The 230,686-nt window shown below is 38.7% G+C and carries 203 protein-coding genes, 2 rRNA genes, 6 pseudogenes and 4 riboswitches (2 of these 215 running past the window's edge); of the genes and pseudogenes, 156 read left to right on the top strand and 55 right to left on the bottom strand.

Features of this window, described 5'->3' with window-relative positions; genetic code table 11:
- The 21 genes and pseudogenes from V5M37_RS16045 to V5M37_RS15945 form a co-directional block, all read left to right on the top strand.
- Positions 1–4,236: the 3' portion of a hypothetical protein gene (locus V5M37_RS16045; protein WP_423798178.1), read on the top strand. It extends 225 nt beyond the left edge of the window; 4,236 of the gene's 4,461 nt are visible here — the last part of the coding sequence; its start codon lies beyond the left edge, outside the window; its stop codon occupies positions 4,234–4,236.
- Positions 4,237–5,806: 1,570 nt separating this feature from the next.
- Positions 5,807–6,355 carry a hypothetical protein gene (locus V5M37_RS16040; protein ID WP_423798177.1) on the top strand — a complete coding sequence of 183 codons (549 nt, stop codon included), beginning with the start codon at positions 5,807–5,809 and terminating at the stop codon, positions 6,353–6,355.
- Positions 6,321–6,608, top strand: a complete 288-nt coding sequence (locus V5M37_RS16035) for a conserved phage C-terminal domain-containing protein (RefSeq protein WP_423802634.1) — start codon at positions 6,321–6,323, stop codon at positions 6,606–6,608. Before V5M37_RS16040 ends, V5M37_RS16035 begins: the two co-directional genes overlap by 35 nt.
- A complete protein-coding gene (locus V5M37_RS16030) occupies positions 6,601–6,951 on the top strand; it encodes a hypothetical protein (protein WP_423798176.1) in 351 nt (116 codons plus the stop codon). Before V5M37_RS16035 ends, V5M37_RS16030 begins: the two co-directional genes overlap by 8 nt.
- Positions 6,952–7,022: 71 nt before the next feature.
- Entirely contained in the window at positions 7,023–7,442 is a 420-nt protein-coding gene (locus V5M37_RS16025; RefSeq protein WP_423798175.1) for a DnaB-like helicase N-terminal domain-containing protein, read from the top strand.
- Positions 7,399–8,205: a replicative DNA helicase gene (locus tag V5M37_RS16020; protein ID WP_423798174.1), complete on the top strand. Its 807-nt coding sequence runs from the start codon at positions 7,399–7,401 to the stop codon at positions 8,203–8,205. Before V5M37_RS16025 ends, V5M37_RS16020 begins: the two co-directional genes overlap by 44 nt.
- Positions 8,206–8,273: 68 nt before the next feature.
- A complete protein-coding gene (locus tag V5M37_RS16015) occupies positions 8,274–8,684 on the top strand; it encodes a hypothetical protein (protein ID WP_423798173.1) in 411 nt (136 codons plus the stop codon).
- A 52-nt stretch (positions 8,685–8,736) separates the two neighbouring features.
- Positions 8,737–8,931 (top strand): annotated as a pseudogene (locus tag V5M37_RS16010) (thermonuclease family protein); the annotation flags it as partial.
- A gap of 618 nt (positions 8,932–9,549) precedes the next feature.
- Complete coding sequence (locus V5M37_RS16005) at positions 9,550–11,175, top strand: zinc-ribbon domain-containing protein (protein WP_423798172.1); 1,626 nt, start codon at positions 9,550–9,552, stop codon at positions 11,173–11,175.
- 272 nt (positions 11,176–11,447) lie between these two features.
- The gene (locus V5M37_RS16000) at positions 11,448–13,574 is read left to right on the top strand and encodes a DEAD/DEAH box helicase (protein WP_423798171.1); all 2,127 of its coding nucleotides are present in this window, start codon (positions 11,448–11,450) and stop codon (positions 13,572–13,574) included.
- A gap of 206 nt (positions 13,575–13,780) precedes the next feature.
- Positions 13,781–14,059: a hypothetical protein gene (locus tag V5M37_RS15995; RefSeq protein WP_423798170.1), complete on the top strand. Its 279-nt coding sequence runs from the start codon at positions 13,781–13,783 to the stop codon at positions 14,057–14,059.
- A gap of 210 nt (positions 14,060–14,269) precedes the next feature.
- Positions 14,270–15,961, top strand: a complete 1,692-nt coding sequence (locus tag V5M37_RS15990; protein WP_423798169.1) for a hypothetical protein — start codon at positions 14,270–14,272, stop codon at positions 15,959–15,961.
- Between the two features lie 15 nt (positions 15,962–15,976).
- Positions 15,977–17,572 (top strand): hypothetical protein, encoded by a 1,596-nt coding sequence (locus V5M37_RS15985; protein ID WP_423798168.1) that lies wholly within the window; start codon positions 15,977–15,979, stop codon positions 17,570–17,572.
- Complete coding sequence (locus V5M37_RS15980; protein ID WP_423798167.1) at positions 17,569–22,707, top strand: FtsK/SpoIIIE domain-containing protein; 5,139 nt, start codon at positions 17,569–17,571, stop codon at positions 22,705–22,707. The genes V5M37_RS15985 and V5M37_RS15980 overlap by 4 nt, the downstream gene beginning before the upstream one ends.
- 110 nt (positions 22,708–22,817) lie before the next feature.
- Positions 22,818–23,696, top strand: a complete 879-nt coding sequence (locus V5M37_RS15975) for a DUF4007 family protein (RefSeq protein WP_423798166.1) — start codon at positions 22,818–22,820, stop codon at positions 23,694–23,696.
- Positions 23,693–27,148 carry a hypothetical protein gene (locus V5M37_RS15970; protein ID WP_423798165.1) on the top strand — a complete coding sequence of 1,152 codons (3,456 nt, stop codon included), beginning with the start codon at positions 23,693–23,695 and terminating at the stop codon, positions 27,146–27,148. The genes V5M37_RS15975 and V5M37_RS15970 overlap by 4 nt, the downstream gene beginning before the upstream one ends.
- 12 nt (positions 27,149–27,160) lie before the next feature.
- A complete protein-coding gene (locus V5M37_RS15965; RefSeq protein ID WP_423798164.1) occupies positions 27,161–27,994 on the top strand; it encodes a hypothetical protein in 834 nt (277 codons plus the stop codon).
- Positions 27,995–28,174: 180 nt separating this feature from the next.
- Positions 28,175–29,818, top strand: a complete 1,644-nt coding sequence (locus V5M37_RS15960; protein ID WP_423798163.1) for a DEAD/DEAH box helicase — start codon at positions 28,175–28,177, stop codon at positions 29,816–29,818.
- Positions 29,805–31,619 carry an ATP-binding protein gene (locus tag V5M37_RS15955; protein WP_423798162.1) on the top strand — a complete coding sequence of 605 codons (1,815 nt, stop codon included), beginning with the start codon at positions 29,805–29,807 and terminating at the stop codon, positions 31,617–31,619. The genes V5M37_RS15960 and V5M37_RS15955 overlap by 14 nt, the downstream gene beginning before the upstream one ends.
- 75 nt (positions 31,620–31,694) lie before the next feature.
- On the top strand, positions 31,695–31,970 hold the full coding sequence (locus V5M37_RS15950) for a hypothetical protein (protein WP_423798161.1): 276 nt from the start codon (positions 31,695–31,697) through the stop codon (positions 31,968–31,970).
- 737 nt (positions 31,971–32,707) lie between these two features.
- Positions 32,708–32,995 (top strand): hypothetical protein, encoded by a 288-nt coding sequence (locus V5M37_RS15945; protein WP_423798160.1) that lies wholly within the window; start codon positions 32,708–32,710, stop codon positions 32,993–32,995.
- A gap of 472 nt (positions 32,996–33,467) precedes the next feature.
- Here V5M37_RS15945 and V5M37_RS15940 read toward each other — a convergent pair whose 3' ends face one another.
- From V5M37_RS15940 to V5M37_RS15920, 5 genes are all read right to left on the bottom strand, one after another.
- Positions 33,468–33,983: a competence protein ComK gene (locus tag V5M37_RS15940; RefSeq protein WP_423798159.1), complete on the bottom strand. Its 516-nt coding sequence runs from the start codon at positions 33,981–33,983 to the stop codon at positions 33,468–33,470.
- Between the two features lie 789 nt (positions 33,984–34,772).
- On the bottom strand, positions 34,773–35,621 hold the full coding sequence (locus tag V5M37_RS15935; protein ID WP_423798158.1) for a hypothetical protein: 849 nt from the start codon (positions 35,619–35,621) through the stop codon (positions 34,773–34,775).
- 348 nt (positions 35,622–35,969) lie between these two features.
- On the bottom strand, positions 35,970–36,107 hold the full coding sequence (locus V5M37_RS15930) for a YvrJ family protein (RefSeq protein ID WP_284035612.1): 138 nt from the start codon (positions 36,105–36,107) through the stop codon (positions 35,970–35,972).
- A 104-nt stretch (positions 36,108–36,211) separates the two neighbouring features.
- Positions 36,212–36,430 carry a DUF2922 domain-containing protein gene (locus tag V5M37_RS15925; protein WP_423798157.1) on the bottom strand — a complete coding sequence of 73 codons (219 nt, stop codon included), beginning with the start codon at positions 36,428–36,430 and terminating at the stop codon, positions 36,212–36,214.
- A 146-nt stretch (positions 36,431–36,576) separates the two neighbouring features.
- On the bottom strand, positions 36,577–36,795 hold the full coding sequence (locus V5M37_RS15920) for a DUF1659 domain-containing protein (protein WP_423798156.1): 219 nt from the start codon (positions 36,793–36,795) through the stop codon (positions 36,577–36,579).
- A 211-nt stretch (positions 36,796–37,006) separates the two neighbouring features.
- On the opposite strand from V5M37_RS15920, the pseudogene V5M37_RS15915 reads away from it, so the two are divergent.
- A pseudogene (locus tag V5M37_RS15915) lies at positions 37,007–37,332 on the top strand (nucleoside triphosphate pyrophosphohydrolase).
- A 241-nt stretch (positions 37,333–37,573) separates the two neighbouring features.
- Here V5M37_RS15915 and V5M37_RS15910 read toward each other — a convergent pair.
- A complete protein-coding gene (locus V5M37_RS15910) occupies positions 37,574–38,074 on the bottom strand; it encodes a sigma-70 family RNA polymerase sigma factor (protein ID WP_423798155.1) in 501 nt (166 codons plus the stop codon).
- Between the two features lie 463 nt (positions 38,075–38,537).
- Positions 38,538–38,984 (bottom strand): PaaI family thioesterase, encoded by a 447-nt coding sequence (locus V5M37_RS15905; RefSeq protein WP_423798154.1) that lies wholly within the window; start codon positions 38,982–38,984, stop codon positions 38,538–38,540.
- A gap of 397 nt (positions 38,985–39,381) precedes the next feature.
- Here V5M37_RS15905 and V5M37_RS15900 point away from each other — a divergent pair, with 397 nt between their 5' ends.
- The 3 genes from V5M37_RS15900 to V5M37_RS15890 all read left to right on the top strand — a co-directional run bounded on the left by V5M37_RS15900 (position 39,382) and on the right by V5M37_RS15890 (position 43,649).
- Positions 39,382–41,604 carry an McrB family protein gene (locus tag V5M37_RS15900; protein WP_423798153.1) on the top strand — a complete coding sequence of 741 codons (2,223 nt, stop codon included), beginning with the start codon at positions 39,382–39,384 and terminating at the stop codon, positions 41,602–41,604.
- A complete protein-coding gene (locus V5M37_RS15895) occupies positions 41,579–43,051 on the top strand; it encodes a DUF2357 domain-containing protein (RefSeq protein WP_423798152.1) in 1,473 nt (490 codons plus the stop codon). The genes V5M37_RS15900 and V5M37_RS15895 overlap by 26 nt, the downstream gene beginning before the upstream one ends.
- A 208-nt stretch (positions 43,052–43,259) precedes the next feature.
- Entirely contained in the window at positions 43,260–43,649 is a 390-nt protein-coding gene (locus V5M37_RS15890; RefSeq protein ID WP_423798151.1) for a hypothetical protein, read from the top strand.
- A 203-nt stretch (positions 43,650–43,852) separates the two neighbouring features.
- Here V5M37_RS15890 and V5M37_RS15885 read toward each other — a convergent pair whose 3' ends face one another.
- Together V5M37_RS15885 and dapB are read right to left on the bottom strand one after the other, a co-directional pair.
- Positions 43,853–44,134 carry a hypothetical protein gene (locus V5M37_RS15885; RefSeq protein WP_423798150.1) on the bottom strand — a complete coding sequence of 94 codons (282 nt, stop codon included), beginning with the start codon at positions 44,132–44,134 and terminating at the stop codon, positions 43,853–43,855.
- Positions 44,135–44,245: 111 nt separating this feature from the next.
- Entirely contained in the window at positions 44,246–45,010 is a 765-nt protein-coding gene (gene dapB, locus V5M37_RS15880) for a 4-hydroxy-tetrahydrodipicolinate reductase (RefSeq protein WP_423798149.1), read from the bottom strand.
- Between the two features lie 376 nt (positions 45,011–45,386).
- On the opposite strand from dapB, the gene V5M37_RS15875 reads away from it, so the two are divergent.
- Positions 45,387–45,632, top strand: a complete 246-nt coding sequence (locus tag V5M37_RS15875) for a hypothetical protein (RefSeq protein ID WP_423798148.1) — start codon at positions 45,387–45,389, stop codon at positions 45,630–45,632.
- Positions 45,633–46,215: 583 nt separating this feature from the next.
- Here the strand turns inward: V5M37_RS15875 and V5M37_RS15870 are convergent.
- Positions 46,216–46,713: an AAA family ATPase gene (locus V5M37_RS15870; RefSeq protein WP_423798147.1), complete on the bottom strand. Its 498-nt coding sequence runs from the start codon at positions 46,711–46,713 to the stop codon at positions 46,216–46,218.
- Positions 46,714–47,011: 298 nt separating this feature from the next.
- Positions 47,012–47,557, bottom strand: a complete 546-nt coding sequence (locus V5M37_RS15865; RefSeq protein WP_423798146.1) for a GNAT family N-acetyltransferase — start codon at positions 47,555–47,557, stop codon at positions 47,012–47,014.
- A 535-nt stretch (positions 47,558–48,092) separates the two neighbouring features.
- Here V5M37_RS15865 and V5M37_RS15860 point away from each other — a divergent pair.
- The 3 genes from V5M37_RS15860 to V5M37_RS15850 all read left to right on the top strand — a co-directional run bounded on the left by V5M37_RS15860 (position 48,093) and on the right by V5M37_RS15850 (position 50,214).
- Positions 48,093–48,896 (top strand): IclR family transcriptional regulator, encoded by an 804-nt coding sequence (locus tag V5M37_RS15860; protein WP_423798145.1) that lies wholly within the window; start codon positions 48,093–48,095, stop codon positions 48,894–48,896.
- Positions 48,897–48,980: 84 nt separating this feature from the next.
- The gene (locus tag V5M37_RS15855; RefSeq protein WP_423798144.1) at positions 48,981–49,760 is read left to right on the top strand and encodes an enoyl-CoA hydratase/isomerase family protein; all 780 of its coding nucleotides are present in this window, start codon (positions 48,981–48,983) and stop codon (positions 49,758–49,760) included.
- A gap of 46 nt (positions 49,761–49,806) precedes the next feature.
- Positions 49,807–50,214 carry a VOC family protein gene (locus tag V5M37_RS15850; protein ID WP_423798143.1) on the top strand — a complete coding sequence of 136 codons (408 nt, stop codon included), beginning with the start codon at positions 49,807–49,809 and terminating at the stop codon, positions 50,212–50,214.
- Positions 50,215–50,454: 240 nt separating this feature from the next.
- Here the strand turns inward: V5M37_RS15850 and V5M37_RS15845 are convergent, their stop codons facing one another.
- Positions 50,455–52,518, bottom strand: coding sequence for a helix-turn-helix domain-containing protein (locus tag V5M37_RS15845; RefSeq protein ID WP_423798142.1), 2,064 nt, complete (start codon positions 52,516–52,518; stop codon positions 50,455–50,457).
- 181 nt (positions 52,519–52,699) lie between these two features.
- Between V5M37_RS15845 and V5M37_RS15840 the strand changes: the two genes are divergently transcribed.
- Positions 52,700–53,956 (top strand): MFS transporter, encoded by a 1,257-nt coding sequence (locus V5M37_RS15840; protein WP_423798141.1) that lies wholly within the window; start codon positions 52,700–52,702, stop codon positions 53,954–53,956.
- A 44-nt stretch (positions 53,957–54,000) separates the two neighbouring features.
- Entirely contained in the window at positions 54,001–55,440 is a 1,440-nt protein-coding gene (locus V5M37_RS15835) for an amidohydrolase (RefSeq protein ID WP_423798140.1), read from the top strand.
- A gap of 276 nt (positions 55,441–55,716) precedes the next feature.
- On the opposite strand, the gene V5M37_RS15830 is transcribed toward V5M37_RS15835, so the two are convergent.
- On the bottom strand, positions 55,717–56,520 hold the full coding sequence (locus tag V5M37_RS15830; protein WP_423798139.1) for an SDR family NAD(P)-dependent oxidoreductase: 804 nt from the start codon (positions 56,518–56,520) through the stop codon (positions 55,717–55,719).
- Positions 56,521–57,010: 490 nt separating this feature from the next.
- Between V5M37_RS15830 and V5M37_RS15825 the strand changes: the two genes are divergently transcribed.
- The 3 genes from V5M37_RS15825 to V5M37_RS15815 all read left to right on the top strand — a co-directional run bounded on the left by V5M37_RS15825 (position 57,011) and on the right by V5M37_RS15815 (position 59,166).
- Positions 57,011–57,280 (top strand): HU family DNA-binding protein, encoded by a 270-nt coding sequence (locus tag V5M37_RS15825; protein ID WP_423798138.1) that lies wholly within the window; start codon positions 57,011–57,013, stop codon positions 57,278–57,280.
- Between the two features lie 164 nt (positions 57,281–57,444).
- Complete coding sequence (locus tag V5M37_RS15820; protein ID WP_213145849.1) at positions 57,445–57,645, top strand: cold-shock protein; 201 nt, start codon at positions 57,445–57,447, stop codon at positions 57,643–57,645.
- Between the two features lie 69 nt (positions 57,646–57,714).
- Positions 57,715–59,166 carry a DEAD/DEAH box helicase gene (locus V5M37_RS15815; protein ID WP_423798137.1) on the top strand — a complete coding sequence of 484 codons (1,452 nt, stop codon included), beginning with the start codon at positions 57,715–57,717 and terminating at the stop codon, positions 59,164–59,166.
- A gap of 125 nt (positions 59,167–59,291) precedes the next feature.
- On the opposite strand, the gene V5M37_RS15810 is transcribed toward V5M37_RS15815, so the two are convergent.
- Entirely contained in the window at positions 59,292–59,504 is a 213-nt protein-coding gene (locus V5M37_RS15810; RefSeq protein WP_423798136.1) for a helix-turn-helix domain-containing protein, read from the bottom strand.
- A gap of 10 nt (positions 59,505–59,514) precedes the next feature.
- On the bottom strand, positions 59,515–59,994 hold the full coding sequence (locus V5M37_RS15805) for a DUF2975 domain-containing protein (protein ID WP_423798135.1): 480 nt from the start codon (positions 59,992–59,994) through the stop codon (positions 59,515–59,517).
- 340 nt (positions 59,995–60,334) lie between these two features.
- Between V5M37_RS15805 and V5M37_RS15800 the strand changes: the two genes are divergently transcribed.
- From V5M37_RS15800 to tcuB, 3 genes are all read left to right on the top strand, one after another.
- The gene (locus V5M37_RS15800; protein WP_423798134.1) at positions 60,335–61,717 is read left to right on the top strand and encodes an MFS transporter; all 1,383 of its coding nucleotides are present in this window, start codon (positions 60,335–60,337) and stop codon (positions 61,715–61,717) included.
- Between the two features lie 258 nt (positions 61,718–61,975).
- Entirely contained in the window at positions 61,976–63,367 is a 1,392-nt protein-coding gene (tcuA, locus tag V5M37_RS15795) for an FAD-dependent tricarballylate dehydrogenase TcuA (protein WP_423798133.1), read from the top strand.
- Complete coding sequence (gene tcuB / locus V5M37_RS15790) at positions 63,342–64,508, top strand: tricarballylate utilization 4Fe-4S protein TcuB (protein WP_423798132.1); 1,167 nt, start codon at positions 63,342–63,344, stop codon at positions 64,506–64,508. Before tcuA (V5M37_RS15795) ends, tcuB begins: the two co-directional genes overlap by 26 nt.
- A 515-nt stretch (positions 64,509–65,023) precedes the next feature.
- Here the strand turns inward: tcuB and tcuA (V5M37_RS15785) are convergent.
- Positions 65,024–66,541, bottom strand: a complete 1,518-nt coding sequence (tcuA, locus tag V5M37_RS15785; RefSeq protein WP_423798131.1) for an FAD-dependent tricarballylate dehydrogenase TcuA — start codon at positions 66,539–66,541, stop codon at positions 65,024–65,026.
- Positions 66,542–66,759: 218 nt separating this feature from the next.
- Between tcuA (V5M37_RS15785) and V5M37_RS15780 the strand changes: the two genes are divergently transcribed.
- The 6 genes from V5M37_RS15780 to V5M37_RS15755 all read left to right on the top strand — a co-directional run bounded on the left by V5M37_RS15780 (position 66,760) and on the right by V5M37_RS15755 (position 73,359).
- On the top strand, positions 66,760–67,638 hold the full coding sequence (locus V5M37_RS15780) for a LysR family transcriptional regulator (RefSeq protein ID WP_423798130.1): 879 nt from the start codon (positions 66,760–66,762) through the stop codon (positions 67,636–67,638).
- Positions 67,639–67,652: 14 nt separating this feature from the next.
- Positions 67,653–68,792 (top strand): AbrB family transcriptional regulator, encoded by a 1,140-nt coding sequence (locus tag V5M37_RS15775; RefSeq protein WP_423798129.1) that lies wholly within the window; start codon positions 67,653–67,655, stop codon positions 68,790–68,792.
- 232 nt (positions 68,793–69,024) lie between these two features.
- Positions 69,025–70,122 carry a DctP family TRAP transporter solute-binding subunit gene (locus V5M37_RS15770; RefSeq protein WP_423798128.1) on the top strand — a complete coding sequence of 366 codons (1,098 nt, stop codon included), beginning with the start codon at positions 69,025–69,027 and terminating at the stop codon, positions 70,120–70,122.
- 81 nt (positions 70,123–70,203) lie between these two features.
- Positions 70,204–70,707 (top strand): TRAP transporter small permease, encoded by a 504-nt coding sequence (locus V5M37_RS15765; RefSeq protein WP_423798127.1) that lies wholly within the window; start codon positions 70,204–70,206, stop codon positions 70,705–70,707.
- Complete coding sequence (locus V5M37_RS15760; RefSeq protein ID WP_423798126.1) at positions 70,685–71,965, top strand: TRAP transporter large permease; 1,281 nt, start codon at positions 70,685–70,687, stop codon at positions 71,963–71,965. Before V5M37_RS15765 ends, V5M37_RS15760 begins: the two co-directional genes overlap by 23 nt.
- A gap of 968 nt (positions 71,966–72,933) precedes the next feature.
- On the top strand, positions 72,934–73,359 hold the full coding sequence (locus V5M37_RS15755) for a hypothetical protein (RefSeq protein WP_423798125.1): 426 nt from the start codon (positions 72,934–72,936) through the stop codon (positions 73,357–73,359).
- Positions 73,360–73,512: 153 nt separating this feature from the next.
- Here V5M37_RS15755 and V5M37_RS15750 read toward each other — a convergent pair whose 3' ends face one another.
- Positions 73,513–74,247: a hypothetical protein gene (locus V5M37_RS15750; RefSeq protein ID WP_423798124.1), complete on the bottom strand. Its 735-nt coding sequence runs from the start codon at positions 74,245–74,247 to the stop codon at positions 73,513–73,515.
- A 361-nt stretch (positions 74,248–74,608) separates the two neighbouring features.
- Between V5M37_RS15750 and V5M37_RS15745 the strand changes: the two genes are divergently transcribed.
- The 29 genes from V5M37_RS15745 to V5M37_RS15605 all read left to right on the top strand — a co-directional run bounded on the left by V5M37_RS15745 (position 74,609) and on the right by V5M37_RS15605 (position 109,241).
- Positions 74,609–75,253, top strand: a complete 645-nt coding sequence (locus tag V5M37_RS15745) for a DUF1510 family protein (protein ID WP_423798123.1) — start codon at positions 74,609–74,611, stop codon at positions 75,251–75,253.
- 267 nt (positions 75,254–75,520) lie between these two features.
- Entirely contained in the window at positions 75,521–75,808 is a 288-nt protein-coding gene (locus V5M37_RS15740; protein ID WP_423798122.1) for a hypothetical protein, read from the top strand.
- 183 nt (positions 75,809–75,991) lie between these two features.
- Entirely contained in the window at positions 75,992–77,293 is a 1,302-nt protein-coding gene (locus V5M37_RS15735; protein ID WP_423802633.1) for a hypothetical protein, read from the top strand.
- 328 nt (positions 77,294–77,621) lie between these two features.
- Entirely contained in the window at positions 77,622–78,854 is a 1,233-nt protein-coding gene (locus tag V5M37_RS15730) for an MFS transporter (protein ID WP_423798121.1), read from the top strand.
- A gap of 38 nt (positions 78,855–78,892) precedes the next feature.
- Entirely contained in the window at positions 78,893–80,326 is a 1,434-nt protein-coding gene (locus V5M37_RS15725) for a M20 family metallopeptidase (RefSeq protein ID WP_423798120.1), read from the top strand.
- Positions 80,327–80,483: 157 nt separating this feature from the next.
- Positions 80,484–81,428, top strand: a complete 945-nt coding sequence (locus V5M37_RS15720; protein WP_423802632.1) for a glutaminase — start codon at positions 80,484–80,486, stop codon at positions 81,426–81,428.
- A 916-nt stretch (positions 81,429–82,344) separates the two neighbouring features.
- A complete protein-coding gene (locus V5M37_RS15715; protein ID WP_423798119.1) occupies positions 82,345–84,489 on the top strand; it encodes a hydantoinase/oxoprolinase family protein in 2,145 nt (714 codons plus the stop codon).
- A 1-nt stretch (position 84,490) separates the two neighbouring features.
- The gene (locus tag V5M37_RS15710) at positions 84,491–86,680 is read left to right on the top strand and encodes a hydantoinase B/oxoprolinase family protein (protein WP_423798118.1); all 2,190 of its coding nucleotides are present in this window, start codon (positions 84,491–84,493) and stop codon (positions 86,678–86,680) included.
- A gap of 247 nt (positions 86,681–86,927) precedes the next feature.
- Positions 86,928–87,117, top strand: a riboswitch (cobalamin riboswitch).
- Between the two features lie 168 nt (positions 87,118–87,285).
- Positions 87,286–88,266, top strand: a complete 981-nt coding sequence (locus tag V5M37_RS15705) for a helical backbone metal receptor (protein WP_423802631.1) — start codon at positions 87,286–87,288, stop codon at positions 88,264–88,266.
- Positions 88,263–89,303: a FecCD family ABC transporter permease gene (locus V5M37_RS15700; protein ID WP_423798117.1), complete on the top strand. Its 1,041-nt coding sequence runs from the start codon at positions 88,263–88,265 to the stop codon at positions 89,301–89,303. The genes V5M37_RS15705 and V5M37_RS15700 overlap by 4 nt, the downstream gene beginning before the upstream one ends.
- 3 nt (positions 89,304–89,306) lie before the next feature.
- On the top strand, positions 89,307–90,164 hold the full coding sequence (locus V5M37_RS15695) for a heme ABC transporter ATP-binding protein (protein WP_423798116.1): 858 nt from the start codon (positions 89,307–89,309) through the stop codon (positions 90,162–90,164).
- A complete protein-coding gene (locus V5M37_RS15690) occupies positions 90,151–91,539 on the top strand; it encodes a cobyrinate a,c-diamide synthase (RefSeq protein ID WP_423798115.1) in 1,389 nt (462 codons plus the stop codon). Before V5M37_RS15695 ends, V5M37_RS15690 begins: the two co-directional genes overlap by 14 nt.
- Entirely contained in the window at positions 91,536–92,582 is a 1,047-nt protein-coding gene (gene cobT / locus V5M37_RS15685) for a nicotinate-nucleotide--dimethylbenzimidazole phosphoribosyltransferase (RefSeq protein ID WP_423798114.1), read from the top strand. Before V5M37_RS15690 ends, cobT begins: the two co-directional genes overlap by 4 nt.
- A gap of 27 nt (positions 92,583–92,609) precedes the next feature.
- Positions 92,610–93,161 carry a cob(I)yrinic acid a,c-diamide adenosyltransferase gene (locus tag V5M37_RS15680; protein ID WP_423798113.1) on the top strand — a complete coding sequence of 184 codons (552 nt, stop codon included), beginning with the start codon at positions 92,610–92,612 and terminating at the stop codon, positions 93,159–93,161.
- Positions 93,162–93,193: 32 nt separating this feature from the next.
- On the top strand, positions 93,194–94,702 hold the full coding sequence (locus tag V5M37_RS15675; protein WP_423798112.1) for a cobyric acid synthase: 1,509 nt from the start codon (positions 93,194–93,196) through the stop codon (positions 94,700–94,702).
- On the top strand, positions 94,699–95,673 hold the full coding sequence (gene cbiB / locus V5M37_RS15670; protein ID WP_423798111.1) for an adenosylcobinamide-phosphate synthase CbiB: 975 nt from the start codon (positions 94,699–94,701) through the stop codon (positions 95,671–95,673). Before V5M37_RS15675 ends, cbiB begins: the two co-directional genes overlap by 4 nt.
- A gap of 16 nt (positions 95,674–95,689) precedes the next feature.
- Positions 95,690–96,775, top strand: coding sequence for a threonine-phosphate decarboxylase CobD (gene cobD, locus V5M37_RS15665; RefSeq protein ID WP_423798110.1), 1,086 nt, complete (start codon positions 95,690–95,692; stop codon positions 96,773–96,775).
- Positions 96,772–97,320 carry a bifunctional adenosylcobinamide kinase/adenosylcobinamide-phosphate guanylyltransferase gene (locus V5M37_RS15660; protein ID WP_423798109.1) on the top strand — a complete coding sequence of 183 codons (549 nt, stop codon included), beginning with the start codon at positions 96,772–96,774 and terminating at the stop codon, positions 97,318–97,320. Before cobD ends, V5M37_RS15660 begins: the two co-directional genes overlap by 4 nt.
- The gene (gene cobS, locus V5M37_RS15655; RefSeq protein ID WP_423798108.1) at positions 97,320–98,078 is read left to right on the top strand and encodes an adenosylcobinamide-GDP ribazoletransferase; all 759 of its coding nucleotides are present in this window, start codon (positions 97,320–97,322) and stop codon (positions 98,076–98,078) included. Before V5M37_RS15660 ends, cobS begins: the two co-directional genes overlap by 1 nt.
- Positions 98,030–98,656, top strand: a complete 627-nt coding sequence (locus tag V5M37_RS15650; protein ID WP_423798107.1) for a histidine phosphatase family protein — start codon at positions 98,030–98,032, stop codon at positions 98,654–98,656. The genes cobS and V5M37_RS15650 overlap by 49 nt, the downstream gene beginning before the upstream one ends.
- Complete coding sequence (locus V5M37_RS15645; protein WP_423798106.1) at positions 98,611–99,039, top strand: bifunctional adenosylcobinamide kinase/adenosylcobinamide-phosphate guanylyltransferase; 429 nt, start codon at positions 98,611–98,613, stop codon at positions 99,037–99,039. Before V5M37_RS15650 ends, V5M37_RS15645 begins: the two co-directional genes overlap by 46 nt.
- A gap of 794 nt (positions 99,040–99,833) precedes the next feature.
- The gene (locus tag V5M37_RS15640; protein WP_423798105.1) at positions 99,834–100,550 is read left to right on the top strand and encodes a FadR/GntR family transcriptional regulator; all 717 of its coding nucleotides are present in this window, start codon (positions 99,834–99,836) and stop codon (positions 100,548–100,550) included.
- 48 nt (positions 100,551–100,598) lie between these two features.
- Positions 100,599–101,576, top strand: a complete 978-nt coding sequence (locus V5M37_RS15635; RefSeq protein ID WP_423798104.1) for a fumarylacetoacetate hydrolase family protein — start codon at positions 100,599–100,601, stop codon at positions 101,574–101,576.
- 462 nt (positions 101,577–102,038) lie between these two features.
- Positions 102,039–103,613 carry a bifunctional 3-(3-hydroxy-phenyl)propionate/3-hydroxycinnamic acid hydroxylase gene (locus tag V5M37_RS15630; RefSeq protein WP_423798103.1) on the top strand — a complete coding sequence of 525 codons (1,575 nt, stop codon included), beginning with the start codon at positions 102,039–102,041 and terminating at the stop codon, positions 103,611–103,613.
- A 202-nt stretch (positions 103,614–103,815) separates the two neighbouring features.
- A complete protein-coding gene (locus tag V5M37_RS15625) occupies positions 103,816–104,700 on the top strand; it encodes a VOC family protein (RefSeq protein ID WP_423798102.1) in 885 nt (294 codons plus the stop codon).
- 27 nt (positions 104,701–104,727) lie between these two features.
- Positions 104,728–105,018: an antibiotic biosynthesis monooxygenase family protein gene (locus V5M37_RS15620; RefSeq protein WP_423798101.1), complete on the top strand. Its 291-nt coding sequence runs from the start codon at positions 104,728–104,730 to the stop codon at positions 105,016–105,018.
- 137 nt (positions 105,019–105,155) lie between these two features.
- Complete coding sequence (locus V5M37_RS15615) at positions 105,156–106,352, top strand: acetyl-CoA C-acetyltransferase (RefSeq protein WP_423798100.1); 1,197 nt, start codon at positions 105,156–105,158, stop codon at positions 106,350–106,352.
- Between the two features lie 40 nt (positions 106,353–106,392).
- Positions 106,393–107,181, top strand: a complete 789-nt coding sequence (locus tag V5M37_RS15610; protein ID WP_423798099.1) for an enoyl-CoA hydratase/isomerase family protein — start codon at positions 106,393–106,395, stop codon at positions 107,179–107,181.
- Between the two features lie 83 nt (positions 107,182–107,264).
- Positions 107,265–109,241 carry an acetoacetate--CoA ligase gene (locus V5M37_RS15605; RefSeq protein ID WP_423802630.1) on the top strand — a complete coding sequence of 659 codons (1,977 nt, stop codon included), beginning with the start codon at positions 107,265–107,267 and terminating at the stop codon, positions 109,239–109,241.
- Positions 109,242–109,504: 263 nt separating this feature from the next.
- Here V5M37_RS15605 and V5M37_RS15600 read toward each other — a convergent pair whose 3' ends face one another.
- Together V5M37_RS15600 and V5M37_RS15595 are read right to left on the bottom strand one after the other, a co-directional pair.
- The gene (locus V5M37_RS15600) at positions 109,505–111,274 is read right to left on the bottom strand and encodes a multicopper oxidase family protein (RefSeq protein ID WP_423798098.1); all 1,770 of its coding nucleotides are present in this window, start codon (positions 111,272–111,274) and stop codon (positions 109,505–109,507) included.
- A 375-nt stretch (positions 111,275–111,649) separates the two neighbouring features.
- Positions 111,650–112,051 carry a hypothetical protein gene (locus tag V5M37_RS15595; RefSeq protein WP_423798097.1) on the bottom strand — a complete coding sequence of 134 codons (402 nt, stop codon included), beginning with the start codon at positions 112,049–112,051 and terminating at the stop codon, positions 111,650–111,652.
- A gap of 586 nt (positions 112,052–112,637) precedes the next feature.
- On the opposite strand from V5M37_RS15595, the gene V5M37_RS15590 reads away from it, so the two are divergent.
- Positions 112,638–113,222: a hypothetical protein gene (locus tag V5M37_RS15590; protein WP_423798096.1), complete on the top strand. Its 585-nt coding sequence runs from the start codon at positions 112,638–112,640 to the stop codon at positions 113,220–113,222.
- Positions 113,223–113,335: 113 nt separating this feature from the next.
- Here the strand turns inward: V5M37_RS15590 and V5M37_RS15585 are convergent, their stop codons facing one another.
- Positions 113,336–114,259, bottom strand: coding sequence for an alpha/beta hydrolase (locus V5M37_RS15585; RefSeq protein ID WP_423798095.1), 924 nt, complete (start codon positions 114,257–114,259; stop codon positions 113,336–113,338).
- Between the two features lie 232 nt (positions 114,260–114,491).
- Here V5M37_RS15585 and V5M37_RS15580 point away from each other — a divergent pair, with 232 nt between their 5' ends.
- From V5M37_RS15580 to V5M37_RS15560, 5 genes are all read left to right on the top strand, one after another.
- Positions 114,492–115,016 carry an N-acetyltransferase family protein gene (locus V5M37_RS15580; protein ID WP_423798094.1) on the top strand — a complete coding sequence of 175 codons (525 nt, stop codon included), beginning with the start codon at positions 114,492–114,494 and terminating at the stop codon, positions 115,014–115,016.
- 343 nt (positions 115,017–115,359) lie between these two features.
- Positions 115,360–117,423: a BglG family transcription antiterminator gene (locus tag V5M37_RS15575; RefSeq protein ID WP_423798093.1), complete on the top strand. Its 2,064-nt coding sequence runs from the start codon at positions 115,360–115,362 to the stop codon at positions 117,421–117,423.
- A gap of 61 nt (positions 117,424–117,484) precedes the next feature.
- Positions 117,485–117,748: a phosphocarrier protein HPr gene (locus V5M37_RS15570; RefSeq protein ID WP_423798092.1), complete on the top strand. Its 264-nt coding sequence runs from the start codon at positions 117,485–117,487 to the stop codon at positions 117,746–117,748.
- Positions 117,748–119,481: a phosphoenolpyruvate--protein phosphotransferase gene (ptsP, locus tag V5M37_RS15565; RefSeq protein ID WP_423798091.1), complete on the top strand. Its 1,734-nt coding sequence runs from the start codon at positions 117,748–117,750 to the stop codon at positions 119,479–119,481. Before V5M37_RS15570 ends, ptsP begins: the two co-directional genes overlap by 1 nt.
- Before the next feature lie 255 nt (positions 119,482–119,736).
- Entirely contained in the window at positions 119,737–120,132 is a 396-nt protein-coding gene (locus V5M37_RS15560; RefSeq protein ID WP_423798090.1) for a VOC family protein, read from the top strand.
- 221 nt (positions 120,133–120,353) lie between these two features.
- Here V5M37_RS15560 and V5M37_RS15555 read toward each other — a convergent pair whose 3' ends face one another.
- A complete protein-coding gene (locus tag V5M37_RS15555; RefSeq protein WP_423798089.1) occupies positions 120,354–121,337 on the bottom strand; it encodes an aromatic acid exporter family protein in 984 nt (327 codons plus the stop codon).
- Positions 121,338–121,395: 58 nt separating this feature from the next.
- Complete coding sequence (trmL, locus tag V5M37_RS15550) at positions 121,396–121,866, bottom strand: tRNA (uridine(34)/cytosine(34)/5-carboxymethylaminomethyluridine(34)-2'-O)-methyltransferase TrmL (RefSeq protein WP_423798088.1); 471 nt, start codon at positions 121,864–121,866, stop codon at positions 121,396–121,398.
- 330 nt (positions 121,867–122,196) lie between these two features.
- Here trmL and V5M37_RS15545 point away from each other — a divergent pair, with 330 nt between their 5' ends.
- From V5M37_RS15545 to V5M37_RS15515, 7 genes are all read left to right on the top strand, one after another.
- The gene (locus V5M37_RS15545) at positions 122,197–123,186 is read left to right on the top strand and encodes a LacI family DNA-binding transcriptional regulator (protein ID WP_423798087.1); all 990 of its coding nucleotides are present in this window, start codon (positions 122,197–122,199) and stop codon (positions 123,184–123,186) included.
- On the top strand, positions 123,179–124,057 hold the full coding sequence (gene rbsK / locus V5M37_RS15540; protein WP_423798086.1) for a ribokinase: 879 nt from the start codon (positions 123,179–123,181) through the stop codon (positions 124,055–124,057). The genes V5M37_RS15545 and rbsK overlap by 8 nt, the downstream gene beginning before the upstream one ends.
- Positions 124,058–124,453, top strand: a complete 396-nt coding sequence (rbsD, locus tag V5M37_RS15535; protein ID WP_423798085.1) for a D-ribose pyranase — start codon at positions 124,058–124,060, stop codon at positions 124,451–124,453.
- An 18-nt stretch (positions 124,454–124,471) separates the two neighbouring features.
- Positions 124,472–125,953 carry a sugar ABC transporter ATP-binding protein gene (locus V5M37_RS15530; protein ID WP_423798084.1) on the top strand — a complete coding sequence of 494 codons (1,482 nt, stop codon included), beginning with the start codon at positions 124,472–124,474 and terminating at the stop codon, positions 125,951–125,953.
- Between the two features lies 1 nt (position 125,954).
- Positions 125,955–126,926 (top strand): ribose ABC transporter permease RbsC, encoded by a 972-nt coding sequence (gene rbsC, locus V5M37_RS15525; protein ID WP_423798083.1) that lies wholly within the window; start codon positions 125,955–125,957, stop codon positions 126,924–126,926.
- Between the two features lie 14 nt (positions 126,927–126,940).
- The gene (rbsB, locus tag V5M37_RS15520) at positions 126,941–127,858 is read left to right on the top strand and encodes a ribose ABC transporter substrate-binding protein RbsB (RefSeq protein ID WP_423798082.1); all 918 of its coding nucleotides are present in this window, start codon (positions 126,941–126,943) and stop codon (positions 127,856–127,858) included.
- Between the two features lie 701 nt (positions 127,859–128,559).
- Positions 128,560–129,018 (top strand): DinB family protein, encoded by a 459-nt coding sequence (locus V5M37_RS15515; RefSeq protein WP_423798081.1) that lies wholly within the window; start codon positions 128,560–128,562, stop codon positions 129,016–129,018.
- 315 nt (positions 129,019–129,333) lie between these two features.
- Here V5M37_RS15515 and V5M37_RS15510 read toward each other — a convergent pair whose 3' ends face one another.
- Complete coding sequence (locus tag V5M37_RS15510) at positions 129,334–130,251, bottom strand: AraC family transcriptional regulator N-terminal domain-containing protein (protein ID WP_423798080.1); 918 nt, start codon at positions 130,249–130,251, stop codon at positions 129,334–129,336.
- 198 nt (positions 130,252–130,449) lie between these two features.
- Here V5M37_RS15510 and V5M37_RS15505 point away from each other — a divergent pair, with 198 nt between their 5' ends.
- Together V5M37_RS15505 and V5M37_RS15500 are read left to right on the top strand one after the other, a co-directional pair.
- Positions 130,450–131,433, top strand: coding sequence for an aldo/keto reductase (locus V5M37_RS15505; RefSeq protein ID WP_423798079.1), 984 nt, complete (start codon positions 130,450–130,452; stop codon positions 131,431–131,433).
- A 21-nt stretch (positions 131,434–131,454) separates the two neighbouring features.
- On the top strand, positions 131,455–132,306 hold the full coding sequence (locus V5M37_RS15500; RefSeq protein ID WP_423798078.1) for an aldo/keto reductase: 852 nt from the start codon (positions 131,455–131,457) through the stop codon (positions 132,304–132,306).
- Positions 132,307–132,472: 166 nt separating this feature from the next.
- Here the strand turns inward: V5M37_RS15500 and V5M37_RS15495 are convergent, their stop codons facing one another.
- Positions 132,473–132,628: a hypothetical protein gene (locus V5M37_RS15495; protein WP_423798077.1), complete on the bottom strand. Its 156-nt coding sequence runs from the start codon at positions 132,626–132,628 to the stop codon at positions 132,473–132,475.
- 314 nt (positions 132,629–132,942) lie between these two features.
- On the opposite strand from V5M37_RS15495, the gene V5M37_RS15490 reads away from it, so the two are divergent.
- The 3 genes from V5M37_RS15490 (at position 132,943) to V5M37_RS15480 (ending at position 135,157) form a co-directional block, all read left to right on the top strand.
- The gene (locus V5M37_RS15490; protein WP_423798076.1) at positions 132,943–133,512 is read left to right on the top strand and encodes a dihydrofolate reductase family protein; all 570 of its coding nucleotides are present in this window, start codon (positions 132,943–132,945) and stop codon (positions 133,510–133,512) included.
- A 360-nt stretch (positions 133,513–133,872) separates the two neighbouring features.
- A complete protein-coding gene (locus V5M37_RS15485; protein ID WP_423798075.1) occupies positions 133,873–134,319 on the top strand; it encodes a MarR family winged helix-turn-helix transcriptional regulator in 447 nt (148 codons plus the stop codon).
- Positions 134,320–134,422: 103 nt separating this feature from the next.
- Entirely contained in the window at positions 134,423–135,157 is a 735-nt protein-coding gene (locus V5M37_RS15480) for a glucose 1-dehydrogenase (RefSeq protein WP_423798074.1), read from the top strand.
- Between the two features lie 102 nt (positions 135,158–135,259).
- Here V5M37_RS15480 and V5M37_RS15475 read toward each other — a convergent pair.
- The 4 genes and pseudogenes from V5M37_RS15475 to V5M37_RS15460 form a co-directional block, all read right to left on the bottom strand.
- Positions 135,260–135,771: pseudogene (locus V5M37_RS15475) on the bottom strand (GNAT family N-acetyltransferase).
- A gap of 223 nt (positions 135,772–135,994) precedes the next feature.
- Positions 135,995–136,201, bottom strand: coding sequence for a hypothetical protein (locus V5M37_RS15470; protein WP_423798073.1), 207 nt, complete (start codon positions 136,199–136,201; stop codon positions 135,995–135,997).
- A 635-nt stretch (positions 136,202–136,836) separates the two neighbouring features.
- The gene (locus tag V5M37_RS15465) at positions 136,837–137,031 is read right to left on the bottom strand and encodes a hypothetical protein (RefSeq protein ID WP_423798072.1); all 195 of its coding nucleotides are present in this window, start codon (positions 137,029–137,031) and stop codon (positions 136,837–136,839) included.
- A 152-nt stretch (positions 137,032–137,183) separates the two neighbouring features.
- Positions 137,184–137,354, bottom strand: a complete 171-nt coding sequence (locus tag V5M37_RS15460; RefSeq protein ID WP_423798071.1) for an SPW repeat protein — start codon at positions 137,352–137,354, stop codon at positions 137,184–137,186.
- Positions 137,355–137,546: 192 nt separating this feature from the next.
- On the opposite strand from V5M37_RS15460, the gene V5M37_RS15455 reads away from it, so the two are divergent.
- Together V5M37_RS15455 and V5M37_RS15450 are read left to right on the top strand one after the other, a co-directional pair.
- Positions 137,547–137,984, top strand: coding sequence for a MerR family transcriptional regulator (locus V5M37_RS15455; protein WP_423798070.1), 438 nt, complete (start codon positions 137,547–137,549; stop codon positions 137,982–137,984).
- A 204-nt stretch (positions 137,985–138,188) separates the two neighbouring features.
- Entirely contained in the window at positions 138,189–138,515 is a 327-nt protein-coding gene (locus tag V5M37_RS15450) for a YciI family protein (RefSeq protein WP_423798069.1), read from the top strand.
- A gap of 170 nt (positions 138,516–138,685) precedes the next feature.
- Here V5M37_RS15450 and V5M37_RS15445 read toward each other — a convergent pair whose 3' ends face one another.
- The 6 genes from V5M37_RS15445 to V5M37_RS15420 form a co-directional block, all read right to left on the bottom strand.
- On the bottom strand, positions 138,686–138,808 hold the full coding sequence (locus V5M37_RS15445; protein ID WP_423798068.1) for an anti-repressor SinI family protein: 123 nt from the start codon (positions 138,806–138,808) through the stop codon (positions 138,686–138,688).
- 191 nt (positions 138,809–138,999) lie between these two features.
- Positions 139,000–139,137 (bottom strand): anti-repressor SinI family protein, encoded by a 138-nt coding sequence (locus V5M37_RS15440; protein ID WP_423798067.1) that lies wholly within the window; start codon positions 139,135–139,137, stop codon positions 139,000–139,002.
- A 401-nt stretch (positions 139,138–139,538) separates the two neighbouring features.
- A complete protein-coding gene (locus V5M37_RS15435) occupies positions 139,539–139,763 on the bottom strand; it encodes a hypothetical protein (protein ID WP_423798066.1) in 225 nt (74 codons plus the stop codon).
- A gap of 159 nt (positions 139,764–139,922) precedes the next feature.
- Positions 139,923–140,141, bottom strand: a complete 219-nt coding sequence (locus V5M37_RS15430; protein ID WP_423798065.1) for a hypothetical protein — start codon at positions 140,139–140,141, stop codon at positions 139,923–139,925.
- A gap of 87 nt (positions 140,142–140,228) precedes the next feature.
- Positions 140,229–140,441 (bottom strand): hypothetical protein, encoded by a 213-nt coding sequence (locus V5M37_RS15425; RefSeq protein WP_423798064.1) that lies wholly within the window; start codon positions 140,439–140,441, stop codon positions 140,229–140,231.
- Between the two features lie 14 nt (positions 140,442–140,455).
- Positions 140,456–140,794 carry a hypothetical protein gene (locus V5M37_RS15420; RefSeq protein ID WP_423798063.1) on the bottom strand — a complete coding sequence of 113 codons (339 nt, stop codon included), beginning with the start codon at positions 140,792–140,794 and terminating at the stop codon, positions 140,456–140,458.
- Between the two features lie 238 nt (positions 140,795–141,032).
- Here V5M37_RS15420 and V5M37_RS15415 point away from each other — a divergent pair, with 238 nt between their 5' ends.
- A complete protein-coding gene (locus V5M37_RS15415) occupies positions 141,033–141,539 on the top strand; it encodes a hypothetical protein (RefSeq protein ID WP_423798062.1) in 507 nt (168 codons plus the stop codon).
- 187 nt (positions 141,540–141,726) lie between these two features.
- Here the strand turns inward: V5M37_RS15415 and V5M37_RS15410 are convergent, their stop codons facing one another.
- Positions 141,727–142,323 (bottom strand): undecaprenyl-diphosphatase, encoded by a 597-nt coding sequence (locus tag V5M37_RS15410; protein ID WP_423798061.1) that lies wholly within the window; start codon positions 142,321–142,323, stop codon positions 141,727–141,729.
- Between the two features lie 175 nt (positions 142,324–142,498).
- On the opposite strand from V5M37_RS15410, the pseudogene V5M37_RS15405 reads away from it, so the two are divergent.
- The 3 genes and pseudogenes from V5M37_RS15405 to V5M37_RS15395 form a co-directional block, all read left to right on the top strand.
- A pseudogene (locus V5M37_RS15405) lies at positions 142,499–142,573 on the top strand (MarR family transcriptional regulator); the annotation flags it as partial.
- Between the two features lie 71 nt (positions 142,574–142,644).
- A complete protein-coding gene (locus V5M37_RS15400; protein WP_423798060.1) occupies positions 142,645–142,830 on the top strand; it encodes a DUF2187 family protein in 186 nt (61 codons plus the stop codon).
- A gap of 288 nt (positions 142,831–143,118) precedes the next feature.
- The gene (locus tag V5M37_RS15395) at positions 143,119–144,081 is read left to right on the top strand and encodes an aldo/keto reductase (protein WP_423798059.1); all 963 of its coding nucleotides are present in this window, start codon (positions 143,119–143,121) and stop codon (positions 144,079–144,081) included.
- Between the two features lie 113 nt (positions 144,082–144,194).
- Here the strand turns inward: V5M37_RS15395 and V5M37_RS15390 are convergent, their stop codons facing one another.
- Positions 144,195–145,319 (bottom strand): NADH:flavin oxidoreductase, encoded by a 1,125-nt coding sequence (locus V5M37_RS15390; protein ID WP_423798058.1) that lies wholly within the window; start codon positions 145,317–145,319, stop codon positions 144,195–144,197.
- A gap of 555 nt (positions 145,320–145,874) precedes the next feature.
- Positions 145,875–146,765, bottom strand: coding sequence for a LysR family transcriptional regulator (locus V5M37_RS15385; RefSeq protein WP_423798057.1), 891 nt, complete (start codon positions 146,763–146,765; stop codon positions 145,875–145,877).
- Between the two features lie 131 nt (positions 146,766–146,896).
- Here V5M37_RS15385 and V5M37_RS15380 point away from each other — a divergent pair, with 131 nt between their 5' ends.
- The 4 genes and pseudogenes from V5M37_RS15380 (at position 146,897) to V5M37_RS15365 (ending at position 149,730) form a co-directional block, all read left to right on the top strand.
- Positions 146,897–147,340, top strand: coding sequence for a lipocalin-like domain-containing protein (locus tag V5M37_RS15380; protein ID WP_423798056.1), 444 nt, complete (start codon positions 146,897–146,899; stop codon positions 147,338–147,340).
- Positions 147,341–147,393: 53 nt separating this feature from the next.
- The gene (locus tag V5M37_RS15375; RefSeq protein WP_423798055.1) at positions 147,394–148,155 is read left to right on the top strand and encodes a 3-hydroxybutyrate dehydrogenase; all 762 of its coding nucleotides are present in this window, start codon (positions 147,394–147,396) and stop codon (positions 148,153–148,155) included.
- A 362-nt stretch (positions 148,156–148,517) separates the two neighbouring features.
- Positions 148,518–148,952, top strand: a complete 435-nt coding sequence (locus V5M37_RS15370; RefSeq protein WP_423798054.1) for an ester cyclase — start codon at positions 148,518–148,520, stop codon at positions 148,950–148,952.
- A 90-nt stretch (positions 148,953–149,042) separates the two neighbouring features.
- Positions 149,043–149,730, top strand: a pseudogene (locus V5M37_RS15365) (aspartate/glutamate racemase family protein).
- Between the two features lie 74 nt (positions 149,731–149,804).
- Here the strand turns inward: V5M37_RS15365 and V5M37_RS15360 are convergent.
- Positions 149,805–150,737 carry a DsbA family protein gene (locus V5M37_RS15360; protein WP_423798053.1) on the bottom strand — a complete coding sequence of 311 codons (933 nt, stop codon included), beginning with the start codon at positions 150,735–150,737 and terminating at the stop codon, positions 149,805–149,807.
- Positions 150,738–150,912: 175 nt separating this feature from the next.
- Here V5M37_RS15360 and V5M37_RS15355 point away from each other — a divergent pair, with 175 nt between their 5' ends.
- A complete protein-coding gene (locus V5M37_RS15355; protein ID WP_423798052.1) occupies positions 150,913–151,482 on the top strand; it encodes a TetR/AcrR family transcriptional regulator in 570 nt (189 codons plus the stop codon).
- Between the two features lie 68 nt (positions 151,483–151,550).
- Here V5M37_RS15355 and V5M37_RS15350 read toward each other — a convergent pair whose 3' ends face one another.
- On the bottom strand, positions 151,551–152,363 hold the full coding sequence (locus V5M37_RS15350; protein WP_423798051.1) for an IclR family transcriptional regulator: 813 nt from the start codon (positions 152,361–152,363) through the stop codon (positions 151,551–151,553).
- Between the two features lie 449 nt (positions 152,364–152,812).
- Here V5M37_RS15350 and V5M37_RS15345 point away from each other — a divergent pair, with 449 nt between their 5' ends.
- Genes V5M37_RS15345 through V5M37_RS15335 form a run of 3 tightly spaced genes read left to right on the top strand, consistent with a single transcriptional unit; the run spans position 152,813 to position 156,468 of the window.
- The gene (locus V5M37_RS15345) at positions 152,813–153,961 is read left to right on the top strand and encodes an acyl-CoA dehydrogenase family protein (RefSeq protein ID WP_423798050.1); all 1,149 of its coding nucleotides are present in this window, start codon (positions 152,813–152,815) and stop codon (positions 153,959–153,961) included.
- Positions 153,962–153,984: 23 nt separating this feature from the next.
- On the top strand, positions 153,985–155,262 hold the full coding sequence (locus V5M37_RS15340) for an MFS transporter (protein WP_423798049.1): 1,278 nt from the start codon (positions 153,985–153,987) through the stop codon (positions 155,260–155,262).
- Between the two features lie 21 nt (positions 155,263–155,283).
- Entirely contained in the window at positions 155,284–156,468 is a 1,185-nt protein-coding gene (locus V5M37_RS15335; protein WP_423798048.1) for a thiolase family protein, read from the top strand.
- 223 nt (positions 156,469–156,691) lie between these two features.
- Here the strand turns inward: V5M37_RS15335 and V5M37_RS15330 are convergent, their stop codons facing one another.
- The gene (locus tag V5M37_RS15330; protein WP_423798047.1) at positions 156,692–157,393 is read right to left on the bottom strand and encodes a hypothetical protein; all 702 of its coding nucleotides are present in this window, start codon (positions 157,391–157,393) and stop codon (positions 156,692–156,694) included.
- Positions 157,394–157,630: 237 nt separating this feature from the next.
- On the opposite strand from V5M37_RS15330, the gene V5M37_RS15325 reads away from it, so the two are divergent.
- Positions 157,631–158,836, top strand: coding sequence for an SEC-C metal-binding domain-containing protein (locus V5M37_RS15325; protein WP_423798046.1), 1,206 nt, complete (start codon positions 157,631–157,633; stop codon positions 158,834–158,836).
- 533 nt (positions 158,837–159,369) lie between these two features.
- Here V5M37_RS15325 and V5M37_RS15320 read toward each other — a convergent pair.
- Entirely contained in the window at positions 159,370–159,756 is a 387-nt protein-coding gene (locus V5M37_RS15320; protein WP_423802629.1) for an ABC transporter ATP-binding protein, read from the bottom strand.
- A gap of 235 nt (positions 159,757–159,991) precedes the next feature.
- Between V5M37_RS15320 and V5M37_RS15315 the strand changes: the two genes are divergently transcribed.
- Entirely contained in the window at positions 159,992–161,899 is a 1,908-nt protein-coding gene (locus tag V5M37_RS15315; protein ID WP_423798045.1) for a 3'-5' exonuclease, read from the top strand.
- Positions 161,900–162,016: 117 nt separating this feature from the next.
- Here V5M37_RS15315 and cls read toward each other — a convergent pair whose 3' ends face one another.
- Entirely contained in the window at positions 162,017–163,471 is a 1,455-nt protein-coding gene (gene cls, locus V5M37_RS15310; protein WP_423798044.1) for a cardiolipin synthase, read from the bottom strand.
- 138 nt (positions 163,472–163,609) lie between these two features.
- Positions 163,610–164,176, bottom strand: coding sequence for an acetylglutamate kinase (locus tag V5M37_RS15305; protein ID WP_423798043.1), 567 nt, complete (start codon positions 164,174–164,176; stop codon positions 163,610–163,612).
- 298 nt (positions 164,177–164,474) lie between these two features.
- Here V5M37_RS15305 and V5M37_RS15300 point away from each other — a divergent pair, with 298 nt between their 5' ends.
- The 18 genes from V5M37_RS15300 (at position 164,475) to V5M37_RS15215 (ending at position 187,012) form a co-directional block, all read left to right on the top strand.
- Entirely contained in the window at positions 164,475–164,966 is a 492-nt protein-coding gene (locus V5M37_RS15300) for a GNAT family N-acetyltransferase (RefSeq protein ID WP_423798042.1), read from the top strand.
- A gap of 118 nt (positions 164,967–165,084) precedes the next feature.
- Positions 165,085–166,263, top strand: a complete 1,179-nt coding sequence (locus tag V5M37_RS15295) for a macrolide family glycosyltransferase (protein ID WP_423798041.1) — start codon at positions 165,085–165,087, stop codon at positions 166,261–166,263.
- Positions 166,264–166,352: 89 nt separating this feature from the next.
- Positions 166,353–168,656 (top strand): RNA polymerase recycling motor HelD, encoded by a 2,304-nt coding sequence (helD, locus tag V5M37_RS15290; protein WP_423798040.1) that lies wholly within the window; start codon positions 166,353–166,355, stop codon positions 168,654–168,656.
- Between the two features lie 215 nt (positions 168,657–168,871).
- Positions 168,872–169,906: an alpha/beta hydrolase gene (locus V5M37_RS15285; protein WP_423798039.1), complete on the top strand. Its 1,035-nt coding sequence runs from the start codon at positions 168,872–168,874 to the stop codon at positions 169,904–169,906.
- A 42-nt stretch (positions 169,907–169,948) separates the two neighbouring features.
- Entirely contained in the window at positions 169,949–170,422 is a 474-nt protein-coding gene (locus V5M37_RS15280) for a DinB family protein (protein WP_423798038.1), read from the top strand.
- Between the two features lie 156 nt (positions 170,423–170,578).
- Complete coding sequence (locus V5M37_RS15275) at positions 170,579–171,235, top strand: GntR family transcriptional regulator (protein ID WP_423798037.1); 657 nt, start codon at positions 170,579–170,581, stop codon at positions 171,233–171,235.
- A gap of 210 nt (positions 171,236–171,445) precedes the next feature.
- On the top strand, positions 171,446–172,822 hold the full coding sequence (locus tag V5M37_RS15270; RefSeq protein ID WP_423798036.1) for a cytosine permease: 1,377 nt from the start codon (positions 171,446–171,448) through the stop codon (positions 172,820–172,822).
- A 37-nt stretch (positions 172,823–172,859) separates the two neighbouring features.
- Positions 172,860–173,615, top strand: a complete 756-nt coding sequence (locus tag V5M37_RS15265; protein WP_423802628.1) for an SDR family NAD(P)-dependent oxidoreductase — start codon at positions 172,860–172,862, stop codon at positions 173,613–173,615.
- Positions 173,615–174,439 (top strand): fumarylacetoacetate hydrolase family protein, encoded by an 825-nt coding sequence (locus V5M37_RS15260; RefSeq protein ID WP_423798035.1) that lies wholly within the window; start codon positions 173,615–173,617, stop codon positions 174,437–174,439. The genes V5M37_RS15265 and V5M37_RS15260 overlap by 1 nt, the downstream gene beginning before the upstream one ends.
- Positions 174,406–175,812, top strand: coding sequence for a dihydropyrimidinase (gene hydA, locus V5M37_RS15255; RefSeq protein WP_423798034.1), 1,407 nt, complete (start codon positions 174,406–174,408; stop codon positions 175,810–175,812). Before V5M37_RS15260 ends, hydA begins: the two co-directional genes overlap by 34 nt.
- A gap of 411 nt (positions 175,813–176,223) precedes the next feature.
- Positions 176,224–180,345: a tetratricopeptide repeat protein gene (locus tag V5M37_RS15250; RefSeq protein ID WP_423798033.1), complete on the top strand. Its 4,122-nt coding sequence runs from the start codon at positions 176,224–176,226 to the stop codon at positions 180,343–180,345.
- Between the two features lie 252 nt (positions 180,346–180,597).
- Positions 180,598–181,044 (top strand): hypothetical protein, encoded by a 447-nt coding sequence (locus tag V5M37_RS15245; RefSeq protein ID WP_423798032.1) that lies wholly within the window; start codon positions 180,598–180,600, stop codon positions 181,042–181,044.
- A gap of 2 nt (positions 181,045–181,046) precedes the next feature.
- Positions 181,047–181,271 (top strand): helix-turn-helix transcriptional regulator, encoded by a 225-nt coding sequence (locus V5M37_RS15240; RefSeq protein ID WP_423798031.1) that lies wholly within the window; start codon positions 181,047–181,049, stop codon positions 181,269–181,271.
- 60 nt (positions 181,272–181,331) lie between these two features.
- Positions 181,332–182,075, top strand: coding sequence for a DUF4386 domain-containing protein (locus V5M37_RS15235; protein WP_423798030.1), 744 nt, complete (start codon positions 181,332–181,334; stop codon positions 182,073–182,075).
- 27 nt (positions 182,076–182,102) lie between these two features.
- Entirely contained in the window at positions 182,103–183,071 is a 969-nt protein-coding gene (locus tag V5M37_RS15230) for an NAD(P)-dependent alcohol dehydrogenase (protein WP_423798029.1), read from the top strand.
- A gap of 180 nt (positions 183,072–183,251) precedes the next feature.
- Positions 183,252–184,925 (top strand): thiamine pyrophosphate-binding protein, encoded by a 1,674-nt coding sequence (locus tag V5M37_RS15225; RefSeq protein WP_423798028.1) that lies wholly within the window; start codon positions 183,252–183,254, stop codon positions 184,923–184,925.
- Between the two features lie 214 nt (positions 184,926–185,139).
- A complete protein-coding gene (locus V5M37_RS15220) occupies positions 185,140–185,808 on the top strand; it encodes an MBL fold metallo-hydrolase (RefSeq protein WP_423798027.1) in 669 nt (222 codons plus the stop codon).
- Complete coding sequence (locus tag V5M37_RS15215; RefSeq protein ID WP_423798026.1) at positions 185,726–187,012, top strand: alkyl/aryl-sulfatase; 1,287 nt, start codon at positions 185,726–185,728, stop codon at positions 187,010–187,012. The genes V5M37_RS15220 and V5M37_RS15215 overlap by 83 nt, the downstream gene beginning before the upstream one ends.
- A gap of 72 nt (positions 187,013–187,084) precedes the next feature.
- Here V5M37_RS15215 and V5M37_RS15210 read toward each other — a convergent pair whose 3' ends face one another.
- The gene (locus V5M37_RS15210) at positions 187,085–187,711 is read right to left on the bottom strand and encodes a DUF2238 domain-containing protein (RefSeq protein ID WP_423798025.1); all 627 of its coding nucleotides are present in this window, start codon (positions 187,709–187,711) and stop codon (positions 187,085–187,087) included.
- Positions 187,712–187,781: 70 nt separating this feature from the next.
- Positions 187,782–188,060 (bottom strand): hypothetical protein, encoded by a 279-nt coding sequence (locus V5M37_RS15205; protein ID WP_213145971.1) that lies wholly within the window; start codon positions 188,058–188,060, stop codon positions 187,782–187,784.
- Positions 188,061–188,251: 191 nt separating this feature from the next.
- On the opposite strand from V5M37_RS15205, the gene V5M37_RS15200 reads away from it, so the two are divergent.
- Positions 188,252–188,521 carry a hypothetical protein gene (locus V5M37_RS15200; RefSeq protein WP_423798024.1) on the top strand — a complete coding sequence of 90 codons (270 nt, stop codon included), beginning with the start codon at positions 188,252–188,254 and terminating at the stop codon, positions 188,519–188,521.
- Positions 188,522–188,636: 115 nt separating this feature from the next.
- Here the strand turns inward: V5M37_RS15200 and V5M37_RS15195 are convergent, their stop codons facing one another.
- Complete coding sequence (locus tag V5M37_RS15195) at positions 188,637–188,948, bottom strand: hypothetical protein (protein WP_423798023.1); 312 nt, start codon at positions 188,946–188,948, stop codon at positions 188,637–188,639.
- 277 nt (positions 188,949–189,225) lie between these two features.
- Between V5M37_RS15195 and V5M37_RS15190 the strand changes: the two genes are divergently transcribed.
- The 16 genes from V5M37_RS15190 to dat all read left to right on the top strand — a co-directional run bounded on the left by V5M37_RS15190 (position 189,226) and on the right by dat (position 204,293).
- A complete protein-coding gene (locus V5M37_RS15190) occupies positions 189,226–189,609 on the top strand; it encodes a VOC family protein (protein ID WP_423798022.1) in 384 nt (127 codons plus the stop codon).
- A 227-nt stretch (positions 189,610–189,836) separates the two neighbouring features.
- A complete protein-coding gene (locus V5M37_RS15185; RefSeq protein WP_423798021.1) occupies positions 189,837–190,601 on the top strand; it encodes an SDR family NAD(P)-dependent oxidoreductase in 765 nt (254 codons plus the stop codon).
- Between the two features lie 246 nt (positions 190,602–190,847).
- Positions 190,848–191,147: a 2-amino-4-oxopentanoate thiolase subunit OrtA gene (gene ortA, locus V5M37_RS15180; protein ID WP_423798020.1), complete on the top strand. Its 300-nt coding sequence runs from the start codon at positions 190,848–190,850 to the stop codon at positions 191,145–191,147.
- Positions 191,148–191,196: 49 nt separating this feature from the next.
- Entirely contained in the window at positions 191,197–192,612 is a 1,416-nt protein-coding gene (gene ortB, locus V5M37_RS15175; protein ID WP_423798019.1) for a 2-amino-4-oxopentanoate thiolase subunit OrtB, read from the top strand.
- 25 nt (positions 192,613–192,637) lie between these two features.
- Complete coding sequence (locus tag V5M37_RS15170) at positions 192,638–193,969, top strand: aminotransferase class III-fold pyridoxal phosphate-dependent enzyme (RefSeq protein ID WP_423802627.1); 1,332 nt, start codon at positions 192,638–192,640, stop codon at positions 193,967–193,969.
- 195 nt (positions 193,970–194,164) lie between these two features.
- Positions 194,165–194,884: a GntR family transcriptional regulator gene (locus tag V5M37_RS15165; RefSeq protein ID WP_423798018.1), complete on the top strand. Its 720-nt coding sequence runs from the start codon at positions 194,165–194,167 to the stop codon at positions 194,882–194,884.
- A gap of 198 nt (positions 194,885–195,082) precedes the next feature.
- Positions 195,083–196,180, top strand: a complete 1,098-nt coding sequence (locus tag V5M37_RS15160) for an ABC transporter substrate-binding protein (RefSeq protein ID WP_423798017.1) — start codon at positions 195,083–195,085, stop codon at positions 196,178–196,180.
- A 14-nt stretch (positions 196,181–196,194) separates the two neighbouring features.
- Positions 196,195–197,256, top strand: a complete 1,062-nt coding sequence (locus tag V5M37_RS15155; RefSeq protein WP_423798016.1) for an ABC transporter ATP-binding protein — start codon at positions 196,195–196,197, stop codon at positions 197,254–197,256.
- A 15-nt stretch (positions 197,257–197,271) separates the two neighbouring features.
- Complete coding sequence (locus V5M37_RS15150) at positions 197,272–198,192, top strand: ABC transporter permease (RefSeq protein ID WP_423798015.1); 921 nt, start codon at positions 197,272–197,274, stop codon at positions 198,190–198,192.
- Complete coding sequence (locus V5M37_RS15145; RefSeq protein ID WP_423798014.1) at positions 198,189–198,992, top strand: ABC transporter permease; 804 nt, start codon at positions 198,189–198,191, stop codon at positions 198,990–198,992. The genes V5M37_RS15150 and V5M37_RS15145 overlap by 4 nt, the downstream gene beginning before the upstream one ends.
- 12 nt (positions 198,993–199,004) lie before the next feature.
- The gene (locus tag V5M37_RS15140) at positions 199,005–199,328 is read left to right on the top strand and encodes a (2Fe-2S)-binding protein (protein ID WP_423798013.1); all 324 of its coding nucleotides are present in this window, start codon (positions 199,005–199,007) and stop codon (positions 199,326–199,328) included.
- Positions 199,318–200,406, top strand: a complete 1,089-nt coding sequence (locus V5M37_RS15135; protein WP_423798012.1) for an NAD(P)/FAD-dependent oxidoreductase — start codon at positions 199,318–199,320, stop codon at positions 200,404–200,406. Before V5M37_RS15140 ends, V5M37_RS15135 begins: the two co-directional genes overlap by 11 nt.
- Positions 200,407–200,431: 25 nt before the next feature.
- The gene (locus V5M37_RS15130; protein ID WP_423798011.1) at positions 200,432–200,770 is read left to right on the top strand and encodes a (2Fe-2S)-binding protein; all 339 of its coding nucleotides are present in this window, start codon (positions 200,432–200,434) and stop codon (positions 200,768–200,770) included.
- On the top strand, positions 200,771–201,856 hold the full coding sequence (locus V5M37_RS15125) for an NAD(P)/FAD-dependent oxidoreductase (protein ID WP_423798010.1): 1,086 nt from the start codon (positions 200,771–200,773) through the stop codon (positions 201,854–201,856). It abuts the gene before it with no gap.
- Positions 201,857–201,888: 32 nt separating this feature from the next.
- Entirely contained in the window at positions 201,889–202,224 is a 336-nt protein-coding gene (locus V5M37_RS15120) for a DUF1904 family protein (RefSeq protein ID WP_423798009.1), read from the top strand.
- A gap of 71 nt (positions 202,225–202,295) precedes the next feature.
- A complete protein-coding gene (gene dat / locus V5M37_RS15115) occupies positions 202,296–204,293 on the top strand; it encodes a D-amino-acid transaminase (RefSeq protein ID WP_423798008.1) in 1,998 nt (665 codons plus the stop codon).
- A gap of 250 nt (positions 204,294–204,543) precedes the next feature.
- Here dat and V5M37_RS15110 read toward each other — a convergent pair whose 3' ends face one another.
- Complete coding sequence (locus V5M37_RS15110) at positions 204,544–205,008, bottom strand: GNAT family N-acetyltransferase (protein ID WP_423798007.1); 465 nt, start codon at positions 205,006–205,008, stop codon at positions 204,544–204,546.
- A 333-nt stretch (positions 205,009–205,341) separates the two neighbouring features.
- On the opposite strand from V5M37_RS15110, the gene V5M37_RS15105 reads away from it, so the two are divergent.
- Complete coding sequence (locus tag V5M37_RS15105) at positions 205,342–206,268, top strand: alpha/beta hydrolase family protein (protein ID WP_423798006.1); 927 nt, start codon at positions 205,342–205,344, stop codon at positions 206,266–206,268.
- Positions 206,269–206,414: 146 nt separating this feature from the next.
- The gene (locus V5M37_RS15100; protein WP_423798005.1) at positions 206,415–206,981 is read left to right on the top strand and encodes a hypothetical protein; all 567 of its coding nucleotides are present in this window, start codon (positions 206,415–206,417) and stop codon (positions 206,979–206,981) included.
- A gap of 89 nt (positions 206,982–207,070) precedes the next feature.
- Here V5M37_RS15100 and V5M37_RS15095 read toward each other — a convergent pair whose 3' ends face one another.
- A complete protein-coding gene (locus V5M37_RS15095; protein ID WP_213146075.1) occupies positions 207,071–207,250 on the bottom strand; it encodes a small, acid-soluble spore protein, H family in 180 nt (59 codons plus the stop codon).
- 259 nt (positions 207,251–207,509) lie between these two features.
- On the opposite strand from V5M37_RS15095, the gene V5M37_RS15090 reads away from it, so the two are divergent.
- The gene (locus tag V5M37_RS15090; RefSeq protein WP_423798004.1) at positions 207,510–209,069 is read left to right on the top strand and encodes an ATP-binding protein; all 1,560 of its coding nucleotides are present in this window, start codon (positions 207,510–207,512) and stop codon (positions 209,067–209,069) included.
- A gap of 32 nt (positions 209,070–209,101) precedes the next feature.
- Here V5M37_RS15090 and V5M37_RS15085 read toward each other — a convergent pair whose 3' ends face one another.
- Positions 209,102–209,866 carry a DUF3891 family protein gene (locus V5M37_RS15085; protein ID WP_423798003.1) on the bottom strand — a complete coding sequence of 255 codons (765 nt, stop codon included), beginning with the start codon at positions 209,864–209,866 and terminating at the stop codon, positions 209,102–209,104.
- Positions 209,867–209,994: 128 nt separating this feature from the next.
- Between V5M37_RS15085 and V5M37_RS15080 the strand changes: the two genes are divergently transcribed.
- The gene (locus V5M37_RS15080) at positions 209,995–210,720 is read left to right on the top strand and encodes a hypothetical protein (protein ID WP_423798002.1); all 726 of its coding nucleotides are present in this window, start codon (positions 209,995–209,997) and stop codon (positions 210,718–210,720) included.
- Between the two features lie 41 nt (positions 210,721–210,761).
- Here the strand turns inward: V5M37_RS15080 and V5M37_RS15075 are convergent, their stop codons facing one another.
- Positions 210,762–211,565, bottom strand: a complete 804-nt coding sequence (locus V5M37_RS15075) for a metallophosphoesterase (protein WP_423798001.1) — start codon at positions 211,563–211,565, stop codon at positions 210,762–210,764.
- 126 nt (positions 211,566–211,691) lie between these two features.
- Positions 211,692–212,495, bottom strand: a complete 804-nt coding sequence (locus V5M37_RS15070) for an alpha/beta hydrolase (RefSeq protein ID WP_423798000.1) — start codon at positions 212,493–212,495, stop codon at positions 211,692–211,694.
- 193 nt (positions 212,496–212,688) lie between these two features.
- Between V5M37_RS15070 and V5M37_RS15065 the strand changes: the two genes are divergently transcribed.
- A complete protein-coding gene (locus V5M37_RS15065; protein ID WP_423797999.1) occupies positions 212,689–213,099 on the top strand; it encodes a hypothetical protein in 411 nt (136 codons plus the stop codon).
- Between the two features lie 152 nt (positions 213,100–213,251).
- Here V5M37_RS15065 and V5M37_RS15060 read toward each other — a convergent pair whose 3' ends face one another.
- Positions 213,252–213,557, bottom strand: coding sequence for a DUF4257 domain-containing protein (locus V5M37_RS15060; protein WP_423797998.1), 306 nt, complete (start codon positions 213,555–213,557; stop codon positions 213,252–213,254).
- A 277-nt stretch (positions 213,558–213,834) separates the two neighbouring features.
- Between V5M37_RS15060 and V5M37_RS15055 the strand changes: the two genes are divergently transcribed.
- On the top strand, positions 213,835–215,538 hold the full coding sequence (locus tag V5M37_RS15055; protein ID WP_423797997.1) for an NAD-dependent malic enzyme: 1,704 nt from the start codon (positions 213,835–213,837) through the stop codon (positions 215,536–215,538).
- A 155-nt stretch (positions 215,539–215,693) separates the two neighbouring features.
- Here V5M37_RS15055 and V5M37_RS15050 read toward each other — a convergent pair whose 3' ends face one another.
- Complete coding sequence (locus tag V5M37_RS15050; RefSeq protein ID WP_423797996.1) at positions 215,694–216,473, bottom strand: alpha/beta fold hydrolase; 780 nt, start codon at positions 216,471–216,473, stop codon at positions 215,694–215,696.
- A 358-nt stretch (positions 216,474–216,831) separates the two neighbouring features.
- Between V5M37_RS15050 and V5M37_RS15045 the strand changes: the two are divergent.
- From V5M37_RS15045 to V5M37_RS15030, 4 genes and pseudogenes are all read left to right on the top strand, one after another.
- Positions 216,832–217,530, top strand: a pseudogene (locus V5M37_RS15045) (flavin-containing monooxygenase); the annotation flags it as partial.
- A 1,068-nt stretch (positions 217,531–218,598) separates the two neighbouring features.
- Positions 218,599–219,474, top strand: a complete 876-nt coding sequence (locus V5M37_RS15040) for an alpha/beta hydrolase (protein ID WP_423802626.1) — start codon at positions 218,599–218,601, stop codon at positions 219,472–219,474.
- A gap of 341 nt (positions 219,475–219,815) precedes the next feature.
- Entirely contained in the window at positions 219,816–221,018 is a 1,203-nt protein-coding gene (locus V5M37_RS15035) for a metallophosphoesterase family protein (protein WP_423797995.1), read from the top strand.
- 169 nt (positions 221,019–221,187) lie between these two features.
- A riboswitch (cyclic di-GMP riboswitch) is annotated at positions 221,188–221,275 on the top strand.
- A 28-nt stretch (positions 221,276–221,303) separates the two neighbouring features.
- Entirely contained in the window at positions 221,304–221,519 is a 216-nt protein-coding gene (locus V5M37_RS15030) for a hypothetical protein (RefSeq protein WP_423797994.1), read from the top strand.
- 69 nt (positions 221,520–221,588) lie between these two features.
- Here V5M37_RS15030 and V5M37_RS15025 read toward each other — a convergent pair whose 3' ends face one another.
- Positions 221,589–222,455 carry a TIGR03943 family putative permease subunit gene (locus V5M37_RS15025; protein ID WP_423797993.1) on the bottom strand — a complete coding sequence of 289 codons (867 nt, stop codon included), beginning with the start codon at positions 222,453–222,455 and terminating at the stop codon, positions 221,589–221,591.
- A gap of 13 nt (positions 222,456–222,468) precedes the next feature.
- Positions 222,469–223,362, bottom strand: a complete 894-nt coding sequence (locus V5M37_RS15020; RefSeq protein WP_423802625.1) for a permease — start codon at positions 223,360–223,362, stop codon at positions 222,469–222,471.
- Positions 223,363–223,563: 201 nt separating this feature from the next.
- On the opposite strand from V5M37_RS15020, the gene V5M37_RS15015 reads away from it, so the two are divergent.
- From V5M37_RS15015 to V5M37_RS14995, 5 genes are all read left to right on the top strand, one after another.
- On the top strand, positions 223,564–224,745 hold the full coding sequence (locus tag V5M37_RS15015) for a methyltransferase domain-containing protein (RefSeq protein ID WP_423797992.1): 1,182 nt from the start codon (positions 223,564–223,566) through the stop codon (positions 224,743–224,745).
- 32 nt (positions 224,746–224,777) lie between these two features.
- Positions 224,778–225,557, top strand: a complete 780-nt coding sequence (locus tag V5M37_RS15010; protein WP_423797991.1) for a hypothetical protein — start codon at positions 224,778–224,780, stop codon at positions 225,555–225,557.
- 174 nt (positions 225,558–225,731) lie between these two features.
- A riboswitch (glycine riboswitch) is annotated at positions 225,732–225,832 on the top strand.
- Positions 225,833–225,834: 2 nt separating this feature from the next.
- Positions 225,835–225,894, top strand: a riboswitch (glycine riboswitch).
- Positions 225,895–226,063: 169 nt separating this feature from the next.
- Complete coding sequence (locus V5M37_RS15005) at positions 226,064–227,452, top strand: amino acid permease (protein WP_423797990.1); 1,389 nt, start codon at positions 226,064–226,066, stop codon at positions 227,450–227,452.
- 505 nt (positions 227,453–227,957) lie between these two features.
- Positions 227,958–229,507, top strand: a 16S ribosomal RNA gene (locus tag V5M37_RS15000).
- A gap of 196 nt (positions 229,508–229,703) precedes the next feature.
- Positions 229,704–230,686, top strand: a 23S ribosomal RNA gene (locus V5M37_RS14995) (it continues 1,952 nt past the right edge of the window).
- Together the 16S and 23S rRNA genes form the textbook arrangement of a ribosomal RNA operon.

Genomic DNA, 230,686 nt, shown 5'->3' with positions numbered 1-230,686 from the left:
TTTTATAACGAAAAGTTGCAGTTTGACCCTTATACGTTCCACGTTGCCTTGGAATGGAGATTGGATACGGATCCTGCGGAATGGTTAATGACAGGAATTTGTGTGACTGCTAGAAAGAGTGGGCAAGAAAACGACGAAGTGGAGACAGAACCACAATATTTCTTATATACGAGTAAGTATCGGAAGCCAGAGGATTGGACCATCGAAACGCTCCCTCTTTATGATGAGGATAGAAAAAGGTCTATCAGTTATGAGGAGTGGGAGCAGTGGCTGAAAAAGCATAAGCAGCAGTTTCAATTCTATTCCAAATCGAAACAAAATGCTTATTTTCAATATCTGTCCACGTACGGCATTGAAAAAGGCGAATGGCGGCAGATGAAGGAGATTAACCGTGATGAGGGCGGGATTGAGCATTATTTTAAAAAGGGCTTAGATAATTTTGGGCTGTTTCATCATCTGATTATCCCGGAAATCAGCGCTTACCTCCAAGAGGACCAAGAAGAGAACCTGATTAAAATCTTTCGGGACAATGCTATTATTGCGCAAAAACTGCCAAAACTTCTAAAAAGAGAGGAAGCCTATCAGTTAATTCAAGGAAAGCTTATACCGATTAAATCGGCCTTGGAAGAGGGACAAAGCTTGGAGACCGAGGTCCTAGAAAATCATGACCGGGCAAACTATCTTTATTCCGGCATGGAGGAGCAAAAGCAAACATATCGATTTGACCAGGAAAAATGGGAAGAGGACAGGAGAAAGACGGAGAAGCAGCACGCTGATTTACTGTGGCAAAAGGACAATTTGGACTATGCGAAGGAATGCCGCACGTTTGAAGAGATTGCTGCGAAAATTGCATTGACAGCAGCCAGGCTTGAGGAATTGGCTGGTATAAAGAAAGAATTAACGGACGAGAAACATTTGCTTGAACTCGATATCGCCTTGAAGGATTATGCGGAATCCACAACCCTGCTAGAGGCAATTGAGCAGCGGATTAAGATGCTTGAAAATGCTCAAAACCTGAGTGAGGAAAAAGAGCAAATGGAGATGCTAGAGCGGCAGCTTGCGGAAAATTGGAGGATGATTGAAAAAAAGGTCCTTACTGATATTGGGAAATTCAATACTCTGAATAATCGGCTAAATAAGGAAATAAAAGTCCTGGGGTCACAAATCGACCGGGAGCAAAACGACTTGAATGACATCAAGTCCAAATTGGGTACCTATACCAATTACATACAAGACCATAACCAAAAGGCGATACACAAGGAGCAAAAATACGGCAGCGACGTCAACCGCGACCCGGAAAGTATCCTGAGAAAATTAGCCAAAGAGCTACAGGAGCATGAAACGGCAATTGACGCCCTTAACAAGGAATCTGCCGGACTGCAGCAACGCCACGGAAATGTAAAGGAACAGCTTGGGGAAAATGGTGCGCATATCAATGGAAAAAAGGAAGATTTAAACAAGCTGCAAACGAAAAAAGCCGCCCGGCTGGAGGAAGAGAAAAGCTTCCATAAACAATGGTGCCGTTATTATTTACTTGATCAGGAATTTCATTATTTTTCAGCCGATGATTGGATTGATATTGCTGAGCAGCTAAGTAAGGAACGGCTGGTATTGAAACAGAAATACGAAAACCTCCAAAAGGATTACTGGTATCATCAGTTAGATACTACGCTCCTAAACGACGACTATTGGATTGCCAACAATGATGTCCGAAAAATTGTTGAAAAGCTGGCCGAAGTGGGAGTTCAAGCCACTTATGGCACACAGTTGATTCAAGAATTGACAGCGGAAGAGCAAGCCTTAGCAATGGAGCGCTATCCGTTATTAGCCTATGGGATTGTGGTCTATCAACAGGATTGGGAAAATGAAATCTTTGATGCCGACTTTCAGATGTTATTAACGCACGCGCCGGTACCGATTTTTATCCGGGAACGGATGAATCAGGAGTATGCACAACCATTTGAAATGGCACGTGAACAAGGAATTTCGATGGCTTTCCATCGTGAAAAATGGATGGAATGGAAGAATGAACTGGTTGATTTGACTGATCATTTTTCATTAGATTTAGAGAAAATTGATTCTAAATTAGCAGAAGTCGAACGCATGCTGGAAACGGTCAAGACCCTTTCTGTTTTGCCATACCAGGAAATCCTTCGTGATGAAGATACGATGAATGGTCAATTAACGAAGCTTGGGGAGCAGAAGAGGCAAATAGATGAAGAAATCCGGACAATAGAAGACAGGCTTTTAGTGTTAAGCAATCAGGGAAAACAGAAAGAGCAAGAACGGCAAGCCCTGCAAAATCAGCTAACGGAAATAGAGAAATGGGCAGAGGGCCATAAGAAATTTCTGCATTATCAATTGCTGAAATCAGAGGCGCAGCTGAAAAAAGCGGAAATGGAGAGCCGCTTGGCTGGATTCAAAAAAGAACGGGATGAAAAGGGACAAACTCTCTCAAGTTGGGAAAAATCCTACCATCAGTGGTACTGGTATGCTAAGCAGCAAACGAAAACGATAACGGAGGTCCTTCCGGAAATCGAATTCCCGGCAACTGATACTCAGCTTACAGACGGTGAGGAGCTGCCGCAATTAAGGACTACCATTTTCGATGAAACAGCCCCTTTAACGAAAAGTTGGCATTTGCTTCAGCAAAAGATAAATAGTGTAAACAGTGAACTTGCTGTCGAGAAAGAAAGACAACAAAACCAACTACAGGACCAACAGAAAAAAAGGGAATGCTTAAATCAGCTGGACTCGTCATGGCAGCAACGTGAAATTTCCGTAATTCCGAATGAAATCTTAAAGGATCGACTAAAAATGAAAGAATCGGAATTGGAAAACTCATTCTTGGAGTTCCGTAATGAGGAAGGAAATATAAAGGAACTTAACGGTGAAAAAAAACAAGTAGAAAGAAACAAAACTAAGCTGGAGCAGCAAATTCTGAAAAACCATCATCTCAGTGCAGAACCATGGCTGGGTGTAAATATTGAGGAGATAGAACAACAAATTGAGGTGGCACTGAAACAAGTAACAGAGGATTTGGCGGCGCAGCGAAAAATTATTGATGGTCTTGTGGTAAGTCAGCAAAAATTGCAAAAACAACAGGATATCCTAAAAACTCATCTTCACGGTTTAAAGCAAGTGGGAGAAATTCCGTCCAACATGAAGGAATCCATTAAGCAAGAACCGGAAAAACTGACACAGCAATGGATTGAACAAAACAGGGAGCTAGCAAGACGGAAAGAGGCGTACCAAAAAGGATTTAAAGAGCGCTTGAAGGAACTTAGCTTTGCCCTGCAGGATGAAAAGATTGATTCAGCCTTGAAACAAAACATGAATAACCTCATTCCACAGCTGGAAAGTGACTCGATTCGTTCAGGGATAAGTGTCATTGACAGTGTGATTGAGTTTATCCATCATGAACTAATGAAATTAAAGGATGATAAGCAAAAAGCCGAAAATGCCCAAGAGATTTGGGTGGACCGAGCCGTCATCCGTGTCCTCCGCATATTCCAATCGCTGAAACAGATGGTCAACAGAATGAAAATTAAGAACAAGGAAGGGCACATGTTCCCGCTTGTGGAAATCGAGCGCCTGAAGGAAATCGAGACTGGTGACGAAGAAGAATATCGGCGACTGTTACGGGAACATTTTACCCAAACCATCGAGAAGCTGTTAGAGAATGTGGAATCCATTGAAACTCTATCAGAAAACCAACTAAAGAGATTTATCGATGATAGTCAGTTAGTTCTCGTATCGCTAAGGAATCGCTATCCGAAGCTTGCCATCTATAAACCGCAAACAACGAATGCCTTTTTATATGAAAAACCGAGGAAGCACCATTACACCGATTGGGAGACGCTCAACAAAGGTTCAAAGATGGAGGCAAAGGGCAGCGGCGGCCAGCTGTTGGCAGCAAGAACGATGATCATGATGATGATCATGACCTTCAAACGGCAAGAAAGCAACAAGGACTGGTCCGTTTTAATTACCGATAATCCATTTGGCCAGGCTGTTTCAGCCCATATATTGGACCCGATTTTCTCGATTGCCGAGATTTTAAGATTCCAATGGATTGTCCTCGCTCCACCTGAGTTAATTAAACTAGACGTCAGCCGAAGATTCCCCGTCTATTGGAAGCTGGAATTAAGTCAGCAGAAACAAGGGGAACTTATCAGGGAAGTCTTGCAGCACGGTGGAAGAACTTTCGAAGAGATGGAATTTAGTTTGTTCTAGTTTTGTAATACTAATCAAGTGCCAGGCACGGCCTGGCACTTTTTACTGCGCGCCCGGCATGGGTGCAGTATCTAGGGTGAAAGTCCCGAGCCATAAAGGCAGTAGTAATGGTTAGCTTAACGCAAGGGTGTCCGTGGTGACGCGGAATCTGAAGGAAGCGAGCGGCAAAACCTCCGATCTGAGGAACACGAACTTCATATAAGGCTAGGTACCATTGGATGAGTTTGCATTACAAAACAAAGTCCCCACTGCAGAAAGTGGTACAGAGTAAATGAAGCAGATAGATGGAGGGAAAGACTGTACTCTTACCCGGGGGGGGAGCTGATTGATAAGCGAAATACACTTTTTCAAAGGAATATGAAAAACGAAAAAACCGACAAAAACGTCTATTGACAGATGTATATAAGGAAAAGGCACTTTTATTTTTAGAGCATTTAAGCAAACAGGGTAAAACATTCGCTACATGGTTGAACAATGAAATAGAAAAGGAATTACAAACAACTCTTCCTAAAGATAGGTAAGAGGTAGGGAAACGCAAATTGGAAGCCAGCTAGCACCTCACGAGTTCTGCCTTTTATTTGCCCAAATCTCAGGCAAGGCAATACTGTACTTTTCGTATCTGGACAATTTGAATTAAAGATTAAACGATATATTATTTTTTAAAAAATAAAACGGAATCAGCAGCACCTCTATGGGATGCTGCTGATTCGATTAATTAAGTGTATTTAGTAACTCGGCCAAGTAAAATCCTTCTTATAATATGTCTTTTTTAATTTGTATAAATCATATTCGCATTCACCAATAGCATAACTAAATTTAGTTGTGCTGTTTTTTTGTCCTTTTAGTAAACGGACGTTATAAGCAATGGTGTAGGCAACTTTTTTTAAGACAATTGCAGGGACGGCTTCTTCAAGAATGACCCAACGCTTGGCTCTTGTTAGACCTGTAATTTGTATGATTCAATTCATCGTAAAGAAAATCCTGATGGCAATGATATGAACCTTCGTGGAAAGTGTGAAAATCTAAAACAACGTTATGAAGAGAGTTCTGCAGACCTCCATATTATTTTGGGTGTCCAATACTCCAATGAAGACAAGAAACACCATGAGAAAGCAAGGGAACTTGAATTCGAGTATCAGTTCCCCGGTGCGTTAAAAACTTTAGTTTCTCTGTGGGACTGACCCCATTTTTAGGCCATTAATAGGATATATAATGAGCCGTGTTTGTCTTAACATGACCTCTACATGAACCAAGTCTGCATCATGGGTGGAACCATCCCGAACCAAGCAATACCAGAGAATTACACATAGATTACTTCAGAGAATACAACAGAGAAAAATATATATTTGTCCCGCAAATACGAAGCCGCAAATAAAACCCGCTTATCCGCAAGTAAAAACATCCTATCCACAAATAAAAATAAAACTCACAAAAAATTTATTAAACTACCCTGTCCTTTTTAAGTCCTAATCGATATATAGAAGGTGGAACGGTTGAACCGATGCATCGGTCAGCCCTTCAGGCAGGACGAACCAGTCCTTTGGCGATTGAAAAAGAGGAGGGGAATAGGGTGAGTAAATTATTGATCAACGAAAACCCGGTGATGATTATCCCATCACTGGCAGTTAAAATTGGCTTGAACGAAGCCGTCATCCTGCAGCAAATCCATTATTGGGTCCATTCCAGCAGACATGTCATCGAGGGGAGGAAGTGGATTTACAACACGTATAAGGATTGGCAGGAACAGCTTCCGTTCTGGTCTGAAAGCACAATTAAACGTACGATTCACTCGCTGGAAAAACAAGGATTGCTGCTATCCGGGAACTGGAATCGGTCGAAAATGGATAAGACCAAGTGGTATACCATCGATTACCAAAGGCTGGAGGAACTGACAGAAGGGGAGCCAATGACTCCTTCAGAGGAACCTCAACCGGCAGAGGATGAGACCACCGAAACAGAAACAGATCCAAACCACATGCAGGTCGACTTATATGAGTTGTTGGATGACAACATAGACGAATACATACAACAACAGCAAGCAACACCAACACCAGCAAGCAACACCAACACCAGCAGCAGAGAAAATACCGGTTGCCGAAGTCATTTACTACCTGAATGAAAAAACAAATGCAGCCTACAAGCCAAGCAGTCCGAAAACAAAGGAACTGATTCGGGCAAGGGCAAGAGAAGGGTTTACCTTGGAGGATTTCAAAGCAGTGATTGATTTAAAAGCGGCGGAATGGCTGGAGGATCCGGTCATGTGCAAATATCTCCGGCCGGAAACGTTATTTGGCTCGAAATTTGAGGCCTATCGCAACCAAAAGTCTTGGAAAAAAGAGCTAACTGAGGAGGATTTTGATTTAGATGAATAAGCGGGAAACGTTCGCCCTATTGAAAATGATTTCGGTGTTTTATGAACAGTTTAGTTTTGACCAAGAGAAAGTCAACCTTTGGCACGATGCGCTGAAAGACCTTACGTTTGTCGACATGGAGGAGAATCTACTAAAACACGTGCGGCAATCGCCATTTCCGCCAAAGGTGTCCGAGCTTTACATAAGTTCCAATGTTCCAGGGATTGTTCCGGACCCCGATGAGACAAAGGTTATCCTTACCCGTCCGTATGTGCCGGCAAACAGAGAGGTAGTGCGAAAAGAACTGGCCAATATAAGAAAAGTATTGGGCATCGAAAGGGAGCAGCAGGATGAGACCATTTGAACCATATAATCAAGAAGCGGAAGAAGCACTTGTCGGGTCCTTATTCCTCGACAGTGAGTTAGTAAAAGAGTGTGCTATTCTCCCCAGAGCTTCGACTACTTTATACAGGCATTCGCAGCCTAGTTGAAAAGGGAAGGCCAGTAGATTTGGTGACCATTATGGATGAACTCGGGATTGAGCAGATTCGAAACGCGGGCGGCATGAGCTACATCTCCCAATTGACAGGAAGTGTGCCAAGTATTGCCAATTTTCATACCTATGAAAAACTAGTCAAGGAGTATGACAAAAAACGAAAGCTGATAGCAGCTGGCGAAAAAATAATGGGCCAGGCAGCAAGTGAGGATAGTGATACAACAGTAAGGGACGGAATCCATGAGCTGATGCGTATTGAAGAAGATCAGACGGACAACGATACGGGCGAGATTACCTCGTCATTGGTGGAGTTATTTGGATCAGGGCGAAATGGTGGGAATCCCCTCCGGCTTTTATGATTTGGACAGGCTTACAGGAGGATTTCAAGCCTCCGACCTGGTGATTATTGGGGCACGGCCAAGTATGGGGAAGACAGCATTCGCACTAAGTTTGGCACTTCAAGCGGCAGAAGAGGATGTAAGCCTGATTTTCTCACTGGAAGAAATGTCCAAGAAGCAGCTGATCAAGCGAATGACCGGATGCACAGGGCGAATCGACAGTATCAAAATGCGGAATCCCCAACAGTCGTTCCAAGACGAGGATTGGGAACAATTCGCCAATGGAATCGGAAAGCTGTCACATCTAAACCTGCATATCTTTGACCGGGCTGGAATGGATGTGGCTTACATCAGGTCGAAGGTCCGCAAAGCGCGCAGGACCTACGGAGAGCAAAGGCGGATGCTCGTGGTGATTGACTATTTACAGCTCCTTGAGGGCGATCGAAAAAACTATCAAAACCGCCAGGCAGAAATCAGCGAAATCAGCCGGGCGCTCAAGACCATGGCGAGGGAACTGAATGTCACCGTCATCGCCCTATCACAGCTAAGCCGGGGAGTTGAAACCAGACATGACAAACACCCGATTCTCTCGGATCTTCGCGAAAGCGGGCAAATTGAGCAGGATGCCGACTTGATCGCGTTTTTGTACCGCGACGATTATTATAGTAGCGATTCATCGAAGAAAAACAGGATGGAAATCATCCTTGCAAAACACCGTAATGGACCGACCGGGACCATTGAGCTTGGGTTTAACAAGGAATATGGGGCGTTCGTTAATCTCTAGGCATTAGTAAGAGCAGGCCAAGGTTACCGAAAGCTTTTTAAAAAATAATGAAAAGGGAAGTGGGAAAAATGGGAAATCGTGGAGGAATCAATGTTGAAATTTGGGATAATCCAATGTTTAAAAAGATGAGTGCAGAAGAGAGGACGTTTTTTCTTTATCTGCTAACGAATAGTCAAACAACTAGTATCGGAATCTATCCAATTTCAAAGATACAAATTGCTCTTGAACTAGGTGTTTCAAAAGAGCGTGTACAAGCATTACTAGACCGATTGGGTTTGGAGTACGAGTTGATTCGCTACAATCCTGAAACGAACGAAGTCGCCATTAAGAACTGGGAAAAATTAATTTTGCTGGATGGCGGGAAAAAGGCAATGATTACTGCGTTACAAGAAGTGAACGATCACTCGCTCATCTCATATGTTATGGAATCCATTGATGATCCAAAAATTTGTAGCCTATATAAATCATTTTGTCATTAGGACCAAGGAATGTCATGATCGAGATGGAAATGATCATAAGTAATAGAATACGAGAGATGGTTACGGAAGGTTACTGGCCTATGTTTATGTCGACGGGAAATCGGTTCAGAAAACGCTGTTACAAGAGGGATTAGCACGCGTGGGCTATATACTAAATCGACCCTATAAATATCTGAAGCTATACAATGACGATGAGAATTTAGTAAGAAGCAGCCAAATAACATATGGAGTAGGAGTGGGTTTGTGACAAAATGGGGGTTTGCTGGGTGTGAAGAATGGTTCGGCGAAAGACTGCTAAAGGATGTAATTTGGTAAAGCCAAATGGTCTTTTAAGACGGAACTTTCTGGAACTTGGTTAAGCTTTTTAACCAAGTTTTTTACATTTAAAAAGAAAAAACACCGCCATTTCAAGGCTTTGGACCAAAAATGGATAAATGTTGACCAATAAGTGTCGAATATGTTCACAATCTAAAAATAATGTTGAAATAAGATTTCTCCGCTTCATTTCCATAAATAAAAGATGATTTGCGGTCTATAGACCACTAGACAATAGGAAACTTCGAGAAAAATCTTTTAGTTTTACAATAATCATACAATTGCAGTCAAGGTTCTGCTAAATATAGAACAACGTTTATCGCACGTCTAGGTTAAGGTTTTCAAAATTAGGACATATTTTGCAAAGTTTGGTGGCAAATTGGCGGTAACAATTTATGTGGAAGTGCATAAAGAGATTGAGAGATGACCAAAATGATATCTGTATAAAATTGCTTTAAAAGATAGGTTTTTTATAATTACCGAAAGTTGGGAAGATCTTAACTTACATAGCAGATTATGTATAGAGTTTTTTTATAAGGAGCGCATATCTTTGGTTAACAATTGTCTTGCTATTAAAAAAGGAGAACTTTGCTTAGAATGGCATCCTATTAAGAATGGCGAGTTAACTCCCGAAAAGGAATCATATGGGTCTACACAAAAAGTCTGGTGGATATGTCAAGTATGTAAACATGAATGGCAGGAAAATGTTAACAGAAGATATCATGGTTCACCATGTCCAATTTGTAAAAAGAAGAAAATTGAAGAAGTAAAAACTACGTGTTTGAATGAGATGAAAGACTATGCAAATTCCAAAGGTGGGGTTTGTTTATCTGATAAATACATAAATGCACACAAAAAGCTAATTTTTGAATGTAAGGAAGGGCACCGCTTCGAGATAAATGCCAATAAGATAAGAACTTACAGTACTTGGTGTAGAAAATGTACCTTTAAAGAAATAGCAGATTCTCAAAGAGGAACTATAGAAGACATGAAGGTTTTAGCTAAGGAAAAGGAAGGAAAGTGCCTTTCTGATGTATATATTAATGCCAGGGAGAAATTATTATGGGAATGTAAAAAAGGGCATACATGGGAAGCTACACCTGATAATGTAAAAAGAGGTTCTTGGTGTCCAACGTGCAAAATTTTTATTAACGAGGAAAAATGTCGTTTTATCGTACAAAACTTAACGGGAAAAAGTTTTCCAAAAATCAGATCCATTTTCAATAACGCTTTCGAATTGGACGGATATAATGATGAACTAAAAATAGGTTTTGAATATCATGGTAGGCAACACTACCAATTTATTAAACGATGGCATAAGACTGTCGAAGACCTTAACAAAAGGATCAATGATGACGAATTAAAAATTGAATTATGTAAAGTAAATGGAATTAGATTGATCGTTATACCCTATTCTTTAGATACGGATATTCAGAAGATAAAATATATTAAAAATGAATTAACTAAACATGGAGTTGAGTTAGTTGTTAAAACAGTTAATATGAAAAATTTTAGATCAAATCTTCAAACTTTGGAGCGTTATGCATCGATTGCAAGATCTAAAGGCGGAAAATGCTTATCTGAAATCTATGTAAGTGCACATACACCTTTAGAGTGGGAATGTGCTAAAGGTCATAATTGGTTTGCAACACCGACTAATATTCAACAAGACAAATGGTGTAAGCAGTGCTTAAATGAACAAAAAGGAATGATTAGAGATGGATTTGATAGTGAAAGGTCTTTAAAATTTCGTAATCCTGAGCTTGCAGCAGAATGGCATCCAAAAAAGAACGAAGGTTTAGATCCAGGGGATGTTCTTGTTAGTTCTCACCAAAAGGTCTGGTGGATTGGAAAGTGTGGACATGAATGGAAAGCTAAAATAAGAGACAGACAGGTTGGTGGTGGCTGTCATGTTTGTAGTGGGAAAATTAAAACATTAGAAAACTGTTTAGCAACTAAATATCCTGCTCTTGCTAAAGAATGGAATACAGAAAAAAATGGGTCTCTTACACCATTTGAAGTTACTCCAGGTATGAGAAAAAAAGTTTGGTGGAAGTGTTTGGTATATGGACATGAGTGGGAGTCATATATATACAATAGAGTTGATGTACCCTCAAGAAAAGGAAGAGGTTGTCCACGCTGTCGAAGAAATACCTCAACTTCAATAACTAAGTGATTTGGAAAGGTCTGCCTTCGGCAAATGTTTCCGCTTCTAGAAGTCTTATACAAAATAGAATAATACATTTTCAGCTAGGTCTACCAATTTTGGTAGGCCTTATTATTTTTTACACCCTAAGACAATATAAACATTATATAATTAAATAAAAATAGTGCCAATAAAGAAATTAGTACAACTATAATATATTAGTACAAATGAAAGCGTTTGCGTTCTGTACTGTCAATTGTAATCAATTTAAATAGAGGAAAAAGCTTGTAGGGGTGAAAAAATTGGCTTTATTTTATAGAGATATTTATCATCATATTTTCATGTTTGAAAGCATCCCCCATCTTAAAGGAAGTAAATATAGAGATACAATGAAATATGAGGAAAGGCAGAGGATAACCAGAATAATTGGATTTATTAAAGCGCTAGACTCAAAAACTGCTGATATTATTTGCAAGAAATATTTACGATTATTTACAGTTCCCTATCAAGGAAATAATTATTATCGTGTACCTAAAAATATTAATTACGACCATTTTGAAGAAGCTCTTGCTAACTATCGAACCGCTGAATTTGGGGTTCAAAATTTAGAGATAGAAAAGAAATTGGAAGAGATACGTCCAAGGTCTAGAGAATTAATTAAAGAAACAATTGTTAAACAAGAGACGGCTACAAAATTTGTGATTCCTAAAGATGAAACATCTTCGTTAATTAATGAATGGCAAACAGCATTGAGACATGAAGTGAATTATTTAAAAGAGCAGGGTGGAACCCAATATTCTATCATTAATGGGAAATTTCTGTACAGGGATTCCAATACTTCAGTTTACCTTTTTACACTAGTTTCAGAGGTATTCTTTCCAGATGGAACTCCTGTCCGAATCGAACGGGTAAACAATTCGATTTTCGGGGAAGTTTTATCGGTTGAGGGTTTTGAAATCGAATTAAAGCTTGATAGTTTTATAGGGGAAGAAATAAAAGATGCAAAAATGTACAGTGAGCCTTGGCAGTTAATGGTTGAGTTATCTAATCGGCTTGAAGATATAAAAGGCTCGGAGACGAAAAGAAGAAGAGTTGAAAGTTTAATTGGTGGCAACGCCAAAACAAAGCATGAAGAAAAACTGAAAGAAAAGAAAAAGGAACTGTTATATCGTTCTTATTTTAATCAGACTACGTACATCTGGGGACCTCCCGGAACAGGTAAAACGTATAATTTGTCCCGAATTGTTACAAGTAATTATCTAAAAGGAAGAAATATACTCGTAATGGCACACAGCAATGCCGCGGTTGATGTGTTGATGGCAGAAGTGATGAATGTACTTGAAGAAAAAGAAAAGTGGGTTGAAGGAGATGTACTGCGGTATGGGTACAGTAGGGACGAAACCATTATGTCTCATCAATCGTTACTATCTAGCAAGTTAGTTGAATTAAAACATCCAAAACTAAAAAAAGAGCGTCAAGAGTTGGAACAACGCAGGGGAATATTAAAGAAAAAAGCAGAAAATAGGAAAGCTACAAAGCAAGACGAGAAAGAAATCTCGGAATTGTACAAGGCGTTAAAGAAACTTAAGGCGGATATAAAGGACTTAGAAAAAGAATATGTCCGAAAATCTAAGATAGTCGGTGCCACATTAACGAAATGTGCCATGGATAGCATCCTTTATACAAGAATGTTTGACTTGGTTGTAGTGGATGAAGTAAGTATGGCTTATGTTCCTCAGCTTGCCATGGCGGCAGCGCTTGGGAAAAAGATTGTTGTCTGCGGTGACTTCAAACAATTGCCGCCCATCGCTTTAGCCGAACACGAACTAGTTGAAAAATGGTTAAGGGAAGATATTTTTCATCATGCAGGGATCGTAAGGGCGTTAAAGGGTGGGGGGAAACATCCGAATCTGTATATGTTGCATAAACAGAGAAGAATGCATCCTGAGATTTCAAGCTTTACAAACGAGTTTATTTATAATCGCAAGGTTAAGGATCACAAGGATGCGTATAAAAGGCAAGGAATAGCAGAAAACTTACCATTTCCAAATAAAGCGACTATGCTTATTGATTTGGCAAAAATGGGTGCGTTCGCCCTAAAAGATTCTTCCTCTCACTCACGATTTAATATAATGTCGGGCCTGATGAGCATACACCTTGCATTGCTAGCTAAGAAAAATAATTTGGATTCAATAGGAATTATTACTCCATATAAAGCCCAGGCTCGGTTTATGACATCATGCCTAAAAGAATTACAGGGTAAAATGTCGATAGGAAATACGCAGTACATAGTGGCCTCTACTGTGCATCGCTTTCAGGGGTCTGAACGTGATGTCATTATATTTGATGTTGTAGATAGTTTTCCACAGAAGCGACCGAGTGTTCTTCTTACTGATAAGAACAGTAGCAGCTTACCATTACAAACTTGACAAAACATATTTATGATCAGTTCCATATATCATCTCGTTACGAGCATCAAGAGTTTCTATCGGAAACTGTATCAGACCATTTAAAATGGTTTAGCAGCCGGACACCAATAGAGCCCATGAATTTCATTAAAGATTTGCAGGTTGCAAGAAAAAGTATTGTTATATCGATTACAGATTTTAGTAAGTTAGACAGGAAGTTATGGAAAGTGATTAAGGAAATGAGTAAAAAGGTAGAGGTGAAAATTTATTCTGTCGATGAATTTAACGCACCTACTACCATACAAATTATTCCAAAAAACCTTGTAGGGTCTTTTACAATTATAGATGATAAGCTCCTCTGGGTGGGTGCCCCGATTATTGTTGGGACAAAATATGAGTCTGAACCAAATCCTCCATATTATTTTGCATACTTAAATGCTCCAGAGACCATAGCTATATTGAAGGGGAATTTGGGAATAGATGAAAGATTCAAAGCAAAAAAATAAAAATCTTGAGAGGTCGGATAGCATAAGTGTTATTACTACCTTTCACTTTTGCTTTGAATATTGAATATATAATCTTCAATAGTAAAATTGTCTCAAAATACTCAAATCAAAATCGTAGAATTCGTTATCTATTTGTCTTAAATAGTTTATAATGTTTATTAGGTAAATTTTAACTTAAATGTATTTTGGGTTAATATGGAGGGAGAACATTTGAAAGGAAATCCTTTTGTCTATTATTTAGAACAATTTAATGTTTTATCACCAAATCATTCAAAAATTTATGATGAATATACAATCGACAAAGGCCAAGAGAATAATTACGTTTTCAAAATTGAAACAAAAATAGAAGCAACTTTAACAAGTATTTTCGAAAATAATCCTCAAAGTGTTATATTGACCGGAAATGCAGGAGATGGAAAGACTCGTTTATGTAGAATTGTTCATGACCATTTTCAAGATAGTCCTTTAGAGAGTTGGCCTGAGGAAGGAATTGTTGAATTTCCATTCGCACATGGGAGGTTAAGGATTGTAAAGGATTTATCCGAGTTGAAAGAAGATGTTATTAAGCGAGAACTACTTTCATTGCAAAATCTAATTTCATCAAATCACGAGGATAGAATTTATTATTTGATTGCTGCTAATGAAGGTAAACTCACAAAATTTTTATCTCAGACACCAGAACTTTCATTATTATCGGAAGAAGTGTCTCGACGATTCAAGTCATATAAAAATAATTCGAATACATTTAGCGTATTTAATTTGTTGGATGTTACATCTTCTGTATATGTTGAAAAGTTGTTGGAAAAATGGAATCAACCAGAAAATTGGTCACCTTGTACAGATTGTTCAAAATCAAACAGATGTATTATCTACTTAAATCATGAAAGAACATCTAAAAAGGAAATCCAAGAACGATTGGTTGAACAGTATAAATTGCTTGATTATTTAGATACTCATATAACAATAAGAGAAATGTTAATACATATTAGCTATATGTTAACTGGTGGCTATACATGTGACGATATTAATAATGCTGATTATAAGCAACTAGAACAACAAACTAAAAAAGCATATTATCAGAACTTTTATGGTCATGAACTAGATGAGAATGCCTTTTCTGAAATGAAAGCATTGAGGATATTTAAATCATTAGACCCTGGGAATTATTCACATTCAACCATTGATGATTTCATTATAAATGGTGATATTAATGGTGATTCAGAGACAGAGAATGTACATAAAGAATTATTTGATGATTCTTTAGATTTACAATTAGGTTATTTCCAGAAAAAACTTAGATTATACCGTGACTATAATTCACAAAGTGACTCAAGTATTATTGATGATTGGGTTCCAAGACTACGAAGAAAATTCTTTTATGAGATTAGTAATGAGCATTTATCTAATGCAAATCAACTACTCCCGTTTGAATACTTAAATCAGTATAAAAGTCTTTTCAATAATACCAGAAACCAAACTTTAATTAAGAGAAGTTTAATTAATGGGTTGAATAGAGTTTTTGCCGGAAGACTAACCGAGGTTAACAAAAATTTACTAGCTACAAATAAAAACCTTATTATTTACGATACATTTAAGACAAATAAAGATATTGAAATAGAACAAGAACTAGAAAGAAGTGATATTGACCGAATTCCTTCAAAATTTAACATTACTGTGGAAGATGATGTTATCTTACCAGTAAACCTAGCTGTCTTTGAGTATTTATTAAGGGCAAATGGGGGAGGAACTCATAATATTCTTCAACAAGAAGCAGAAATATTAATTGACACTTTTAAGAATGAGCTGATTCGAATTAGTGAACCTGACGAATTTGAATTAAATATTCTACGATATGACCAAAAAGAAGGGTTATATGTAGAAGACGCAATTAGCTTGGAATAATGGAGGATAGTTGGCATGAGTAATAATGTGACTAACAGTAGTGTAGAAGAATTTTCAACTCAGTTGTCAGCTCAAATTTGGGGACATCGTTTCAAAGATGGTCAAAAAGGTCCTGAATATGTATTAGAATTTCTAAATGTCTTAAAAGGTACCGAATATAATCTGGGAGCATCAGAATATTTCAGGATAAGGTCGACAGGGTTACGGCAATTTATTTTTGAAGGAAATAAAGAAGGTGCGCAGGCTGGGGTTGTTGCACTTACGGACGAACAGAAGAAAAAATTATACAGTTTAGTTCGTGATAAGGACGAGATAAGTGTTATAAGAGAGTTCTTTAAAAACCTAGAGATTCCACTATCAGATGGACAAGGCAAAGCTGCAAATCGTTCCTGGTATGCTAAGACGTTATATCCATTACATGAATCCCTACTGTTTTTTGAATTAAGGACGCATGTTAAAAATGAGACTAAAACATATAGCTATGAAAGGAACTTCTTTGCAAGGGGAGGAGAGCTTTATTTTTTAATGCTTTCATATGGAACTAAAAACGATCTAACGTTAAGAAATGAGATTGAGCAAAGACTTAAGTTCCTTTTACAAAAAAACAAATCGATTGAACATATTGTCAACAAAATTAGTTCAACATTAGAGGATGAACAAAACAAGAAGGAAGATTTGTATCCGCTTAAGAAAGTAAGTGAAAAGACAAAGGAATATCCATATCTACCTGTTGAGGATGATCCAATTTATCATGAGTTTGCTGTGGAGTTTAATCAATTAATCAGCCTTAATATTGATATTTATGAAATGTTTGAGTTGTTAATAAGTCTTATTACATTTCAATTATCGAGATATATGTTAAAACGTTCCCTAATCGATGATGATAATAATCAGGTAACATATTTTTTCGATTGTTTAGATGCCCAAGTCGGGCCAATCCAAAAATTATCGGCTAAATCTTTTAGTGATAACGAATTATTAGTAAAAAATAAATTCGAATCATATTTTAAACAGGTTTTTAATGAGAAGATGGGTAACTATGCGTTTGTTACTTCACATTTATCTGGTTGGAAGGCAAACCCTGAGGAATTAATATCATATCTGGGGTTAAGCAAACTCTCTAAGGAGAGAAAAAACAAGGTAAAAAAGGTCATCTCTAAGTGCAATACATATAGAGATATAACAGATAAACTATATATTATAGTCAAAGATATCGTTTCTGACCAACTAAAAAAACACCAATTAAGTATAATTAGGGGTCTAGCACGTGACGGTGGATTCGGAGGATTTAGAAGGGGCAGCAAATATCGGTATTTTATGACTGATTCCTTCGTGCAGGCGATAGTATACGCTAATATTAAGCCAAAAGAGCAGATGGAATTTAATCTCTTTTTAGAAAATCTATACAAAAAATATGGGTTTATCATTGGAGAACTACAAGCAAAATCGAATGGTATTTATGAAAAATCCAAATTAAACGTGAGATATTTTCAAAAAAATGAGTTTGCCATTCGTGAAAAATTACGTTATAACGGATTGTTAGTTGAGTATTCCGATGCAACTGCAATGATTAGAAACCCTTATGAAAAAGCAGAACAGGTGATTCGATGACTACTTATAATACGTTATTAGGAAAATGGATATATACTGTATTACTTAATCATTTTAAAAATCAAAAAAGTGAGAATACAGATAAGATTTTTATTAAAATATCAGGTCTTAATGATGAGAATATTCCGGATGTTTTACACGAATTAAGGGAAAATCATCAAGAAATAAGTCAATTTTACACTCCGATAATTCGTACTTTAAAACCAGTACCCAATTTTCCTGAATTTCAACTAAAACAAATTGAGACTAGTACATGGTTAAGGAATAATACTTTTTCAAACCATGCCCTCGTCATGATTATTAATGAATTAACTCCAGAGGCACAAAGTTTAGAAAACTTATTTGCAATTGATGAGGCTTATTTATTATCAAATGATGGTTTTGATAGTCTATTTTCAGTTCTTTCATCAGAGTATAAACTTGCTGCTGAAGAAATTGATGCTATTAATCAGTTTCTAAACATGTATAAAAAACTAACTGAACCTCAATTAAGATTTATCCTAAGATTTTTAAATAGTGTTCTTCATGAAGATTCCGATTCAATAATTCAAAAATTGCAAAATAACCTTCCTGAATTGAATTTATTTAAAGATTCTCAACTAATATTGGGATCCAAGGGGTTAAAAAGATTAAAGGCTAACTTTCTGTTGTCTGGTTTACAAAAGGCACACGGTGAGTTAGATCCCGAAAAACTCCAAAATAATATGTATTCATTCCTAGATGCAGAAGAAAAAAACGGCTACACAAGTGAATTATGGCTCGAAACTTCAACGGATAAATTCGAAATAGAGTGTCTAGATTTTATCAACCAAAAGAATTTAGAATTACTTAAGTATGAATATGAAGCGATCGAAGCTGTATTTAATTTTAGAGTGAAAACGACTTTTCCAGATAAAATTAAAGATGCTCTTTCTATTGATGAATTACCTAAGGAACAAAAGGATAAAGCAGAGCAGGGAATAGCAGCTATAGAAAAAGACGAGAATCCAGACGAAATACAGGAATTTTTAGAAGAGTTTGAGACGCAATTACCCCCTGCCATTGTAAAGACAATTACGAGGAAAATCGAAAAATTAAGGAATCCTAAAGAATATAGAGATATAATGGATGCTTTAATTTATGAATCATTTCAAATGATTGAGGATGCTATTGACAGTATCAGTTCAAGTGATTGCAAATTTTTATTAGAAGTGAATTCTCCAAAAATCACCAGTAATTCTAAATTTTTATTGAACCTATATTTGAGTAATTTGGAAAGTGTTACTCCTCTTATCTCTTTTGATCAAGAGTCTCTAAGCAGAGTAATGGTAGATGAGTCAGCAGATGATTCACTCCTTATATTTAAATTAAATTTTATAATTGATAACCAAATTGTACATTCTGAAAGTTTTAAAATATATGGCTTCAAAGAACTCGCTTTGTTAGGCTTAACGGATACAATTGAAAAGGGAAAATTACCTTATCTGAGAAATTATCAAGAAGATGAGGTAGAGGTTGTAGATATAGACCAACAAGTTTTAAAACAGATTGAAGGTTACTTAGCTATAGGAGAACAGGGGATTAAAGAACATTTTACAAAGTTTCGTGATTTTTCAAATTACTATACAGAAATATTAAAAGGAATATGCTTAAATGGTATTTTTAGCATCGACTTTTCAGAATTAAAGAAAAATCTTGAATCTCTTTTAGCGGGAATTAATACTTCAGTACCAATTTGCAGTCATATTTATAGACACATTAACTATATTGGTGCAATTGATACTCTGGATATTAAGCGTGGCCAATCTGGTTATAGTACTGAAAGGGTACTAACTATATTCAATCCAATCAGATTGATTGCATATCTCTCTCGTTACGTGGAACTAAATGATCAAATAGAAGATTGGATTAATAGAGCTAGAAATAGGAATTTAGAAGTTACTAATTTAAATGATTATTTAGGACATGTATCTGAAAAAACCTTGTATCTTGCCCCAAGATATTTTTCTAGCGATGGCGATGATACTTTCCTTATTGAGGTAAGTGAAGTATTAGGAGAGGGACAGTTTATTCTCAATACAAAAAGATCTGAAAATATGGACCACTTATCTCAGGAATTATCTGAGGAACTATTGAAAACAGTTAAAAATTATCTAGAGGTATATCCATACGCCAAAGATGGCCTAGATATTTTATTCTTATACTGTCAAAGTGCAGAAATTGTAACGAAATCAATTGATGTACTCTTTAGCAAGGTTCCTTCTATAAAAAAATTAAAAATTACTGTTCATAGTACCCAGGCAGCTTTAGTTCACCAAAGGATCAATAATTGGATTAATCAAAAAGAGGAATATAGTAACCCAGATAGTCTTGGGAAGTTTCCAAAGGTAGAAATTAAAATAATCTCTGGAACATCCATTAATGAGATATCTTTACAAATCAAAGATAATATGATTGACACTGATTTAGTCGTTTTAGCAGATTACTTTGGCCAAAGTAATCAAATTAAATTTGAATTTGATAAAGTAGAGCCTAAAGAATCGAATAACTGGTTCGAAGTAGTTTACAAAGAACCATTACTTAAAACTGAGGGTATGAAAAGGATATCCTATGTAAGTGAACATCTTCCGGATATTTTAAAGCAATTTTATCAGTTACAGTATATTTATCAGAAAAAAGAAATGTTGGATATAAACGAACTTTTTGTTCTTAAGAACAAGATTTCTTTGTCCCATTTCACTGATAGCGAATTGATTGATTTCATGCATGACAACTTTAATTGGATTATGTTTATCGACCGTTACTTAGATAAATCTTTATTAGAAAAAGCCTCGGCGAAGGCGCAAATAATACAATATAAATCTAAAGCAGGGGCTAATAAAAACTATAAATTAATTGTTTCTTCTTCTGAGTATATTAAGAAACTTAACTCTAAGAATGATGATTATGAGTATTACGATAGGTTAAGTAAGAAACTGGGGCTAATTCTAAAAAATAGTAATGTCAAGAAGGAAAAAATTGTTGAAGCTGTAAATATGGTTAAATCCATTTCTGGGGCTTTGGTATTGAAGGCAATTGGACCAGGAAAATACTCTCATGAACTCTTAGCAACATATCTAAGTAAAAAGCATAGAAGTCAGAATTCAAAATCACTACAAGTATGGACAGTTTGTGATGAACTTCCTTGGTTTAAAAGTAATACAAGAAGGCCAGATCTTGTAATAACTACTATCAATGATGATAGTAATGGAATAAGTTTAGATTTTGAATTACTTGAATTAAAATTCGTTAATCATTCAATCTTTGAAAAGGAACGATATGATGCAATAAAGCAAATTGAATCTGGTGTAAATATCTATGAGAAGTTATTTAAATTTGATAAAAATAATACTGATTCTGAATATTGGAGAGTTGAATTAGTCCATTATTTCCTTGAAAGAGAATCTTATTCACCAGAACATGCCTTTTTGTTAAAGAAACTTCAATTTATGGATGTTTCGCATATAAATGTTAATATTACATCTGCAATTGATTCATATTGTTACACTTCAAATCTTTATGAATATGGTTTTGAAAAAGTTTCAGATGGAGTTTTTGTTGAAATTTTGGACGGAGAATATAAAAACAATATTTTTAATCGCTCATTTGTATTAAATGCACTTGGTGTTATGGATGTTAATGAACCTGGCTACGATGAATTAGATGAGGAGCTTTCAAGTTTTCAAGAAAGTATAGCGAAAATTGAAAGTAATGAAGATCAACTAGCAGGGGAGACAGATAGTGTTTCATCTGAGCATGAGCTAAATAATAATAATGAGGAAAATGAATCCGATAGGGAAAATAATCCAAACGATGAAAACAACCAAGAGATAGAGAATGCGACTGAGGTTACCGGTACAACTGGGGCCACGGGTAAAGAAAAAACTGAGCCTGATGATACAGTGTATGTTGAGAGTGTCCCAGATAAATATCCTCCTATTACTACTGACACCGAAGCGGAATATGGAACTGACTTCCCTGAAGTCAAGGTATTAGCAGGAATTGAAATCGAACATAGAGATAATAGCTTGGATGATCATTCTGAACTTAAAAGAAAATATGTTACTACTGTTGAGAATCACTTTAACCGAAATAATATTAATGTGAAAGTGAAAAATGTGATAGTGGGATCAAGTGTAATTAGACTAATATTAGATATTCCGTCATCTGTAGCTTCTGATAAAGTCATGAGGAGAAGACAGGATTTACAACTTTGGTTGGGGTTAGATCAGGAGCCTCATATATTTATCGATAAGAACGGAATTAACTTGGACATTGTAAGAGAGAATCCTGATACTATTTTCTTTGAAGATTTTATGGCTATTACAAGAGAGCAGCTGAAGGATAAAATAAAAAGCACAAATCTGATTGCACCATTGGGGTTTGATCCATTAAATAATGTTCTATACATTGATTTTTCTGATCCGTCAACACCACACTTACTGACAGGTGGTACAACCGGAAGTGGAAAAAGTGTAACTCTAAATTCCATTATATTAAGTACCATGTGCCTATACGATTCAAATAAATTGCAATTCGTGTTTATTGATCCAAAACAGGTAGAGTTTTCAGTTTATAAAAATTTACCTCATACTAGGTCAGTTGTTACAGATATTAATGAAGCAATATTTGTTTTGGAGCAGCTAGTTAACGAAATGGAAGAGCGTTATTCTATATTTGCTGATGAATACGTTTCAAATTTAGATGAATACGTTTCATTAACTGGAAAAGGATTACCTCGAATTGTAGTGGTATTTGATGAGTTTGCTGATTTTATGAGTCAAGAGAAGGAAATTGCAGGTAGAGTAGAAAATGCTATCCTAAGGCTTGGTCAAAAGGCAAGGGCAGCAGGAATTCATTTAATTATCTGCACACAAAACCCTAAGTCTGATATAATTAATACGAATATCAGAAATAATCTTGGTGCTAGATTAGCATTAAAAGCTACAGATTCAACTGCATCAGGTATAATATTGGGTGAAAGTGGTGCTGAGAATCTAGGGGGAAAAGGTGACTTTTTGGCCAAAACTGGAAGTCAGAAAGTTAATCGGGGAAAAAGTCCGTTTTTAACTCCTCAGGTTAAAAGGGCCCTTTTAAGGTATTTTTCTACAAAATAATGAAATAGTGCATCTAGAATTAATTCTAGATGCACTATTTTGGGCTTTTAACACTACTGGAGACTATTCTCCAGTGATTAGGTAAAACCAAGTATTGAAAGGTGATATATATGGGATATGGGCAGCATCAAAGTTTTTACCTAAGAGATAGGTGGCTAAACAAGGCAATTAGACACTTAAGAGATGATAGAAGGTTCTTTTATGATAAAGAAGCATTTGAAAAGATTGGCCTTGGAAAAAATATGGTTCAATCCCTTAGATATTGGACAATTGCAACCGGTGTAGTTGAAGAAATATTTAATGAAGACCGAAAAAAAGAACATCAAATTACTAAATTTGGCGAATTAATTTTTCAGTATGATAAATTTATTAAATTTCAAGATAGTGCTGCTATTATTCACTATCATATGTGTAAACAAAAGGAACCAAGTACTGCGTGGTATTGGTTTTTTAACGAATTTACTTCAACGATAGGATCTAAAGAAAGCATTACTCAAGAATTCAATAGGTGGGTTAAAGAAAATGAAAATAAACCATTTTCAAGTAATTCATTAAAAAAGGACATTGATTGTTTAATAAAACTATATACATCCGGCCAAAGCAGTATTGATCCAGAAGAAGTAATACAGAGCCCTTTAAGTAAGATTGGCATATTAGAAGAAAGAAAAGGTATTATTTATAAGCAGAATCTCACAATATCACAAGTTGGATTATCAGCCTTAATGTATGTTCTATTAGATTACCGAAAAACTAATGGTATTGATTCTGTTTCGGTTGACAATCTTGTTAATCAAGCAGGTTTATGGGGAAATGTGTTCAATATGGGTAGAGCATCCATTGTTAATGCTTTAACAGAGCTTTCAATGCTAAACCAGAACCCTATTTCTTTTGTGAGAACCAATAATTTAGATTTAATTAGGATCCCAAATATTGAACCGCTTGATTTCCTTAAACAAGAATATTCTCGAAAGGCTGAAGTATTTATATGAGTTCAAAAGTAGCTACTTCATTCAAAACTAGTGTAAATATTAAGTTTGACTTAGGAAAAAAAGAATTTATAAATCGATATCTACCAACCCCTTCCCACGCGGAATCACTAGTTGGTTTACTTAGAGGGTTTAATGACCCTTCAAATAATAAAAGATCACATATAATAGTCGGACCTTATGGTACAGGTAAATCATTAGTAGCAACAATTGTAGGAAACCTAATCTCGAAGAAGGTAAAAGACCAGAAGACGCTAAATACTTTATCTAAAAAATTTAATAAAGTCCATGATGATATTTATATAGAGTTACAAAAGGCTGAACAACTTGAAAAAAGATATATACCAGTTGTTCTTAATGGAAACGAAGGAAGATTTCGTGAAGCTATTATAAATGCAATAATAAGAACTCTAAATGAAAATAATATAAATATTTTATTTCCAGGACATTATGGAAAAATAATTCAAACTATTGAATTATGGGAAACAAATTTCCCAAAAACGTACAAAGAATTTAAGAGGTTGTTGAAGGAAAATAACAAGGACTTAGATTTATGGAGAATCTCTATATTAAATCAAGACAAAGATGAGGTAGAGTGGTTCCTTTCAGTTTACCCGCTTTTAACATCTGGAGCGAGATTTACTACCGATTTCAATGAGAATTTTCTCGATCAAATTACTCATGTTTTATCACAACTTAATGATCAAAATTTAGGATTATTTATTGCCTATGATGAATTTGGTCGACTGTTACAGTCATTGGAGATAAATGAAATAAATGAAACCATGCAGGATTTACAAGATTTAGCTGAATTAGTAGATCATAAGTGCGATAACTTACATTTACTTCTAATATCTCATCGGAATTTAAGACATTACTTTCATATTCTGAGTGATGATTTAAAAAATGAATTCCAGAGAATAGAAAAAAGGTTCAAAGTTTACTATGTGGAAAGCGACAAATCTACTTTTATTCGCTTAGCAGATAATATTATTCAAGGATTTAGTAATAGGAAAAGCCCAGGACAGAGTACTATTGAAAATACAAAACAATATTTAAGAAAATACCCATTATTCCCGGAACTTAACCAGCAAGAGATTGATAAGATTATCCTTGAGGGTGTATACCCTGTTCACCCAGTTGCACTTTTCTTACTGCCCTACTTGTCAAATATATTTGGACAAAATGAGAGAACGCTTTTTACATTTCTCGAGAGTAACGAAACTGGTGGTCTCTTACATCATATAGAAAATAAACAACGATATTATTTGCCATCAGATTTATTTAACTACTTCTTTCCTAATATCTTTGATATTGATACAGGTACAGATGAACAGAGTATTTTAAGGTTATACAAGGGAATAGTAACTAAAACACCTCAAATTGAGGAAAATTCAACATCTTTAAATTTATTAAGACTTATAACACTTTGGCAAATTGCAGGTCTACAATCAAAAATCAAATTAGATTCAGATTTTCTCTGTTTTGCCTTAGACATGGAACGAGAAGAAATGACTTCTCTATTAAAGGAATTGTCTCTATTAAAAGTTATTCGTTTCCATCGAGTTCATGGTTATTGGGAACTGTTTGAGGGAAGTTCCTATCAAATTGATCAATTAATCATGGAAAAGGCCTCTCATAACGAAAATAGTGGGAAAAGCCGGGTTTCATTATTAGAAAGTAGTTTAACTAAACATTACTATTTTTCCAATGAATATAATGATCAAAAGAGTATGACACGGTATGCAAAAGTAAAGTTTTTGCTAAGCTCAGAGATGAACACTGACGAAGTGGACTGGATAGCTAGTAGGGAAGAAACTAATGCAGATGCAGTAATTTATTATGTATTAACTGAAACGAAGAGTGAACTCTCGGGGATAATTGAACAGGTTAAAACAGTAAAAGATGAATTATCAATTTTCTGTATCTCTAAATTACCGTATTCTGCTTTGGAAGAATGTTTGGACGAGATTGCAATCATAGAATCCTTACTTTCTGACGGGGAACTATTAAGTCAAGATAAGAATCTTAAACAAGAACTATTGTTGAAAAGAGAAGATTTATATTTCGTAATTAATGAGTTTATCTCAAAATATATTTCTTATGGTAATGATGTAATTTGGGTGTACAATGGGGAGCAAATTGAAGTAAAAAGTGAAATAGTTTTGGAAAATTTATTGAGTTCTATTATGTTTAAGATTTTTCCAAACACCCCTGAAGTTAGAAATGATTCATTTAACAGAAGAAAATTGAATAACGTTCAACGAAAAGCTGGACAAGTAGTATTGGACAATCTTATTAACAACTATGATCAACCAGGCTTAGGAATTGAAGGCCAGGGACCAGACTATCTAATTTATGCCACTGTATTCAAGAATAATAGTCTTAATCCGGCTAGATTAGACCAAATTGATTCGGTAGATCTTAATAAACTACGTACTGCCTTATTAAAACAAATTGAGCAAAAAACTACAGGAAGCCTAAATGATTTTGTTAAAATAATGTCTGAGGCACCATTTGGAATTAGGGAACCATTAATACCAATCTATTTAGTAACCCTGCTTAGAGATAATTGGGATCAAATTATGTTTTATAGAAATGATTTATTTGTTTCAGGAATTAATGGTGAGAAATTATACAAAATGTTTGAAGAAGCTTCTGAATATAATTATGTGTATTATAATTTCGATTCCAAATATCAACAATTCTTTAACACATTGGAAGAATATTTCGGTGTTTATCAGAATGAACTTGTTAAAAACAAACCAATCGTTATTAGATTAAATAATGCATTATTAACCTGGTTAAGAAGCTTACCAAGAATTTCGCAGATTACTAGTCAAGTGGACGAAGAGTTAATTTGGTTGAAAGACACTTTACGTAGAAGTGAAATTAATCCTCAGGAAACTTTAACACAGTTATTTGAGAAATACGGAAAAGACAATGGAAAGTTTCTCCCACTGCATAAACAACAACTTGAGAATTACTTTCTAAAGTATAAAGCAAACATAGAAAAACAAGTTTTTGATATTTGCAACTCAAGGGGAATTGATGAATTATATCATTGGGCTGATAAGCAATCTCCTGAAATTAAAAAAGTTAATAATTTGGTAAAGAGTATCCTAAAATGTATTGAGTCTAATGATTGGTTAAATAGCTTTGCAAATAATTATATAGGTATCGAGTTAGAAAATTGGTCTGATACTACACATGGATTATTCATAAACCAGTTATACGCTGATTATAATGCAACGTTTGAAAATAACCACAGTGATGATTATTATCAAATACAATACAACGGAAAAGTAAAAGCTGTAAAAAAGGTTTCCCTTTCAACTAAATCAGAAACAATTTATAAAAACGTTGAACGGATGATTAGGAACGCAGGTAGAAACGTAACAAAAGAAGAAATAGAAAACTTGGTATTAAAATTAGTTAATGATTTTATAGAGTAGGCGGGGAGAAGTATGACTAGAAAACCAGTGCATGTTGCAATGTTTAGTGGTGGTGCAGCAAGTGCCTACGTTGCATATAATATGGTACAAGCTTATGGAAAAGAAAATTGCATTTTATTCTTTACTAACACCTTATGGGAAGATGACGATAATTATCGCTTTATGAATGAGATTTCAGATTATATTGGACTTGAAATTACTGAGCGAATAGATGGAAGAACACCTGAGGAAGTTTTTTATGATTACCGATTCCTTGGAAATGCTCGGTTAGCAAAATGTTCAGAAGAATTAAAGGTTCAACAAACTATTGTATTCTTAGAAGAACTGAGAGATATTCATAATTTAGAACCAATTCTCTATTTTGGCATTGGACCTCATGAGTCACATCGTGCCGATAATCTAAAGGAATTTTATGAGCATCGACCAATTGAACCGATTCAAACTAGATTTCCGATGATAGAAACCTTTAGAGCTGACATTGATGTCAAATCAATAATTGAAAACGAATGGGGAATTAAGCTTCCAAGGATGTATTCAATAGCTGAAGAGCTAAAACCGGAACTTGGAATTAAAGGATTTTCTCATGCCAATTGCGGTGGAAGATGTGTAAGAGGTGGATTTCAGCATTATGCTTTGCTTTATTCAATTTGGCCAGATCGATATGCTGAGCAAGAAGATATGGAAGAGAACTTCCGAAAACATTTCGAGAAAGACGTTTCAATTCTGAAAAAGGATGGCAAACCCTACACATTAAGACAATATAGAGAGGTACTAGAAAGAGAAGGTGTTGAAAACTATCTTCAAAAGCCTGATGATACTGTACCTTGTGTATGTGCATTTTCATAAAATAGAATAATGGAAAAATGGCAATTACAGAAATGTATTGCCATTTTTTTTACCTTAAAATTCATATTACAAGGATTGAAATAAATTAATTATAGATGGTGGTAATATTTACACAACTCTATGTAAAAATTAGTAAAAATATATTATTATAGAACTATATTGAATTCTTTGGGTGATGAAATGTTCTCTATAAAAAATATAATAAGCAGGGCAGATGAGTTAACTATCCAAGAAATAATTGGGAAACAACTAATTAAATTGACCCAATTGCTCGACGAGAAATATCTGAAAACTGCTAATCTTAAGAACATAGTGTTTCAAATTTATGAAGAGAGAAGCTTCTTAGATAACAAGAACTTAAGGATAATTCTAATAAATTTACTAAGATTTAATGAGGCCAAGCTAATTGCAGATACTCTTGGATTTCCTAGTAGCAGTGAAACAGACGAATATATCTTCTTAAAGAAAAAGAAGCTTGTTAATGGGTCTGAGGATGAGATGATATTTTATAATTTCTTCGGTATTCCAATCTCCAAAAGTGATTTTGGTGAAAAAGAATTAAACCTGCCATGGGAAACTGTCTCAGCTGATTATCAATTGTTTCCTCACCAAAGAAAAGCTGTTAATGATCTTAAAATGAAGTTAAAAATGTATCCACATAGAGTATTACTACATATGCCTACCGGTTCTGGAAAAACAAGAACAACGATGAGCCTACTTGCAGATTTTTTAAGGGAAAATGAACCTGCTCTTATTATCTGGTTAGCTTCTACCGAAGAATTGTGTAGTCAATCATATTTAGAGTTTCAAAGGGCATGGTCCTATCTAGGAAACAGGAGTCTTGATATAGGAAAGTTATGGGGAAATAATGATGTTGAAGCAATCCGACATATAAATGATGGATTAATTGTGGCCGGCTTTCAAAAACTTACTCATTATTTAAACTCTATAGAGGGTCTTAAACTATTATCCAATATTTCATCAAAATTTTCTTTCATTGTAGTTGATGAAGCACACCAGTCTATTGCTGAGAGATATCAATCCGTAATTGAAATTATTTATAATTCAAATCCAAACACAAGATTATTAGGTTTAAGTGCAACTCCGGGGAGAACGTGGAATGATGTTGAGGAAGATAGGAAACTTGCACATTTTTATAATCAACAAAAAGTAACGTTACAAATTAGTAACTATCAAAACCCCGTTGATTATTTAATTAAGAATGAATATATCGCCAAAGTAAATTACAAAAATTTAGTATACAGTAACGAGGGGGAGCTAACAGAGCAAATTAATAGATTTCAATTTGACCAAAAGAAAGATTATTCAAAAGAAATCCTTTCTTTGCTTGGCAGTGACGCAAAAAGGAATATTGAAATTATTTATGAGATAATCCACCTTACCGAAAAACATAAAAGAATTATAGTGTTTGCTCCGTCTGTTGAAAGTTCTGACACCATTGCTTCTATTCTTAAATTAAAGGGTTTATTTGCATATTCAGTTACAAGTAATACAGATCTATTACAAAGGCGTACTATAATAAAGGAATTTAAAGATAATGATGATACTGTAAAAATTATATGCAATTATGGTGTATTAACAACAGGCTTTGATTCACCTTATACGAGTGCTGCGGTGATTGCACGCCCAACTTTGTCTTTGGTTTTATATAGCCAAATGATTGGCCGTGCTATCAGAGGTAAAAAGGCCGGTGGTAATAGCGAAGCAGAGGTGGTTACTGTTGTAGATACAGAATTACCTGGCTTTAAAAGTGTTGCAGATTCATTTTACAATTGGGAGGATGTTTGGAATGAATATTGTTGAAAATTCATATGTGCCAGCTCATTTAGCAATTGAAGCAATGAGAGATAATGGTTATAAAAATACAGCTTATGCAGTATGTGAACTTATAGATAACTCGATTCAGGCTAATGCCACGCATGTGCAACTTCTTTGCGGAGAGGCAGAAAGGCAGCTAAATACAAGAAGAACTACGCGCCGTTTAGAACAAATAGCTGTTTTTGATGATGGTAATGGAATGTCACCTGAAGTATTAGGTATGGCGTTACAATTTGGAAATGGAACTAGACTAAAAAGAGATCAAAGAACTGGAATTGGAAGATTTGGAATGGGCCTACCTGCATCATCAATTTCTCAGTGTAAAAGAGTTGACGTGTGGAGCTGGCAAGATGGAGTAGAAAACGCTTATCATGTTTATTTAGATGTCGATGAGATAAAGATGAATCAATCTAGTCAAATGCCAGATCCTTCTAAAATGCTGATTCCTTATATCTATACCCAAGCCATTGAAAACTTCGGTATGACAGGTACATTAGTCGTATGGTCAAAGCTAGATCGTCTAATGTGGAGTAAGGGCGAGACTTTAGTTAAGCATTCAGAATCGTTAATTGGAAGGATATATAGAAAGTTTATTCACTCTAACGAATTAAAAATTCAAAAAACGGTTTTTGATATAGATTATCCTTTAAATATTACAATTGATAAAATGGCTCTACCGAATGATCCGTGTTATTTAATGGAGAGAACAACCTGTCCAGAACCATTTAGTTACAAACCAATGTTTGAAAAACATGGTGGTGATAATTACGAGAGAAAATTTACGATTTCGTACAAAGATGAAAAACATGATGTTTCTGTACGAACTTCCATTGCATCGTTAGACGCTAGATCTACGGATAATTCCGGTAGTACTCCTCATGGGCGGCACGCAAAGGATAATACGGGGATTTCTATCGTGCGGGCAGGAAGAGAATTAGAACTGGATCAAACCTTAGTTTCACAAAGTGACCCTACTGAAAGATGGTGGGGAATTGAGGTGGAATTCCCACCCTCACTAGACGAATTAATGGGTGTTACAAATAATAAACAGACAGCAAGGAACTTCTCGGATATTCTAAGCATGGTACAAGAGATTTCGGAAATGCAAAGAAGAGGAAAAAATATAGATGAAATTCAAGATGAACTTGAGGAGGAAGGGGACCCACGTGCACCATTAATTATTGTTGCTGACTATATTTATAAACAAATAGTTTCAATGAGAAAATTAATAAAAGAACAAACAAAAGGCATGCGCAGTAAGGAAAAGCGATATTTAAACCATGAGATTGAAAAAACTGCTACAAATTATACCGAAGAAAGAAAAAAACAAGGATTTGTTGGAAGTAGTGATAAAGATGAATCTCTTACTCCGGAGGAAAAGTTAGATGTAATTTCTACAGGACTAATAACATCAGGTGTCGAAGAAAGAGAAGCTGTAGAGATCGCAAGATATACTGTAGAAAACAATTTAAAATATTCATTTTCGGATTCTTCTTTTGAAAGCGATGCCTTTTTTACCGTTCAGCCATCTGGGGGTGCGATAAATATCATTCTTAATAGAAGCCACCCTGCTTATGAACATTTAATCGAAGTTTTAGATCTTGATGATAAGGATGGCGATAAAGATTTAAAGGAAAGACTAACTCAGGCATCAAAGGGCTTAAAATTGTTACTCGCAGCCTGGGCGAGATTTGAGGATGAGATCCCAGATGGAGGTCGAAAAGATGATATTCAGGACGCAAGAAAAGATTGGGGTAGAATTGCGAGGAAATTTCTAAAAAATTAATATTATTATCTTACGATAATTAGTTGGTTGCGTAATTGATTGAAAACTGGTAAATGTAAGTATTGGAGGGGTACCATGAATGAACGAATACCTTGGTTACAAGAAATAATAGAGGTCTTAAAAGAATTAGGTGGTCAGGCAACACTATCTGATATATATGATACTGTAGAAAGAAGAGGAAACATAGATGTATCTAATTATATAGATTTTAGATCTCCTATAAGAAAAAATATTTACCATCATTCTAGTGATGCAGATAAAATTTTTACTGGGGTCCCAGGTGATAAAACGGATATTTTCTATTCTGTTGCCGGCAAAGGGAAGGGCATATGGGGTTTAAGAGAAAGTTGAACCCACTAGTAATAATGTTGAATTTACCGAAATTGACATAGGTTTTGATGAGGGCTATAGAAGAACTTGGAAGAGGTAAGAGTTTTTAGAAATTATATCACCACATAATCTTAATGGCAATTTATATAGGACGGCATTATGTCGTCCTTTTGCATTCTATTTTTTTGTAACAGTGCTATCCAAGTTGTGAAGCTAAATAAATATTAGAACAGTTTCGGCTAGATAAGGAAACACTTATTTAACCAAATGTACCAGAAAAAAATACAAGCTTTTTCTATTGTACAATGTCTATATTGTCTATCCATATAACAATCTTGCAATTTTGGTTATTATCATCGATGTCTTCCTCATATCCACTTACTTTTGTTGTGGGATGTTCTGAAAATCGAGATGCTGCCTTCTTGTAACCTTCCAAAGGACTTCCCAGGAAACAGAAATTCTTCAATCCACCTATCATCCATTTCCTCGTCTAACGGACACATCAATCCCTTCTTCTTAGCCAATTCCTGTCGCAAGTTACCAATTCCTTCATCGTGTAAATCCAGTGCCTTATAAAATAATGGTTAATGAAAAAATGCTCTTTATATAAAGTGTCATATCGTAAGCTATTCTGATTAATATATTGAAGGTAATTATTTGTAAAAATTATTTTCAAAAACCGGTACTAAATATTTCAAAGGGACATAAATTTTGGTATTAATGTCCTAAAAAATGTTAATGTTGAGGAGATAATGAGAATGATGTGTCCTGGAGAAAACTATGATATTATTAATGAGTTTAAGAATCGCCTGAATGATTATCCTAATAAAGAAATCCCGAGATTAATTGATGAATTATATCAGGAATTACTTGTTGATTTTCAATTTAATGAAATAGAGAAAGAAATCTTAATTAGGATTTATAGTGATATAGCTATTCTGTTACCAATGTACAGAGAAAGATACAAAGATGCTTCCCATACCGACACATATATTAGATTTTTTAATGAAATTTCAAAGCTTATCAATTTTCTAAATCGGGAATAAAATATAAAAAGGAATTTTTAATACAAAGTAATTTAAACTGCCTAGAGCCTAATCACTAGATTGTTGGGTTAGATCCTACTTATCCATTTTACTCAAATTATTCAGATTATTATGATGCTATTTTAAAAAAAGGTTTATGGTTCCAATAGAATGTTGAAAGAACATAGGTGGACTGCGATTTGTTATCGTATAGCTACTTAAAGGCCTAGCAGCTTTTTCCTAACAATCCGTTAAGTATAGGGGTATTATTAAGAATAAGAATTACCTTTCACATGCCCTAATGGAAAAGGTATTTGTCTTTCTTGATTAAACCTATATTGGATTAAATTGCAAAACAAATGCTGCAAATATAATAAAGTTGCAGCATTTGTTTTTTTCATCTAAGGTTAAATTTCTAAGTCAAAATCGGCTGCCATTTTTTTGAAGGCAAAACCGATAACACCAAAAACTGTATCAATTCGTGTGCTACTAATTAGCTATGCTGCAACCGGAACCTCTTAGGGTCTAACAGAAAACCGATAGGATCGGTTCCAATTGCCTTTGAAATTTTTTGTAATTGGTCCGCATTTTGCAATTTATTGTTAAAGGCGGATACCTTGCAAGGGACAGTTAGAATACGTCCATTCGTAAGTATTACATGGGTTTTTAAATAATACCCGTTGGTTCTGACGATATGATTTGGATTAAACCACATTGCATTCTCGTTTTTGGCTGATTTGGTCGCAAAGATGCAAATGTTATTAATCGGATCCACCTGGATAGGGCACATCGGGATATTCCCTAGGAGCGCTTTGGCGTTGGCAATTGCGCTGTTTAAATCAAAACCAATACATCTGATGGTATCTGTTAGTATTTCTAATGGAGAACGGTCTACAACCAATTTCCTGTGTAATTCTTCAACAAGAGTGCAGCACTTGCCATTTCGATCATGATAACCTGACATATGAATAAAATCTGGTTTGATAATATAGTATTTTTCAATATCCAAAGAATTTTAGCTCCTTAAAGGTTTTTTGATTGATTAATCTTTAAAAAAAGGTATACTATCAATAAGTTAGTTTGCCGCTAACTTATTAGACCAAGAGCACCGTCTGTCCAGGACATTTGCTCTTGGTTTATTTTTTTGTTGCTCACATTAACCTCACCTCCCAGCAATAACACTTTTGCAAAACAAAATAAAAAGTATCTAGAGGAATCACTATATCTATACGACTATTACAAAAGCATTTAGATATAGTTGTTTGAACTTGTTGAATAAAGAGCGGAACTCAGTATGTTCAGTTAAATCAATTATTTAATACATTTTTTTACAGATAGCTGAAACATTGGATGAAAATTTATTGTTATTTTCAAAAAATATTCACAAATAAAAAATAACACAAAAAATTACACAATTGGGATTATTTTAATGACTAATTCGTAACTTTTTGTGTCAAAAATAGTCGATTTATGTCGTGTTTGGTTGTTTGTGAGAATCTTAAAAAAATTGCATCATCTTACTTGCTATTCAGGTTCATGATTTCATCTTTAATCGTTAAAATTAGTTTCTTCCTTTTCAGAAATGGGATAAAATTCTGCGGCTTCTTTAATTTCCTTTACAAGTTCTGCGGGCTCCATCAGTCAACCTTTCCTAAGTTTAAAGACAGTAAATAGTGATGGACCTTTTTTATTTATTTCCAAATCACTTATATACAACATCCAGGTTGCTGTCATGAGCAATCCGCCAGAAACGTGGTATTGCTAATTTTTGTACCAAAGTTATGAAAAAAATAAACGATTAAAGCTTGTCTTCATAATAAGCCAAAAACATACTATGGATCCAAGAATCATTAACCATAGACCCCGGTACAACACCATATTCTGTGTCAAGCTCATCATAAAATCGGCGCATAAATTTATTCTGCAATACGCCATAAAAGTAGGCGATTGGATTTCTGACAGCTTTAGTGAATTTTAATTTGCGAATCAGCTGTTTAAAGGCTTCAATAGCAATCTCAAGTATCTGATCTGTTTCGTTTTCGCTGTTATATTTATAGGCAGCAATTTGCGTCATATGCCAGAATTCCTCAATTGTCTTTGCGTCAGAATAAAAGTATTTTACCAGCTGGACAAATTCTTGTGGAACACGATTGCTAACATAGCTATGATCTAATTCCAACGGTTCTTCTTTACGTTTATTATTCTTTTGATCTTTTTCTGTTTTTAAAAGATTACTAGTTTCTATTGGCTGGTTCATTTTTTCTGGTTCAGGTGGTTCATTTACAGGAAAACGATTAAAAACATACAGGTTGCTCGTTTGTGAACCGTTTTTTCTTTCTGTTTCGTAAACGGTGATGATTCCGAATTCTTTAGCTTTTAAGACCATCCGTTTAAAGGTTGAACGGGAAATGCCATTGTCGTGGAATTCCGAATGAATGGCCTTCAGGATGGTTCCGATTTTGTCATTGCAGACACCAGGGATCTTTGCGGCAAATCGTACGGGACGCTTTAAGCCAACTAGTTCCCCTTTGGAGAAGTCGGCCTTATGCTCTAGCAGCCACTGTTCGATATGGTGGTTAAATTCAGTGAGACTAGTAAATTGAGAAAACTCGTTAAAGTGTTCAATACTGGCTGATTTTAAACTCATATGTATGCGCCACCCTTATGATTGTTTGTATTTGGCCATTCATCTTTTCTATGATTCTGGCACCTTTACGATATCGGGTTTGGCAGAATGAGTCGAATTCACTCATTTCCAATTTGGAGCGAATTTGGGTAGGAAAATGCGATTTTCGGCTCCAAATTGGAAATGAGAAGGCCAATTTCGTGATTTTCGTACCGATTTGATAGTTTTTATGTTTGCTTGGAAAATGGTAGAAGTGAGGGGGAAATTATATAGAAGAAGCGGATAAAGAGAAACACGGGAGGAGAGAGAACAGGTATAATTCGCTCTCCATGTTTTGTATTTTAAAGATTATCATGTCGAATAAACCCTTCACACTTTCATCCGCTCAGGTAAACGTTGTATCGACTGGACCACTAAATCCAGCTTCGTTTCTATTCGATAAAGCAGATAAAGTGTCACTACAATAGGAAATCCTACCTCTTTGATGAATGAAATGAATTGATCCACAACAATTGTCCTCCTTTCCAATTTTTAAAAAGAGGCCGGTTTCAGTCTGAACTGCCCCGGCCTCTCTCCTAAACTATATCGAATTTGATTAAACTACCTTAAGCTTAGACAATCTCATACTCAACCACATTGCGGTCGATGACTCTTGCCCCTTTTGAGGAAACATATCTTCCGCTGGAAGACGTAAATACATCCGCTGCAATAATCTGTTCCATTGACTGTTTAACAGCCGCCTCATCAATCGGCTCTTTCGGATTATCTACTGCAATACGGGCAGTCTTCCCAAATTCAGTGCCAAACATTAATTCCAATGTTTTTGCCATTCTCTTTCACCTCCTTCCTTCGAGATAGGGGCAGTTCTTTTGCTTCAATTTTAACGGATTGCTTGATTGTTAGATTGGAAGCTCCGTTGATTTATAGCTGAAATCAGCTTTTAAATCATGAGAACCGTCCCCGTGCATCACTCAAATTACGCAGTTAATTCAGTGCTGTCGCTGCGCTCGGTTTTGTTGAGCGGGTAGTTGCATAATGCAGAAATGGCTAGTGCAACCTGGAATAACTGGTCAGCAGTTGACTCCTTTTTGATGTTGTTAAACGTTTTGGTTTTTACGATTGGGTTTCCTTGCTCATCAAGATCAACCTGAAACGACAACCGTAGCTTTGAACCTTCTAATAATGCTTGTGCCATTGTTGTTCACCTCCTTTCACCACTTATTTAGGGTTTTTTAGGCAAAAAGGACAGGGTTAGAAAAAAATTTTTTTCATGGAGACGGTTCTCATGTACCGCTAATCCTACTGTTTTTGAAATATAAATTTATTAAACTAATGATTATGGTAAAATAATCCTATAGTAAGTAAATCAAATAGGATATATAGAAGAGGATTAATGGGGTGTAAAAATGCCAATTTATAATAAACTGGTCCGCGATAAAATACCAGAAATTATTGGGAGCACAGGCAAGAAATGTTCTTGTAAAGTATTAAATGATGATGAATATATAAAGGCACTTCAAAAGAAATGCTATGAGGAACTCGATGAGTATGTATCTAGCGCAACAAACACTGAGGCATTGGAAGAGTTAGCTGATTTGTTAGAGATTTTTCATTCCCTTGCTGAATATCATGGATTTTCCATAGAACAAATCGAGGAAATTCGGAAAAAAAGCTGGAACAGCGTGGCGGATTTAAAGATAGAATATTTTTAATTAACATCGAAGATAAATAGGTTAAAGCAAAAGAGCAGCAGGTGACAATATAATGAGTCATAAATTACAAGTGGGAGAAATGAAAGCCGCTTATTTAACAGATAAAGTTTTTTAGCTTGAATCTAAGGATTTAATCGAAATACGGAAGACCCTTCTAGGATTACCTCGAGATTTAATATTATAATGATTAAAAAAAGACTGTTTATAAATTGAAAATCAGTCTTTTTTAACAGAAACTACATATGAACAATTTTTATACTATTAATTAAAATTTTCTTTAAAAGTAACCGTGTTATCCATCAATCTCCTACGCGCTCCTTCCCGCCATTGCTTTACCGCAGATACCGTTACACTTTCCCGTTCGGCAATTTCCCTGACGGATAGGTCATTAATGAGAGTGTACTGAAGCCATTTCCGTTGATTTGGGGTTAACATTTCCAAACAGGATGATAATATATCTTTTTCTAAAGAGGGGTCTTGCCGGCAGTCAGGTGCCACCTCCCAGAATTCCTCCTCCGGACAAAAACTCTTTTCCTGTATTTTTGCCATTTTATTAAGTTCCATCAGCAGCTTGCCTCTAATATATGAATAAGCATAGTTTGTGAAATTCCCTTTATCCGGATTGAATCGTTGGCTGGCCTCCCATAAGGAAATGAGGCCAAGCTGGTAAAATTCCTCCAGGTCTGTGTATAGATGAAGAGAGTGAATGATCTTGTGGATCATCGGCTGGTATTGTTCTGCTAACTGTTCAAAGCTTTCCAACGCTAGGTCCTTTCAGGAAAGCGAGCTTTGCCATTGTATTCCCGGGTATCTTTACCATAGCGGGAATTCCTAATTTCAGCGAATCCACTCATTTCTAATTTGGTGCCGAATTACCCCCTCAAAATGGCAAAATCTACTGTATTATTTCTAATTTGGAGCTGATTTTAAGAAGTTTCGACTAAAACTATATAAATTGAAATTGGGGAAGGTTCTCAAAGGGTATTTTTTGATCCAGAACAGATTCCTTACATAAGAAGATAATACAATGAGCTGGTTCATTCGAGATGAATACAAAAATTGTTGAGTTTCCTCCGTTGGAAACCAAAAAGGAATTAATCGTGAGAAAGGCACCATCCAATTATTGGATGGTGCCTAAGATAATAATAAATTGTAAATTGAAGTAGTTATGTAGAGGAAGTAATAATAAAATAAAGTAGAGAACGATCCCCCTGGTCACCCTCTGTTACTTGTCGTATCGATAAAATGTGCCGGAGGTCGTGCACAATAACTCGCCTTCTTCATTGCGTACGTCCGCTTCCATGAATGAAATTTTATAGCCATCCTTCTTATAACGAGACGTTGCAATCAATTTTCCGGATTTCGTTGCTTTAAAAAAAGAGGTCTTCAATTCTAGCGATACATAAGGTACGTCCTTCAGCCGAAAGTTTAAATGACCCATCGCTGTGTCGGCGAGAAAGGTAAAGATGCCACCGTGCACGATCCCAGCCGGGTTATACATAATGTCAGTTACCGGACACGTAATGGTACATGTTTTCGCCTCATCATCATAATCAAACTCAAACTGCAACATATTGAACATAAATATACTTTCCGGTTTGATGGCGCTTGTATCATAGGCCTGCTCCATATGTGCCATAAATTCTTGCTTGTTCACCGATAATTCCCCCATTGTTAAAATTTCTCCCTTTTAATAATATCATATTTTTCGGAATTCTTAGACTACATTACCGAATTTAAGTAAATTAGGTAATTCGTTTGTGATTGTAATAGTAAATATATTTTCTAGTGCACACGTTGCAATATAATAAAAGGCCGGCGGGTCAGCCTCCCAGCATGCAAAAGTTTTAACGTGCTACAGGTTTGACCCTAAATTGTGTCTACTTGGTAGAACTTCTCCTTCAGTTACACCAAATTTGGTAGATGTAAATTTCCTAATTCTGCTAGAATATAAATAAATCTTAATTATTTCAAATGCGCTCTTTTAAAGCGCCTCGACACCTGCCATAAAGGCCGGAACAAGTTTAAGATTACGATCAATGAATTATTTTAAGCGGGTGAAACTAATAATGCTAAATCTTACATACTTTCAGTCACTATTTAACGAGGACAACACGGAAATTCGCTGCCGGAAGGTGCTGGACGAAATTTCCCCGGTTGTGAAACCAGTTTTTCAACAATTTGTTGAAAGAATCGGGATACAGCTCGGGAATGAATACATAATCAGAAGCTATGATACGACACTTACTACTACCTATCATGATGCCCGTAATCCAACGTATGCTGAGAAGAAAAAGGAATCTGATATTGGCCGGAAACACTATATTAAACTGAATCGGAAAGTGGATGACAAGGAGTATAATTTCCTCACCCTTGAACTTGATGGGATCAGCAAAATGCTGATGATTCATTCTGAACTGAATTTCATTCCGTTTTGGGCATGGGTTCGGAACGAAAAAATTCAAGATGTCCTAGAGGCGATTCCGTCCGATTATTCTATTTTTACGGGGTGGAAGGAAAAGTCGGTGATCCCCAAAGAGGAGTTTGTTCCGTTTGTCAAAAGCTGTATTAAACCACGGAAACGGCCTAACTTTGAAATTGGAACAAGTCTGCCATTGGAAGGGAACATGGAAGAGGAATCCCTGATTGCCGAGCTTGTGTCCGCTTGGGAAAAGCTTGGCCCATTTCGGAGTTTTTATAACGAAGAAATTGATGTTTCAACTCGAGCATATGATGCCCTGTTGCTCCTGGCCGCTACCCGAAACATTAAGGAAACCCAGTTGCTTGGCCGTTCCTATACTATCGATATAGGGCCATTGGAAGATCAAAAACAGGGAAAACGCCAGGCTTTTTATATTTATGATGGTGAGCAGTTGCTAACAAAGGGGTTTATCAGCTACCTTGACTATCATGATAAGAACTCGCCACTTCAGACGATTATCGTCCAGCTGGAGGGCCATAATCATATTTTCACAAGTTCTAGAGAAATAATTGGAGACGGAACAAAAGAATGGTGGATTACCAAGTTATTCGCGTCACAAATCGCGGATAACACAAAGGTGATGGCCAATGCGATGCGACTGTTGAATGAGCATCATATTCAGGTTAAAGGAAGTTCCTATTATGTCGGAAGCTTCAATAATGAATCGCAGTCATTTGTGGAAGGGGTCGAAAAGGTCAAGAAAACGTTTATCGATGCTGCTCTAATCTTCCATCATGTTAAAGGAAAACTGGAATTGCCGTCTGATGCCCCAACTGTCAAAACAGGAGAAGAGGACGATCCCGAGACGGAACCAGGTTTGGAACCGAACTTTACGTTCAGTGAAATCATCAACATGATTTCTAACAGTCAATTTACGTTTTCCGATGACATTATTCGTGATTTACATTTGAATTTGACTGCTTTGGATGATAAGCATTTTGTTCTGTTAAGCGGGATTTCCGGAACAGGGAAAACCCAGCTTTGCCGCTTATATGCCAATGCCGTTTATGGTCTGGAATATGAGAGTGAGAATCCGTATTTTACGATTATTCCAGTGCGTCCGGACTGGACGGATGCGACTGCTCTGTTCGGTTATTATAGTTCCTTTGAAAAACGCTATGTCAAAACGGAGTTCCTTCAGGTTCTCCTGAATGCGTTAAAAGAACGGGATAAGCCTCATTTTATTTTATTAGATGAAATGAACTTGGCCCGTGTGGAATATTACTTGAGCGATTATCTAAGTGCGGTTGAATCGCGCAAGGAAATTCCGATGCATCAAGATGATCAGATTACCGATATTCCGAAGAAAATGGTGATTCCGCCGAATGTCTATGTGTTGGGAACCATAAATGTCGACGAAACCACCCATTCCATCTCAGATAAAGTCTTGGACCGAGCCTTTGTCATGACACTATCCGATGTTGATTTTGATTCGTATTGGGAACGGGTCGACCAAGATCTGAAAGCTGCGCTTGCGAACGAGTTTACGATTTTACGGGAATTGCATCGCATGTTATCCTTTTATGAGCTGCATTTTGGCTATCGTTCGATGGGGGAAATGCTGCAAAAGCTATATGCCAATCATCAGCTTCCTGAAGAGTATCAACTGGATTCGCTGGAGGCATTGGATCGGGTGATCTCTGAAAAGGTATTAACTAAAGTCCGTGGGGATGAGCGGATTTCTGATATGCTGGCGAATTTGGAGGAATGGCTGACCATGAATATTGGTGCTGCTTCTATCTCACTTCAGCACGTGAAACGAATGAAAGAGGAGTTAGAGTATTATGGTGCAACCCAATTCTGGCGCTAATCTTCTTGAGCTTTTTGATAAGCAGCAAGGCTGGATTCCGTTTTTTGATGCGTATCTTAGAGAAGCGACTGAATATAAGCTGCGTTTTAACGGTACACAAATGGATGTGAGGTTTCAAGGTATTCCGGTACCATTTTTTCAAAAAGAGGGGAAAGGCTTCGCCACGTTCCTGACGCCATTTCAATCTGGCTCCGGTCGGGTTTTTATAAACGGTAAAGAATTTGAGACCTTTGTTTATCCGGACGACAGGAAACTGACGGAAGAACAGTTCAGCCTAATGCTGGAAGAAATCCTGTCGGAGGCGAATAGCTGCTTCCAGCTCAGCGGGTTGACGACCCACGTCAATGCATCTGGCCGAAACCGTGATATCACTTGGACACAATGGAGTTATTTGGATCGATTCTTTCATCAGTTGAAGCACATTTTTTCAAAAATTGAAAAGCAGCCGCTCCGTCGTTTGGACAAGTATACGATGATGATGAAACGGGAAAAGGTCCAGCATTCGGAACAGGTTACTTTAAGGTGGTTGGATCTGCAGGGGCACAGTAATGAAATTCCTGGTACTGTCCAGAGCGTAAAGACGTTAGAAACGCGAAATCTATACGAAAATCAAGTGCTAAAGCAGCAGTTACAGGATTTGTATCGGCTCCTCCGCAAGTACGAAGTGGTTGAACATGAAGAGGTTGCGGGCAAAGCGTTGAGATATAAAGGGATTGTTCAGCGTTGGCTGAACAGTGCGTTTATGAACGAAGTCACGGCAAACCAAGGCCCTTATACGATTACGCAAAAATTTCGAAAGCATCCCGTTTACCGCTTGTGGTATCAATGGTTTGACCAACTTTATAAGCATAACCGTGAGGGCATCGGCTTTGATTACCCGATTTCATTAAAAGACACCTTTCAATTGTATGAAATGTGGTGCTTTATGAAAGTAGTCAGGATTCTGAGGGAAGCGGGCCTTGTAGTCGATTCTGCTGGTTTGTATAAGTTGACGAAGGATGGCATTTTTCTGAATCTGGCCGAGAATAAGGAAAGCAAAATTCAGTTGCGGGGCGGTGTGAGCCTGTACTATCAACGTGCTTATCAATACAACTCGCCAACTTTCCATACATACACACAAAAAATGATTCCGGATATTGTTCTGGAAGGGGAAAACGGCCTAATTGTGTTTGACCCGAAATATCGGGTTCCGGACAATCTGGGTACGGCACTGGGTGAAATGCATAAATATCGCGATGGCATTCTCAAGCGGGATACTGGTGAGCGAGCCGTTCAGGAGGTTTATATTCTGACACCTACAACAGATGAAATGTCGGAAGGGATGAGATATTTCCACCACGATTACCATGATCGGTATAGTATGGGAGCCATTCGGGTGATGCCTGGGGAAGAGGATGAATTTTTCAAAAAGAAGATGGTAGAAAGTTTCTTCCGGTTGGCAAGGTGACACGTGTATCAAGAAATTCTTAGAAACAGAGTCCCTCAATTTGATATAGAAGAATTAACAGAGGATTAGACTAATCAAAATATTTTGCTTTTCAGGTCGTATATTCGGGTCAGTGCCTACGTTAGATAAAGTATTAACCGATGGAAATCTGACCTGAAATTTCACTATTTCTGTGCTATATCGAGTCTTAATGCTAGGAGAGAAGAAAATGAACGAATTACAGGTTTTCAGTGAACTACATAAATTTTTAAATGGGTTAGGTGAAATGACTTACACGCTTCCGGCAAAAAGTTTATCGTTAGGATATACACCTCAGCGTTTTGGCAGAAGATATTCTAAGTTTGCCACCTTATATGGTGAGAAACGATACAACTGTTTGATTCTGCATGTTGACCCAGGCAATCCGGAATCTATGAAAGGAAAAATTATTCAAAAAGAGATTCAAGAACTTTTACATTTTGAGATCAAGGAATTGAGAAGCTTTGCCTTAAAAAAACATGAGGTGTTCATACCTTTTGAAATAATTGACACTAAAGAAAAATTAGAGCAATTAAAAGATATCGTAAGTAAACAGTATAAGATTTTTGTAAGCAGATGAAGTGTGGATTTTCATCATTTATACGATTCTGGCAACTATATGATATCAGGTTAGGTAGAATTACTCGAATTACTCAATTATAATTTGGAGCAAATTCGGGGTTGAAAAAAGGTAGCATACTCCCCCAAACTCATCGTCACCTGCATGAATTTGGGGGAGTATGCTAACCGCTATCTTCATAGTAAATTGGTACGAATCTTTGTTCATTTTAAATACAAATTGGTTGGATAAGCCCCGCTAAAACAGGCTATACAACGACTGCTAGTATCTGCAAGATCTACATCAACGGCCTCTAATAACCCTTCGGTGCTTAAAAATGCTAATGAATCTGCTCCGATCACTTGTCCCATTGCTTTTTCATGTTCATGCTTATTTGCAAAAAGCTCTTCTTTTGTTGGCATATCCACACCATAAAAACAAGGGTTTTTAACCATTGGTGATGTGATTCTTACATGGACTTCCTTTGCTCCTGCCTGGCGAATCAACTGGACAATCCGCTAATACGAGATTTGACACATTCCACTTTACGAGAAAGGGGTATTTTAGTTTTTAAAACAATTAATGTCAGATTTGAAAATAAATCAGGTCCGTAGTTTTTAGAATTCTATTAAATTTTTCATATTATATAATCCTGGTTCTTTTCCTTTTAAGAAAATGGCTGCGTTAACCGCCCCAACAGCAAATACTTCTTTAGAAGCTGCATGATGAGAAAGAGTTATGACTTCATCCCGGCCGGCAAAAATAATATCGTGTTCTCCAACGATCGTGCCCCCGCGAATAGCATGAAGGCCGATTTCTTTCTTTGTTCTTTTTTCACGAACGCTGTGCCGGTCGTATGTATAAGAATATTGATGATTTAATTCTTCGTTAATCGAATCAGCAAGCATAAGTGCGGTGCCTGAAGGGGCATCAATCTTTTGGTTATGATGTTTTTCAACGATTTCTATATCAAACTGATCACCTAAAACAGAAACCGCTTTTTTAGCTAGCTCGGCGATCAAATTTACACCAATAGACATATTTGCAGTGAAGAATAGAGGGATTTCTTTTGCAGCTCTATGGATCTTTTCAACTTCTTCTTTGCTATATCCAGTTGTTGCAATAACGAGTGCCACTCTGTTAGTGAGACAATAATCAAGTAATTCATCAAGAACGGATGGGTGAGAAAAATCAATAATGACATCCGGTTCAATTGAAAGAGCAGAGAGCTGTTTAGGAGTCGACACCACCGGAAAATCAGTGGAATCTTCTGTGTTCTTGTCAATTCCCGCCACAACCTTACTGTCGTCTCTAGTAGAAATGATATTATAAATCACTTTTCCCATTTTACCTGAACTGCCACAAATTATAATATTAGCCAAAATCATTCATTCCTTCCAACAGTTGATAGTTTGTTTTTATTTTACCAATAATTTTCTTTTGCCGACAGCTAATTTTTCTATATCTCTTGTGACAGATGTTTAGCCATATGAATCCTCCTGAAAGCGGTTTACCTTATTATTTTAGCTTACTATTTTGATAATTGATAACAAAATAACTTCCATAGAAAAAGGCTCTAGCAGGAGGACGGAGATGGGGCAGTCTGACTCTAATTTTCAATTTTTAGATGAATGGGGGAGTGGCTGTGACTTGAGAGGCTTGCGATTTGTTGTTTGAAAAAAATGTTATTTAGCTAATATTTTAGTAGAATGAAAGTATGATGCTGTAATTAACCGAATCTTTGAATGGGGGATTTATATGAAAGAATTTGATGAAATACAAGTAACGAAAAAAGTACTGAAATCTATTACTTGTAACAGGTGTGGAAAGTCTAAAAAAATTACTGACTTCGGCTTCGAACAAGATGAATTTCATTCTTTAAATTTAACATTTGGATATGAATCAATGTATGATGAACAAAGATGGAAATTTGATCTTTGCGAAAGCTGCCTGGTTGACTTTGTAAAAACTTTCAAACATGCTCCCGACATCTTTGAAGACTAGTGTTTGCTAGAAAAAACAATCCACCCTTGAGTTAGAAACTCTGGTGGATATTTTTTCGTGTAATTTAATCAGAGACATTAAAGAGAATGATTATTTGCAATCTCCCTCGTTAGCTCTATTTAGAATAACTTCACCAAATGTTCCCTATTAATCGAACTATCATTCTTGGTATAAACATTAAGATGTTCCAAACCACTTCAAATATAAACTCAATTAGGGTATCTTTAAAAAAGCCGTCTCTATTTCTTTTTTTATTTTTCATCTTCTAACTCCCAATTAATCAATGGTGTTGAACTATTCTGACTCGGATTAACAAATTCAATCATTTAAATAAATTCTACTTTTATTTTCTTTTTCCTCCATTCAGCTATTCTGCCACGTTAGCGGAACAAGAAAAAGAGCCGCCACCGCAGCCCCTGGTTGAACTCTTGCTCCCGTTAGTTTAAGTGTACCACTTCACAAAGTTAAATCGATTTTAACATATATACATTGAAACTTTTCTTACTCACAATTCATTTTATATCATATAGAGTACCTCCCAGAACAAAAGGTACCCTATACACACGAATCATTGAACTCCTTGTTATTCTTTTGCGCTAAACTCTAAAATATTTAAACCCTCAGATGCCTCTGGTGCTTCAAAAAATTTAGTAACATGAATAAACACCGCTTCCGTGTCAAAAGCTGCTCTTTCGGGTTGTTCGTTACGCCTTTGTGCAATTTGACGTAAGCATTGCTCGTTATTTAGATTAAGGAAAATTAGTTGATGGTTTGCATTGACCTCTGACGCAATATCCAAAAACCACTTTCGCAGTTTTTGAGTGTTAGCTGGAAAATCCATTACTACATCTGTACCGACACTTAATATGTTTTGGACATGCTTTTTCACCAACGGCTTGATCTGCGCTGAGAATTTTAGATAGTCCTCAAATGATGCAATCTGATTGGGATAAAGAGATGATAGCCATTCATCCTCAGACAACAGTACCGCATGTTTATCTATCGCCAATTGTTTTGATTTAGTTGATTTTCCAGCTCCCATTTTTCCGCAGAAAAAGTATAGCGTCCCCAATTGTTTCATATTTTTTAACCCTCCGCGCTTATTTTAGTTTAAACTTTTCACTTCGTTTAGTTCCCGTAGACATTTTCCTCTTATTAATATTTAGATGTAAGATTTATATCCAATTCACTTATTCTACCAATTTCGTTTATATTCCTTCTTTAACAAGCCTGCCCGTTACTTCAATAAGAAACAGCATTACCGTTGTTCCTGTAATGCACCCGTTTGTTTAAGTGTAAAACTTCATTGTCCTGGTTTTTAAAAAACAATCCCTTGTCAATCCAGATGCTCCGTTAGTTAATATTAATTAATTAATTAATTAACTATTTATGTTGTCGTCATTTGTAATTGCATAAATTAAGTGGTTTTCCCAAGAACCATTTATATTAAGGTAATTTATTGCCAATCCTTCTTTTCTAAATCCATTCTTTTCAAGCACTCGAATAGATGCTATATTCTTTTGCATAACGGCAGCCTGAATTCTGTGGAGATTTAAATCCTCAAAGGCAATTTTTATGATTAAAGAAACTGCTTCAGAAGTATACCCCGTACCATTATGGTCTTTGTCTAAATAATAGCCAAGATTCGCATTCTGAAAAGGTCCGCGAACAATGCCTGATAAAGTAATCCTACCAATTAGTTGTTCGGAAGTTTCTAAGAAAATACCATATGTATAAGTTTTGTCGTTTTCTACGTCAGATTTAAATAAGCATATTTCCTTTAATTGTCCTTCAAAGGTATAGTGTGAATCAGGTTTTATTGGTTCAAATGATCGAAAGAAATCACGATTTCGACTTCGAAGTTCAAGTAATTGCTCTACGTCACCTTCTTCTAAATACCTTAAATACACCTTATTATTCCTCATTTTATCACCCTTTTTATATTAAGAGTTTGCTTTTCTTTGTTCAACTAAACCGCCGTTAATTTAAGTAAAATTCCTCACAATTTTCACTCAATATTGCAACATAAATATCCAGTTATTAAGTGGAAAACTGTCTGTCATTCAGTGTTATACTCTTGGTCATTCAGTGGTAAAAGCTTTGTCAAGGATGGTACTTTTAATTGGCTGTAATCAAAGAGAATTATAGTAATCTCTATAGAAAACCTTTACATCTTTCATAGCCTTTCCTATCGTGTAAGGATGACTAAGATGGATGGGCCTGCCTCATTTTAGAGGTGGGTTTTTTATTTTTAAAGAAAGTGTATGACCTTCTAGAGTTAAGTGTATATTTTTAAAAATTCAAAATATATATATTTTGTATATGAAATATAATTTTTTACATATGGAAACTCGAATATATTTTTAAATGAACACGCTGGTGATCGGTACTCTAATTGCGTTGAAGAAAGTAATGGTATAGAAATATTGTTGTTATAAATAAAAACAACGGAGGTCGAACATGAAAGGGGATGAAAGTGGATTGAAAACGAAAAAAATAAGTAATGAAAAGTATGTTGTGCCAGCTATTGATAATGCAGTAAAAATACTTGAATACCTAATGGAAGAAAGTCCTAAAGGTAAATCTGTATCCGAAATTTCCAATGCTGTTGCCTTAAATCCGAGTACTAGTTTTCGAATTTTGCATTCACTCCTAAAATTCAATATGGTTTCCTACTCAGAAAAAGATAAAGCATTTAAATTAGGTTTTTTTCTAACGCTTTTGGGTCAAAAGGCCTCAGATTTAATTGATTTACAAAAAGTGCAGGTATTTCTTGAAAAGGCATCTCTACTAACCAATCAAACCTGTATTTTTTCACAAAGATATGGCGATGATAACGTAATTTATTTAGCAAAACAGGAAAGCACAAAAGACTTTCGAATTAATGTAAATTTAGGTCAAATTCGGCCAATGACAACGACATCTACCGGAAAATGCTTTTTAGCCTTTTTAAATGAGGAGGAGGTAGATTCAATCATAGATTACACCGGAGGTCTTAAGAAAGTTACGGAATATACGGTTGATTCAATTCCAAAATTAAAAGATCAGCTGCGTGTGATTAGAAGTAACGGGTATGCTATAGCTTCTCAGGAGACTTTTTTAGGGGTAAGTGGGGTTGCTGCCCCAGTATTTGATGCAAATAATGATATTCGCTATGTTTTATCAACACATTGTTTTTATTCTCAAGTATCTGATGAAGAACTTCATACGTATGGAAGAATTTTAAAAGATATAGCTCATCAAATATCTACCACAATATTTTAAGGAAAGCATGTACCAAGATGGCTTGGGTTAAGATTTATTGAAAATATTTCTAACTTTCAAAATAAATTTAAGGTGGTTTTTTTAATGGGAAACGAACATTTATTAGTAAAAGTTGAAAATGGCATCATGAAGTTAACTTTAAATCGTCCCGATTCTTTGAATGCATTCAGTTATGAAATGAAGCAAGGCATAATGGATGCACTGAAAGAAGCAAGAAATAATGATGATGTCCGAGTTGTGACGATTCAAGGCGCTGGGCGTGCGTTCAGTGCAGGTGGGGATGTAAAAAGCTTTCATAAGCTTGGAGGAACGAGTGTTTATGATGCTTTATATCATACGAACGAATTAGTTATGGCAATTCGTTCATTTGAGAAACCAGTTATTGCGCTTGTCCACGGCTACGCGGCTGGAGCTGCCTTTAACTACGCTCTCTCATGTGACATGATCATTGCCGCTGAAGGCAGTAAATTTATTATGAGCTTTACAAAAATTGGCCTTGTAACTGATGGAGGAGGATCATACTTCCTACCTCGTATCGTAGGTGCGCAGCGGGCAAAGGAACTGCTTTTCAGCGCAGAACCAATCGATGCCAAGCAAGCGTTCGAATGGGGCATTGTAAATCGAGTATTTCAAGCTGATGAATTTGAAGAAAAAGCGATGGAGTTTGTTAGTAAATATGCAAACGGTCCAAGCAAAGCCTACGAAATGACGAAGAAGCTAGTGAATCAGTCCTTCGTTTCCGACTTAGATGAGATGTTAGAATTGGAACGGTTAAGCCAAGTGATTATGATGCAGACAGAGGATTATAAGGAAGGCATCGCGGCATTTAAAGAGAAACGTGAAGCGAAATATATAGGGAGGTAACTAATTATTAGATTAGTATATTTTTAATATTAAGGGGGATTGTGGAGTGAACAAAGTAACGCAAGTACCTTATCTCGCGATTGCTGTAAAAGACCTTGAAGAAGCATCACGTTTCTTCGGGGAAAAGTTTGGCGGTGTCATTTCAGAAATCGGTGGTGCGCCGTTCGAATCGTATCGGGACGTTGTGGTTCAAATAGGTGATTTTCATTTGTATCTTATGGAGCCCACATCTGAAGAAAGTGTGATTGCGAAATATATAGCGAAGCATGGAGAAGGCATTCACCATGTTTGCTTCTGTTATCCCAATTATAAAGAAGCTGTCGCAAAACTTAGGGAAGAGAATTTAAACATACTCGACAGAACGCATTTTTCATTTATCCATCCAAAGGATGCATACGGTGTCCTCATTGAATTGGCACCCGAGAATAATGAGCCAAGAGCTCAAAAAAGTTAAAATAACGAACCGAAAAGAAGTAGAGTAGATACTTGATGCCGCAAAACTGCCAAAAGGGGTAGCGAATCTAGCAACAGGCCCATCTTAGGAGATAGCTTCTACCTTTAATGATAGTTTTGCGGTCCGTAAATTAACTTTTACTGGTTCAACTGAAGCGGGGATTTAATTGATCTTTATCTAAAGTTTTATTACAAATTGATGGTGCATTGAATCACGATGGCAAAGTTATGACTATATGCGCTAGTACGATTCACTAAGATGACAGGCCAAAAGTAAGGTAAGCCAGTCGTTTGGAGCGTTCAGATCAACGTTTAGGAGCTCTTCAATTTTTCTTATTCGATGGTATAAAGTATTGGGATGAATGTGTAACTGCTCCGCTGTAATAGAAGTAGACCGATTGGCAGTAATATAAGTTTTTAATGTCATTTCCAAATCGCTGGATTTAGCCTTAGGAGATTGGAGAGGAGACAATACCTCCTGAATAAATTGCTCAATATCTTTTGTTTGTTGATTCAAAAATAACCTGTTTATCCCAATGTTTTCATATTTTAAGAATCCCGGTATGCCTCGCCCCGTTAAGTACATTAACGATTTACTCGCCTCTTCGGAACTCTTCATCACGTATTCAAGACCTGTGTAAAGTCTTCCGATTCCGCATTGAAGGAGTGTGGTATCATGATTACTCCAATATTTCACAGCAGCATTCATTTTTTGGATTAGATTTTCCCGTTGAGCCTCGTTTTTTGCATGCAGGATAATGGTTATTTTATCGTGAAAACCAAACAAAAGGATGTCTGTATGCCCAAGTTCCTTATGAAGAGTTGAAATCAACCTCCTTAAGGAAACTTCTCTTTTCTTCATATCTTGTCCTAATTCGTTTACCTGCAGATATGTAACAAATAGGGGTTTTTCTGGCGAAAGCTTAAATTCTCTGCATCTTGCTGTAAGTAGATTAGGGTCTCGATACTGCAATAGCTCGTTGAAAAATTCATAGCTTCTTTTATAGTACATATCTGTTAAGGAATAGGTATTGACCATCATTAAGGCAACCAAAGCTCCTCCTTGCTCTAACACAATTTGGTCCAAGGGCTTCAGTGGCCGGTGCAACTCCACAACAAAGTAGCCGATAGAATTTCCTTCATTGACAACCGGATGGAAATAAAAAGGAGCTTCGTTCTCCCCAGTTATGGTCCAAGAATCCACGCGATTCTCCCAGTAGAAGGATAGTGGAAAATCCGAAGATGCTAATGGCTTGGGAGTGATAGGATACCATTCATTTTTGGTTAAATCGTAAAGGTAAACAGGGAGGCCGATTAAACGTTCAGCCGTTTTGATCACTGCTATCAAATCAGTGTCCTTTAATAAGAGTTTTGTAAAGATATCATGTATTTGATTACGTTTAATCAGATGTTCATTCGTTTCACGCAGCTCAGAGAAAAGTCTAGCATTCGTGATGGCAATGGCTGCTTGGTCGGCAAACCCCTGTAAACGGCGTAAATCTTCTTTGTTTAGCTTTCGTTTCTTTTTTATTTGATGAACAATCATCACTCCGAGTTTTACGTCATTCATCCTAACTGGTACAGCCATTGTAGTAATATTGGCAACCAATTCAGATGGATGGAGTGAATTCATCAAATTTGTGTAATTTTCCTCTTGTAAATTGCTTATAGCCTCACTCGCCTGGTCCTGATTATAAATACAGCCAGTTCCTTCCATGAATACCTTTCCTGCAATCCCTTCGCCGATATCCGTTTTGAATTCATTAATAGATTGATTTAGGCCAATGCTTGCTTTTGGGGTGAGCTTTTGTGTCTCGGGATCATAGAGAGTTAAAAAACCAGTATCTACCGCAGGTATGGCGATTAAGGCATTGTGCATGATATTGTGCAGCAGTTCATCCAAATCAAGCGTGGAGGTAAGTGTATTTAGGCCTTTAAGCCAAGAATCATGCTCTTGCCAATGGCGGTTGACGGACTGACGAAGCAATACATAACGAGCTTGTAATACAAAATGATCGCATTCCATCTGAGAAAGCTGTCTGTTTAAATGAATTTTGGCACGGACTGAAATGGATTCAGGAGATTCCGTCTCAAATATAAATAATTGGCTTCCAGTATGTGTGTCATAACAAGTTTGATAGGTTTGGTTTATTTGGGGTGATGATTCAGCCCATTTTGCAGATTGAAAAATGGGCTCCACTTCCTCACTAGAAGGGGTTCCACAAATAAGAACCCAATCGTCAGAGGAATCCAGAATCCAGACATGATAGGATGAAGAGTTTAACAACTTTGAACTAACTTCCATAGAAAATCCTCCAAAAATGAAAGTAATCTTGGGACGACTGTGCTGTTCTCTTCATTATCCTATAAATTGTGTATATCCACAATGAAATTCTGAATTCATTGTGAATTGCGACAATGACAAAGTTATAATATTTTTTGTAAAATTTAAATAAGTTAGAAAATAATAAAAGGGGTGGGTTGTAATGGGGAGTAAAGTCAAGTCTCCGAATAGCAAAATGATTTTAACGATTCTTTTTTTCGGTTGGATAATATCTTATATTGATCGGACTGCAATTAGCTTTGCGCTTGTCCAAATTGGAAAAGACCTATCGTTAGATGCATCCAAATTAGGAATGATCCTTAGCAGTTTTTTCATTGGTTATGCTTTGATGCAGATTCCAGGGGGATGGCTTGCCGACCGCTTTGGGTCACGAAAAGTCATTGTTATAGCTGTCTTATTCTGGTCATTATTTACAGCTCTTACAGGACTGGCCTGGTCACTAGTTTCCTTGATTGTCATCCGATTGTTGTTTGGAATTGGGGAAGGCGGGTATCCTTCCGCCAGCACAAAGGCAATTGCTGATTATTTCCCTGCTGACCAAAGAACAAAAGCCCAGTCAACCATGATGTCCTCAAATATGATAGGCGGTGCTGTTGCAGCCATTATATGTGGTCCTTTGCTCGCCCTGCTTGGGTGGCGCCCTGTCTTTTATCTCATTTCTTTGCTAGGCGTAGTTATTGTGGTTTGGTTCCTCTTCGCCACCAAAAATCATGGAATCATTGCAAACCAAGAGAATTCCAAAAAAATAGGTAAATCGAGTAAAGGAGAGTACAAGCAACTCCTTCGGAATTCTTATCTATGGAAAGTGCTATTTATCTTTTTCTTTATGAATATCGCAAGCTGGGGCCTCATGTCATGGATGCCTTCTTACCTGTTGCAGGTATATGGCATCAATCTGAGCTCTGCCGGACTCCTCACTGCCATCCCTGCTGTTTTCGCGATGACGGGTATGCTCATCAGCGGACGGATTATCCACCGTTTTGGCTCTTATGCAAAATTTGGTGTTATTACTGGTATGTTAATCCTGACAATCGTCCTTTTTCTTATGTCATCTGCCACGAGCCTTACTCTCATCATAGTATATCAGTCTGTGGCTTTTACATTTGTTTCATTTGTTTTTAGCTTTGTCTTCACACTTCCGCATCGCATCATGAAACCACAGGTAGTTGCTTCTGCCTTCGGTATGATCAATTTCGGTGGACAAGCAGCAGGTATTGCTTCCCCTGCGATTATGGGATTTCTTATTAATGCATCAGGCGGGTCCTACAAAAGCGCGTTCTTGTTTCTGACGGTGTCCTGCCTTTTGGCGACAGTGATTGCCATATTTCTGCCATCACCAAAACGTCATGAACAAATAGCAAGTAATGTAAGTGCGAATGTTGTGAGCAAGCCAATTTAACAGTTCTTTGTTACACAGATTAAAAAGAAGGGAGAAGAGCAGAAATGGCTAAAGCAGATATTATTAATTGGCTTAATAAAAATGAAGCCAATTATACGGAAATATCCAAACAAATTTGGGACCACCCCGAAGTGGGCTATACGGAAAGCTTTGCATCTTCATTGCAAATGAAAGCGCTTGAGGAAGCTGGTTTTAAGGTCTCCACAGGAATAGGAGAGATCCCAACCGCTTTTATAGCGGAATACGGAAAGGGAAAACCGGTTATTGGTATTCTTGGTGAATTTGATGCGCTTCCTGGATTATCACAACAAGTAAGTACCACTTATTCACCCGTTGTTGCAAATGGACCGGGTCATGGCTGTGGTCATAACCTGCTGGGAACAGCCGGGGTAGAAGCGGTTATTGCTTTAAAGGAACAAATGGAGGCAGAGGTACTGCCAGGGACCATTCGTTATTATGGCTGTCCGGCAGAGGAATTGTTGTCAGGAAAAACCTTTATGGCACGAGATGGGGTTTTTGATGATTTGGATTGTGCCCTGACATGGCATCCAGGGACTTCAAATATGACAGCCAATTTCCGGATGCAGGCACTTACTGCTATTGAGTTTTATTTTTCCGGAAGAACTGCACATGCTGGTGCAGCTCCACATCTGGGCAGAAGTGCGTTAGATGCAGTGGAGCTGATGAATGTGGGCGCAAACTATTTACGAGAGCATGTCCCAGACGGTACTCGAATCCACTATCAGATTACAAACGGCGGAATGGCCCCAAATGTTGTACCTGATTCCGCCAGTGTCTACTACTTCTTACGGGGTGTGGACCGAAATCAGGTGGAAGACTTGGAGGCTCGATTGATAAAAGTCGCACAGGGAGCAGCCATGATGACCGAGACCTCGGTACGTTGGGAAATCAAGGCTGGCTGTTATGATACGCTGCCAAACAAAACCCTAAATGAACTTATGTTCGCCCAAGCGGAAATAGGAGGAAAGCTGGCATTTACGGAAGAAGAGGAAAAATTCGCCAAAGAACTTTGCCTGACCATTAACTCGGCTGAATTAGCGGCTGCCAAACAACAATCATTGATGATTGGCGGTGACGGAATCACTGATCTAGATGCACAGTTTTACCACAATCCAAATTACTTTGGGACCACTGTTGGTGGATCGACGGATGTGGGGGATGTATCGTGGATTGTCCCGGTCGGTTCGATTATGACTACCTGTGCTCCACTTGGAGTAAATCTCCATACATGGCAGGCTACTGCATCGTTTGGTTCGTCCATTGGGATGAAGGGGATGCATCTCGCAGCAAAAGTAATGGCCTTAACCGCCTACGAACTTCTGCTTAATCAAGATGGTACAATAGAAAAAGCGAAAGCTGAATTTATGAATAGTAAAAAAGGCAGAGATTATATACCTGGCATTCCAGCTGATGTAAAGCCTCCTGTACAAAAGAATAATACAGATCCCGTTTCAACACGTTAAGGAAATTTTTGATTTATTAACAAATATTTAGTTGATTTTCAAGGTTCAGTCCCCGATTAATTTTCATAAGAAGGGGACTGACCTTTTTTGTGCCCACCCTATATGTTAATGGTGGGGGCGTGGGGATTGACCCATCGTGCCCTAATCACTGAGCGCTATACTCAATGAATTTAGTCAACCACCCTTTTAAAAACTGCTTAATTTAAATAATCATTAGGATTATAAGTTTAAAGCAGTACAAATGAAGCATTTTGGGGATGATGTAATAGTTTGAATTTAGAGGTCATTCTTTTTTCCAGGTGTTTTGATTTTTTTCAAAATGAGGTCCGTTGCTTTTTTGGGGTGTAAACGATATAGGAAGTCCATGATTTTTGCATCGTTTCCTGCTAATACCCGGTATTTATTGTTTTCCATCCCATTAATAATGATCGCAGCCGCTTCCTTTGGACTGAGCATCTTATAGGAATGGTTGTCAGTTCCTTCGAATTCTATTTTCGCATTTTGGACTAGGTTGGTGTCGACTGCACCCGGAAAGACGATGGTTACGCCCACATTGGTATCTCTAAGCTCTAAATGCAGGCCTTCCGTTAACATTTTGACGGCTCCTTTTGAAGCGGAGTAAATCGATTGAAGTGGCACCGGAAGAAATCCACCCATGCTTGATACATTGGTAATGTGCGCTTCTGGTCGAATTAAAAGGTAGGGCAAGAACGATTTGCACATATAGAGCACCCCATAAAAGTTTACATCCATGACTTTTTGAATATGATCATAATCAAGATCGTTGAGGGTTTTAAACTGTTGAAGAATTCCGGCATTATTAATGATTCCATCTATGCAGCCATGAGCCGCGATGATCTCTTCTGGAAGTTTTTCTACATTCTCTCTGTTAGCTACATCAGCCATGTGTATCGAAATCTTATCGCCGTATAAAGTAGCGAATGATTTTATTTCCTCTAGCCCGTTTTTGTGAATGATGGCAGCGACTTTAGCTCCTTTTTCCAGGAGTTGGAGGACGAGCTCTCTCCCAATCCCACCACCAGCACCTGTTACGACGATCACTTTATTGTATACTTTCATCCTATTCCCCCGTATTTTTGTTATGAAAAATTACCTATTCATGATATGTGAGTAAAGTGGATGAAATTCTTCTTTTATTTGTAGAAAGTGACGACCCGTTCCTGCATCGTCATACGATACGTAACTGGGCAAAAATCATTGACACAAAACGAAGACTAATGATATTGTAAAGTTTTGATAAATAATACAGAATGTGGTATAATAATAAAGGTAACAAATATTGAATGATTAGTTTCTTAAGTTTGTCTTTCCATCGTTATCCAGTTGCTTATATATTTAATGCGCCTCTTTATTTCCTCATAATCGATTATTTCATATTTTCTCCGCATAAATCGATATTTTCTAAATAAGTTAATTAAAGTAATTTTTTGTTTTTACAATCCTGATTCATACTGGCACGGTCAAGGAGCCGTAAGGATGAAAGAGAGGTAGGGCTTTCATTGTTTTAGGGTCAGGAAAGCAGGTTTTTGACAAAATGGAGGGATTACTTTTGAACAAAACAAAATTAATAAATGAAGTTTCAGCGAAGTCGGAGCTGTCTAGGAAAGATGCAGAAACAGCTGTGGAGGCTGTATTCGATATAATTACTCAATCACTAGTTAGCGGAGATTCTTTTGCACTTTCAGGGTTTGGTAAATTTGAAGTTTGTCAACGTGAAGCTCGTACTCGTATCGACCCTAAAACGGGGGAAGAATCGATCATTCAAGCTGGCAAAGTTCCGGTTTTCCGGGCAAGTAAGTCATTAATACAGCAAATATAAGTTTAAGGGTGATCCCAATTTAAGATGTGCCATGTGTTACGAAGATCAGCATTTGTTCCTTAAACTTCCCTTCTTGGATGGCTTCACATTAATAATATACTGAATAAACTTTCATCTATCTAGGTAATAATATAATCATATTTACACAATAGGAGGCAGCAATATTGGAAAAAGGTAAAGTAAAATGGTTTAACAGCGAAAAAGGTTTTGGATTCATCGAACGTGAAGGTGGAGAAGACGTATTCGTTCATTTTTCAGCGATCCAAGGTGAAGGCTATAAATCTTTAGAAGAAGGTCAAGAAGTTACATTTGACGTAGAGCAGGGTCAACGTGGACCACAAGCTTCAAACGTTCACAAAGCTTAATAATAAGAAGAACGAATAAATAACAGCCTCTTTATGAGTCTGTTATTTATTTTTCAAAGGAGTTTTGATATGACAACATTTCATGAAATGGGTATTCGTGAGCCCATTCAAAGAGCGATTACAGATATGGGATTCGAAGAAGCATCTCCTATTCAAGAGAAAGCCATTCCCATAGCTTTGACGGGTAAGGACATTATTGGACAAGCGCAAACAGGTACCGGAAAGACGGCTGCCTTCGCAATACCGATCTTGGAGAAAGTGGATACGAGTAAAAAATATGTTCAAGCGATTGCCATTGCACCTACAAGAGAATTAGCTATTCAGGTTTCAGAAGAGATCAATCGACTGGCGAAATACATGGGCATAACCTCTCTCCCGATTTATGGAGGGCAGTCGATAGATCGCCAAATTAAGGCATTAAAAAAGGGGCCCCACATTATTACGGGAACACCCGGAAGACTTTTGGACCATATTCAACGGAAGACGCTAAAGTTAGACCGCATCTCTATGGTGATATTGGATGAAGCGGATGAAATGTTAGATATGGGCTTTCTCGAGGATATCGAACGAATTCTCAAAGAGACCCCTGAAGAAAAACAAACCTTGCTGTTCTCCGCAACCATGCCAAAACCAATTCAAAATCTTGCGGAAAAGTTTATGAGGGATCCAGAGCTCATAAAGATGAAAGCCAAGGAAGTTACCGCTCCAACTGTTAAGCAAATTTATTATGAGGTTAATGAACGGGATAAATTTGATGTTCTTTGCCGTCTGCTAGACGTGGATAACCCTGAATTAGCGGTGATTTTTGGAAGAACAAAAAGACGCGTGGATGAATTAAGTGATGCATTGAATAAAAGAGGATATCTTGCTGATGGATTGCACGGAGATTTAAATCAACGACAGCGAGATGTTGTGATGAATAAATTTCGTGAGGTTAACATTGATATATTAGTTGCGACCGATGTGGCTGCGAGGGGAATTGATGTTTCAGGGGTTACCCACGTCTACAATTTTGATATTCCTCAAGACCCGGAAAGTTATGTTCACCGAATCGGCAGAACGGGGAGAGCTGGGAAGACGGGGTTAGCTATCACATTTGCTACACCAAGGGAAACCGGACAGATCCGCAGTATTGAAAAAGCCTCGAAAGGAAATATCCAGCGCAAATCAATACCGACGGTAGCGGAGGCAAGGGAGTCAATACAGCAAGCCGCAGTAGAAAAGATGATTCAATTGGTTGAAGAGGAGCAGTCCACGCAGTTTAAACGCGCAGCAGGCGAATTGCTCGATCAGTACGATTCTATCGCGTTAGTTTCAGTTGCCTTGAAATTGTTGTCAAAGGAACAGAGGGATGTTCCTGTTCAGTTAACTTCCGAGACACCGCGATATGCCAGTAAGCCTAAAACAAAAGTCCAAGAGAAATCAAGGAAAAACACTAAAGGGAATATGGAATTTAGGGGGAAAGGGGGAAATAGCAATCGTAAGAAAACGTCCATGTCCTCTCGAAAAAAGAAAGCATAATAAAATGAATACGGGAAGGATATTCTCGATGCATTAATACATCAATAAATACAAAGAAGGGATAGCTTAATTGCTATCCCTTAAATTCTCTATCGACTCCCGTTAAATAAATTTGTTGTCTGTTTTTATTCTTCGTCGCTTTTGTACTCCAAAATATCACCTGGCTGACAATCCAAAGTCTTACATATCGCTTCTAATGTTGAAAAGCGAACCGCTTTTGCTTTCCCATTTTTCAGAATGGAAAGATTCGCCATCGTAATTCCAACCCTCTCCGAAAGCTCCGTTACGCTCATTTTTCGTTTTGCTAACATCACATCAATATTAATAATAATTGCCATATCACACACCTCAGATTGTCAAATCATTTTCTGATTTTATGTTAATCGCTTCTTGTAGAAGCCGTTGGAGGATCGCCGCAAAAACGGCGATAACCAACGAAGCAAAAATGATGAATAGTCCCAGTAATCCAATAGGAGGGTCAACTTTCCTCGCTATAAAATGAAAGAGTGGCATACCTAATACATATAAACCACTGATTGTAATCGCACAGTACTTTATGTTCTTTAATGCCTTTACAGATAATTCCGAGAACGCTGTGTTCTTGTCAATGTACCGTAAAAGATTGAAAGCCTGATAGAGAGCAAAGTAAAAAGGCACAGCCGCTCCATACATCACGATGTAAACGAGATATTTCATCGGGGCAATATTTGGATACATTTTTGCTGCAAAATTCGCCATAGGGGGCACTAAAAATATACATAAAGCAAGAACTGGTAGTCCTATTATAAAAACAGCAATTTTTAAAAACAATGTTGTGACTTCTCTCAAAATAAACACCTCACTAATTTAATTATAAAATGACTTTAACACGTAATTTATTGATTTACAATAAATTATTACCGTCATTTATTATATTATTATTGTTATAAAATATTCTAAATGCTTATTTCTTTTCGCACTTGGAATTAGTAGGCTGTAATTAAAACGTATTGGAACATCATTTTCCTAAAGGATAAAAAAATTTTATGGTAGTGTATAAATAATCAATATTTTTTTTATTCGATAAATTATGATAATTTTTATGTAACGCTTTAATAAGCTTATTAAGTTGTGAAAAAGTAACATAGAGGAGACGGGGATAGAAGATGAAAAGTGGGAGGGAATTGTCATGAGTAGAACAACGGGGCTTAACATTGCAAATCGTATGGACCGTTTACCTATTTCTTCGATTCATAAGAGAGTTATTTTTGCTTTAGCGGTTGCTTATTTTTTTGAATTTGCGGATTTGAATACGTTTTCATATGCAGCACCTGCATTAATGAAACAGTGGGATTTGCCAATGAATGTTATTGCAACCATAAATTCCAGTGCCTTTTTCGGAATGTTTTTGGGGGCTACCATAGGCGGCTGGCTCGGCGATAAAGCAGGAAGAAAGAAAGCTATTATGATTGGACTAGTCCTATTATCTGTATTTTCTGGGTTGAATGCGCTCGCTTGGGATGTTTGGTCACTCTCCATTTTCAGATTTGTAACAGGGATGGCTGCTTCAGCTTTATTGGTGAATGCGAATACTTACATAATTGAAATCTTCCCAAAAGCTGTTCGTGGTAAGTATCAAGCATTAGCAGTAGGACTTGGTATTACAGGTATCCCAATTACGGGTTATGTTGCTAGTTTGGTAGTTCCTATGGCGGACTTTGGCTGGAGACTTGTATTTGTATGGGGAGCGTTGGGAATCTTCGCTTTATTCGGTATCGTAAAATTGTTTGAAATACCACGTTGGTATGAAATGAAGGGACAGGTAAGTAAAGCGAAAGCAACCATTGAACAAATTGAAAAAATGGTTGCAAGTGAAAAAGGTCCTTTAGCTATACCAGATCCTGAAGTTTCCATTGCTCGAGTCACTACAGGTAAAATGTCTGATGTTTTCAAGGGAATTTACCGTAAACGTACAACCATTCTAATTGCAGTGTGGATTCTTCAAACAATCGCTTTCTATGGATTTGGATCATGGGTTCCAACCCTATTGGTAAATCAAGGAATTGATATCTCGCGTACCTTACTTTATAGCACATTAATTACCTTGGGTGCTCCATTAGGCGCATTTACGGGTGCCATGATTTCGGACCGCTTTGAGAGAAAAACAAATATTATTGCTGCCTGTTTCTTCCTTGCAATTGCTGTGTTTTTATTCGGGGCCACATTAAATCCTGTAATGATCGTTATCTTTGGTTTCCTTATTAACTATATCGAAAGAACCTTCTCATCCAATCTATATACGTATACTTCAGAACTTTATGGAACAGAAGTGCGTTCTTTTGGACAAGGATTAACATATGGTATCGGCCGTGCATCCAATATTATCGGACCATTTATTATTAGTTTTGTATACACCGGATTTGGATACTTAAATGTATTTATTCTTATATCACTTGTTTGGGTTTTAACAGCTGCAGCTATATTCTTTGGTCCACGTACTTCTAAGAGAAGTCTTGAAGAAATCAACGGGACACAATTGATTAAAAAATTCTCACAATCATCTAACTTATAGATTGAAAAAATGGCACCCTAAGGGGTGTCGTTTCCATTTACAGTTATAAATAGTAGGTTTTTTCCGGGTTTCTCGAAATCCGGGTTGGAGAAGCTAAACTAGTTTTAGCTTCTTTCTTGTCTTAACCTTTTTTATTTCCCTCATAATCTATCATAAAATAATTTTATGCACTTGCATAAATTTTTAATATTTTTTTTATTCCTAATATTATATTAAAGTTATATTAAAGGTTGATACATCACGAAAGGGGATTTAATCATGGAGACGGATGTTTTAGTAGTCGGCGGCGGGAACGCTGCTCTCGCTGCTGCACTATCAGCTCGCGATCAAGGGGTGAAGGTGTTGGTAATTGAAAGGGCTCCTAAATTTTATCGCGGTGGTAATAGCAGGCTTACCCGGGACTATAGGGTAATGAATACACGTGAGAATAAGTTTATGACTGGCATGTATCCTGAGGAAGAGTTCTTGGAGGATTTAAGGCGCGTTGCTGGTGGGGAAATAAATGAACCTATTGCAAGATTAGTTGTGCGTAAATCCGAGGAACTTCCCGACTGGCTTAACAAACAGGGGATTCAATGGCAGCCGGCACTATCTGGGACCCTTCATTTAGGAAGAACAAATATCTTCCAGCTTGGCGGCGGTAAGGCTGTAATGAATTCGTACTATCAAACTGCTAAAGCAAAAGGGGTAGAAGTCTGGTACGATTCAAAGGTTGAAGATATTGAAATGAGCGGCACTAAGTTCAAGGCTGCTAAAGTTCGCAGGAATAACCGGATCGAGACAATTAAAGCAAAAGCGATCATATTTGCCGCTGGCGGTTTTGAAGCAAATATAGAATGGCACAAACGTTACTGGGGAGACGCTGCTGAGAATTTTATTATCCGTGGTACCCCATATAATCAGGGGAATGTTCTTGAGATGCTGCTAAATAAAGGTGCATCCCAGATTGGAGAACCCGATGCGTTTCACGCCGTTGCGGTTGATGGCAGGGCACCAAAGTTTGACGGAGGAATTGTTACCCGGCTTGACAGTGTTCCATTTGGCATTGTAGTAAATAAGAATGGTGAGCGGTTCTACGACGAAGGAGAAGATTTCTGGCCGAAACGCTATGCCATTTGGGGAGGACTGATTGCCCGGCAGCCCGATCAAGTTGCTTACTCGATCATTGACAGTCAGACACTTGGAAAATTCATGCCTTCGGTATTTGAACCAGTATCTGCAGGAACAATCGAGGAATTGGCGGAAAAACTGGGCCTTAACCCCACAGTGGTGGCTAAGACGGTTGAGGACTTTAACAATGCCGTTCGTCCAGGAACGTTTAATCCCGGTGAATTAGACGACTGTAAAACAGAAGGATTAAAACCGGTAAAAAGCCATTGGGCGGTACGAATCGATAAGGCTCCATTTTATGCTTATCCATTGAAGGCTGGAATTACATTCACATACCTTTCAGTAGAAGTAAATGAACAGGCAAGGATCAAGTGGAAGGATGGAAGCCTCTGTGACAATATGTTTGCAGCAGGAGAAATGGCAGCAGGTAATGTACTGCGTCGTGGGTATCTGGCTGGGTTTGGACTCACAATGGGGGCGGTTTTAGGAAGAATTGCAGGGGAGGAAGCAGCAAATGCAATCACAAGAGCTACTAGATGATGGAAAACGACAAATGAGATTATGTAATGCTTGCCGCTACTGTGAGGGATACTGTGCCGTATGGCAATCTATTGAGTGGCGCCGGGATTTCACAGATAATGATATGACGTATTTGGCCAATTTGTGCCATGATTGCCGGGACTGCTATCATGCATGTCCATTTACAACACCACATGAATTTGGCATTAATCCGCCAAAACTGTTTGCGCAATTGCGTGAAGATACCTATCGAAAGTATGCAAGTCCGAGAATATTTGCCAAGGCACTCGGAGAAAAACGCAGCGGCTTTTGGATTACATTTTTCTTTGGAATTATTTTAATGGTAGCTTTAATTTTGGGAACGAACGGAACTTCTGGACTTTTGGAAGCGCAAGTAGGATCAGGAGCATTTTATAAGTCCATGTCGGAAGCTGTCATGATTATAGTTTTCTTGGCTTTAGGAATTTGGATGGTTGGCGGCTGGTTGACTGGAATGAGCAGATTCTGGAAGGACATTAAGTCAGCTAAGTCTGAAAAAATCATTGGAAAAGATATTGTAACTGGTACAAAATATGCGCTTAGCCTTCGTTATCTGGGAGGAGAAGGTGCAGGTTGCAATTATCCAACAGAGGAACCTTCTACTATTCGCCGTAAGTTTCACCATTTAGTATCTTATGGTTTTATGCTGGATCTTGCTTCAACAGCATTAGGGGCCTTCTACGCACATGTTTTACACATTCCTGCGCCATATCCTGTGTACCATCCAGTAGTCATTCTGGGAACCTTAGGCGGCATTGGAATTATTGTTGGAACGATTGGACTGTTAGTGCTTAAAGCAAAAAGCGATCCTGAAATCAGCGACGAAAAAGCAGCAAAGTCAGGAACTTCATTTATCGTTGCATTACTGGTTGTTGCAGTGACAGGGATGATCTTGTTGCTGGCACGTGAAACTGCAGCCATGGGAATTTTGTTGGCAATCCATTTAGGAAGTGTTGCAGCACTATTCTTCACAGCTCCATATACTAAATTTGCCCACTTTGTATATCGTTATTTAGCTCTTATCCGTTATGCACAAGAAGAGCGCATTGCACATCAGCCTGTTGAAGTGAAAGTTGGAACGCAGCCTGTTAAGACAGGTACAACGGTTACGGGCAAACATTGATTGCAGTATGTTAGAAGCTAAATATTATGAAAAAAAGCAATGCCAGGGTGTAGTAATCACAATAAAATGGCTTCCGGTTGTTTTACCGGAAGCCATTTTATTATGAGTAAATATTGTATCGGCTTTCAAATTTTTAAGGATTTGGTCACAGCCCTGTACTACCATCTTTTAAAAATATGGCTGTGTTATTCCTGGATGTATATCACTGTGCTTGAAAAATAAACGTAAAATTCCGTTTAAATTGGGAAATATCCATATTTTCATATAAATAAAGGAAGTTTTTCCGTTTATGTTATCCAAACCTTTGGATTTTGTCTTATTTAGAGCAGTTAATCGGAATATCTCCGCTTATATTTGATTCTCATGCCTACCCTATATACCTTAGCCGGAAATTCTCCGCCTATCAATTCTCATACCTGCACTTAAATCAACAATAAATAATAACAGCTCTAAAAAAATAATCATGGCACGAGATTCACTGATAGAATGTTGTGCCATGATTATGGTAGCAATCACTAATTAATTAATTGTTTTGGCTTTTCGTTAATATAACTGGCTGCAGTGGACCCAGCTATTTTTCCGAATACTGCGCCCGACATCAAACCTGATCCGCCAGGATAGTTACCGTAAAAAATTCCACCAATCATTTCCCCAGCAGCAAATAATCCCTCTATAGGTTGTCCTTCCTTATCTAACACTTGGCCTAATGGATTTACGTGCAAGCCTCCAAAGGCGAATGTAATTCCACATGTTACAGGGTAAGCATAGAAAGGAGATTGTTCAATACGAAGCGCCCAGTTTGATTTAGGCGGAGTAATTCCCTTAGTACATTTGCCGTCTTTCTCTGCAGGCCGATATTCACCATCCTGGACAGCATTGTTGTACTCTTCAATTGTTTTAAGGAATTGCGATTTATTAACCGGCAGCAAATCAGCAAGCTCTTCCAGGGTATCTGCTTTATAAAAGGTTGCTTCATTCAGGTCGTATTCTTTCCGAAGTATCGGGCGGACCTGTGCATCATAAATTTGATAGGCTACATGACCAGGCTGTTTTAACACCTCGTGGCCATATTTAGCATAGGTGTAGTTTCTAAGATCTGCGCCTTCATCTACAAAACGTTTACCTTGATTATTTAACATAACGCTGTATGGATAGGAATGTTTTTTGAAGATATCTCCTGGCTTTGTAAAGTCACCAACTTTTGGGGCATTATAATCTGTTCCGATTGAATGACACCCAGACCACTCTCCAAATTTTTGAGCTCCTACTTCAAGCGCCATTTTAATACCGTCTCCAGTGTTAAATTCAGTTCCGCGGACGATGGAAGCTTCCCATTCCGTACCAAGGTTTTCCGTTCTCATTTGCTTATTGGCTTCAAAGCTGCCGCAAGCCAAAATAACACCCAATGTATTCACAGAAACAATAGTACCTTCTTTTTCAACCACTACCCCAGTAATTTGGTTATCTTCTGTTTCTAATTTCACTGCACGAGAGTTATACCAAATATCAATGCCAAGTTCTTCTGCCCGTTCAAAGAGCATCTGCATTAAGCCAACGCCTTTATTTTCAGTTTTAAGGGGTAATCCACCCCAAAAATGACGTTTACCGTCTTGAATAAAGGACTGATTGTCATAATTTAACTCAAACTTAATTCCTTGGTCTCGCATCCAGCAAATAGTTTCATAGGATTTTGAGACCAATTGTCTTGCGAGTTCGGGATTGCTTTTTCCATTTGTTACACGCATTAAATCATTATAAAAATCTGATTCATCATATTCCGGTAAAACAATCACTTCTGCTTCTTCATCTGTTAACTGAGGAATGACCTTTCTAATAGCCTCTAAATTATTGTATGCAGCCCGAATGGCTCCATCGGTAAAAAAAGAGTTTCCACCCCGTTTTTCAATAGGTCCCCGCTCCAATACGAGAACGCTAGCACCATTTTCTTTTGCAGAGATGGCTGCACATAAAGCGGCGTTTCCTGCCCCTACAACTACTACATTATAAACTTGTCTATTTTCCAATATAATCACTCCTTTTATGTTGATAATAAGGTAATATTTTGAATAAAAAAAATATTGTTTTTTTATTAGATTCCATAAAATTTATTTATAGATTTTTTTATCAATAAATCCTCCTATAGAAAGATAGATTTATATAATATGTTGTAATATAATTTTAAAAATAAGATAATTTTTAGCTGAATTTAAATAACCATAAAAAATATTTATGGTAAAAGGAGAAAAAAGTTATGGATGAGAAAGACTGGAGCATGTTGGTCACTCTCTATGAAGAGCGAAATATAACGAAGGCTGCACAAAGATTATTTATTTCACAGCCCGCCTTAACCTATCGTATAAAACAATTAGAAACTGAGTTTAAAACAAACTTGATTGCGAGAGGAAAAAAAGGCGTCGAGTTTACTGTCAAAGGAGAATATCTTGTTCAATATTCAAAAGATATGCTTAACCAATTAAGAAAAGCAAAAGAACATGTTTCTAGTTTGGATAAAGAAGTGAAAGGAACGTTACGATTAGGGGCATCTGGCTTGTTTGCCCGCTATCAATTACCCGTTTTATTAAAGAATTTCCTCAATTTATACCCCGATGTTGAGATTACCCTCAAAACAGGGTGGAGTTCTAATATTCTCCAAATGCTTCAAAAGGAAGAAGCACATGTTGGCATTGTCAGAGGACCATATAACTGGAACGAAAATAAAGTATTAATTCAAAAGGAAAAAATATTTATCGTGTCTAGCAAAAAAATAGATGTTAAGGATCTTCCATTTCACCCAAGGGTCAATTATATGACGGACCAGTCATTACGAAATGTCATTGAAAACTGGTGGCAGGAAACGTTTACCGTTCCTCCTAATGTCTCAATGGAGGTTGACCGAATTGAAACCTGTAAAGAATTAGTTCTTAACGGTTTAGGTTACGCTATTTTACCAGAAATCTGTATTAAAGAAGATGACCCTCTATATAAAGAACCGATTGTTTTAAATGATAATAGCTTTTTGCAGCGAGAAACTTGGATTTTTTACAGGGATGTTACGTTGGAATTATCACAGGTTAAAGCGTTTATAGATTTTCTAATTGAAAGTAAGCAGCCAAAAGGGGAGCTTTCATAAGGGGAGGGAACAGGTTGAAAAAGTGGGATTTATCTAACCAAAGCAGAACAATACAATTTATAGCTGCTATTATAACCGCTTGTTTTGGAGGATGGCTCTTTCATCTAATTAAGGTGCCAATTCCCTGGCTCCTTGGGCCAATGGCAGCCCTTTTAATTGCGTCACGATTCAAAAATGTTACATTTTATTGGCCCGTTGCCATGAGAGATACGGGATTAATCATTGTAGGGTATTCAATAGGAATTTCTTTTACAAAAAGTTCACTTTCAGACATCATTAGCCATCTCCCTTCCATGTTGATCCTGACAACTTTAATCGTCCTAGCTTGTGCAGGTATGGCTTTTGTCATCTCTAAATGGTCCGGAATTGATTATCCAACCGCTTTAACGAGCAGTATTCCAGGGGGGTTATCACAAATTGTTATCTTTGCTGAAGAAATGAAGGGGATTGATCTTACAATCGTTACCTTTTTCCATGTAACTAGAGTCCTGGTCGTTGTTTTTTTACTCCCGTTTGTCGTTTTCAGTCCTATCTTTTTAAAAGAAAGAACAATGGGCTCAGCAGAGATAGTGAAAAACAGTATACAATGGAATCAGTTTTTTCCGGATATCTTATTTTTTGCAGTCATTTGCTTGTTAGCCGCTATAATCGGGAAAAAAATTAAATTGCCGGCACCATATTTTTTAGCACCAGTCATGGTTGCTGCCTTACTTAACCTTTTTGTTTTAAAGGGATTACCTCTTCCTTCTTCTCTACTTAACCTCGCTCAATTTATGGTTGGCGGTTATATAGGTTTGCTATTAAAACCTGAAAAAATGAAAAGTAAAAAGAAAATTATATCATTTGCTCTAATCAGCGGGATCATTATGGTAGGTATAACAATGGCTTTTAGCCTGCTGTTAACAAAGACATATCATTTATCCACAATAACCGGATTTCTAAGTCTAGCCCCTGGCGGCATGGATCAAATGGGGATAATTGCCCATGAAGTTAATGCGGATTTATCAACGGTGACTAGCTATCAACTTTTTCGAATGCTATATATCTATATTGCTGTTCCTCCTTTATTGAGATTGGTATTAAAATTAAGCATTAGAAAAAAACAACAAATCATAAATGTACATGGAGTTCAAAGAAAAGAAGAAATCGAGTGATTTCTTCTTTTCTTTTTTTAAAAAGCCAGGAAAGAAAATTTAGGAGAATAATAAATTATTTTTATAGTAAAACGAAAAAAACGATATTTTATTTATTCAGAAAATTAAACTACGATTAATGTAATCTAATAATTCACACTATTGGAAGGTTAAAAAAGGGGTGAACTTAATTAATAAATGAGAGCTATAGGCTGTTACAGCAATACTCTAAAAAATAAGGAGAGATACTATGATGAACAGAAATGTAAGGGATTACAATGACTCGAGTGTAGGGAATAAGAAAAACAAACTTATCAATTTAGCAAAAATGTCTTTGCTATCCGTAGTATTACTGCTTCCATTGGCAGGTTGTGGAAGCGACGCTAGTTCTGTCGGTGCTTCAAAGGAAGGAAATAAAGACTCAGCTATTCAAAAACTAGAAATTAAACTATCACATGTTGCATCGGATAACACTCCAAAGGGCTTAGCGGCAATTAAATTCAAAGAAATTGTTGAAGAAAAAAGCGGCGGCAAAATAGAAGTTAAGGTTTATCCATCAGGTCAGCTTTACGGTGATAATGATGAGATAGAAGCAGTTCAAGCTGGAAATGTGCAAATAATCATACCTGCAGCAGCTAAATTAAGTGGTTTTGAAGAAACTTTCGAGATTTTTGATTTGCCTTTTATGTTTAAAAATGAAGAACACCTTCGTGCTTTTGAAGATGGTGAGGCAGGTCAACAGCTTCTGGCAACATTAGATACCCATGGAATGAAGGGTCTGGCATTTTGGCCAAATGGTTTTAAGCACATTACGAATAATAAAGAAGCTATTAAAGAGCCAAAAGACCTAAAATCTTTAAAAATACGAACACATGGCGGTCAAATTATAAATGAAGTTTACGATGCTTTAGGTGCTTCTTCGACGAAAATTTCCTTCAATGAAACATATCAAGCCCTTCAATTAGGTACAATTGACGGTCAGGAAAATAGTATTGTCAATATTGAAACACAAAAATATGGTGAAGTGCAAAATAATCTGACCATTACGGGTCACGCTAGATCAGAATATGCTGTTGTTACGAATAAACAATGGTGGGATGGATTAAATAAACAAACACAAAATCTATTAACAGATGCAATGAAAGCAGCGACTGAAGAAGGAAGAAATCAAGTAGAAAAGCTCGAGACAGAATCAATGGAAAAAATCAAGAATGAAGGGAAAATTAAGATCGTTGAATTGTCAGACCAAGACAAAGAGAAGTTTAAGCAAGCAACAAAACCTGTTTTTGATAAGTGGGCAAAAAAGATGAATCAAGAAATTCTAACTAAAGCTATTAAAGCTGGAAACTAAAAGGAGGGATCTTACTCTCTTTTTAGTAGAACAAGTCAAATCTTACTATCAGCTTTTATATAAGGAGGCAGGGCCTTGAACATGATTAAAAAAATATATTTGTTTTTTGAGGACTTTTCCTCAGCTCTTTTTCTTATAACAGGTTTAGGTCTGATGTTTTATGAGGTAATTATGCGCTACGTGTTTAATTCCCCGACAATCTGGATTAATGAGACAGCTAGTATTCTAGTAGTATGGGGAGTTCTGTTTGGGTTATCTGTCGGGCTTCGTGATAACCACCATATTAGCGTAGATATTTTTTATACATTGTTTCCAAAAAAAATACAGAAATTCATTGATATTTTCGCTAATCTGGTTGGTATCGGCTTCTGTATGTTCCTGACTTATAACGGATTTGTGTTAGTCGAGCATTCTTTTAATAGCGGTCAAGTTACAATGGACACAAGGACACCGTATTGGATTTACTATCTTGTTATCCCTATTTCTGGGCTGATGTTTATGATCCGCTTTATTGATAAGACCATAAGGATAATCAAGAATGATGGAAAGGGGGAGAACCTGGATGGAAACCATACTGCTTTTTAGTACATTTGCTATACTCCTTCTTCTTAGGATTCCGATTGCTGTAGCTTTAATAGCTGCAACAACATTTATGTTTTGGCTGGATGGGAGTTTTAATATGTGGACTATTCCACAAAAGATTTTCACTAGCATGAATTCTGTCACCTTAATGGCCATTCCTGGCTTTGTCTTGGCCGGTACAATTATAGCTAAGGGTGGAATAGCCAAATATTTAATTGATTCATTAAGAGCTTGGATTGGTCATATATCTGGCGGATTATCAGTGGTTACGATTGTAGCTTGTGCATTCTTTGCTGCGATAAGCGGGTCAAGTCCTGCTACCGCTGCTGCTATTGGATCTATCATGGTTCCTGCGATGGTTAACGCTGGATATAGTAAGCGATATGCGATGGGATTAGTTGCCGCTTCCGGTACATTGGGCATTCTAATTCCACCAAGTATCCCGTTAATTGTATACGGTGTTGTAACAGAACAATCCATTGGGGCGTTGTTTATGGCAGGTGTCATTCCTGGAGTTGGATTAACATTATGTCTTGTTATTTATTCCATTATTTATGCTCGTATTAAAGGCTATGGAAAATTAGAAAAAGCAAGTTGGCGGGAAAGAATTCAAGCATCAAGGAAAGCCATATGGGGTGCTTTTCTACCTGTTTTGATATTAGGATGTATTTATACTGGTACAACTACACCGACAGAAGCATCCATTGTATCAGCCGTATATGCTGTAATTGTTTCACTTCTGGTGTATAAAGAGACATCGCTACAGAAATGGAAGGAAATCATTAATGAAAGTATTGGCATAACTGCCATGATTATGCTGATTATTGCAGGCGCAATGACATTTTCACTGTTTATGACACAGGAACAAATTCCACAAGCACTTGCTGAAAAAATGATGGGTTTAGAGTCTTTGGATGTCTTATTATTCTTTGTTCTAACAGCGATCCTATTCTTTATTTTAGGTATGTTCTTAGAGTCTTCTTCTATAATGCTCATCACACTCCCGTTATTATTGCCAATCATGTTATCATTAGGAATTAATCCAATACATTTTGCAATCGTGATGATTATCAATATGGAAATTGCACAAATTACTCCGCCAGTTGGTTTGAACTTATTCGTCATTGGCGGCATAGCAAAATCAAAATTAGGTGAAGTATTTAGGGGCTGTGTTCCGTTCATCGTCCTCATGATCATCTACATGGTAATCGTCATGGCGTGGCCAGAACTCTCTCTTTGGTTACCAAAACAACAAACGTAATCTTTTTTGAAAGTGAAACATGGGGACGGTTCTCGTGCATCATGCAATAATGGGCAAGCCTTTTTTATAGATAAGAAATTTTGACTGTGTTTAGTTTAATGCATATATTAATTGGTTCAATGTGGAAAATGAGAGGAATAAAAGACCTAAACAGTAACAAAATCGCATACAAAAAGCCACGATTTGAAGTGCTCCCCTAAGTTGGATATAACAATCCACTTAGGGGGTTTTTAATTTGGTGGAATAAATTGCGCTGGTATCAGAACGATTGATGTATGGCAGCTCATTTTGATGTAACCAATGTGGAAAGTCTCGTTTCCACATTTCACACACCATTTTTGCGACATCCTTGGGTACTCCGTTAGGATTATCCTCTGTTTTTATCTTTTGTTCCTATGCGACCGAGCCGCTGATTTTTCAAGAATTGGGGTTCATAGAAAGGCTCTATGCGACCGAGCTGCTGATTTTTTCAAGAGCTGTGGTTCATAGAAAGGCTCTATGCGACCAAACCGCTGATTTTTTGAAGAGATGGGGTTCATAGAAAGGCTCTATGCGACCGAACCACTAATTTTTTCAAGAGCTGTGGTTCATAGAAAGGCTCTATGCGACCGAACCACTAATTTTTTCAAGAGATGGGGTGCATAGAAAGGATTTATGCGACCGAACAAGTTATTTTTCCAAGTGTTTGGTCACGTACAGGGAGGCAAAAGTTATTTCGTCTTACTTGGAGCAGTTTTTCTATTCAGTCAGCAACAATCTATTAGAAAAGACCCTTCTTTTATCCAACTTATTAGTAAAACGGAGTATAGTCCATAACCAAAATTATGAAAAATGACTCTTGTTACATTATGCAGGCGTATTATATTGTTAAAACAACTTCAACATGCCAATTTAATATTTGCTTTGTATATTAATTACGAAGAAGACTAATAGAGTTGAAAATGTTTTTTTAGGAAAGGAAAAATCATATGCTTTATATGTGGGATATTGAGAAGATCATTACAAATACATTAAAAGAGCTGAAACTAAAAATAAACGTTGAATTCACCAACAAACTCGCTGCACCAATGAGTTATAACGTATCCACAAATACGATAAAGTTTAACTACCTACAAATTAATGGATATAACGCCAAAATTAACTTTAAAGTGAAAGAATCAGATGAGAACTTTGTGAAACTTATTCTTTATCATCAGCTAGGGTACTATATGGAATTCAGGAAAAATCCAAGGGTTTTAAAGACTCTCTATTATGGCAAAGAGGAAGAAAAGAAACAGCTTTTAGCAGAAGTCGAAGAGAATGCTTGGGAACATGGAAGAACACTAGTACCGGTACATCTATTAAAAGCATATGATCAAGTACGTGAATTGGATAAACAACTGTTAAAGGTGTGAAAAATTGATTCTATATAAAAATACTTAAGAAGGTTGTTTTTGACTAAACATATGTCTTACATATTTGAAATTTTTAATAGGCCGAAAATATACAAGTGTTTTAAACAAATGTATATTTTCGGCCTATTTTCATTCAAAACAGATATTTTTCTATTAAGCTGATTGCTTTATATTTCTTTTTATTCTATCTTCTTCTTTTTTAGATGATTTTGGCACTCTAAATAATAAGATCAATCCGGCATTAATCATAAGAGTCCATACAAGGGCGAATTTATTACCACTAAAATAGATTCCTAATACAGGTATCACCAGCAACAAGATGTTTTTTACATAATAATTTAGTTTAGGATTTATGACCATTAATACCGAAATAATAACAAGCACTGAAGCTATGGTGTTAACACCTAAAAAGGAAAGATTCGTATAATTGACATAGATGTAATACGCAAATGATCCTACTATTGCAAATAGAGAGAGATAAAACCTTATCAATGAATTTTTATAAAAAAGAATCCAAACGGCAATAAAGTTAATTCCTGCGCACATTCCAACTACAGATAATGTATGCGGAAAATTACTAATAGGATCTTTCATTAAGTTCAGAATGAAGTTGATGTCGAAAAAAACAGCCGCTACAACTAAAATCTTAAAGACTAGTTTTATCCAGAACATCTTTACTTTCTTATTCTTATTTGACGAAAAGAACTTGAATATCGAGGATACTCCCGCAAAGCCATGATCATCGGCTTTCTTGTTCTTCCCCATAGACAATTTATTATGTTCCTTTTTTTCTCGCTCCCTTTTGACAGCTTGCCTCGTCGGGTAATCTCTTTCTATATTTTCTTCTTCATTCTCTTTTTCTACTTGTTGATCTGACTGTGAATCCAATGAAAATCACCTCAAGTATTTTTTTTCATTATATCTTATTTCGATATAATAATTAATTTCGAAGCTCTTTTAAAGCAGAGGAGCTTGAAATTACTCCAATTGTTTTAAATGGGGGGTGGAGGCTCCCGTTAGGATTGGATAGAATCATAGTACTTAAAAGTTAGGAAACAATAAAGTTGAAATGTGGCTGGTAACTAAAAAGGGGCATAAAGTTGCTTTCTGGAATAGTAAAAAAGCTTCATGAAAGTATTAGAAAATAGAGAAAAGGTACCAAAATGTGGAATATGGTGATAGAATACTTCAAGTTATTCCTCACACATGGTAGAATGTTGAGAGTCTCAGTTTTGGGAGAGTGGTTATTTTGAAAAATTTTCTAGACGACTCACGTGCAACGCACAGAGCAAAGAAGAAAAAAATCAATATCATTTTAAACGGATCAATTGTAATTGTCCTTATACTTATTGCATTTGTATCTTATTCGATTTTTTCGGGAGGAGATGACAAGGCAGCATCTCAAAAAAGTGTTCCAGCTTCAGCCGAAAAAAAATCTGTTCAGAATAATATAGAGAAGGATAAGCCAGCTGAGAAAGAGAGTTCATCAAGTGATCAAACAAATGACGAATCATCGTCTGAAGATCAAACTCAAAGTGATCAAACGAATAGCGATCCAGCAGCAGGCGATGCATCCTCATCGTCTTCGGATAGCTCACAGGTAAATTCAACAACATCACCTGCACCGGAAACACCGGCACAAACGGATCAGCAGCATGTTACAAACTATGATTCAAGTTCTCAAGATTGGCAGCAGATGCTGCAGGCAATCTCTTCTGCTACTGGAATCGATCAAAGTAATATGACGGTATGGTTTTTAGGGAGCGACAAAAGCAACCCTGGTGGCTCAGTCGGGACGGTATCAGCAAAGGCGCAAGGTTCGCCCAAATATCGTGTGTATCTCCAATGGACTGGCTCAGGCTATCAAGCAACAAAAGTTGAACCAGCTTCATAAAAAGGAAAAAGGATGTACCAAAGAATGTCCTAAGGCTGTCTAGAAACATTAGATAGCCTTTTGTTTTGCTTTGAAAGAAAGTTGATATTTTATAACCATATAGAATCAACTGACCTAATTTCTATTGGATGGAATTATTAATAGAAGAATATAAGGTGAGAGGATTGAAAAATACTTAAAATTTATTGCCGAAAATGCAATAAGTCTAAAGGATATTTACGGAAAATTCAGAATATAATATACAAAAGGATATAAGAAGGGGTATATTTGAGACGAATAGCTGATTTAATGTGGGAAGGTTTTACTTTAAAACAGATTTTTCATAAAAAAATAGTTATACCGTATCTTCTGTTTTTATGTTTTCTTATTTTATTTGAAGTATATTTGATTATTTTTCTGTTTACATCACTTCAATTAGTTGCCCCAATTGGTTATAAGGCTACTTTCTTTTTTTACGGTATTGTTTTATTTTTAATTTTCCTCTTTGGTTATTCAATAATGGTACTTATTGAAACAGTTAAGGGAATTAGGAGAAAAAAAGGTTTGCTTATATAACCAACCAATAAAGAGGTTGGTTTTTTTGTTTTACGGCTAATAACCGAACAAGGCTTTTCGAATCAGACAGATTTCGAAAAGGGATAATTAGAAAGGTTAAACTAACGGACAAAGGAATGGATTTAATGATAAGCTGAAGCTAAAATATTATTATATAGAGTGAAGAAAGTAGGAAAAATGAAAATGTATAGAATTGGCGTAGTTGGCCCCAGTTCGTCCGTACAGCGAATTCTCAACGTGGCGACTGAAATGGAAAAAGAAATGGAATTTATCCCTTTCACCTATACAGAGGCGAAGGAAGTGGAAAAAATCATTACAGAACATGATAAACAAGTTGATTTTTGGCTTTTTTCAGGATATATCCCATACAGGGTTGCTACAAAAACAATATCATTGGACGAAAAGTCTGTTTATATATACTCAACGGAATCCAGTACCTATAAAAGTTTCATGGAACTGGTTTATTCTCAAGGGAGATTACTAGATCGAGTCAGCATCGATATATTTGCTCCCACGAATGTAGCCGAAGGAGAAAGTGTGAAGCAGTTACAAAAGACGATAACTGATCTTTACTTGAAAACGTTTGACGTTGACATTGATACCGAGGAATTGTTTCAATTCCATTATGATTTATGGGAACAAAAGAAAACTGATGGTGCTTTGACATGTTACCCCACTGTTCATGAGGCTTTAAGTAAAGCTGGTGTCCCGGCAAACGTAATGTCACCAACTCAAATTGAAATTTTTCAAACCATGAGGATTTTTTTCGAGAAGATCAAGACTTCATACTATAAAGATACTCAAATTGGTGTTGTAAAAATCGAGGTAGAAGATTTCGACTCTATTAAAGAGAAAATGGAGAAAACCTATCAAGTCCAATATTTAGAGCTAAGGATGAAGGAGACACTAATCCAGCTTTGTGAAAAAATAGACGGTTCTCTCTTTGAGGAAGGAAATGGACGGTATACCATTTTTAGTTCTCGGGGTGCAATTGAAAGGGAGATTCAGGCATTAAAGGAAAAGACCCAATTCTTGTCTCTTGAAGCTAATACAGCTGTTTCCGTTGGGATTGGATTTGGTAAGACGGTATTAACGGCAGAAATACATGCCCACCGTGCACTTCAACAGTCTAAGAAAAAAGTGGAACATGGGATTGTTATTATTCAAGATGATGGAATGGTCGTTGAGTCAGCAGGTCAGGAGGAGGAACTGACTTATTCTTACCGTACGGATGATAAAGATTTATTGGAGAAATTAAAGAACGGAAACATCAGTGTCAAAACTTTCAAGAAAATAGACGCTTTGATTAAAAAAATGAGTTGGAGTGATTTTACGACGAAGGAATTAGCTGCAAATCTCCAAATGGGTGAAAGAAATGCTCAGCGGATTGTGGCTGAACTGTGTGACATAGGCTTGGCCGAGTGTATTGGTGAAGAGTCGCAACATAATCGAGGAAGGCCAATTAAAATTTACCGGTTGAAATAAGCATTCCAATAAGGATGCTTATTTTTTTGTCTTGGAATAAAAAAACTATTGAAGGAAACGAAATTTTCTCATAAAATAAATATAACGAAATTTTCGTTATATTGTCGTAAATAGAAAACAACTGTTTCTCTTCTGTTGGTAAAAGGAGGAAATAACAGGGAGCAGCAAGTCCCATTTATTACTTTTAGGTTGGATTTAAAAATGAAAACGCTACTAAAATTTGGTATTTCAAAAAAAAATTTTAGCTATTTCCCATTTTGGAATGGAAAGTGCGTTTCATTAACAGCTACAAAAAATATTTGCATTTTAAACAGGAGGAATTGGAAATATGATATCAAAACGCACAAGAAATTGGATTCTAGCGTTACTTTTCCTGGGGTGGTCATTAGGTAATATAGATCGATATATCATGAATTTTGCTGTATTGTCCATTACGGAAGACTTACATTTGAGTGCATCCTCTACCGGACTCTTACTAAGCAGTTTTTTTGCCGGATATGCGATTATGCAAATGCCCGGGGGATGGCTGGCAGACCGATTCGGACCTAGAAAAGTTCTCCTTGTCGCAGTAATCATGTGGTCGATCTTTACAGGATTGACTGGTGCTGCTTGGTCCCTTGCCTCTATGGTTATGATCCGCTTTCTATTTGGTATTGGAGAGGGTGGTTTTCAGCCTTCCGCTTCCAAAATCATATCACTAACGTTTCCTAAAGAGGAACGTGCTCGCGCCATGTCGGTGATGCTGTCATCAAGCGGGATTATGACTCTTATTATCCCGATCGCATCTGCGGCGCTGCTTACAACGATCGGCTGGCGAACCACATTTGTCATCATGGGAATCTCCGGTGTTATTATCACAGTTCTTTATTGGTACTTCATTAAACTTCCAAAAAGCAATTTGGGAGATCACGCGACTCAAACTGTTGCATCGAATCAAAAGGGAATTTTCCGTTCGTTGTTTAAAATGCCTATGATATGGAGTTTAGTTATTGCTTATTTCTGTATTTATGCCGTTAACTGGGGACTGGCGACATGGATCCCAACCTATCTAGTGAAAACACGCGGTCTTGATTTAATTTCCCTTGGCTGGGTTCAGACGATTCCTGGTATAACGATGCTAGCTGGGATCTTTTTTGGTGGGTATATCATCGATAAGCTGCCAGCGGGACGAGAAAGATTGGCAGGAGGCCTTTCTTGTGCCGTTATTGGCATATTGCTGTACTTAATGTTTACTGCTACAAGTGTTACCTCTTTTATCACGTATCAAACGATTGTTAACCTATTTATTGCCTTTGTCATTATTCTATTACCAGCTATCATACTTAAACAATTGCCGTCCTCTGTCACTGGTACGGCGATGGGAATTGCCAATACTGGCGGACAATTGGCCGGCTTTATTACTCCGATGGCGATAGGATTTATCGTCGATGCATTTCATGGTTCCTTTAATGCTGCTTTTTGGATGTTAATTCTTTTCGCCATTATCTGTATTGGAGCGATATTAAGTATAAATGGTAAAAAAGCAGATCTCCTCCAGCCAAACGAAGAAGCTACAGCCTAAATGCATTAACTGGAAAAATTTTGAGGGAGGTTTTGTAAATGAATTTGCACGAACATATTTCTGAACTAATCGAAAAAAAGAGAGATAAAATGATTGAGCTAAGTGATCAAATTTGGAGCTGCCCGGAAATCTATTTTGAAGAACATCAATCTTCCAAATATATTTGTCAAGCATTGGAAGAGGAAGGGTTTCAGGTTGAAAGAGAGGTTGCCGGACTGCAAACCGGGTTTATTGGAAGCTATGGAACTGGTAAACCCATCATAGCTATTTTAGGAGAATTCGATGCTTTATCAGGTCTGAGCCAGCAAAAAGGCCTTGCCGAGCATGCCCCGTTGGTTTCAGGCGGCCATGGGCATGGATGCGGCCATAACTTGCTGGGAACCGGTTCATTTGCTGCTGCAGTTGCCGTTAAAGAATATATGGAGCAAACAGGTTTGAAGGGGACGGTCCGTTATTATGGTTGTCCGGCTGAAGAGGCGGGCTCTGGTAAAGCGTTTATGGCACGTGCGGGATTGTTTGATGATGTTGACCTAGCGCTTTCCTGGCATCCGTCGTCCGTAGCTGGTATATGGAATGTTAGCACCCTAGCAAACTACTCTGCGACGTTTAAGTTTAATGGAAAGAGTGCGCATGCTGCAGCTGCCCCTCACCTTGGCCGAAGTGCATTAGATGCGGTGGAATTGATGAACATCGGAGTCAATTATTTAAGAGAGCATATGATTCCGGAAGCGAGAGTGCATTATGCGATTACAGATACAGGCGGAACTTCTCCAAATGTCGTTCAACCACATGCTGAAGTTGTTTATTTTATCCGTGCCCCGAAAAAGCAGCAAGTAATCGATTTATACGAACGTGTATGCAATATTGCAAAAGGTGCGGCTTTAATGACTGGTACAACGATGGAAGTGGAGTTTGAAGGGACTGCATCAGATTTAATTCCAAATACAACCTTAGCAGAGATTATGTACAAAAATTTAATGGCTGTCGGTGTTCCTTCTTATGATGAATTTGACCGGAAGTTCGCTAAAGAAATCCATGCGACTCTTTCTCCGGAAGACATTCGTGCTGATCTAGCTGGATTAGATAAAGAAACAGCAAAGAAATTAAAAGATAAAGAGATTGCAGATCTCATCCCACCTCTTGGCGATGAGGCTGCCTTATCGGGGTCGACAGATGTTGGTGATGTTAGTTGGGTTGTTCCAACGATGCAATGTTTGACAACCTGTTTCGCACTTGGAACGCCGCTTCATACTTGGCAAGTAGTGTCCCAAGGCGCAATGCCTATCGGCCACAAAGGCATGCTTCAAGCGGGAAAAGTGATTGCATGCACAGCCATCGAAGCTATGCAGAATCAAGATATTATTGATCAGGCTAAAGCAGAATGGAAAGAACGCTTGGAAGGGGAACCATATGTTTCTCTCATTCCTGAAAATGTGGTACGGCCTCAAAAGGCAGTCTGTGTACAAAAGTAAGGTTATAAAAATATGTTCAACTAACAATAAGTGGGGGATGAAAACAACCCCCGCTTATTGTGGTTGCCCTTAATTTCGCATCTAAAGAAAGGAAAGATGGACCATGGCTGTTGCAATTCCGTATGATCAAGATAAACCATTTGAAATACAAAGGAATATGGTCAATTTAGATAAATGGGTTGAGGACTTTCGTTCCTATGCCAATGGTGGTCGATGTGCTTCTTATATTCCTGCCTTAGACAAGGTGAATCCATTTCAATTAGGAATTGTGATGGCAGGACCGGATGGAATGGTCTTAAAGTCCGGAGAGTGTGAAGCCACTTTTACCTTACAAAGTATTTCGAAGGTTATTAGCTTTATTGCTGCCTGTTTAGACTTCGGTACTAAATATGTCCTAGATAGAGTAGATGTAGAACCAACTGGAGATGCGTTTAATTCGATTATTCGGTTGGAAGTTCACAAGCCGGGAAGACCTTTTAATCCTATGATTAATGCGGGTGCGCTTACTGTAGCTTCTTTGCTTGGAGGAAGATCACCACTTGAAAAAGTCGAATCGTTTTTGACATTATTTGAGAAGATGGTAGGAAAACGCCCGTCCATCAATGAGGAAGTATTTCAGTCGGAATGGCAAACGGCTCATCGTAATCGAGCCTTGGCTTATTACTTGAAAGAGACAGGATTTTTAGAATCAACTGTTGAGGAAGCTTTAGAGGTCTATTTAAAGCAGTGTTCTGTGGAGGTAAATACCCAGGATATAGCTATGATTGGTTTAGTTCTTGCTTACGATGGATTCCATCCAATTCGACGGGAACAGATTTTTCCAAAAGAAGTTGCCAAATTAACAAAAGCATTGATGGTTACCTGCGGAATGTATAACGCTTCTGGTAAATTTGCAGCTCATATCGGTTTACCCGCCAAGAGCGGAGTTTCAGGAGGTATCATGGTTGCCGTTCCGGCCCATGCCAGTACTCAGAAGTCTCCTTTTCCGGATGGATTTGGTATTGGAATATATGGTCCAGCAATAGATGAATGTGGAAATAGCGTTGCAGGGAAGATGTTGTTAAAGCACATAGCAAGAGAATGGGATTTAAGTATTTTTTGATGCTATCATGCACTCTAAACTAGGGCTTTATATCCAGGATATGTTGCAAAACTTGGATATAAGCCTTTTTTGTTCTATTTACTGTTTCTCCTTTTTTAAAAAAAGAAATGCTAAGGAGACGAGACAAACGCAACGGAGGAAATCCCTTATGAGTCATTCCAGAAAATTATCCTTTGAGGAGAAAGTAGAAGCCGTTCATTTATGCACGTACGGTCTGTGAGAGGCGCATGAAATTCTTCATGCGCCTACTCTATTTCGCTAGGATTCTTTAATAAAAGTTTGAAGAATTTTGATTGGTCTAATATTAAATAAATTTAGTAATTTTGTAGAAAAGTTTTCAGTGAAAAGTCACTTTAAAATATTGACTTTTCAGAATATTATAATTAAAATTGAAAATTGAGTGAGGCTTAAAAAAATGAACGTTCATTTAAAACTACAACCCCTATAACCTCTTAACATTTCAAATTTCCCATCTTCAGATAAGCAAAAACATATTTCGACCGGCAATTTATCTAATTGAATAGGAGGGAATCATTTAATACCCTTACATAACCTAAATTTTAAAAAGTGGGGAGTGATCGTGTATCTGCATTAAGTGCGGTATTTTTTGCTGTCTCTTTTTGTAACGAAAAAACCACTGAGCTAAGGATGGGTAAACAAGGATTTAGATGGACTTTGATGCGAAATTTGTTTTAGAAAAACGATTGGCAAATGATAGGGCATTAGAAAACAGATTAATATGGAAATGACCATAATCTATTAAATTAATACTGGTTATAAATGAGGGGGCAATTATGAGAGTTGGACATTTAAGGAGGTGGGAGCGGGAGTTTCAATCTAGCGGAATATATCTTTTATGTTTATCTAAAATCTTTGTAAAATAGCAGTCCTAAAAATGTGCAAAGGAGAATCACTAATGGCTAACCATCAATTTAGTATCGGCGTCGATATTGGAGGAACATTTACCGATTTAGTTGTTGTGAACGAAGAGGGGAAAGTTTTTCGATCAAAAGCATTTACCACACCGGACGATTACCCTGAAGGAATCATTCATGCATTAGAACGCATATGCAATGAAGAATTGCACATAAGTGTTTCCGAGCTCCTCCGGAAAACGAAAGTGTTTGTGAATGGGACGACCATTGTGACAAATGCGCTTGCCGAATTAAAGGGCATGAAGGTAGGCCTGCTTACGACACAAGGATTTAAAGATACATTGCGCATCGCCCGTTCTGCACGGACGAATGAATTCGATTTACAAACACAAGTGCCTCCTCCAGAGCTTGTTCAACGAGATTGTATTGCGGAGGTTTGGGAGAGGGTTGATTACTCCGGTAAAGCGGTTGTTCCATTAAACGAGGAACAGGCACGGCAGCAAATCCGTTATTTGGTTGAGGAAAAAGGCGTTGAAGCAATTGCGGTTTGTTTCTTATGGTCTTTCCGCAATCCAGGTCATGAACAACGGGTGAAATCAATCATTCATGAGATGTACCCGGATTTATTTGTTTCAGTTTCTTCAGATATTTACCCTGTGTCCCGGGAATATGAACGAATGGTAACCACTACTTTGAATGCGTTTACATCAAGAGGGGCCCGTGAATATCTGACAAGCTTAGAAAAACGGCTAGCAGAAAGGGGATTGAGAGTTCCTGTAGGAATGATTCAATCTACCGGAGGAATTACCACAACAAGCGAAGCCAGTGAAAAGCCTATCAGCCTATTAAATTCCGGCCCTGTTGGCGGAGTGGTTGCAGCCAACAGTCTTGGAAAAGCACTTCAATTGAAAAACATCATTACGGCCGATATGGGCGGCACAAGCTTTGATACTTCGGTTATTGTAAACAATGAAATCACCCATATTCACCGTGCCCGTGTCAATCGTCTTGATACAGGCCTATCGCTTGTTGATATCAATGCGATCGGGGCTGGCGGGGGAAGCGTTGCTTGGCTGAATGAGCAGGGACTCCCGCAAGTTGGGCCAAAGAGTGCAGGCTCACAACCGGGACCAGCGTGTTATAACCGCGGCGGAACAGAACCAACTGTTACGGATATTGCCGTTGCCCTCAATTTTATTGACCCCGACTATTTCCTTGGCGGGTCCGTTAAATTAAATAAAGAGGCAGCCATTAAAGCGATTGATGAAAAAATCGCCCGGCCGCTTGCTATTCCAACCGTAGAAGCTGCAGCGGGTCTATTTGATCTAGTCATCGCGAACATGAGCAATGCGGTTCGAGCCGTTTCCATTGAAAAAGGTCATGACCCTCGTGAATTTACGATGATTTCTTACGGTGGGGCATCGGCCTTGTATATTGCAGCTATTGCTCAGGAGCTTGGCATCAAAAATGTGATCATCCCAAATAATGCATCGGTTTTCTCGGCATACGGTTTACTCTGGTCTGATTATAGCAGAAGCTACGTCCAAACCGTGAATTGGAATTTGGCAAATGGTGATGTCAATGCATTGAACGATAAATTAGCTGAATTAACCGCCCTTGCCCAGAAGGATTTGGCGGATAATGGTTTTAATGAAAATGATATCAGGATTGTTTGGGAAGGCGACTTTAAATTTGGAACTCAAGCCTTTGAGTTGACGATTCCGCTTCCAAAACGGTCCTTGACCGAAGACGATCGCGCTGTATTGGCAAAAGCCTTCTCCGAAGAATACGAAAGATTGTACGGTACTGGAACATCATGGGATGGGGCCGATCACTTAACGATTCTATTAAATGTTAGGGTTACCGGAATCGGAACCATTCAAAAGCCATCGTTACAAACCTTTAGCCGAAGCCATTCCATCGCAGGTTCTGCCAAGACAGCCGAAAGGGAAGTTTACTTGCCTCAGGAACGGCAGACAAAAGTAGTTTCCATCTATAAGGCTGAACTTTTAAATACTGGAATGGAGGTCAATGGCCCCGCCGTCATTGAAGCAAAAGATACCACCATTTATATACCTGAGGATGCCTACATCAGGGTGGATCAATATGGCAACTATTGTCTGACACTTGAAACTGTGGAGAACGAACAAAAAACGTTAGTTACCGAAGGTCAAGGAGGCAAATAATATGGCAATGGAAAAAGTCCAACCACAAAAAGAGTTTGATGCATTTACCGCCCAGGTGATTCAATCACGGTTGAAAAGTGTTGTGGAAGAGATGGCTACCACACTATTGCGGACTTCCGGCTCTCCAGTCTTAACGGAGGCGCAGGATTTTTCCACAGCTGTCTTTGATGTGAATGGTGAACATATTGCTTTTTCCGGTTACGTAGTAGCCCATATTGGTTCTTCGTTAATTGGCGTACAAGCCGTCTTAAGGGAATATGAGCTCGAGGATATTCATCCGGGGGACGCCTTTATTTGTAATGATGTTTACTCCGCAGGGGCCATTCATCAAGGGGATGTTGGGATTATCTCACCGATTTTTTATCAGGATGAATTGGTCGGATGGTCATTTTCTAACGCTCACGTTCTCGATGTTGGCGGAATGTCGCCAGGTGGCTGGGCGCCCGCAGCTTATGATGTATATAGTGAAGCGATTAGCTTCCCTGCTGTTCGGATTATGGAAAGAGGAAGAATGAATCGGGATATCCAAAGGATCCTGATGAACAATGTTCGCCTTCCAATCCCTGTCATTAATGATGTGAAAAGTTTAATCGCCGCTAATATTACCGCCGAACGAAGGGTTAATGCGCTGATCGATAAATACGGTTTAGAGGATTACAAGCGGTATTGTGAAATTAACAAGGATTTAGCCGAACAAACGATTCGCAAACGCATCCGGGATATTCCAAATGGAGTTTATCACACAAAAGAATGGGTGGAGTACGATGGCCATGGAGCGGATAATCTCTATCCGGTGGAATGTAAATTAACAGTGGAAGAAGATCACCTCCATGTTGATTTAAGTGGATCCTCCCCACAGGCAGATGGGTTTATCAATGCGGGACCAGGTGCTATTTATGGAGGTTTGTATGGCGTCATTGCGATGACCATTGGCTGTGATATTCCGGTCAATGCAGGAATGCTGCGACCGCTCACAATTGAACTCGGACCGCCTGGAACGATTGTAAACCCTGTGATCCCGGCTCCTGTTTCGTGCGGGCACATGGAAACAACAGGAAAAGCGGGTAAAGCTTTTTACGAGGGAATTTTTAAAGCGTTGCAGCTCAGCGAAAATCCTTGGCTGAGGAACCGGGTTGCTGCGATTGGTCACAACAATTGGCCGGGGAATTCTTGGGTCGGGTTGGATCAATATGGCCAGTATACAGCGTTTCCTGCATTTGATTGCGGTTCTGGCGGTGTGGGTGCCCAGGCTACCTGCGATGGACTGGATATTGGCGCATTTGAAATGCAGCAGAATAATGGAATTCCTGATGTGGAAACAAATGAAGGGCTGTACCCGATGTTTTATTTTTACCGAAAAATTAACGTGAATTCCGGAGGTCCCGGATATCATCGCGGCGGTCAGGGAATGGATTATGCCTGGATGCCGTACAACAATCAAGGATTACTCGGTACCATTGAAAACGCCTGTGCCGAAATGCCTGCACATGGCACTCTGGGCGGATACCCGGGTGGAACGAGTTCTTTTAATAAGATTGATGAATTTGATATCAACCAGTTCATTGCCGAACATGGACGTCTGCCAATTCCTAATGAGCTTACCAATTATACGACCCTTCCCAACCATATTGCCGGAATGCCTCTTGGTCCAAAGGCAGTGTTTAAGCAAGTGACAGGCGGCGGGGCCGGAATCGGAGATCCGTTATTGCGTCCAATTGAAAAGGTGGAAAAAGATTTACAGGATGGATATATTACCCCTGATCTGGCTGAAAAAGCGTATGGAGTAATCTGGAATGCATCTGAACGAAGAGTTGACTTAGAGGCAAGCCATGAAAAACGCCGCTCCATTCGTCGTGACCGGATCGGCCGGAATCCTGAAGTTGAGGTCTCTGAACAGGAGAAATTAAAGGTTCCGTTAAAATTTGTCAATAAAGCAGGCAAAAAATTAGTTTCTTGTAACTTCTGCGATCATGAACTGTCCGAAAGCAATATGAACTGGAAGGAAGGAGCCGTACAGCGAAAAGCTGATTTAGTGGAAACGATGTCTGAACTGGGGATTTATGTCCAGCCCCGGGAATCTGGGAAGGCTGAACTACACGAAGCAATTTGTCCTTCCTGCGGCACCTTACTGCAATCAGACGTGTTAACGGAAGATGTTAAAGAATTTAACGATTATGTCCTCACAAACTAATCATTAGATAGTCACGACAAACTGAGTTCAGCTTACTGGACTCAGTTTGTCGTTATTTCCTAAATCAATAATTATATTATGTTAATTTAATGAGGAATATCTTTTCCTAAATCGATGATATAAGGAAGTAAATATGCCCCCTTTCTTAATTAGTAAGCATGGTCTTTTCTTTTATCCCTAAACCAAATATTTGCTAATCATGAAGTATTTGCTATAATACTAGTTGAGTAATTTGCTTGACCAATTGAATCTGACATAGCTAGTAGGTGCCTTATCATTGGATAAGGTTAAAAGGGAAGCCGGTGTGAATCCGGCGCGGTCCCGCCACTGTTATTCGGGGATAACCTCGCAATACCACTGTTCCAGTTAAGGAATGGGAAGGAGAGGAAGTCATGTTACCCGTAAGCCAGGAAACCTGCCTATTAAGCTTGCCAACGAAATCCTTCGCGGAAAAGGATCGGCATAATCAGTATAAATATGTTTATTTTTTCTGATTTTCGCGCGCCCTGTTTCCGAATGGAAGCAGGGCTTTTTCGTTGTTATGGGAAAGACTTCAAGATATCAAGCTCATCTCGAACTATAAACGAAGGGAAGAGAATGGAGCAATGAAAAAGTTTTTGGCATTAATTTTGACTGTAGTAATGATGGTGACGATCAGCGCATGTGGGACAGCAAATGAATCTTCAGGTGCAGATAAAAACCGAAAATCCGAAACAGCAACGAAGGAGGTAACAGACAAAGCAACCGTTTACCCGCTTACAGTAAAGGATGCAACGGGTACTGAATTAACTTTTGATAAGGCCCCGGAACGTATTGTTTCCACCTCTCCATCAGAAACGGAAATTCTTTTCGCTCTAGGCCTAGGCGATAAAATTTACGGTGTATCTGATTATGATGATTACCCTAAAGAAGCAGCGGCAAAGCCAAAAGTAGGCGGGGTGACAAAGCCAAATGAGGAAGCCATTATGGCGGCTAATCCGGATTTAGTGATTGGCGGCATTTCAATGAAGGATGATATTGCAGAGAAATTTCGTGGTCTAGACCTTAAGGTATATAAAACTGAGCCGAAAAAGATTGAGGATATTTTAAATAATATTATCCAAATTGGCATCATTACAGATACTCAGGAAAAAGCAGAAAAACTCGTGGCTCAAATGAAGGAAGATATTCGCACAGTAACACAAGCTGCTGCAACCATTAAGGAAGAAGATAAGAAAAAAGTCTATATTGAATTTTCTCCAGGCTGGACGGTTGGCAAGGGTGAATTTATGGATGAACTGATTACGATGGCGGGCGGTGTTAATATTGCCTCAGATATGAAAGGCTGGAACGCCATCAATGAAGAGAAGATCATCCAGGATAACCCGGATGTCATTCTGTATTCCGCAAATGTTGTTGATGATAAGTCTGGCAAACCGCTAGAGGAATTAATTAAATCTAGAAGCGGCTGGGATAAGATTACAGCTATTAAAGAAGGTCGACTGACGGGGATCGAAGGAAATATTATGTCGAGACCTGGACCAAGAATAACAGATGCACTGAAGCAAATTGCCGAAGCCATTTATCCGGAATCGTTTAAGAAATGAAAAGAAGATTAGCAATATGGGGGGGAGCGGGTTTCGTTCTCCTTCTTTTCTCAGGGGTAATTAGTTTATCGCTTGGTTCTGCTAATCTGCCGCTTTCGCAAGTTTGGGGAATTCTCTTACACCAGCTGCCTTTTTTAGATAGTTTCATAGATTCCAACTGGCCTGAATCAGCTGAGCAAATCATTTTAAAAGTTCGTTTGCCACGGGTTTTTCTTGCCATTCTTGTTGGAGCGTGCTTATCACTTGCTGGTGCTGGCTTTCAAGGAGTGTTACGCAACCCGTTAGCAGACCCGTATACATTAGGGGTAGCATCTGGGTCAGCGGTAGGTGCTGCTTTCATCATTTTATTCGGGTTTCATACTAGTTTATTTGGTATTTGGACGATACCATTGGTTGCATTTGTGACAGGGCTGATTAGTTTGCTTGTTGTACTCCGTTTAGCAAATGTACATGGAAAGTTTAAACTAGAAACAATCATTTTATCTGGGGTTGTCGTTTCTGCTTTTCTGGGGTCACTTGTTTCCTTTATGGTGTCACTGTCCGATCAGGTGGTGAATGAAATCGTTTTTTGGCTGATGGGAAGTTTAGCCCTAAGAGGTTGGTCATTTACGTTTGTGCTCTTGCCATATTTAGCATTTGGAATCGTGGTGTTGCTGTCGTATGGACGTTCACTAAATTTATTTGCATTAGGAGAGCGGCAGGCAGCACATTTGGGTGTCAACATTAAACGGACACGGCTCGTTGTGTTGGTCGTTTCCACCTTAATCACTTCTGCTGCAGTGTCAATCGTAGGAACGATTGGTTTTGTCGGACTTGTCGTCCCACACCTAGTGAGGCTTATCGTTGGGCCGGATTACCGATTATTACTGCCATTGTCAGTGATATTTGGTGCCATATATGTCCTTTGGGCAGATACGATTGCCCGTACATTACTTAGCCCAACGGAGATTCCGCTCGGGGTTGTGACCGCATTTCTTGGCGCTCCATTCTTTGCGTACTTGCTTCGTAGAAACAAGCAAATGACAGGGGGAAGTTGATGGATGTTAATTGAAGTGGAAAGCTTAAGCAAACGGTTTGATAACCAGTCTGTGCTTGATGAAATTAGTTTTTCTGTCAAACGTGGAGAATGCTTGGGGATCATTGGACCAAACGGAAGCGGCAAGTCTACATTGCTAAAGCTATTGTCGGGAGTCGATAGCGCGACGACCGGAAAAATTGAATTAAATGGGAAACTGATTGAACAATATACCCGTAAGGAACTAGCTAAATGGTTGGCAGTATTGCAGCAGGAATCTCTACCTCCAATTGGATTTACGGTAAGAGAGGTTATCGAAATGGGGAGGTTTCCTTTTCAAAATTGGCTCGGAGATGAAAAAACAGAGATTGAACCACTAATCGATTCCATTATAGAGAAAATGGGTTTATCTGAGTTAAGTGATCGCCTGCTTGAAAGCCTAAGTGGAGGGGAGCGGCAGCGTGTAGCTCTTGGAAAGACGATGGCACAGCAGCCGAAGCTTCTAATGCTTGATGAACCGACCACCTATCTCGATATTGGTCATCAAGTACTTTTGATGGATCGGATTCGAGAATGGCAGCAAGAAGATGATATGACCGTAATCGCGGTTCTGCATGATTTAAATATAGCTGCCCTGTACTGTGATCGTTTGCTGCTGTTACATAATGGGAGAATAGTAGCGGCTGGAGCGCCGAAGCATATCATTCGAGCAGATTTGATCCAACAAGTTTACGGTACTACACCCATTGTAATGGAACACCCTGTTTATGGAGTCCCACAAATTATCCTTCAAGGAGAAAGAATAGTGGAGCGTACAGTTCCTATGAGGAGAGGTAAAGAAGGAATCAGTAGAAAGCGGAGGAATAGCTATGTCCATCAATAGAATAGTAGTTGCAGGTACGGGTAGTGGTGTTGGCAAAACAACACTGACAATTGGTTTAATGGCAGCGTTAAGAAAGCGTGGTTTAACAGTTCAAGGCTTTAAATGCGGTCCTGACTATATTGACCCTTCTTATCATACATCTGTCACCAAACGAGTTTCTCGTAATTTAGACAGTTGGATGCTTACACATGATCGAGTGTTGGATATTTTCACACATGGAAGTCGTGAAGCAGATATTTCGATTATAGAAGGAGTGATGGGATTTTTTGATGGGAAAAGTCCGGAAACGAATGAAGGCAGTACGGCAGAGATCAGTATCATAACCAAAAGTCCTGTATTGCTCGTTGTCAATTGTGAAAGCATGGCCCGAAGTGCAGCAGCGATTGTGAAGGGGTTTCAAATGTTTGCGGAGGGTCACAATATTGTAGCAGTCATCGCCAACAAAGTTGGGAGCGAAGGGCATTTTCAGCTTGTCAAAAAAGCGATTGAACAGGAATGTCATGTTCCTGTGATCGGCTATTTGAAACGAGAGCTAAATATTGAAATCCCAGAAAGACATCTTGGACTTATTCCTTCCATTGAAAGAGGAGAACTTACTCCATTTTTCGATCAATTAGGAGACTTAGTTTTAGAGACGATTGATATGGACAAGCTGCTTGAATTAGCTGCAGCTGAACCGCTAACCGTACGTGAAACATCCTCCATGTTTGAAAAGAAGAAAGAAAAGATCATGAAAATGGCCGTTGCAAAAGATGAAGCCTTTAATTTCTATTATCCTGAGAATCTAGAAATGTTGGAAGCGAATGGTGTAGAAATTGTTTGTTTTTCTCCTTTGGCTAATGAAGAACTGCCAAAAGATGTGGATGGCCTTTATATAGGAGGAGGCTTCCCGGAGGAATTCGCTCATGTCCTTGAATGTAATGAAAAGACAAAGGATTCTATCAAAAATGAAATTGAAGCTGGATTACCTACTCTTGCTGAATGCGGCGGGTTCATGTATTTAACCGAGTCAATCGAAACCACGGAAAAGAAGAAGTATCAAATGATTGGGGTAATCCCAGGCAAGGTACAAATGAAAACATCTTTGCAAGCTTTGGGGTACAGAGAGATTAGTGGTCTGAATGACAATTTTATTATAAAAAATCAAAAAGCAAGAGGGCATGAATTTCATTATTCCTCCTTTTTGCCTAACGAAGAGAAGCTCCCACATGCCTATGAAACGAAAGGGATGCGGGGTGTAAGCAAGGAAGGATATCTACAACACAACTTAGTAGCTGGCTACACCCATTTTCACTTTGGCTCCAATCCAGCGCTGGTTGAGAATTGGATTGAAAAATGTTTAGAGTTTAAAGCTAGTAAGGGGAGAATAGGATGAAGCAACTTTTCGAAGCGATTCCAAAAGTGAACAAGGAAATGGGAAGACAGGTTAGTGACTATATTAATACGTTGACAAAGCCAATCGGAAGCCTTGGGAGGCTGGAGGAATTGGCGATTGAACTAGCAGAAATGAAAAATGAAGCATTTCCAAGTGTAACACCGCCTGGAGTCCTCGTTTTTGCAGCGGATCATGGAATTACCAACGAAGGTGTTTCGGCCTATCCGCAAGCCGTGACAGAGCAAATGGTGCGGAACTTTTTAAACGGTGGTGCAGCGATCAATGTGTTTAGTAGACAAATAGGGGCCTTACTTGAGGTAATCGACATTGGAGTAGCAAACGATATTGAACATGAGAGTCTAATAAATAAAAAGATTCGTTATGGTACTGCGAATTTTTATCGTGAGGATGCGATGAGCCGAGCAGAAGCTGAACAAGCGATTGAAGTAGGTTACCAGCAGGGCTTACAAATCATCAAAAAAGGGGCACAATGTCTCATACTCGGCGAGATGGGGATTGGAAATACGTCTTCAAGCAGTGCCATCTTAGCTGTTCTAAGCGGTAAAGATATTTCTTTACTAGTAGGTAAAGGGACTGGGATTTCAGATGAAACATTATTACATAAAGTCGAAATTATTAAACAGGCACTTGAAAAAAGGAACCCTAATCCAAAAGATCCGATCGATCTCATTGCTAAAGTGGGAGGACTAGAGATAGCAGGAATAGCAGGTGCAATGCTTGCTGCGGCGAGCAAGAGAGTACCGATTCTTGTAGATGGATTTATTTGTACCGTTGCAGCTTTAGTTGCAAAATCAATCTCTCATGGTGTTGATGACTATATGATTGTAACGCATCAATCCATTGAACCTGGTCATCAGATCGCACTTTCATTACTGGGGAAGAAGCCGATTATTGATTTAGGACTAAGACTTGGAGAAGGAACAGGAGCAGCCATTTCCCATTCAATTATCCAATCGGCTGCATTAATGTTAAAAGAAATGGCAACCTTTCACTCAGCAGGAATTTCAAAGAATGACGAATGAAAACTTCACAAAACTAGGAGGCCCAACATGGATCAAGTTAACAAAATGAAACAAGGCTTAACACTTGTGTACACAGGTCACGGTAAAGGAAAAACGACAGCAGCTATAGGTTTAACCGTACGAGCAGTTGGTAGAGGGTTAAAAGTAAAGATTTATCAATTTATTAAATCACCAGAGCGTTCGTACGGGGAACAAATTGCCTTAGGTAAGATTGGGGTTGAGATGGAACAGCTAGGAAGAGGATTCACATGGACAAAAACCCCTGAGGAGCACAGAGAAGCGTTAAGGATTGGATGGCTAAAGGCAAAGGAAACAGTAATGAGCGGAGAATATGATTTAGTGATTTTAGATGAAATAAACAATGCGTTAGCCATTGACACATTTCCTATTGAAGATGTTTTACCACTAAATGAAGTGATGGATCTAATAAAAAATAGACCGTCCCATGTTCATCTCGTTTTGACAGGAAGAGATGCCAAGCGGGAAATTAGAGAGATCGCGGATCTAGTATCTGTTATTGAAGTGGAAAAGCATTACTACGATGAGGGTATACCAGCTGTAAAAGGAATTGAATTTTAAGGGCAATACCTAAAATTAAGGAGTGAATGCTTATGGGGAAAGCTGTTCCTTTAATGATTCAAGGTACTCATTCAGATGCCGGCAAAAGTGCGCTTGTTACCGCTTTATGCCGGATATTTGTTCAGGATGGTTTTAAAACAGCCCCTTTTAAATCACAGAACATGGCTTTAAATTCTTATATTACATTGGATGGGAAAGAAATCGGCCGTGCCCAGGGTGTGCAAGCAGAAGCAGCTGGGATCCTTGCAACAACGGATATGAATCCCATTTTGATTAAGCCAAGCGGTAGCTATGAATCGCAAATTGTGGTTCATGGAAAGCCATTTAAAAATATGAAGGCAGGAGAATACCGCCAGGACTTTTTTCAACAAGGCCTAGCACTAATTCGAGATTCATATGAGAAATTGTCTGTTTGTTATGACCGGATCGTTATTGAAGGTGCAGGCAGTCCGGCTGAGATTAATTTAAATGATCGGGAGCTTGTTAATATGCGGGTGGCCCAAATCGCTAACGCACCCGTGATTATAGTTGGAGATATTGAAAAGGGTGGAGTATTTGCTAGTTTAGTAGGAACCTTGCAGCTGCTAGAACCGGAAGATCGAAATCGAGTAATTGGTGTCATCATCAATAAATTCAGAGGTGATGTATCCTTACTGCAGCCGGGATTAACCTGGTTTGAAGAATATGCTGGCGTTCCGATTTTAGGTGTTGTTCCATATATCGATAACCTACTTATTGAAGCAGAGGATTCAGTTGTGTTAAACAACTATACTTCTAAACTCGATGCTACAAAGGAAATTGATATTGCGGTCATCCGTCATCCCATGATCTCTAATTTTACTGATATCGATCCTTTTTTTGCGGAAAAGGATTGTCATGTTCGCTTTGTAAAAGCTGTAGAAGACTTAGGAGAACCGGATTTACTGATTCTGCCTGGGAGTAAAAATACCATTGAGGATATGATGGTTTTACAAGGCACAGGACTAGCCAATCGGATCTTGGATCTAGCACAAAAGGATACGATGATCGTTGGCATTTGTGGCGGGTATCAAATGTTAGGAAATCGCATCGAAGATCCATACGAAGTTGAATCATCACATAAAAGTGTAGAAGGACTAGGGCTCATTCCGATGCAAACCTCCATGACCACATATAAGACAACGGTTCATTCTGAAGGAATGGCCAGTTTTGCCGAGGAAAGCATTCCAGTTGCGGGTTATGAGATTCATATGGGCGAATCGTACTTTGAAGAGGAATGTGACCATTTTGTTCAGTTAGCTGACAGTAGGGAAGGAACGATAACGAAGGATAGACAAATCATCGGGACGTACTTTCATGGTATTTTCCATAATGATCTTTTCCGTGAGGTTTTTCTAAATGAGATAAGGATAAAGAAAGGCTTAGAGCCAATCAAGAACCGCGACTCTTTTTCCATAAAAAGAGAAGAAGGATTCGATCTATTAGCCAAGGTTGTGAGAGAAAATATCCAGTTAGACCGAATTAATAAGCTAATAACGGACTTTCAAAAGGAATCGAAATGATGGTAATGGGATATGAGCCAACCATTATATTCTGCAAGATTATATTTGCAGCGATTGTATTAGATTTGTTGATGGGTGATCCTAGGTGGCTTCCACATCCTGTTGTACTAATGGGGAAATTAATAACATTTTTAGAAAAGAGCTGGAATAGAGGCGAAGGCAGAGTCTGGAAAGGGATTTGCCTTACCGCAACAGTTGTTCTGCTCGTTTTCTTCTTATCCTTTTTTCTCGTCTTTGTTGCCTATCAATTACACCCATTTGTTGGAGTTTTTGTACAAATCTATCTTATTTCCACTACGATTGCGATAAAAGGTCTTTCGACTGCCGCAAAAGAAGTCCTAGTTCCTTTAGTGAAAGGGAATTTAGTAGAAGCAAGATTAAAGCTTAGTATGATCGTAGGTCGTGATACGGAAAGTTTACCGGAGAGTGAAATTGTTAGAGGAACTGTTGAGACTGTTGCTGAGAATACAGTCGATGGCATAACAGCGCCATTATTTTGGGCCATCATTGGAGGAGCACCACTTGCGATGGTGTACCGCGCCATCAATACGTTAGATTCTATGGTTGGGCATAAAGATGAGCGATTCATGCAATTTGGATGGGCATCAGCCAAGCTTGACGATCTAGTAAATTGGTTTCCTGCGAGATTAACAGCACTTTCGATGTGGATTGCAGCTTTTTTTATAAAAGGATCCAAAAAGAGAAATGGATGGAACATAACGTGGAGGGATGCAAGAAAACACCCCAGTCCAAATAGTGGCTGGTCAGAGGCAATGGCAGCGGGGTTAATCGGAATTCAGCTAGGTGGAATCAATTACTATCGGGGAAAAAAGTCAGTTCGTGCACAAATGGGAGATCCTTTAAGGAATTTGGTGTGCTCCGATATCGAACAAGCAATTCGAATTATGCATGGAGGATGGATTGTATTTTTTCTGATAGTTGTAGGCTTACTCCTGTCGGTTAGATCGTGAAAATGAGGTGAAAATGATGAAATGGCCAAATCATGGCGGACAACCTGAAACAATAAAAAAACTTTTCCATATTGAAGGTGATAAAGCATTACTCGATTTTAGCGCAAACATAAACCCTTTTGGACCTCCTTCCTGGTTGCAAGATGCATTACATGAACATTATGAGACGATCACACGTTATCCAGAGCCAACTTATTCAAATAGTAGTGCTTCGATAGCAAAGCATGAAGGTATAGACCAAGACATGGTCCTATTAACAAACGGGGGAGCGGAGGCCATTTTTTTAGTAGCAAAATATTTCGAAAAAGGGAAAGCGCTCATTGCTCACCCTACCTTCTTGGAATATGAACGAGCCTGTCGTCATTACCATATTGATGTAGAAGATATTTTAGTAGGCCATGAAAGTGGATTTACATTACCAATTCAATTGATTCAACAAAAGTTTATTGAAAAAGATGTTATCTTTCTTTGCCGCCCTAATAACCCAACTGGGACGGTAATAGCTGAAGAAGATTTGCAGGTATTGTTAGAAGTAGGGAAAAAAACTGGTACATATGTAGTAGTCGATGAAGCCTTTGTTGATTTTCTACCGACTTCCATTCCTACACTTACTTCATGGTTATCGTCTTACCCAAATTTAATATTATTACGTTCTTTAACAAAAATGTATACAATCCCTGGGCTGAGAATCGGATATATAATGGCCCATCCAACGATTATTAAGGTTTTAAAAAACGAACAAATTCCTTGGAGTATTAACTCTTTAGTAGATGCATTAATTCCGAGATTACTTGAAGATCGTCGTTTTGTTGACGAAACAAGAGCATGGCTGCATGAGGAATCTCGAAATGTGTTTAAGAGATTAACTTCATTAGGATTTTACCTTTCCCCATCACAAGTAAACTTTTATCTTTTGCGAGATGAGAAACAACCGCAGCGAACCGATGAGCTTTATTCCTTTTTATTGGAGCACGGAATCCTTACGCGGCACACTCATAACTTTAAAGGACTAAATGGTGAGTTCCTACGTATTGCCATTAGGTCAAACTTAGAAAATGAACAATTACTAGCTGCACTTCAAAAGTGGAGAAATGAGTCATGATCCTCTTTATTTCAGGTGGTGCTAGGTCGGGGAAAAGTCATTTAGCAGAGCAAACGGCTCTTTCGTTTTTTCATAAAATGAAGGAGGAATATCAAAGGGGTTCTCTTTATTACATAGCGACAGCTAAAAAAAGTGATGATGAAATGGAAGAAAGGATTCGATTTCATCAGCAAGATCGAGGGAAGGAGTGGCAAACGGTTGAAGAGTCCTTTCACCTTGAACCGATTCTGTCGCAATGTAAAAAAGGTGATGTTATTTTAATAGACTGTTTGACCATATTGTTAAGTAATGTCATGTTCGGGCTTGAACATAGAATGGAATTGATAGAAAACAGTGTGAATCGCTGGTTATGTCTTGCACGTGAAAAACAATTTCACCTTCTCATTGTTTCGAATGATGTAAATGAGGGGATTCCTTCCACTGATGAAGCTGTACAAAGATATATGTATACCTTACAGCGTCTCCATCAAACGATTGTGCAGCAATCAGACCTTGCCGCTCAGGTCCAGGCGGGGATTCCAATGTATTGGAAGGGAGAAATTTGATGAAGCAAATGTTTTTTGGATTTATACTTGCGGTTCAATTTCTAACACGAATTCCTCTTCCCATTGAATGTCCATGGACCAAACAGACAAGTAGATGGGCCTTAAGGAGTTATCCGCTTGTCGGTGCAGTACTGGGGTCTATAATCACGATCATTTTTTACATATTTCAGTCTTATCTTCCTATCCATATCATGACATTGCTCATCATTTCTTTATGGGTATATCTTACTGGAGGATTACACTTAGATGGTTGGATGGATGTAGCAGATGCAGTAGGTTCAAATGCTCCCCTAGAGAGAAAATGGGAGATTATGAAAGATCCACATGTCGGAAGTTTTGGTATCATTTCACTTCTTTTTTTATTAACATGGAAAACACTTTTGATATATTCGTTGATTGAATCTGGTTTTCTCCTGTATTCTTTTCTTTTTATCATGGCGTTTTCTCGTTTAGGAGCCGTTGTTTTAATGATATATCTACCTACTGCTAAACAACATGGCTTGGCATGGGAGTGGCAGAAAAACGTAAATCGGCTTGACTGTTTGTATGCAGCAATTCCTGTATGTGTACTATTATTCTTCTTTCATGACTTTCTATATTTACTTCCTTCCTACCTTGTATTTATTGGCTTATTTGGAGCATGGATTAAACATACCTTTAAAGGGACGAATGGAGATTTATTAGGTACAGCGATTGAAGGAGGCGAATTATGGGGACTTGCAATCACATGGATGTATATCTCGTTCGTCATGGGATAACAAATTGGAATAAAGAGAAAAGGTATTTAGGCCATTCTGACATCGGAGTAATAAGTAGCGAACTATCACAGTTGAATAATCTGCAAACAGTGTTATCAGGATTAAACTTTGATCATGTATTTACTAGTGATTTACAACGCTGTCAGGAAACTTTAGCCTATTTAAGCATCCCGTCACAGGTTTCCATTGATTGTAGATTAAGAGAAATTAATTTTGGCGACTGGGAAGGAAAGACATATGACGAGCTAAAGAACCAGATCGCTTATCGGAACTGGCTAGCGGATTGGGAGGCCTATTCCATACCGAATGGAGAGTCAGCTGATACATTCAAATCTAGAATTGATTCCTTTTTTAATGAGTTATTTCAGCAAGCGATGGAAACTACTCCTGCGAAAATACTTGTGATGACCCATGGAGGTGTCATTCGCTACCTTGTTTCAAAATATGTATCCTCCAGGTCTTTTTGGGATCTTACCATCACGCATGGGCATGGTATTCGATTAACATTTGAGCAGCAGAAGGGGGAATGGGTATGCAGCTCGTTATTGGCGGTGCCTTTTCAGGAAAAAGAAAAGTAGTCAAAGCAAATCATAGAACATGCAGCTGGGTATCTGCCTATGAAGGAGATATGGTGGGAGATTGGGAAGCAAAATGGGAGAATGGTTCAACGTTAGTAATGGAGGGCTGGGAAAAATGGATTGCGTCTGAGCTTCAGAATGGTGAAAACAATGACGAGATTCGATGGGGATTTAGAACAATATTAAAGACCCTCCTTCAGGAGGAGGAAAATAGAAAGAACAAAATAGTCCTGATTATGTTAGAGGTTGGAAAGGGAATTGTTCCTTTGCAAAAGGATGAAAGAAGACTAAGGGATCTGGCTGGGTGGATTGCACAGGATGCAGCAAGTGTTTCAGATGAAGTGGATTTTGTATGGAATGGATTAGTGAAGAGAGTCAAATAGTTATACGCTAAGATCCTATCAAGCTGGAGCGATACTTTTCTTGGGCTCCACGAGCAAAATAAGCCGCCTATTTTTACCAGTGGATTACTTTTCTAGCGCTCACGGGTAGAATAAGCTGCTTATTTTTACCGATTTGCTATTTTTCTAGCGCTCACGGGTAGAATAAGCCGCCTATTTTTACCGATTTGCTATTTTTCTAGCGCTCACGGGTAGAATAAGCTGCTTATTTTTACCGATTTGTTATTTTTCTAGCGCTCACGGGTAGAATAAGCTTCTTATTTTTACCGATTTGCTATTTTTCTAGCGCTCACGGGTAGAATAAGCTTCTTATTTTTACCGATTTGCTATTTTTCTAGCGCTCATGGGCAGAATAAGCTTCTTATTTTTACCGATTTGCTATTTTTCTAGCGCTCACGGGCAAAATAGAAGGCGTATTAAAGCCATTTTACATTCACAGAAGCTGTTTTTTTTATTTGAACCTAAACTTAGGTGTGTTCTTCATCGGTCTCGGTGGGTTCTTTTGCTTCCTCTTTATACTTTATTTGTTCAAATTTAAAAATAAAAATTCAGAAAATATATATTGACGAGATAATAAATATTACTTATTATAATATTCAGATAAGTAATATTTATTATTTCCGATTTCAAGCATACCCTTTAAAAGGCAGGTGTTAAAATTCAAGTTTACTAGCACCGACATGGTTTATTCTACAAAATAACCTCCAAACCAATTTCATATCATGTATTCTATTAAGAAGGTAAAAAGCCATGCCAGGGGAGGAGGAGGTTTCAAAATGAAAAATAGAAGTGATCAGTTAGTCCATGAACTTGGCAAAAAAATCGTAACAGGGGAGTTCACTCCTGGTGAGATCTTACCAAAGGCAGAAGATATCAGTGAACGATATGAGGTAAGTCGAACCGTAGTGCGTGAAGCCTTTAAAGGATTAACCACACTGGGGCTTGTGAGATCCAATCAAAAAGCTGGGACGATTGTCCTTCCTCGTTCTGAGTGGCAATGGTGGAATCTTGATGTATTAACTTGGGTTATAGAGGATGAGAATAATACCGACTTTTTAGTGCATTTGACAGAAGTGAGATTGGGCCTTGAACCAATGGCCGCGGCATTGGCAGCTAAACGAGCAACTGATCAGGACATGATGAAAATGAAAGATGCTTTTGAGCGTCTGGAGCAATCAATTGGGGATGAAAAGGCCTGGGCAAGTGCGGATTATGATTTCCATGAAAGCATCCTGCAGGCTTCCCACAACGATCTCATGATTAACACAGTTAAAACACTTCGAAAAGCGCTAGTTAAAAGCCGCGAAAAAACGATACAGGCTGCCAAGGATTTTCCGGAATCACCGTATGATACGCCAACAAAAGAAGTGCTTGATCGACACCGTGCTATCTACGATGCCGTCATAGCAAGGGATGAAGAGTTGGCCCGGCAAAAAATGACGGAATTAATCTTACGTGTGAAAAGAATTTTAGATAAAATATACGGGTTTTAAAGCTAACTTTTTACTAAAAAGTAAATCGACTTAGAGAGGAGCAAAAAAATGGGATTACAAGTTGTAAGATTCGAAAAGCATGGTAAAGAGAATTGGGGTGTTGTTTCAAACAATCAAATTCTCGCCCTGAAAAATACTTATAGCACTTTAGCACAATTTTTAGAAGAAGGTGCAGAAGAGGCTAGAAAAGTGAAAGAAACTGGAATTGGCGAGACTGTTTCACTTGATGAAGTGACGGTTCTAAGCCCTGTGACCCAGCCGGCAAGAATTGTCTGCCAAGGAGCCAATTATTCTTCTCACCGTGCTGAAGCTGGCTTGGAAGCAACACGCCCGCCGTTTAACCTGATTTTTGGCAAGGCAGATAGCTCACTTTGCGGCGCATATTCGGAAATTATCCGACCGTCACATGTGCAGCTATTAGACTATGAAATTGAGTTAGGATTAGTGATCGGAACTGAGATTTCTCAAGCCGTAGAAGTGACAGATGAAACTCTTCATCAATATGTTGCCGGTCTTGTCATTATGAATGATGTATCTGCAAGGGATGTCCAGCTTTGTGAAGGTCAATGGTTAAAAGGGAAAAGCTACCGAACTTTTGGACCTACAGGGCCGTACCTATACTTATTAGACAAAGATGAAACCGCTCTCATTCATGACCTTGAATTAAAATGTTTTGTCAATGATGAGCTTCGCCAATCGGCCAACACGAACCAACTGCTTTTCAAACCAGCAGAGACACTTACTGAACTATCAGAAATCATGAATCTATCAAAAGGAGATTTAATCATCACTGGCACAACAGGTGGTGTTGCCTTAAATCTCTCTCCAGATGTACTTGGTCAAATTTCAAGCCTAGCACTCCCATACCAAAAGAAATTAGATTTACTTGTGGAAAACCAAATAAACAATGGTAAATATCTTGAAGATGGTGACGTGATTCGCTGCCAAATCAGAAGTGCAGATGGAACCATCGATCTTGGTGAGCAAGTAAACAAAGTAGTACCAAGTAAAGTTGCCATTTCCTGATTTACTTATCATATTGCTGGGAATTACATAAGCCGCTCTAATCATCCTGATCCCAGCTTCCCTTTATTTTAACCCAATTAGCATTACATTTTGAAATGGATCATAAGTGTTTAGTTGTTGGCTCTGTTATTATTGATTGTTGATTTTCGCGTAGGTATGAAAATTCATAGGCGAAGTATTTACGGCTATTTATAAAAAGGAAGCTTAAAAAGCAGAGATAAGCGAATATATTTCGGTTAACTGCTCGAAATAGCCCAAAATCCAAAGATTTAGATGGTATAACCGGAAAAACTTCCTTTATTTTTAAGTAAAAATAAGTATTTCCTAAAATAAACGAAATTCTTCCGTTTATTTTTCAAACTCAGTAAAATCAACATTCAGTTATAACAGACTTGTTTTAAATGTATCCGCTTACAAACGAGGGTTTGTTCTATTAATAATAGTTGAAAAGGGGTTTGGTAGATGAATCAAGAAATTCAAGATGTTGCTATTGTCGGTTATGGTCCTGTATCAAAGCTATTAGCCACCTTGCTCGGACAAAAGGGATGGAAGGTTGGCATATATGAAAGATTTCCTCACGAATACCCGTTGCCGCGAGCCGTTCATTTTGATGATGAAATTGCTCGGATTTTACAATCAGTTATTCCTGCAAGTGAAATTGAGAGAATCACAGAAGTTGCCAACGATTTATACACCTGGTGTAATGCCGAGCGGAAAACCCTTTTGGAATTGAACTTTTCTGAATTTGGGGTTTCGGGATGGCCAGGTCATTTATTCTTTAATCAGCCGGAGCTCGAAGGATTATTGGACAAAGCCTGCCGCCAACAGGCAACAGTTGACGTGAATATGGGAATGGAAGCGGTCGCATTAAACGAATTTGATGACCATGTCGAGTTAGTTGTAAAGGATTTACAGGGAGTAGAAACCAAAGTCAGTGCAAAATATGTGGTTGGCTGTGATGGGGCTAATAGTTTTGTCCGAAGAAATATGGAACATACGATCACCGATCTTGGATTTGTAGCAGATTGGCTTGTGGTAGATATCATTCCTCAAACCGAGAGGGAATGGACACCAATGAATTTACAACTATGTGACCCAGCTCGTCCCACTACCGTTGTTTCAGGTGGTCCCGGAAGAAGACGCTGGGAATTCATGGCTCTTCCAGGAGAAACAAAAGAAGATTTGAACAAGGAAGAAGTGGCATGGAAGTTATTGGAGCCTTGGGATATTACTCCTGCGAATTCTGTGTTAGAAAGGCAAGCGATTTATACATTTAAAGCCTTATGGGTGGATGAATGGAGAAAAGGCAGACTTGTATTGGCTGGCGATGCTGCCCACTTAACACCGCCATTCATGGGTCAAGGAATGTGTGCAGGACTTCGTGATGCCAAGAATTTAGCTTGGAAGCTTGATCTGGTCTTAAGTGGAAAAGTGGATGACAACTTCCTCGATATGTATACGAAAGAACGTAACCCACATAATCGTGATGTGGTCGAAGCAGCCTTGTTTTTAGGAAAAGTGATTTGTGTAACCGATCCAGAGGCTGCAGCACTTCGGGATGAGGCATTCTTTACCGGCAAGGTACCGCCAATGCCAGAATTTCCATTTTTAACTGATGGCATTCTTGGGGAACCAGGGAACTACACGGGGAAACTATCTTTCCAGAGTCAGGTAAACTATCAGGACAAGACTGGATTGTTTGATGATGTTGTTGGAGACGGGTGGATGATTTTGAGTCCAGTCGATGACCCTAGGAACGTTTTACAGGAGGAACAGGTAACCTTCCTTGAGAATTTAGGTGCGAAATTTATAAAAGTTTCGGAAGCCTACGATCCACAATTAGAATCAGCTCATCAGGTAGTAGATATTGAGGGAAAATACAAACAGTATTTTCATACAACTGGCTTAGAGGCTGTTGTGGTCCGCCCTGATTATTATATGTTTGGGGGCGCTGCAAAATTGGCTGAATTATCCTTAGTTGTTGAAGATTTAATCAAACAAATGGGGCATTTCATCAATAAGGCAGCTGTTAGATAACGATACGCTTCTAAGACAGCTGCCAAATAGATCATAAAGGACGGGCATCCTTTATGATTGGTTTCTGATTTGTTTGGGGCAAACCAGAAACAGTTGGTAGACTTGGGAAAGTCTAGAAGTACATTATACAATATTTTTTTAAAAAAATAATAATTTTGGGATTATAAACTTTTTAAAAATAAACCTTATGGGGGAATGTGCGATGTCAAACGTAAAAATATTTCGTTTAGTGTACTTGGATTTTTTTGCAAAAAACAGTGAAACCATGGTCGAGTATTATACTAATACAATGGGATATCGGATTACTGAGGAAAAGGACGGAGTTACCTATTTAAGTAACGGTTTCGACCATCATAATATTGTGGTCACGCCAGCAGAGGAAAAAGCGGTTCGCAGATACGGCTACCAATTAGATGGGAATCTCACTTTAGAAGAGGTACAGGAACAATTACATGCAAAAGGAATTGCTTCCAGCTTGAAAATAGATGCCAAACCGGGTGTTTCAAGATTAGTAGAATTACAGGATCCAGCCGGTAATGTCATTGAATTATTTACAGAGATGAAGCAATCGGCTGTTGGCTTTGGTTCTTCAGGCATTGTTCCTCTTAAATTAGGGCATGTGGCATTTTATGCGAAAAATTTTCAAGAGACGATTGAATTTTATCGGGATGCATTAGGCTTCTCATTTACGGACCAAATTGGAGTAGGCTTCGCTAATTTCTTAACATGTAACACGGATCATCATGTATTAAATGTTGTTGCTTCAGATGAGACGCGTTTACATCATATTGCTTTCCAATTAAAGGATGCAAGTCATCAGTATGCTAGCTCAGATTTATTGGCCAAGCATGGCCGTCCAACTCTTTGGGGTCCTTCCCGCCATACTGCAGGACATAATATTGCGACTTACCATCATGATCCGGAAGAAAATGTTGTGGAGTTGTATATTGATATGGATGTATTTATTCCAGAACTTGGGATCTTTGAGCCTCGTCCATGGCATGAGGTACTTCCGCTCAAACCAAAGGTTTGGGAAGCTTTGAGCGCTTGGGGAACAGAGTTTGAACTGGATTTGGCTAAAGTATAAGAAGTTTCTATAAGGGGATCTGACTCTATGGTACAAGAAACCTTGTTGATTGATGTGAAACCGGGAACGGAGCAGGAATTTGAGAACGCTTTTAAAAAGGCAGCCGTTATCGTATCGTCTGCCAAGGGGTGCTTAGGATATGAACTGCATCGATGCATGGAGCAAGAAAATAAATATTTGGTACTAATTAAATGGGAAACAGTAGAAGACCATGTAACGGGATTTAAAAATTCAACAGATTATCAGGAAATGAAGTCTCTAATTGGCCATTATTATTTACACATTCCACATGCAGGGCACTATGAAAAAGTAGACTGAGAATAATTCGGTTATTTAGATGAATTTTTATTAACGCAGGGGACATAGGTCATATAAGCTGACTTTTTCGTCCCCTTTTTTTCTAATTGAAATTGCAGGATTCTACATATAAAAAGAAGAAATTAAACAAAAAAATAATGAATAGGAGAGATATCATGACAACTTATATTGTTGAAGGAGCAAGAACAGCTTTTGGTACATACGGAGGCTCATTAAAGGATATTAGTGATTTGGAATTGGGCGTGGCGGCGACTAAAGGGGCACTTGAAAGAAGTGGCATACCTGCTTCCGATGTTGATGAAATAGTATTTGGAAATGTCGTTCAGACTGGAGCCCATTCCGCCTATTTGGCCAGACATATTGGTTTAAATAGCGGATTAACAGAGTCATCATCTGCCCTTACCTTGAATCGGCTCTGCGGTTCAGGATTACAGGCTATGGTAACCGGGGCAACGTCCATTGCATTAGGGGAAGCAAAGGTCATTGTGGCTGGTGGCACCGAGAATATGAGTCTAGCTCCGCAAATCTTAAAGGGAACGCGGTTCGGCTCCCCTGGTAAGGCACCAGTGGTTGTGGATATGCTATGGGAAACGTTAATTGATCAATATGTTGGCTGTGGAATGGGGATGACCGCAGAGAATCTATCAGAAAAGTATCATATTTCACGTGAAGAACAGGATCAGTTTGCGGTTATCTCGCAGCAAAAAGCAGGAAAAGCAAGAGATAACGGACGCTTCGCAGATGAAATAGTCCCAATTATCATCCGTGATAAAAAAGGGAAAGAAACGATTATTAAAGTGGATGAACACATTAGAGATAGTGTTAGTTTAGAAGGTTTAACAAAATTAAAACCAGCTTTTAAGAAGGACGGTACCGTAACGCCGGGTAATGCCAGTGGAATTAACGATGGCGCTGCGGCGGTCGTATTAGCTTCTGAAGATTATGTAAATGAACATAGTTTAAAACCGTTAGCGAAGATTGTTTCCTGGGCAGTAGCAGGAGTGGATCCAAAAATCATGGGGATTGGACCTGTACCAGCAAGCAAAAGGGCATTAGAAAAAGCAGGCTTAACCTTGGCTGACATTGATTTATTTGAATTGAATGAGGCTTTTGCGGCACAATCATTAGCCGTCATCAAGGAATTGGGAATTAACCAGGAAAAAGTAAATGTGAACGGGGGAGCAATCGCTTTGGGACACCCGCTTGGTGCAAGTGGTGCGAGAATTACATATTCATTAGCCCTTGAATTGAAGAAAAGGGATTTAAAATATGGCTTAGCAACTCTTTGCATTGGCGGCGGTCAAGGAATTGCGATGATTATTGAGAGGGTCTGATTTTGAAAAAACAATCTATTAAACCTAAGGAGGAATCAATTTGGAAAATAAAGTTGTTCGTTTATCCGTCGAAAACCATGTTGGAATTGTCACATTAAACCGTCCGGAAGTAGGAAATGCACTGGATTTGCAAATGGCCAAGGAACTGATGGATGCTGCTATTGTTTGTTCCGAGCGTGATGACATTAGAGTAGTGGTGATCACTGGAGCGGGTAATAAGTTTTCGGTTGGCGGTGATTTAAAAAGTTTCGCAAAAGAAGGGGACGAAATAAGTTCTCATCTGAAATCGGTAACGGCATATTTACATCAAGCGATTTCCTTTTTTGCAAGAATGAATAAACCGTTTATTGGGGCGGTTAATGGAGTAGCAGCAGGTGCCGGAATGAGTCTTGCATGCGCATGTGATTTAGTCTATGCATCGGAGAAATCAAAATTCGTAATGGCTTATAACCGAATTGGATTAACACCTGATGGATCAGGCAGCTATTTTTTACCTCGTCTTGTCGGGATGCGTCGTGCCCTTGAGTTAATGTATACGAATCGACAGTTAACGGCACAAGAGGCATGTGACTGGGGAATTGTCAATCAAGTCGTTCCGGATGACCAATTATGGGAGGTTGTCCTTGGCGTTGCAGAAAACTTGGCAAAAGGACCGATGAATGCATTCGGCGAAACGAAAAAATTATTCTTTCATTCGCTCCAAGAAACATTGGAAACACAAATGAGCAAGGAATCCCTGCTGCTCGCTTCAAGAGCATGCAGTGAAGAGGGAAAAGAAGGAATCGCTGCCTTTCTTGAAAAGCGCGAAGCTGATTTTTTAAAGGGTTAGGATTGTATTCCTAGTAAAATAGTGAAATTTTTTATTGATTCATAGTTTGATCTTTAATAGGAGGGATTGGATTGGAAGCTGAAATGCTGAAAGGGAAGTTACTTTGGGAGCCCTCACAACAAACGATAAACCAGTCGAATATAAAGAAATTTATGATGTGGCTGGAGGAAAATAGAGGGCTCACATTTGAAGATTACAATCAGTTGTGGGATTGGTCTGTAACAGAAATTGAACATTTTTGGACAGCTATTTGGGAGTTTTTTAATATAAAATCAGAAACAGATTACACGGCTGTTTTATCTGGAAAAAGAATGCCAAACGTAAAATGGTTTGAGGGAGCCACTTTAAACTATGCAGAGCATGTATTCAGGAATGAAGATCCAGAAAAAGCTGCTGTCATTCATAAATCAGAGATTCGTCCCGTACAGGAAGTCACCTGGGCTGAACTAAGAAAGAAAACAGCTGCAATGGCTGCGTATTTAAAGTCATTAGGGGTCAAAAGTGGAGATCGGGTCGTAGGCTATGCACCAAACATTCCTGAAACGTTAACTTCATTTTTGGCATGTGCTAGTATTGGGGCGGTTTGGTCGAGCTGTGCACCTGAATTTGGCATCCAAAGTGTCATTGACCGATTTAAGCAAATTGAACCAACGGTCATGATTGCTGTTGATGGCTATCAGTATGGGGGAAAGAGATATGACAGATTGGAGCTTGTAAACAAGATACAAGCTGAACTTCCATCACTAAAAAAGACCATTCTAGTTCCCTACCTAGAAATGCAGCCGGAAATAGCCAAGTTGAATAATACAGTCCTCTGGGACCAGGTTATTTCTGAAAATGATAATGCTATTTTAACATTCGAGCCGGTGCCTTTTAATCATCCACTCTGGATCCTATATTCATCAGGGACCACCGGAAAACCTAAAGGGATTGTACAAAGTCAGGGGGGAATCCTCCTTGAGCATCTAAAATTCCTCGGTCTTCAAGTGGATCTTAAGAAGGGGGATCGATTTTTTTGGTACACCACAACAGGCAGGATGATGTGGAACGTAACCGTTAGCGGGTTACTGACAGGTGCTGCGATTGTTTTATATGATGGCAATCCAAACTATCCAAATGATGAAACATTGTGGAGTCTTGCCGAATCTACAAAAATGACAACCTTTGGCACCAGTGCCAGCTTTTTAATGGCCAGTTTGAAAGCAGGAATTAAGCCAAAAGAACAATTTGACCTTTCGAATTTAAGAAGCATTGGCTCCACAGGTTCACCACTGCCTGAAAGCGGATTTGACTGGGTTTATGAGCAGGTAAAAGAAGATATATGGCTAACTTCTACGAGCGGTGGAACAGATATTTGTTCCGGCTTTGTCGGGGGAAGCCCGACCCTGCCTGTTTATTCGGGGGAAATCCAAGCTCGTGTTTTGGGGTCAGCTGTAAGGGCATTTAATGATGCGGGAGAAGAAGTGATCAATGAAATTGGTGAACTTGTGGTGACCGAACCGATGCCGTCTATGCCGATTTATTTTTGGAATGATAAGAATGGAGAACGCTATCAAGAAAGTTACTTTAATGTTTTCCCTGATATTTGGAGACATGGGGATTTTATCAAGATTACCGAAAGAGGATCGGCGATTATTTACGGCCGGTCAGATGCGACGATTAACCGTGGGGGCATTCGAATGGGTACAAGTGAAATCTATAGTGCCCTTGAGAGTATTCCAGAGGTAATCGATAGTTTAATTGTAGATATTCCAATAAGTGCCGAACAATCCTACATGCCGTTATTTATCGTTATAAAGGAAGGCTTCAGCATAACAGATGAATTGAAAACTAGGATTAATCAATCCATTCGGCAAAACTGTTCTCCAAGGCACGTACCGAATGAAATTTTTCCTGTAAATGAACTGCCAAAAACACTGAACGGCAAGAAGCTAGAGGTGCCGATTAAAAAAATATTAATGGGAGTACCTATTGAGCAAGCGGTTAACTTGGGTTCCCTGAACAATCCAGAAACGTTGGATTACTTTGTTGAATTTAAAAGATTATTAGAGTCTAGGTAATGATGCACGGGGACGGTTCTTCTGCCTCAAAAACTGAGGCAAGGGGTACCGTCTTGTTTTTTAGCTTCATTTGCTAAAAAACTAGATTCTTTTATACAAATAAAAACTATTAAAATTTTTAGCCACTTATTGTGAATTATAAAGAGGGGTCTGGTCGGCAAATTAGAGGGGCAGTACTCCTGTAATCAAGAAATATGAAAAGACTAGCGATTTTTAAGCTAGTCTTTCTTTTTCCTATTTCCTTAATATTATGAACGGTGGTGCTATGAACTGGATTCATCATAGGAACTTGATTCATCATGTGAACTTGACTCATCATGGTCTTCTTTACACCCACAATGTTCGTAGTCCTCTTGACAGCATTGAGTAAACGAATCCTCATCACACATTTCTGGAATCGGAATGCACGGGTCGAAATTCGGATTTTGGAGTACTTCATACGGACGCATCATTTCGTGATCCTCATGTTCAAGGATATGACAATGCCAAGGATAGATTCCAGTAAATGGTCCAAACCGGGCAATAATACGAGTGACTTCTTCAGGATTAGCACGAACGGTATCTTTCCAACCTCTTTCATTAGGATCTGGCTCACGTGCCGGACCTATAATCGTGACGTTTCCATTTTCATCAACTTCGATGGGTTCACGATTCAGAATCTGGAATTGGACAAGATGCAAGTGAATGGGATGAGTATCACCCGTCAGGTTGTACAGCTCCCATACTTCTACAGTACCATTATAAGGGGTTTCAGTAATCGGTAATTCATCCCACTCCATACCGTTCAGTAAAAGTTTCAAGCGGGCAGGAAATTCTGGATCAGCAATTTCCATTAAGAAGTTCTGTCTAACCGTCACACCATTTGGTTCGAGTCTTTCTAAGCAGCTTAGTTTTTTCGGGATTTGACTTTTATCTGATTTTGAGCTTTTTTTACGAACACGAAATTCCATAATTTGCGGAAGGGGAGGAGCATCAGGCGAGCCATTAGGGAATGGTGCTGGTGCGTCGTTTGTCAGGATGATTTTTTGACCTTTATGTTTTGAGAAATCGACAATCACATCTGCACGTTCCGCTGGAGCAAGTAAAAGCCCCGTGGCATTGGAAACTTTAACAGGTTTCTTTAGAAATCCGCCATCTGTTCCTATTTGAATAAAATCTTGGCCGGAGCTTAGCCGTAATCGGTAAAACCGGGCATTAGAGCCATTCAGGATACTGAAACGGTATTTTCGCGGTTCGACTTCAAGATAGGGCCATACTTTTCCATTAACTAAAGCGGTATTACCGAAAAACTCAGGAACGACAGATGGATTGGGCAATGCTCTTTCATCAAATGGTGGAGGTGGCTCCGGGGCTGGGAAAAACGGTGGAGGCGGCTGTTGTGCTGGAGGCGGTTGATGGCCTGGCTGTGATGGATAGAATAATTCACCATTTGGATAGAATGACCGATCTTGTATCACTAACGGAATTTCATATTGTCCCCGAGGGAGATTCAGTTTCTCCTCTTTCTGATCCCGAATCAAATAAAAGCCGGCAAGCCCTGCATAAACATTTAATCTGGTAATTCCAACTGCATGGTCGTGATACCAGAGTGTTGTGGGACGCTGACAATTAGGATAGTAGTAAACTTCATGCAAGAATTTAGTACCAAAATTCTTGAAATTTCGCGTAAACCAGGCTTCTGGATATCCGTCGTTTTCCGGTCGTACACGTCCTCCGTGTAAATGTACAACCGTTCTAACCGAGGGTTCACTGGGTTCTGCGCCATGAACCGTTCTATCCACGGGCAGAAGATGTTCAAAAGGCAATTCGTTTTCCCACTTGACAAGAATAGGCTGATTTCTAAGAACTTCAAATGTAGGTCCAGGATACATCCCGTTATAACCCCAAACTGTTGTATCTGGTAAGTCTCTGTGTAATTTTTGTCTAACCTGCTTCATCGTAACCTCATAGTAAGGGATCCCATCTCGATAACCAACAGGTTGTATCACTGAAGGCAGAGGCAAAGCATCAACAAACTTCTTTAAAAACGACAATATTTAGCTGCTCCTTTCAAAAACAGATTCATTGTTTATCCTATGCATGTCCAATAAATCTGTTTGGATATTCGTACATACTTTAAACAGCTTATTTGATGATGAGGCATGGGGACGGTTCTTTTGCTTCACTTTTTGTCTGCTTGTACGAGAGGAAGGTTGGTTGATTTATAACATGAGTCAGCTTTTAGATCATGAGAACCGTCCCCATGCACCAGAACATTGTTGGAATGGATATTAACTTGGTTTAACCGTAACCATTCTGTCATTTAACCGAAAAAAATAATCCACCCTTTAGGTGGATTATTTCGACTCTATTAATAACAACTCTTTAATTAAATTTCTTGGTGTGTTTGAAATATTTATTAGGTATTATCAGACCGTCGTTAAAACTGCTTCCTGTTCATAACAACCTGAATGCTCATTCCAAATAAAATAACCATCTCTCAATTCTACACTAGATGGGTAGGGAACATCGTTGTTATCATTTTGAGCTTTGTTTTTCACTTCCAGGTTTAGAAATTCCATCAATTCTGCTTGACTTATCAATCGGCATACATGATGTAGGGCAATCGATTGTTCATTTGCTAACCTATATTCTTTTACAATCGCAGTCTTGAAAGGGGCATTAAAATGTAACATGATCTTTAGATCGCTAAAATAAAGAACACCGAATATACTTTTCAGTTTTAGTGAGCCAACATTAAATTCTCTTTCAGATACCCAATCTTTACAACCAGTTAACGGATTATAAATAAAATAAAGTTTTTCATACATGCTATATTCTCCATTCTTAAGATACAGGATTTTAAATGTGTTTAATGGACTTCATTATTAACTAAAATCCCCACTCCAAAACAATCGACTCATGTTTCTTCATACTATTATTTTTGGTTTAATCAAACCTTTAAACTATTAATCTATTGTTCTAAGGTATTATATTTTGTAGAAACCATGTGAAGCATAGGTGACTATTTCTACTATATTAAACATAATCGCTTTTCTCATTATACTAATTGTCAACCAAGTTCACTAATAATATTTTAAATCGAATAGACCAATATGTCAACTTAGTTGACATTGTTGGTTGGGTTTTATAAATCTTACCGTCGATGAATGTTTTAAGTGGGCCAAATAATAAGGATATGAAGATAAGGTGTGTTTAAAAAGCAAACCTCATAAATTCTTACTTAAATTCAGTTTATGTCGTTTGATGTCTGCGTTATAATTAAATGTAGGCTGTCATAATTTTTGTAAGATTATCAGAAAAGTTCTTTAATTTTAAACAAAGTTTTAAAAGTTGAGCCTAACCTTAGGCTGATACATATTAACGAAAATAAACTACTTCGAGGAGATGACGGCATTGTCAATAGAGGTGCTATTGAAAAACACAGCGGACATTTTTGGTGCGATTATTAGGGAGCCCAATTGGGATAAAGTGGAGTTGCAAGAAGGGATTAGGAAGATTTTTTTACAAGCAAGAGACAGTGTGGGTTCTCCTGAAGAGTACCTGGAGTCACTATTGGTAAATGTTACCCTTCAATATGCATATACCAATACTGCCGTATCTTTCTTAATGGAGTGTATTGAAGATGAGAAGTTTCTCTCTCATGAAAGCTTCCAATCGACTTTGGTGAATGTTCCTAATCAAGTGAAAGAATCGAATTTCATCGCCGAAAACATGCCTAGGTTTAAGGAGTTAGTATATCAAGGCTCAACCATTGAAGAGCAAGTACCACATGCCGAAAGTGTTTACTTCCAAACCAAGCTAGTAAACGATTTATTGATTGGATTTATCGGGATCTTCCTGGAACCGAATAATAGAAATTATATGGAGAATTACTTGGAATATTCTTCTCAAGTAGTCGTGGATGCCGTTATGAACTATTGCCAAGCTTATTCTAATCATATTATAGAAGAGATAAACTCGATGAACTCGACTCAATAGAAAGCTCCTGGTCCTGCTAATCTATCCAAGTGGAGAAAAGCGATCCGTTTTTCTCCGTTTGTTTTATTTAGGGACTTATAGGGCAAGCCCTTTAAGTTGTGAGATTAATTTTACTAAGATCTTAAGTACCTATCAAGGAACTGGACAACACGGCGTGTATACTCTTTTTTATTCGTAGGATAAGAATGAATGTGTTGACAACCCTCCGTCAGCCATAATTCTCTATAGTTACTGGATGAGACCGAATGGAATAAACTTTTACTTTCGGTATAAGGAATGGCTTTATCTGATTTACTGTGAATGAATAAGAAAGATTTTCCCTTAGCGTTCTTTACATGATTGATTGGGGAAACCTCATTAGGGTCAATTTTAAGGAGTTTTCGCATGGAGTGATAAATAATTGATGTAAAGGGCTTCTTCGGTAATTTGGACCAATAAGAAAGATTTTCTTTTAAAAACGGTTCTAAATCACTAAAGGGACTATCGGCAATGATGGCAGACACTGCAGAATGTTCGCATCCGGCAATAAGTGCAGTGGAAGCACCCATACTCCAGCCAAGAAGAGCGATGTGTTTCTGATTTTTTTTCTGAATGGCATAATCAATGGCCGCATATAAATCGTGATTTTCAAAGAAACCTAACCCCGTCGTTCTTCCTTTTGATTTACCGGCATTTCGAAAATCAAACATCAACACATTATATCCTTGTTCCGAAAGAACTCTTGCAAGCTTGAGTCCTTCAATCCTTTCCATGGAACGTTCATTCATATAACCGTGTGCAGTAATGACTGTTTTTTTGCTTTGCTTTGAAGTTGAAGGAATCCACCAGCCAGCTAGCTTAACTTTGTCTTTTCTGCTGTGAAATTCGATTTCCTCGAAATCCATACCGTAATCCCTTGGGTTTTTCGTAGTTTTTGCAGGGAAGGGATGGGTTAGATACAAGCCGATGCTAAGAGGGGGCAGAAAAAATAAAAACGGTGCTGCCAATAAAGGCCGCCAGAGGGCTTTACTTTTTTTCTCCTTACTCTCTTCATCCATTCTAACTCCTCCTGTCCATTTTAAGTAATCGGTACTTTATCATATGCCGATGGTCAAAAAACGGAAAAACCAAAATTGTTATATTGTGATTTTTGGGATGAAGTTGTTTGCGAAAAAACTTATAAACGGAGGTAGCTGCGGCACCTCCTTTTTTATTGAACAACGGGTCAGGCTAGCTCAAAAGGGAAGCAGGAGTAAATGGTATAATGTGGTATGTGGAGGAGATGAACAAATGGATAACGGGTTTATTAAAATTAGGAAAGCAGATTTAACTGATACGAAAGGAATAGCTAAAGTACACGTCGACAGTTGGAAAACAACATATGCCAATATTGTTCCAGACGAATACTTAAATAATTTAACATATGAAAGTCGGGAACAGATATGGATAAACAACATTCCCAATGGGGGTGTATATGTAGCAGAAAATAATGAAGGGAAAATTGTCGGTTTTTCTTCTGGAGGTAAAGAAAGAAGTGGTAAATATAATGGATTTGATGGGGAGTTATATGCAATTTATATTTTAAAAGTGTATCAAGGACAAGGTATTGGAAAAGCACTTGTTAAACCAATCATAGATGAAATTAAAGGAATGGGTTTAAACTCAATGCTTGTTCTTGTTTTAAAAGATAATATTTCTCGTCTATTTTATGAAGCACTTGGCGGTAAAAAAATTGATGCTGTTGAAGTACTGATTGCAGGGAAGAAACTTTCCGAACTAGTGTATGGTTGGGAAAATATTGGGGAGATATTTTAATTTTTTTGTTGAACTAAAGTGTCCGATATCTACTAGTATACCCACCTCTCCAAGTAAAGTCCTATCGTTACATAAAAGGTATAATTCTCTCAGATATTGAGGAATTATACCTTTTTTGCTTAGGGGGGACTTTATCAGTGCACTAGTTTATTGTTTCTACTTTTCCCCGGGTAAAACAAGGACTCTTTTTGACAAATTTTTTTGAATCGCCCATATTAAAATAAGTATTTGTCTTAAAAGGGGTTCAGCGCAATTTTGTAAGTTGGGCCGTACATCATTTGTTCCCAATCGGTAAACCAAATGAAAGCGGTTGATATTATGATGTTAATAGGAGGACATGCCGATGGTGATTGATAAACGTCCTTCGCTTTTATTGGATTATCTTTTAAAAGTGAAGAGTGTCAACATGACTCAGATTATGGATGCAACGCAATTAACGAAACGTCAAATATCCTATGATTTGGATAAAGTGAATCAATGGCTAAAGGAGAAAGACCTCCCCATCATCCAATTCAAAGGTGTTCATTATATTGTAGTGCCTGAAGCTGTAGTGGAATATTTTCGCGATCAGGAAATAAATCATCATGAGCGGAATTTTGTTTTTTCCGAAGAAGAGCGCTTGGCGGTTATCTACCTTTATGTATTTATGCGAAATGATACTATTTCATCCGTTCATTTAACGCAGCTTTTACAAGTCAGTAAGAACACGGTGATTTCCGATATCAAAAAGGCAAATAAAATGATTGGCTCTTTTTTGGTGGAAATACGCTATTCCCGAAAGTATGGCTATCATCTGGTTGGAACAGAGTTCGATAAAAGAGCACTTGCCATGCACTACATATCCCGCCTGATCCAGGTCCCTTACTTTGAAGAACTGCTGGATTATCTATTAAAGGAAGAAACTAAAAAAATTGGTTTTCGAGAAGTTTTAACCATTCTTAAACAAATTGAAAAGCAGTTTTCTCTTAATTTTGTAGAAGAACGTTTACATCAATTAGCCAATTTTTTGATTTTTTATTATTACCGGCTGCAGAAAAAAAAGTTTGTACAATTTCACTCAGATGAAGTGGCTCTATTAAAAAAAGATCCGATGCATCAAGTGGCGTTAACTTTAAGTCAACTTCTCCATCTCGAGAATGAGCAATCAGAGTTATGTTACTTAACGGTCCAATTTCTTGGATTATCTTTTGAAAAAAGTTCTGCCTCCAACTATGAACAGGATTTTTTATTTAAACTATGCCAACAGCTTGTTTTTGATTTTGAGACTAAGGCCTGCATTGTTTTTGAAAAAAAGGATGAAGTGGTCCATACGTTGTACCAGCATTTTAAGCCAGCCTTTTTTCGTATGAAGTACCGGATTCCCGTTGAAAATCCACTTCTTCATCAAATTAAGAATGAGCATAAAGAGCTATACATGATTGTGAAGGAGATACTGCATCCGATTGGAACCTTGTTGAAAATCACTATCCCTGAGGAGGAAATAGGGTTTATCACGATCCACTTTGGAGCTTTGTTAGAAAGACCAAAACAGGAAATGCCGGAAAAGAAGAAAGCCATCGTGGTTTGTCCAAGCGGGATTAGTTCGTCATTAATGGTGAAACACCAGCTGGAATCACTTTTCTCAGAGATTGAAGTTGAAAAAACCTTATCATTACGAGAATTTCAGGAAGGACAATTTGACCATTATGATTTAGTTTTTTCGACAGTAAAGCTAGAGACAAAACTACCTTGTTTTTATGTGAAGCCAATTATGACACCAAATGAAAAGCATAATTTAGTCAAAGAAGTTTATCACCTGCTGTTTGGTACTCAATATCACGATATTTCCTTGAAAGAACTGATTCAAACCATTGGAAAGTTCACTACAATTTACGATGAAGAAGGCTTAAAGAAGGAATTAAGTCGCTTCATATTTTATAAAAAAGATAATGTTTATAAAGGGAAACAGCCATCATTAGAAGATTTATTGCAAGCTGAAACCATCCAGGTAATGGAAGAGGTTTTTGATTGGAAAGAGGCAATAAAAGCAGCGGCAAGTCCTCTTCTGATCAACGGGACAATTGAAACATCCTATGTTGATGCGATGATTGAAAATATTGATACATTAGGTCCATATGTCGTCATTGGTCCGGAGGTAGCAATCCCGCATGCTCGTCCGGAAAAGGGAGTTAATCGGATTGGGATGAGTTTTTTAAAGCTTAAAAAACCAGTTTACTTTTTAAACAACAATGATTATCCGGTTCGATTGCTGTTTTGTATTGCAGCAACTGATAATACGACCCATCTTAAAGCGCTGTCGCAATTGACAGAACTGCTCAATGAAACGAAAAACCTTGAATTGTTAAATGAATTAGAGTCGATTGACGACATCACATCATTCCTTAGCCAAAACTCCACAATTGACTGAACAGTCGTTCCTTGGAAATAAGCTAAAGAGTAATTTAAAACTAGAGGAGCTTGATTTTATTATGGTAAGCAAAACGTTCACAATTATAGATGAAACAGGGATCCATGCACGCCCAGCAACAATACTAGTATCAGCAGCAAGCAAATTTAATGCTGAGATCACATTAGAATACAACGGCAAATCAGTAAACCTAAAATCAATTATGGGCGTTATGTCATTAGGGATTCCAAAAAATGCAGAAATCAAAGTATCGACTGAAGGTTCTGATGAAAATGAAGCACTTAGTTTATTAGAAGATACTCTAAAAAGTGGAGGTCTCGTATAATGATAACGGAAGAAGTTTTAACAAAAGAGATTTCAGGCATTGCGGCATCAAGCGGGATTGCGATTGCAAAAGCCTTCCGCTTAGAAAATCCAGACTTGAAAGTAGAGAAAAACGCGATAACAGATGTTAATCTTGAAATAAAACGCCTTGAACAGGCGCTTGAGTTGTCAAAGGGAGAACTCCAGAAAATCAAAGAGCATACCTCTTTGAATCTGGGTGACGATAAGGCTGAAATTTTTGAAGCCCACTTGCTTGTCCTAAATGACCCGGAACTTATTAATCAAATCAAAGATAAAATACAAAATGAACACGTTAATGCAGAGTTTGCCTTACAAGAAGTAGTCAACATGTTCGTATCAATGTTTGAAGCATTGGATAACGAATATATGAAAGAACGGGCTGCTGACATTCGCGATGTGGCCAAGCGGATATTGTCGCATCTTTTAGGGGTAACAATCCCTAACCCAAGCTTGATTTCTGAAGAAGTTATTATGATTGCAGAGGATTTAACACCTTCTGATACTGCTCAATTAAACCGTCAGTTTGTTAAAGGATTTACAACCAATATCGGCGGACGCACTTCTCATTCGGCTATAATGGCTCGATCTATGGAAATTCCAGCTGTTGTTGGAACCAAAACGGTCATGGAAGACATTAAAAATGGCGATGTTGTTATTCTTGATGGATTAGATGGAAAGGTCATTGTCAATCCAACTGAAGAGGTCATCAAAGAATATAACGGGAAAAAGGCCGCTTACGAAGCACAAAAGGCCGAGTGGGCCAAGCTGGTCAACGAGCCGACCATCACAAAAGATGGCGAGCATGTTGAACTCGCTGCCAATATAGGAAAACCAGAGGATCTTACCGGAGTTCTCGAAAATGGAGGCGAAGGGGTCGGCTTATACCGAACGGAGTTTTTATATATGGGTCGCACTCAGCTTCCAACAGAAGAGGAGCAATTTGCTGCGTTTAAAACGGTATTAGAGGGAATGGAAGGAAAGCCTGTCGTGATTCGCACGCTTGATATCGGCGGCGATAAAGAACTGCCGTATTTAGAACTGCCAAAAGAAATGAATCCGTTCCTTGGATTTAGAGCGATTCGCTTATGCTTAGAAATGCAGGATATGTTCCGGACACAGCTTCGAGCCTTGCTTCGAGCAAGCGTTTATGGGAATTTAAAAATCATGTTTCCGATGATTGCTACACTTGATGAGTTCCGTTCGGCAAAGGCACTTCTTGAAGAAGAAAAGCAAAAGCTGTTGGCTGAGGGCCAACAGGTAGCGGAAAAAATCGAGCTTGGCATCATGGTGGAAATTCCTTCTACTGCTGTTTTGGCTGATCAGTTTGCTAAGGAAGTGGATTTTTTCAGCATTGGTACAAATGATTTAATCCAATATACAATGGCTGCTGATCGTATGAACCAACGTGTTTCCTATCTCTATCAGCCATACAGTCCGTCCATCTTAAGATTGGTTAAAATGGTCATCGATGCTGCTCATGCTGAAGGTAAATGGGCAGGTATGTGCGGTGAAATGGCAGGGGACGAAAAAGCCATTCCACTTCTCTTAGGCCTTGGACTCGATGAGTTCTCCATGAGTGCAACATCGATCCTGAAAGCACGTTCCCAAATTCTTCGTCTTTCTAAAGCAGAAATGAAAAACTTAGCAGAAAAAGCCTTGCAAATGAGAACTACAAATGAAGTAATCGAAGCCGTAAAGGAATTTATTAAATAGGGACGACAACAAAAAATGATTTTTAACGAGGACGGTTTTATTTTTAAAAAAATAAAACTGTCCTCGTTAACTATTATTCAATATTTCTAGTAAGAACATGATGATACATAGTGTATTTCCACCACAAAGTAGAAAAACCATGATTAAAGCAGATATTGTTTTTGACTTGCTATTAAACCAATCACGATGCTTTAGTTCAATAATAAAATCAACTATAATATAATCTAGTACATATAATTAGGAGGTGGATAAAAAATGGAAAAGGTAACACCGTTTTTAATGTTTCAAGAAGGCAACGCAGAAGAAGCGATGAATTTTTATACATCTATCATTGAGGATTCTCAAATTACAAGCATTGTTCGATACGGGGCTAATGCAGCTGGTCCAGAAGGCACCGTCATGCAGGCTACTTTTACCTTGAAAGGCCAAGAATTTAGGTGTATTGACAGTTTTGTCAAACATCAATTCTCTTTTACACCTTCTTTCTCAATCTTTCTTACTTGTAATACTGAAGAAGAGCTTGACTTTCTTTATGAGAAACTCCTTGAAGGTGGACAAGCACTTATGCCTTTAAACAATTATGGTTTCAGTAAAAAGTTTGGTTGGGTAAATGACCGTTTCGGCGTTTCGTGGCAAATAAATCTTCCTTAGTGATATGAAGCAAGGGGACGGTTCTCGTGCCTCAAAATTTGATAGACTGGGATGAATTAAGTTCTCATGATTAGGTGAAATATTTGCTTGTACCAAGCAATGTTCATCCGCCCTTAAAGAATAAAAGCCACATATCTCGAAAAAATGAGATAGGTGGCATTTTTATGTTATTTTGAAGAAATGATCATCTTGCATGATTTCCAGTTCATATACGTTTTTATTTAGGGGTTAAGAAATGGTTGGAAATCCTTCGATTCCACTTTTAAAGCTTTCTTTATCAGTAGATACTGCTCCATCTCTTTTATCAATTGAAATAATTGCGCCCTGGCCTCAAATTCCTCCCTTGTTTCCGGGAGAGGTTCATCCTTAAATTGGGCTTGTAGTTCATATAAACGATTTAATAACTGCTGTGCCGTGTTCCCTGGGTGAATGGAACTGCTTACTACTTCAAGAAAATCTGCAATCATATATCTTTGTTTGACTAATGGCTCAATGGATGTCACGATGGGTAAAACCCGCTCAATAATTTCAAATTGTTTTTCACGTATTTGAAAATAATGATAAAAGTAATTTTCTGAACGTAAAAAATGATTCTCTACATTTCTAAACGCCAAACTTTTAGCTTCTTCCAGCAAGCCCGCCGTCTCCGTAATTTCATTCCCCATCCAACGGCTTTCATTTGTCCGTAAATAGGAAACCATTTCCTCAAAGATTTTGCGGAAGTTTTTCTCGATTTCTACTTGATACTGCTTTAGCTTAGAATCTAGACTAGGCATATACAAGTTGACCAGCAGGGCAGTTCCAATGCCAATGACAATAAGATAGACCTCGTTTAAAACGATTCCCGCCGTTATTTGGTGCCCTGAGTAGATATGTAGAATGATGACAGAACTAGTTACCACACCTTCCGAAACCTTGAAAAGAACAGTAACCGGTATGAAGAGTAATAGTAATAAGCCAATGACCAGTGGATGGTAGGCGATCCCTTCAAAGAATATAAAGGAAAAGCCGATGCCAAGTATACAAGCAACAAAACGGGCATACGCAGTTTTGAGGGATTTTTTCTTGGAGTTTTGTATACATAAAATCGTTATGATGCCGGCAGAAGCAAAAAAATTCAGGCCGAAAAATTGAGCAATGATGATCGCTGCTGCCGTGCCAATGGCTGTCTTTAATGTACGATAGCCGATTTTGTATCTTCCCATATGCTTACCTCTTTTAATCTTAAAGTTTTTTTAAAAAATCTTCCAAGATGGAAGATTTTTATTTTAACTTGGGAAATCCCTGTTGGCGTAAGGCCTCATACACCAATATCGCAGCTGTATTCGAAAGGTTCAGGGAACGAACATGATCATTCATTGGTATCCTCAGAAAGTGATCTTTATGTGTTCTTAGTAAATCTTTTGGTAATCCTGTTGTTTCTTTTCCAAACATAAAATAATGTTCCTTTGAAACATCACTGAAATCAAAGGATGAATGTGCTTTTTCACCAAACGTTTCAATATAGTAAAACTCACCTTGATTTTTTGAAAAAAAGTCATCCAATGAGTCATAGTACGTTATGTTAACAGACTGCCAGAAATCTAAACCTGCTTGTTTTATCATTTTTTCATCTGTTGAAAAACCAAGTGGCCGGATTAAATGTAAGGCTGTATCCGTTGCGGCACAAGTACGTGCAATATTTGCCGTATTTGACGGTATTTCTGGTTGATATAGGACAACATGTATTGCCAAGAATGGTCACCTCTGTCTTTATTTTCCCTCCAAATTATAGCATAAAGAATGGGAGGATATGTACTTACGATAAAGGGGACAAGGGTTCAACGATACGGACGCTTCGGCGACCTGTTGCCATATAGAGTCTTTTGGTCGCATGTTGTACTAATTAAGCTTGTTGTATATAAAAAACGGTGATGATGATAGGACTATTTGGTTTAATTCATATCCTTAATATAAATATGCCAAACAAAAAATCGAGGCATTTCGACATTATTATTGTTGCATAATAAAATATGATGTGTTAATCTTTATGTGTAATCGGTTACACATAAGAGGTGAAACTAAATGGCTACAATACGAGATGTTGCCAAAAAAGCTGGAGTATCTGTAGCGACAGTTTCCAGAGCTTTAAATGATAAGGGATATGTTCATGAAGATACTAGGAAACTAATCAATAAAGCGATTCAGGAATTAAATTATAAGCCAAATGAAGTGGCAAGGTCGTTATATAAGAAAAAATCAAGGTTAATCGGTTTATTGCTTCCGGATATTCGAAATCCATTTTTTCCTGAGTTAGCACGTGGGGTTGAAGACACGATGCAGGAGCACGGTTTTCGACTGATCATTGGAAATGCGGATGAGAACCCAGCAAAAGAACTTGATTATATCCATACATTTAAACAAAATAATGTAATCGGTCTCATCGCAGCAACCAATCAAACTGAAACAAGCTATTATGAGAGTCTTGGCTTCCCGGTCGTCTTTCTTGATCGGACCTCCAATCAGCATCCCTCTGTGTATGCGGATGGATTAACCGGTGGAAAAATGGCGGCAAAAGAAATCATTAGAAGGGGAAGCAAGCGGATTACACTGCTTAAAGGGCCGATGGAATTGAAGACAGCCCAAGATCGATTTAAAGGGGCAATCGATGAGCTATGCAATTCAAATGTCAGTTTTAATGTCATGACCACTGCGTCATTTACTTTTGATGATGCTGAAAAAACAGCAAGGGAACTATTTGATAAATTTCCTGGAACAGATGGCGTGATTGCCGGAAATGACCTTGGAGCTGCAGCCATTTTACATGAGGCATTGAGAAGAGGCATATCCATTCCAGGTGAACTGCAAATCATCGGCTATGATGATATCCCGCTTAGCAGCTTGCTGTTCCCGCCGTTGTCGACGATTCGGCAGCCGGCGTATGATATGGGAAAGGAAGCAGCAAAACTATTAATTGCAATTATTAGTAATGAGCTCATTGAGCAAAAAAATATTCAATTGCCCGTTACCTTTATTGACAGGCAAACGACTAGAAAGGTTGAGGACAATGGCTAAAATAACCGTAATCGGAAGTTCATCGATGGACTTAGTAGTGACAGCCCCCAAAAGACCGGGTAAAGGAGAAACGATTTTAGGAGAATCGTTTAAAACGGTTCCTGGCGGCAAAGGAGCCAACCAAGCCGTTGCCGCCGCCAGATTGGGTGCAAAGGTATATATGGTCGGGTGTATCGGGGACGACGCATTCGGAAAAGCAATCCTTGAAAATTTTAAGAAAAATCATGTGTTAACCAATTATGTGGAACCGGTTACGGATATGGAGAGTGGAACTGCCCACATTACCCTAGCAGAAGGTGATAACAGCATCATTGTGGTAAAGGGGGCAAATGATTATGTAACACCTGAATTTGTCGAAAAGGCCCTGGATGTCATCCGCGAATCTGATATTGTCCTTATTCAGCAGGAAATCCCTGAAGAAACAGTGGAATACGTCAGCGAAAAATGCCATGAATTCGGGGTGCGACTATTATTAAACCCAGCGCCTGCCCGGCCAATTCGCAAGGAAGTCATCGAAAAGGCAGCCTATATTACACCGAATGAGCATGAAGCATCAGTCCTTTTTGGCTATAAAGATTTGCATGAGGCGCTACTAGAATATCCAAACAAAGTATTTATCACTGAAGGAAAAAACGGTGTCCGCTTCCATAATGGCAAAACGGAGGTCCTTGTTCCTTCGTATCCGGTTGAGGCTGTTGATACAACAGGTGCAGGAGATACCTTTAACGCTGCCTTTGCTGTTGCCCTTGCAGAGGGAAAAGGCTTTGAAGAAAGTATTCGATTTGCCAATCGTGCGGCATCACTATCGGTTACAAAGTTTGGTGCACAGGGCGGGATGCCAACACGTGAAGAAGTAGAGGAGAGCATGTAAATGAAACGCCATGGAATTTTAAACAGCCATATTACCAAGGTATTAACTGACCTTGGCCATACCGATTATATTGTGATTGCGGATGCAGGATTACCGATTCCAGAAGGAGTGGCTAGAATTGATTTAGCACTTAAACCTGGCACGCCTTCCTTTCAAGAGGTGTTGGATGCAGTTGCAGACGATATGGTCATTGAAAAGTGTATTATTGCTTCTGAAATAGAAGCGGGCAATCCGCAAACAGAAAAATATTTAACAAACAAATTTTCCGAAATTGATGTGGAACGGGTTACACATGAGGATTTTAAGCAGCTAACGAAAAAGGCCAAGGCCGTCATTCGCACAGGTGAAATTACGCCATATGCAAACTGTATTTTACAATCAGGTGTGTTTTTTTAAAAGAATGAGGTGAAAAAAATGCGAGTTTCGATGCAGAACATCCATAAAGCCTTTGGGTCCAATCAAGTGTTAACAGGAGTAAATTTTGAACTCCTGGATGGAGAAGTCCACGCCTTAATGGGGGAAAATGGGGCTGGCAAATCAACGATGATGAATGTCCTGACAGGGCTTCATTCTCGTGACGAAGGAACCATCATGATTGATGGAAAGGAAACCTATTTTAAAAATCCGAAAGAAGCCGAGCAAAACGGGATTACCTTTATCCACCAGGAATTAAACATTTGGCCGGATATGACGGTATTAGAAAATTTATTTATCGGGAAAGAACTGAAGAGTCCGCTTGGCCTGCTGAGAACGAAGGAAATGAAGGCGCTTGCCAAGAAACAGTTTGACCGTCTGATGGTTACGATTCCTCTAGATCAAGAGGCTGGCAGCTGCTCTGTTGGGGAACAGCAGATGATTGAAATTGCTAAGGCCTTGATGACTGATGCCAAGGTTATTATCATGGACGAGCCAACTGCCGCATTGACCGAAAGAGAGATCAGCAAGCTTTTTGAAATCATTTCTTCCTTGAAAAAGGAAGGGGTATCGATTGTATATATTTCACACCGGATGGAAGAAATATTTGCTATCTGTGACCGGATTACCGTCATGCGGGATGGCAAGACGGTAGATACCAAGGCCATTCGCGATACGAATTTTGATGAGGTTGTAAAGAAAATGGTAGGCAGGGAATTAACGGACCGATTCCCTAAACGGGATTCCAAACCGGGCGAAATGGTACTAGAAGTAAAAGGATTAACAAAAGGCGGAGTATTCCAGGATGTGAATTTTTCAGTCCGTTCCGGAGAGATTGTTGGTGTTTCCGGTCTAATGGGAGCTGGAAGAACGGAAATTATGCGGGCCATCTTTGGACTAGATCCATTTGACAGCGGCGAGATTTGGCTGAACGGTGAGAAAATCGTCATCAAAAAACCTGACCAGGCCGTAAAGGCTGGAATTGGTTTTATTACAGAAGACCGAAAAGATGAAGGCTTGATTTTGGATTTTTCCATAAAGGACAATATCGTATTGCCATCTTTATACAGCTTTGCGCCTAAAGGCATTATTAATGAAACTAGCGAAAAAGATTTTGTAAATATGCTGATCAAACGTCTGACAGTCAAAACGGAATCTGCAGAACTTGCCGTTGGGAATTTGTCAGGGGGAAATCAACAAAAAGTGGTCATCGCCAAGTGGATTGGCATTAGTCCGAAAGTGCTCATCCTAGATGAACCGACAAGAGGGGTAGACGTCGGAGCGAAAAGAGAAATCTATCAGCTCATGAATGAACTGACAGACCGCGGGGTAGCAATCGTTATGGTTTCATCAGAGTTACCGGAAGTGTTGGGAATGAGCGACCGAATCCTCGTTGTTCATGAAGGAAAAATTACTGGTGAATTGAAAAAAGATGAAGCAACTCAGGAAAAAATTATGACATTGGCAACGGGAGGTCAATGAGATGAACGCAATCAATGAAACTGCTAAAGCCGGCAAGGGGAAATTCTTGAATACGGTGACACAAAAGCTTGGGCCGCTGCTCGGACTTATTATCTTATTTGTGATTGTTTCAGTACTAAACCCAAGTTTCCTAGAACCTTTAAATATATTAAATTTATTGCGCCAAGTCGCGATTAATGCGCTGATTGCTTTTGGGATGACGTTTGTTATTTTAACAGGGGGCATTGATTTATCTGTGGGGTCGATTCTTGCATTAGGCAGTGCTTTAACGGCAGGGATGATTGTCTATGGTCTTGACCCAATCTTAGCGATTATCATCGGCTGTTTACTCGGCGGCATCATGGGAATCGTGAATGGTCTCCTAATTACAAAAGGAAAAATGGCCCCATTCATTGCCACTTTGGCAACGATGACGGTTTTTAGAGGGTTAACACTTGTTTATACAAAAGGGAATCCAATCACAGGGCTTGGCGATAATTATTTATTCCAGTTATTTGGCCGAGGATATTTCATGGGAATACCTGTTCCAGCTGTAACGATGATTATCATGTTTGTAATATTGTATATTATTCTTCATAAAACACCATTTGGACGAAAAACATATGCAATTGGCGGCAATGAAAAGGCGGCTATTATTTCAGGTATTAAAGTGTCCAATGTTAAGGTAATGATTTACGGTCTGACTGGTTTATTGTCTGCACTGGCAGGGGCCATTTTAACATCACGGTTGAATTCCGCACAGCCGACAGCAGGTACGTCTTATGAATTGGACGCCATTGCGGCGGTCGTATTAGGCGGGACAAGCTTATCAGGCGGTAAGGGAAGAATTTTTGGAACGCTGATAGGTGCCTTAATTATTGGTACGTTAAACAACGGCTTGAATCTTTTAGGTGTATCTTCCTTCTATCAAATGGTAGTAAAAGGGATTGTTATCGCCATCGCTGTCTTACTTGACCGGAAGAAATCAGCATAAGGAGCGGACTTTTCATGAAAAAATTAGCTGTATTACTCATATCACTGTCACTATTGCTTTTGGGCGCCTGTTCGATGCAGCCTCCTGAGTGGGCAAAGCCGGCGAAAAAATCGGATTTAAAAGATATTAAGATTGGTTTATCTGTTTCAACCTTAAATAACCCATTCTTCGTTTCACTAAGAGATGGTGTCCAAAAAGAGGCAAAGGCATTAGGAGTACAGGTAAAAGTAGTCGATGCGCAGAATGACTCTGCTAAACAAATTAATGACGTTGAGGATTTAATTCAGCAGGGTGTTGACCTCTTGTTGATTAACCCAACCGATTCAGCAGCGATCTCCACAGCTGTTCAATCTGCTAACACGATCGGAATTCCGGTGGTTACCCTCGACCGTTCGGCAGAAAAAGGGAAGGTTGCCACATTAGTAGCTTCCGATAATATAAAGGGCGGGGAAATGGCCGCAGACTATATTGTCAAGAAGCTTGGAGAAAATGTTCAAGTAGCTGAACTTGAAGGTGTGCCAGGTGCGTCTGCAACACGTGAAAGAGGAAAAGGTTTCCATAATATTGCGGATCAGAAATTAAAAGTAACAGCAAAACAATCTGCTGATTTCGATCGTACCAAGGGATTAACCGTTATGGAAAACCTGCTTCAAGCAAACCCTGATATTAAGGCAGTCTTTGCTCATAATGATGAAATGGCACTCGGTGCTATTGAAGCGATCAATAGTTCTGGTAAAGACATCATGGTCATTGGCTTTGACGGTAACGACGACGCCCTAAATGCAATCAAAGCAGGAAAAATGGAAGCAACCGTTGCACAGCAGCCAGATTTAATCGGAAAGCTTGCGATTGACGCAGGTATAGACGTACTCAAAGGGAAGAAAGTTCCTAAAAACATCCCTGCTCCACTCAAACTTGTCACAAAAGAATAAACAAAATTAAGGCACGGGGCGGTTCCCGTGCCTTTGAAGCATGGGGACGGTTCTCGTGCTTCAATGATTGCTAAACTGGTGAAGAAGCGGGGTACAGTTCGAGACCACTGAAAAAAACTCTTTAGTTCACCTTATTAAGGACAAAACTACCCCGGCTTGGGGTGAAAATGTCTTTAATCCGGCTTATTAAAGACAAAACTGCCTCGGTTTAAGGTGAAAATGTCTTTAATAAAGCATCTATTTTTCCTGTGAGCGCAAGAAAAGTGAGGCATAGGTAAAAAATAAGCCACCTATTTTGCCTGTGATCCTTAGTAAAGTAGTAATTCAGCTTCTAAAGGGATTATTTTTCAGCGGTGTCGGACGGTTCTCGACCTTCAAAGATTACCAGTTTGGGAAGAGATTACGCTCTTCTAGGATTAGGAGAAAATTTTGATTGCGCACGTAAAAAAGAAGGCCCCCACCATAAGGATGAGCCGTTCTCTTTTGGAGTACCCACATAGGAAGACGCATATATAAAAACAAGTATAAAAGCAGTGGATTTCACACACGAAATCGCACTGCTTTTAGCATTATTAAGAGGGGTTGAATAGTAAAATTAGAAATGAACCCTATTGCACTAACGGCAGTTTAGTTTAAGAAGGGATATTAATGTCTTTTGATGAATATTGTTTTTTAGTTACATATTGAAGGAGTGAAGGCGTGTGGAGGATATAATTAATGCAATAAACTACTGGGTACAAACATTACCGAAGGTATATAACTCAATGGCAGAAACAGAGATATCAAATCGCCCATTACCAAATAAATGGTCCAAAAAAGAGATTTTAGGACATCTATGCGACTCTGCAATAAATAATATTAATAGGTTTATAAAGATTCAGTATGAAGAACAACCATTTGTTATCCAATCATATAATCAAGACCAATGGGTTATATTTCAGAATTATCAAGAAAGACCACTTGAGGAGATATTAAATCTATTTTTGGCACTAAATAAGCAAATCATAAATATTATATCGAATATTCCAAAAGAGAGATTATCAAATCTTTGTGATATAGGAAATAATCAACAAGAAACATTAGAGTGGCTCGTAAAAGATTATCTTAAACATATGGAACATCATATTAACAACCAAATCCTTATTAAAGATAATGCCTAATATTGATACTGCTTCGGGTGCTTATGTTTAATAAGAAATTTTAATGACGACAGGGAAACTGTCGTTTTTTAGTTATCAATTAGCAAGTCTATTCGCAGTGCAATTAGCAGAGCATAATAAAAATTATGCTTCTGCAAATTCACCTTCTATTTACAATGTTAATTTTGTTATGAAGATTGTCATAAACCTTATCAAATCAACTAAATAGCAGAGTGAATTCTTATGCGAATTTCTCTGCTATTTTAGCTGTTTTTATATGTGTTTTTATTCCTGCAGGTACTCCAAAAGAGAACGGCATACCATAAGGTAGGGGATTCATAGGTTTATCGTTTTGTCACGCTTATCTCTTAACCGCTTTACATCTTCTATAGGCGGTAAACCAAACATACGCGAATATTCGCGGCTGAATTGGGATGGACTTTCATATCCAACCCGGAAGGCAACATCTGCTGCATCGGCTGATTCGGCTAATAACAGGCTCCGAGCTTCTTGAAGTCTCAGTTGTTTTTGGAATTGAATCGGGCTCATTGCTGTTACCTCTTTAAAATGCCGATGTAGTGAAGAAACACTCATATTTGCTATTTCCGCAAGTTCCTCGATTTTAAAAGACATCTCATAGTTATTCAAGATATGTTCAATCACGTCACTGATTTGATTGGTGGAACTTCCTTCAATTGCTATTTGTTGTAGCATTCCTCCATGTTCTCCTTGCAGCACTCTATAAATGATTTCTTTTCTAATTAAAGGAGCAAGGACAGGGATATCCTTTGGGGTATCTAGGAGGCGAGCTAATCTAGTTACTGCGTCTAACAGAGAAGGCTCTATTTTGCTGACATACATTCCTCGTTTAGGATTTTCCTTCTTTTCCACTCCCATTTGGAATTCACGTAACACTTCTAATATTTCACTCGGTGTAAATTCAAGTTTTAATGCCAGATAAGGAACTTCGGAAGAGGCCTCTGTGACTTGTCCGGTAATTGGCAGGTTGACGGATGCGACCAGATAATCAGCAGGGCCGTACTGAAAACGTTCCTGTGATAACAAAACCTCTTTCATCCCTTGAACAATAATGCATAAGGAAGGCTTGTAAACTCCATAGTTTGGTCCAGTTTCATTAGAGTAACGCGAGAAAAATAAAGTAGGAATAGCAGTCATTTGAGTACCGTCGTGTCCAGTGTAACCCTCTATGATTTTGGTGAGCTCAACTCTTTGTCTATATAATTGTTCAAACATAGTATTCTCCCTTGGTTTCTTCATACGTGATGGTCCCATTATAAGGCTAATTTACTTTCTGCGTAAATGGTTGTGAGAGGATTATGCAATCATTTGACAGGATTGTGATACCAGGCGTGATTTCAACTGTTGCATAATGAGGATACGAGTTAAAAGACATTTATGAATCATTCTACAAAAAGGAAAGGAAGATAAATTATGCAAAAGCGTAAGTTAGGAAATAGCGGCTTAGAAGTTTCTGCTATAGGTCTTGGCTGTATGGGAATGAGTCATGGCTATGGTCCGGCATCGGACAAAAAAGAGATGATTTCGCTGATTCATGCAGCCATTAATCGAGGCGTTACTTTCTTCGACACTGCCGAAGTTTATGGTCCATATGTGAATGAGGAATTGGTTGGTGAAGCTATTAAGCCTTTCAAAGGTAAAGTGGCCATTGCCACTAAATTCGGTATCCAAATGGAAAATGGCAAGCAGGTGCTTGACAGCAACCCAGAGACTATCAGGCAATCAGTTGAAGGCTCGCTAAATCGCCTAAAAGTTGACACCATTGACCTCTACTATCAGCATCGGGTTGATCCAAATGTCCCGATTGAGGAAGTTGCCGGAGTTGTACAAGAGTTAATCAAGGAAGGTAAGGTTAAGCATTGGGGGCTTTCTGAAGCAGGGGTACAAACAATTCGCCGCGCGCACGCGGTTCAGCCAGTCACCGCCATTCAAAGCGAATACTCCATGATGTGGAGAAGTCCTGAAGAACAACTGCTGCCTACCCTTGAAGAACTTGGAATCGGCTTTGTGCCGTTCAGTCCTCTGGGCAAGGGCTTCCTTACCGGAAAAATTGATAAAAATGCAACATTCGTTAGCTCCGATTTTCGCAGTATTGTTCCTCGCTTCAAACCGGAAAATATCGAAGCGAATCAGATATTGGTCGAACTGATAAAGAAGATTGCAGTCGGGAAAGATGCAACTCCTGCTCAAATCTCACTAGCATGGGTACTTGCTCAGAAGCCATGGATTGTTCCAATTCCAGGTACAAGGAAACTAGAACGTCTGGAAGAGAATCTTGGGGCAGCGGAAGTTGAGTTGACTCATGAAGAACTGAATGATTTGAACGATGCACTATCAAAGATTGAAATTTCGGGTGAGCGCTACCCGGCAGAATACGCAAACAGAGTGGGAAAATAAAGGACAAAGGAGAAATTTTTCATGCAAAAAGTTATTTTAAACAATGGTGTTGAAATGCCGATACTCGGTTTTGGTGTTTTTCAAATTCAAGATGAAAATGAATGTGAACAAGCTGTTTATGACGCTATTTTGGCAGGCTATCGTCTGATTGATACCGCTGCCTCTTATCTAAATGAAGAAGCGGTCGGCAGAGCTATTAAGCGGAGTGGTGTGCCAAGAGAGGAATTGTTTATTACTACGAAATTATGGGTTCAGGATACAGGCTATGAACGCACAAAGAAAGCATTTGAAAGATCTCTGGAAAGACTGCAATTGGATTATTTGGATTTGTACTTAATTCATCAGCCATATGGCGATGTTTACGGTTCATGGCGTGCGATGGAAGAATTGTACCGCGAGGGAAAGATTAGAGCAATTGGAGTCAGCAACTTCTATCCGGATCGTTTGACCGATCTCCTTATTCATAATGAAGTAGTTCCTGCTGTAAACCAAATTGAAACGCACCCTTTCTGTCAGCAAATAGAAAGTGCTAAATTGATGAAGGAGAACAATGTTCAAATCGAGTCTTGGGGACCGTTTGCTGAAGGAAAAAATAACCTGTTCCAAAACGAAATTTTAGCATCAATAGCCGAGAAGCATAATAAATCCGTTGCTCAGGTGGTTTTACGATGGTTAACACAAAGAGGCGTCGTTGCGATTCCAAAGTCTGTTCGTAAGGAAAGAATCATCGAAAACTTTAATATCTTTGACTTTGAATTGAGCTATGATGATATGGAGAAAATTGCTGCACTAGACACGAAGGAAAGCTTGTTCTTTTCTCACAGGGATCCTGAAATGGTGAAATGGCTCGGTACGCGAAAACTTGATATATAAAATTCTTTATCTTCTTGCTTTATTTCTGTAATACATTTAAACGATAGCCAGCCAGTTTAGCTAACTGGCTGGCGTTGTTTTTTAAGAGTTTCTGCAGCGGTTCGTTTTCTTTGGAAAAGAAAAGACTATTTTTTTTTATAAATGGATAATAGTCAGGAACTGTTACTTAAACTTCATCCTCTCGCTCCGTGACTACTTTTTCCTCGCCACATCGGTTACATACGAACCAAGTCGCAATATATCCCCATCCATCAGGTCTCTGATTTGTTTCTTCATAAACATGACCTTTTAATTTACAGGTGATTTTCGCTAAAATACTCACCATAAAAACCTCCTTCAATTAAAAGTTGATTTCTTGTTTTTTTATCTCTATGCTGCAATGGTTGTCATCGTTGTTTTAAGTTTTTATTACTATCATTACAAAGAATTAATTGATCTGGCTTAAGTTAAGGCTGCTGGGGGACAAAGGGAAAGTTGAGCTAAATTACATTTCACTTAAATCCAATATCTGTTAATATCAAAATACACATTAGTTATAACTTTAATGTATTTCCGCCGTTACCAGACAATATGTCCAAGGGAAGGTCGTGGCACGAAAAAAAAATTCCGGCAGTCATTTTAAAGGGAGGAAGAGGTATGTCCAATACCGAAGTGACCAGAAAAATACTATTAGATTTAGCCGTTACGTTAGATGGTTTTATTGAAGGGAAAAATGGGGAAATTGATTGGTGCATCATGGATTCTGAGATGGGGTTTATTGATTTCTTACATCAAATTGATACGATTCTGTATGGAAGAAAAAGCTACGATTTATGGGGACAATTTACTCCAGATATTGAAGATTCTGATGCCGATAAAGAAATTTGGGAGTTAGTTCATAGCAAAGAGAAATACGTGTTTTCCAGAACGCAAATAGGGACTGATAATAAAGCCATCTTCATTAACGATCATATTCAAGAAGAAGTCAATAAATTAAAGAATAAGCCCGGCAAAGACATCTGGTTATATGGCGGGGCAAGTCTTATTACGACTTTTATCAATTTAGGGCTTGTTGATGAATTTAGATTATCGGTTCACCCTGTTATTTTGGGAGAAGGAAAACCGTTGTTTATTGATATTAAACAGAGGTTGAATTTAAAACTGGTTGATACAAGGACGTTCTCCTCTGGCGTTGTACAACTAATCTATCATTTGAATAGGAATTAATCATATTGAATATGTTGACCAGCTGGACAAATCTTTGTGGAACACATTGCTAACAAAGCTGTAATCTAGCTGGTAAACACACCGGGACGGTCCTATTGTCTCAATAATTGGTGCAAAGGTACCGGAGTTGAAGGAGTATTATTAATCAACCATCAAATCCCTAATCGCCACAAAGTTACAAGGTTACAATGAATTTTAGTTTACATATAAACATTTTGAATTTATAATGTTTACAGGTAAACGTTTTAATGTTTATTTTATGTATCCTTAGCTTCCAGATTCAAAAAAATATAATACAGGTCAAACTTTCATGGGTAGATGGGGGGTTGATCCAAATACGTAAGCTAGAAGGGGTTTTAAATGGACAGTTATAATAATATTTTCAATCTTACACATATGATTCAACAGATAACCAATGAAAATATTGTTCGATTTACTAATGAATTTTCTTATCCCATTGGTATATCTACAATTGTTGTTTTAGCTGAAATAGAAGCTAGTGGACCTTTAAAACAAATTGATTTAACAGAGTCATTGGGATATTCAAAAAGTACGATCACGAATATGGCAGAAAAACTTGTTAAGCTTGATTTGATAGAAAGAACTTACGATATAAGTGATCGAAGGACGGTCTATCTCAAAATCACAGATAAAGGAATAAATGCTTTACAAGAAGCTGAAGCGATCGGAGAAAAAATTCATTCGGAATTATTTAGTATTCTTTCTGAGGAAGAACTATCAAACTACATTGAAATTCAAAAAAAATTATTAGCTAATATTTCTAGTAATAAAAAGTTATCATTTTAGTCTCATATCGTCTATTAAGGGCTATCAGAAGCCCTAAAAGTATTATCAACTAGACAAATAAATATGCGAAGCAAAAATATAGTAATGGAAGAGGAGAATCTCTATGGCTCGTTTAAAAGGAAAAGTTGCAATTATCACTGGTGCTGCCCAAGGTATGGGTGCCTCTCACGCTAGACGTTTTGTTGAAGAAGGAGCAAAAGTTGTTTTAACTGATCTAAATGAAGAAAAAGGCAGCCAGTTCGCAAGTGAATTAGGTGAAAATGCATTGTTTTTTAAACAAAATGTTACGAGTGCTGAAGATTGGGCCAACGTTGTTGCTAAGGCAGAAGAAAAATTTGGACCAGTCAATATCTTAGTAAACAACGCTGGTATTACAATGGCAAAATCAATACTAGAAACTACAGAAGAAGAATACCGTCGCATCGTGGATATCAATCAAGTATCTGTATTCTTAGGCATGAAAACAGTTATTCCATCCATGCAAAAAGCTGGTGGCGGCTCTATTGTGAACATATCTTCCATCAATGGTATTGTTGGCGGTGCTGTCGGCTATACAGATACAAAATTCGCTGTTCGCGGCATGACAAAAGCAGCTGCGATGGAATGTTCACACTATGGTATCCGTGTCAATTCTGTCCATCCAGGTGTGATTGCAACTCCGATGGTCGTGCAGGAAGATACAAAAGCGGCAGTAGAGGAATTCGCGAAACATATTCCTTTAAAAAGAGTAGCCCAGCCAGAAGAAGTGACCAACCTTGTTCTTTACTTAGCTTCTGATGAATCAAGCTACTCAACTGGTGCCGAATTTATTGTTGATGGCGGAATCACTGCAATGTAACGCATGTACGAACGGGATAGTTCAATTAGATGGTTGTGTTTTTATTAAAAATATTTTTTATAGCTAAAAAGAGAAATCCACTCCTAATTCCATTGGAGTGGATTAATTTTTATTCTTTAGGATTATTATGGCTAAAACCTGATGGTCTTCCCATTTCCCATTTATTTTAACATTGCTCTTAGAAATGCCTTCTTTTTCAAACCCCGCCTTTTCTAACACTCTAATTGAACCAATATTATGTGGCATAACACCAGCTTCAATTCTATGTAATTTAAGGGTTGAAAATACATAGTCTAATATAAGTTTTACGGCATCTGTTGCATAACCTTTACCGTTATGATTTTTGCTTAAACTGTAACCGATAATGGCACTCTGTAAAGGATCACGTAAAATGCGATAGAGTCCAATCGTTCTAATAAGTTCATCGTTATCAGTTATAAAAATCCCAAAATTGTATTAAGTATCATTTTTTGCCTTTTCTATTTAATAATCAGAAGGGCGTTTCATTGTATAGGTCTGAAAAAATTCTTGATTATTTATTTCAAACTGAAGAACATCATTAGCGCGTCATTTAATGTTAGTAATCTTACATATATATTCTGGGCCTTTAGCATAATTTTTCTCTCCATTATAAGTTTGTATTAATTTTGTATATCATTTTTAGAAATTGTAGAACGTACTTTTTGGCCTCTAATAACATTGGCTAAAAGTGTTAAATGATAATTAAATGGTTTAAAGTGCACTATTTTATTGAGACAAGTTAATAGGTGGATACCCAATGAATATGATGATATGAAAATAATTTGAAGGAAGTGCATTTTATGTATCCTAGTCATATCAATCTGTACTATAACATTCCATATAGTCAAGATGCTTATCCATCTGCCTATCCATTCCAAGCCGATTACTATTCGACCCTGGATCCAAGACAGTTTGGCGGGTTTCAACCTCCGACTGCACCACCACCAGGTCAGCATGGTCCGTCAGCCCCACCAATGGGTCATCATGATCATGAAGTTGGACCACCAACATCTCCACCGCCATCTGCTGTTCCTCAACAAACGCACCAAGCAGGAACATTTGCAGTAGATCCAGGCAGTATGATCAGATGTTTACACAGATACACGTATGTATGGTTAAGAGGCTTTGAACAATTTTGGTTCTACCCGACATTTATTGGTCGACACTCTGTTTCAGGATATCGCTGGACCGGACGTAGATGGGTTAATTTCGGAATTAGCCTAAGGCAAATTCAATCGTTTACTTGCGTTTAGGAAGCATGGGGACGGTTCTCGTGCTTCAAAGTTGAAAGACTAGGAGAATACGCTTCTTAGGATTAGGAGGAAAATTTGTTTTTTGCTCCGAAGTGGAAAAGCTTAATTTGTGTCACATATGGAGTTAAAGCCAACTTCCCATAACATGAGAGTTGGCTTTAATCATATATAATTACATGGAAAATAATGTATTATTGAGCAGCAAGCTCTTTTATGAAAGCTAACCTTGGAAAATTAAATACTAGAAACTACTTAACCCACAACATATCAAATTTTGTATTTTTTTATCTTTCATATATATAATCGGTGTTTTTAATTTTTGCTCGTCAGTTCCTAAGTATCTACACCTTTTCATTTGCAGCCACCGTTACATCATATATCGACCCGTCTGCGATTCAGTTGGAACTAAGCATGATTAAGTTTTCGCACTTCCTTGTATACTATTACTACGGAAATTGTTCCATTGTCCGAATTTGCCACTTTAACATCCACGTAATTCAATAGGTCAAGTTTACTCAAAAAATCATTAGCCTGTTCCTCGACATCACTTGGCGTACCTGTAATGATCTTTGTACATATCTTGCGGATTGTGAAGTCCATTACGCCCGCTCCTCTAATCAATTGAAATATTTTTATATGAATCAATTTATCTCTATCGCACACCTTATCGATGTATCCTCTATAAACCTTTATTACACAACAGCAGGGGAATTCCGGTTATTCCCCTCTGTTGTTGTCTGATTAAACTTCCACTAGGATTTACTGTTTTTCTGACCCGTACCTACCCAAATTGCAAGAATGAAGACGATGATTCCAAAAATGACACTATTCCACATTGCTCCTGCATTACTGGAGAAACCATACACCCAAGGAGATATGATGAGCCAGATACCAATCAAACCAGTAAGCCAAAGTTGCCACACAATCAACACCTCCATTAAAATATGACGTTGACGTCAATGTCATTAAAATATATATGACTTTCAAAAATAAATATTCACGGGCATTTACTTTTAATTAACTGGGGAATTTGGAAAATTCAGTTAAAATTATATTGGACGTTAACGTAAAATTTATTTATAATATTGCTTAACATATCAGGAGGTCAGTTTTTGATGGAGGAGTTACTGAAAATAGATGAAGTAGCAAATCAGACTGGTTTGAGTAAGCGGACTATTAGGTATTATGAAGAGTTGGGTATTTTACCTTCCCCAGAACGCAGCGGGGGAGGAACAAGGCTTTATAAACAGGAGCATGTTAAGTTCTTAAAGCGTATTACAGTCGCCAAAGAGGTTCTGGGGTTTACGTTACAAGAACTTCAGGAATTCCTATCACTCACGGAAATGTTAGAAAGTCAAAAAGAAGAATATAAAAAGGTATCTGATCCATTAGAACAAAAGGCAAAATTGACTGAAATCATTAAAATCCTCGATGGCGAACTCGAGATAATTGAACAAAAGATTAGGAAAATACATAGTGTCCAAACGGAGCTAGTGACTCTAAGGGAACGTGCACGAGCGTTGATTGAACTAAAGAATAATGAAAAACACTAAGAGGGCTGCCCGTTATGGCAGCCCTCTTAGTTTAAAAGTAGCTTAGATCTTCTTTATGTAATCATCCCCAAATGTTAATCATAAGAATGAGGTCGATCAAACTCCTCCTTCCGTGTTAATTGGTTTTGGAAGGAACTTATGGGATAATGAAATCCAACATTGTGTTGGTGGAAATACACATTCAGCTTGAAGGAGGGATTCAAAATGACGAACAACACTTCAAATAATAATCTGGGGAAATTGCACTATATGTTAAAGTCTACCCCGCCAAGAGTTTCTTTTCATCAGGACATGACCGAAGAAGAAAGGAATATCATGCTGCATCACATCGACTATTGGACGGACAAGCAGAATCAAGGCATTGCTTTAGTTTTCGGACCCGTTCTAAATCCATCAGCCCCACATGGCCTGGCGATTATTGAAGTCGAGAATGAGGAGCAAGTCCCAAAACTTATCGCAGAAGATCCCGCTGTTGTTGCAGGAATAATGACAACGGAATTTTATCCGATGAAAGCGATTATAAAGAAATAATATAATCTCCTTATGGTTAAGCCTCCGTTTTTTGTTCTGAAGGGCGTAAGAGTATGGATCACTTGCAGGTGGTCCTTTTTTGTTGAACTAATAGGGAGGGAAATAGCTGAGGTGATAAATGTGAAGGTATTGAATGTACGATAAAAGCAAAAAAAGACCTTATTTACAGGTCAGAGGACAATCTTTAAAAAATTTCTTATTTCATCTGCAGTAATTCCTATATTTAGTGCTTCTAAGATGAGGTCTACCCATTCACTATCTATTTCTTCTTCAGCAGAAAGTATTGTTTCCATAAAGCCTCCTACAAAATTTGGTATTAGATAAAATCGTCTAGACCTATAGCTTTGTATCCCGTTGGTTACTTTTTACTGATTAAAGCTTTAAAGTCTCATAAGAAAATATTAATACAAAACTTGTATGTAAAAAATGGAAAAAAAACCAAAAATTTCGACAGCCTATTAATATTTTATCATGATAAACTCACCTAAGATTTTTGGTTTTTTCTTTTCTCCTTTTCTTTTTCTAAAAAAATCTTAAAATCTTCTTTTGTAATATTAGATTTCATTGCTTCTTTTACTAACTCAATCCATTCTTTTGGGAGATCGTACTCGTTTTTTTTCATATTTACCCCTCCGTTGTTGGAAATTCGAGAATTCATAAGAAAAACTACTCTCAATATATTTTTCGTAACATAATGGTTATTTTATGTGGTATCAAAGATAATGAAAAGTAAATGAAAAATACGTAATAGAAAATTCATGTGACTATCAATTGTGAAGTTAATGTACTTGATAATGCTCTTCAAGAAGTTCATTTTCAGCTATTATTTGCTGGTAATACGAATGTGGGCCTTTTTGAATAAACCAGAAATCGCTTATTTCTTGAAGTGATGGGAGAGGGGTGCTGTATAATAGTAAAAAAGTATCAATTCCTCGTAATTGTTAATAACGATGAAGGAGGTGTGATACTTTGGCTAAAGATGTACTTTGTGAAGGCTATTGCAAGTTTTAATCCATTCACCTTCTATTTTGTTTTAGTAAAGATTTTTCCATTATTTAACTCACACCAATCTGATAATTCGTCATACGTTTCCTTATTTCCGTATTTTTGAAAAAATGCTTCCTTATTTTCGAATGCTTCCATATCACCATTTTCTAGTAATGTGATCATTTGATAAGGATTTAATTTAAAAACCTGGGAAACAGCTATTAATTCACCTATATGGATATTGTCCGCTACATTTTCCATCATTTCCGCTCCTTTTACAAATAAAGATACGTTATGTAAAGAGAAGATCCATACGAGCCCTCAATGACATAAACTCGTAGGGTGCTTAGAATATAAGATATAAATTTAACATTTGACCTCTTCAAGATTTTGAAGAGGCCTTTATCTTGTGCACTTTGGTCAATACTCGTCATCGCTATACATTGCAGCTATAAACTCATGAAGTTTATCCTCTTCATAATCGCTTAATTCCCTCATGGGGATGACTGTTTGATGTTGAGGGTCACGCCCACGTATTTCAGCGACTAATTTCTCATCTAGAAATACGTTAAAAGCGGGTTCATTTTCATGAGAAGGTTGAATTGGTTCTTTACGAAAATTCGGTTTTTGTTCAGTCATAATGAACTCCTTTTCTTACAAAAGTTATTTCTTTCCCCTCATTATCACCCAATCTTCTTTCTTTATGTAATTGAAGTATAAGCCAAATTATAAAGTATCAAATGATTTAGCCTTACTAATTCGATCTGAAATTAAATAAATCACAATGTAGATAGGAAATGAATAAAAAACACTCCATTTTATTTCAGTGTAAAAGCCTAACCACATAAATATTGGTTCCCCAATAAAAGCAGTTAGTGCAGCAAAGATAACGGCTTTTAAAAAAGGATTTGTCTCATGTTTGAACTGCAGACTGAGCATAAGGGATACTGGAATTAACGGAAAATCCCAGGGGAAAAAGGTTGGAATCGTATCGTAGGTAATAATCTCCCCGAATAATGCCAAAGACCAAATATAATTCCTAAAAAATCTAACCAAGAGGCCACAATTATGCCAAAAGCTCCAGCTAACAGTAATCTTGCCTCACTACCACGTTTCCGAATTAGAAACCATATCAACCAAGGAATAATAGCTAAGGCTAAAGATAACCAAAACTCTTTATGCCATAATGTATGTTCTTTCCAATAATAAAAATAGTCTACTTGTACTTGATGAATTCTTTCATAAAATTCCTCAGAATTATTAATTTCATCTTTACTAATCAATCTAGGCATATAATTCACCCTTAGGATACTTAGTCGCTCTAGGCAAAAATAACTTATGATGCACACCTAAGGTATATTGTTTCCTGCATAATAAAAAATGAAGCATGGGGACGGTTCTCGTGCTTCAAAAATATAAATAATATTTATTTACTAAATGAACGGTAGCCAGAGTAACATTTTATCCTTTATAACGTCTTAAAATTTAAAGTGAAAATAGGTGAGACTATTTCAGCAAGGGAGGGGTAAATTGAGTAAAAAAATTTATATTGTCACTTTTTTTTTATTGGTTGTGGTTATTGCAGGAGTTGTTGGAAAGCAATATGATTATCTATATCTGGCAAATAAGATAAATGTTAACGGATTAGAATTATTTATGAAAGAAAAGGATGTTATTGAGTTATTTGGAGACGAGGATACTGAAGTCTCTTATTGTATGGGGTGTGGGCCTAATTTGTATTATCAGAATTTGGGTATATTTGCTCGGCTTTCAGAGACCAAACAATATGTAAAAGACATCAAAATCACAAATCCGAAATATGACATATTAGGCATTAAACCAAATCAAAAGATAACTAAAGCTCAAAACCTTTTAAAGGATATGGGATTTAAATTAATAGATAGAGACCCTATAAGGCAATCATATCAATATCAAAAAAAGAAATTAACTTTCGAAATGATTATAGACAAACAAGGAGTTATAAAAAGCGTTCAAGTGGTATATCAAGTAAAACAAGATAACAATATTATTTATTAACTAACGAGGATCCAGTTCATGAACCCTACTATTGTTAAATGAGCTGCTGCACATACCATAGATTTAAAATAAGGAACCCAAGTGATTTCACTTGGGTTTTTTGATGTGAAAATATTATTATTTGTGCGGTGAATCCCTCGCAATTTGATATTTCGTACTTCACAGGTAAACCCGTTATTAACAAAATTTAGTGTTTTATTATGGATTTAATGTTTTCCTTTTTAGTCGTTTTCTGTACAAGAGGGACTCGTTTATATATGTTTATAATAGCATTCGCAATCGGTTCAAGAAGTGGGCTCAGTTTGTAAACAACGGTACTAATGACTAACGAAACGATCATACTTCCTAAGATATCAAATGGATAATGATGGCCCACATAGATTCTGGAGATGCCTGTTAAGAAGGCGAACAATAGCATGCCGATTCCAATTTTTCGATGAACGAAAAGGACTGCTAGTGCTAAGGCGAAGGCTCCAGTTGTATGGTCACTTGGGAATGAGGAGTCCGCTGCATGGTTAACTATTAAATTGACGTGGTGGGTAACAAACGGCCGCGGTTCAAAATAGAGATGACCGATAATGAAGTTGATGAATAATCCCAAGGCACCGGTAATCGCAGCGTAAACAACCGTTTTCTTATACTGATCTGTCCCTAAAAACCAAATGAAAAGCAAAACAATCGCATAGATGATTAATGCGTAGTTCGTCACACCAGCCATCAGTCCATCCAAAAATGGGTGGTGACCTGCTGATTGATTTATGGATTTAAAAAGATTGTAATTCATATAAATCTCCTTTTCTTTGGAAAAAATCGCACTTGCTTTTGACCCTATGAGGGTACCTTAACTATAAAAAAGAAATCTAAACAGGCAATGAAAAAAACATTAAGAATCGATTAAAAAATTACTGTGAGCCCCAAAATCTGATTGTATCGTGATAGAAATACCGAGAGACAATAAAGATAAGTTAGCTGAGATGACAAAAGTAGATCGAACAACCGCAGCGCGTTCAAGAAAAAAACTTGAAATGAATGGACCAGACTTCTTTTTTTAAAAGATAATGCATTTTTTTATCTTTGCTGAAAATAATAAGTTCAGGGTGATAAAATGGCAACTGCTAAAATCGGGGACAATATTTCATTTAAGCGTGACGGGGAAAGCCATGAAGGAATTGTAAAGGTTGTAAGAGAAAATTCTGTTATTGTTGAGTACGGATATAATAAACAAAAAGACGAACCAATTACAACCATAGTCAATCATAAAAATTATAAAATCACTAAGTCAACTGAATGAAAAATTGCACTTAAATTAACTGGTGCTTTCGTAAAGATGGGATGGCTCTGCGGCTCTCCCATTTTCTTATTGTGTTAACGGTTAGTTTAGGAGTGTGTTATTATATTTACTCAACAAATCTAATTGAATATTGAAAAATAGTCACTAGTAAATTTTCGTAGAGACAATATAGGTATTGGCGGGAAGCTTCATTCAGGTATGTAATATTGGAACAAGCAAATCTCTTGTGAAAACGGAAACAATAGGAAATAATTAGAACATTCAAAGCAGGGAATGGAGTGAAACGTAATGAAATTCGTAAAATTGCAAAATGAGAAAATCCCTCCGATCGCCCTTGGTACCTGGTCTTGGGGCACTGGTGCAAATGGGGGGGATGCGGTTTTTGGAAATTTTATTTCAGAAACGGACTTAAAGCCGATATTTGACGCGGCGATGGCTGCCGGATTCAATTTATGGGATACAGCGGCTGTTTATGGGATGAACGCTTCGGAGAATATTTTGGGAAGTTTCATTAAAGGCAGGGAGGATGTGCTAATCTCCACTAAATTTACTCCACGAATGGCAGGAGACATTGACAACGCTGTTGAGGAACACTTAAACGGAAGCCTAAACCGGCTCGGCGTAAATCATGCTGATATTTATTGGATACACAGCCCGGAAGATGTGCAAAGATGGACACCAAAACTTATCCCTTTAATGAAAAGTGGAAAAGTAAAACATGCAGGGGTTTCCAATCATAATCTCGACGAAATTAAATTGGCGGCCAGCATCTTGGCGGAAGAAGGACTGAAAATTTCAGCTGTCCAAAACCATTACAGCTTGCTTTACCGTTCCTCTGAAGAAGCCGGTATTATTGATTACTGTAATGAAAATAATATCGTTTTCTTTTCTTATATGGTATTGGAACAAGGTGCATTGACTGACAAATACAATCCGAAAAACCCTTTGCCCAGTGGCACCAGAAGGGGCGATGCATTTAATCCAGACGTACTTGCCAAAATCGGAAGCTTAATGGAAGTAATGAGAGAAATCGGCAGCAAACATCATGCATCAACTGCACAAATTGCTACTGCTTGGTCCATTGCAAAAGGAACAGTACCGATTATTGGTGTAACGAAAATCTCCCATATTGAGGATGTTATAAAAGCGGCCGAGGTCAATTTGACTGCCCAGGAAATCTTTGAACTTGAAAAAGCGGCAAAGGAAACGGGCGTTGAGGTCAAAGGCGCGTGGGAAAAGCCAATGCATTAACATAAAATGAGTACTATACTTAGTTTTGAAACAAAGGGGGCCGTAACTGGCCACCCTTTGTTATATTTCTGTATTAGTTGCAGCCTAATAAAACGCACGGTTCTTGATTGTAGTTAAATCAGCTGTTTCTCGGATTCCTTCGTATAATGCACTACTTGATCGAGGTTGCCATTTTTGAGTTTTACTGCCCATTCTGGATCAGCTAGCACAGCACGGCCGACGGCTACATAGTCAAATTCGCCTGCTTTGATTTTTTCATCTATAATTCCGAGATTGTCAACAATTGTTACATTATCATTATCCTGATTGCTCAGATAGGCGCGGTTAATACCAACAGAACCAACCGCAATCGTTGGCTTTTTAGTAATTCGTTTCGTCCAGCCTGCCAAGCCCAATGATGGATCTTCATCTTTAAATTCAGGTTCCCATATTCGTCTTGTAGAGCAGTGGAAAATATCGACGCCAGCTTCAACCAAAGGGGTGAGCAATTGTTCAAGTTCAGTAGAGTTATTCGCTAATTTAGCTTGATAATCGGTTCCTTTCCATTGTGAAAAACGTAAGACAATTGGAAAATCAGGCCCGACTGCTTTCCGGCAAGCACGAACAATATCTGCCGCGAATTTTGTCCGCTCTCCTAGATTCCCACCATACTCATCTGTCCGCTTGTTCGTTAATTCCCAAAAAAATTGATCAATTAAGTAGCCATGCGCTCCATGCAATTCAATTCCGTCAAAGCCGATACGCTTCGCATTTGCTGCAGCTTCGGCGTATGCATTAATCATTTCCGTGACTTCTTCTTTTGTTAGAGCCTTTATTTTCTCATTTCTTTGGCCTCTTAAAGTATATCCAGACGGGCTAACAGGAGGTGCGTCAATATTTGGTTCACTTCCTGCTTTCCGTGCGGCACCTACATGCCATAATTGTGGAATGATTTTGCCACCTGCTTCATGTACTTCCTTCACTACATTTGCCCAGCCATTTAAAGCGTCCTCACCATAAAAACGGGGGATATCGGGGCTCACTACTGCAGCTGGGTGGTTGATCGCTGTTCCTTCAGTTATGATGAGTCCAATCCCATTCTCTGCACGTTTGCGGTAATATTGTGCAACGTTTTCCCCTGGGATACCTTCTGGTGAAAACATTCTTGTCATTGGGGCCATCACTAACCGGCTTGCTAACTTGTCATTTCCAAATGGTACAGATTGAAACAATGTATGACCTGCGTACTTCTGATCCAAGGCTGGCACTTCCTTCTATTTATTGTTTAATCTTGTTTCCTCTATTCTACCAATTACTCTATATAAATATAAACCTATAAGTCTTATGTTTTTATAATTTTCAAAAAAAGTACTTAGTAAATAGCGCTATATCAACACAAATTATTTTTGAGTGATAGTAAAATAAGCGAAGATTTTTCCGTTAGATGTAGAATAGGGTTCATTCCGGCGTAAATAAGGGAAGGTTTTCCGCTTAAACAAAGCAAAATCCCCAATACTGAAGTTTTTTCAGTCAATAGGGGAAATTTCTTCGCCTATTTAAGTTATTTTTAATTTTATTTACTAACTAAGGGAAATTCCTACGCTTATTTACTTTAGTATCAAATGAACACAACTTACGGTTCTTTAGCCAGATAAAGAAAATTTTAAAAAAGGCTTAGAGAGACATTTTCATCTCAAAGCCTTATGGACTTTGCAATATACTATGATTTGTGTTGTGAAAATTATGTGATTTACTATGTGGTTGGGTTTGTGATTTACCGTTTAGCACCTCACAAGTAAAGCAAAAAGTTCGACTTACCGCTCTAAAGCCATTTTTAAAAACTCTATCCAAGTCCGTGTCGCATAGGATAGATAACTATCTTTTCTCCAAGCTATTCCTAAATGCCAATTTATTTGTGGTTCAATCAGAGGCAACATTTTTAATTGTAAATGCTGGTGATCCATTTCATTAAAATGGCTTTGCGGTAGTATGGTTATTCCTTGATTAAGCGATACCATTTCCATCATAAAATTCCATTGTGAGGTTTCACAGATAATAGAGGGTTCAAAGCCTAGTCTTCTGCATTCCTCTAAAATCGTATCATGGATTGTAAAACCTTCACGATAGATGATAAAGTTTTCATTAATCAAATCCTCCCACTTGATGCTTTCATTTTTAGCCAAAGGATGATTTTGATTAACTAGAATACGTAAGTCTCCTTCTAAAAAAGGGAAGAACTCAAATACATCCAGATCGATGGGGTAGGGCATTACCACCAAATCCAGCTCTCCCTGCATTAATGCTTTTTGTAGATTGGCAGCACCATCCTCCACAAATCGAACACGAATCTCAGGAAATAGCTTGTGAAATTCAGCAATCATTTTAGAGAGAAGTTTCGTTCCCAGCATGGGGAAGATCCCAATCTTCACATAACCCTTCTGACTATTCTTTGTATCATCTAATTCCTGATAAAACTGTTTTACTAGTTGGTGCATTTGCTGTCCATATTGGAAAAGAAGCGCACCTGCATCTGTCAGTTCTAGTTTTCGAGTTGTACGGATTAACAGCTTTACGTCTAATTCCTCTTCTAAATCTTTAATCACATTGCTGATATTTGGCTGGGATGTATATAAAGCCTCTGCCGCTTTTGAAAAACTAGCGTGCTTCACGACTTCGGAAAAGTATTGTAATTGTTTTAGCTCCATGGTTTCACCCTATTTATAATGATTTCTAATAAATTCTATAATATATATGTATTTAACTTATAAGTATAAACAATTTAAACTATACAAGTAAAGCATACTAAAAAAGACAATTAGGAGGATTAAATTCACTAATGGAAAAAACATTAAAAGAAATAGTAATAGGGATTTGGAGCCTCGTTTCTTATGAAGTGGAAGATAAAGATGGGAACATTACATACCCAATGGGAAGTGAGTGTACAGGTTTTATTATGTACCACCCAGAAGGGTATATGTCTGCGCAAATGATGAGTCCTGGACGGCCAAAGTATGCATCGGGCGCACTTCATAAAGGGACGCAAGAAGAAATGGCTGCAGCGGCAGAAGGCTATCTTGCTTATGCTGGTCCATTTGAAGTGGATGAAGAAAATAACATTGTCACTCATCATATGTCTGTCAGTATGAATCCAACATGGCTGGGGGATACGCAGCCACGTTATGTCAAGCTGAATGGGGACCTGCTTGAAATTGCTAGCCCGCCGATAATTGTAGATGGAAAAGAGCAAAATACGAAGTTGGTTTGGAAAAAAATAAAGTAGTTATTGAAAACAAGGGGCCAAGGTAGATTTTTAAACATAGGGGGATCAACATCATGTCAAAACAAGCAGAACGAACAGTTATTGTAACTGGTGCCGCACAGGGCATCGGTTATGCGATTGCAGAATCATTCATCAATAATGGCGACTTTGTTGCGATTTTAGATTTAAATTTGGATGCTGCTGAAAACGCAGCTGCTAAATTAGGAAATGCAAAGGGATACAAGGTCGACGTTGCGAATGAAGAAATGGTTAAAAGTGTAGTAGAACAAATCATTTCAGAGCGTGGAACGATTGATGTGTTGGTTAACAATGCAGGACTGCAGCATATAGCTAAAGTGGAGGAATTCCCTTTAGAAAAATGGAATCTTCTAATCGGAGTTATTTTGACGGGGACATTTCTTATGACGAAACATGTCATTCCGACGATGAAAAAGCAAAACAAGGGACGAATCATCAATATATCTTCCGCTCATGGCAGAATTCCAGATGCCTATAAATCTGCCTATGTCGCTGCAAAATTTGGTGTAGTTGGATTCACCCAAACAGCTGCACTTGAAACGGCTCAGGACGGGATTACTGTCAATGCGATTATGCCTGGACCTGTGCGAACAGAATTAATTGAAAAACAATTACCTAAATTAGCAGCAGAGGATGGGACTTCTGTAGAGGAAGCCCTAAACCATCATATCTTAGGAAAACAATGGATGAAACGCCTGCTAGAACCATCAGAAATTGGAGCCACCGCTGTTTTTCTAGCCTCAGACGGTGCCGCAGCCATTACAGGTGAGGGCATTGGTGTAACAGGTGGAATGTGATGCATGGGTGATGCATGGGGACGGTTCTCGTGCCTCATTGATTGGCTGATTGTGAATGATTACGCTCTGAGTATTAGGAGACTGCTTGCATGTGCCACGCGAAAGGTATGAGCTTGATATGTTTATCATCCCATAAAGAATAAAGGCCAACTATCTCAAAGATAGTTGGCTTTATTCGTGATATTGGAAGTAGGTGGCGATTAATTGAACAAAAGGTAAAGATTGGATCGCCACGGCAATTTTTTTCTTGTAGGGCTATAGTGGCAGTTTAAGAAGGAAATTGTTCGATTGGTAACGAAAATAATAGTTTAACGATAAGAGGAAAATTAAGTTATGTTTAAACCTAGAAATGGAGTCAGATCATGATTAGTTCAGAGAAAAAGAAAGTAGTAGAGCGGTGGTTTTTTGAATTTTTTACAAAAGGAGATTTAAGCGTTATAGATGAAGTAACCACAGAAGATTTTATTTATCATGGGTCTAATGGTGATTCTACTCGTCAGAAGCTAAAGGACTTTATGGGGTGGTATCGTACCTGTTTTCAAGACGATCAATGGGAGTTAAACGATTTTATTGAACAAGATAATAAGCTGGTTGTAAGATATACAGGTCACAGCACGTATAAAGGTGGATGGTTTAATATTCCTTCTACAAATCAAAGGATTAACGAAACAGGCATAATGATCTATTATTTTGAGGGGAAAAAGGTTAAAGAGCTTTGGTGCGAGTTGTCAGATGCAAATGTACTGTATCAATTAGATGCACTTCCAAAGGGAACTCATGAAACCTTCGAAAATTAAAAGCAAAATGGGACTTACCCCAGAAGAAACGGAATGGAAAGATTTAAGAAAACAATTTGATTACTTATCCATTAATTGGAGGAGAAGCAGTTGAAAACAATCGGTTTAATAGGCGGAATGAGTTGGGAGTCTTCCATAGAATATTACCGAATCATCAATGAGGAAGTTAAGCGGCAATTGGGAGGATTACATTCGGCAAAGTGCATTTTATATAGTGTTGATTTTGATGAAATCGAAAGTTACCAGGCTAGTGGAGAATGGGAATCCGCGGGGCTCGCCTTGGCTGAAGCTGCTCTGTCCTTGGAAAAAGCCGGAGCAGATTTCATTGTGATTTGCACCAATACCATGCACAAGGTCATCGATTCTATTAATGAAAAAATACATATACCGATTCTACATATAGCAGACGCAACAGTTAAACAAATACAGACGCTGAAGATTAATACGATTGGGTTACTTGGCACGAAATATACTATGGTAGAAGACTTCTACAAATCTAGAATTGAGGCAAATGGGATAAATGTATTGATCCCCGATAAAGATGAGATCGAGCGAATCAATAGTGTGATTTATGAGGAATTATGTGTAGGCACGATCAAGCAAACCTCGAAAGAATATTATAAAAAAGTGATCGAAAATTTAGTGGACAGGGGAGCCGAAGGGATTATTTTAGGATGTACAGAAATTGGATTACTGGTGAAACCAGAGGATTCTGTAGTTCCACTGTTATACAACAGTCATCCATGCTATTGAATCAGTAAATAAAGCGTTAGAATAAGGACGGTTCTCGTGCATCATTTCTTATGGCAAAAGTGATGCACGAGAACCGTCCCCGTGCATCTTTATTCTCCCTTATTTTGTAATAGTGGTAAAATACAGTTCTCCAAGAATTTCCTTCACTTGATAGCTATTTGGTGAAAGTTCTTTGCCAACAAAGCTGTTAATCTCCGATTTTTCAACATCATACATCACTTCAATTTCTTTTGAAAACAGAAGTTTTTCTTTTTCAAGCAGGTTAGAAAGGGATGGTTGTTGTTTTGGCTGCAGTTCTTCCAGATTTAGAACCTGCTTTAACCCAGCAGCATAGTTTTCCAATGAGCGGGCACCGACAATTTTTACTCCTTTATTTTCTTCATTGACGATGATAATGGTTGGGAACCCACGAACACCGAGGTTTCGTGCCAACATGAAATCTTCATTTAATAATTGCTGTCCGGTTTGTTGTTCCGCTTCATTTACAATGGATTTTCCATCAATCTCCAGCTTGTTGACAATCTCGATTAAAACGGATTCATCTGAGATATTTTGATTAAAGGCGAAAAGGGCTTCTCTTGCACGTCGTAAAAATTCAAAGGCCAATGCGTCGTTATGATTTTTTTGAATCACTTTAAAGACACGAGAAGGGGGATAGGATGACTGAACGGGATTGTCAATCATGAGCGATCCATCAATTGGCATGCGGGAAATTTCACCAACTTCTCTCCAGTGACCAGCCACGTCCGCAGGTTTAAAGATTCCATTTGCAGGATCGATAGGTCCATCATGCCATTTTTCCAGCAACCCGCCCATAATCGTATGGAAGTTAAAATGCTGTCCATACTGCTCTACAAAACGGCGAAGAACTGGTTCGAGTGCCCAGCAATGAGAGCAGATCGGGTCCGTCACATAATATACATTAACGGTTTTCTTTGGTTGATTGAAATCAATGATTTCCATATTTTCCTCTTCCACTACACCACATACACCTGTTTCTAAGTCACAAATCATGTTATTATTTTCATTCATTTCGAGATTCCTCCTTTGTTTTTGTTAAAAAAGTTGCTTACTTAGAATTGATTTCATATTTGTTGTACAATTGGATTGTAGTACATAATGAAAAACACCAATACCAATAGATAATTGGATTTATCGTATATACAACACATTTGAAAAATTGTCGAAAAAGTGGAGGTTTTTTTGAATGGATCAGGAAAAAACGGACCCCAGAATTCTTCGGACACGTAAATTAATCATGGATTCGTTTATTGAACTTTCAGGTAAAAAGGAATTCAAGGATATTACCATTAAAGATATTACAACAGAGGCAATGGTCAATCGTGCGACCTTTTATTATCATTTCGAGGATAAATATGACTTATTAGAAAAGGTCCTATCAGAAGTCCTATTGATCAATTTGGATTCCGAACAGGTCGAGCAAAACGAACTAAATGAAGAAACGATTGTAAGGATCTTCGTAGCCATAACAGATTTTCAAAATTCCTTATCCAATCGCTGCCACAGAGGCTATGAGGACACCATCGCCCGCATCATAAGGGACCAATTAGAAATTATTTTTTACAAAATGTTGTTAAAAAGGCATTCAATGGACGAAAATAAAGCAATAAAGAGAACAGCTGTCATGCTAAGCTGGGGAATCTACGGAGCATCTGTAGAATGGAGAAGAAATAGAGAGGTACCACCGGAAGAATTTATCAAATCGCTTATTCCTTTTATTATGTATGGGTTTGATTTTGAGCCTATAAACCAATAGATATTACCAAAAAAAGGCCGGTTTTGTTCTGATTCCGGCCTCTCTGGAAATTTCAAATATGGAATTTATCATCCTTTTAAGATAGGCTCTTTTCCTCCCAGTACTTCTGTAATACTTCTTGCTGCTTTTTTAAGTTTGCCTCCACAAATAGAAACATAATCTTCGTCTAAATTTGTAGCAAAACCGAGACAGGCAATAACCATGGCAACTTGGCCGCTATAATCAAAAATGGGTGCTGCAATACCGAATACCCCTGGTGTATGTTCTTCATAACTTACTGCAAATCCCTTACTACGAACTTCTTTTAAGCTCTCCTTGTACGTTTCTAAGTCTGTAATTGTCTTATCGGTAAATTGTTTCAAATTTACTTTTTCAAGAATTTCTTCCATTCTATGTTCTTCCATATAGGCCAGGTAACACTTACCGAAGGAGGCACTCGTTATTGGGAAATGCTGCCCTATTTTAACAGACACATGAACATGGTAATCTGGAACATCCAGTTCTTCCTTTGCGACGTACATTAAGCGATTATCGGAGATGGGTTCAAGTAAAACACTTGTCATCCGCGTTTCCTCACACACCCATTTAAGGTGGGGCTGAGCCAGTTTGAGGTAATCAATAAATTCCGATGCACGAGAACCTAAAATGATAAGATAGGAGCCAAGACTATACTGTTTTGAGTCCGCATCATACGAAACGAATCGATTATGATTTAATAATTTTAAGATTCTATGACATGTACTTTTGTTGATTGATAAATTTTTTGAGATTTGCGACAACGAACGTTCTTTACTCTTATATCTACTTAAATATTCCAAAATCTTAATCGCGGCCTCAAGCGCAGGGACCTCCGATTTTTCTCTTTCATTGGGTGTATCCATTACGTAAACTCCTTTTTAATAATCTCCCGTAACTCAATTATACAGGGTTAAAGGAAAAAGCAAATATGCGTACAATTAATCCTTATGTATATTTTCAGAAAAAACAAAAAGATATAATGTGTCAAATTATAAATAGTAATTCCTTAATTGTCTAACATTTTATTTTATTAAAAAAATTAAAAATATTATTGACGAATTAATTGAATGAATAGTATTATTGTTCCAATAGTGGTACACAATTCCCTGTGTGAAATTATAATATAAATCTCTTAAAGTAGCTATTAGCCCAATCGTTTTGGGAATAGAAATTTTTTTGGGATATATGTTCCGTATACGGAACAATTGGTTTATATGCGGAACTTATTCATCTGATTAAGCCTCTCCATCGGATGAAATAGCTGAAATCATCAGGGCAAACGATTTTATTATAAGGAAGGAAAGTGAAAAAGATGGATTTTCGATTTTCAGAAGACATTCAATTTTTAAAGCAAAGCATTCGCGATTTTATTGATAGTGAAGTAGATCCATTGGCAATGGAGATAGAAGAGAATAATGAAATTCCTGAAAAAATCATGAACATGTCCAAGGAAATGGGATTGTTTGGATTGAGTATCCCGGAGGAATATGGCGGAATCGGTATTGGTATGGTGGGGAAATGTGCGATTTATGAGGAATTAGGAAGAACCCACAATGGCTATACCACTGTCATTGGTGCTCATACCGGGATTGGGTCTGTAGGGATAGTCGAAATGGGGAATGAAGAACAAAAGCGGAAGTATTTGCCGCCGATGGCAAGGGGAGAAATGATTGGAGCGTTTGCTTTAACGGAACCAAGTGCTGGCTCAAATGCAACAAATTTGAAAACAACTGCCGTAAGAAAAGGCGACAAATACATACTGAATGGGAGCAAACATTATATTACCAATGCTCCGATCGCCGATGTCTTTACCGTCATGGCTGTGACAGATCCTTCTAAAGGTGCAAAAGGCATTACGTCCTTTATTGTTGAAAAGGATTTTCCAGGCTTTACAATTGGAAAAAATGAAAAGAAAATGGGTCTCCGTGGATCCCATTCAGCCGAAATTTTCTTTGAAGATTGTGAAGTCCCAGCAGAAAATGTTCTCGGTGAAGAAGGTCAAGGTTATGTAAACGCTTTAAAGATTCTTGCCAATGGACGGGCAGGACTAGCAGCACGTAATTTAGGTTCTTGCGAAAAGCTGTTGGAAATGTCTATCCAACATGCCAATTCGCGAATCCAATTTGGTAAACCAATTTTTGAACAGCAAATCATTCAACATTATTTGGCTGATATGGCTCTTGATATCGAATCATTACGGAGCATGACTTATCGTGTGGCTTGGATGGTGGATCAAGGGATGAAGGTTATCAAAGAAGCCGCAATGGTAAAACTCCTTGGTTCTGAAGTTTATAATCGCATCGCAGATAAAGCGGTACAAATTCACGGTGGCCTTGGCTATATTGCGGAATTCCCAGTGGAACGTTTTTATCGGGATGCTAGAATAACGAAAATTTATGAAGGAACTTCCGAAATCCAGAAAAATATTATCGCGGCACAGTTGAAAAACGAATACCTTTAATCAAAGAAAAGAGGAGATTGATAATGCGTTGGTTTATTCTTCTGCTATTGTTCTTAGGGGCAGTCGTAAATTTTGCAGATAAATCCATCATTGGACTTGCAGCTGCACCTATCATGAAAGAGTTTAGTCTTAGTCCTGTGGAGTGGGGGCTGGTAGGAAGTAGTTATTACTGGCTTTATCCCGTAACAGGTATCTTTGGAGCAGCACTTGCGGATAAATATGGAACGAAAAAAATACTTGCAGTGGTCATGCTGTCGTGGACAGCCTTACAATTTGGTGTTTTGGCCATTGCTGCATTACCACTTTTAATCGTTTATCGAGTTTTGTTAGGGGCATTCGAAGGACCGTATAGTCCGATTGCCTATAACCATGCAGATAAGTGGTTCCCGCCGAAACTAAAAGGTTTTGCTAATTCCATGATCGTTGGCGGCGGTACCGTTGGGGCCATGATTGCTGCGCCAATCCTCGTTTCTTTAATTACCATTTTTGGGTGGAAGATCGCATTTGCCATTCTGGGTGCAGTAAGTTTTGTCTGGTTCTTGTTGTTTCAATTCTTCACAAAAGAAAATCCAGTTGAGGTCTATAAGGAAGTACAAAAGAATAAGAAAGCGAAGATTGAGAAACTCAAATTAAAAGATTTCCTATTACTTTTGGCGTCGCCAACTGCCTTATTTACCACGCTTGCCTATTTTTCAACCTATATCCTTGTTGTTTGGTTTTCGGTTTGGCTGCCTATTTATTTAGTAGAATCTATTAAAATGTCTCCGGCGCAAATGGGATATGGCGTAATGGTCATTGGGATTGTTTCTGTGGTCATTTATACAGGTATATCCATGCTATCAGATTATTTATTTAAGAAAAATCAAAATTGGCGTTCATCTAGGGTATTCGTTGTTGGAGGCTCCATGATCGTGGGTGCATTATTGTTTGCGTCTATAATGATTTTCCAAAATCCATTCTGGGTTATTGCGGCATTGTGTATAGCAAAAGGTCTTGCCTATACCATTTTACCAATCGGGCCGACCATTATGATTAATGAAATGCGTGAACGCGGCGGTCTCATGACAAGTATTTTAACATCGTCAGGTAATCTCGCTGGTATTGTTGCCCCGCTTTTAACCGGGTATATTATCAGCTTAGCTGGGGGAGATAAATTGGCAGGCTATAATCTATCTATCTTGTTTATGGCTGGAGCTGTATTTATTTTCGGGTTACTATTTACCATTTTTGTTAAACCTTCTAATTTAAAAGGCAAGGACAAGGATCAAGGATTGGATTATTTAGAAGCGAAATCTTCGTAATGTGTAGAGGAGAGGAAAAACATGAGTGAAAATATTGTGATTGTTAGTGCTGTTCGAACACCAATTGGACGTTATGGCGGTGCATTTAAAGATATCAGTTCAGGCCACTTGGCGAGTATTGCCATTACAGAAGCCGTTAAGCGAGCAAATATAGCTCCAGAACAAGTAGATGAGGTTATTTTCGGAGAGGTTAGACAAACCACTGAATCCTCGAATGTAGCAAGGGTTGCAGCCCTCCGTTCAGGTATTCCTGAAACGGCCCCTGCCTTTACCGTTAATAGATTATGTGCCTCTGGGATGCAGGCTATTGCTTCTGCTGCCCAGCAAATCAGTTCAAATCAGGCTAAAATCGTCGTTGCCGGCGGTACGGAAAGTTTGAGCAATGGCCCCATTTATTTAAGAAATGCACGTTTTGGCGGAGATCGTACGATATTAGTAGATTCCAACGCAGAAGCCGGACAGCAACCTCAAGAAATATATGGAAAAAACTTAGGGATGGGAATTACCGCAGAAAATGTAGCTGAGAAGTATCAAATTTCAAGAGAGGATCAAGATGCTTTCGCAGTGGAAAGTCAAAGAAAGGCTGCAAAAGCTATAGCTGATGAAAAGTTTAAGGCAGAAATCGTGCCAGTCGAAGTGAAGGAAAGAAAAGGTACACGGATCATTGATACAGATGAGCACCCACGCCCAGACACAACATTGGAAAAACTATCAACCCTAAAGCCGGCTTTTAAGGCAAACGGAACCGTTACGGCAGGGAATGCATGCGGTAGGAATGACGGGGCTTCTGCATTAGTTCTAATGAAAGAAAGTGAGGCAGAACGCCTAGGGGTAAAACCGCTTGCGAAAATCGTGGATTGGACAGCTGTAGGCGTCTCACCTGAAATAATGGGGATTGGTCCGGTTCCGGCTGTTACAAAACTATTAGAACGTACAGGGAAAAAAGTAGAAGATATCGGTCTTTTTGAATTAAACGAAGCTTTTGCTTCTCAGGCTCTGGCTTGTATTCGTGAACTAAAGCTAGATGTAAACAAGGTCAATGTGAACGGGGGCGCTATTGCGCTTGGTCATCCGGTTGGATCAACTGGTGCCCGTATCGTGACAACGCTCATCCATGAATTGATTGACCGTCAAGAAAAATTCGGAATCGCAACACTATGTGTTGGAGGCGGCCAAGGCATGGCGATTATGGTTGAGAGGATGTAAGAAGGAGTATTTCAGTTTGAAGATTCATTGATTTAAGATTAAAAGCCGACTATCCACAAAAACGGAGTAGTCGGCTTTATTCATGAGTAAACAATAATTTTCACACCTTCATCCGCTCAGGCAGACTCTGTATCGACTGCACCACGGGACGGTTCTTTTGCCTCATTTTCTAGTAAAAGTGATGCACGAGAACCGTCCCCGTGCATCAGTTATATTTATATTTTTATTGTTTTGGCAGAAAATCACCGATTCCATTTGATAATATTGCTGTATCCCATGGATGCCAATAATAGGTGATACCATCAAACAGTAAATTATATTTATAGGCAATAGGTTGATCCGTATAAAAGACCATGTCATAAACAGTGGGATTACCTTTATCCATATTAGGCTGGAAATTTGGACTACTCTCACCTTCATTTAAAATTTGAAGAAATTTTTTTATCTCTTCTGGGTTATCTATGTTTACCAATTTTTTTGGTCCTTCCGGCTGGTAAGCAAGATAAATCTCTATTCGGTTCACTTTCTCGACTGGCATATCTTTAAAGTGCCATTTATAATCGAGATCCTTTCTTGAATAATAAACACGATACCCATTAATTTCGCGGTGAGATTTTACGGCAATAAATTGTGGAGCACCTTTAATAGCATAAATTTCTGTGCCTTTTTCATGAAACGCTGCATCTCCATCGCGAATTTTATAATTTGGATTCTTGACATTGTCCGCTACCTTGAATTTTACTGTCCCAATTTTATCTCCAAGGTACTCTTCGTCAGCCAAAACACCCGAGTAAATCCCATCGTATTCAATACCGTCCCATTTAACAAAATCAACCCAATCAATTACCGCATGTCCATCAAATGGTGTAGAGCGGCAACCTGTTAAGGCGAATATAATCAAAATAAAGATAGCCCAATTTTTCATAGACAGCACCCCTTTTAAGATTAGACGAATTGATCATTCACTTTGTTTCTAAATGAGGTGCTGAATACAATTTAAATAGTAATCACTTTCCTCAAAAATGGACCATTTTTTTGCAAGTCAATTTCTAAGTTAAGCGGGGACGATTTACTAGGACATATTTGATTATAGTCTCAACTAAACTCTGATATAATTTTTATATAGTAAATTGAAATCCATAACTATTTTGGGGTGGCCCGATTGACTGATATAAAATTAGAAAAAGCAATAAATAGAATGCTACATGGATTACAAGAAACGAAACAGAGACTTCAACATCAGCAGGAGTTAAGAAACTGGAGCGAGATCTCTATTCCTATTTCGTTAAAAGACGTACTAATGCGTTTTTCAAAAGAAGACTTAAGTAAGATTAGGCAACGCTTGGAAATAAGTGGGGCCAGCCAGTTGAAAAAAGGGGATTTAGCCGATTTATTGAGTGCGAAGATTCCTGCTATGCTTGAACAGATTTGCAGGAATATGGACTTCGAGCAATATAGCCTTGTAAAAGAAATTGTCCGAAAGGGCGGTTCTATTGCATCGCCCATGATTGAATCGCGGCAGATTAGTTTTTTTCGTGAATATGGGATTATTTTTACCGGCACGTATAAAGGGGAAAAGATTTTGGTCGTTCCTGAGGAGATTGTTAATAGTCCGTTTTTTCAAGAGGATGACGAGCAAGTTCTGTCCGTTTGCCGTAGAAATTCGGAGTGGATTAAGCTTACCCAGGGGCTTCTTTACTATTATGGTACAGTAGATATCGATGAGTTAGATAATTTGCTAAATCGATATTTTGAAGTACCAATCCGTCTTGCAGATTATCTAAAAATTATTCGTCAAGCCAGTTCATACTATGGCATAATCTCTAATGATTCTAAGGGATATTCGCATAAAAGAGTTAATAACCCGGATAAAGTAACACAGGAACAACAGAAGAGACAGAAATTGGAATTTTACCCGTTTTCTAAAGATCAGCTGATTAAAGCCGGTGAACCTGGTTATGTCGAGCGAAACGATATCTATAACCAATTCGTTCAATTTCTAACTAGAAATTATGAAATCCCAAGGAAAAAAGCCGATGAAATTGTGGAAGAGTGTGTTTTTATGACTAATAATGACGTGTGTCCGAATCAGGTTATGCAATTTTTATCAAAGACTCTGGAATTCGCAAATATAGATGACGTCAGAGATTGCATGGATCAAGCTGTTATTTTCATGAATAACACGAGACGATGGATTCTTAAAGGTTATGCTCCATTGGAGTTATCCTCCAACAAGCAGCAATCGTTAGGGACGGTACCAGGTCAGAAAGAGAATGTGGTTGATTTTAATACAAGAAGGAAAATTGGCAGAAACGACCCATGCTCTTGTGGAAGTGGTAAAAAGTTTAAAGTTTGCTGTGGGAGATAATGGTTAGCTATTCTTGATTGTGTTGGGGAACTTTGATTTCAGCAGCAATTGATGAGGATAGAAATCTTTTTATGAAACGTATGTTCTAACTTTCGAGTGGATGGTATAATTTAAATGCAGTAGAATAGGATTTCTCAAGGGTGGTCGGCAACACTCCCAAATAGAAAGGGGGTGATGCCGGATGACAGTTTTTGAATCATTAATGTTTGCGATTGGTTTTGCTAGTTTAATCGTAAGCATACTGTCATTTAGATCGAAAAAATAATCCACCCTTGAGTTAGCGCGCTCAGGTGGATTACCTTCTACCAAGCCGACCCCCTTAGAGGGAACCGTCTATTGCTGGACCGGACATGTTGCTGCATGTTCGGTCTTTTTATTTTATGCTTTATACTTTTTATTATAACCGATGATTTAAAAAATGAAACTACTAAATAGATACAGATATTTATGAGGGACTTATGTTGATGCACGGGGACGGTTCTTTTGCCTCATTTTCTAGTGAAAGTGATGCACGAGACCGTCCTCGTGTGGCATTATTTTTTCCTTAGTACACCCTTTTTCACCAAATTAATTAGCGTCCCTTTATTCTTATACCTTTGATAAGCAATTAACCTATTCAAATCTTTAACGGTTAATTCAGTCGGGGCTATTGCTAATTGGAATTCGTTCTTTACTTTATCGAGTATAGAAAGAGCATACTCTATTTGTTTGGCGGTTAATTTATAATCATCTTCGCCCGCCGTTTGTTTTTCGCTGACTTTTTCCGCAACGACATTTTCAATTGTCGCTGCATGCTCTTTCAGTTTTGCATTAATTAATGCCTCGACATCCGCTTGGCTGATGGTCGGTTCCTTTGGTTGAGGCGCAGTTTGTGTTGTCTTAAAAAATTTATCAAGAATTCCTTTAATCAATATCTCCACTCCACTTTCATAAGAGTTCTCATATGTATCAATTTTACTAGGATAAATCTTCCACTCTATTATGAAATAAGTCCTATCGAAATGACAATACTTTTGTTGAAACATTGGGACGGTTCTAGTGCCTCATATTCTAGCAAAAGTGAGGCACGAGAACCGTCCCCATGCATCTTTTATTTAGGTCAAACGCACTATTTGTAGTATAATGGAGAAAATTGCAAATTTTGGAGCGGTTGTTATGGCGATTACGATTCCTGAAACTATTCGATCATCAGCCACGACGGGAGAACGGTTATTTTTTCGAACTTTGAAAACCTATCTTCCAGATGATTACATAGTGTACTTCGAGCCTGAGATACAAGGCAAAAGGCCTGACTTTGTGATTATTGGTCCTGACCTCGGTATCGTTGTGCTGGAAGTGAAAGATTATACAAAAAATACATTATTCCAACTAAATCACGATGAATGGCATATTGTGACAACTTCCGGCGATCAGGCAGTCATTAAAAGTCCAATGAAGCAGGCCAGGGATAATATGTTCCATGTTGTGGATGTCTTGAAAAAAGATAAAAACCTTGTTCAATTGGATGGAAAATATAAATTTCAATTAAAATTCCCATATGGCCATGGTGTTGTATTTACGAGGATGTTTTCCAAGGATTTTGTACAAGAGGGGCTTTACACGGTTATTGAACCTCACCTTTGTTTGACAAGGGATGAAATTGACCCGGAGAAGGAAGGATTTTCAGAAGAGATTTTAATGGAAAAGATCCTGAATATGTTTGTCGTCCCGTTTCGCCTAAGGGAGCCACTTTCATTAGAGGACATTAATGCCATTCGTTATCATTTATTCCCTGAAGTCCGGATTAGTGCTGAATTTAAAGCGCCTGTCCCTTATCAAGATCAACTATTGTTATCGCTTCATGATATAAAGACAATGGATCTTCACCAAGAGAATTTGGCAAAGCAGATTGGTGATAAGAACCGCCTGATTCGCGGGGTTGCCGGGAGCGGGAAAACGATTATTTTAGCAAGCCGGGCGAAAATGTTGTCAAAACAAAACCCTAATTGGAAAATCCTAATTCTCTGTTACAATATTTCTCTGGCTAATGCCATCCATCAAATGATTACATACATGTTGAATGAACCGGAGGATCTTTTCGATTTTGATCCAAATGTTAAGAATGTGCAAAATCAAAACATCATCGTTCGTAATTTTCATTCTTGGTTAAAGAATGATTTAAAAATCAAGGAGCAGCAGCTGCCTGAAATTATTGAAAAAATCGAGCGTAAAGAAGCGATTCTTCCAACGTATGATGCGGTTTTGATTGACGAAGGACAGGATTTTGAAGCCGACTGGCTAAGGCTAGTGAGCTTGCTCATCAACGCTGATACTCAATCACTCTTATTAGTAGAAGACAGGGCACAGACCATTTACAAACGCAAACGCTCCTACCTTCAAGACACAGGTTTGAGCTTTCAAGGACGTTCAAAGGTGTTGTCGATCAATTATCGAAACACCCAGCAGATTGTCAAGTTTGCTTGGGATTTCTACCGTGAACATTCCATGTTTAAAAATAAAGTCGTTAATCGGGAATTGGAAGGGGAAATCATTGCGCCGCAAAGCACAAAGAGGAAAGGACCTGAGCCTGGCATCTTAAAGTCGACCAACTTCTTTAATGAAATGAGACTGGTTGCCCGCCAGATTAAGAAGTTGAATGAAGATCGAAAAGTGCCTTTTGATGAAATGTTAATCCTTTATAGGGTGAAACGAACACATCAGTATCCGATTATTGATATTATTAAGCGTTCTCTGTCTGAAGTAGGGTTGCCGTTTTTCTGGATCACTGAAAATGATGTTTCCAAGCGTTCCTATAAAAAAGATGATGGCGAGGTTAAAATTAGCACTATTGACAGCAGTAAGGGCCTGGATTTTCGTGCGGTCTTTATTGTCAATGTGGATTCGATGCCATTTCCGCTTGAAGACTATAAAGAGAGGGAGGTCTCTCTATTGTATATTGGGATGACAAGGGCGAAGGAGTATTTGTGCTTGTCTTATTCTGCAGAATCAGAGTACACGAAATATTTAGATCAAATCCTCATGGTAAGAAACAAGAAGAAAGATGGTATGGAAAAGGTCAATTGAATAATTATTCATAAGTAAGAAACACAGGGACGGTTCTTATGCCTCGTTTTCTACTGAAAATGATGCACGAGAACCGTCCCCGTGCATCACCCAGAACACACTTCTTGTCATCCTGATTCATAAAATCGGTGACAGAAGGCGGGATATGGATTCTTTGAATCGCACAAACCCGGATCGTTCCTGGTATCGTGAAAGGGTTAGTTCGAAGCTATGATTGCAATCTTCTACGAATAAGTCATATAAATCATGAGCAATCTTTTCATCATTGATGAGGGCGTTGACTTCAAAGTTTAGCCTGAAGCTGCGCATATCAATGTTGGTGGTCCCGACTGAGGCTACCTCTTGGTCCACCAATATCGTTTTGGCATGTAAAAACCCATTTTCATATAACAAAATCTTTGCACCGTACGACAAAAGCTCACCGGCATAAGCCAAGTTTGCCCAGTACACAAAGGGATGGTCAGGCTTGCTGGGAATCATGATCCGAACATCTACCCCGGAAAGTAAGGCGATTTTGCATGCATCCATAAAGCTGCTATCGGGAATAAAATAGGGTGTTTGGATATAGACACTTTTTTGCGCCGACATGATCAGCTTCAAATACATATTTTTCAAATGTTCGGTCGTGGAGTTCGGACCGCTGGCGATAATTTGGATGGCACTATTTCCGCAATGCCGCTCCTGATTCATAGAATAGGCTTCATGGTTGATCGTTTCTTGGTTCGTTGCTTGCTTCCAATCTAGCACAAATCTTCCTTGAATATGATTGACTGCCTCCCCCAGTATTCGTAGATGAGTATCGCGCCAATTTCCGAACTTTTTAACCAGCCCCAAATATTCATTACCAATATTGAATCCGCCAATATAAGCAATCTCGCCATCAATAATACAGATCTTCCTATGGTTTCTTGTATTAATCCGGAAGTTGATTAATTTTAAAAAAGAAGGAAAAAACACTTCCACTTCGCCGCCAGACTCAATAAGTTCCTTAAAAAAGGAACGATTCATCCGCCGTGAACCCACTTCATCGTAGAGAACGCGAACCCGTATCCCTTCCTTTGCTTTCTTTGTCAGTTCATCCCGTAACCTTACCGCCAAGGAATCACGCTGAATGATGTAATATTGCAAATTAATCTCGATTTTTGCATTCTGAATATCTTGAAACAACGCATCGAACTTGTCTTTTCCGTGATGAAAAATCTTTACATCATTATCGTTGGATAGTAAGGCGTTCGATGACTTCATGTTCATTTTAATAAGATCCCCATACCTTTGAAGCAAAGGATTATGTAAAAAATCAGAACGAGTTAAGTGATCCATCTGCACATTTACAGCTTCATTTAAAAAACGTCTCTCTTCTTCTGAAAGTTTATAGAAATTCTTTTGCTTTAACTGGCGGCCCAAAAAGATATAGACCAAAAACCCTAGAATGGGCAGAAAAAATAAGACTAAAAGCCACGCCCAGGTAGAACTGACATCCCGTCTCTCAACAAAAATCACCACAATGGCAAATAATATATTTAAAACAGTAGTAAGTGCGATGAGTATAGTATTAATATTTTGTATTTCCATTGGTACCTCTCCAGCGCCAAGTTCTTTACTTCAATATATATAATTCTTGCAGCAAAAGCCAAGGAAATTCCAGAAGGACGGTTCCCAATGCATATTCTTTCTTAAAAAAAAGCGGGCTGAACCGTCCACATGGTCTATTTAAAACTTCCTAGGGAATTGTTTCACAATGGCAAAGGTGATGGTGTCCGCCATTTCTAAAGCTTCCAACTCAATTTTATCAAATACTGCAATACTTTCTTTAAAATTTTGCTGGAGTATTAATACTGCTTCCCTTTCAGTAAGGGCCAAATGTTCGAAAAACATTTCTTGGAATTCCCTTCTTGATATAAAAGGATTGATTCTACTTAGGAATTCGGCAATTTCTGCTCCATTTGCATACCATCTTCTCCGTGCATCGGCCACAGCTCTTTGATTGCCAGCTTTCGCAGCTGTAACCAGTTCTGCAGCAATGACCAGGTGCTCCCTTATTAGGTTGGCGAACTGGTCTGCTATTTTATTTCCATAGAAAGGCTTTAATAAATTTCCCATATCTGTGGCATTCCGGAGAAGTCGTGCAGTATTCGCGGCTAGATCAGGTAAATTAAAAGCGATGCTATTGATTGTCAATCTTGTCCAATATACGTGCTGTTCCCAAACCAAACGCATAGAACTTTTCAAACGATCTTCCCGTTCACTAATACCATCAGTGTTGAACCACGGTTTCATAGTCTCACCCCCAAACACTCAAACTCGGTTTCAGTATATTCCATTTCAAAAAAAGTGCTTGTACATTTAAAATGAAACATGGGGACGGTTCTCGTGCCTCATTTTCTAGTGAAAGTGATGCACGAGAACCGTCCCCGTGCATCATAAATGTAAAACTTTACTTTTGTTCTGAACAAAAACCTATTATAGTAGTAGATGGAGATAATTAATTATTTATAAAGTGGAAGTCTTATATATTTTGTAGGGGCAAATGGGAATTAGCACCAAGAAGTTATTGGAATTTGGAGGCAAATTGAAAATGTTGAATATCCGTAATGTTAAAATGGAAGATCTAACTGAGATTACTATCATTGAAAGCCTGTGTTTTCCAATAGAAGAGGCTGCGACGAAAGAAGCATTTGAAAAGCGGATTCGTTTAATACCAGATAGTTTCTTTGTGGCTGAAAGGAAAGGTGCGCTTGTAGGTTTTGTTAATGGACCCGTGATCGATACACCATTTATTACAGATGACTTATTTCGGGAAATCAAGGCTAATCCAATGACAGGCGGACATCAAAGTGTCCTTGGAATAGCAGTTACCCCGCATTTTCAAACCCGCGGTGTAGCAGCGGCGTTACTAGCGCATATTGAAGAAGCAGCGACTGCAAAAAAACGTGAAACCATCACACTTACATGTAAAGAAGACTTAATTGGCTTCTATGAAAAATTTGGATATGTCAACATGGGGGTTTCAAAATCGGAGCTCGGCGGTGTAATCTGGTACAATATGGTTAAAATATTATCATTATGATTTAACTCTATTTAGATGGAGTGAATGAAACATGGGGACGGTTCTTTTGCCTCACTTTTGTCAATAAAGTGAGGCGCGAGAACCGTCCCCATGCCTCATTAGCTAAGGAGTGTTGATTATGGCACGTGTTTTGTTTATTAATGGTGGTTCTGAAGGACATGTTAATCCGACTCTTGGAGTTGTACGGGAGCTTGTTTCGCGTGGAGAAGAGGTAGTATACTTTACCATAGAGGCTTTTCGAGACCGTGTTGAGAAGACGGGCGCCACTGTAAGAACGTTTGATGGTGAGAAATTTATAAAAGCTTTTATTTCAGGTGGAAGAAAGTATTTACTCGAAAGAATCATCGGTCTTTTGCGAACGGCAGATATCATGATCCCTAGTGTTCTGAAACAAATAGAAGGGGAACAGTTTGATTACATCATCCACGATTCCATGTTTGGTTGTGGACGAATACTAGCACACATACTGAAGCTTCCGGCCGTTAACTCTTGTACTTCTTTTGCACAGACAAAAGCATCATTTGATCAAATGATGGAACATCTTTCACAAAATATCCCAACAGAAATTCATGATGAGTATCAGAACCTCACAAAAAATATAAAAGAAAAATATGATGTGGAGATCCATTCTCCATACGAAGTTTTTTGTAACCCGGCACCACTCACAATCGTTTATACAACAAGGGAGTTTCAACCTTTTGGAGAAACATTTGACCAATCGTACAAATTTGTAGGTCCATCCATTTCTTTACGAACACAGGAAGAAAACTTCGACCTACCTACAATTCAGGGAAAAAACCTAATTTACATTTCACTAGGTACTGTCTTTAACCAAGCAATAGATTTCTATAAGCTTTGTTTTCAGGCATTTGGGGACACTGACCATACTGTTATCATGTCTATTGGGGAAAAAACGCATTTATCCGATTTAGGGGAGATTCCTAGGAACTTCATTGTAAAAAATTATGTTCCACAAACAGATGTGTTGAAATACACGAGGATTTTCATCACCCATGGCGGAATGAACAGTGTCCATGAGGGTCTCTATAACGGGGTTCCGCTCATTGTCATCCCTCAAAGCGCGGATCAGCCAATCATCGCCGGGCAAGTTACCAAACTCGGGGCCGGTATTACACTACAAATGCAAAACCTAACTGAAAATCAACTCAATGAAGCTGTGGATCAAGTGTTAAAACAATCATCTTTCCAAAACGCTGCTGTAAGCATTGGAGAATCTTTTCAAAAATCCGGTGGATACCACCAAGCTGTGGATGAGATTTTTAAATTTAAAAATTGACGCATGGGGACGGTTCTTTTGCCTCATTTTCTAGAGAAAGTGAGGCACGAGAACCGTCCCCGTGTGTCACTTAGTGAGGTGAATATAGGATGGGTACTAAAGATCAAGTGTCTGTGAGTGGCCATAAAGATTATCAAGCAGAACTGGAGCGCTTAGAGTTTACGAAGGAATATATTCGGACTGTTTTGGAAATTTCGCAGGGGAATAGAAGATTTTTCGTTGAAAATATGAGGCAATCCTTTGCTGAACTGAATTCTAAGGATAGCAGTACGAGCTACACAGATCTCCTCGCCAATGCCAGTTTTCTTGAATTAGCGGAAAGTGAATTGAAACGGCTGGAGAGCGTGATTGGCAAACCATATTTTTCAAGGATTGATTTCACGAGTGACAGTACGAAAAAAGAAGAAATTTTGTATATAGGCAAGGTGTCACTGTTTGACCGTGTCACACAGCAACCGATTATTGTGGATTGGCGGTCGCCGATTGCCAATGTCTACTATGACGGCCGGCTCGGAGAGGTGTCCTATGACGCCTATGGGGAGACCCAAACAGGTTATTTATCTTTAAAGAGACAATATGACATTGTTGAGGGATACTTAAAAGAAATCAGTGATATCGATTTAACTACACATGATGAACTTTTGCAGAAATCTTTGTCAGGTAAAGCAGACAATCGCTTAACAGAAATTGTCGCGACCATCCAAAACGAGCAAAATGAAGTGATTCGGGCATCTCTGAAGCACCCCATCATTGTTCAAGGAGCGGCCGGAAGCGGGAAAACAACGATTGCACTCCATAGAATATCCTACTTTCTCTATTCCTTTGGCTTTCAATTTCCTCCCGAAAAATTAATGATACTAGCACCGAACCGACTGTTTATTGATTATATTTCTGCCGTCTTACCGGAACTCGGTGTCAACAAAATCAATCAAACCACCTATATCGATTTTATGAGAAGCTGTCTAGGCCAGAAAATAAAACTTTTTTCACCTAACTCCAAGTTGATGAAGCTCCTTGAAAATAACGGATCCAATAAATCGATGCAATGGGTTTCTAGTTATAAAGGCTCACTTGAATTTAAAGAATTAATCAACCGATATATCAAGGAATTAGAAAACAATCTTGCCCCAGAAGAGGATTTTGTGATTGAAATTTCCGTGCTCATGAGAGGGAAAAAGCTTAAAAGATTGTTTTTAAAAGAATATACGTACTTGCCAATTTACAAAAGGCTTGGAAAAATAAAAAACCTTTTAGAAGATGATCTAAAAAGGAAAAAATCCATTATGTTATCAAAACTGAACAAAAAATATGAGGAAGCACTAGAAAAAGTTCTTTATAACTGGAGGGAGGATCCAGAAAAAAGAAAGCAAAAAGTGGTCACCTTAATGGAAAGGAAGGAGCAACGGAAAAAGAGGATCGAGCAGGAGGCAAAGGTCGCTGTAAAGAAATATATGGATGCATTTGACATGAAAGATATTTTTACCTTGTATAAGGAACTAATGACTTCTCCAGATATGCTTCAAAAGCATTCCACCACTCTGACTGATCAAGAATGTAAGGTTCTAAGTAAATATTGTCAGCGTATCTTTGAACGGGGTGCATACGAACTTGAGGATTTAGCCCCGCTTTTTTATATGAAGGCAAAGCTAGAAGGCATTGATGAAAAATATAAAATGCGCAGTATTTTCATTGATGAGGCACAGGATTACAGCTATTTTCAATTTGCTGCATTAAAAGAAGGCTTTGAAACAGACTTGTTCACCATAGTGGGGGATTTGGCACAAGGCATTCACTCCTATCGGGGCTTGAATAGCTGGACACCGGTTTTGAAGGAGATTTTTCCGAACGCGAATTACCAAGCTCTTCAAAAAAGCTATCGGACAACCGTCGAAATCATGAACTTGGCAAACGATATCCTGATATTGATTGATCAGGAATTGCCGAAGGTCGAACCTGTCATTCGTCATGGTCAAAAACCACTCTATAAAAAGATTGATCCTGTGAAATTGGAACAGGTGAGGCTGCTGCTGGAACAGGATATATCCTCACTCAAAGAGGAAGAGCTGCACTCCATTGCGATTATTGGACGTACCGATAAAGAATGCCAGAGAATACAACAACTCTTGGAAAATAGCCAACTTCCAATACAGTTATTAGAAGAAAAACAAGAAATGAAGAAGGGGCATATCGTGATTTTGCCATCATATTTATCAAAAGGCTTGGAGTTTGATGCTGTATTGCTCGTCTGCCTAGAAGAACCATACTCACAAGCAGATCTGGACATCAAATTGTTGTACGTCTCAATGACAAGACCTATGCACCGCTTGTATCTGTATGGGAGAGAACAGGCGGACTTTTTATTAAATAGGGCGGAATCTATTCATTTTGAGTAAGCACGGGGACGGTTCTTCTGCCTCATTTTCACTTTGAAAATGAGATACGAGAACCGTCCCTGTGTCTCAAAACTGCGAGAAATATTCTGGCAGTTTTTTTGTGTTCAAGATTCTTTCTTTATTGGAAAAGATCGCAATCCAGATAATGTAAATTAGGTTATAATCAGCTTATAAGATTTCTATTTTATATGAATGAAAAAGGGGGGAAGATTCAAATGAAAATTTTTAAAAAAAGTGATTATACGATCACGGAGAACGGAATCAGCCAAATTGAAACTATTCCAATTGGCGGTATTAAACAAAGCATCCTTATCCAGACTGAAAAACCTGGAAGTCCTGTCCTGCTCTTTATTCATGGAGGCCCCAGTATGCCTGTTCCTGGTGTATCAAATCGAGGCACTGATTACACATTGGTCATGACCACCAAAGAATTAATTAAACATTTTACCGTGGTTTTTTGGGACCAACGCGGTACAGGAAAATCTTTTTCCAAAGATATACCAAAAGAAACCATGAACTTGAAGCAATTTATCGATGATGCCAAAGATGTCACAGATTATTTAAGATCTCGGTTCAAGCAAGACCAACTGCATCTGGCGGCTCATTCCTGGGGAAGTGTAATCGGTTTATACCTTGCGTACAAATATCCGGAAAAATACTATTCCTATACGGGTTTTTCCCAGATTACGAACTGGGTAGAAAATGATAAGTTAAGCTATAAGTGGCTGGTGCAGAAGGCCACTGAGACAAACAACAAACGGGCGTTAGCGGAGCTTGCGGCCGTGGGAGAACCGCCTTATACGAAGGATTTTAAACAGTGGTCTGTTATCAGGAAATGGCAGTTAAAATATCGTACTATGTTTTATGATGCAGGTGACAAAAAGTCTGCTACCTTTTTTTCAGGGCTAAAAATCATGCTGCGTTCGCCGGATTATTCTCTAATAGATATTTATAATTCTCTTGTGAGAGGTTTTAAGCTTTCGTATACAGATGCAATCATCCACGACATCAATTCATTTGATTTTTTCAGCGAGGCGCCATCCTTAAATTTACCGGTTATATTTATCCATGGAAGGAAAGAAAAACATGTCATGCCTGAACTCATCACTCGATATTTCGAAGTACTTGATGCCCCCAAAGGAAAATCATTATATTGGTCTGAGAAATCCTCACATGCTTTTCACATTGACGATGCAAGAGAAAATGAGCAAAGACTTATAAGCCATTTATTAGAGGCGCAAGGTTCATAACGTACCTACCAAGAACATTAGAGTTAAGGAGTTAAAGGAAAAATGAGAAAAGATCAAATTATCAAAGAAAAAATAAGTTTAGTAGAATGGGTTGATTCTTTAAAGGAAATTTCAAATGATCTTTGGTTTAGGCCTTTTAAAGAAGGGGCATGGGGGATTGCAGATGTTATTTCCCATTTTATTTCATGGGACAAATTTTTAATAACCAATAGAGTAGCCTGTATTTATCATCATGAGGAATTTCCAGAGGTAAATATAGATGTAGAAGCTGTTAATAAAAATGCATCACAATATGCTAGATCAGGTATTTCCCAAGAGGCGCTCATCACGGAGTTTATCACTGTTCGAAAGGAACTTGTGTACTTTTTACAAAAGATCCCAGAAGGAACATTCACCGAACCTTACCCTGGAAGAGAACACATGACAATAGGTGAGTACTTTGCAGGAATGATCGAGCATGACTTAAAACATAGAGAACAAATAGAGGAACATATTAAAAAGGAATATTCCAGCTAATAACAGTTATCACCTCAGCCTCTAAGGCTGTTTTTTTTGATTCAAATTTCCTAATTTAATGAATTTTCAGAAAATAGTATTGAATTTATATTTATTTATGTTACAATTTTTGTAAACGGTCGATGGTATATTGTCGACAGTATGGGAGGTGTCTTTTTGAATAACAATGTAGTTCGTAGTGTCCCTTTTCATTTACAGATCTATCGACTTATAAGGGAACAAATTATTTCCGGTCAGAGAAAGCCGAAGGAAAGACTGCTTGAGGCGAAAATTGCAAAGGAATTAAATGTAAGTAGAACACCTGTCCGCGAAGCGCTTAGAATGTTAGAGCAGGATGGTCTCATTATAAATGTTGAAAACGCTTTAATTGTCTTTCCCATGCAATTCGAGGATATCGAGGAGGTCTATCAATGCAGAATAGCCACGGAACCATACGCTGCTTATTTAGCTGCTGACACTCTGTCCAACTCTGATTTATCACAGCTGGAAAAATATATTCAACAAGCTGAGGCAGCATACCAAAATCAATCATTTGAAGAAGTGGTAGAGTCGAATACACATTTTCATGACTTAATTGTTTGTGCATCCGGCAATAAAAGGTTAATAGAAATCAATGATCGCCTGAGTTCATTAATTCTATTGTTCAGAAACGCAGAACTCAAGGAATTCAGCAGACCTAGAGATTATTTAGAAGAACATAGATTAATCCTAGATGCATTGAAGAGCAAAAATAAATCAGAGGTAGAAAAATTAGTACGTATACACATTGAAAATGACTGGTCTTACCTTAAACAAAAGCTTCTTGATCATTAAAATACATGAATCGATGAATTTGAAAAATTTTTAAAATTTTAAGGAGGTGAGGTTATTAGAAGGGGATGAAATGACATAATCCAATAAAAAGGTTGTAGTGAGTATGTAATTAGTTCTGGGAGCGGAGTCACGTCTTTGTCACATAAAAATATGAGTAAGTAAATCAATTAGGGTACTAAAACAAAAAGTACCTTTGAAAGGGGATTTATGATGGATAAAAATGGAACTGATTTAAATGGTCTTAACCCTATACCCGAAAAGGACCGACCTTTGACTTTGGCACCTTACGTACTTTCTTTCTGGTCTACTGCAATAATTATTCAGGTAATGGCGATTGGGACCTTTTTATTAAAGGGCGGACTCAACCTATATCAGGTCTTAGCTGTCGGTGTTATATCTGGTGTGCTTGTAGCGACCTTTTGTACTATAAACTCTTTTGCTGGCATCAAAAATGGAATCCCATTTATTGTTCAACTCCGTTCAAGCTTTGGGTATAAAGGAGCAAAAGTAGCTTATATCCTTCGTATTGTTCCGGCTATCTGTTGGTACGGAATAGGTACTTGGCTAGGAGCATTAGCAATTAATCAAGTCATGATGACTCTTTTCAGCTTACCTGAAATGAAGTTTCCTTATTTCTTTATTTTAACCATCATTCATATTTTTCTATCATATCGGGGAATCAAGGATATTACATGGTTCAACGCTGCGGTTGCGACTGTAATTTGTGTCATCTTGGTGTATTTCTTTGGAATCATTCTTTTCGAAGGTCAATTGGATTTTAGTAAGTATACTCACACACCAGGATCATGGGGAATCCTTTTCTTTGGTGGAATTTCGGCTGCAACGGCGAACTGGGCGACAGTTATGCTCAATAACTCTGACTTAGGACGCCAGCTTAGACCGGCGACTGGCAAAGCCGGGTTTATTGGTAACTTTATCGGCATTATCCCGCCTTGGATTTCCATGGTGCTTATTGGTATGCTCATTTTTATTGCAAATGGAAATGACGATCCTATTGCAGGGTTAATGGCGTTAGCGCCTAATAAAACCTTTGGATTAATTCTAATGGTATTCATTATTCTTGCACAAATCACCTCTAACTTAACTACTAGTGTCTTACCTGCTGCGTTGGCTTTTCAAGATTTATTTAAAGTAAAGTGGTCCACAGGTGCGATTATCTCAGCCTCTTTATCAGCCGTCACGATGCCTTGGGTACTTTTTACAAGTGAATGGTTCTTTACTTTCCAGAATATCTACTCATCTTTCCTAGGACCTGTTTTGGGTATTTTAATTGCCGATTATTGGATTTTAAGAAAAGGCAAACTTAACCTTGATTATCTTTATAACCAAGAAACCCGCGCATACCGGTATTTTAAAGGGTTTAGTCCGGCAGCTTTCTTGGCAATGTTGATTGGAGCCATCATCTCTTTCAACAACCTTGATGTTGCGTGGTTGGTTGGGTTTCCTTCAACCTTTGTTATTTACTTAATCCTAAAGAAAGCAGGAGTCGAAAAGAAATTTGAGATTCACGATCCTTTACTTACTGACGACACAAAAAATGATTCAGTAAATTTTAGTGCTAACTAATCTACCATATTTTTAGAATTAGAGAGGAAGGTTATTGATGAAATTACAAGGGAAAAAGGCGTTAATTACCGGTGGATCAACTGGAATTGGAAAGGAAATCGCCCTTGCATATGCCAGGGAGGGTGCAGACCTTGCTATAAATTACTTTAAAACCGAAGAACAGGCCAATGCCCTAAAGGAACAAATTGAAGAACAATATGGAAGAAAAGTAATTTTGATTGAAGGAGATGTAAGTGAAGTTGACCAAGTAGATAATATGGTTCAAGCAGCCCTTGAGGGTCTGGGAGCTATCGATATTCTCGTTACCAGTGCTGGGATTACCCATCAAGGGTATGTTCAGGATTTAACAGTTGAAGAATGGGACCGAATGATTAAGGTGAACATGCGTGGACCATTCCTTTGTGTAAAAAATGTCTTACCACATATGTTAGAAAGAAAATTTGGGAGAATTATCAATATCGCTTCTCAATTAGGTCAAATAGGTGGAATAGAAAATGCCCATTATGCGGCTTCTAAAGCAGGAGTGATCGGATTTACAAAATCAGTAGCACGAGAAGTGAGCAAATACGGCATTACTGCAAACTGTATTGCACCAGGTCCAATCGCTACTCCTTTCTTGTTGGAAGGCTATGACGAAGCATGGAAAGAAAGAAAACAAAGTTCACTCCCTCTAGGACGATTTGGCAGGCCCGAAGAAGTGGCGCCTACCGCCGTATTGCTAGCGTCCGATCCGGATGGCAATATTTATACAGGACAGACGCTTGGTCCCAATTCCGGAGATGTAATGCTGTAATGAAATATGTTCGTTTTGAAACCCCGGATACGGAGGTTAAATATGGTGTAGTAGATGGAGAAAAAATTCATGTTATCAAGGGGAGTATTTTCAATAGCTACGAAATCGGCACTGAAAGCTATTTCTTTGATCAAGTAAAACTATTAGCACCTGTTGGACCTTCAAAAATAATTGGCTTCGGACTTAATTACCAAGACCATGCGGAAGAAATTGGCGAATCCCTGCCAAAGGAGCCTATGTTTTTTCTAAAACCGCCTAATAGTATTATTGGACATTATGAAAATATTATTTACCCAAAACACACAAAAAATCTTCATTACGAAGTAGAACTCGCCATTGTTATAGGGAAAACAGCTAAAAATATCTCTTATCACGAAGCTAGCAATTATATATTGGGCTATACGATTGGCAATGATCTTACTGCGCGGGATCTGCAAGAAATAGACGGCCAATGGGGGAGAGCAAAAGGATTCGATACATTCTGCCCCTTAGGCCCGTGGATTGAGACAGATGTACAGGATGTAAACAACTTAAAAATCGTGCTTAAGGTAAATGATAAAGTAAAGCAAAACTCTAACACTAAAAATCTAAGCTTTAATTGTTACAAACTGATAGAATTTGTCTCGCAAATCACAACTTTATTCCCGGGTGATGTTATTTTGACTGGGACCCCCGGTGGAGCTGGTCCTTTGCAAATTGGAGATAAAGTTGAAGCTTATATTGAAAATATAGGAACATTAGAAAATACTGTCACTAGATGTGTAGATAGTGAGTTTGGAGGGATAGAAAAGTGCGGACAATTATTCAAAACGGTACCATTGTGACTTCCGGAGGCGTTTTTAAAGCAGACGTTGAGATACAAGGAGAATCGATTACTTCTATTTCACAGACAGTCAAACCAGAAAACGGAGACCGAATTATCGATGCCAGTAATCAATACATTTTTCCAGGTGGCATAGATGTTCATACCCATCTTGCTTGGCCGTTTCAGAGTACTGGAACTGCAGATGATTTTGTAAGTGGAACGAAAGCAGCAGCAGTAGGCGGGATTACCAGTATTATTAACTTTACGAACCCGAAAAGAGGAGCATCTTTAATTGATACTCAAAAAGAGTGGATTGAAAAAGGAAATCAAGCTGTTATCGATTATGGGCTGCATGCCATTATCAATGAATATAGTGATAGAGTCCTAGAAGAATTACCTGTTTTAGCAGAAGAATATGGTGTCAGTTCGATTAAATTGTTCATGGCATATAAAGGCGAAATGATGGTTAATGACCTTGAAATGTATAAGATCATGAAAAAGGCCGGAGAGCTTGGAATTATTACCAATGTTCATGCTGAAAATGGTGATGTCATTGATGAACTGGTTAGACAGGCCATCGCTGAAGGAAAAACAGCTCCCATTTATCATGGATATACCAGGCCTACAGTTTTGGAGGCTGAAGCTACAGGCAGAGCGCTTGCCATTGCCGAGGCTGCCGATGCACCGGTCTATATCGTTCACGTCAGCTGTGCCGATGCTTTAAAGAAAGTAGACGAAGCAAAGAAACGCGGGGTCAAAGCCTTTGCCGAAACCTGTCCTCAATACTTGGTTTTGGATATCAGTTATTTAGATTTGCCAAACTTTGAAGGCGCCAAATATGTTTGTTCTCCGCCACTCAGAGAGAAATGGAACCAGGATGTATTATGGAATGGAATCAGTAACGGAATTATTTCAGTGATTGGCTCGGATCATTGTCCGTTCCGATTTGAAGGCCAGAAAACTCTTGGCAAAGATGATTTTTCAAAAATACCAAATGGTGTGCCTGGTCTGGAAGATATTTTTTCACTCTTGTATCATTTTGGTGTAAACGAAGGACGGATTTCGTTGCAGAAATTTGTAGAAATCATCAGTACGGGTCCTGCTGAATTGTTTGGAATGTCGAAAAAAGGCTCCATTTCAGTTGGTAAGGATGCAGATATAGTGATTCTTGACCCTAACCGTTCAAGAGTGATTACAGCTGAAACCCAATATCAGAATCTGGATTATAATGCCTATGAAGGTATGAAAGTTCAAGGTTTGATTACGAATGTTTTATCTCGTGGCGAGTTGATTGTAAAGGATGCAATCTTTATCGGAGAACAGGGACGAGGCAAATATATTTATCGAGACCGGCTTCATAACAAACAGTTTGAGTTATCAAAAAATACTTAAAAAATATCTTAATGCCCAAGGGTCAACTGGGATACGTTTTAAGGTTCAATATGATAAATATGAGCACAATTAGAGAGTAAAATCGAAATGGTTTTACTCTCTTTTGAATGTTGGCGCTCTTTATTCCCTTCCAGCATTTTTTATTCTTGAGGTAGTCCTCCAGTTTAGCAGAAATTCCTGCGAACCCTTCTTTTTTACTAATTATACAAATCACAATTTATCATTTCTTAAATTTTTTTGTGTTTAAACTACTTAATAAGACCTAAACAAATCATAAAATGTAATTTAAAATAGAGTTAAAAAAGAAAATATTTTAATAGATTCCAAAAATGTAACAAAGAGCAGGTACTAAAGGAATTGAGCATATTATTACTTATTTGGGATTTCAAGATTTAAAAAGGAGTAAATGCCATGCAATTATATCGGGAATTAAAAGCTATAGATAGTAACTACCCTTTTGTTTATGAGATTTATGACGGAGATCGTAAAGAAGGCCTGCCGGAATTTATCCGAGAAGTTAAGAATAAGGAAGAAATCTATATCTCTTTTGATGCTCATGCTGAGCATTCTTTAATTCATGTCATCGTACGTGAATTATACAGTTTTTACCAAGAAGAGGCACCAAACTTAATAGATAATTTAAAGAAAATAGGTTTTGGTACCACAAAAATAAGCTTGTTTCTAAGTGGAAAGCTGCTGACTGGTGGTTTTATTTACTTGATGGCTCCTTGGATAGGCTCTTTAATTACAGTCACGCAATGGACCAATAAAGATGAAGAGAAAGAAGAGAAGCACAAGCTCGCGCTGAAGGCTCTTAAGAAATTTAAGGAAGAGGAAGAACATATCAACCAATTGGATACACTCATTCTGGCTATGACCAGATTACTATTTACATTGAATTATACAAAAAAAATTTTCGTACATATAAAACATCCCGAGAACTTAAACACGATAGATCTTCAATTTTTAATTACTTATTACAGCTTATTCAAAGACCAATTTTCAAGGACTCAGATTGCTCAGGAAACGGGTTTGTTTTCTGTTTACGATAATATTGAAGCGACTAGTCCGCTAGTGACCATTTTAGAGTGGGGGAACTTAAAGCCTCGGGACAGCTTAGCGGATTCCTATTTCGAGGATGACATGATAAACCCTCAATTAAAATTGTGGCGCTGGTTTTTAAGAAGATACAAAATGGTTGATGATTTATATATTAAATATATTCCTGATATGCCAAACAGTGAAGACGTCTTTGTTGGTCGGCATGAGCTGATTTCTTCATTAAAAGACACTTTTGCTATTGCCAAAGATATATCTAAACCAATGATTAGGACACTGGCTGGAAATTCTGGCATGGGGAAAAGTACAATCGCCAAGCAATTTAGGGACGAACTGCTTAGGGTGGATGCTGCAAAAATTCATTTTGTTAACACAAATTACAGTTCCGAACTGATTGGGGTAAGTAAAGGTCTAACGGAAATTCGCAATGCCATAAATAAATTAAACGTCAAAATTAATCCCACCTTTACTAGAAGAATTAAAAACGTTTTAGTCGGGAATGAAAAAGTGAAAGAAAAGGTGTCTTCTTTAAGCAGATTATTTAATGTTTCTTCTGATATGGAAAGTTTGCTCTCACCGATACTAAGTGTTAAAGGTGCCAGTTTAGGGGCTATAGGCGAAGTGATTTCCGGCGTTTCAGCAATAAAGGATTCCTTAGAGCTTAAAAACAGTTTCCAGGATACGACCTATAATATAGCTTCATTAAATATATCTAACCAGGAGAACGGAAATTCCATTCAAGAAATTATAAAGGGACTTACCCAAGATGCGTTAAAATTGCTTGAAAAGATTAAAGAAAATAATGAAACCCTTGTTTGGATTGTCGACGACTTCCAATGGATGGACGAAGAATCAGCGATGTTTTTTACCCTTTTGCTTGATGAATTGGATAATATGAGAATCCCGGTTATGTTTTTATTTTTAGAAAGACAGTCAGACAGTATCAGTAGAATAAACTCTTTTGTCCGATTAGAGCACTTTAAAAAACTGCACAAAATGCTTGAACACACCTTGATGAAAATCGAGGGATTCCAAGCAAAAGATATTGAAAAGTACTTAACGGAAATTATGAAAAATGATCAACAAAAGAATTTGACGGAAACAGTAGCAACTGCGCTTGCAGAATGGTTTCAGATTGACAAGGGAAAACAATTAGAACCTCTATTCTTAAAGGAAACCGTGAATTTGTTCCAAGATTCCTTAAATCAGCAATCTTCCCTTTTCGTTTATGATTCCGAATATAAAAGGTGGAACTGGGCTAAAAACCATCCTCAGGAGCTAGCGGCGCTTGTTCGAAAAAACTTGAATGAATGGTATGCTTCCAGTGAGCAAACCGACCGAATGGCCGAAAAATTTACTCCAATGATACAGGCGGTGTTAGAGGAAAGAATCTCACGATTAAGCAAGCATTTCCACAGCAATTTAGGAATAAAGTTGATTCATTTTCTCGAAGCAGGCGCTTTTATTGGGGAACCTATGAGTATAAAATCAGCGTTAAAATATGTAACTGGAAATGAACAGGCAGAGGTAAGTCAAAACGTATTAGATGAAATTGAATTTACATATATGATTTTAGTCCGTTTTTATTCAAAAACTAGTTTATCCTCGTTATATTACCTATTTGCCCACTCTGTCTATAAAGAATTTTTAGAAATGAGATATTTGCTAAAAAGAAAAGACTCCGAGATTAATAATGAACATGTTCAAATGTTTAAGCTTATTGACGAGGAATTAAGTGAAATGCTTGAGGAGGACTTAGAAGAGGAAATTATTGTGCCTCTATTAAAATCTGCCTTTAAGCACGGAAGCTATGCAACAGATGAAACAATGATTGAACGAACTTTGAAATTTTCTCACCAAATAATTCAATACGACTTAGGGAATTTAAAATTTGACAACGCTCTAAATCAATGTGATTCCACTATTCAATTAAGTATGAAACACTTTGGCGATAAGGATTTCCACACGATAGAAGCCTTAAACCAAAAAGCAGCTATTTACTATGAGGCAGGAGACTATAAAGAAGCAATTAAGTTATTAAAAGAAATTTATCCAGTAACAAATGGATCTGAATGGCAGGAGCTTGATATAGCGGTTAAAAATAACCTTGGAATCAACTACCGTCATCTTGGGGATTATCCCAAGGCTATCAAATACTACAATCAGGTCTTGGAATTTAACGGGCTTGATCAGACATCAAAAATGACAATTATGAACAATCTTGCAGTAGCGTATAAAAATAGTGAAAAGTATACTGATGCTGAGCGAATGTATAAAGACTTATTAAAAATTTGCGATACTAAAGATAATACTGAATATCAAGAAATGAAAGTAGATGTTTTACATAATCTTGGCAGGTTATACGAATCAATTAGAGAGTACGATAAAGCGGCTTCTGTAACTGAAGAAGCCTTTATGAAAAATAAGGAAAAATATGGATTAGAGAATTATAAAACTGTAAAGGTAATGAATTCACTTGGCTCGATATATAAAGAGCTGAAACACCCTGAAGCAGAGAAACTTCTCTATGATTCGATGAGCCTATTTGAAAAGCTACTGCCTCCTTTGCATAAGGATATAGCTTTAGCCTATCAAAGTTATGCTTCGTACTTGTATTCCAAAAACCCGAATGATTTGCGAGCAGAGCAATATATCAGGAAGGCATTGAAAATTTTTATTTATGGTGTCGGGGAAGAAGAAAACATTTACTTTGCTCAAATGTTAGACAGTTTTGGTCTTATCAGTTTAGAAACAAAAAAATATCGGAAGGCAGAAAAACTTTTATTAAAATCAATTTCCATTAAGAAAAAGATTCTTGAACCATTAAGTCCAGATCTTGGTCAAAGCATAGCAGCTTTAGGTCATTGCTATTTAGACAGTAAACAAGAGGATAAAGGACTTCCTTTGCTTTGCAGAGCATTGGAAATCATGAAGTTAGATAACTTTGAATATTATGTTGTGGGAATTACCCATACCATTATGAATTACTATTTACAATCAAACGATATTAAGGGGGTTATTTCCTTTCTAGAAAAAGAAGTGGAAGGCTGGTATCCTAAAATTCTTCCAAGTAAGAAATATATTGAATTCGTTGACATACTCATTAAGTTTTACGAGAAAGATAAAGAGTATGAAAAGGCTAAGAAGTATTTGCCATATCTCATAGAAAACACGAAGCGTCATTTTGGACCAAATAGTAAGGCACTTGCTATCTCATATAACTACAGTGGAATGCTTGAAACTTACCTTGGAAAACCCCAAAACCTGAAACTAGCAGAAAATTATTTAAATAATGCTATCAAAATAATGAAAAGTTATCATAAAATGGATAAAAAGAATTTACACACTTGTACCCAAAATATGATGAAACTGCTCTTAGTACTGAATAATCCTCAAAAAACAAATAAATTTATTAAAGAGAATAATTTGGATATGATGGATTTTATTTCGGCAAATCCTCGAAGTTTTCATTGATGGGCAATTTTTAGAAATTTGCTGTTTAGAAGGGGATGAAATCTTTTCATGGATGAGCAAGATAATGGTAGAATGGCCTAAACATTTTTAGAATGAAAGCAAAATTATAAAAGCACATGCCGGTACATTGCCCATTTTGCGATGTCCGGTTTTATTTTTGTAAAATATACTTTACTTAATGTAAAGTTTATATTACATTATGTATAACAGATTTTACCAAATATAAAAAAAAATAAAGTAAGGGGTGAAACCATGACTTATCAAGAAAAGAAAAGCATCGTATCGTTAATCAGCGCCATACTCATTTTTGGAACTTATTGCTTGTACATGTACCCACGTCACCCTGAAAGGGGGCTGGAGTCGCTGGAAACCTTTCGCTATTGGGGTTCATTCGTCCTCATCCTGACTTTGCTTTCAATTGTCGCCCACATTATTATCAGCATTCTTTTCAATATCCTATTTAGAATGACAACTGGAGAAAAAGAACCAACATTCGCTGATGAACTGGATAAGTTAATTGACTTGAAAGCAAACCGAAATTCTTTTTTTGTCTTTATTTTCGGCTTTCTACTTGCAATGGGATCCCTGGTTATCTATCAGCCGTCACAGATGATGTTCATAATCCTGATCATATCAGGGTTCATTTCTGATGTGACTGGATCTGTTACGAAACTTTATCACTATCGGAAAGGAGTCTAATAATGGGTAAATATCTTGTCGGCAATCATATCAGGAGATTACGATTTGACCATAATGAAATGACCCAGCAGCAACTGGCTGACAAGGTGGGCGTTACAAGACAAACCATCGTGGCTCTCGAAAAGGGAAATTACTCCCCATCCTTAGAACTTGCTTTTCGCATTGCTCACGCCTTTAACTTACCGTTGGAAGAGGTATTCTTCTATGGGGAAAACACAAAGAAATAAAAACTATGATGGTTATATGCTTGACCGTTTTTGAATTTATTAAGAGAAGGGGATAGCAAAATGAATTCAAATAAGAAAGCGGCAAAAATGGTGGGAGTACTGTTTATACTTGCGGCAGTTACGGCGGTAATTGGTCTAACCTTATATAGTCCTATCCTAAAAGGTCCTGATTACCTGATTAAAGGCTCGGAACACTCCAACCAGGTGATAACAGGAGGGCTTATGGAGCTAATACTTGTCGTTTCCGCTGTTGGTACAGCAACGATTATGTTTCCTATTTTAAGAAAGTACAATGAAACGATTGCACTCTGGCATGTTTGTTTTAGGTTTCTTGAAGCGATGATCATCACGGTTGGTGTAATAAGCGTCCTGTCCCTCTTAACCTTAAGCCGGGAATATACAGCAGCGGGTGCTCCGGATATTGCCTCTTTTCATGCTTCAGGCACAGTACTAATAGCAATACATGACTGGACATTTTTGCTTGGTCCTAATTTCATGCTGGGCATTAATACGATTATGTACAGTTATATATTTTACAAATCAAAGCTCGTACCAAGATTTATTCCCATCTTGGGTATGACAGGGGCAGCCCTTGTTTTTATCGCAGCATTGTTAGAAATGTTCGGAGTCATTCAACAACTTTCAGTTTGGGGTGCAGTACTGTCGCTGCCAGTAGCGGCTAATGAAATGATTTTAGCCGTATGGCTTATCGTTAAGGGATTCAATGAATCTTCACTTGCTGACATGTCTACAAAAATAGCATCTGGAGCTCCACTAGAGATAATGAGTTCCTCAAAAAAATAACAGACAAATGGATACGGAGGGAAAAGAATGAAAGCCATCGTTTATAACAAATATGGTTCACCCGATGTTCTTAATCTGACAGAAGTAGATAAACCTATTCCTGAGGACCATCAGGTACTGGTAAAGATTCATGCAGGATCCTTGAATTATGGTAATCTAGTGCTTTTGAAAGGAGAGCCCTTCTTAGCCCGTTTGGCCTTCGGTCTTCTAAAACCAAAATACTCCATACCCGGAGGTGACATTGCAGGCCGGGTCGAAGCAGTTGGTAAAAATGTTAAACAGTTTCAGCCAGGCCAAGAGGTATTTGGAGATCTTTCCAGAGCTGGCTGGGGTGGTTTTGCTGAATATGTATCTGTTCCTGAAAATGCATTGGCATTAAAACCAGAAAATATCACATTTGAGGAAGCTGCTGCGGTACCAATGGCGGCTGTTACTGCCTTACAGGGTCTAAGGGATAAAGGAAAAATTCAGAGAGGACAGAAGGTATTGATTAATGGTGCCTCAGGTGGTGTTGGGACTTTTGCGGTACAGATTGCCAAAGCTTTTGGAGCAGAAGTAACAGGTGTTTGCAGTACGAGAAATTTAGAAATCCTTCGTTCCATTGGTGCAGATCATGTCATTGATTATACAAAAGAGAATTTTACCAAAAAAGGACAGAAGTATGACTTGATTCTTGGTGTTAACGGGCACCATCCGATTACAGCTTATAAACGGTCTTTAAATGCTAATGGAACTTTTGTTCACGTCGGAGGTTCGGGTGCACAGCTGTTTCAAACAATGACCTTAGGGCCTTGGTTATCGCTCACTGGAAGGAAAAAAATGTCTAGCTTATTACAAAGGCAAAACCAAAATGATTTACTCTATATAAAAGAACTCCTTGAAGCCGGAAAAGTAAAACCAGTTATTGATAAAACTTTTAAGATGAGTGAAGTTGAAGAAGCTTTCAAGTACTTTGAACAGGGGCACGCTCAAGGAAAAGTTGTCATTACAGTATGAAAACTTTTAAGGAATCATAACGGATAGAAGGAAGACAGGCGATACTATAAGTTGGTATCGCCTTTTCTAATCAGCCTCTAATTTTCTCTTATTTTTTAAATATATAAAAATTTCAAAATTTTGTAGTATAATATTTTCTGAAAAGAAAAAAACTACAAAAATGTGTAAAGGGTGAGAGAGATGCTTGCTAGAGATTTTATTTTAAAAACTTTGCAAAAATATGAAGTAGAGTATTTGTTTGGAAACCCTGGAACAACCGAACTGCCATTGGTAGACGGGCTAGTAAACTATCCGGAACTTAAATATGTTCTTTCCTTACATGAAGATGTGTGTGTTGGAATGGCTGCAGGCTATGCCCAAGCAACCGGTAAACCAGGGGTCGTTAATCTTCACGCTGCTCCCGGCTTGGCTCATGGATTAGGGAACGTCTACAACGCCTATCGTGCCGGGGTACCGCTTATTGTAACCGCCGGCCAGCAGGATACCAGACTCGCTATCCAGGAACCTGCATTATGGGGAGAAATGGTAAGCATGGCCCAAAATTACACAAAATGGAGCTGGGAAGTTAAAAATGCACAGGAATTACCAATTGTTCTGCACCGGGCCTTTAAAGTGGCTATGACAGAACCGATGGGCCCTGTTTTTCTTTCTCTTCCTTCGGATGTGCTATGGCAGGAGATTGAGGCAGAAACAATCCCACTTACCATTGTTTCCTCCAATATTAGGGGAGATCTAGAAGCAGTGCAAAATGCGGCCAATTTGATTCAGCATGCAATCAATCCTGTGTTTATGGTCGGGGATCACTTGGCCAGCTGCCAAGGGGTGAACGAAATGGTTCGGCTCGCGGAGATGATTGGTGCTCCTGTATATGTAGAGCATCAGGCCTCCAGATTAAATTTCCCTTATGGTCACCGTCAATACGCGGGAAGATGCCTGCCAAACGGTCCCTTTATCGAGAAGGCCCTTTCAGAAGCAGATGTTGTGGTTTTCGTGGGAGTCACGAGTCAAGCCCCATTGCTCTACTTTGACAAGCCGATTGTCCAAAAGGGAACCAAGGTAATCGCAATTGATAGTGGTGAATGGGAGCTTGGCAAGAACATGCACGTAGATATTGCCATTTCGGCCAACCCAAGGATCGCCATTAAGGAAATGACAGAATTAATCGAAATCCAATCAAATGTTGAGGATAAAGCCCGATTCGAAAATTTAAAAGAAAAGACTATACAGAAGAAAATACATAGTGATGAACTGCGTTTAAAGGAACTGGAAGAAACTAGAGGCCAATTTCCTTTATCCCCTGCCGAAGTCATGTATGAATTAAATAAAGCACTGCCGGAAAATGTTTTAGTTGTAGACGAATCCGTAACTTCTGGAAGATATACCCACAGTTATTTGGAACTAAACCAGCCTGGAAGCCTGATCGCATTGAAGGGCGGTGGCCTAGGATTCGGTATGCCGGCCTCCCTTGGCGCACAGCTGGGGCGTCCTGATCAGAGGGTTGTCAATATCATTGGGGATGGTTCTTCCCTTTACTATATTCAATCATTATGGAATGCTGCCAAGTATCAACTCCCAGTCGTCTTTGTGATTATGAATAACCAAAGCTACATGATTCTTAAAGGCGGAATTCTTAATATCAAAGGGGAGTCCGCTAAGCACAACGTTTTCCCGGGGATGGATTTAAACGAACCGCCAGTAGATTTTGTCAGTGTTGCTAAAGGGTTTGGCATTGATTCTGTCAGAATTGAAAGGTCCGAGGAACTTCAACCGGCTTTTGAAAAAGCCTTTCAGGAGAAAAAGCCGATTTTGCTGGATGTGGCTATTGATTCAACGGTTAAGGTTTATCTTCAGTAAAACTATTATAAATGCTCGAGTTGTACCGGGCAGTTTAAGGTATGAAATAAGAAGCCGATCTTCCTGTTTACTGCTGGAAAATCGGCTTATTTATTAATTAGGACGATGGTGCAATTGTGCTTTTTACCTAGTATGGCTCCCAAACTAAAACGGTACTCCGTGTAATGAGTTATAAAAGTATTTTTTAATTTTACTAACCTTGGAGGAATGTAAAATGACCTATCTTACGACAAATCAATCAAAGCCTGCTACTTCTTTTACAAAAGAGGTACAGAAAAGATTCACGGAAATCTTAAATTTTGAAGACAAACAAGATTTTATCGATGCCGATCGAGGCTTGATTGCTTCAACTGAAAATAAAATCCAAGATTTAATTGAATCTGTTGGAAGTGTGCCTGACGCTGTCAACCCAAGTTTATGGAGAAACGTACAATTACAAGCAAAAGCTGGATTGTATAAAGTCGTTGATGGAATCTATCAAGTGCGTGGACTTTCCATCGCTACTACTATATTCGTAGAGGGAAAAACCGGTGTGATTGTCATAGATACTTCCAGCGGAATGCCGCCTGCTAAACAAGCGATTGAATTATATTTTAGACACCGGCCTAAAAAACCAGTGACTGCCATCATTATTAGCCAAAGCCATAGCGATCATTACGGCGGTACTAAGGCCATTCTTGAATATGCTGAGAATCCTGATATCCCGATCATTGTCCCTGAGCATTTTACCAAAGAGGCGTTCAGTGAAAATGTTTTATTGGGGCCGATTATGAATCGTCGTGCCTGGTATCAGTTCGGTATTGGCTTGCCAGTCGGAATGCGGGTTTTTATCAACCGGAATTGGATCCGTTTTCGGTACCGGCAATGCGCATATTGGTTTTGAAATGCCAAATGTTGAAGTTAAAAATGAAGTGGAAACGCTTGAAGTAGATGGGATTCATTTCACATTTTTATTAACGCCGCATACTGAAGCACCTGCTGAGATGCATTTCTATATTGAAGAATACAAAGCATTATTTGTCTCCGAAAATGCCAATAAAACACTGCATCAAATTTATGCGATAAGAGGGGCCAAAACTCGGGATTCACTGGAATGGGTGAAGGCACTTGATAGAACGATAGATTTGTTTGGTGAAAAAGAGATTGATGCTTTGGTCATGATTCACGCCTGGCCGGTATGGGGGAAGGAACGTGCCATAGAACATTTAAAATATCAACGAGATTTATATAAATATATCCATGATCAAACCGTACGATTGGCTAATCATGGGTATACCATGGATGAGATTGCCGAATTAATTGAACTTCCGGAGTCATTAGGGCAATATTGGGGTAATCGCGGCTATTATGGTACGTTAAAACACAATTCAAAAGCCGTTTATAATTTTTACTTAGGGTATTATAGTGGACATCCCTCTGACTTAGATCCACTTACACAGGTGGAAGCGGGGAAAAAGTATGTCCAATACATGGGCGGTGCAGCCAATATATTAAAACAAGCGAAGGTAGATTTTGAGAATGGAGAATACCGTTGGGTGGCTCAAGTGGTAAGACATGTGGTCATGGCGGACCCGGAAAATGTGGAAGCAAAGGAATTATTAGCGGACGCTTTTGAACAATTAGGATACCAGGCTGAGTCGGCTAATTGGCGGAATGCTTATCTTTTAGGGACATCAGAACTAAGAAATGGAGTCCGTCAAGGGCGAGCCGCATCAAAAGAAATTTCGCGCTTAATCCTTAGGACTTCCTTTGACGAATTCTTTAAGTTGATGGCCGTTAGGTTAAATGGACCAAAAGCAGAAGGTAAGAGGATCGTCGTTAATGTAACTCTAACAGATGTAAATGAACTTTATACGATTTACTTAGAAAATTCTGTTTTGAATAAGAAGGAAAGGCTGGATGCTAATCCGGATGTTTCAATCGTAGCTGACAAGAAAACATTTTTTGAATTTTTACTTGGAGCAATAGACTTAGAACAAACCATTGCTTCAGAAAAATTAAGACTATCAGGTAATACGGACAAGCTAAAAGAATTATTAAACCTGTTGGATGACTTTAATCATACTATTAATATTGTAACTCCTTAAATGTGAAGCACGGGGACGGTTCTTCTGCATCATTTTCTAGCGAAAATGAAGCACGAGAACCGTCCCCATGTCTCACTTTCCTAACTCTTTTCGCAACAATCTATTATGTAGTTTGGAAAGAAATAGTAAGGAAATGATGGTACCAGCTAAGGTTAATACCATATCCCATTGTGCATCCCATATATCACCTTGGTTCCCTAGAAAGTTTTTAGCTGTTTTTCCTCCCTTGCCTATAATAAAACTTATCCATTCAATGATTTCATACATCGCGGAAATGGCAAGAGAAATACTTGTCACAATCCAAAATAACCATTTCCCTTTTTTCAACGGGGTTTTCCTTAATAATATTTCTCTTATCACTATGCCAATCATGCCTTTTAAAAAATGACCAAATCGATCGTAGTGGTTTCTTTTCAAATCAAAAGTATCTTTTATCCAATTAAATAGAGGAACCTTTGAATAGGTGTAATGGCCGCCGATAAACATCAAGATCGCCATAATAGCAATAATGACGTAAGAAAAGGTAGTAAGACGAAACTTTTTGTACGTTAATAGGGCGATCATTAAAACGATGATGGCAGGAGTGGCTTCTAATGTCCAGGACTTGTAGCTTGCAGGCTTGATAAGTGACCAAATTAAAACGGCGATTACAACCAGTAATAACAGAACATGAATCGTCTTGACACTTTTTCCTTTCATTTCTAATATCACTCCTATATAGTTTCCCCGCAGCCGTAAAAAGGCTGTTGAACCTATTTTTTCAACAGCCCTAAATAGTTTGATTATTTTGGTCTAAAAGGTTGGAAAGGATAACCGAGTTTTCTTGGTCGGCATCATATTGAACAACATCATCATACTCGAATAAACGAAAGCTATCGGGGAAATGTTCGCGCATGTATTTCACAAAAGCCTGCGGATCATTATTTCCTCCACGCCGAAATTCCATCATAATGGCCCGAAATTTATGCGGTGGCAATTCGGTTTGGATGTGATAAGAGTTAGTAAATCCCAATTGATCCGAACTGTATAGGTTATAGGTATAAAACATCCTAAGACCCTCTTTCTTTAGAATTAGTTATATTATTTTGCCCTAATTATTGATAGTTATCTGTGTATATTTTTGCAAATCAATTAAAAAATATAAGGGTGAAACATGGGGACGGTTCTCGTGCCTCATTTTCGAGCGTTAATGAGACATGAGAACCGTCCCCATGCATCTAAATAGGGGAGCGAGCTTAATTGAACGCTGATAACACGGAAAAATTCAGATTTAGGCTGGAGAATGATGAAGGGGAGGTGGAAGTTGAAGGTGAAATCTATGGGGAAAGCCAAATCCCATTTTTTGATGATTTAAAGTTTAAAGCTGTTATTGGGCTGCTTAATTCAATTGATAAAAAGAACTTTAGTGATTCAGGGAATCATCAGGTATTTAAATATTTTGTCCGGGAAATTGAAGAGACGATTCATGAAATGAAAAAAAATGATCAATTTCAAGGAAAACTTAATTAATTCAAATTGTGGTATGGGCAAATTAATATATCAAAACTACCTAAAATAACACTAAAATAAGAATAAATACAGCCTAGGAAGGGGAGCGGTTCTTCCCAGGCTGTATTTTGTAATACTATTTTTGCATATCATGCCATTTTTGAAATTTACCATGTTCAAAGTGTCCCTTGTGTACTTGGTCAAAGTGATGCTCTGAATGAGTTGCCCTTCCGCCGCCAAAGCCAATCAAAACACCGAGTGCAAAGACACAAACAGAATAAATTATTCGATGCTTTCTTTTCTTGCGAGAATGGATGAATTTTTCTTTTAATTCATTTCTAATTTCATTTTTAATCTCATCTTTAAGAGTTTTTATGTTTTCTTGATTCCGTTCTAAAGGTTGCTCTTGAGGTTCTTCCTGAGGTAGTTCTCGTGGTTCATCTGACATTCCTGCACACACCTCCTTTTCTCCTAATATATAGAAATCGTAATTTATCATTTCTTAACAAATTGTTAAATTTTATGGAAATTTTTTTGCGTTGTTACTCTTACTGTTTGTTTGACTTAAGAAAAAATCAAGGTAATTTCTATATTGGCAGCTGGAAATAAATGTGATATTTTTGTTCTACCGATTGTTAGAGACATGTTAATCAAGAAAGAATATTTAAGATCAGCTTGGGGTCAGTACGTTTTTAAATAAAAAATTTTTTTAGAGGGTGAGCGAGATGAATATTAAGGGGCTAGATCATTTAGTTTTAACAGTTAAAGATATTGAAGTTACATGTGACTTCTATTCTTTAGTTATGGGTATGGATGTTCAAACTTTTGGTGAAGGCAGAAAAGCACTTAAATTTGGTAATCAAAAAATAAATCTGCATCAATATGGGAAGGAGTTCGAGCCAAAAGCAATAAGCCCAACACCTGGCTCAGCTGATTTATGTTTTATTACGGATACTCCAAAAGAACAAATAGTAGAATCCTTAGAAAAGCAGGGAATTACCATTATTGAGGGACCTGTAGAACGAACTGGTGCAGTAGGACGCATTTATTCAGTATATTTCAGGGACCCGGATTTTAACCTTATTGAGGTTTCTAATTATATTAGGTAAACCTGTTGTTTCTTCTCCAAATCCTTACCAATTATGATCATGTAATCAATGTTCATAGTTGGGAGCTTTCTTATTACTTTAAAAGGAATTCTATACCATGCGTCGAATAAAGAATAAAATCAATAATGAAAATTACCCAAATCTATGGAGGAACAATCTAGATTCAAAGAATCATTATTTCGAATCATTTACTAGATTAATAAAAAAATAGGAAGTAGGGAATTTAGATGTTATTTGATTTAACCGGAAAAGTAAGTATTGTTACAGGGGCTAGTAAAGGAATTGGTAAAGCAATAGCTGTAGGTTTGGCTGAAGCTGGCAGCCACGTTGTTCTCTGTAGCCGCACAAAAGTTGAGTTAGATGAAGTTGCGAAAGAAATTGAACAAAAAGGAGTTGAGGCCTTAGTTATTCCGTGTGATGTTTCGAATCCTGAGGACATTCAAAATGTAGTAGATGAGGCTGTTAAAAGATTCCATAAAATTGACATTCTCATCAACAATGCTGGAATAACCGTGAAAAGGCCGGCAGAGGAATACGACCTAAATGATTGGAATAAGGTGATCGGTGTTAATTTAACGGGTGTATTTTTATTCGCCCAGGCAGTCGGCCGGCAAATGATTAAGCAAAAGAAAGGAACCATCATAAATGTTTCCTCCGTCGGTGGGGAAACAGCACTTACGGGGTCATTAGCTTATTGTGCTAGTAAGGGCGGCGTGAATATGCTGACCAAAGTATTGGCGGTTGAATGGGCTCCTCATGGCATTAGGGTAAATGGGATTGCACCTGCATATATTGAAACCCCTTTGGTAAAGGCCATTAAGGACCAACGAAGTGAGTTTGCCCAAAAGATTGAGGCAAGAACACCACTAAATCGATTAGGAATGCCTGATGAATTAATAGGTTCGGCTATTTTCTTAGCCTCTGATGCTTCATCTTATATTACAGGTGAAACCTTAAAAGCTGACGGAGGTTGGACAGCTTTAGGACTTTAATCCATATGGATGAAGGATAAGCCAGGGGAAGGGTCTCCTGGCTTGTATATGTCTAGGAGAACAGTCCCCATGCATCTCTAAAATTATTTTTCAAATAATTCAAAAAATATTGACAATAGAGGTAAAGCTTAGTAAATTATATATTAACAGTATATATAGTATAAACTTATAAACTTATAAAGTTATAATATTATAAATTAAGTGAGTTGGAATTCATGAAACCGCTTTATAAGGGGAGGTTTTTAATTGAAAAAAATAAACAAAGGTACATGGGTCGAAGTTCATCGAGTATTGTTAAATCCTGAGGAACGATCTAACCGGCTGCCGGAAGACTCCAAAAATGTACCTTATGAGATGAGAGCAAGAGGATTTTTACTAGAAGAAGCGGTGTTAAAAGAAGAAGTAAATATTAAAACTCTTAGCGGAAGAGTGATTACTGGCAGACTAATTCAGATTGAGCCCTGTTATGAACACAGCTATGGTCCCCCAGTGTATGAATTGCTGAATATTGGTGAAGAAGAACAACGGCTGCTTTTAAAAAAATGAAAAAATGATTTCAGAATAACCCAAGTTTATTTGGAAATGAGGGGATCCAATGCTTACCGATGTATCTTTTGAACAAATTATGAACCGGAAAAATGAAATTATGCAACGCTCCTTAAAAATAGATTATGACCAATTTAAACAAGGTTTGGTCGGCTTTGAATATGAAAAAATGATGACCCAACTTGGGTATTCCTTGGAGGACGTTGCTAGGATTCAAAAGGAGAATCAAGTAGGAAATACACCTTTACTTGAATTAAAAAATCTTACTCAGTTAGTCCGGAGAATTTCCCCAAAAGGGAAAGGCGCTACGATCTTAATGAAGGATGAAGCAGCAAACCCATCGGGCAGTTTTAAAGATCGGCGGGCCACTCTAGCTGTTCACGAGGCGAAGAAAAAAGGTTTTTCCGGAGTGATTGCTGCCACAAGTGGAAATTATGGTGCAGCAGTTGCGAGCCAGGCAGCAAAGCAAGGGCTAAAGTGCATAGTGCTTCAGGAAACTTATGATAGTCAAGGGTTGGGGCAGCCTGAAATTTTAGAAAAGGGAAGAAAATGTGAAGCACTTGGGGCGGAGGTGATCCAGTTAACGGTAGGACCGGAGCTGTTCTATACGGCACTATTGTTGCTCGATCAGACACAATACTTTAACGCATCGTTATACTCGCCGTACGCAATAGCAGGGGTTGAAACTTTAGGGTATGAAATTGGACAGCAAGTTAAGGATCAATTTGGTAAAGAACCTGCAGCAGTTTGTGTAACACATGCAGGTGGAGGAAATGTTACAGGTACAGCTCGTGGGTTAAAGAAATTTGGGAATCATCAGACCGAAATCATAGGGGTATCTGTTGATCTTACCGGGTTGCATATGGCTTCTGACAAGGATTTCAACCGAAAATCCTTCACTACCGGCCATACAGGTTTTAGTTTTCCTTTTTCCATTGATCCTGACCGTTCGGATGTCCCGAGGAATGCTGCCCGGCCGTTACGGTATTTAGACAGATTTGTTACTGTGACACAAGGGGAAGTATTCTATGCAACTGAATTATTAGCGAAATTGGAGGGACTTGAAAGGGGTCCGGCTGGAAATACATCCTTGGCTGCGGCTTTGGTCCTTGCCCAACAATATGATGAGAATGAAATCATTGTTGTCCAAGAGTCTGAATACACCGGAGCGGGAAAACATCCGATTGCGCAATTGAACTTTGCCAAAAGGCAGGGCGTAAAGATTATGAGAGGAGACCCAAGAGAGAATATTCCGGGCTCGGTTATTGCGATTCCAGAGCATATTGAACAATTGGATGTGAAAAATGCCGATTTGGATAGAATTCAAATCTCTTATTTAAGAAATGTGTTAAAAGATGTAGACAGTAAGAGCTTGACCGATTCGGATAAGACATTTTTAGCTCAAGAGGTTAATAGGGATATTCAGTATATTGACAACTACCTGAAGACCTTGAATATTGGCTGAAAAGGAGTGGAATTATGTGAACAAAATGAGCAGTACCAAATGGTTAGAACGTGAAACAAACGTCCTTTCACCAGGAATGAGACTTCCATTTTTTCCACTAGTAATTAAAGAAGCAAAAGGTGAAATCATTAGGGACCATGACAACAATGAATGGATTGATTTTTTATCCAGTGCTTGTGTCACAAACACAGGGCATGGGCATCCATTTATTATTGAAAAAATAAAAGCCCAGTTAGACCAATTAGTCCATTATAATCCTGCATATGCCAGCCACGAACAAATTGTTTCTCTTTCGGAAGAGCTAATCCGTATAACGCCAGGATCGTTTCCAAAACAAGTGACGTTTGGATTATCTGGTGGGGATGCCAATGATACTGCCATTAAATTAGCGAGAAGTTATACAAAACGTTCTAAGATTATCGCCTACAGTCGCTCCTATCATGGAAACACATATGGTGCTTTAAGTATTTCGGCTGTCAGTCTCCCGATGAGAAAGAACATGGGCCCATTATTACCAGACGTTTATCATATCCCATTTCCTGATGTCTACCGATCACCAGTTGATCGTGAAGAAGAAAGTAAACGCTGTATCTTGGCCATTGAGCAATTATTTGAAACAGTGTGCCCTCCTGAGGAGGTTGCCGCGATTGTTATTGAACCCATTCAAGGAGATTCAGGCGTTCTAGTTCCACCGCAAAGTTATATAGACGCTTTAAAACAATTAACTGCTAAACATGGAATATTAATAGTGGCGGATGAAGTTCAAACGGGGTTCGGTCGAACGGGAGAATGGTTTGCGAGTTCTCACTTTCAGTTAGAGCCGGATCTAATCGTATTAGGCAAAGCCATCGCATCAGGCATGCCGATAAGTGCAGTGGTAGGCAGGAGCGACATTATGAATTCTGTTGAACCCCCTTCAGGAGCATTTTCACTCGCAGCGAATCCCGTTAGCTGTGTTGCTTCATTGGCAACCATTCAAGTAATTGAGGACGAGGACCTTATCAGCCGTTCAAATCTGCTTGGAGAATATGTTCAGGGGTACTTTGCTAGATTGAAAGAAAAGTTTGAGATGATTGGTGATATTAGAGGAAAAGGATTAATGATTGGCGTTGACCTTGTAGAGCGAAGGAATTCAAAAATTGGAAGCGGTTCAACCGCAGCAAAAGTATGTTGGCGCTGCTGGGAAAAAGGATTATTTTTAACTTTCTTTTCTGGATCGGTATTACGGATTGCTCCGCCCCTAACGATTTCGGAAGCGTCTCTAGAAAAAGGTTTGCGTATTATTGAGGAAGCCATGGAGGATGTGCAGCAAGGCCGCGTTTCGGATGCCGTCCTTGAAAGAGTGAAAGGATGGTAGGGAACTGCCTGCTAACTTATCTAAGCATGTTAAAAAGAGTAATTACTAAATCATTTGTGATGGTTATCAATGGTAAGAAAAAACTATTTTTCAAATAATTCAAAAAATATTGACAGTGGAGGGGAATCTTAGTAAATTATATATTAACAGGAAATATAGTATAAAATTATAATATTATAAATTAGGTGAGATGTTATGAAGCTAGATAAAAACAACCATATACCTCTATATCGTCAAGTGCAAGAAGTATTAGAAGAAAAAATCACATCGAAGCAGTGGGATATTGGATATCAGCTGCCGACTGAACAGGAATTGGCTGATCATTTTGAGGTAAGTACCATTACTGTTAAACGCGCTGTTATGGAGTTGGTGAGCAAAGGATACCTTTACCGGCAAAGCGGGAAGGGTACTTTTGTAGCAGGAACCACCAATGAATTGGATATAAATAAATTGTTGTTGACAACTTCGGTTGAAGACCTAGAGTCTCCACATGAATTACTTAGTTTTTCAATGGAAATTATGGAAGATGAAGTGGCAGGCAAATTTGGGTTACAGCCTGGTGCAAAAGTCTTTAAGATTCAGCGTTTAAAAATGGAAAATGATATCCCAGTTAATCTGGAGTATTCCTATCTGCCTTTTGATAAATGTCCTGATCTGTCGCCTAATGACATAAATAATGAGCTGATCTACAACATTTTAAAGAAAAAATTTAAGATTCCATTAGGAAGGGCTCGGATGTTTGTTAAGCCGTATATTGCTACCAGCGAAATGGCCGAAAAACTTCAAATTGAATCGGGTACACCCGTATTTGAGTGGGAGAAGTTTACTTATACCAAGCAGGGAGAGGTAATTGAATATTCAAAGTTTTATGTGCGCCAGGACAAAGTTACCTATTATACAGAAATTAATTTTTAGTCGGTAGTCCATTTTTAGATAGTAATAAAATATAATATTATAATCAAAAAGATTATAATATTATATTTTTACCATTACTTATCTGAAAATTTTAAATATTACTCCAATTAAAAACCAAACAATCAAATTGAAGGAGGAAAGAGGCAGTTCCTTAGGTTTTGTCCACATTAAAATTATTTTTTTTGAGGAGGAGTAAGTATGAAAAAAAGAAAAGCGTCTTTAATCCTATTCATTTGTCTAGTACTTGGAATCATGACAGCGTGCAGCAGCAAGAGCAGCCAGACGGGAAATTCTTCATCCGAAAAATCGGGGGGCGAAGGCGAAAAAACACTAGTATTGGCGGCATATGGTGGAAGCTATGAAAAAGGGCTAAAAGAAAAAGTGATTCCCAAGTTCGAAAAGGAGTTTGGAGTAAAGGTAACCTATATTACCGGAAGCTCTGTTGATACCTTGTCGAAGCTTCAGGCTCAAAAGGATAAGCCGCAAATAGATGTTGCTTTCTTGGATGATGGTCCGCAAGCGCAGGCTAAAGCTTTTGGATTACTTGCTCCACTAGATGAAAGCGTTGTCACCAACCTGAAGGATGTATACGATATCGCTAAAGATAAGGACAATATTGGAGTTGGTACGGGGATAGTAGCGACGGGCTTGGCCTATAACAAAGATACATTTAAACAAAATAAATGGGAACCGCTTAAATCATGGAATGACCTAGCCGATCCGAAATTTAAAGGTAAATTAGTTTTACCATCCATGGCCACAACGTACGGAGTGCATATGCTTCTTATGGTTGCTGCTTCAAACGGTGGAAGTGATCGAGATATTGAACCAGGATTTGAGAAAATGAAGGAAATTGCTAAAAACGCAGTAACATTTGATAAAACGGCTGATATGTCTAACTTTTTCCTTCAGGGTCAAGCTGTTGCAACCTCTTGGGCTAATGGCCGGACGAATATTTTAAAAGACACCGGATTCCCAATCGAGTTTGTAACTCCTGAGGAAGGTGCACCTGCTTTACTTGTAACCACTAATGTTATAAAAGGTGCACCTCATCCAGAGCTTGCTCAAAAATTTCTTAATTTTATATTAGAGGAAGAAGTACAGGTGGAAATGGCACACGCAACATTTTCTGGGCCAGTTACGAAAAGCACGAAGCTTGAAGGAGATATAGCGAAAAAAGTCATTTACGGTGAAGAGCAAATTAATAAGCTTGTAAAAGTGGATTGGGAGTATGTCAATACAAAAAGGGCCGAGTGGACAGAACGAGCCAATAAAGAAATAGAAATAGCCCACTAAAAGAGGTGAAAGAAATGAGCTATTTATGCCTTGAAAATGTAGTGAAGACCTTTAATAAAACAGAAGTTGTCAAAAAGATGAACCTTGTAATCAAACAGGGTGAACTTGTTTCCTTTCTGGGGCCATCCGGCTGCGGAAAAACGACAACCCTTAACATGATTGCCGGGTTCCTCGATGTAGACGGAGGCAAAATAGTGGTGGACGGGAAGCCTGTCCACCTGCTTCCCCCGAATAAAAGGGAAATGGGCATGGTTTTTCAAAACTATGCTCTCTTCCCCCATATGACTGTGTTTGAGAATGTCGCCTATGGGCTGAAGCTTCGCAAGGTGAGCAAGGATGAAATTAAATCCCGCGTGGCAGAAGCACTTGAGATGGTTAGACTGACTGGCTATGAAAAGCGATTTCCGAAGGAGCTTTCCGGCGGACAGCAGCAACGTGTGTCCTTAGCCAGAGCACTTGTCATCAAACCGAAAGTGTTATTGCTTGATGAACCGTTGAGCAACTTGGATGCGAAACTGCGTCAAGAAATGCGTGAAGAAATCGTGGACATTCAAAAAAAGGTTGGGATTACGACCATATTTGTTACCCATGATCAGGAAGAGGCACTTGCCATTTCAGACAGAATCGCAGTTATGTATGAAGGAAGAATTGAACAGCTTGATACACCGGTCGAGATTTATAACCACCCTCATACTGATTTTGTTTCCAGGTTTATTGGGGAAGTAAACCAGGTACAGGGGAAGGTTGTCAAACCACTCAGCGAAAAGGAAAGCTTGGTCTCGTTTTATGGCTATGAGCAAATAGTAACAAGGCATTTAGCGGAAAATGGTGTCATTGATTTTTATATTCGCCCTGAAAAAATCCATATCTCGTTAGAACCAAATAATGGCATCAAAGTAAAGGTTGATAGGAAAATGTTCTTGGGTGCAAAAACAAGATATATTTTACAGAACAAGGAAAATAAGCATATCATTGCAGATATTCCAAATACCGTTCTAAATCCCGATCATGTTCAAGAGGGGAAAGATGTAAGTATTCAGTGGAATCCAGAAGATTTATTAGCAACCAAAAAGTGAGGTGACTTTTCTCCGATGCAGGCTGAAACCGCATATCAAGAACAGGAATTGTTATTCAAGCAGAAAAAGAAGAATTTATCGAAGAAGAGGATTGACTATTTGCTTTTATTACTGCCGACCCTTGGTATCTTTATCTTTTTCTTTTTGCTTCCGTTGTTTTTCCTTTTTATCACCGGCTTTAAGACATTTGATGCAACAAGTGGGATTGGAAATGACTGGACCCTCGAGAATTACACAAAATTTTTATCCGATCCATTTTATCTCGGGGTCCTATGGCGAACCGTAAAAATTGCTTTGCTGACTACTTTAGTTGCCATAGTGATTTCGTTTCCGGTTGCCTACCAAATTACGAAAGCTAACAGAAGAATCAAAAATTATTTAACCCTAATCGTTCTGTCACCATTGTTAATCAGTATGGTAATCCGCTGCTACGGATGGGTTATCTTGTTATCCAATAACGGTGTTGTCAACAATGCGTTATTGAAGTTTGGGTGGATCGATAAGCCGATAACGCTGCTGTATACGGAATTTAGCGTGGTAATCGGAATGGTGCACGTCCTGTTTCCATACATGGTGTTAAGTATTATGGGATCACTGGAAAGAATAGACCCATCTGTTATTCGAGCATCACAAAATCTGGGTGCCAGCCCGCTTCGAACATTCTTTTCTATCGTCTTGCCGCTAACGCTGCCTGGAATCTTTGCGGGTTCCGTCATGGTTTTTAGTTTAGCAATCAGTTCTTTCGTCACTCCGGCGATTCTTGGGGGACCGCAGGTAAAAGTAATGTCGTTCCTTACTTATGAACAGGTAGCTGTGATGTTGAATTGGCCTTACGGTTCGGCGATTGGTTTCCTATTAATCTTTATTGCAACGATTACGATTATTATTTATAGCAAACTATTAACTGCGTCCAAAAAAGGAGTGGCCATTCAATGAGGAAGGTATTTCCTAAGTTTGGATTAAATTTCTTTTGTTTGCTCGTTTACATCTTCTTGGCTGCTCCAATCGTAGTTGTTTTATTTTCATCGTTAACTAAAACAGAGTATATCGTTTTTCCTCCCAAAGGGTTGACATTAAGGTGGTATACCGAATTAGTCAATCATCCAGAATTTATGCAGTCGTTTATGCTCAGTATTGGCGTTGCCTTTGGAACGGCGATTATTTCAACAATTATTGGAACGATGTCTTCTATAGCAGTTGTCAGGTATCAGTTCAGAGGAAAAACAGCCATTATGCAGCTGGTCGGATCACCTCTTTTGATTCCAACCGTTGTCTTTGGGGTAGCCCTATTACAGTTTTATTCCTGGATCGGTTTGGCAACAAGCCCGGCAGCGTTAGTAATTGGCCATATTATTTTAACAATCCCGTTTGTCATGCGCTTGGTGGTCGCCAGTTTAGTAGGCTTTGACCGCACGATTGAACAAGCTGCGATGAATCTGGGAGCGGGAAGCATGAGGGTATTTTTTCAAATTACGCTTCCCATCATTAAATCAGGTGTTATTGCTGGGGCGATTTTCGCCTTTATTACCTCCTTTGATGACTTAACCGTGGCCCTATTTATTGTCAGTACCGATGTCGTGACACTGCCTGTCCGGATTTTTACCTACATGCAATACCAGTACGACCCAATCATTACCTCCGTTTCTAGTATCGTGATACTTTTGACAGTCGTGTTAATGGTTGTCATTGAAAGGGTACTAGGGATTGGAAAAGTATTTGAGTCGAAAAATGAATAAGAAGGTGTTTTTGTGCACATTAAACAGCACCCCATCCTAGGGGAACAGCTTCAAAAACAAGTAACCATCTATTTTAATGATGAACCATACACTGCTTATGAACAACAGTCTGTTGCGGCTGCCTTGCTGGCCAATGATATAAAACAATTAGGCGTCAGCCGGAATTTAGTTCAACCACGAGGTATGTTTTGCTCGCGAGGAAGATGCTGCAGCTGTTATATGACGGTCAACGGGGAAGATCATGTGCGGACTTGTATGACCAAGGTGGAAGACGGGATGAAGATATATCCTAATGATGGTGATCCACAAGTTAGGAGTGAACGCCATGGAGACTGATGTTCTTATTATTGGTGCAGGACCAGCAGGGCTTACGGCTGCCGTGGAAACAGCATTAAGAGGGCTGGATGTAACGATTGTGGAAGAATCACTTACAATGGGCGGACAATTAATCCAACAAACCCAGGTCCTCCATTCGTTGCCTGCTGCTTTTGAGCCCATGCGTGGCTTTGAGTTGGCCGAACATTTAAGGAAACAAGTCAAGGACTCCTCCGTTCACTGCTTGTTGGGTCACCGAGTGATTGGCTTTTACAAGGATGGAAGTGTCGGAATATCGGATGAGGCCAATGTGTTCCCTCTGAAGGCAAAAAAGATTATCGTGGCTACTGGTGCAGCTGAAAAGGCTATCGCCTTTCCAAAATGGACGCTCCCGGGAATCATGACAATTGGAGCAGCCCAAACCTTATTGAATCGTGATTTCGTCCTACCCTGTAAACAGGCGGTCATTGTTGGGTCCAGCGACTTTACCATGGATGTTGCCCTTCAGCTTTCTGAGGTTGGAATTCATGTTAAAGCGATTTTGGAAAAAAATTCAACCGTCCTTGCAAGTGACATTGAAAAAGTGGAAAAGGTCCGCAAGAAAGGGATTCCAATTCATGTCAACTCTTCTATTAAAGAAGCAAGGGGAATCGGAAGGGTTGAGGAAATTGATATTAGGCAGGGGGAACAGGTTACGACCGTTCCTGTCGATGCTGTCCTTCTCGATGGCGGCCGTTCTCCTATCCTTGATGTTTTTTACCAGTTGGAGTGTTCTTTTGGATACCAAAAAGAATTAGGAGGCTGGATCCCGCAATACAACCCATTTTTTCAAACAGACCGGGAGGATGTTTTTATCGCAGGAAACGCTGCCGGTGTTAGCTCACAAGGAGTTTTGCTTTTAACAGGAATGATTGCAGGCATTAATGTTTGTCAATCTTTGGGAGTCATACCTAAACAGGAGGCAGATATCGAAACAAGGTCTCTATGGAGAGAAATCGAAATTCTTGAGACAAAGCTTTGTCCGGAGGCTTGGAAAGCTAGAAATGCGCATGTAGAAGACTATGAGCATCCGGTCCTTACAAATCAATTTATCTCTTAATTAGAAATGAATAAGAGACTAGTAGGTGAATAGATTGGATAAAAACACGATTATATGTCGATGCGAAGAAATCAGTTACGAAGAAATCGAGGATGTTATCTCGGTTGGCGCCAGAAGATTTGATGATATAAAAAGACTAACACGCTGCGGCATGGGGCCCTGTCAGTCAAAAATCTGCTGTAGCCTGGTCGCTGAAATTATTTATGAAAAAACAGGTCTTCCTTTTCCTGAGATTCCTTTACCACGGATGAGGATGCCCATTAGCCCCATTAAGATTGATACGCTTACGACCAATAGCACCATATTTTCCTCGGTCAAATCTGTGCTGGACGAGGTGGAGTTAGAGGATGGGAAGGTGAAATAGTTGGAAACCAATTATGAAACGATCATTATCGGCGGAGGAGTCCTCGGAAGCAGTATCGCGTATCACCTTTCTGAACGTATGAAGGATAGAATTCTAGTACTGGATCAGAAATTCCCGTTATCCGGAACATCAGGTTCGACCCAAGCATGGATATGGGTTCATAATAAAACTCCTTCGTGGTATGCCGAGTTTAATATGTTCAGCGCAGAACTTTTTCCGTATTTATCGAAAAAAATTGGCGATGTGGAATATAAACGGACGGGCGGACTTTCTCCATTTTTCAATGAAGCTGATCGCAAAAAAGCCTTGCAGCTTGCTAAAGCCTATAAGGAAATCGGTATTAAAATCAAGGTCTTAACCCGTGAAGAGGCTTTGGAAAAAGAGCCATCACTTAATCCGAATGTTGCAGGTGCAACCTACAGTTCCATCGATGGGAACGTTAATCCATTCCGCCTAGTCGATCGGTATATGAGGGCAGCGAAGAAAAATGGTGTCCAATATTCTACATTTAATAAAGTAACAGAAATCCAAAAGCTCCCTGGTAAATTCATTGTCGTTTCCCAGAAAGGGACGTTTGTCTGTAAAAATCTGATCCTCGCGGGCGGTACTTGGTCGAGAGAATTAGGGAAATTGATTGAAGTCGACATTCCTGTAAATCAGCTGAGAGGGCAAATTCTCGTTACAGAACCATTAAAACCTTTCTTAAATTATACGATTAGTGGGGTAAGACAGACGTTTAATGGCGAAGTATTAATCGGTTATTCAATGGAAAAGGAAGGGTTCAACCGGGCAACTACATTAGATCTCATTCAAGAAACGGCTAACATGGCCGTTCATTATATACCTGGGTTAAGAAATGCCAAAGTCGTTCGTGCCTTTTCCGGTATTCGAGCGATGCCGGAGGACGGTCTTCCGATTCTGGGGGAAATTCCAGGTGTTGATCATCTTTATGTGGCAGCTACTCATAGTGGAATGACCCTATCGCCGCTAATTGGAACGCTGATGACCGAATTAATAGTGGAGGGGGAAACATCAATCCCGATTGACCGCTATTCCATCAGCCGGTTTGATTCACTAGTAAAATAGTATTTTGAACGTAAAGCTAAGGAGGATTTATCATGCCGCATTTAATTATTAGAGGTGTTTCGGTTGAGCAGGTAAAAACAATCAGTACCACACTAGTACAAGAATTGGCGGATTTATGTGCCTGTGGAACGGACAATTTCACCTTGGAACTTGTCCATTCTACTTATGTATTTGATGGCAATGAAGTACCTGGATATCCATTGATCGAAGTAAAGTGGTTTGAACGCGGGCAGGAAATTCAAAACCAATTTGCCAGCATTGTATCCAAACAAATTCAAGCACTCGGGATTCCAGAAGCTGAGGTTGCTTTTAGTACATTTTTGGAATCTGCGTATTATTTGAATGGCAAGAGTTTTGCCTCTTCTTAACTTTTAAAAATTATAAAGTTATAACATAATAATTTTTGAATGGTATTGAATTATCAAAGGAGCGGTTTAAGGTGAACTATGTTCTTGAAAATGATCAGATTGTTCCGAAAGAACATGTTAAGACAGATTTTTTAGATCGAGCCTATGTATTTGGCGACGGCGTTTATGAAGTTATTGGAGTTTATAATGGAGTGCCTTTTAAACTGGATCGACATTTAGCAAGACTGCAGGACAGCGCTGACCAAATACAACTAACCCTTCCATATAATATAGGGGTATTAAAGGAAAAATTGTTGCAACTTCAGGAAAAGAATCATTTAGTTACTGGCTTTATTTATTTACAAATTAGCCGAGGTGTTGCGCCAAGAACGCATCATTTTCCAAAACCAGAGGTACTGCCTAAACTAATTGCGCATGTAACGGAAACTACGAGACTGCCGGAAGACTTTTATACTAATGGGGTAAAAACAATGCTTGTAGAAGACGTTAGGTGGCTTAGATGTAATATAAAGAGTTTAAATTTGTTACCTAATATTTTAGCAAAAGAAACTGCCGTTAAAAATAATTGTTTTGAGGCAATCCTGCACAGGGGAGAAACAATTACGGAAGGCAGTTCATCCAATGTATTTGTCGTAAAGGATAATAAACTTTACACACATCCGGCCAAAGACTTTATATTGAATGGGATTACTAGATCAACAGTATTAGAGATTTGCAAAAAAAATGATATGGAAGTAGTTGAAACGACTTTTAATAAGGAATTTTTATTAAACGCGGATGAAGCATTTCTTACAGTAACATTTTTAGGCATCATACCAATTCGTCAAGTAGACGAGAAAACGATTGAAATAGGTGGAATTACGAAGAAAATCCAAAGTGAATTAGAAAAACTTACGCATAAAAGCGGGGTTGGCTCAAAGGGAGTGATCCAAATGAAAGTTATTGTAATCGGAACTGGAATTGTAGGTGCAAGCGCCGCCTATCACATGGTCAAAAATAATCTGGAAGTCATCATGATTGATAAAAAACAAGAAGGGAAGGCAACAACTGCAGGGGCTGGGATTGTCTGTCCCTGGATTAGAGACATTGAAAGTGAGACTTGGTATCACCTTGCCAGGAAAGCTTATGCTTCCTATCCTGATTTAATTTCTGCCTTGCAAAAAGACGGAGAAGATGAAGTCGGCTACAAAAAAGTAGGGGCCATGCGTGTCTCGACGGACCCCGGGAAAATGGATGAGGTTGAAAAAAGATTAAAAAATAATCGGGAGCATACACCTGAGATCGGAGATATTCTTCGTTTAAATGGAGCGCAGGCACGGGAGGTATTTCCAGCACTAAACGAAAATTTGGAGGCTGTGTATGTATCTGGAGGGGCAAGAGTAGATGGTGCCTTGCTACGTGATGCTCTAATTAGGGCTGCTGTGCGTAACGGGGCTGAGTTTGTAGAAGGTGAAGCAGAATTAATCTATGAAAACAGGAAAGTAATTGGTGTTACTGTTGGAAAAGAAACTATTTTTGCTGATAAAGTCCTAATAACTTCAGGGGCATGGGCTCCAGAATTATTGGAGCCGTTTGGTATTCATTTAAATGTCAATCCACAGCGCGGACAAATCGCTCATATAAGATTACATGAACAGGATACTTCTAATTGGCCAATTATTATACCGGAGTCAGGCCATTATTTGGTCCCATTTGATGATGGCAGAATAGTAGCAGGGGCAACAAGAGAAACCGGATCAGACTTTGATTATCGATTGACTGCCGGTGGGGTGAATGAGGTACTTACAGAAGCTCTGACGGTTGCGCCTGGTTTAGAAGATGGAACATTGGAAGAGGTTCGGATCGGATTTCGACCAATGGGACCAGATTTATTACCGATTGTAGGAGCCGTAGATACACTCGAAGGAGTGGTACTTGCTACTGGCTTAGGGAAATCCGGGCTTACATTTGGGCCATATGTTGGACTTTTGGCAGCTGCAATGATTCAGGATGAAGAGATTGAACTGGATCTTACACCATATCGAACCAGCCGTGCTATTGAGTTGAAAAAGAATGTCCAAGAAATATGAAATAGGGAGCTTAGTTTATGAAATTATTAAACTTTAATATAAATGGCGAACTTAAATTAGGTGTAAAAACTGAATTGGGAATTCTTGATATATTTCGAAGTATAATTGGTACATTAAAGAATGTCTTGGAATAATACTTAATAAATAGCTAAATTTTAAAGACTAGTTAGAAGTAACATAGGATAGAAAACCAACAACAAATAGAAAAAAATCAATGCCATCAGGCCAAAGTTGGCATTGATTTTTTTCACTATGATGAATGAGAACCGTCCCCATGCATCAAATATTCTAACAATATTTCCCCATGTTCCCTACGCCCAGTATCTTGAAAACCAAATGCTTGGTAAAATCGATTGGCGTGTGTATTTTCTTCTTTTACGCCAAGGATGATGGAGTCGCTGCAGTCATCGAGCTTTGCCAGAAAGGTGATGGCTTGCGACAAAGCTGCTCGGCCATAGCCCTTTCCTTGGAAGGACTGGTCAATCATAAAGCGAATAATCCAATAGGTTCCATCCTCCGGGTCCTTGCCGTACATCAGAAATCCTATCATTCTATCATCTAAGTAAATTCCCATCGGAACAAAGGATTGCTCAAATTTAGACTCTGCCAATGAATATAAGTTTGAGGCAATAAAAGTCTGCTGATGGGGGGTAACCTGCAATTGAATGGAATCCTCCCAATTTTCGTTAGTTATTGGTCTCAATGAAATAGACATGTGTTTTTTATTCTCCTTTTAGTTTAAAAAATAAATTCCCAAATCTTTTAGGAAAATTATAAATTATTAGGGAAATATTGTATATATTCTTTATATAAGCACACCTTTGAGAAATGGATATAAAAAAGTACATATAAAGGAACTTGACAGCAAATCACAACTCAAGTTCGAATATCGCGCATGCCGTACTAGTCATTGTTTATTTCATCTAACAATCTAACAAATTCTTATTTTTATGGTAAAATAATCCTGTATAAAACAATAGGCTAAAAATACTACCTTATAAAACAAACGCCAGGTTAATAATTGAGATAAATAGTGGAGGGACATAAAATGGTTGAAGAAAAAATAGTGGTTGGTGAAGGAACAAAGTACCCGCTTAATGGGATCTTGAGCATTCCTGAGGAGAGAAATGGTACCATTCCTGCAGCTATCTTGGTTCACGGTTCCGGGCCAAGTAATATGGACGGCAAAGTAGGAAATAATTTTATTTTTAAAGAATTTGCTGAAGGTTTGTCAGAAAGAGGAATCGCTGTCATTCGCTATGATAAGAGAACCTTCGTATACGGTAAAGAGATGAAAAACGATACTGGATTGTCTGTTAAAGAAGAAACCATTGAAGATGCCATCCTTGCCGCAGACTTGTTACGAAACGATCCACGGATTGATCCTAACAAAATTTTTATTATCGGACATAGTATGGGCGGAATGTTAGCTCCAAGAATAGACGCGGAAGGCGGAAATTTTGCCGGAATTATCATTATGGCTGGTTCACCACGAAAATTAGAGGAAATCATGATGACGCAAAATGACCTCGCATTAAAGTCGTTGAACAGGGTTATAAGATTCATTGCAAAGAAGCAGGTAGCTGCCTTATCATCCAAGTTAGATAACATTTACAACCTAACAGATGAGGAGGCAAAATCAACCCCCGTTTTAGGCAAACACGTTAAAGCTTACTACCTTAAAGAAATGGGTGAACACCCATCAATTCATTATCTGAAGGATTTAGATAAACCGATTTTAATTATGCAAGGAGAAAAAGATGTTCAATCAACCGTAGAAGATGATTTTGAAGCTTACAAAAAGCAATTGGGTCAACAGCCTAATGTAACTTTCAAATTATATCCAAACCTAAATCACCTTTTTATGCCAGCCATCTATGGGAATATCCTAAAAGTCCAAAAAGAGTACAAGGTTGCCCAGAAAGTAGAAAGCCAAGTTTTCAAAGATATCGCCGATTGGATCCATTCACTTTGAGGCATGGGAACGGTTCTCATGCATCATTTTAAGGTCCTTTAAGGGAGTCTGCCGAATATCAGACCGACATGTTGCTGCATGTACGGTCTTTTGGTTTATATGGTAAAATATTGAAGGTTGAAAGTCGGGTTTATCGGAGGGGGATTATGTATTTTTCAAACGACGAGCTTAAAAGAATCATTGAAACAAAACCAGTAGGTGATTTCTATCCTTTTAACCTCAAAGAATACGATGATGCTGCTGCGGACGAATATATCTCAAAAGTTGTTGGATCGTTGTCAGCTATAAAAAATCTTGCTTATGAAACTGAATTTGACAGCTATGGAAGCGGATATGCTTCCTATGTAGAGGTTTTTTGCTATAAAAAGGATGGAAGCTCTTCCGAAGAACGAGATGGTGTATTGGGGATTGATGGAATTAGAATTTACATTTGCCGCTTTACTCCAGTTGCTGTGATTGGGAAGGGGAGAGTTACCAAACACGACAAGGGAGGAAGCAGTGATTTCCTGCCAAGTCAAAATGTTGATGTATTACCATCAGGCGACTGGGAAGAGATGGCAGCAGGAATTAGGGAAGTATTACGCAGGTATCATTTCAAGGTTCTAGACAGTAATTATGTTAGCCAACCACTGCCATTTGAATCGGATATCCCTACGCTCTTGGGCGACCAACCGTATAAAATTTTCGATGCTTTATTTTACTGGGAAGATTAAATAATATTAGTTTAATTTGAGCGCCAATTTGAACCCATCGAAAAAGGCTGTATCGCCATTACGATTCAGCCTTTCACTTAACAGTCCTTTTATTTTTCCGCCAAACCATCAATTGAAACAAGCCGCTTTTCATCATGTGTCCCTCTTTGAGTGACTAACGCCATACTCGAAGTGTCTTCAATGCTTTCAATCCAAACTGGAATACCGTGGTACTGAACCGCTATTTCATTTTCTGCTGCCAATATTTCCTTGACTCTATTTAGATCCATTTCCATCACCTCCATGTTATTTTTCCAAAAAGTCATAACATTATAAGAAAATAAACCAAGCACAAATTAAAAAAGCAATGCCATCACCCCAAAGTGGGGGATGACACATGGGGACGGTTCTTTTGCCTCATTTTCTAGCGAAAATGAAGCATGAGAACCGTCCCTTTGCATCACTCGTCGAATTTTTTTCGAAAAAGAGGAATTTAGTAAAATCTTGTCTAATATTAGGTAGTAATATTACTTTTTTATGAGGGATTAGATGAGCAAACATTACGAGTATATTGGTTCAAAGATAAAAGAATTGAGTGGGGATATTTTTCAAAGAATCGAGTCACCAATTGGACAAGATAAATTCTTCAACCCCATATTTGAGGAATTGGATTTTCTTAGGCAATCAGCGGATAACCTATTTATTCATATAGGGGAGTTTTTAATTAGCCAGACTGAAGAACATAAAATAAATTTAGTCAAATTTGTGGAAGTCTTTGGTCTTCAATTAATAAAATCTAAAGCTTCTTTGGATCAATCGATCCATTTCTTGTACTTAACTCGTTGTTCAATTATCGATTTGCTAGAACAAGAATTACTTCAAGAGAGGATTCCGGTAAAAAACTACTTTGAAGTGATGAAAATAACTGAATATTTATACCAGCTAATTTCCAAAACCCTTTTGAATATTTACTCTGAGGAGATGTCAGTCATTAAAATAGCCTTGGATGAGTCGAAAGAGGATTTAAAAATGACACTTCGAGAGCATGCAGATTTAGAGCGAGCCTTAAACGAAGCGACCATATTTGCTATATCCGACCAAGAAGATAAAATCTTATACGCAAATAATAAATTTTGTAATTTATATCAATATACTAAAGAAGAACTAATAGGGAAAACACACGATATATTCTCTTCTAACTTTCATCCACCAGATTTCTTCAATGAAATATGGGAGACCATTCAAAGCGGCAAGGTATGGAAGGGCGAAATTCTTAATCAAGCGAAGGATGGGACAAAATATTGGCTAGATACTACGATCATTCCATTTGTTGATTCAAATGGAGAGCGTTATAAACATATCTCCATTCAATATGATATTACTGAAAAAAGGAATTCAGAAGAAACGTTACGCAATACCGAGAAACTTTCGGCGATTGGAGAATTGGCCGCTGGCATAGCCCACGAAATTCGAAACCCGTTAACAACCATAAGGGGATTTGTACAACTGATGAATCAAAGTGGGATGAAACCATACTATGCAGACACAATTCTTGATGAAATTGACCGTATTAATTTCATTGTTAGTGAATTGATGATTTTTGCTAGGCCGCACCAGGTTCAATATAATGAATGTAATATTAATAGTATTTTAACCAGTGTGATTAAATTTCTTGAGCCGGAGGCAAACCTTAAAAATGTGGAGATTGAATACGAACTTCCCATAGAGGATGTCATCATTTCTGGCGAAAGAAATCAATTAAAACAAGTGTTTTTAAATTTACTAAAGAATTCTATCGAAGCTATGCCTTCTGGAGGTAAGATATATATTTTGCTTGAAAGGACATCGCAAAATATAGTGATCACCATAAAGGATGAAGGTATAGGAATGGAGACAGAACAGATTAAAAAACTCGGAGAGCCTTTCTTTACGACAAAGCAAGATGGGAATGGCTTAGGGCTGATGGTGAGCTATAAGATCATCCAAAACCATAAGGGATCCATTCATGTGAATAGCAACTTGAATCAAGGCACCACTTTTACTATTTCATTTGAAAGTCCTCAAAAAAACAAAATGAAACATGGGGACGGTTCTTTTGCCTCATTTTAGAGCAAATGAGGCATGAGAACCGTCCCCATGCATCAGAATGTGACTTTTCTAATGGTTTCCGGTGTTTCTGCATAAGCTTTCAGTAAACCGTTTAAGATTATTTCTTCTTTTTTAACTTCTTTAAAAGGTAAATAAACCTGTAATTGCTTGGAGAGGGGAGAATGTGAAAGTTCAACTGTTTCCAGATCAGTCCAGTGTGCGTGGATGGGCTGGTCATTTGCAAATGGAAACGCTTCTGGAAATCCATTTCGGAAAAAGGGGTGCTCATCTGCTTTTTCTACCCCAGGTTTGTTCAGGCAGATATAGAGGGAGAGGTTATCACAAAACTTAAGAATCTTGAGGTGATACATGAACAGGTTTTCCATGTCAATATTTCCCTTGACTCCCAAATCTTTAAACAGGTACTGGAGCCTCTTTCTTTCATCGGCAACAAATTCCTTAGCAAGAGGATCTACCTCTTTCTGCAGAAATGAAATAAAATGCAAACTGCAAAGAAGGCTGGCATACTTGCTCATACATTCTACTTCGTCAATTCCTTTTTTATAAATAACAGTCTTAAGCTTCATTGGGTGATCAATAAATGAGTATGGTTTGTCTTTTTCGTTATTCCATAAAGGCCATTCATCAGCTTCAATCCAGCCACGATCGTGTTCACTAATCGCTAGAACCACATCATCTTTCAAATCCATTCCGTAAAAATAATCATTTTTCCAAGACTGTGCAAATATGCCTGATATCCTGGCATGGTCATCCTGTTTTATCATAATAAAGCTATCTTCCTGCTCATAAATAATCATTTTCCCTCACTCCTTTCTAGAAATGCTCTTTCTTAATAAATATTTATGGGATTAGGAGAAATGCATAATTTTGTTAACGATTCGGCTATATGTTTTTATATATTTCCATGCAATAGGGGGAAGTCATCATGCCAAACTTATCAGAGTTTCGACCAAGCTCAGCTGGATTTAAATTCGGAAACAGCTTTCCAAATGTTCCGATAAAAAAATTTGATATTTTGGATAGGCAGATTTCAATTGGTAATGCATCTTACGGCCTTTGTGGCGGAATGGTTTTTGCCGTCATGGACTACTTTGAAGCAAACATCCCACTCCCGTCAAATCAGGCAGCCCCTTCCGCTGGTCCGTTATTTGACTTTATCGTTAACCGGCAGATTAATAGTTTAAATTTGCCCTTAGGTTTTATTAAATATTTGTATTTGATGAATCCTGTACTACCGGACGATGAAACAATGGCTAGTAAAATAGGGGCTGCACCGCACGGAAGGTCCTGGAGAATGATAATAAAGGAATGGCCGCGAATTAAAAATGATCTTGATCATGGAAAGCTATCGCCGCTTGGTTTAGTAAGAGTAAAATCCCTCAATCCTTTTCAGTTTGGAAAAAATCATCAAGTTCTTGCATACGGATATCACTTGAATAAGAACGATCTGTCCATTAATATATATGATCCTAATTACCCAAACGATGATCATGTCACGATCTCCTTAAATATTGGAAAGCCCGCGTCCGCAATAACCGTTGTGCATTCAAAATCTTCAGGGCCTATTTATAGTTTCTTTAGGACAGATTACAAATTTAAAAGGCCAGTGGATGCGTCCGAATCGATCAATAAAATAAGCCGTTTTTTCTAGCTATTAAGAAAAAACGGCTTTTTCTAGTCAACTGGGGTAATTCAAATCTCAATAACTTTAATCGTAGAAAAAATCTCTTCTTCCACTGTTTGGTGATGCCATTCATGTGGAAAGTATCCTAATGGGTTGCAGATGATTTCAATTCCGTTATAGTGCTCATGGTATCTGGTATGGATATGACCGAAAATATACTTTTTTACGCCATACTTCAATGCCAATTCTCCAAAACGTTCGCTGCCCATCATGGCATTGAAAAAGTCCCAAGATGGATCGCCCTTTACTTGTAAATATTTTTTAAAGGGAACGACATGTGTAACCATGATGATATTTTTACCGTGATACTCCTTTAACCAGTTCTCGAGCTTTTCAACGTAACGGTCCGTTTCTTCGCCATCCGAACCCGGCCAATGGGCATATTGCTTATCCGGCCAGGTAAAGTCGTTGAACGTGCCGATCCTAAATTGTTCTTCCGTGTACCCTTCGATTTGAAAACTATAATCATACCAACCGCCATCACCAATTACGACCCAGTCCTCATTTAATTCAACCGGGCCATTTCCAAGATTCCCGGAGAATTGAAGCAATTTTTCATTAGCGACCTTAGAATCTTCATCATAGACATCATGGTTGCCGTGCACAAATAAGAATTTAGTCTTCGGAAAATCATTTTGCAGCTTATTCAAAAGAGCAAGGCTTTTATCCGGACCCGCTGTCATATCACCGCTGATCATAAACACATCGGGGTGATTGGTTTCCATCCATTTATTCAGAACAGCCATTATTTCGCTCTGAGTCCGTTTTCGATTCAAGCCTTCATGAATATCTGATAAAATCGCGATTTTCATCCACAGTCCTCCCTGTAAAAATAGTCCTCCATACAATTTCTTTAAATCCAATCCAATTTCCTTTATTAAAGCAAAAAAGTGCCGGGCACCACCCATTTTAGAGTAGTGCTCGGCACTTTTTAAAAATCACCACCATATCTGCGGTGCTTTCGTTTCCTGGAGAGGGGGTATTGTTTGTTCAACATTTTCCCAATTTAATTGGTCCAAAAATTGAAAAACATCTTCCTCGACGCGATTCCGTTCATCATCGAGTGTAATAATATGGCCAGAATTCTCATACCACTTGATTTCTTTTTTTGCAGATTGAATCCCGTTGTATATGATTTGCGGGCTTTCCAAATCAATTACCTCATCATGCCTGCTTTGAACAATGCAGGTAGGTACTGTTATTTTATGCAGCTGAGAGGAAACATCCGACACTAGCCTCACTAACCCTTCGACCGCCGGCATACTGTTATCCTGAAATGCACTTAAATCTTTTGTGATTTCTTCTTCCGTTTTTCCTTCTAACTCCTTGTACTGTTTGGCATAGGCACGTACCATATTTGGCAGCGTTTCTTTATTTTTAAACCCCATCGGTGCACACATTGGGACAACTCCTACCAGTGGGTACTCAGTTGCCAGCTTTAAGGAAAAAACTCCCCCAAGTGATATACCCGCTGCTGCGATTTTTTCGTAGCCTTTATTTTTTAACAGCTGATAGCCCTCCAATACACTTTTCCACCAATCTTCCGGCGTGGAGTTCATAAGCTCTTCAGGCGGGGCGCTGCCATGTCCTTTATATAGGGGCGCATGGGAGGAGTAGCCTTTCTCTTCTAAAAAGCGGCCTAACATACGTACATCTGCTGTGTTGCCGGTAAAACCATGAAGAAGCAAAACAGCGCGGTCGCCGCTTTCAAAAGTAAACGGTTCGGGTGCTTTTAATTGCATGTCCAAACTCCTTTAACAGATATTTATGTTTTAGTTTTTATCATCCTTGGTCAATTCATTACAAAAATGAATCCGCGGTGGAATTGTTCCTGTTTAATGTGAAAAAGAGTGGCGGATTAGCGAAGGTTCTAAAGACACTCCTATTTCCGTTTTACATAAAATAATGTAATTTGAGAACCGGGGGTCGGTAATCATGAATGATCCAAAACAAATGAACAAAAACAGCAAGAGCAGGAACGATGAAAAAAGTAAAGAGATAAAAAAATTGGAAAAAGAGGTTGCCCTAGGCCTTTGGATTCAAGTAATTGGTCAGCTCATCGAATTAAAAGGTTTAACTGGGCTTTACCATTTGGAGGAAGATTCAAATAAAGTGGGAGAGCAACAAATATTAACGGGTGTATGGATTAGGACTATTGGACAACTTCTGGAGGCGATATCTGTCTCAGGTCAAATAAACGAAACAGACCTCATTAAACTTCTGCAGGAGCAAAAGCTTGCCATAACAGGGGATATGCTTGTTTCAATTGGCTCCGCCTATGAAGTTATCGGAGGAATTAATGTGCTTGAAGAGGAGTCCATTAAGCCTACAATTATTGTTCCATAGAAACAAGGCATGGGGACGGTTCTATTGGCACCTTTTTACTGTTGTTGGAGATGGTTTACAAAAAGGTAGGATATTAGAAGTTGATTGAATTGCAAAAAACAGCACCAGTAGTTAAGACTGATGCTGTGCCGTTGAAAGCTATTCTATTGCTGTTATTGATTGTTGGATTTTGCTTTCTCTTCATTGTGCTGTCTGATAATTTTATAACTTGTAAGAGCTGCATCACCTGAAATTCCGGCAATTAGCGAGAAGAAGATATTTTCTATAAAGGAATTAGGAACGGTATAAAAAACGAGAAGAAGCGCAGCAATGGCACCTAGAAGCATTTCCTCAAGAAACCCGAGATAAAGAAATTTTTTTGTTCGGCGCGGCATGACAATTTTGCCATGCTTCCGAACATGTCCAAGAATTCCGACTGTCCCACCAATTACTAAAGAGAAAATAATGTCATCCAACACTTGTTTCTCACTCTCCTTAAGCCTATTTTTTTTGACCTAAGGTAAATCTTGGTGTATTACCATTATACTAAACTTGGAAACACAATAAAATTGGGAAAAATTCCAAATTTTTGGTGAAATGATATGGAACATAGGGACGGTTCTCTTGCCTCATTTTTTACTGAAAATGAGGCAAGAAAACCGTCCTTATGCATCTTACATCTCGTAAATGATGCATGAGAACCGTCCCCATGCATCAACCTATGGAAAGATGAGACTTTAGAAAGAGGGGAAATCCATGAATGTTCCTGAACATGTGATTATTACATCGCTTAGAGGTAAAGAAGTTCTTTCCAATCCTTTTTTGAATAAAGGAACGGCTTTTACGAAGGAGGAGAGGGAGGATCTTGGACTCGACGGTTTGCTGCCACCTCGGGTACTCACGCTTGAGGAACAGGTAAAAAAGGTCTATGAGCAATATTCGATGCGGACCACCAATCTGTTCAAAAACGGCGTGCTTTATGATTTATATAATCGCAATGTGGTTTTGTTTTACCGTCTTTTGAAGGAGCATTTAGCAGAGATGCTTCCGATTATCTACACTCCGACTGTAGGTGAAGCGATTGAGACATACTCCCATACCTACCGTCGACCTGGTGGTTTGTATCTTTCCATTGATGACCCAGACGGCATTGAAACAGCCTTTCATAATCTCGATCTGCCTAAAAATGGGATTGATTTAATCGTTGTTACGGATTCGGAAAGCATTCTCGGAATAGGGGATCAAGGGGTAGGCGGCATTAATATAGCTATTGGTAAACTTGCGGTCTATACAGCAGCTGCCGGTATTGATCCAAGCCGCGTTCTGCCAGTTGTTCTAGATGTAGGTACGAACAACCAGACGTTGATTTCTGACCCAATCTATATCGGTAACAAATTTGCGCGTGTTAGAGGTAAACGGTACGAGCAGTTCATTGATTTATTCATCCACACAGCCAGAAAGTTTTTTCCTGAAGTGCTTCTTCACTGGGAGGATCTTGGAAATGTGAACGCACGCAATATCATGGCCAAATATGGTGACAAAATTCTTACCTTCAACGATGACATCCAGGGAACAGGTGCCGTTACCCTTGCTGCGATTATGTCTGCCTTGAAAGTTACCGGCACATCCCTGAAGGATCAGCGAATTGTCATCTTCGGGCCAGGGTCGGCCGGCATTGGAAACGCTGACCAACTGGCAGATGCAATGATTCTTGAAGGTTTAACAAGGGAAGAGGCCTATGACCGTTTCTGGGCAATTGATTACCGGGGGTTGTTGACTGATGAATCTGGGGACGTCTTGAAATTCCAGAAACCTTATTTGCGGAAAGCGGACGAAGTGAGGGACTGGGATCGGAGTGAGGATGGCATCATTTCATTAATCGAAGTAGTCCAGAAGGTAAAACCAACCATTCTAATCGGTACTTCTGGACAAGCCGGCGCCTTTACTGAAGAAATTGTAAAAGAAATGGCCAAACATGTTGAACGGCCGATTATCATCCCAATGTCTAACCCGACTTCACTGGCCGAAGCAGTCCCAGAAAACCTAATCAAATGGACGGCAGGAAAGGCGTTAATTGCAACTGGAAGCCCATTTGATCATGTAGAATACAATGGAGTTTCCTACGAAATTGGGCAGGCAAATAATGCATTTGTATTCCCAGGGCTTGGCCTTGGAGCCATTGTGTCAAAAGCTGAAATCATTTCAAAAGGTATGTTCACAGCTGCAGCAAATGCAGTTGCCCAAATGACAGACACTAGCACATCAGGTGCATCTCTCCTGCCACCTATTGAAAAATTGCATGCGGTATCAGTATACGTAGCAGTTGAAGTAGCCAAAGCGGCCATAAACGAAGGAATAGCGAGGGCGGACATTCCGAATGTGGAGAAAGCAGTTGCCGAAGCCATGTGGGAACCTGAATATAAAGAAATAAAAAGTATAGGAATTTGGACAAGTATTTAAAAAAGTGATGCATGGGGACGGTTCTCGCGCATCATTCTTAGTGCGAGGATTTTAAGTTAACCCCTAAGATGAAATCAGACCGGACATGTGAATGCATGTTCGGTCTTTCAAATTTGGATTTATTTCTAGCAGTTTGGCCCCATCCATTTATTCCTTCAGGCAGAGCCAGATGTTAAAAAGTGTAATACCACACGATTAAATTCATCTGTCCTTTCAATTTTCCCCACATGGCCTGCTTTTTTGATTGTATATAACTTTGAGTTTGGTATTAATTTATGCATTCTTTTTTGATTGAAGGGGGGACAAATTCTGTCATTCTGACAGGAAATGACCAAAGTGGGTACATTCATTTTTTTCAATGTTTGCCGATAATCAATCTCCAAACATTCGCTTACTCCTGGAAGCAATCCGTCAAGATGTTCGGACCAGATAGGCATGACTTTTTGAACGTTCTCTTCATTTTTATCATGCAAACATCTCGAAGTCGCTCCTGTGTGGAATTTTTCAATCGTTAAGTCACTTGTAAATTTTTTGTTTGTCCGCAGCAATAGTTTTTTTAACCACTTCGGCACGTAAAACAGAGTGTTTGCAAGGATGAGAGACTTTATTTTTTCCGGACGTATCTTATAAATTTCCTGTGCAACCATACCTCCCATTGAAAAGCCGAGGATATGCGCTTCGTTCAAGCCTAATTGATCCAATAACTCAACAATGTCTCTTGCAAACGCGTTGATGGTTATTTCTTGCCTTTCTGAACACCTGGTTTTTCCAAAGCCCCGTAAATCAGGGATAATTAAATCGAAATGGTCTGCCAGCTCATGTTGAAATTTCCAGCCTTCTTTTCGTTCCCCCAACCCATGAATGAGTACTAGCGGATCGCCGCTGCCTAATCGATCATAATAGAGATTGACTCCGTTTACCGACGCGCAAAGCAAGATAATCCCTCCCGTTTTAAGTTAGTAAAGTATTATTCTTTTATTATAGAACAAAGAATCACGGGTATTGCGATGTTTTTACTGCCATTAGGACAAAATTCAAAAATATGGTGCATGGGGACGGTTCTAATGCATCACTTTTGTAGGTTCGTTCCATAGATAAGGGCAAATGGAACGAACCGAGCCGATATTTTCCCCGCCTTATCCCATATAAATAATTTACAAAAAATAGAAGAAACCAAAAGGAGTTTTAAACATCGAGAAAGAATATTATTTGGGAACGCTTACAATTAGAACACGGGGACGGTTTCTCTTCCATCATTTTGTTTGATGCCGTCAAGGGTAAGGAAAATGAGGCATGAGAACCGTCCCCATGTATCAAAGGAGGCATTTGTTGATGGCTTTGAATCAAGGTAGTGGTCAGGTGTTTGACGCTGTGGTGGTTGGGGCTGGGTTTTCTGGGTTGTATATGCTTCATCGGATGCGGGAGGCCGGGTATTCGGTTCGCGTTTATGAGGCAGCGGATGATGTTGGGGGCACCTGGTATTGGAATCGCTACCCGGGTGCACGATGTGACATCGAAAGTATTTACTACAATTATACTTTTTCAAAAGAGATTTTGGACGAGTGGACGTGGTCAGCCAGATATGCCGAGCAGCCGGAAATCTTAAGCTACATAAATTTTGTGGCAGATAAACTGGACCTAAGGCGCGACATTCAGTTCAACACAAGGATTACAGCCGCCCGCTACAATGAACAAACCCGAAACTGGGAGATCCGCATGGATGATGGCACTTTAGTCGCAGCTGAATACTTTATCACCGCATTAGGCTGTCTTTCTTCTTCTAACATCCCGAAAATTAAAGGCTTGGACAGCTTCAAAGGCGAGATGTACCACACGGGAAGATGGCCGCACAAAAAGGTGGACTTTAGCGGTAAGCGTGTCGGGGTGATTGGAACTGGTTCAAGTGGCATTCAAGCAATCCCTGCTATCGCTAAAGAAGCAGGCCACTTAACTGTTTTTCAACGGACACCGCAGTATAGCTGTCCAGCGCAAAATCATCCACTTGAGGCAGAAGAAATCCGCAAGACTTGGGAAAATTATGATGAGACTAAACAGCAAATGCGATACTCGCAGCACGGTGTACCATATGGACCTCGGATGCGGTCTGCTCTCGAAGATAGCCCTGAAGAACGGGAACGATTATATGAAAAAGCCTGGCAGGAGGGCGGCCTATTTACACTTACATACAATTACAATGATATAGCCATACTCCCAGAGTCGAATGACACCGCCGCATCCTTTATCCGCTCCAAGATTAAGCAAATTGTTCATGACCCCGAAGTAGCACAAAAGTTAATGCCGACCTACTACTACGCTACTAAACGACCTATCATAGATACCAACTATTTTGAAACCTACAACCGAGAAAATGTCTCACTTGTCGATATTAAGGCAGCGCCAATTATGGAAATTACACCTGATGGAATCAAAACGACAGACAACGAGTATGAATTAGATGTCCTTGTGTTTGCGACTGGTTTTGATGCCATGACAGGACCTTTATTTAAAATTGATATTCGTGGAAAAAACGGTGTCTCGCTCAAGGATAAGTGGGCAGACGGCGCCGAGTTAAAGACCTATCTTGGACTAGCCACTTCCGGCTTCCCGAACATGTTTATGCTGACCGGTCCGCAAAGCCCATCCGTACTAAGCAACATGATGGTTTCGATTGAGCAACATGTGGATTGGGTTGCCGATTGCATTGATTATCTTCGTGAGCATCATTTGGAAGCATTTGAGGCCACTGAAGAGGCGGAAGCATTTTGGAGCCATCAATGCCGCGCTATTGCCGACATGTCTCTGCTAACTAAAACAGATTCCTGGTACATGGGTGCGAATATTGACGGTAAGCCGCGCGGATTCCTTGCCTTTGCCGGAGGAGTCGGGCTGTATCGATTAATATGTGATGATGTTGCAGCAAGAGGCTATGAAGGGTTTACCACTGTGCTAGCAGATAATAGCACGGATGATAGCAAAGTGAAGGAGGGATTTTTCGTGTCAAACATTGATCCTCAAGCATGGTTTATTTTAAAACAATTAGAGTCCGCAGGTGCCCCGCCTATGGAGCAGCTTACCCCTGAACTAGCCAGGATGGGTGATTTTAGTCTATTAGCGGGCGCGCCTGAAGAGGTAGCCAAAGTAGAAAACAGGACCATTCCGGTACAGGGAGGGGAAATCCCTGTCCGCATTTACACGCCGGCGGGTGAAGGGCCATTCCCTGCATTGGTTTACTACCATGGCGGGGGCTGGGTTATCGGCAACCTGGATACTGTTGACGTGCCTTGCCGGATGTTAGCAAACAGAGCTGGATGTGTTGTCGTATCCGTCGATTACCGCTTGGCGCCGGAACACAAATTCCCAACTGCCGCTGAGGATTCGTATGCTGCTGCTAAATGGGTGGCGGAAAATGCTGCATCCATTCAAGTAGACGCCGAGCGAATTGCCGTAGGCGGTGACAGTGCGGGCGGAAACCTTGCTGCGGTTGTGGCCTTGATGGCTCGTGAACAGGAAGGCCCTTCATTTGCCTATCAAATGCTCATTTATCCAGTTACCAATCACGCTTATGACACGGACTCTTATCGTGATAATGCAGAGGGTTACTTTTTAACAAAAAATACAATGGTCTGGTTCTGGAATCATTATCTACGTAATGAAGAGGATGGCCAAAATCCGTATGCTTCGCCATTATTGGCAGAGGATTTAAGCGGACTTCCGCCAGCGCTGGTGATTACGGCAGGCTTTGATCCGTTGCGAGATGAAGGGGAAGCCTATGCGGAACGGCTGAAAGCAGCAGGCGTACCGGTGGAATCGACACGCTATGACGGAATGATTCACGGTTTCTTCTGGATGCCAGGGGTGCTGACGGAAGCACATAACGCCATCAACCAGGCGGCCAATGCCTTGAAGGATGCATTTAATGCTATAAAAACTAGATAGATATATTGCAGATTTTTTAGGAGGCTAAATCAAAACTGGAAGAGCATGTATTTAATTAAACCATTCTAAAATTGACCTTAAAATAATCAAATGAAAACAGGGTGGTCCTATCAGTGGCTACTCTGTTTTTCTATTAGCACCTGAATTTTGGTGTGATTTTTACAATTCTTTTTAATGGATTTTTTCATAATCATTAGGTGAATTATCTTTGTCTAGAATTCTTTACCAATTTATAATCAACAATTTACATAACCTATACAGAGAATTAAAATCTCCTTGCTATGTTAGTAATAGATATATTTTTTAAACTGTGAACTTAAAAAACTAGAGGAGGTTTTGTTATGAGTAATCTGGATTCACAAAAAGAGATGGACAGAAGGAAATTTATCAAAATCGGGGGAATAGGTACACTTGCTTTAACACTCGGAGCAGCCGGCCTTCCAAAAGATTTGTTTACTGGGACAGCCTATGCCGAATTAAATGATGATATGAAGCTTCAATTTAATCCAGACGGCAAATTCAAGATTGTTCAGTTTAATGATACACAGGATGATGAAAATATTGACCGCCGTACCATACAGCTGATGGAAAAAGTTCTTGATACAGAGAAACCAGATTTTGTAGTCCTTAACGGAGACAACATCACTGGGGGCTGTGACACACCTATCGAAATGAAACAAGCCATCAACAATGTGGCGAAGCCGATGGAGCAAAGAGGGATTAAGTGGGCCATTACATACGGAAACCATGATGAGGATTCCACCCCAAAAAGCGGTCTAAATGAGGAGGACATGCTGGGTATTTATATGTCTTACCGATACAATATGAACACACCTGGGGTAAAAGACATTACAGGTACTGGAAACATGAATCTTCTTATCAAAAATTCAAAAGGGACGGATGCGGCGTTCAACCTCTGGCTGCTTGACAGTGGAAGATATGCTCCTGATACAATTGCGGGTCAAGATTTTCAAGGATACCCGACATGGGATTGGCTCCGTATGAACCAAGTCAGCTGGTATTATGAGACGTCAAAAAAACTGGAACAGCAATGGGGGCATAAAGTTCCATCGCTAGTATTTATTCATATACCGCTTTGGGAGCACAGATTTATGTGGTTTGGAAGTGTTGACGGAAGAACGGATGCTCATCACGCAAAGGCCTTGATTAAACACAATATTGTGGGCGAAAGAAATGAAGAGGAATGCCCGGGTCCAATCAACAGCGGAATGTTTTCGGCCATGCTGGAAAGAGGGGATGTCAAAGGGGTCTTCTGTGGACACGACCATGTCAATACATATATGGGTAATTATTATGGAATCTTGCTTGGCTATTCTGGCAGCACAGGTTTTGGCGCATACGGACTAACGGGGGCTGACCGAAATAGATTGCGCGGTGCCAGAGTTTTCAATTTAGATGAAAACACGAAGGATGTGCTAGTGGAAACTCATATGGTGTTTGCTAAAGATTATGGCATCGATTTGACTGCCAATGACCAAAGTACTGCGCCTGCACCGATAGATGAAAGCAAAAAGAAAAAGTGATCAAAAGCTAATTTTAATATGAAGCATAGGGACGGTTCTCGCACCTCAATTTCTAGCAAAAATGAGGCATAAGAACCGTCCCTATGCATCGTCTGGTTCATTTTTACCAGAAATAATTTTGTTATGTAATATTTGAAAAAATTGTAATATAATATAAATAATTAGTTTATTTAGATAAAGGCAAACCACTCGAAAGATTGGGACGCAAAGCTACAGGTCTAAGGGTTCGATGAAACTAGGATGGCTGAGCTGCCTAAAATAGTAGATATTTTAGGGGGATTTCATGTGACTACACTTGCTTATGACAACGAACTTGAAATGGATGTGGTGGAACTTAGTGATGAAAATATTATAGAGGGGTACATTACCGCTTTACTAAAAATGGCCGACAAAAATTATAAATTGTTAGAAAATGAATTGTTGAAAAGAAGGTTATTTTTGGTTGCCTTAGAACGCTACGATAGAAGAAAGGCGTTTTTCCACTCCGTCTTTTCTGACTAGAGCACAGAAGCCACTCGAAAAAGAAAGCTCCAAGGACTTTTTAAAGTGCTTGGAGCTTTCTTTTTTATTTTAAAAACTATTCCGATAAACATAAGCATCTTTCGGCTGCTCGATGATTTTATAATCCGTCACTTTTAAAATAGGGATTTTCATTTTAAAAGGTTGATAATACATCGTGTCCATCGTTCCCGTTACTTCGTACCACTGATCATTTGGGATGTGGACATTTTCAGGGAATTGAATCATCATTCCGAACACACCAGAGTCGGCAATACAGTGAATAATCCCAAATCGGAATAAAAAGATTTGGTTACCGTTTAATCCCGGACCGTTATATGAAAAACCCTTCATCGTCATGGTTTTCCCAACAAATTCCCCGGAAAAGTTGTAGATGACTTCCAGACCTTTTAAATAGTCCTCATCTGTTAAGGTAATATGGTCATTTCCTTTATACGATTTGAATTCCTTTTTGACTAAATCCGTAAATGCATCCTGGCCCATAAATTTACTCATGTCGGGATTTAATATTTGATGCATGCCATAACGGTCGGCCCCGTCCTCTAACGTAGGAAAACTAAATCCTTTGGCATTAACTAATTGTGAATCTAGGGTCGCTACCGGCAAAAACACACCTGTCAAAGCTGGAAGGACAATCATCGTATACGAAACCGTTCTTTTTAGCTTTTTTCCAAAAGAAGGCTTTTTATGGTCATGTGAATGATCGTGATGGCATTCATGACATTCCAATTCTATCTCTGATTTTTTCTCTTTAAGGTACCATCTGATTCCTTCTACAATAGTTAGGAAGAATAGGGCATAAATCATACTGTAGGAAAGAAAGGAATACTTCATATTAATATACTTCGAAATGTTTCCTGATAAATGCAAATAGAAAAACAAGTTGGTAAACAATAATAAAATCACGACGCGAAACATTTTCTTCCCTCCTTTAGAGTAGTAGTGAACCGATAAATACGAATGCTGAAATTAACGAAACAAGCAGGATGACGAATTTTGGCTTAAACGTCCCGAACATCATCAGCAGGTTCTTGATGTCAACCATCGCACCAAACACCAAGAATGTCACAATTGAACTTTGTGAAAATGTGTTTCTGAAAGACGAAGCAACAAACGCATCCGCTTCAGAACAAATTGATAAAATGAACGCCAGCGCCATCATGACAAGAACACCCGCTACTTTGGAATGACCAAGTGCCGCTAACGTAGAAGTCGGAATAAATGTTTGCATCGCTGAAGCGATTAACGAACCCATCACCAAGTACTTCCCGACGTGGAAAAATTCATCGATGGTATGAGTGATCACGCTGACCAATTTTTGCTTCGTATTTTGTTTCGAATGGTCATGGACATGAACATGTTCATCCGCATTCAGCCTTAACTGGTTTGTCTTAACCACGAAAGAAAGAACAATCCCAACTAAAATCGAAACCACGATGGCAAACCCGGCACGATACCAAACCATCGTCCAGCTATTACCAAAGGCGATATACGTTGAAAAAAGAACAATCGGATTGATAATCGGTCCGGTGAGCATAAACGAAATCGCGGCCGGAAGGGCCACACCTTTTTCAACTAATCTTTTCGTAATGGGAACAATCCCGCATTCACAGCCTGGAAATATTGCGCCTACGAAACTAGCAGTTATCACCGAAAGAATCTTATTTTTCGGCATGATGCGGACAATCATATTTTCCGAAACAAACACTTCGATCAGTGCCGCAACAAACGCGCCGATCACAATAAAAGGAATTGCTTCTATTATTATACTAATAAATATCGTGTTTAATTGTAACAATTGATTCATAGGAGATCCTCCTGTAATGAAACCTCAGTTAAAAAGCATACAAAATTATAACAGAAATAATGGCAAATGATAATGTTTTTCGTTTCCAGAAGTGGGAAATGTCTTAACCGAATTAATAAATCTTTTGAAAAAATCGTAAAAACCGATTATCATAAAACTAAACATTTATAACCTGGTCTTAATATTAAGTAATAATTTAGATAAACTGGAGATTATTGTATGTCAATTGAGACGAAACAAAAGAAACCCAATATTGGCGACTATTTTAATTCACTCGGAATCAAAGAATGCAAAAGCAAGCTCGCTTTTTGGAAGCACGTCACTGCTATAGATTCCGTCTTGGCAGAGGAACTGGAACCGCTTATTTCCCGCAAAAGAAAAGGGAACATATATGATGTGAAGAATCAAACCCTGCCATTTAGTTTAGGGGCAGAATCGTGGACGATGTCCTTTCACAAATCATTGCTCACCTGGGTAAGCCAGCAAAAGGAATTAAAGCCAAAGAGAATTTTGGAAATCGGGTGTGATAATGGATTGTCGGCATGCTGGTATGCACAGCTTTTTCCTGATACGGAAATCGTCGGAGTCGACCAGTCGGAAAACGGAATCCAGTGTGCCCGGCAGTTGGCCAAACAACTAGGGCTCTCAAACGTGAGTTTTTATCAAATCGGCTTTATGGAGCTCCTCGACCATTTTTCTAAGCATTCTTTTGATATGATTATTTCGGTACGCAGCTTTCATGAGATTATGGGGCCCATTTTCATTCAAAACTATTGGTCGCTCCCTGACCACCTGAAGGAAAAACCAACGTTTGGTGACAGCTGGTATTTGCAAATCGTTGACTTCTTTTTAACCCCGAACGGAACCTATCTCTCTTGTGAGCGATTGGAAAGCCCGGCAGATGTCGGGAAGTGGGCCAATTTGCTAAAAGAAGCCAATCTCCATGTACAATGGAGTGACAGTGAGATCATCGACTATTATGAATTTAGAACAAAAAAGCAATCTCCTGTCATCGTAGCGACAAAAAAAGAAACAGGACTTTCCACTTTGGAAGGGATGGAACACCTATATTCGAAAAATCAGCCGCTCATATTAGAGGCTGGCCAATCCTATACCACGGTGAATGCAGAGTTTGCCTTCCACCGACTAGGAGTGAAAACATTTCAATCTGGACAGTATTTGGCTGTGCCTAACCACTGGTTTATGTATCGCTTTGAAGTTTGGAAAACGAATGATTTTCTGCTCGTCTATTGCTATGGTAATATGGGGTATCGTCAGTTGGACATTCTTCCTGCCGGGACATACGGAGAGGCAGAGCTGCTAATGGAGCAGGCAGCCGGGCAGTTCAGTCACCTCGGACCGATTGTAAAGTACAACAGCCTGAAAGACCGTCCAGAATAAAAGCTTCATTTATAAGGAAGGGGGAGTCATGGTTGAAATCCAATGCCCTAAAAGGTTATCGGAAATTAAGAGATATCTATGAAAATAATCTGACTGTGGAATTGCTTTCAGAAGAGATCAAGACATGTGAGGCGGATGATGATGCAGTCGCTGTTAAAAAGGAAATGTTTGATTGCGATTTTGATATTTATGGGGTTAAACAGGGCGGAAAACTTATTGGATACGTAAAAAGAGAAGATATAAAAAAAGAAGGAAAAATAAGTGAGTTTGTTGAGGATTTTCATGCCGATAACCTTATCTCAGATTCCACTTCTTTGATTGATTTGCTGGATATTTTTCAGGAGAGAGAATTCACCTTTATCCTTGAAAAGAACAAAGTTACCAGGATCGTCACGGTGGCCGATTTGCAAAAGCAGCCAATAAGGATGTTGGCTTTTAGTTTTGTTTCACTTCTGGAAATGTACATCAGTTCAGTGATTAAAGAATTTTATCCGGATGGCAGCTGGGCTGATAAGTTAACAGAATCAAGATTAACCAAAGCAAAAGAGCTTTTGGAAGAGCGGTTAGCAAAAAATGAAGCCCTGACTTTGGTGGACAATTTACAGTTATCTGATAAAGGCACGATCATTCGGAAAACGCCAAAATTAGTCGAGCTGCTAGGCTTTGAATCAAATAGTCAATGCAAGGAATTTTTCAGAAAAATTGAGGAATTACGAAACAATACAGCCCATTCTCAGGAACAAATTTACCATGACTCAAAGGAGTTTATCACTATACTTCTACAATTACAAAAGATACTAAACGTAGATTGATTGGGTTGAACTATAAGCCAGAGCAGAAGTGTTCAATGGAAAAAAACTCCTTATATCTGGGCAATCAATCTTATTTTTATAATAAGGAATTTTTCCTGAATTATATATATTCTGAATATTCGATTGACATTGTTTATTTGATAAACTAATATGAGATTAAATTCATATTAGCGGATGAATATTATGGGAGAGACTAAACGCATCGTTTAGCACCGAAGGAGCAAATTCCAAAAATCAGGTATCAATCTCTCAGGTAAAAGGACCATAATAGGACGCATCTCTGGAGAGAGCCCATGGGCCGCCAAAGGAGTCAAACTCTCAGGTAAAAGGACAGAGAAAAGTAGGAGAACCCCTATTTTTCTCTGTCCTTTTTTGGTTGAGAAAGATGGGAATAAGTAAATAAAGGGGCTGGATATTTAAAAGAAAAAATGAAAGCGCTTTTTTATGCAGATTTATGAAACCTATTTTGGATATTAAAATTGCCAGCATCAGGAGGGGAAAATGATATGCAGGAACAAAAATTGGCTAGAGGATTAAAAAACAGGCACGTGCAGCTAATCGCTATTGGCGGGGCTATCGGTACAGGTTTATTTCTCGGGGCGGGAAAGTCGATCCACTTAGCTGGACCATCGATTTTATTTGCTTATATGATTACAGGCGTCATTTGCTTTTTAATCATGCGCTCATTAGGAGAACTGCTTTTAAGCAATTTGAACTATCATTCTTTCGTTGATTTTGTTCAAGATTATTTTGGTAATATGGCTGCCTTTATCACCGGATGGACCTACTGGTTTTGCTGGATTACGATTGCAATGGCGGATTTGACAGCAGTTGGAATTTATACTCAATATTGGTTTCCCCATGTGCCACAGTGGATGCCAGGATTAATTGCCCTCGTTTTTTTACTCATGATGAATCTTGCAACCGTAAAACTATTTGGTGAAATGGAATTCTGGTTTGCATTAATTAAAGTCATCGCCATCCTAGCACTCATTGTAATTGGTATTTTTATGATTTTTAAGGGCTTTTCTACAGATTCAGGTCCATCGAGTTTTACGAATCTATGGAGCCATGATGGGATGTTCCCGAATGGCATAAATGGTTTTATCCTCTCATTCCAAATGGTCGTCTTTGCGTTCGTAGGCATTGAACTTGTAGGACTTACAGCTGGGGAAACAGAAGACCCGGAAAGAGTGATTCCAAAAGCAATCAATAATATCCCTATTCGTGTTATCATTTTCTACATTGGTGCCCTTTTAGTCATTATGAGCATCTATCCATGGAACGCAATCAAACCAGCCGAAAGTCCATTTGTCCAAGTATTCGTGGCAGTTGGTATCGCAGCAGCAGCAGGTATTGTCAATTTTGTTGTTCTCACATCTGCAGCTTCGGCATGTAATAGTGCCATCTTTAGTACAAGCCGTATGGTATACTCACTTGCAAAAAATAATAATGCACCAAAATCACTTTCTAATCTTACTGTACGTAAAGTACCCTCCAATGCATTGTTCTTCTCAACTGTTGTTATTTTAATTGGCGTTGCTTTAAACTATATAATGCCTGAAGGAGTATTTACACTGATCACTAGTGTTTCTACTGTGTGTTTTATCTTTATATGGGGAATTACTGTTATTACCCATTTAAAATATCGTAAAACAAGACCGGATTTAGCGAAAGCAAACAAGTTTAAAATGCCGTTTTATCCATTTGCTAATTACTTAATCCTAGCTTTCCTTGCGTTCGTACTTGTCGTACTTGCACTGGCAGAGGATACCCGTATTGCTTTATTTGTCACTCCGGTTTGGTTTATTTTGCTGATTGTGATTTATAAAATGCAAAAAACGAAAATAAATAAAGCGGATGAAGTGAATCGTGGGCCTATAGTAGAAAATTAATTAGAACTAGTGAAATTGTGTGGACTATTTATAGGAAAAAATAAAACACTAAACTCTTTCTTTTTCGAGTTTAGTGTTTTTTTACCTAATGCTTATTAATTGTTATGGAAATAATTACTTGTTGATAACAATCTGAAAAAGAGATAAATTGTAATTTCTGTCGCCAATCAGGTGACTGAAATACATTGGGTAAGCTTTTAAATCATGATGTATTGAAAAAAACTTTCTGTTGCATCAAAATAACAATGATGTTATGATGTGAAAGTCGCTCTTAAACAGAGTGTTCCGGTCAATCTCAATTGGAAAAAAATTGATGATTGATAGATTGTTAGAAATGTGATATGATAGTCATTGTCGCTTCTGAAAAAACGAAAGACAAAAGCATTGATAGTTCTTTGAAAACTAAACAAACAAAAACGTCAACAAACAATAATGATCGTGTTTCTTCTATATAATAAATGAAGAACATGAGCCAACGTAACTTTTTGAGCTAATCAACTCAACTTTATTGGAGAGTTTGATCCTGGCTCAGGACGAACGCTGGCGGCGTGCCTAATACATGCAAGTCGAGCGAATCACTGGGGCGCAAGTCCCGCTGGTTAGCGGCGGACGGGTGAGTAACACGTGGGCAACCTGCCTGTAAGACTGGGATAACTTCGGGAAACCGGAGCTAATACCGGATAATTTCTTCCCTCACATGAGGGAAGGTTGAAAGTCGGTTTCGGCTGACACTTACAGATGGGCCCGCGGCGCATTAGCTAGTTGGTGAGGTAACGGCTCACCAAGGCGACGATGCGTAGCCGACCTGAGAGGGTGATCGGCCACACTGGGACTGAGACACGGCCCAGACTCCTACGGGAGGCAGCAGTAGGGAATCTTCCACAATGGACGAAAGTCTGATGGAGCAACGCCGCGTGAGCGATGAAGGCCTTCGGGTCGTAAAGCTCTGTTGTCAGGGAAGAACAAGTATCGGAGTAACTGCCGGTACCTTGACGGTACCTGACCAGAAAGCCACGGCTAACTACGTGCCAGCAGCCGCGGTAATACGTAGGTGGCAAGCGTTGTCCGGAATTATTGGGCGTAAAGCGCGCGCAGGCGGTCCTTTAAGTCTGATGTGAAAGCCCACGGCTCAACCGTGGAGGGTCATTGGAAACTGGGGGACTTGAGTGCAGAAGAGGAAAGCGGAATTCCACGTGTAGCGGTGAAATGCGTAGAGATGTGGAGGAACACCAGTGGCGAAGGCGGCTTTCTGGTCTGTAACTGACGCTGAGGCGCGAAAGCGTGGGGAGCAAACAGGATTAGATACCCTGGTAGTCCACGCCGTAAACGATGAGTGCTAAGTGTTAGAGGGTTTCCGCCCTTTAGTGCTGCAGCTAACGCATTAAGCACTCCGCCTGGGGAGTACGGCCGCAAGGCTGAAACTCAAAGGAATTGACGGGGGCCCGCACAAGCGGTGGAGCATGTGGTTTAATTCGAAGCAACGCGAAGAACCTTACCAGGTCTTGACATCCTCTGACACTCCTAGAGATAGGAATTTCCCCTTCGGGGGACAGAGTGACAGGTGGTGCATGGTTGTCGTCAGCTCGTGTCGTGAGATGTTGGGTTAAGTCCCGCAACGAGCGCAACCCTTGATCTTAGTTGCCAGCATTCAGTTGGGCACTCTAAGGTGACTGCCGGTGACAAACCGGAGGAAGGTGGGGATGACGTCAAATCATCATGCCCCTTATGACCTGGGCTACACACGTGCTACAATGGATGGTACAAAGGGCAGCGAAGCCGCGAGGTGGAGCCAATCCCATAAAACCATTCTCAGTTCGGATTGCAGGCTGCAACTCGCCTGCATGAAGCCGGAATCGCTAGTAATCGCGGATCAGCATGCCGCGGTGAATACGTTCCCGGGCCTTGTACACACCGCCCGTCACACCACGAGAGTTTGTAACACCCGAAGTCGGTGGGGTAACCGCAAGGAGCCAGCCGCCTAAGGTGGGACAGATGATTGGGGTGAAGTCGTAACAAGGTAGCCGTATCGGAAGGTGCGGCTGGATCACCTCCTTTCTAAGGATAATGCAGTCCTTATGGACTGATAAGAAGTTGACTGTTTCTTGTTTGTTTAGTTTTGAGAGAATAATCTCTCAAAACTTTCGTTCTTTGAAAACTAGATAATCGTAAAAGAAGAAGTAACCAAGTAAGAACCGAGTAATCGCCATTTTAGTTTTTCTCTCTTATTTTTAAGAGTAAGTAAAACCTTTTAGGTTAAGTTAGAAAGGGCGCACGGTGAATGCCTTGGCACTAGGAGCCGATGAAGGACGGGACTAACACCGATATGCTTCGGGGAGCTGTAAGTAAGCGCCGATCCGGAGATTTCCGAATGGGGAAACCCACTGTTCGTAATGGAGCAGTATCTTTACCTGAATACATAGGGTATTGAAGGCAGACCCGGGGAACTGAAACATCTAAGTACCCGGAGGAAGAGAAAGCAAACGCGATTCCCTGAGTAGCGGCGAGCGAAACGGGAACAGCCCAAACCGAAAGGCTTGCCTTTCGGGGTTGTAGGACACTCAACATGGAGTTACAAAGGAACGGGGTAGATGAAGCGGTCTGGAAAGGCCGGCCATAGAAGGTAAAAGCCCTGTAGTTGAAACTTCGTTCCCTCCTGAGTGGATCCTGAGTACGGCCGGACACGTGAAATCCGGTCGGAAGCAGGGAGGACCATCTCCCAAGGCTAAATACTCCCTAGTGACCGATAGTGAACCAGTACCGTGAGGGAAAGGTGAAAAGCACCCCGGAAGGGGAGTGAAAGAGATCCTGAAACCGTGTGCCTACAAGTAGTCAGAGCCCGTTCATGGGTGATGGCGTGCCTTTTGTAGAATGAACCGGCGAGTTACGATTGCATGCGAGGTTAAGTTGAAGAGACGGAGCCGCAGCGAAAGCGAGTCTGAATAGGGCGAATTAGTATGTAGTCGTAGACCCGAAACCAGGTGATCTACCCATGTCCAGGGTGAAGTCCAGGTAACACTGGATGGAGGCCCGAACCCACGCACGTTGAAAAGTGCGGGGATGAGGTGTGGGTAGCGGAGAAATTCCAATCGAACTTGGAGATAGCTGGTTCTCTCCGAAATAGCTTTAGGGCTAGCCTCACGTAGTTAGAGTCTTGGAGGTAGAGCACTGTTTGGACTAGGGGCCCTCATCGGGTTACCGAATTCAGACAAACTCCGAATGCCAATGACTTATCCG

This window comes from Neobacillus sp. SAB-20_R2A, assembly GCF_049568635.1.
Taxonomy (GTDB): Bacteria; Bacillota; Bacilli; order Bacillales; family Cytobacillaceae; genus Neobacillus; species Neobacillus citreus.
The sequence above is the reverse complement of the archived record's forward strand: the minus strand, read 5'-3'. Positions and strand labels throughout refer to the sequence as shown.

Bases quoted from the DNA above. Each gene is read 5' to 3' on its own strand.
- V5M37_RS15375 (WP_423798055.1), top strand. From the start codon at position 147,394: ATGTCAAAACAAGCAGAACGAACAGTTATTGTAACTGGTGCCGCACAG.
- V5M37_RS15245 (WP_423798032.1), top strand. From the start codon at position 180,598: ATGACTTATCAAGAAAAGAAAAGCATCGTATCGTTAATCAGCGCCATA.
- V5M37_RS15950 (WP_423798161.1), top strand. From the start codon at position 31,695: ATGAATGAACGAATACCTTGGTTACAAGAAATAATAGAGGTCTTAAAA.
- V5M37_RS15780 (WP_423798130.1), top strand. From the start codon at position 66,760: ATGGATGAGAAAGACTGGAGCATGTTGGTCACTCTCTATGAAGAGCGA.
- V5M37_RS15860 (WP_423798145.1), top strand. From the start codon at position 48,093: ATGAAAGGGGATGAAAGTGGATTGAAAACGAAAAAAATAAGTAATGAA.
- V5M37_RS15890 (WP_423798151.1), top strand. From the start codon at position 43,260: ATGAACGAATTACAGGTTTTCAGTGAACTACATAAATTTTTAAATGGG.
- V5M37_RS15830 (WP_423798139.1), bottom strand. From the start codon at position 56,520: ATGAAAGTATACAATAAAGTGATCGTCGTAACAGGTGCTGGTGGTGGG.
- V5M37_RS15605 (WP_423802630.1), top strand. From the start codon at position 107,265: ATGCTGAAAGGGAAGTTACTTTGGGAGCCCTCACAACAAACGATAAAC.
- V5M37_RS15690 (WP_423798115.1), top strand. From the start codon at position 90,151: ATGTCCATCAATAGAATAGTAGTTGCAGGTACGGGTAGTGGTGTTGGC.
- V5M37_RS15555 (WP_423798089.1), bottom strand. From the start codon at position 121,337: ATGGGAAGATACAAAATCGGCTATCGTACATTAAAGACAGCCATTGGC.
- rbsK (WP_423798086.1), top strand. From the start codon at position 123,179: ATGGCTAAAATAACCGTAATCGGAAGTTCATCGATGGACTTAGTAGTG.
- V5M37_RS15980 (WP_423798167.1), top strand. From the start codon at position 17,569: ATGACTACTTATAATACGTTATTAGGAAAATGGATATATACTGTATTA.
- V5M37_RS15835 (WP_423798140.1), top strand. From the start codon at position 54,001: ATGGCTAAAGCAGATATTATTAATTGGCTTAATAAAAATGAAGCCAAT.
- V5M37_RS15510 (WP_423798080.1), bottom strand. From the start codon at position 130,251: ATGTTTGAACAATTATATAGACAAAGAGTTGAGCTCACCAAAATCATA.
- V5M37_RS15840 (WP_423798141.1), top strand. From the start codon at position 52,700: ATGGGGAGTAAAGTCAAGTCTCCGAATAGCAAAATGATTTTAACGATT.
- rbsD (WP_423798085.1), top strand. From the start codon at position 124,058: ATGAAACGCCATGGAATTTTAAACAGCCATATTACCAAGGTATTAACT.
- tcuA (WP_423798133.1), top strand. From the start codon at position 61,976: ATGGAGACGGATGTTTTAGTAGTCGGCGGCGGGAACGCTGCTCTCGCT.
- V5M37_RS15315 (WP_423798045.1), top strand. From the start codon at position 159,992: ATGGCGATTACGATTCCTGAAACTATTCGATCATCAGCCACGACGGGA.
- helD (WP_423798040.1), top strand. From the start codon at position 166,353: ATGGGTACTAAAGATCAAGTGTCTGTGAGTGGCCATAAAGATTATCAA.
- V5M37_RS15560 (WP_423798090.1), top strand. From the start codon at position 119,737: ATGGAAAAGGTAACACCGTTTTTAATGTTTCAAGAAGGCAACGCAGAA.
- V5M37_RS15120 (WP_423798009.1), top strand. From the start codon at position 201,889: ATGCCGCATTTAATTATTAGAGGTGTTTCGGTTGAGCAGGTAAAAACA.
- V5M37_RS15430 (WP_423798065.1), bottom strand. From the start codon at position 140,141: ATGACTGAACAAAAACCGAATTTTCGTAAAGAACCAATTCAACCTTCT.
- V5M37_RS15270 (WP_423798036.1), top strand. From the start codon at position 171,446: ATGGATAAAAATGGAACTGATTTAAATGGTCTTAACCCTATACCCGAA.
- V5M37_RS15545 (WP_423798087.1), top strand. From the start codon at position 122,197: ATGGCTACAATACGAGATGTTGCCAAAAAAGCTGGAGTATCTGTAGCG.
- V5M37_RS15040 (WP_423802626.1), top strand. From the start codon at position 218,599: ATGGAGCAGCTTACCCCTGAACTAGCCAGGATGGGTGATTTTAGTCTA.
- V5M37_RS15630 (WP_423798103.1), top strand. From the start codon at position 102,039: ATGAATCAAGAAATTCAAGATGTTGCTATTGTCGGTTATGGTCCTGTA.
- V5M37_RS15295 (WP_423798041.1), top strand. From the start codon at position 165,085: ATGGCACGTGTTTTGTTTATTAATGGTGGTTCTGAAGGACATGTTAAT.
- V5M37_RS15260 (WP_423798035.1), top strand. From the start codon at position 173,615: ATGAAATATGTTCGTTTTGAAACCCCGGATACGGAGGTTAAATATGGT.
- V5M37_RS15190 (WP_423798022.1), top strand. From the start codon at position 189,226: ATGAATATTAAGGGGCTAGATCATTTAGTTTTAACAGTTAAAGATATT.
- V5M37_RS15730 (WP_423798121.1), top strand. From the start codon at position 77,622: ATGATATCAAAACGCACAAGAAATTGGATTCTAGCGTTACTTTTCCTG.
- V5M37_RS15080 (WP_423798002.1), top strand. From the start codon at position 209,995: ATGCCAAACTTATCAGAGTTTCGACCAAGCTCAGCTGGATTTAAATTC.
- V5M37_RS15705 (WP_423802631.1), top strand. From the start codon at position 87,286: ATGAAAAAGTTTTTGGCATTAATTTTGACTGTAGTAATGATGGTGACG.
- V5M37_RS15760 (WP_423798126.1), top strand. From the start codon at position 70,685: ATGGAAACCATACTGCTTTTTAGTACATTTGCTATACTCCTTCTTCTT.
- V5M37_RS15985 (WP_423798168.1), top strand. From the start codon at position 15,977: ATGAGTAATAATGTGACTAACAGTAGTGTAGAAGAATTTTCAACTCAG.
- V5M37_RS15505 (WP_423798079.1), top strand. From the start codon at position 130,450: ATGCAAAAGCGTAAGTTAGGAAATAGCGGCTTAGAAGTTTCTGCTATA.
- V5M37_RS15800 (WP_423798134.1), top strand. From the start codon at position 60,335: ATGAGTAGAACAACGGGGCTTAACATTGCAAATCGTATGGACCGTTTA.
- V5M37_RS15615 (WP_423798100.1), top strand. From the start codon at position 105,156: ATGAATAGGAGAGATATCATGACAACTTATATTGTTGAAGGAGCAAGA.
- V5M37_RS15150 (WP_423798015.1), top strand. From the start codon at position 197,272: ATGCAGGCTGAAACCGCATATCAAGAACAGGAATTGTTATTCAAGCAG.
- V5M37_RS15725 (WP_423798120.1), top strand. From the start codon at position 78,893: ATGAATTTGCACGAACATATTTCTGAACTAATCGAAAAAAAGAGAGAT.
- V5M37_RS15305 (WP_423798043.1), bottom strand. From the start codon at position 164,176: ATGAAACCGTGGTTCAACACTGATGGTATTAGTGAACGGGAAGATCGT.
- V5M37_RS15570 (WP_423798092.1), top strand. From the start codon at position 117,485: ATGGTAAGCAAAACGTTCACAATTATAGATGAAACAGGGATCCATGCA.
- V5M37_RS15395 (WP_423798059.1), top strand. From the start codon at position 143,119: ATGAAATTCGTAAAATTGCAAAATGAGAAAATCCCTCCGATCGCCCTT.
- V5M37_RS15865 (WP_423798146.1), bottom strand. From the start codon at position 47,557: ATGAGGAATAATAAGGTGTATTTAAGGTATTTAGAAGAAGGTGACGTA.
- V5M37_RS15240 (WP_423798031.1), top strand. From the start codon at position 181,047: ATGGGTAAATATCTTGTCGGCAATCATATCAGGAGATTACGATTTGAC.
- V5M37_RS15110 (WP_423798007.1), bottom strand. From the start codon at position 205,008: ATGTCTATTTCATTGAGACCAATAACTAACGAAAATTGGGAGGATTCC.
- V5M37_RS15955 (WP_423798162.1), top strand. From the start codon at position 29,805: ATGAATATTGTTGAAAATTCATATGTGCCAGCTCATTTAGCAATTGAA.
- rbsB (WP_423798082.1), top strand. From the start codon at position 126,941: ATGAAAAAATTAGCTGTATTACTCATATCACTGTCACTATTGCTTTTG.
- V5M37_RS15085 (WP_423798003.1), bottom strand. From the start codon at position 209,866: ATGATTATTTATGAGCAGGAAGATAGCTTTATTATGATAAAACAGGAT.
- V5M37_RS15385 (WP_423798057.1), bottom strand. From the start codon at position 146,765: ATGGAGCTAAAACAATTACAATACTTTTCCGAAGTCGTGAAGCACGCT.
- V5M37_RS15235 (WP_423798030.1), top strand. From the start codon at position 181,332: ATGAATTCAAATAAGAAAGCGGCAAAAATGGTGGGAGTACTGTTTATA.
- V5M37_RS15695 (WP_423798116.1), top strand. From the start codon at position 89,307: ATGTTAATTGAAGTGGAAAGCTTAAGCAAACGGTTTGATAACCAGTCT.
- ortB (WP_423798019.1), top strand. From the start codon at position 191,197: ATGCTTACCGATGTATCTTTTGAACAAATTATGAACCGGAAAAATGAA.
- V5M37_RS15100 (WP_423798005.1), top strand. From the start codon at position 206,415: ATGTATTTTTCAAACGACGAGCTTAAAAGAATCATTGAAACAAAACCA.
- V5M37_RS15330 (WP_423798047.1), bottom strand. From the start codon at position 157,393: ATGAAAAATTGGGCTATCTTTATTTTGATTATATTCGCCTTAACAGGT.
- V5M37_RS15765 (WP_423798127.1), top strand. From the start codon at position 70,204: ATGATTAAAAAAATATATTTGTTTTTTGAGGACTTTTCCTCAGCTCTT.
- V5M37_RS15635 (WP_423798104.1), top strand. From the start codon at position 100,599: ATGGGATTACAAGTTGTAAGATTCGAAAAGCATGGTAAAGAGAATTGG.
- V5M37_RS15355 (WP_423798052.1), top strand. From the start codon at position 150,913: ATGGATCAGGAAAAAACGGACCCCAGAATTCTTCGGACACGTAAATTA.
- V5M37_RS15675 (WP_423798112.1), top strand. From the start codon at position 93,194: ATGGGGAAAGCTGTTCCTTTAATGATTCAAGGTACTCATTCAGATGCC.
- V5M37_RS15165 (WP_423798018.1), top strand. From the start codon at position 194,165: ATGAAGCTAGATAAAAACAACCATATACCTCTATATCGTCAAGTGCAA.
- cbiB (WP_423798111.1), top strand. From the start codon at position 94,699: ATGATGGTAATGGGATATGAGCCAACCATTATATTCTGCAAGATTATA.
- V5M37_RS15845 (WP_423798142.1), bottom strand. From the start codon at position 52,518: ATGGAAGTTAGTTCAAAGTTGTTAAACTCTTCATCCTATCATGTCTGG.
- V5M37_RS15900 (WP_423798153.1), top strand. From the start codon at position 39,382: ATGCTAAATCTTACATACTTTCAGTCACTATTTAACGAGGACAACACG.
- V5M37_RS15185 (WP_423798021.1), top strand. From the start codon at position 189,837: ATGTTATTTGATTTAACCGGAAAAGTAAGTATTGTTACAGGGGCTAGT.
- V5M37_RS15440 (WP_423798067.1), bottom strand. From the start codon at position 139,137: ATGAAAAAAAACGAGTACGATCTCCCAAAAGAATGGATTGAGTTAGTA.
- V5M37_RS15090 (WP_423798004.1), top strand. From the start codon at position 207,510: ATGAGCAAACATTACGAGTATATTGGTTCAAAGATAAAAGAATTGAGT.
- V5M37_RS15595 (WP_423798097.1), bottom strand. From the start codon at position 112,051: ATGTATGAAAAACTTTATTTTATTTATAATCCGTTAACTGGTTGTAAA.
- V5M37_RS15450 (WP_423798069.1), top strand. From the start codon at position 138,189: ATGACGAACAACACTTCAAATAATAATCTGGGGAAATTGCACTATATG.
- cobS (WP_423798108.1), top strand. From the start codon at position 97,320: ATGAAGCAAATGTTTTTTGGATTTATACTTGCGGTTCAATTTCTAACA.
- V5M37_RS15285 (WP_423798039.1), top strand. From the start codon at position 168,872: ATGAAAATTTTTAAAAAAAGTGATTATACGATCACGGAGAACGGAATC.
- V5M37_RS15380 (WP_423798056.1), top strand. From the start codon at position 146,897: ATGGAAAAAACATTAAAAGAAATAGTAATAGGGATTTGGAGCCTCGTT.
- V5M37_RS15015 (WP_423797992.1), top strand. From the start codon at position 223,564: ATGTCAATTGAGACGAAACAAAAGAAACCCAATATTGGCGACTATTTT.
- V5M37_RS15680 (WP_423798113.1), top strand. From the start codon at position 92,610: ATGGATCAAGTTAACAAAATGAAACAAGGCTTAACACTTGTGTACACA.
- V5M37_RS15210 (WP_423798025.1), bottom strand. From the start codon at position 187,711: ATGAAAGGAAAAAGTGTCAAGACGATTCATGTTCTGTTATTACTGGTT.
- V5M37_RS15425 (WP_423798064.1), bottom strand. From the start codon at position 140,441: ATGCTCAGTCTGCAGTTCAAACATGAGACAAATCCTTTTTTAAAAGCC.
- V5M37_RS15485 (WP_423798075.1), top strand. From the start codon at position 133,873: ATGGACAGTTATAATAATATTTTCAATCTTACACATATGATTCAACAG.
- V5M37_RS15410 (WP_423798061.1), bottom strand. From the start codon at position 142,323: ATGAATTACAATCTTTTTAAATCCATAAATCAATCAGCAGGTCACCAC.
- V5M37_RS15065 (WP_423797999.1), top strand. From the start codon at position 212,689: ATGAATGATCCAAAACAAATGAACAAAAACAGCAAGAGCAGGAACGAT.
- V5M37_RS15855 (WP_423798144.1), top strand. From the start codon at position 48,981: ATGGGAAACGAACATTTATTAGTAAAAGTTGAAAATGGCATCATGAAG.
- V5M37_RS15435 (WP_423798066.1), bottom strand. From the start codon at position 139,763: ATGGAAAATGTAGCGGACAATATCCATATAGGTGAATTAATAGCTGTT.
- V5M37_RS15650 (WP_423798107.1), top strand. From the start codon at position 98,030: ATGGGGACTTGCAATCACATGGATGTATATCTCGTTCGTCATGGGATA.
- V5M37_RS15895 (WP_423798152.1), top strand. From the start codon at position 41,579: ATGGTGCAACCCAATTCTGGCGCTAATCTTCTTGAGCTTTTTGATAAG.
- V5M37_RS16030 (WP_423798176.1), top strand. From the start codon at position 6,601: ATGAATAAGCGGGAAACGTTCGCCCTATTGAAAATGATTTCGGTGTTT.
- V5M37_RS15075 (WP_423798001.1), bottom strand. From the start codon at position 211,565: ATGAAAATCGCGATTTTATCAGATATTCATGAAGGCTTGAATCGAAAA.
- V5M37_RS15195 (WP_423798023.1), bottom strand. From the start codon at position 188,948: ATGTCAGATGAACCACGAGAACTACCTCAGGAAGAACCTCAAGAGCAA.
- V5M37_RS15465 (WP_423798072.1), bottom strand. From the start codon at position 137,031: ATGGACTTCACAATCCGCAAGATATGTACAAAGATCATTACAGGTACG.
- V5M37_RS15575 (WP_423798093.1), top strand. From the start codon at position 115,360: ATGGTGATTGATAAACGTCCTTCGCTTTTATTGGATTATCTTTTAAAA.
- V5M37_RS15965 (WP_423798164.1), top strand. From the start codon at position 27,161: ATGACTAGAAAACCAGTGCATGTTGCAATGTTTAGTGGTGGTGCAGCA.
- V5M37_RS15975 (WP_423798166.1), top strand. From the start codon at position 22,818: ATGGGATATGGGCAGCATCAAAGTTTTTACCTAAGAGATAGGTGGCTA.
- V5M37_RS15230 (WP_423798029.1), top strand. From the start codon at position 182,103: ATGAAAGCCATCGTTTATAACAAATATGGTTCACCCGATGTTCTTAAT.
- V5M37_RS15350 (WP_423798051.1), bottom strand. From the start codon at position 152,363: ATGGATACACCCAATGAAAGAGAAAAATCGGAGGTCCCTGCGCTTGAG.
- V5M37_RS15370 (WP_423798054.1), top strand. From the start codon at position 148,518: ATGATTAGTTCAGAGAAAAAGAAAGTAGTAGAGCGGTGGTTTTTTGAA.
- V5M37_RS15005 (WP_423797990.1), top strand. From the start codon at position 226,064: ATGCAGGAACAAAAATTGGCTAGAGGATTAAAAAACAGGCACGTGCAG.
- V5M37_RS15160 (WP_423798017.1), top strand. From the start codon at position 195,083: ATGAAAAAAAGAAAAGCGTCTTTAATCCTATTCATTTGTCTAGTACTT.
- tcuB (WP_423798132.1), top strand. From the start codon at position 63,342: ATGCAATCACAAGAGCTACTAGATGATGGAAAACGACAAATGAGATTA.
- V5M37_RS15735 (WP_423802633.1), top strand. From the start codon at position 75,992: ATGTATAGAATTGGCGTAGTTGGCCCCAGTTCGTCCGTACAGCGAATT.
- V5M37_RS15620 (WP_423798101.1), top strand. From the start codon at position 104,728: ATGGTACAAGAAACCTTGTTGATTGATGTGAAACCGGGAACGGAGCAG.
- V5M37_RS15580 (WP_423798094.1), top strand. From the start codon at position 114,492: ATGGATAACGGGTTTATTAAAATTAGGAAAGCAGATTTAACTGATACG.
- V5M37_RS15625 (WP_423798102.1), top strand. From the start codon at position 103,816: ATGTCAAACGTAAAAATATTTCGTTTAGTGTACTTGGATTTTTTTGCA.
- V5M37_RS15920 (WP_423798156.1), bottom strand. From the start codon at position 36,795: ATGGCACAAGCATTATTAGAAGGTTCAAAGCTACGGTTGTCGTTTCAG.
- V5M37_RS15645 (WP_423798106.1), top strand. From the start codon at position 98,611: ATGCAGCTCGTTATTGGCGGTGCCTTTTCAGGAAAAAGAAAAGTAGTC.
- ptsP (WP_423798091.1), top strand. From the start codon at position 117,748: ATGATAACGGAAGAAGTTTTAACAAAAGAGATTTCAGGCATTGCGGCA.
- V5M37_RS15265 (WP_423802628.1), top strand. From the start codon at position 172,860: ATGAAATTACAAGGGAAAAAGGCGTTAATTACCGGTGGATCAACTGGA.
- V5M37_RS15640 (WP_423798105.1), top strand. From the start codon at position 99,834: ATGAAAAATAGAAGTGATCAGTTAGTCCATGAACTTGGCAAAAAAATC.
- V5M37_RS15300 (WP_423798042.1), top strand. From the start codon at position 164,475: ATGTTGAATATCCGTAATGTTAAAATGGAAGATCTAACTGAGATTACT.
- V5M37_RS15155 (WP_423798016.1), top strand. From the start codon at position 196,195: ATGAGCTATTTATGCCTTGAAAATGTAGTGAAGACCTTTAATAAAACA.
- V5M37_RS15490 (WP_423798076.1), top strand. From the start codon at position 132,943: ATGTCCAATACCGAAGTGACCAGAAAAATACTATTAGATTTAGCCGTT.
- V5M37_RS15770 (WP_423798128.1), top strand. From the start codon at position 69,025: ATGAACAGAAATGTAAGGGATTACAATGACTCGAGTGTAGGGAATAAG.
- rbsC (WP_423798083.1), top strand. From the start codon at position 125,955: ATGAACGCAATCAATGAAACTGCTAAAGCCGGCAAGGGGAAATTCTTG.
- V5M37_RS15480 (WP_423798074.1), top strand. From the start codon at position 134,423: ATGGCTCGTTTAAAAGGAAAAGTTGCAATTATCACTGGTGCTGCCCAA.
- V5M37_RS15710 (WP_423798118.1), top strand. From the start codon at position 84,491: ATGGCAATGGAAAAAGTCCAACCACAAAAAGAGTTTGATGCATTTACC.
- V5M37_RS15870 (WP_423798147.1), bottom strand. From the start codon at position 46,713: ATGAAACAATTGGGGACGCTATACTTTTTCTGCGGAAAAATGGGAGCT.
- V5M37_RS15715 (WP_423798119.1), top strand. From the start codon at position 82,345: ATGGCTAACCATCAATTTAGTATCGGCGTCGATATTGGAGGAACATTT.
- V5M37_RS15225 (WP_423798028.1), top strand. From the start codon at position 183,252: ATGCTTGCTAGAGATTTTATTTTAAAAACTTTGCAAAAATATGAAGTA.
- cobD (WP_423798110.1), top strand. From the start codon at position 95,690: ATGAAATGGCCAAATCATGGCGGACAACCTGAAACAATAAAAAAACTT.
- V5M37_RS15585 (WP_423798095.1), bottom strand. From the start codon at position 114,259: ATGGATGAAGAGAGTAAGGAGAAAAAAAGTAAAGCCCTCTGGCGGCCT.
- V5M37_RS15660 (WP_423798109.1), top strand. From the start codon at position 96,772: ATGATCCTCTTTATTTCAGGTGGTGCTAGGTCGGGGAAAAGTCATTTA.
- V5M37_RS15755 (WP_423798125.1), top strand. From the start codon at position 72,934: ATGCTTTATATGTGGGATATTGAGAAGATCATTACAAATACATTAAAA.
- V5M37_RS15445 (WP_423798068.1), bottom strand. From the start codon at position 138,808: ATGGAAACAATACTTTCTGCTGAAGAAGAAATAGATAGTGAATGGGTA.
- V5M37_RS15500 (WP_423798078.1), top strand. From the start codon at position 131,455: ATGCAAAAAGTTATTTTAAACAATGGTGTTGAAATGCCGATACTCGGT.
- V5M37_RS15530 (WP_423798084.1), top strand. From the start codon at position 124,472: ATGCGAGTTTCGATGCAGAACATCCATAAAGCCTTTGGGTCCAATCAA.
- V5M37_RS15960 (WP_423798163.1), top strand. From the start codon at position 28,175: ATGTTCTCTATAAAAAATATAATAAGCAGGGCAGATGAGTTAACTATC.
- V5M37_RS15470 (WP_423798073.1), bottom strand. From the start codon at position 136,201: ATGGCGGTGGAGATGTTGGTGGTCCAACTTCATGATCATGATGACCCA.
- V5M37_RS15360 (WP_423798053.1), bottom strand. From the start codon at position 150,737: ATGAATGAAAATAATAACATGATTTGTGACTTAGAAACAGGTGTATGT.
- V5M37_RS15220 (WP_423798027.1), top strand. From the start codon at position 185,140: ATGACCTATCTTACGACAAATCAATCAAAGCCTGCTACTTCTTTTACA.
- V5M37_RS15970 (WP_423798165.1), top strand. From the start codon at position 23,693: ATGAGTTCAAAAGTAGCTACTTCATTCAAAACTAGTGTAAATATTAAG.
- V5M37_RS15135 (WP_423798012.1), top strand. From the start codon at position 199,318: ATGGAGACTGATGTTCTTATTATTGGTGCAGGACCAGCAGGGCTTACG.
- V5M37_RS15345 (WP_423798050.1), top strand. From the start codon at position 152,813: ATGGATTTTCGATTTTCAGAAGACATTCAATTTTTAAAGCAAAGCATT.
- V5M37_RS15455 (WP_423798070.1), top strand. From the start codon at position 137,547: ATGGAGGAGTTACTGAAAATAGATGAAGTAGCAAATCAGACTGGTTTG.
- V5M37_RS15095 (WP_213146075.1), bottom strand. From the start codon at position 207,250: ATGGATCTAAATAGAGTCAAGGAAATATTGGCAGCAGAAAATGAAATA.
- V5M37_RS15815 (WP_423798137.1), top strand. From the start codon at position 57,715: ATGACAACATTTCATGAAATGGGTATTCGTGAGCCCATTCAAAGAGCG.
- V5M37_RS15280 (WP_423798038.1), top strand. From the start codon at position 169,949: ATGAGAAAAGATCAAATTATCAAAGAAAAAATAAGTTTAGTAGAATGG.
- V5M37_RS15105 (WP_423798006.1), top strand. From the start codon at position 205,342: ATGGTTGAAGAAAAAATAGTGGTTGGTGAAGGAACAAAGTACCCGCTT.
- V5M37_RS15025 (WP_423797993.1), bottom strand. From the start codon at position 222,455: ATGTTTCGCGTCGTGATTTTATTATTGTTTACCAACTTGTTTTTCTAT.
- V5M37_RS15420 (WP_423798063.1), bottom strand. From the start codon at position 140,794: ATGCCTAGATTGATTAGTAAAGATGAAATTAATAATTCTGAGGAATTT.
- V5M37_RS15055 (WP_423797997.1), top strand. From the start codon at position 213,835: ATGAATGTTCCTGAACATGTGATTATTACATCGCTTAGAGGTAAAGAA.
- V5M37_RS15935 (WP_423798158.1), bottom strand. From the start codon at position 35,621: ATGAGTTTAAAATCAGCCAGTATTGAACACTTTAACGAGTTTTCTCAA.
- V5M37_RS15720 (WP_423802632.1), top strand. From the start codon at position 80,484: ATGGTCAATTTAGATAAATGGGTTGAGGACTTTCGTTCCTATGCCAAT.
- V5M37_RS15875 (WP_423798148.1), top strand. From the start codon at position 45,387: ATGAAAGAATTTGATGAAATACAAGTAACGAAAAAAGTACTGAAATCT.
- cls (WP_423798044.1), bottom strand. From the start codon at position 163,471: ATGGAAATACAAAATATTAATACTATACTCATCGCACTTACTACTGTT.
- V5M37_RS15400 (WP_423798060.1), top strand. From the start codon at position 142,645: ATGGCAACTGCTAAAATCGGGGACAATATTTCATTTAAGCGTGACGGG.
- V5M37_RS15205 (WP_213145971.1), bottom strand. From the start codon at position 188,060: ATGTTTTATACCTATAACCTATACAGTTCGGATCAATTGGGATTTACT.
- V5M37_RS15335 (WP_423798048.1), top strand. From the start codon at position 155,284: ATGAGTGAAAATATTGTGATTGTTAGTGCTGTTCGAACACCAATTGGA.
- V5M37_RS15340 (WP_423798049.1), top strand. From the start codon at position 153,985: ATGCGTTGGTTTATTCTTCTGCTATTGTTCTTAGGGGCAGTCGTAAAT.
- V5M37_RS15170 (WP_423802627.1), top strand. From the start codon at position 192,638: ATGAGCAGTACCAAATGGTTAGAACGTGAAACAAACGTCCTTTCACCA.
- V5M37_RS15035 (WP_423797995.1), top strand. From the start codon at position 219,816: ATGAGTAATCTGGATTCACAAAAAGAGATGGACAGAAGGAAATTTATC.
- V5M37_RS15070 (WP_423798000.1), bottom strand. From the start codon at position 212,495: ATGCAATTAAAAGCACCCGAACCGTTTACTTTTGAAAGCGGCGACCGC.
- cobT (WP_423798114.1), top strand. From the start codon at position 91,536: ATGAAGCAACTTTTCGAAGCGATTCCAAAAGTGAACAAGGAAATGGGA.
- V5M37_RS15145 (WP_423798014.1), top strand. From the start codon at position 198,189: ATGAGGAAGGTATTTCCTAAGTTTGGATTAAATTTCTTTTGTTTGCTC.
- V5M37_RS15925 (WP_423798157.1), bottom strand. From the start codon at position 36,430: ATGGCAAAAACATTGGAATTAATGTTTGGCACTGAATTTGGGAAGACT.
- V5M37_RS15810 (WP_423798136.1), bottom strand. From the start codon at position 59,504: ATGGCAATTATTATTAATATTGATGTGATGTTAGCAAAACGAAAAATG.
- V5M37_RS15700 (WP_423798117.1), top strand. From the start codon at position 88,263: ATGAAAAGAAGATTAGCAATATGGGGGGGAGCGGGTTTCGTTCTCCTT.
- V5M37_RS15945 (WP_423798160.1), top strand. From the start codon at position 32,708: ATGATGTGTCCTGGAGAAAACTATGATATTATTAATGAGTTTAAGAAT.
- V5M37_RS15905 (WP_423798154.1), bottom strand. From the start codon at position 38,984: ATGGGGGAATTATCGGTGAACAAGCAAGAATTTATGGCACATATGGAG.
- V5M37_RS16015 (WP_423798173.1), top strand. From the start codon at position 8,274: ATGGGAAATCGTGGAGGAATCAATGTTGAAATTTGGGATAATCCAATG.
- V5M37_RS15250 (WP_423798033.1), top strand. From the start codon at position 176,224: ATGCAATTATATCGGGAATTAAAAGCTATAGATAGTAACTACCCTTTT.